We start from the raw sequence: 227,184 nt of genomic DNA on the forward strand, positions 1-227,184 counted from the left end.
ACGTACCCCTCGACCCACTTGTCGGACGGTGCCTGACAGGCGTCGTGGCCCTTGCTCGGCGTGGCGACGTCGATGTACTCGGCGCCGTGCGCGGCGCTCTGCTCGGCGATCACCGCGTTCATCCGGTTCACGCTGCCCTGGAGGAAGTCGGCGTCCACCGGCAGCACGGGCTGCAGCGGCCAGCAGCCGCCCGGCTTGATGTACAGCCCGTACCCCGTCACGAGAATCCTCGCCTGCGGCGACCGCTGGTGGATTCCGTCCAGTACGGCTCCGAGGCGCGGCGCGAAAGCGTCGATCCGCTGCGCCACCTGGTCGACCCCGCCCTCCGTCAGCTTGTCCTTGCACGGGGTGGCGGTCGGATCGAGCTGCATGCAGTCCTGCGCGATGCCGACCAGACCGGCGTCGTTGCCGCCGATGGTCAGGGTCACCAGGTCGGTGTCCGCCCGCAGCGCGTCGAACTGCGGCGCCGCCGAACCCATGGGCACGTCGAGCAGCGACAGCGACTGCTTCTCGGTCATGTGCTTGGACTGGGCGCCGCTGCACGTCACGTCGCGCAGCGAGGCGCCGATGCTCGCCGCCAGCTCGTGCGCGTAGTTGTGCGTGGAACGGCCGCAGGCGAGCGGTCCGGTGATGCCCGGGATGAGCGGTCCCGAGGCCATGGAATCGCCGAGCGCCACGTACTGCACGGGGTCGTCGGCGCCCGCCGCCCAGGCGCCGGAGGCGGTGGTGCCGACGGCCAGGGAGGCCAGGGCGACGGCGGCTCCCATTCCTCTGACCGTACGACAGAACGTCTTGTTCCGGGACGAATTCACGACGACCTCCGGTGCGCTATGAGTGGGGGCATGGCGGGTGTCGCCGGTCATCATGCAGACTCGAACGCCGTCGTTTAACTGGTGGGTAACGCAGACTTCGCCGGGGGCTTTTGTGACGCATGACAAAGAACGGGCTCCGGGGCAGCAGCCGTTGGCCATCGCCGGACGCCCGGTGGCGACATGGCTGCGGGCCCGCGTCCCCGCCCTCACCACCCGGGTCGTCGCCCGGCTGCTGAGCGATCTGCCGGTCTATGCGGAGCTGCCGCACGAGGAGATCGCGGGCGACATCGCGGACATCGTCCAGCACAACCTGCGGCTCTTCGCGGACGTCCTCGAACACCGCAGGGCCGCCACCGACGGCGAACTCGCCCAGCAGCGCGACTCGGCGGCCCAGCGGGCGGAGGAGGGCGTGCCGCTGGACGCCATCCTCGCCGCCTACCAGGTCGGCGTCGCCATGTGCTGGGAGGAGACCGCGCGGGACGCCGGGCCCGGGGACCTGCCCGCCGTGCTGGAGATCATGGACCGGATCCTGGTCCTCCAGCAGCAGCTGACCTCGGCGGTGAGCGGCGCCTATCTGGAGGCCCGGCAGATCCTGGACAGCCAGGAACACGGCGGCCGGCACGCCCTGATGGCCGCGCTGCTCACCGGTGAGGACCTGGACGGCTTCACCCGGCGCACCGGCCTGCGCCCGGCGGCCCGCTATCTGACGATGACGCTCGCGCTGGCGCCGCACCCGGACGAGACGGGGGCGGTACCCGTGCGGGGGCCTGTGCGGGGCCCCGGGGCCGGTTCCGCCCTCGTGCCCGGCTCGGCGGCGGGCGCGAGCGTGGCCGCCCGGCGGAAGATACGGCGCATCCGGACGGCCCTGGACCGGTTCGCCGGGACGCCCGCGCTGACCGCCCTGGACGCGTCCGGCGGCACCGTGCTGCTGCCCGTCGCGGAGCCGCCGCCGTGGGACGGGCCCGGCGGGCTGTGCGACCTGATCGCCGAGGCGACCCGGGCGGCGGGGGTCCCCGTCACGGCCGCCGCCGAGACCGCGTCACCGGGCGGGGTCCCGGCGGCGGTGGCCCGCAACGCGGAGATCGTCGACCTGGTGGCCCGCACCGGCCGGGCCCCCGGCCTCTACCGGCTGGCCGACCTGCTCCTGGAGTACCAGCTCAGCCGGCCCAGCGAGGCGCTGCGCGGGCTCGCGGGACTGCTGAGTCCGCTGGACGCCAAGCCGGAGCTGCTGCACACGCTGGAGACGTACCTCGGCCACGGGCTCGACCGCAGGGCCGCGGCGGCCGCGCTGCACGTCCACCCCAACACCGTCGACTACCGCATCCGCCGCATCGACCGCCTCACCGGCCTCTCCCCGGCCCGCCCCGCCGACCTCCAGCACCTCAGTGCGGCGCTCGTCGCGCGGCGCTCTGTGTGAGGGGAGGGAACGACCGCCGCCGTACGGTCGTTCGGTGGGCATGAGCGGACAGCTGGTACGTGAGGGTCGCTCAGGGACCGGGCCGGGCGCCATCACTCCGACGCCCGGTGGACGCAGACCTTCCGGTCCCGGCCGCTGTCGAAGGAGGAGAACGAGGGGCGCCTGGAGGCGGCCGGGCCGAAGGCGGACCGCTACCTCACGGACGACGGGGTCTGGGTGCGGGCGGGTGCCCGTGCGGGCGGGGCCGCCGGACCGTCAGTGGACCGTGCTGAAGCTGCGCCAGGGCAGCGCGTTCGGCGCGTTGACGTCGGAGAAGGTGGTGGCCACGTACGTCGTTCCCGGGCCGGTGCAGTTCGGTGTCCGGTACAGGATGATGTCGACCAGGGTCTCGTTCGCCACCGCCTTGGCACCGGCGGGCGCGAGCCGGTGGCAGCCCTTGACCGACGGGCTGTTCACCTCGACCACGGCGTCCCGCTCGGTCGTGTAGATGACCGGGCCGACCGCGGTCCGGCCGAGGCTCGAACAGCCCGCGACGGTCAGGGTCAGGAGCACGGCCTGGGCGGCGATGCCGAGTCGGCGGCGTCGGCGGTCGATCACGGGCATGGGCGCATCCTCGTCTGTCTCGTCACCCGCGCACGCGGTGCGCGGGCCGGTGGTACGTGCCGGTGCTGGTCACCCTGCCCGCTTCCCCCGGCCCCGGCATCCGGGAAGCGGCCGGGCGGGGGAGAGGGGCGGCACCGGGCGGGTGCGCAGACGTTCGACCACGGGCGGAACCGGGCATATCGTGGCAATAGCGCACGAAATGTGCGACGCCGATCGCCGGGCTCCTCCGGCTGGCAGGGGGCCGTCATGGTCCAGGACCTCTTGATCGCGGTGGTCGCGGCAGCGGCGGTGGGCGCCCTGTACCTCGCGGCGGCCGCCCGGGTCGTCAGGCAGTACGAACGGGGTGTGGTGCTCAGACTGGGCCGCCTCCGCGACGAGGTGCGCCCGCCGGGGTTCACGATGGTGCTCCCGGGCTTCGACCGGCTCCGCAAGGTCAACATGCAGATCGTCACCATGCCGGTGCCGGCCCAGGACGGCATCACCCGGGACAACGTCACGGTCCGCGTGGACGCCGTCATCTACTTCAAGGTCGTCGACCCGGCGAGCGCGGTCGTCGAGGTCGAGGACTACCGCTTCGCGGTCTCGCAGATGGCGCAGACCTCGCTGCGTTCGATCATCGGAAAGAGCGACTTGGACGACCTCCTCTCCAACCGCGAGAAGCTGAACCAGGGCCTGGAACTCATGATCGACAGCCCCGCCGTCGGCTGGGGCGTCCAGATCGACCGGGTCGAGATCAAGGACGTCTCGCTCCCGGAGACGATGAAACGCTCCATGGCCCGCCAGGCCGAGGCCGACCGTGAACGGCGCGCCCGTGTCATCAACGCGGACGCGGAGCTCCAGGCGTCCAAGAAGCTGGCCGAGGCGGCGTCGGAGATGTCCACTCAGCCGGCGGCGCTCCAGCTGCGTCTGCTCCAGACCGTGGTCGCGGTCGCGGCGGAGAAGAACTCGACACTGGTGCTGCCGTTCCCGGTGGAGCTGCTCCGATTCCTGGAACGTGCCCAGCAGGGCCCGCCGCCCGACGCCGTGCGGGCTCCGGAGCGGGGCGCGCCGGAAGTGCCCGCGGGACCGGAGCCCCCGGGCGCGGGTGCGCCCGGCCCTGTCGCGTCGTGGCCGCCGGCCACGGCCGACGGTACGGATCCCGGTGACGCCGACGTGCCCGGTCCGGGTGCGACGCCGCGGGCCGCTCCCACCATGCAGGAGGCACAGCCGCTCGCCGACGACGCGCCGGAGACGCCGCCGTCCGCCGCCGACGGCCGCTCCGAGCCGCCCGGCCCGGCACCGTCCCGGCCCACCGCGGACTGGGAGCCGTACGCCCGGCACTGACCGGGCGTACGCAGACGCCGGCCGTCGCCCGACCCGTACGAGCTGCGGGGACGGCGGCGGCCGGGGCGTTGTCAGACCGCCCGCCTAGACTCGCCGTGCAGAGGAGAGACCGTGCTGACCAGGCACGGAACGCCAAGGAAGCGGCCGTCGGGCCGTGCGCGACGGGAAGGGAGGGACCGGTGAGCACCGCACCACCGCCGCCGCAGGACGCGGACGACAGCCGTCTGCTGCGCTGTGCCGCAGTCTTCCTGCCCGGTACGCCGCCGCGGCGGGGGCGCGTCGCCTTCTGGGACCCGGCCGACGCCCCGCTCCCCGGGGCCGCCGAAGCCCGGAGCGATGAGATCACGGTCGTCCGTCCGTCCGGGAGTGAGGTGCGCACGCACGACGTGCCCGCGCTCCTGCTTCCCGTCGACGCGGCCCTGCCCCTGCTCGCCCGCGCCCGCCACCTGCGCTCCGCCCACCCGGCGACCCGCGCCTGGGGCGCCGCCGCCCTGCACGCCCTGCACCTGGTGGCCGGTGGCCGCATGCTCCCCGGGCTGACGGCCGACGACCAGGACGCCTGGCGGGCCGGCCCTCGCGACGCCGCGGACGTCGCCCACCTGCGCGCGGTGGCCGCCGCCCTGCCCTGGGAGGGGCACGCGGTCCCGCTGCCCGGCCGGACTCCGCTCAGGCTGCCCGACCCGGAGGCCCTGATCGGCGCCTTCCTCGACGCGGTCGCCGACACCCTGCCCCGGACGCCCGCCGCCGCGTTCGCCATGGGCGCCCCCTTCGCGGCGGCCGAGCCCCAGCACCTGCCCGGCGCACGGGAATGGGCTGTCGAGGTCGCCTCGGGCTTGGACGCCGGGGTCCGGGTGTCGCTGCGCCTCGACCTCTCCGCGTACGAACTCTTCGACACGACCGGCTCCGACGGGACGGCGGGCACCCCCGAGCGGCACGCCGCCGCGGCCGTCGTCCAGGTGCACAGCCTCGCCGACCCCACCTACGTCGTCGACGCCGCCGCCCTCTGGGCCGGTGACGCGGGCGAGCCCTTCGGCCCCCGGTCCCGGATCGACACCGCGCTCGCGCTGCGCCGCGCCGCCCGCGTCTGGGCTCCGCTCGAACGGCTGCTGGACCAGCCGGTCCCCGACGTCCTGGCCATCGGCGAGGACGAGCTGTACGAGCTGCTGGGCGACGCCGGGAGCAGGCTGGCCGCCGCCGGGGTGAGCGTCCACTGGCCCAGGGAGCTGGCCCGCACCCTCACCGCCGCCGCCGTGGTCAGGCCCGCGCCCGGGACGGCCACGGACGGCACCGCGTTCTTCGACGCCGAACAGCTCTTCGCGTTCGACTGGCAGCTCTCGCTCGGCGACGAGCGGCTCACGGAGGCCGAGATGGACGTGCTCGCCGAGGCGCACCGCCCCGTGGTGCGGCTGCGGGACCAATGGGTCGTCGTCGACCCCTCGCTCGTCCGCAAGGCGCGCAAGCGGGAGCTGGGCCTGCTCGACCCGGTGGACGCCCTGGCCGTCGCCCTGACCGGCAGCGCCGACGTGGACGGCGAGCAGGTCGAGGCGGTGCCGGCCGGTGCGCTGGCGGAGCTGCGGACCCGACTGCTCACCGAGGACGCCGTGGCGGCCCCGCCGCCCGGACTCCACGCGACGCTCCGCGACTACCAGCTGCGCGGGCTGGCCTGGCTGGACCGGATGACCTCGCTCGGCCTCGGCGGCTGCCTCGCCGACGACATGGGCCTCGGCAAGACGATCACCCTGATCGCCCTCCACCTCCACCGCGACCACCCCGCTCCCACGCTGGTGGTCTGCCCCGCTTCCCTGCTGGGCAACTGGCACCGCGAGATCAACCGCTTCGCCCCCGGCGTCCCCGTGCGCAGATTCCACGGCGCCGGCCGTACCCTCGCCGGGGCCGAACGGGGCTTCGTCCTCACCACGTACGGCACGATGCGCTCCAGCGCGGCCGAACTGGCCGCCCACCGCTGGGGACTGGTCGTCGCCGACGAGGCGCAGCACGTCAAGAACCCCCACTCCTCCACCGCGAAGGCGCTGAGGACCATCCCCTCCCCGGCGCGGGTCGCCCTCACCGGCACCCCCGTGGAGAACAACCTCTCCGAGCTGTGGGCGCTGCTCGACTGGACGACACCCGGACTGCTCGGCCCCCTCAAGGCGTTCCGGGCAAGGCACGCCCGGATCGTGGAGAACACCGGCACGGCGGCGGGCCTCGGCAACGACGAGGCGGTGGAGCGGCTGTCCCGGCTCGTCCGGCCGTTCCTGCTGCGCCGCAAGAAGTCCGACCCCGGCATCGCGCCCGAGCTGCCGCCCAAGACGGAGACCGACCACCCCGTCTTCCTCACCCGCGAGCAGGCCACGCTGTACGAGGCCACCGTGCGCGAGACCATGGCCTTCGTCGAGGCGTCCGAGGGCATCGCGCGACGCGGGCTGATCATGAAGCTGCTGGCCTCACTGAAGCAGATCTGCAACCACCCGGCGCAGTATCTGAAGGAGGACGCGGCCCGGCTCACCGGACGCTCGGGAAAGCTCGCCCTCCTCGACGAACTCCTCGACACGATCCTCGCCGAGGACGGCTCGGTGCTGGTCTTCACCCAGTACGTGACGATGGCCCGGCTGCTGTCCGCCCATCTGGCCGCGCGCGCGATCCCCTCCCAACTCCTGCACGGCGGCACCCCGGTGGCCGAGCGGGAGAGGATGGTGGACCGCTTCCAGTCCGGCGAGGTCCCCGTCTTCCTGCTCTCTCTGAAGGCCGCGGGCACGGGCCTCAACCTCACCCGGGCCGCCCATGTCATCCACTACGACCGCTGGTGGAACCCGGCCGTCGAGGAGCAGGCCACGGACCGGGCCTACCGCATCGGCCAGACCCAGCCCGTGCAGGTCCACCGGCTGATCGCCGAGGGCACGGTGGAGGACCGCATCGGCGAGATGCTGCTCGCCAAGCGGGCGCTGGCCGACGCCGTCCTCGGCAGCGGCGAGAGCGCGCTGACCGAGCTGAGCGACCGCGACCTGGCCGACCTCGTCTCCCTCCGGAGGCCGTCATGAGCCCCGCCCCCCGCCGCCGCCCGGACACCGCCCGCCCCACCTCCGGACCGCTCGCCGCCCGCCACGACACCCGCCCCGGCGCCCGTTCCCGTCCCGGGCCCGACGATCTGCGGCGCACCTTCGAGGCCGTTCCGGCGCGCACCTCCGGCGAGGGCGAGCCGTTCGCCGAGAGCTGGTGGGGCCGGGCCTGGGTGGCGGCGCTCGAATCCCTGTCGACGGACGGCCCGCGCCTGGCCCGGGGACGGGACTACGCGGACGGCGGGCACGTCGCCGCGATCACCGTCACGCCGGGTCACGTCGTCGCCTATGTGCACGGCAGCCGCCCCCGCCCGTACCGGGCCGAGCTGCGGCTGCGTACGTTCACCGACCCCGACTGGGACACCCTGCTGGACGAGGTCGCCGCCCGGCCCGGGCACCTGGCCGCGCTGCTCGCCAAGGAGATGCCGCACTCCCTGGCCGAGACCGCGACCGCCGCCGGCATGACGCTGCTGCCCGCCCCCGGCGACCTCGACCCCGCCTGCACCTGCCCCGACCGCGGCCGCCCCTGCAAGCACGTCGCCGCCCTCAGCTACCAGATGGCGCTCCTGCTGGACACCGACCCATTCGTCCTGCTCCTGCTGCGCGGCCGGGGCGAGCGCGAGCTGCTGGAGGAGCTGGGCCGGCGCAACGCCGCGCACTCCGCCCGGGAGCGGCCCCCCGCCCCCGACACCCCGTCCGTGCCCGCCGGGGAGGCGCTGGCCGACCGGTTCCTGCCGCCGCTGCCCGCGACGTTCCCGGTGGACCCGCACCCGGGCCGGCCGCCCGCCTACCCCGCCCTGCCCGGGGCCCGGGACCCGCTCGCCCTGGACCAGCTCGCCACCGACGCGGCGGCCCGCGCCCACACCCTGCTGACCACCGGCGACGACCCGCTCGCCGGGCTCACCACCTGGCAGGACGCCGTCCGTCTCGCGGCGGCCGGACCCACCGCCGGGCTCACCTCGACCACCCGCGCCCTCTACCGGGAGCTGGCCTCCGCCACCGGCCGCAACACCACGGACCTGGCCCGGGCCGTGGCCGCCTGGCGGCAGGGCGAGGCCGAGGGCCTGGCGGTCCTGGAGACGCCGTGGGACCCCCCGGCGGGCCCCTTCGACCGCGCCCGCCCGGCCCTCGCGGCGGCCGGCTTCCCCCGCTTCCAGCCCTGGCGCAACCACCTCACCCACCCCGGTCACGCCTTCCAGCTCCGCTTCGGCCGCGACGGCCGCTGGTACGGCTACGAGTCGGACCCGGGCGAGGACGAGTGGTGGCCGCGCGCCGCGCCGGCCACCGACCCGGTCGGCGCCCTCCTGGAGCTGACCGGCGGCTGAAGGCCGGGCCGGCCTTCAGCCGCGCCCGGGCAGGACGGAGTCGACCACCGTGGCCGCGAACCCGGGCGGGACGGGCTCGTTCCTGAGCACCGCCCGCACCCACACGGCCCCGGCGATCAGATCGAGCAGCAGCATCGGGTCGGCACCCGGTGCCAGTTCGCCGCGTGCGGCGGCCCGGGCGAACACCGGCTGCTCGCGGGAAAACCGGTCGGCGAAGAAGTCCCTTGCCAGCACGGCGAGTTCGTCGTCGGGCAGACCCGTCCCCGAGGCCAGAGCCCGCACGATCGCCCGGGTCCGCACCCCGGTGGCCAGCTCGGTCACCTGCTCCGCGAGGGCGATCAGGTCCCCGCGCAGCGAACCGGTGTCGGGGATCTCGATGTTCAGGACGCGGGCCCGGAGCAGCGCGGCGCGCAGCAGCGGCGCCTTCGACGGCCACCAGCGGTAGATCGTCGTCTTGTTGACGCCGGCCTCCTGGGCGACGGCCTCGACGGTGAGCCCCGCGTACCCGCGTTCGGCGAGCAGCCGCAGGGTGGCGTCGAAGATCGCCTCGGCGGCGCGGGGGCCCTTGCCGGAGCGGGGTGGCGGGGGAGGGGCGGGCATGGCGGCTCCAGACAAAATGCAACGCAACGTTGCGTTGCATTATAGGCTGCGGTCGACCACCGGCACACGGCACACGGAGGGGCGCTCATGAGGACCGACAGGAAGTCCGGGGTTTCCGCAGCGGTGACCTGGGGGCTGCTGGCTGCCTGGGCGGCCAACGACCTGGAGGAGATCGCCACCATGGCGGGCTGGCTCCGGACCGCGCGGCCCAAGTTGAAGGACCGCCTGCCCTGGGTGCCCGACCGCGTGTGGAAGCGGGCGGACCTCACGCAGCGCGAGGTGAACACGGCCATCGGCCTCATGGGCGTGCTCGTCGCGGCGGCGGCGGCCGAAGGGGCACGCACGGGCGGCCGGAGCGCGTTCTTCCGTACGACCCTGGCCGGATTCGGGCTCCACGGCGTGGTGCACCTGGCGCAGTCTGCGGCGTACGGCGGCTATACGCCCGGGGTGGCCACATCCCCGACCGTCGTCGTCCCGTACTCGCTCTGGGCGCTGCGCCGCCTGCGCGCGGCGGGCATTCCGGTGGGAGGCGCCCGCGCGACAGCGGCCGGACTGGCGTTCCTGCCGGTGGCGGTGGCGGGCGTCCATGCGGCGGCCCGGGTGCTGGCCCGGCCGCGTACACCCGACGCCTGACCGGGCGCGTGGCCCGCCGCCCTCTCAGAAGTCGGCCGTCAGCCGCTCCTCCAGCCGCGCCACCGAGTCCTGGGCGTTTGCCTTCTCGTAGGCGTCGCGGATGCGCTCGATCTGCCCGCCGCGCACCCGGGCCTCGGACGCGGGGTAGAGCAGGGTCAGCTCGTAGCTCCGCTCCCGTTCGATGACCCCGTGGGAGTCGCGCCACTGGCCCCGGCCTTCCTGGATGGTCAGCCCGTTCGGGAAGCGCGGGGTGACCTCCGCGTCGATGAACTCCAGGAACTGCCGGTCGGTCATCTCCGGCCCGCCGTCCGGGCGCTCGGTGCCGAAGAGGAGCCGCGTCTCGACGTAGTCCTTGCCGCGCAGGGCTCCCGCCACCGCCGGGCGCGGCTCCGGCGAGGCACCGGACCCGAGCGTGGCGTACGCGACGGGCGTGCCCACCGCCAGTACGGCGAGGCCCGCCGCAGCGGCGACGAGCGCGGTCCGCCGCCGCGGAAGGCGCCGGTCGTCGGGGGAGGCGGCCGGGTCGTTCGCGACGGCCGTGCGGGACAGGAGAGGCATGGGGGAGAGCCCTTCGTTCCGGATACGGGGAAGGCGCAGACGCGCGGGCCTCACTGTCGCAAGCGGCCCCCGACGGGCCGTGCCGGACAAGGGGTGCCACAGGGATTCCACCCGAACGGGCGGGAGCGCACGGAGGCGCGTCGGGCGCGCCCGTTCTATTGACAGATCTCTTTCGAGAGAACACTCTCGTCGCATGCCGCAGTCCGAAGAACCAGCAGAGCGAGCCCTTCGAGCACCGGCCGAGCCGGAGGTCCGGCCCGCCGGCGCCGACGAGGCCGATGAGCGGGTCTCCGCTCCCGAAGGCCCCCGCCGCCTCACCGATCCGGCCTCCATGCGGGCGCTCTCCCATCCGGTGCGGCTCGCGCTCATCGAAGCCCTCAGCGTCCAGGGGCCGCTGACGGCGACCCAGGCCGGTCAGCTGATCGGCGAGTCCCCCACCACCTGCTCGTTCCACTTCCGCCAGCTCGCGAAGTACGGCTTCGTGGAGGAGGCCGGACCCATGCCCGGCCGCTCGCGCCCCTGGCGCGTCACCCGGCTCGGCTGGTCCATGGAGAGCGATCCCGACGACGAGACGCCCGCCGGGCGGGAACGCGACCTGGCGGCCCGGCACCTCGGCGATGTCGCCCTGGAGCGGCAGCTCGAACGCCACCGGACGCACCGGCCGAAGAGCGAGCGGACGCACACGATCTGGTGGGTCACCCCGGACGAGGCGGACGAACTTCAGGGAGAGATCGACAAGTTGGTCATGCGCTACCGGGACAGGCTCCACGACCCCGCAGCCAGGCCGGCGGACGCCGGGCCGGTGGAGGTGGTGATCCTCACCCATCCATTCGCCTGAAACACACACCGCCAGCACCGACCGACCGGGGGGACGGCATGACCGACGAAACAGCGGCCACAACGGGCACGAAGCCCGACGACACGAAGCCTGACGACACGAAGTCCGACGATACGAAGCCGTTACGCAGGAACAGGGACTTCACCCTGCTGTGGGGAGGCCAGGCGGTCTCCGAGCTCGGCACCGCCGTGTCGCTCCTGGCCTTCCCGCTGCTCGTGCTGTCGCTGCACGGTTCCGCCGTGCAGGCGGGGGCGCTCGGCACGCTCCAGGCGGTCGTCCGGGTCGGTTTCATGCTCCCCGCCGGCGTGGTGGCCGACCGCGTGAACCGGAAGCGCGTCATGCAGGTGTGCGACGCGGGCCGGGCCGTCCTCTTCACGGTCCTGGTCGCGGCGATCCTGCTCGGTCACGCCTCGCTCGCGGTGATCTTCGTGGTCGCGGGGGCCGCCGCCGTACTGGATGTGCTGTTCGGCGCGGCCGAGATGTCGGTCATCAGCCAACTCGTACCGGAGTCACAGCTCGCGGACGCCTTCGCCAAGAACGAGGCGCGCTCGTACGGGGCGTCACTGGCCGGGCCACCGCTGGGAGGCTTCCTGTACGGGCTCGGCCGGGCGGTCCCGTTCCTCTTCGACGCCCTGAGCTACCTGCTCTCGTTCCTGGCGGTCTCCCTCATTCGCAAGCCCGCCCACCCGAAGCGGGCGGGAAGCGCCGCGACTTCGCTCCGCCACGACACGCTGGAGGGCCTGCGCCACGTCCTGGCGAGCCCCTATCTCCGGTCGGTGATCCTCGTGGCGGCACCGGTGAACTTCGCTTTGACCGGCGCGCAGTTCTCGGCCGTGCTGATCCTCGCGGACGCCGGTCACAGCCCGAGGGCGCTCGGTCTGGCCCAGGGCTGCATAGCGATCGGTGGCCTGCTCGGCGCCCTCTGTGCCGTCCGCCTGCAGCGGCTCCTGCCCTTCCACCGCCTGCTGCTGACGGCCCTGGGCGTTCTGCTGGCCCTGCTCGTGGCGAGCACCGCGCTGAACGGCGGTCTGCTGATGGTGGCTCCGCTCGCCGCCGGCCTGTTCCTGGCTCCGGCCGTCAACTCGTTGCTCTTCGGACGCCTCGCCGCGACCACCCCGGCCCGCATCCAGGGACGCGTCATCAGCGTCGTCGCGCTCGCCGCCACGGGGGCCGCCTCACTCGCCCCGGTCGTCGTCGGGGCGTTGGTGGAACAGCGCGGGGGCACGGCCGCGATGACCACGGCCGTGGCAGCCGCGGCCCTCTCCCTCGCAGCCGCCGGCCTCGGCCGTGCCGCGCTCCGGGAAGACCGGGAAGGCCAGGACGATCAGGGAGCCCAGGAAGCCTGCGAAGACCGCGGTCTCACTGCCGGTACCCCGCCAGAAACCTCCCGATCCGGCTGATCGCCGCGTCCAGGTCGTCGGCGTGCGGCAGGGTCAGGATGCGGAAGTGGTCGGGGCGGGGGTAGTTGAAGCCGGTGCCCTGGACGACCTGGATCTTCTCGCGCAGCAGCAGGTCCAGGACGAACTTCTCGTCGTCGGCGATCGGGTGCACCTTCGGGTCGATGCGCGGGAAGGCGTACAGCGCGCCCTTGGGCTTCACGCAGGAGACGCCCGGGATCTCGTTCAGCTTCTGCCAGGCACGGTCGCGCTGCTCGTACAGCCTGCCGCCGGGCACCACCAGGTCCCGGATCGACTGCCGGCCGCCGAGCGCGGCCTGGATGGCGTACTGGGCGGGCGCGTTGGGGCACAGCCGCATGGAGGCGAGCATCGTCAGGCCCTCCAGATAGCTGCGGGCGTGCTGCTTCGGGCCGGAGACCACCATCCAGCCGGAGCGGAACCCGGCCACCCGGTACGTCTTCGACAGGCCGCTGAAGGTGAGGCAGACCAGATCCGGGGCGAGGACCGCCACGCTGTGGTGCTCGGCGTCGTCGTACAGGATCTGGTCGTAGATCTCGTCGGCGAACACCATCAGGCCGTGCCGGCGCGCCAGGTCGAGGATGTCCTCCAGGACCTCGCGCGGGTAGACGGCGCCGGTCGGGTTGTTGGGGTTGATGATCACGACGGCCCGTGTGCGGTCGGTGATCTTCGAGGCCATGTCCGCGATGTCGGGGTTCCAGTCCGAGGCCTCGTCGCACGCGTAGTGCACGGCCTTGCCGCCGGCCAGCGTCGTCACCGCCGTCCACAGCGGGTAGTCGGGGGAGGGGACGAGCACCTCGTCGCCGTCCTCCAGCAGGCCCTGGACGGCCATCGAGATCAGTTCGGAGACGCCGTTGCCGAGGAAGATGTCGTCCACGCCGACCTCGGTGAGCCCCATCGCCTGGTAGCGCTGGGCCACGGCCCGCCGGGCGGACAGGACGCCGCGCGAGTCCGTGTAGCCGTGGGCCTGCGGGAGCATCCGGATCATGTCCTGGACGATCTCCTCGGGCGCCTCGAAGCCGAACAGCGCCGGGTTGCCCGTGTTGAGCCGGAGCACGCTGTGGCCCGCCTCCTCCAGGGCGTTGGCGTGCTCGATGACGGGGCCCCGGATCTCGTAGCAGACCTCGTTGAGCTTGCTGGACTGGCGGAATTCCATGCGGTGCCTCCCCGACCCGATTGCGATACTTGGTTTTACCAAGCTCGAGCTTGGAAAGTCCAACAACATGTCTAGACTGCGTCGCATGCCACGTCAGACACAGCCGGCGACCCGCCCGGCCCGCCGCCGGAGTTACGACCAGTTCTGTGCCGGCGCCCGCGCCCTGGACGCCGTCGGTGACCGGTGGACCCTGCTGATCGTCCGTGAACTGCTGGCCGGTCCCCGCCGCTACACCGATCTCCACGCCGACCTGCCCGGAGTCAGCACGGACGTCCTGGCCTCCCGCCTCAAGGACATGGAAAAGGGCGGCCTCGTCACCCGCCGCAAGCTCCCGCCGCCCGCAGCCGCCTCGGTGTACGAGCTCACCGCACGCGGCCACGGACTGCTGCCGGTCCTCGCCGCGCTCGCCGAGTGGGGCGCCCCCGCGCTCGCCGAGCGGCGGCCCACGGACGCGGTCCGGGCCCACTGGTTCGCGCTCCCGCTGCTGGGCGCGCTGAAGGGGACGGCCGCCACGGGCGTCCTCGACGTCCATCTGGACGAGGGCGAGTTCCACATCCGTACGGGCGAGGCGACCGCCGGCGAACCGGTGTACGGGGACGGACCCGCCGCCGACGCCGACGCGCGCATCGCCCTCGACGCGGAGCTCTGCCTCGCGCTGGGGCGCGGCGAGGCGGTGTTCGCCGAGGCGGTCGGGGACGGCCGGATCGAGGTCTCCGGCGACAGCCCGCTGGCCAAGGAACTGCGGGGGAGCTGACGTTCGTCGCGCGGCCGGATGCCGGTGGCGTGATTCGCGCGGTCCTCTTCCGGGTAACGTCGGGGCATTTGAGATGTCCGTGACACCTGGAGACGGGAGAGGCCCATGAGGACCACCGCACGGCAGGGACGACGGGGGCGGCTGGGCAAGGCGCTCGTCATCGCGGGAAGCGTCGCCGCGCTCGCCTTCGTACCGACGGCGGCCGGCGCCACGCCCGGCAGCGGTGTGAGCGCCACCGTCGTGGCCGAGGGCACCTCGGTGGGCAAGCTGAAGGTGAAGGCGCCGAAGGGCCGGGCCGACGTCACCTTCCGCACCATCACCATCGCACCGGGCGGCTCCACCGGCTGGCACACCCACAGCGGTCAGCTGATCGCCGTCGTCAAGTCCGGGACACTCACCCGCACCCTGGACGACTGCTCGGTGGAGGTGTCCCCGGCGGGCACGTCCTTCATCGAGCCGTCGGGGAAGAAGCACCGCCACATCGGACGCAACCTGGGCACCGAGCCCGTCGTGCTCTGGGTGACGTACCTGCTGCCCCACGGCAGCGAACTCTCCGACGACGCCGACGCGGTGGAGTGCGGACCGGGGCAGTGACAACGACCGGGGACACCGCCCGCCGGCGTCAGCGGGCGAGTGTCTCCCCGTACGCGCCGAGGCCCGCGCTCACCAGCCCGTCGCGGAAGGTCAGCACCTCGTAGACCCGGCCGCCGATCTGGTTGCGGTAGTCGATCACCAGCGTGTCGACGCCGGCCCTGACGTCCATCACCTCGAACTCCAGGTCCGGGATGAGTTCGAGCCCGCGCTTCCAGTACGCCCGCAGTGCCTCCTTGCCGTGCACCGCCCCCGACGGGTCGCCGGTGAACCGCGCGATCATCGGCGAGCTGAACGTCACGTCCTCGTGATAGTGCGTCAGGATGCGTTCCAGATCGTGGGAGTTCCAGTCGTCCTGCCACTGCGCTGCGAACTTACGGGCGAATGCGAGATCCATGGCCACGACCGTAATCGCCGAGGCGCGTGGCGGCCGCATGTTTTCGCACGTGGCCACGGGATGAGACGGGTGATGATGGACGGGTGCGATTCGAAGCGATCTCCTGGGAACGGCTGACGGACGCGCTCGCCGCGCACGCCGACGCGCTGGAGCCCGCCGACGGCGGCCCCTGGCTGAAACTCGCCGTCGACGGCGCCCCGGCCGCCCGCCCCGGCGAACTGGCCGAGTCCGTCGCCCAGGCGCTGCGGCTGCGGGGACGCGCCGTGCTCCCCGTCTCCACCGCCGGGTTCCTGCGGCCGGCCAGCCTGCGCTACGAGTACGGCAAGCAGGACCCGGACTCGTACTTCGGCAGCTGGTTCGACACCGGAGCCCTGTGGCGCGAGGTGTTCGGCCCCTTGGAGCCCGGCGGCAGCGGGAGGGTGCTGCCCGACCTCTGGGACCCGGCCACGGACCGGGCCACGCGCAGCCCGTACGCGCACCTGCCGGAGGGCGGGGTGCTGATCCTGCACGGGCCGCTGCTGTTCGGGCACTGGTTCCCGTTCGACCTCGGCGTCCACCTGCGGCTCTCGGCCGGTGCGCTGCGGCGGCGCACGCCGGAGGACGAGCTGTGGACCCTGCCCGCGTTCCAGCGGTACGAGGACGAGGTGGCCCCCGCCGACAGCGCGGACGCGGTGGTACGCGCCGACGACCCGCACCACCCGGCCTGGACCGGACTGCGCTGAGCCCTGTGGCCGGCGCGCCCCGCGCTCCCGGTCGGCCCCGCCCCCGCTACTCGCCCGGCAACGGCGGCCGCCCGCCCACCGTCCCGACGGCCTGTGCCCCGGCCCGGCACCCCGCCGCAGCGGCCGCCGTGTCGTCCGCCCCCGCCAGCCGCGCCGCGAGGAAGCCGCCGGTGAACGCGTCGCCCGCCCCGGTCGAGTCCACGGCCCGCCCGGCCGCCTCCGCCGGAACCCGCCCGGTCACCGCGCCCCCGGAGGCCAGCAGCGCCCCGCCCTCGCCCAGCGTCACGACGACCTGGCGGGCGGGCATGCTCAACTTGGCCGCCGCGTCCGCCGGTTCGGGCAGCCCGGTGAGCAGCGATGCCTCGTCCGCGTTGGGCAGCAGCAGGTCCGCCCGCTCGGTCAGGGCGAGGAAGCGGTCGACGCCGAGACCGGCGAGGAAGCCGGCCGACGCGGGGTCCACGCTCACCGGAACGTTCCGCCGTACGGCCTCCCGCAGAGCCAGCAGTGCCGTTTCCCGGCTCGTGTCGGCGAACAGCAGATAGCCCGACAGGTGGAGGTGGGCGACCCCGTCGAGCAGCGCGGGCGACCAGTCGTCGGGGGAGAGGCGCAGCACCGCGCCGCTGTCGGTGAGAAAGGTGCGCTCCGCGGCGGCGTCCACCAGGGCCACGACGGTCGCGGTCGGCTCCTCCTCGTCCACCGCGAGCAGCCCGCGCACCCCCGCCCGCCGCAGCAGGTCCCGGTGCCAGTCCGCCGAGTCGACGCCTACCCGGGCCAGCAGCCGCACGTCCGGGCAGCCCGCGTGCACAGCCCAGCAGGCCACGTTGGCCCCCGCGCCGCCCGCCCGCGTCCGGATCACGGCGGCCGTGTCCGTGCCGTGGACCGGTGCCGATCCGTGCCGGGCGACCACATCGGTGACCACGTCCCCGACGACGAGGAGGCCGCCGCTCACCGCGCCGCCCAGGCCGTCGCGATACGGGCGGCGAGCGCCACATTGCCCCGGACCGCCGCGAGATTGGCCTCCAGCGAGGCGCCCCCGGTGTGCCGCACCAGATGGTCCAGCAGGAACGGCGTGACCGCCTGCCCCGTGATGCCGCGCTCCCGGCACGCCCCCAGCGCCTCGGCCAGCACCCGGTCGTGCAGCACGGGCTCCAACTGTTCGCCCTCCGGTACGGGGTTGGCCACGATCAGCGCCGCCTCCGGCCCGCCGAGCGCGTCCTGTGCCCGCATCACCTCCGCGACCTGCTCGGGCGAGGTCACCGTCCAGTCGACCGGCTCGCCCGAACTGCTCAGGTAGAAGCCGGGGAACGTGGCGGTGCCGTAGCCGAGCACGCCGACCCCCAGCGTCTCCAGCCGTTGTAGCGTGGCCGGGACGTCCAGGATCGACTTCACACCCGCGCAGACCACGGTGATCCCGGTACGCGCCAGCAGCCGCAGGTCCGCGGACTCGTCCTGCGTCTCGGTCCAGCCCCGGTGCACCCCGCCGAGCCCGCCGGTCGCGAAGACCCGCAGCCCGGCCCGGGCCGCCAGGAACGCGGTCGCGGACACGGTGGTCGCCCCGCTCGCCCCGCCCGCCAGCGCCGGGGCGAGGTCGCGGTGGCCCAGCTTGCGCATCCCCGGGTCCTCGGCCACCCGCTCCAGCTCGGCCTTGTCGAGCCCGACCCTGGCCCGCCCGTCCAGCACCGCCACGGTCGCGGGCACGGCCCCGGCGGACCGCACGAGCCCCTCCAGCTCCCCGGCGACCCGCAGGTTGCGGGGGCGGGGCAGGCCGTGGGCGATGATCGTCGACTCCAGGGCGACGACGGGCCGGTTCGCGGCCAGGGCGGCCCGCACCTCGGCGGAGAGCACGGGGGCGTACGGGGTGACGTCGAGGGGCGCGTTGAGTGACATGCCCACATCCCTGTCGCGGGGATGCGGGACTCAAACGTGCGCGGCCGACCCGGACCCGCCGGTGGCGCGAAGACTCCCATCAGCCTTGATCACAGCCGAGTTGGGGTCGCGTCATGCCTGCGAAGAGCCTTCCCGCCTCCACCGTGCGTCATTTCTACGACGATCTCGCCGCCGACTACGACCTCATGTACGCCGACTGGCAGGCGAGCGTCGAGCGGCAGGCCACCGCGCTCTCCGGTCTGATCGGCGCGGCGCTCGGCAACGGCGAGGGCGCCGTGTACGACGTGCTGGACTGCGCCTGCGGTATCGGCACACAGGCGCTGGGCCTCGCCGCGCTCGGACACCGGGTCACCGGCAGCGACCTGAGCCCCGCCGCGGCGGCCCGCGCCGGGCGGGAGGCGGCCGCGCGCGGCCTGGACCTGCGCACCGCGGCCGCCGACATGACGCGGCTGCCGTTCGGTGACGGCCTGTTCGACGTCGTCGTGTGCGCGGACAACTCGCTGCCGCATCTGCTCACGCCGGACGCGGTGGAGGCGGCACTCGGTGAGATGCGCCGGGTCCTGCGGCCGGGCGGCGTCCTGCTGGTGTCCACCCGGCCGTACGACCGGCTGCGCCGCGAGCGGCCCGCGTCCACGCCCCCGCAGGTCAGGGAGGAGACCACCGGCCGGGTGGTCACCTTCCAGCTGTGGCACTGGAGGCCGGACGGGGAGCGCTACGACCTGGAGCACTTCCAGCTGCTGCCCGGCGGGGACGGCGGGGAGGGGAAGAGCGGCGGGTACGAGGTGCGTACGCGCCGCACCTCGTACTGGGCCCTGTCACAGGCGCAGCTCACGGGGTTCGCGGGGCGGGCCGGTCTCACGGATGCCGCCTGGCAGGAGCCGGAGGAGTCGGGCTTCTTCCAGCCGGTGCTGGTGGCGCGCCGGCCCGCGACGGACCCAACGGCGGCTCACGCCTGACGGCTCCGGGGCGTCCGCAGGGACCGGCGCATGGCCAGTCCCGCCATCGGCAGCAGCAGACAAGCGCCCGCCAGGTTGAGCCAGCCGTAGCCCGCCTGGGAGACGATCACCCCGGCCACCACGCCGCCCACCCCGGCCGACGCGTTCATGACCAGGTCCGACAGGCCCTGCACGGCGGCGCGGGCGGGCTGCGGTACGGAGTCGGTGAGCAGCGCCGAACCAGCCACCATGCCCGCCGACCAGCCGAGCCCGAGGACGAACAGGCCGGCCGCGGTCCTGCCGTGCGCGGCGCCCGCCGTGCCGGCCAGCAGCGCGGCGCAGGCCAGCAGCCCGGCCGCGAGGCCGATGACCGAGAGCCGTCCGAAGCGGTCGGCCAGCCGGCCCATGACCGGCGAGAACGCGTACATCCCGGCGATGTGCCCGCTGATCACCAGGCCGATCAGCTGGAGGTCCGCGCCGTGGTGGCCGAGGTCCACCGGGGTCATCACCATGATCGAGACCATCGCGGTGTGCGAGACCGCCACGGTCACCAGGGCGAGCCGGGCCATCGGCGACGCCCGTACAGCGGCGAGCCCCGCCCGCAGCGAGCGGTTCCCCGCCTCCTGGTTCTCCCCGGGGGCCAGCGCCCGTGCGGTGAGCAGCGGATCGGGCCGCAGCAGCACGGCGACCACGAGCGCCGCGAGCATGAAGATGCCGGCCGCCCAGACGAACGGGCCCGCCGTCTCGGACACGGCGGTGCCCCGGAAGACCCGGCCCGCCGGGGCCGCGACGTTCGGCCCGAGCACCGAGCCGATCGTGGTCGCCCAGATGACCGTGGAGATCGCCCGGCCCCGCCGGTCCGGCTCCGCCAGGTCCGCGGCGGCGAACCGCGCCTGAAGATTGGCGGACGAACCCGCCCCGAAGCAGGCCATCCCGAGCAGCAGCAGCGGGAAGCTCCCCACCACGGTGGCCAGCACCACGAGACCCGCCCCGAAGGCGCCGATCAGATAAGCCACCACGAGACCGGGGCGGCGACCCCGCGCGGTCATCAGGGCGGCCAGCGGCAGCGACAGCAGGGCCGTGCCGGTCACCGACGCCGTGGGCGCCAGCCCCGACAGCGACTCGGAACCGCTCACCTCGGTGGCGAGCACGGGGGCCAGGGCGATGCCGATCGGCACACCGAGGCCGCCGAGTATCTGCCCGGCGATCAGGACGGCGGACGTCCTGCGGCGCAGGCGCGGCAGATCGGCCACCGTCACGGACACGGCGGCACCGTGCCCGCCCGGGGCGTCAGGGGCGTCGAGAGCGTTGGTCACCGACGCAGTGTGCCAGCGCGTACTGCCGGCGCGTACACCTGTACGAAACGGCCCGCACGGCACCCGGGGCCGACGGTTCAGAACAGCGGCTGCGGCAGGACCCCTTCCAGCGCCAGCAACTGCCGCTTCGTCTCCAGGCCCCCGCCGAAGCCGCCTATTCCGCCGTCGTTCTCCACCACCCGGTGGCACGGCACCACGACCGGCAGCGGGTTGGAGCCCATCGCCGCGCCGACCGCCTGGGCCGCGCCCGGCTGTCCGACCCGCTCGGCCAGCTCCCCGTACCCGGCGACCGCCCCGTACGGCACGCCCCGGGCCAGCTCCCGCAGCACCTCGCGGTTGAACCCGGCGGTCAGCGACCAGTCCAGGTCGAGCGAGAACTCCCGCAGCGTGCCCCCGAAGTACGCCGCGAGCTGGCGCACCGGCTCGGCCAGCCGGGCGGAACCGGGCGCCTCGACGGGCTCCGCCCCGAGCCGGGCCCGCAGCCGTCCCAGCATCCGGTCCCGTATCTCCGGGGTGGCGTGGAAGACCACGCTCACCAGCCCGGTCCCCGTCGCGGCCAGCATCAACGGACCGATGTCGCTCTCGACGACGGCCCACTCGACGACCCCATTGCTGTCCATGGCCCCACCGTACGGCCGGCCACTGACAACGGCCCCGGCGTCAGCCCTTCGTGGCCGCGCGCACCACGTCGGGGGCGTCGGTGATGATGCCGTCCACGCCCATGGCGTTCACCTTGCGCGCGGACGCCGCGTCGTCCACCACCCAGGGGTTGACCTGGAGCTTCTTGCCGTGCGGGCCCTTCAAGGCGTGCACGGCCGCCACATAGCCGCCGGACAGGCCCGACCGGGACGGGTTGATCTGGTCGGCGAACCCGGCGTACGCGGGCAGCTCCGCCGGGGCCGGGGCGCCGAGGAAGCCCGTGACCACGTCCGGGCGCAGCGCGTGCACCCTGCGCAGGCTGCCCGCCCCGAAGCTCTGGACCACCAGGCGGTCCCGGACATGGGCGCGGTCCAGCCAGCCCTCCTCGTCCAGCACCGCGAGGGTGGCCCGCTCGATCCCCGGGTAAGTCTCCGGACTCTTGAGCTCCAGCAGCAGGTTCTGCCGGTTGCGGCCGAGCCGCTCCAGGAACCGGCGCAGGGTCGGCACCCGGGTACCGGCGTACCGCGCGCCGAACCAGCTGCCCGCGTCCAGCCGGGAGATCTCGGCGGCCGTGAAGTCCTTCACCGCCCAGGGCGCCCGGTCCGGGAACACCTCCTCGGCGTTCGTCGTCCGCTTCAGGCCGGTGTCGTGCAGGACGACCGGCACCCCGTCCCTGGTGAGCTGGACGTCGTTCTCCACCCAGGCGAAGCCCAGCGCGTCGGCCCTGTCCGCGGCGACGAGCGTGTTCTCGGGTGCGTACGCGGAAGCGCCGCGGTGGGCGTAGACGCGCGGGGCGCGCGCCACGGCGCCGGCCGGGTGGCGGGCCGGGTGGCGGGCCGGGTCGGCCCGCTGCACGGCCGCCCGGGCCGCGGGGGCGTCCGGGAGCGGCGCGCCGGGGGCCGACATCAGCAGCATGCCGACGCCCATGAGCGCGGCGGTGGCGACGGAGGCGGTGGCGGTGGCGGTGCCTGCGTGCACGTGAACTCCTTGCGTCAGAGTCGCGGACGGCCCGAGCGTCCCAGCGGCCCCCGAACGGGAGACGGGCGAGGGATGACCACGGTGTGAAGGGACCGCGTCACCCACGGTCGGGCCGGTCGATAAGATGCGGCACTTCTGTTGTGTCTGTTGGGCCTTGCGCCCGGACGACAGGCCCTGGGATCGTCCTGGACCCGGGCTTGCTGCTGCGAAGGGCGTACAAGGATGCAGGGCACAATCGACGGCTTCAGCTATGGGGCGGTGACCCCGGCGGCGGCGTTCCTCATGGCGTGCCTCGGCGCGGCCCTGGGTCTGCGCTGCACCACGCGGTCACTGCGTACCGAGCGTTCCTTCAAGGCCGGCTGGCTGGCTCTCGGGGCGACCTCCATCGGTTCGGGCATCTGGACCATGCACTTCATCGCGATGGTGGGCTTCTCCGTCCACGACGTACCGATCGGCTACGACAGGCCGATCACCTTCGCAAGCCTCGCCGTCGCGATCGTCATGGTCGGCGTCGGGATCTTCCTCGTCGGGTACCGGGGCGCCACCCGCATGGCGCTGGTGACGGGAGGCACGATCACCGGGCTCGGCGTGGCCTCCATGCATTACCTCGGCATGGCCGGAATGCAGCTTGATGGGCGGTTCGAGTACGACACGGCGACCGTGTCCCTCTCCGTCGTCATCGCCGTGGTGGCCTCGACCGCCGCGCTGTGGGCCGCCGTGTCCATCCACGGCTTCCTGCCCAGCCTCGGCGCGAGCATCGTCATGGCGGTAGCGGTGAGCGGCATGCACTACACCGGCATGGCCGCGCTCCGGGTCCATCTGCACCCCTCCGCCCTCACCGCGGGCCACGCCCCCGGGGAGAGCGCCGGTTCGCTGCTGGTGCCCATGCTCATCGGACCCGCCTGCTTCCTGCTGCTGGCGGCCGTCGTGGTCATGTTCGACCCGCTGGTGGTCATGGGCACGCCCGACTGGGACGACGCCGCGGGCAGGGCCCCCGGGATCCCCGCCCAGCGTCAGGTCCCGAGCTTCGGCACGTACGCCGATCCGGCGTCCTTCCACTCCCGGCCGCGCGACGCCGTGGGCCCCGCCGACCGCTGAACCGACCCCGTTGTCAGTGGGGGGTCGTACGGTGGGTGCATGCGGCCAGTCTCGAAGATCGAACGTACGGTGGCGCCTTTCGAGGTCATCAGTCCCTATCAGCCCAGCGGCGACCAGCCCGCGGCCATCGCTGAGCTGGAGAAGCGCGTCCGCGCAGGTGAGAAGGATGTCGTGCTCCTCGGCGCGACCGGCACCGGCAAGTCCGCGACCACCGCGTGGATGATCGAGAAGCTGCAGCGCCCCACCCTGGTGATGGCGCCGAACAAGACCCTCGCCGCCCAGCTGGCCAACGAGTTCCGCGAGCTCCTGCCCAACAACGCCGTCGAGTACTTCGTCTCGTACTACGACTACTACCAGCCCGAGGCGTACGTCCCGCAGTCGGACACCTACATCGAGAAGGACTCCTCGATCAACGAGGAGGTCGAGCGGCTGCGCCACTCCGCGACGAACTCCCTGCTCACCCGCCGGGACGTCGTCGTGGTCGCCTCCGTCTCCTGCATCTACGGCCTCGGTACGCCGCAGGAGTACGTGGACCGCATGGTCCAGCTCAAGGTGGGCGAGGAGATCGACCGCGACCAGCTGCTGCGCCGTTTCGTGGAGATCCAGTACACGCGCAACGACCTGGCCTTCACCCGGGGCACCTTCCGAGTGCGCGGCGACACCATCGAGATCTTCCCGGTCTACGAGGAGCTCGCCGTCCGTATCGAGATGTTCGGCGACGAGATCGAGGCCCTGTCCACGCTGCACCCGCTCACCGGCGAGGTCATCAGCGAGGACCAGTCCCTCCACGTCTTCCCCGCCACCCACTACGTGGCGGGACCCGAGCGCATGGAGAAGGCCGTCAGCGGCATCGAGCAGGAGCTGGAGCAGCGCCTGGCCGAGCTGGAGAAGCAGGGCAAGATGCTGGAGGCCCAGCGGCTGCGCATGCGCACCACGTACGACATCGAGATGCTCCGCCAGATCGGCACCTGCTCCGGCGTCGAGAACTACTCGATGCACTTCGACGGCCGTTCCCCCGGCACCGCGCCGAACACCCTCCTCGACTACTTCCCGGAGGACTTCCTCCTGGTGCTCGACGAGTCGCACGTCACGGTCCCGCAGATCGGCGCCATGTACGAGGGCGACGCCTCCCGCAAACGGACCCTCGTCGACCACGGCTTCCGGCTGCCGTCCGCCCTGGACAACCGCCCGCTGAAGTGGGAGGAGTTCCTCCAGCGGATCAACCAGACGGTCTACCTCTCCGCCACCCCGGGCAACTACGAGCTGTCCCGGGGCGACGGATTCGTCGAGCAGATCATCCGCCCCACCGGCCTCGTCGACCCCGAGGTCGTCGTCAAGCCCACCGAGGGCCAGATCGACGACCTGGTGCACGAGATCCGGGAGCGCGCCGAGCGGGACGAACGGGTCCTGGTCACCACCCTCACCAAGAAGATGGCGGAGGACCTCACCGACTACTTCCTGGAGCTCGGCATCCAGGTCCGCTACCTCCACAGCGACGTCGACACGCTGCGCCGCATCGAGCTGCTGCGGGAGCTGCGCTCCGGCGAGTACGACGTGCTGGTCGGCATCAACCTCCTGCGCGAGGGCCTCGACCTCCCCGAGGTGTCGCTCGTGGCGATCCTGGACGCCGACAAGCAGGGCTTCCTGCGCTCGGGCACCTCACTGATCCAGACCATCGGCCGCGCGGCGCGCAACGTCTCGGGCCAGGTGCACATGTACGCGGACAAGGTCACCCCGGCCATGGCCCAGGCCATCGACGAGACCAACCGCCGCCGCGAGAAGCAGATCGCCTACAACACCGAGCGCGGCATCGACCCGCAGCCGCTGCGCAAGAAGATCAACGACATCGTCGCCACGATCGCGCGCGAGGAGGTCGACACCGAGCAGCTGCTCGGCACCGGCTACCGCCAGGCCAAGGAGGGCAAGGCGCCCGTGCCCTCCCTCGGGAAGCACGCGGTCCCGGGCGACGGCAAGGCGGCGACGGCCGGGAAGTCCGCGAAGGGCAAGGCCCGGGACGCCGCGGCGGTCACCGACCGCCCCGCCACCGAACTGGCCGGGATCATCGAGGAGATGACGGACCGGATGCGGGCCGCCGCGGCGGACCTCCAGTTCGAGGTCGCCGCCCGGCTGCGCGACGAGGTGGGGGAGCTGAAGAAGGAGCTGCGCCAGATGCGCGAGGCCGGTCTGGCCTGACCGGCCGGGGGGTTCGGACGGCACGGGCCGGATGTTGCAGGACCGACACAAAACGGCCCAGGCCCTCCGCGCGGGTGACACCACTGCGTAGGGTGCTGGGCAACCGCACAAGGACGGTTGCGGGGAAAGCGGAGAGGGGACAGCGCGTGACGGTCAATATGACCAAGGGTCAGGCCATCAGCCTGCAGAAGAGCGACGGGGGGACCCTGACCGCGGTACGGATGGGGCTCGGCTGGCAGGCGGCACCGCGCCGCGGTCTGTTCGGCTCGCGCACCCGGGAGATCGACCTGGACGCCTCGGCGGTCCTGTTCGCCGACAAGCAGCCGGTGGACGTCGTGTTCTTCCGGCACCTCACCAGCGACGACGGCTCCGTGCGGCACACCGGGGACAACCTCGTGGGCGGCGCCGGCTCCGGCGGCGACGACGAGGCGATCCTCGTGGACCTCCAGCGGGTGCCGGTCCACATCGACCAGATCGTCTTCACGGTGAACTCCTTCACCGGCCAGACGTTCCAGGAGGTGCAGAACGCCTTCTGCCGCATCGTGGACGAGACCAACGGCCAGGAGCTCGCCCGCTACACGCTGGACGGCGGCGGTCAGTACACCGCGCAGATCATGGCGAAGGTGCACCGCGCGGGCAACGCCTGGAAGATGACCGCCATCGGCTCCCCGGCCAACGGCCGCACCTTCCAGGACCTCATGCCGGCGATCCTGCCGCACCTGTAGAAGCACACCCGGACCGCGAGGTCCGTATCGCGGTACGCGCGCAGCTCCCGGAGGCATCGGCCGCCGGGAGCTGCCCGTATCGCGGCACCACCGCACCACCCAGAGCAGAGACACAGCGCGCACAGCGGCAATTCGTCGAGGGGACACGGCAATGACGGCCGAGCTGGTCCGGGGGCAGAACCACACCTTGCCCCAGACCCGTCTGGAGATCCGGATATCGGCCGGGACGCCCGTCGTGGCCGGTGCCACGCTCGGCGACGAGAACGGCAGGGTCGCCGGAGTCGAGTGGATCGCCCACCCGGGCTCGCCGCAGCTGCACGGCCTCGAAGTCTCCCGGCAGGCCGCCGCCGACCACCGGCTCGCCGTCGACCTCGACGCCCTGCCCGACGGGGTCCACCGGGTCACGGTGCTGCTGGCCCTCCCGCTGGACGCGGGCGGCCCGGCCCGCTTCGGGGCCGTCGCCTCGCCCTTCGTCGCGGTCACCGGCCTCGACGGCGCCGAGATCGCCACGTTCACGCTGACCGGGCTCGACAGTGAGTCCGCGGTCGCCGCCCTGGAGCTGTACCGCCGGCAGGGCGCCTGGAAGGTCCGCGCGGTCGGCCAGGGGTACGCGGGCGGTCTCGCCGCCATGCTCGCCGACCAGGGCGTGGACCGGGCCGCCGAGCTCGCCGGGACGATCCAGGAGGCCGTCGCCCGCGGCCTGGCCCGTTCGGTGGCCCCGCCGCCGCCCCGCACCCCGGAGGGCGACCGCGTCAGGCACGCGCAGGCCCCGGCCTCCGCGCCGGGCAGCGGCCAACCGTCCGTCCCGCCGGCTCCGCCCGCGACGCCCCCGCAGCCCGAGCCGCTCGCCGAACCGGCCGCCCCGGGCCCGATCAACTACGCGCACCCGCGCCGGCAGTCCACCGCGCCGCCGCCGCCTCCCGCCGCGCCCCCGGCCCAGCCCGGGCAGCCCGCCCAGCCCGTCGCCGGTGACGCGACCGGCTGGTCCATGGACGAGCGCCTGTACAACCAGGTGTGGGGCATGTTCGAGGACCTGGCCCGGGCCGCCGCCGCGTACCGCAGCGCCGTCGACTTCGCCGAGTCCCGGATGGACCAGGAGCTCGAGCGGACCCTGTCCGACCCGCGCAGCCGCATCGGCGGTGCGGGCGACCGGGCCCGCGAGGAGGCCCGCGCCAAGCGCGACGAGCTGACCGCCCGCGCCCGTGAGTCGCTGGACCGCGACCTCACCCAGCTCGCCGCCGAGTCCGCCGTCGTGGAGCCCGCGCTCCCCGCGCCCTACGCGGGCTGGGACAACCCCGTCTGGCACGGCTACCGGGTGCCGATGGAGATCCCCATGGCGCTGCGGATCGGCGACCTCCATCTGCCGGAGAGCGCCGACCTGCGCATCCCGTTGCTCGTGCGGCTGCCGCTGGAGCGGGGCATGTGGATCGACAGCGGGCGCACCGCCTCCGAGGCCGCCGCGCTCGCCGGCGCGGACCAGCTGCGCAGGCTCGCGATGGAGACCGCCGTGCTGCACGCGGCCCGGCTGCTGGCCGTCTACCCGCCGAACGAGTTCACGGTCCACGTCATCGACCCGGCCGGTTCGGCCGCCGGGCCGCTCGACCCGCTGGTCCGCTCCGGGGTCCTGCCTTCGCCGCCGGCGACCGGCGCGCAGGGCGTCTCCTCGGTCCTCGCCCACCTCACCCGCCGGGTCGACCTGGTGCAGATGGCGATCCGGGCCGGTGCCGCCGACTCGCTGCCGCCGGACCTGGACCCGGCCGAGCAGCTGCTGATCGTCAACGACTTCCCGCACGGCTTCGACGACCGCGCGGTCACCCAGCTGCGCTACCTCGCCGACGAGGGGCCCTCGGTGGGCGTGCACCTGATGATGGTCGCGGACCGGGAGGAGGCGTCCGAGTACGGCCCGATCCTCGACCCGCTGTGGCGCTCGCTGCTGCGGGTCACCCCGGTCGCCGACGACCATCTGGCCGACCCCTGGGTCGGTCACGCGTGGACGTACGAACCGCCGCGGACGCCGCCGGGCAGCGCGGTCCTGGACGAGGTGCTGGCCCGGGTGGCCCACGCTCGCCGCACCGGGCACCGCTGAGCCGCCGGGCCCCGTAAACCCTTCGGTAAAACGCCCCTGACCTGCGATTTTGGAGATCCTTTAGGTTTCTCTTTACCTTTCCTTGGTATTTCCTGTACCGTTCATGGAGCGGAGGGGAGTACTCCCATACGCGGCGTTCCCGTCAGTACGGACCGTGACCGGTCCCGGGGCGCCGGCCTCGGCGCGCAGCCCGCGCGCCCGGGTGGAAGAGACCTCCGGCAGCGACGACGCTGATCAGTAGCCCGTAGCGAACTGCCGGAGGCGCAGTGGACGTTTCATGGACCCTCTGGGCGCTGACCATCATTGGTCTGTGCGCCCTCATCGCCGTCGACTTCTTCATCGGGCGCAAGCCCCATGACGTGTCGACCAAGGAAGCCGGTATCTGGACGATCGTCTGGATCGTGCTGGCCGCCCTCTTCGGACTCGGGCTGCTCGTGGCCGGCGAGACCCAGGCCTCGGGCGAGTTCTTCGCCGGCTACATCACCGAGAAGTCGCTCAGCGTCGACAACCTCTTCGTCTTCGTGCTGATCATGGCGAAGTTCTCGGTTCCCTCCCACCTCCAGCAGCGGGTGCTGCTGATCGGCGTGCTGATCGCGCTGGTGCTGCGGGCGATCTTCATCGCCGCCGGCGCCGCGGTCATCGCCAACTTCTCGTGGGTCTTCTACATCTTCGGCGCGTTCCTGATCTACACCGCCTGGAAGCTCATCCAGGAGGCGCGGGCCGACGAGGAGGACGAGGAGTTCGAGGAGAACCGCCTCCTGAAGAACATCGAGCGCCGCTTCGGCGTCGCCGACCGGTACCACGGCACCAAGCTCTTCATCCGCAACAACGGCAAGCGCGTCCTGACCCCGCTGATGGTCGTCATGCTCGCCATCGGCACCACGGACGTGCTGTTCGCGCTGGACTCCATCCCCGCGATCTTCGGCCTCACCCAGGACCCGTACATCGTCTTCACCGCCAACGCCTTCGCCCTGATGGGTCTGCGGCAGCTGTACTTCCTGATCGGCGGGCTGCTGAAGAAGCTGGTCCACCTCAGCTACGGCCTGTCGGTGATCCTCGGCTTCATCGGGGTCAAGCTGGTGCTGCACGCCCTGCACGAGTCCGGGGTGCATGTCCCCGAGATCTCCATCCCGGTCTCGCTCGGCGTCATCTGCGGGGTGCTGGTCATCACCACGATCACGAGCCTGATGGCCACCAGGAAGCAGGACCGGGCCGAGGCCCGGGAGGAGAAGACCGGGGACCGCGTCTAGCGGTCCGCGTGCGGGCGGACGGCCCCGCCGCTCACCAGCCCCGGGCGCGCCACTCGGGCAGGTGGGGCCGTTCGTCCCCGAGCGTGGTGTCGCGCCCGTGGCCCGGATAGACCCAGGTCTCGTCGGGCAGCGGGGCGAAGAGCTTGGTTTCCACGTCGTGCAGCAGGTTCGCGAACGCCTCGGGGTCCTTGTGCGTGTTGCCGACGCCGCCGGGGAAGAGGCAGTCCCCGGTGAACAGGTGCGGGGCCCCGTGCGGGTCGTCGTACAGGAGCGAGATCGACCCCGGGGTGTGCCCGGTCAGGTGGCGGGCGGTGAGCGCCACCTCGCCCACCCGGATCGTGTCGCCGTCCTCGACGAGGACCTCCGTCGGCACCTCGATGCCCTCGGCGTCGTACCGCCCCGCGTAGGTGCGGGCCCCGGTCGCCGCGACGACCTCACCCAGCGCCCGCCAGTGGTCGCGGTGCCGGTGGGTGGTGACGACGGAGACGATCGAGTCGTCACCGATCAGCCGCAGCAGCGTCCCGGCCTCGTCGGCCGCGTCGATCAGCAGCTGCTCGCCGGTGGCCCGGCAGCGCAGCAGGTAGGCGTTGTTGTCCATCGGGCCGACGGCGACCTTCGAGATCATCAGATCCGTCAGTTCGTGCACATCGGCGGGCCCGCCCACCCTCACCGCTCCGCTGTACGTCATGTCCGTCAGCCTATAGCGGGGGCAGCGCCGGAAGCGTTCCGCCTTCGACCGTCAGGGCCGAACCGTCGCGCCGCCCGCTGAGCCACCCCAGCAGCTCGGGCGCCGTGCCCCGGACGGCGACGGCCCCGCCCGCAGCGCCGCCGCCGGTCGTCCAGGAACCTCCGCTTCCGTCGGCGAGCTCCGTCGTCACGACCTCCGGATGCCCGGCGAACCGCTCGGCCAGGAAGTCGATCTCCCGCGCGGTGAACTCGTCCGGCAGGTCCTCCAGCTCGTAGCCCACGTCCAGGTCGACGTGGTGCATCTCCACCTCGACGCGGCGCCGGAAGGGCACGCGCGAGGCCGAGTCCGTCACACCGTTGCGCAGGGTCACCGTGCGCGACCAGTCCGCGGGCTCGGCCGCCGCCTCGACGAAACGGGCGGCGGTCGCGGTCAGGTCGGCCAGCTGCGCCTCCCGGGAGCGGGGGGCGTCCCGCTCGATGTCGCGGTCCCGGGTTTCGCTGTCTGCGTACATCGGCAGGCCCCGGAGAACATTTGCGAGCGCGTCGGCGTTACGACATAGGTGCGCGACGACATGGCCGCGGCTCCAGCCCGGCAGCCGTGACGGCTCGGCGAGTGCCGCGTCGTCCAGTTTTCCGGTCGCTCCCAGCAGCCGATCGGTCGCTTCCCGGAGTGCTGCCAGGTCGTGCGCATGATCAGTCATGGGGCCGAGCCTAGCCCCGGCCACTCGTTCGGGTGAAGGAGTCATCAGCCGTCCGCAATTCGAATGTGCGTGCTATACGCTCGAAGTCGAAAGCTTCGTACACCGCTGTGGCGCCCCCCATAACCTGGGCCAGGGGCTCAGTTCCCCCGTTTCTCTCCAGAAAGGTGCGGACCGGCGTGGCCGACCGTCTCATCGTCCGTGGCGCTCGCGAGCACAACCTCAAGAACGTCTCGCTCGACCTCCCCCGCGACTCCCTCATCGTCTTCACCGGGCTCTCCGGGTCGGGCAAGTCGTCGCTCGCGTTCGACACGATCTTCGCCGAGGGCCAGCGGCGCTACGTGGAGTCGCTCTCCTCGTACGCCCGGCAGTTCCTCGGCCAGATGGACAAGCCGGACGTCGACTTCATCGAGGGTCTGTCGCCCGCCGTCTCCATCGACCAGAAGTCGACCTCGCGCAACCCGCGCTCGACGGTCGGCACCATCACGGAGGTCTACGACTACCTCCGGCTGCTCTTCGCCAGGATCGGCAAGCCGCACTGCCCCGAGTGCCACCGCCCGATCTCGCGCCAGTCGCCGCAAGCCATCGTGGACAAGGTCCTCGGCCTGCCCGAGGGCAGCCGCTTCCAGGTGCTCTCGCCACTGGTGCGCGAGCGCAAGGGCGAGTTCGTCGACCTGTTCTCCGACCTCCAGACCAAGGGCTACAGCCGCGCCCGGGTGGACGGCGCGACCATCCAGCTCTCCGAGCCGCCCGTGCTCAAGAAGCAGGAGAAGCACACCATCGAGGTGGTCATCGACCGCCTCACCGTGAAGGACAGCGCCAAGCGCCGGCTGACGGACTCCGTCGAGACCGCGCTCGGTCTCTCCGGCGGCATGGTCGTGCTCGACTTCGTCGACCTCCCCGAGGACGACCCCGAGCGCGAGCGGATGTACTCGGAGCACCTCTACTGCCCGTACGACGACCTCTCCTTCGAGGAGCTGGAGCCCCGCTCCTTCTCCTTCAACTCGCCGTTCGGCGCCTGCCCCGACTGCACCGGCATCGGTACGCGCATGGAGGTCGACCCGGAGCTGATCGTCCCGGACGAGGAGAAGTCCCTCGACGAGGGCGCGATCCACCCCTGGTCCCACGGCCACACCAAGGAGTACTTCGGCCGCCAGATCAACGCCCTGGCCGAAGCCCTCGGTTTCCGTACGGACATCCCCTGGGCGGGGCTGCCGCAGCGCGCCAAGAAGGCCCTGCTGCACGGCCACAAGATCCAGACCGAGGTCCGCTACCGCAACCGGTACGGGCGCGAGCGCGCCTACACCACCCCGTCCTTCGAGGGCGCCGTCCAGTTCGTCAAGCGGCGGCACTCCGAGGCCGAGAGCGACTCCAGCCGGGAGCGCTTCGAGGGGTACATGCGCGAGGTCCCGTGCCCGACCTGTGAGGGCACCCGGCTCAAGCCGATCGTCCTCGCGGTCACGGTGATGGAGAAGTCCATCGCCGAGGTCGCCGCGATGTCGATCAGCGAGTGCGCCGAGTTCCTCGGCCGCCTCAAGCTGAACGCCCGGGACAAGAAGATCGCCGAGCGGGTCCTCAAGGAGGTCAACGAGCGGCTGAAGTTCCTGGTCGACGTCGGCCTGGACTACCTCTCGCTGAACCGCGCGGCCGGCACCCTGTCCGGCGGCGAGGCCCAGCGCATCCGGCTCGCCACGCAGATCGGCTCCGGCCTCGTCGGCGTGCTCTACGTGCTCGACGAGCCCTCCATCGGGCTGCACCAGCGCGACAACCACCGGCTGATCGAGACCCTGGTCCGCCTCCGCGACATGGGCAACACGCTCATCGTCGTGGAGCACGACGAGGACACCATCAAGGTCGCCGACTGGGTCGTGGACATCGGCCCCGGCGCCGGTGAGCACGGCGGCAAGGTCGTGCACTCCGGCTCGCTCAAGGAGCTGCTGGCCAACGACAAGTCGGTCACCGGGCAGTACCTCACCGGCAAGCGGTCGATCCCCGTGCCCGACGTGCGGCGGCCCGTGGACCCCTCGCGGCTGCTCACGGTGCACGGCGCCCGGGAGAACAACCTCCGGGACATCGACGTCTCCTTCCCGCTCGGCGTGCTGACCGCCGTCACCGGCGTCTCCGGCTCCGGCAAGTCGACGCTGGTCAACGACATCCTCTACACCCACCTGGCCCGCGAGCTGAACGGCGCCAAGTCGGTGCCCGGCCGGCACACCCGGGTCGACGGGGACGACCTCGTCGACAAGGTGGTCCACGTCGACCAGTCGCCCATCGGCCGTACGCCCCGGTCCAACCCGGCCACGTACACCGGTGTCTTCGACCACGTCCGCAAGCTGTTCGCGGAGACGATGGAGGCCAAGGTCCGCGGCTATCTGCCGGGCCGGTTCTCCTTCAACGTCAAGGGCGGCCGCTGCGAGAACTGCTCCGGCGACGGCACCATCAAGATCGAGATGAACTTCCTGCCCGACGTGTACGTGCCGTGCGAGGTCTGCCACGGCGCGCGGTACAACCGGGAGACCCTGGAGGTCCACTACAAGGGCAAGTCCATCGCCGAGGTGCTCGACATGCCGATCGAGGAGGGCCTGGAGTTCTTCGAGGCCGTCCCCACCATCGCGCGCCACCTGCGCACGCTCAACGAGGTCGGCCTCGGCTACGTACGGCTCGGCCAGTCCGCGCCGACGCTCTCCGGCGGTGAGGCCCAGCGGGTCAAGCTCGCCAGCGAGCTCCAGAAGCGCTCCACCGGCCGCACGGTCTACGTCCTGGACGAGCCGACCACCGGTCTGCACTTCGAGGACATCTCCAAGCTGATCAAGGTGCTGTCCGGCCTGGTCGACAAGGGGAACTCGGTGATCGTCATCGAGCACAACCTCGACGTCGTCAAGACCGCGGACTGGGTCGTGGACATGGGCCCCGAGGGCGGCAGCGGCGGTGGCCTGGTCATCGCCGAGGGCACCCCGGAGTACGTGGCCGGTGTCCCCGCCAGCCACACCGGGAAGTTCCTCCAGGACATCCTGGACGCCGACCGGATCGGCGAGGCCGCCGTGCCCGGTGCCCGCAAGCCCGCGGGCAGGAAGGCCGTGAAGAAGACGGCCGCCGCGAAGCCGGCCTCCGCGAAGACGGCGACGGCCAGGGCGTCCGCGGCGAAGAAGACGGCCGCCAAGAAGCCCGCCGCCAAGAAGACGGCACGGGCCCGCAAGGCCTGACACCGGGCATCCGGTCCGAGGTGGCGGTCCCCTCCGCGGGGGCCGCCACCTCGCCGCGTTCCCGCCCCCGACCTGCCACGACCCGGCCGGGGCGGCCCGCGCGCGGAGGCGTCCTTCCGCGCCGGTATCGTCGGTTACGTCACCGATGCCGCCGCCGCCCCGGGCAGCTCCGGCACGGTTTCCCCTGTGACGCCTCGACCCGTGGAGACCGCATGTCCGGCCAGCCCGCCGCCCGCCGCACCGTGCTGAAGGGCGCCGCTCTCGCGGGCGTCGCCGGGCTGGGAGCGGCCGCCTGCTCGACCGACTCGAAGCTCGGCCACGCCCAGACGCCGACCCCCACCGCGCCCGTCGAGCTCGGCACCCCGGACGAGATCCCCGTCGGCGAGTCCAAGCTCTACCGGGAGCAGCGCGTCGTCGTGACCTGCCCGGCCAAGGGCGAGTTCAAGGCGTTCAGCGCCCAGTGCACCCACGCCGGCTGCCTGCTGGACCGGGTCGAGAAGAACGAGGGACACTGCCCCTGCCACGGCAGCCTCTTCGACACGACGACCGGCAAGGCCGTGCACGGCCCCGCCACCGTGCCGCTGCCGGCCGTCCCGGTCCGCGTCGAGGGCGGAAAGCTGATCGCCGGCCCCAAGGCCTGAAGCGCCGAGCCCGCCGCCGAGCCCCCGGTCGCGGGCCCGCCCCCTGCGGGCCGCCGCCTACTCCCAGTCCCAGTCGATGCCGACCAGCCCCGGCCGCACCCCCTGCTCCACCAGATGCACCGTGCGGTGCCGGCCGGTCAGCGTGAGGTCCGCCCGCGCGCCCCGGGGCGCGCCCGCCGACGCCTGGGCGAAGCTGCGGCACCGCACCGGCAGCGCCTCCTCGTCGAAGCCGACCTGGAGCACGTACTGCCCGCCGCCGAAGGTGAAGCCGCGCATGTACTCGTCGCAGGGCCCGCCCGTACCGTCCTCGAAGCCGTAGCCGAACAGGTACGTGTCGCCCGCCCGAAGCCGGGTGTCGAAGAGCAGCTCGGCGACCAGCACCCCCGTCTCCCCGTCCCAGCGGATCCGGCCCGTCCGGCAGTTCTCCCGGGCACGCACCGCCACCCGCGCCGGATCGCAGCCCGGGTCGCCGACGTACACCGCGAGGTAGCGGTCGATGCCGTCGCGGTGCGCGCGCACCACGTGCTGGGAGGCCCGGTGCTGCATCTGGCGGCCGGGCCCGATCCTTACCCGCTCCTGGTGCCCCACCGTGTGCAGCCCGCCGTCCGCCGGTGACTCCATCCCCGCGAGCAGCCGCTCCACCGCCCCGGACGCCTCCACCAGCGAGCGGTAGCTGCGGGCGGGCGGACGGTCGGCCTCCGGGCGGGGCTCCTCGGCGCCCAGCAGCCCGAGCAGCGAGTTCACCGGCAGCTCCAGGACCTCCTCCAGGACCTTCACGGCGCGCAGCGACTCCGCACGCTGCGGGCGCCGGGCGCCCTGCTGCCAGTAACTCAGGCTCGTCACACCGACGTTGACCCCGCGGTGCGCGAGATGATGCCGGACCCGCTGGAGCGGCAGCCCGCGCACCGACAGGGCGGTGCGCAGGGCCAGGTGGAACGGGCCGGTGTGCAGCACCTGCGCCAGTTCGGCCTCGGTGTGCCGCATGGGTCCTCCAGGTGAACGTTCACGCCGGCCGGGCACGGGGCCGCGCCGGCGGGTGCCGGTCCGCAGGTGGTCGGGGGCGCGCGTTCACACCGGGGCCCCTGGTGTTCACACCGCGGTGTTCACCCGCATTCAAGCGTGTTGACCCGTCCCCGACAACGGTTGATGCTCCTCGACAGCGTCCGGACGCGCTCCTAGGAACCCCCACCCCCCGCCCGGGAGGAACCCCATGCGCAACCGAAGAATCCGGTCCGCCCGGATTTCGGTGACAGCCGTACTCGCCGCCATGCTGCTCGCCGCACCCACGGCGACCGCCACCGCCGCCGACCAGCCCCGCACCGCCACCAGCGCGTTCCAGGGCCGCACCGCCACCGCCGCAGCGGTCCCCGACGGCACGGCGGCTGCGCCGACGGCCGCCTTCGCCGCCACCAAGCGGCTGAACATCACGATGCAGGCGCAGCAGAAGACCAACTGGTGCTGGGCCGCGTCCGGCAACACCATCGCCACCTGGTACGGCCGCAACTACAGCCAGAACGAGTTCTGCAACGCCGCCTTCAACCGAGCCCAGGGCTACGAGTGCCCCAACTCGCAGGCCGCGCTCGACAACGTCCAGAACGCGCTGTACTGGGCGGGCATCAGCCCCGGCTCGTACGTCAACGGCTGGCTGCGCTACCCCACCGTGCAGGCCGAGATAGCCGCCGGACGCCCGGTGGAGACCCGGATCCAGTGGTCCTCGGGTGGCGGCCACATGCACGTCCTCTACGGCTACGACGACGCCAACAGTCTCGTCTACTGGGGCGACCCGTGGCCCTCCAGCAACCGCTACAACTGGGCCTCGCACTCCTGGTACGTGAACAACAGCGAGTTCTCCTGGACCCACTCGCTCTACCGGATCGGGGCGTGACGGCATGATCTCCACCAGTTCCCCGGCCCGTTCCGTCGCCGCCGCCCTGGCCGCCGCCGGTGTGCTCGCCGGCGCGGCCCTGCTCGGCTCCGCCCCGCAGGCCGCGGCCGCCGACGGTCCGGCTTCCGGCCCCGCGGCCCTGGCCGCGGCCCACGAGGCGGCCACCGACGCCACCACCCTGGACACGCTGTCCCGGTTCTTCGCCCGCGAGGGCGCCGTCACCGAGAAGGCCGCCGCACCCCGCATCGAGGGCGCCGCCGTGCCCGTACGCACCCTGTCGGCGCGGTTCGTCGCGGGGGAGCCGGGTGCCGCCGTCGCGTCCCTGGACTACCTGGCCAGCACCGCGGTCTCCTCGGACGGGCAGAAGGCGTCCCTGTGGACCCTGCCCGGGGCCGGCAAGGACGGCGACTGGCAGGTGGTGAACATCGCCACCGGCGACGACGAGGCCCGCTACACCGCGGCGGGCGCCCGCAAGCTGCCCGGCGGGACCGTCTTCCACGAGCCCCAGATCGACGCCTGGTACGTGCAGAAGGGCGACCGGGTCCTCCCGCTCGACCAGGACGCCGTCCGGGCGGTCGGCAAGCAGGGGACGACCCTGTCCGCGTACCGCACCCGGGTCCACGCGGCCTACGCCGACAAGCTCCCCGGCTCCGCCTACGCCCGCAAGGGGGAGGCGGGCGGCTACGGGCCCGCGGCGAAGGAGGGCTCCGGCCCCGCGGCGAAGGAGGGCTCCGGCCCCGCCATCGCCGCGACCTCCACCACCGGGACCGCGCTGACCGCCGGTTCCCTGGCGGCCGCGGGCGGCGCCCTCGCCGTGCTCGCCCTGTGCGGCGTCACCGCGCTGCGCCTCAGGAGCCGCCGCCGGACCGGCTGACCCGCCGGCCCCACGACCCCGTGCCCCGGGACAGGTGCTCCCCATCCCTGTCCCGGGGCGCGGCGCCATCCGGGCACCCCGCGCTGTCACTGCCCGCAAGTAGGGTGGGAGGCATGGCAGACCCCTCCAGCTACCGCCCCAAGCCGGGACAGATCCCCGACTCCCCGGGGGTCTACAAGTTCCGCGACGAGCACCGCCGGGTGATCTACGTCGGGAAGGCGAAGAACCTGCGCCAGCGCCTGGCGAACTACTTCCAGGACCTGTCCGGTCTGCATCCGCGCACGCGCACGATGGTGACCACGGCCGCCTCCGTGGAGTGGACCGTGGTGTCCACCGAGGTCGAGGCGCTCCAGCTGGAGTACTCCTGGATCAAGGAGTTCGACCCCCGGTTCAACGTCAAGTACCGCGACGACAAGAGCTATCCCTACCTCGCGGTCACGCTGAACGAGGAGTTCCCCCGCGTCCAGGTGATGCGCGGCGCCAAGAAGAAGGGCGTGCGCTACTTCGGCCCGTACGGACACGCCTGGGCGATCCGCGAGACCGTCGACCTGATGCTCCGCGTCTTCCCCGTCCGCACCTGCTCCGCCGGGGTCTTCAAGAACGCCGCGCGGACCGGCCGCCCCTGCCTCCTCGGCTACATCGGCAAGTGCTCGGCCCCCTGCGTCGGCCGCGTCACCCCCGAGGAGCACCGCGAACTGGCCGACGACTTCTGCGACTTCATGGCCGGCCGCACCGGCACGTACATCCGCCGCCTGGAGAAGGACATGATGGCGGCGGCCGAGGACATGGAGTACGAGCGGGCCGCGCGGCTGCGCGACGACGTCGGGGCGCTCAAGCGGGCCATGGAGAAGAGCGCGGTCGTCCTCGCCGACGCCACCGACGCCGACCTCATCGCGGTCGCCGAGGACGAGCTGGAGGCCGCCGTCCAGATCTTCCACGTGCGCGGCGGCCGGGTCCGCGGCCAGCGCGGCTGGGTCACCGACAAGGTGGAGAACGTCGACACCTCCGGCCTCGTGGAACACGCCCTCCAGCAGCTGTACGGGGAGGAGAGCGGCGACGCCGTCCCCAAGGAGGTCCTCGTCCCGGCCCTCCCCGAGGACCCCGACGCGGTCTCCCAGTGGCTCGCGGACCGGCGCGGCTCCCAGGTCAGCCTGCGCATCCCGCAGCGCGGCGACAAGAAGGACCTGATGGTCACGGTCCAGCGCAACGCGCAGCAGGCCCTCGGACTGCACAAGACCAAGCGCGCCTCCGACCTCACCACCCGCTCCCGCGCCCTGGAGGAGATCGCCGAGGCCCTCGGCCTGGACACCGCCCCGCTGCGCATCGAGTGCTTCGACATCTCCCACCTCCAGGGCGAGGACGTCGTGGCGTCCATGGTGGTCTTCGAGGACGGGCTCGCCCGCAAGGGGGAGTACCGCCGCTTCCAGATCAAGGGCTTCGAGGGCCAGGACGACGTCCGCTCGATGCACGAGGTGATCAGCCGCCGCTTCCGCCGCTACCTCCAGGAGAAGGAGCGCACGGGGGAGTGGGAGGAGTCCCCGGCCGCCACGGGCCCCGTCCCGGCGGGGCCCGCCGTCTCCGGCCCGGTCCCGGCCCCCGACGCCGGCCCCGCCGACGGGACCGCCCCGGCCGACGGCGAGTCCCGCGAGGACGACGGACGTCCCAAGCGGTTCGCGTACCCGCCGCAGCTCCTCGTCGTCGACGGCGGGCAGCCGCAGGTCGCCGCCGCCAAGCGGGCCCTGGACGAGCTGGGCATCGACGACATCGCCGTCTGCGGCCTCGCCAAGCGCCTCGAAGAGGTCTGGCTGCCCGATGACGACGACCCGGTGGTGCTGCCCCGCTCCAGCGAGGGCCTCTACCTCCTCCAGCGCATCCGCGACGAGGCGCACCGCTTCGCCATCACCTACCAGCGCGCCAAGCGGGCCAAGCGCATCCGCACCAGCCCCCTGGACGCGGTCGCCGGCCTCGGAGAGACCCGGAAACAGGCGCTGATCAAGCATTTCGGCTCCGTCAAGAAGCTGCGGCAGGCGACAATCGACGAGATCTGTGAGGTGCCCGGGATAGGCCGCAGGACCGCGGAGTCCGTGGCCGTCGCCCTCGCGGCGGCCGCCCCGGCCGCACCCGCCGTGAACACGGCCACAGGAGAGATCATGGAAGAGGACGACGGGGGCAGCACGACATGACCGAGCACGAACACGAGCACGACCGCACCGACCGAGCAGACGGAGCAGCAGACGTGAGTACGGGCACCTCGACCGAGACGGGCGACACCGGAGCGGCCATCCCGGAACTGGTGATCATCTCCGGGATGTCCGGCGCCGGACGCAGCACCGCCGCCAAGTGTCTGGAGGACCTCGGCTGGTTCGTCGTCGACAACCTGCCGCCCGCGCTGATCCCCACCATGGTGGAGCTCGGCGCCCGCTCCCAGGGCAACGTGGCCCGGATCGCCGTCGTCGTCGACGTGCGCGGCCGCCGCTTCTTCGACAACCTGCGCGAATCCCTCGCCGACCTGGACGCCAAGGGCGTCACCCGCCGGGTGGTCTTCCTGGAGTCCTCCGACGACGCGCTGGTCCGCCGCTTCGAGTCGGTCCGCCGCCCGCACCCCCTCCAGGGCGACGGCCGCATCGTCGACGGCATCGCCGCCGAGCGCGACCTGCTGCGCGAGCTGCGCGGCGACGCCGACCTGGTGATCGACACCTCCAGCCTCAACGTCCACGAGCTGCGCGCCAAGATGGACGCCCAGTTCGCCGGCGACGAGGAGCCGGAGCTCCGCGCCACGGTGATGTCGTTCGGCTTCAAGTACGGCCTGCCGGTCGACGCCGACCTGGTGGTGGACTGCCGCTTCCTGCCGAACCCGCACTGGGTGCCGGAGCTGCGCCCCTTCACCGGGCTCAACGAGGAGGTGTCCGCGTACGTCTTCGACCAGCCGGGCGCCAAGGAGTTCCTCAACCAGTACACGGAGCTGCTCCAGCTCGTCGCCGCGGGCTACCGCCGCGAGGGCAAGCGCTATGTGACCATCGCGGTGGGCTGCACGGGCGGGAAGCACCGGTCGGTGGCCATGTCGGAGAAGCTGGCGGCCCGGCTCGCCACGGAGGGGATCGAGACCGTGCTCGTACACAGGGACATGGGGCGCGAGTGACCAGTCGCAATCTGCGCCTGCGCCGGCTGCGGGGAGCGGCGGCCACGCTCTCCGTGCGCAAGCGCGGCGCCCAGCCCAAGGTCGTCGCCCTCGGCGGCGGCATGGGCCTGTCCGCCTCTCTCACCGCGCTGCGGCGGATCACCGGCGACCTGACCGCCGTGGTCACCGTCGCCGACGACGGGGGCTCCAGCGGACGACTGCGCGAGGAGCTGGGCGTGCTGCCCCCCGGCGACCTGCGCAAGGCGCTGGCCGCCCTCTGCGGCGACGACGATTGGGGCCAGACCTGGGCCCAGGTCATCCAGCACCGCTTCCAGTCCAAGGGCGACCTGCACGAGCACGCGGTCGGCAACCTGCTGATCGTCGCCCTGTGGGAGCAGCTCGGCGACCACGTCCAGGCCCTCGACCTGGTCGGCAAGCTCCTCGGCGCGCACGGCCGGGTGCTGCCCATGTCCGCTGTGCCGCTGGAGCTCCAGGCCCTCGTCAAGGGCCACGACCCCGAGCGTCCGGACGACGTGGACACCGTGCGCGGCCAGGCCACCGTCGCCCTGACCCCGGGCGAGGTCCAGTCCGTGCACGTGGTCCCGGCCGACCCGCCGGCCGTCCCCGAGGCGGTCGCCGCCGTACGGGACGCGGACTGGGTGGTCCTCGGCCCGGGGTCCTGGTTCTCCTCGGTGATTCCGCACCTGCTCGTGCCCGAACTGCTGGACGCGCTGATCGAGACGAAGGCCCGCAAGGTCCTCTCGCTCAATCTCGCACCGCAGCCCGGCGAAACAGAAGGCTTCTCACCGCAGCGTCATTTGGAGGTTTTGGGACGACACGCCCCTAAACTCGCCCTGGACGTGGTGCTGGCCGACGAGGCCGCCGTGCCCGACCGCGAGTCCCTCGCCGACGCAGCAAAGCGGCTCGGTGCCGCGGTCGAGCTGGCGCCCGTGGCCTCACCCGACGGCGTTCCGATCCATGATCCGGAGCTGTTGGCCGCCGCGTACGACCGTATTTTTCGGATGCATGGAAGGATCGGCCCATGGCGATGACGCCGGCGGTGAAGGACGAAGTCTCTCGGCTTCCCGTGACCCGGACCTGCTGCAGGAAGGCGGAGGTCTCGGCGATTCTTCGGTTCGCGGGTGGCCTCCACCTGGTGAGCGGCCGGATCGTGATCGAGGCTGAGCTGGACACCGCGATGGCGGCGCGCCGGCTCAAGCGGGACATCCTGGAGATCTTCGGGCACAGCTCGGAGCTGATCGTGATGGCCCCCGGCGGCCTGCGGCGCGGCTCGCGCTACGTCGTACGGGTGGTGGCCGGCGGCGACCAGCTGGCGCGCCAGACCGGTCTTGTCGACGGCCGGGGCCGCCCCATCCGCGGCCTGCCCCCGCAGGTGGTCTCGGGGGCCACCTGCGACGCGGAGGCCGCCTGGCGCGGGGCCTTCCTGGCGCACGGCTCGCTCACCGAGCCCGGCCGCTCCTCCTCGCTGGAGGTCACCTGCCCCGGCCCGGAGGCCGCCCTCGCCCTGGTCGGCGCCGCCCGCCGGCTCTCCATCGCCGCGAAGGCCCGCGAGGTGCGCGGGGTGGACCGGGTCGTCGTCCGCGACGGCGACGCGATCGGTGCCCTGCTCACCCGGCTCGGTGCCCACGAGTCGGTGCTGGCCTGGGAGGAGCGCCGGATGCGCCGCGAGGTCCGCGCCACCGCCAACCGCCTCGCCAACTTCGACGACGCGAACCTGCGCCGCTCCGCCCGGGCCGCCGTCGCCGCAGGCGCCCGGGTGGGCCGCGCGCTGGAGATCCTGGGCGAGGAGGTCCCTGAGCACCTGGCGGCCGCCGGCCGGCTGCGCATGGAGCACAAGCAGGCGTCCCTGGAGGAGCTGGGCGCCCTCGCCGACCCGCCGCTGACCAAGGACGCCGTCGCGGGCCGCATCCGCCGGCTCCTCGCGATGGCCGACAAGCGCGCCCAGGACCTCGGCATCCCCGGTACCGAGTCCACTCTCAGCGAAGAACTGGCCGACGGCCTGGTCGGCTGAGCCGTACCGGCGGTACGCGCCCCGCGAGGGGAACGGCCCGTCGGCCCACGGGCGTTGACGCTGCGTAATCGCCGCAGGAAGCGTCCGAGGGCAACCGGAAGCCCTTGCTCCTACTGGGGAGTAGGGGCTTTCCGCGTTCTTACGGCCCCGCTCGATGTCACCCCGGCGGCTTCGGAGAGGTAGGGTCGGAGGCGGTCGGGGACATCCCATACAACTCGCCGGCGTCGAAAACCGGCGTACCTAACGAGGAGATCGGTTCGTGACGATCCGCGTAGGCATCAACGGCTTTGGCCGCATCGGTCGTAACTACTTCCGCGCGCTGCTGGAGCAGGGTGCGGACATCGAGATCGTGGCTGTCAACGACCTGGGTGACACCGCGACCACGGCCCACCTGCTGAAGTACGACACCATCCTGGGTCGTCTCAAGGCAGAGGTGAGCCACACCGCCGACACCATCACCGTCGACGGCCACACCATCAAGGTGCTCTCCGAGCGCAACCCGGCCGACATCCCCTGGGGTGAGCTGGGCGTCGACATCGTCATCGAGTCGACCGGCATCTTCACCAAGAAGGCCGACGCCGAGAAGCACATCGCCGGTGGCGCGAAGAAGGTCCTCATCTCGGCTCCGGCCAAGGACGAGGACATCACCATCGTGATGGGCGTCAACCAGGACAAGTACGACGCGGCCAACCACCACGTCATCTCCAACGCGTCCTGCACGACCAACTGTGTCGCCCCGATGGCCAAGGTTCTCGACGAGAACTTCGGCATCGTCAAGGGCCTCATGACGACGGTCCACGCGTACACCAACGACCAGCGCATCCTGGACTTCCCGCACTCGGACCTGCGCCGCGCCCGCGCCGCCGCCGAGAACATCATCCCGACCACGACCGGTGCCGCCAAGGCCACCGCTCTGGTCCTGCCGCAGCTCAAGGGCAAGCTCGACGGCATCGCGATGCGCGTCCCGGTCCCGACCGGCTCGGCCACCGACCTGGTCGTGACCCTCCAGCGCGAGGTCACCAAGGACGAGGTCAACGCCGCGTTCAAGAAGGCCGCCGACGACGGCGACCTCAAGGGCATCCTGTACTACACCGAGGACCCGATCGTGTCCTCGGACATCGTCAGCGACCCGGCGTCCTGCACCTTCGACTCCTCCCTGACCATGGTCCAGGAGGGCAACACGGTGAAGATCCTCGGCTGGTACGACAACGAGTGGGGCTACTCCAACCGTCTCGTCGACCTCACCGTCTTCGTCGGCGGCCAGCTCTGAGCACCGCCGCACCGGCAGGCATCTCGATGTGAGCACGGGGCTCGAACAGCGCAACGCCGCGCTGTTCGAGCCCCCTCGCATGCTCCCTCGTCCTCCAAGGAGTCCAGACAGATGAAGACGATCGACGAACTTCTCGCCGAAGGGGTCGCCGGCAAGCGGGTATTCGTCCGCGCCGACCTCAACGTGCCGCTCAGCGGCACCGCCATCACCGACGACGGCCGCATCCGCGCCGTCACCCCGACCGTCCGGAAGCTCGCCGACGCCGGCGCCCGGGTCGTCGTCGCCTCGCACCTGGGCCGCCCCAAGGGCGCCCCGGACCCGGCGTTCTCGCTGGCCCCCGCCGCCACCCGGCTCGGTGAACTGCTCGGCGCCGACGTGGCGTTCGCGACCGACACGGTCGGCGAGTCCGCCCGCGCCACCGTCGACGCGCTCACCGACGGCCAGGTCGCCGTCATCGAGAACCTGCGCTTCAACCCGGGCGAGACGTCCAAGGACGACGCCGAGCGCGGCGCGTTCGCCGACCAGCTGGCCGAGCTGGCCGACCTGTACGTGGGCGACGGCTTCGGCGCCGTCCACCGCAAGCACGCCTCGGTCTTCGACCTCCCGGCCCGCCTTCCGCACGCCGCCGGCGACCTCATCGCCACCGAGGTCGGCGTCCTGAAGAAGCTCACCGACGACGTGCAGCGGCCCTACGCCGTCGTGCTCGGCGGCGCCAAGGTCTCCGACAAGCTCGGCGTCATCGACCACCTGCTGGAGCGCGCCGACCGCATCCTGATCGGCGGCGGCATGGCGTACACCTTCCTCAAGGCCCAGGGCCACGAGGTCGGCAGCTCGCTGCTCCAGGAGGACCAGATCCCGGCGGTCCAGGAGTACCTGCGGCGCGCCGAGGAGAAGGGTGTGGAGTTCGTCCTCCCCGTCGACGTCGTCGTCGCGCCCTCCTTCCCCGACCTCAAGACCAAGGCCCCGGCCCACCCGGACACCGTCCCCGCGGACGCCATGCCGGCCGGGCAGATGGGCCTGGACAACGGTCCGGAGACCAACAAGCTCTACGCATCGAAGCTCGCCGACGCGGCCACCGTCTTCTGGAACGGCCCGATGGGCGTCTTCGAGCACCCCGACTTCGCCGAGGGCACCCGGGCCGTCGCCCAGGCCCTCGTCGACTCCTCGGGCTTCAGCGTGGTCGGCGGTGGCGACTCCGCCGCCGCGGTCCGCATCCTGGGCTTCGACGAGAACGCGTTCGGACACATCTCGACCGGTGGCGGTGCCAGCCTCGAATACCTCGAGGGCAAGACGCTTCCCGGCCTCGCCGCTCTGGAGGACTGACCTTTCATGACCACTCGCACCCCGCTGATGGCGGGCAACTGGAAGATGAACCTCAACCACCTCGAGGCCATCGCCCACGTCCAGAAGCTCGCCTTCGCCCTGGCCGACAAGGACTACGACGCCGTCGAGGTCGCCGTCCTGCCGCCCTTCACCGACCTGCGCTCCGTGCAGACGCTGGTCGACGGCGACAAGCTGAAGATCAAGTACGGCGCCCAGGACATCTCGGCGCACGACTCCGGCGCGTACACCGGTGAGATCTCCGGCCCCATGCTCGCCAAGCTGAAGTGCACCTTCGTCGCCGTCGGCCACAGCGAGCGCCGCCAGTACCACGGCGAGACCGACGAGGTCTGCAACGCCAAGGTGAAGGCCGCGTACAAGCACGGCCTGACCCCGATCCTGTGCGTCGGCGAGGGCCTGGACGTCCGCAAGGCCGGCGACCAGGTCGCGTACACCCTCGCGCAGCTCGACGGTGCCCTGAAGGACATCCCGGCCGAGCAGGCCGAGTCCATCGTGATCGCCTACGAGCCGGTCTGGGCCATCGGCACCGGCGAGGTCGCCACCCCCGAGGACGCGCAGGAGGTCTGCGGTGCGATCCGCGTCCGCCTCGCCGAGCTGTACTCGCAGGAGCTGGCCGACGCCGTCCGTATCCAGTACGGCGGCTCGGTGAAGTCCGGCAACGTGGCCGCGATCATGGCCCAGCCCGACGTCGACGGCGCCCTGATCGGCGGCGCGGCGCTCGACGCCGACGAGTTCGTCAAGATCGTCCGCTTCCGCGACCAGTGAGTATGCGGTAGCGCGGATCCGTCGTACCCTTGCGGGGGCCGGGGAGGGCAGCCTCCCGGCCCCCGTTGTTCGCACTAGCAGTCGGTATTTCCGGAAAGTAGGGACCAGCCGTGATTCTGGGGTTCGAGATCGCCCTGATCGTCTTCAGCCTGCTGCTGATGCTGCTGGTGCTGATGCACAAGGGCAAGGGCGGCGGTCTCTCCGACATGTTCGGTGGCGGCATGCAGTCCTCCGTCGGCGGTTCCTCGGTCGCCGAGCGCAACCTCGACCGCATCACCGTGGTGGTCGGTCTGGGCTGGTTCGCGTGCATCGTGGTGCTTGGTCTGCTCATCAAGCTGGACAACTGACCCGTCGTACGCGATTCCCGGTGACGGTGTAACTCCTTTCACTGGACGCGCGTTGGGCCTTACGTAGACTGGGGCATCTTCGAGCACCATCACGCAGGGAGTTACGACCGTGGCAAGTGGCAACGCGATCCGGGGAAGCCGGGTCGGAGCGGGGCCGATGGGGGAGGCCGAGCGCGGCGAGTCCGCGCCACGGCTCCGCATCTCCTTCTGGTGCTCGAACGGGCACGAGACGCAGCCCAGCTTCGCCCATGACGCGCAGGTGCCGGACACCTGGGACTGCCCGCGCTGCGGTTTCCCGGCCGGCCAGGACCCGGAGAGCCCCCCGGACCCGCCGCGCACCGAACCGTACAAGACGCACCTCGCGTACGTACGGGAGCGCCGCAGCGACGCGGACGGCGAGGCCATCCTCGCCGAGGCCCTCGCGAAACTCCGCGGCGAGATCTAGAGAATTCACCGGCCGGACACCCACTGGGTGCCCGGCCGGAGTGCTTCCGCCGTGCCGCAGCCCGCCGTTGTCACGTCCGGCCGCCTGATCAATTAGGTTGGAGGGGCAGCGGGGAACTGCGGTTACGAGAGAAGTGGGCTGATGTCCGGGATGAACGCAACAAGCCGTACCAGGCTCAACCAGACGCCGGAATGGGCCGCGCTGGGCAAGCACCGTGAGCAGTTCGGGTCGACCCATCTGCGCCAGCTGTTCGCGGACGACCCGGAGCGCGGCACCGGGTACACCCTGCGGGTCGGCGACCTGTACCTCGACTACTCCAAGCACCTGGTCACCGACGAGACGCTGGGACTGCTGCGCGAGCTGGCCGTCGCCACCGACGTCGCCGGGCTGCGCGACGCCATGTTCCGCGGCGAGAAGATCAACACCACCGAGGACCGCGCCGTCCTGCACACCGCGCTGCGCGCCCCGCGCGACGCCGTGATCGAGGTCGACGGCGAGAACGTGGTGCCGGCCGTTCACGCGGTGCTCGACAAGATGGCGGCGTTCTCCGACCGCGTCAGGTCGGGGGAGTGGACCGGCCACACCGGCAAGCCGATCAAGAACATCGTCAACATCGGCATCGGCGGCTCCGACCTCGGCCCCGCCATGGCCTACGAGGTGCTGCGCTCCTTCACGGACCGCTCGCTCACCTTCCGCTTCGTCTCCAACGTCGACGGCGCCGACCTGCACGAGGCCCTCCACGACCTGGACCCGGCCGAGACGCTGTTCGTCATCGCCTCGAAGACCTTCACCACGATCGAGACGATCACCAACGCGACCTCCGCCCGGGACTGGCTGCTCACCGGCCTGAGGGCCGGTCAGGACGCCGTCGCCAAGCACTTCGTGGCGCTGTCGACCAACGCGGAGAAGGTCGCGGACTTCGGCATCGACACGGCCAACATGTTCGAGTTCTGGGACTGGGTCGGCGGGCGCTACTCGTACGACTCCGCCATCGGCCTCTCGCTGATGATCGCCATCGGCCCGGACCGGTTCCGCGAGATGCTCGACGGCTTCCACCTCGTCGACGAGCACTTCCGCACCGCCCCCGCCGAGGAGAACGCCCCGCTGCTGCTCGGCCTGCTGGGCGTCTGGTACGGCGCGTTCTTCGACGCGCAGTCGCACGCGGTGCTGCCCTACAGCCACTACCTGTCCAAGTTCACCGCGTACCTCCAGCAGCTGGACATGGAGTCCAACGGCAAGTCCGTGGACCGGGACGGCAATCCGGTCGACTGGCAGACCGGCCCGGTCGTCTGGGGCACCCCCGGCACCAACGGCCAGCACGCCTACTACCAGCTGATCCACCAGGGCACGAAGGTCATCCCGGCCGACTTCATCGGCTTCGCGCAGCCGGTCGACGACCTGCTGCCCGGCCTGGTCGCCCAGCACGACCTGCTGATGGCCAACTTCTTCGCCCAGACCCAGGCCCTTGCCTTCGGCAAGACGCCGGACGAGGTGCGCGCCGAGGGCGTCCCGGAGGAGCTGGTGGCGCACAAGACGTTCCGGGGCGACCACCCGACGACGACGATCCTCGCGGACCGGCTCACCCCGTCCGTCCTCGGCCAGCTGATCGCGTTGTACGAGCACAAGGTCTTCGTCCAGGGCGCGATCTGGAACATCGACTCCTTCGACCAGTGGGGCGTCGAGCTCGGCAAGGTACTGGCCAAGAAGATCGAGCCCGTCCTGACCGAGGGCAAGGGCGGCGAGCAGCTGGACAGCTCGACCGCCGCGCTCGTCTCGACGTACCGCGAGCTGCGCGGGCGCTGAGTCCCGCCCGAGGGGCCCCGTTGCGACGGGGCCCCTCAGCCGTGCGTCGTGTCGATGACGCAGAAGCGGTTGCCCTCCGGGTCCGCCAGTACCACGAAGTCCGGGTCCTCGGGATACAGCTCCCAGTCGGCCTCCGCCGCGCCGAGCGCGAGCAGCCGGGCCACCTCGGCGTCCTGCTCCTCCGTGTAGAGGTCGAGGTGGACCCGGGGGATCTCCTGCACCGGGGAGTCGCTGCGGCCCAGCGAGAGCCCGACGCCCGGCCCCTCGGCGGGAACCAGGACCACCCAGTCCTCCGTGGCCGGTTCCCGCTCCACGTAACCCAGGGCCGCCTTCCAGAAGGCGGCCGCCCGCGCCACGTCCGACGCGCCCATCACCACGGTTCCGATGTGCATGGGCCGAGCCTTTCACGGACCGGCCCCGGAAACGCGGGCCCCGTAAAAGCGGCGGGCCCGGTCCGCTCCTCGGAGCGGACCGGGCCCGGTGGGAAGCCCGCTGACGGCAGGTCAGGCGGCGGCCGGCGGGTACAGGGCGCGGGGGAGGCGGGAGGCCGCCGCCGCGTCCAGCAGCCACAGCGTGCGGCCGCGGCCGTACGCACCGGCCGCCGGGGCCTGGATCTCCCCGGCCCCCGACAGGGCGATGGCCACGGCCTCCGCCTTGTCCTCGCCCGCGGCCAGCAGCCACACCTCGCGCGCCGCCCGGATGGCGGGCAGCGTCAGCGAGACCCGTACCGGCGGCGGCTTCGGCGCACCGTGCACACCGACGACGGTGCGCTCGGTCTCCCGTACCGCGGGCAGTTCCGGGAAGAGCGAGGCGACATGGGTGTCGGGGCCGACGCCCAGCATCAGCACGTCGAACTCCGGCACCGGGCCGTGGTCCTGCGGCGCCGAAGCGGCCGCCAGCTCGGCCGCGTACCCGGCGGCCGCCGCGTCGGCATCCGGGCCGTAGGGGCCGTCCGAGGCGGGCATGACGTGCACCCGGGACGGGTCCAGGGGCACGGCGTCGAGCAGCGCCTCGCGGGCCTGGGTGATGTTCCGCTCGGGGTCGCCCTCGGGCAGGAACCGCTCGTCGCCCCACCACAGGTCGAGGCGCGACCAGTCGACCGCGTCCCGGGCGGGCGCGGCGGCGAGCGCGGCCAGCAGGCCGTTGCCGTTGCGCCCGCCGGTGAGCACCACCGAGGCGTCGCCGCGCGCGGCCTGGGCGTCCACGATCTTCGTGATCAGCCGGGCCGCCGCGGCCTGCGCCATCAGCTCCTTGTCGCGGTGCACGACGAGCTGCGGTACTCCGGTCACTTCGCCGCCGCCTTCTTGGCCGGAGCGGCCTTCTTCGCGGGAGGCGTCGGGTCCGCGGCCTTCTTGGCCGGAGCGTCCGCGTCCTTCCTGTCGAGGTGCTCCACGCCGAACTTCACCGTCGACTCGTAGATGTTGTCCGGGTCGAGGCGGCGCAGTTCCTCCGCGAGCAGCTCCGCCGTCTCGCGGCGCTTGAGCGCCACCGCGCGGTCCGGCTGACCCACCATGCAGAGCGTGGCGAGCGAGCCGTCGGCCCGGTCCAGGACGATGTCGCCGTTCTTCGTGGTCATCCGGACGGCCGTCAGGCCGGGGCCGCCGGACGTGGTGCGCTCCACCGGGACGCCGAGCCGGTCCGCGAGCCACATGGCCAGCAGCTCGCAGCTCGGGTTGTCCGACTCGCCCTCGACCGTGGCCGAGACGACCTCGGCCGGCTGCTGGTCGAGCGCCGCCGCCAGCATCGAGCGCCACGGCGTGATGCGCGTCCAGGCCAGGTCCGTGTCACCGGGCTGGTAGGTCTGGGCGCGCATCGCCAGCTCTTCGAGCGGGTGCTCGGCCGAGTAGGTGTCGGTGATCCGGCGCTGGGCCAGCGCGCCGAGCGCGTCCTTCGCCGGGTCGGCGGGGGAGTCCTGCGGCCACCACACCACCACCGGGGCGTCCGGCAGCAGCAGCGGCAGGACGACCGACTGGGCGTGGTTGGCCAGCTCGCCGTGGAGCCGCAGAACCACGGTCTCGCCGGAGCCCGAGTCGGAACCGACCCGGATCTCGGCGTCGAGGCGCGCGTCTCGGCGGGTGCGCGGCGAACGGCTGAGCCGCTTGATGACCGCGATGATCCGCGAGGGGTGCTCGCGCGAGGAGTCGCTCGCGGCCTTCAGCGCGTCGTAGGCGTTCTCCTCGTCGGTGACGATGACGAGGGTGAGCACCATCCCGATCGCCGGGGCGCCGACCGCGCGCCGGGCCGAGACGAGCGCCTGGTTGATCTTGCTGGACGTGGTTTCCGTGAGATCGATCTTCATGGCCGGCGCCAGCTCCGTCCGTCGCGTGCGAGCATCTCGTCCGCCTCGGCCGGACCCCAGGTGCCGGCCGGGTACTGGGCGGGCTTGCCGTGCTTGTCCCAGTACTCCTCGATCGGGTCGAGGATGTTCCAGGAGAGCTCGACCTCCTGGTGGCGCGGGAAGAGGTTGGCGTCGCCGAGCAGGACGTCGAGGATGAGCCGCTCGTACGCCTCCGGGCTGGACTCCGTGAAGGACTCGCCGTACGCGAAGTCCATCGTGACGTCCCGGACCTCCATCGAGGTGCCGGGCACCTTGGAGCCGAACCGCACCGTGACGCCCTCGTCCGGCTGCACCCGGATGACCAGGGCGTTGCCGCCGAGCTCCTCGGTCGCGCCGGACTCGAAGGGCAGGTACGGGGCGCGCTTGAAGACGACCGCGATCTCCGTGACCCGGCGGCCGAGCCGCTTGCCGGTGCGCAGGTAGAACGGGACGCCCGCCCAGCGGCGGTTGTTGATCGTCAGCTTGATCGCGGCGAAGGTGTCGGTCTTCGACTTGGGGTCGATACCGTCCTCCTCCAGATAGCCGAGGGCCTCCTCGCCGCCCTGCCAGGCGTGCGTGTACTGGCCGCGCACGGTGTGCTTGCCCAGGTCCTCGGGCAGCTCCACCGCGGTGAGCACCTTGAGCTTCTCGGCGACCAGGGCCTTGGGGTGGAAGGAGCCGGGCTCCTCCATCGCGGTCAGCGCGAGCAGCTGCAGCAGGTGGTTCTGGATGACGTCACGGGCGGCGCCGATGCCGTCGTAGTAGCCGGCGCGGCCGCCGATGCCGATGTCCTCGGCCATCGTGATCTGCACGTGGTCGACGTAACTGCGGTTCCAGATCGGTTCCCACATCGTGTTGGCGAAGCGCAGCGCCAGGATGTTCTGGACCGTCTCCTTGCCGAGGTAGTGGTCGATCCGGAAGACCTCGTTCGGCGGGAAGACGTCGTGCACGAGCTGGTTGAGCTCCTGCGCGCTCTTCAGGTCGTGGCCGAACGGCTTCTCGATGACGGCGCGCCGCCAGCTGCCGTCCTTCTGGTCGGCCAGCCCGTGCTTCTTGAGCTGCTGGACGACCTTGGGGAAGAACTTCGGCGGGACGGACAGGTAGAAGGCGAAGTTGCCGCCCGTGCCCTGCGCCTTGTCCAGCTCCTCGATCGTGGCCCTGAGGGTCTCGAAGGCCACGTCGTCGTCGAAGTTGCCCTGCACGAAGCGCATGCCCTGGCTGAGCTGCTGCCAGACCTCTTCGCGGAAGGGCGTACGGGAATGCTCCTTGACGGCGTCGTGCACGACCTGGGCGAAGTCCTCGTCCTCCCAGTCGCGGCGTGCGAAGCCGATGAGCGAGAAGCCCGGCGGCAGCAGGCCGCGGTTGGCCAGGTCGTAGACGGCGGGCATCAGCTTTTTACGGGACAAATCGCCCGTGACGCCAAAGATGACCAGGCCCGACGGCCCCGCGATGCGCGGGAGCCGTCGGTCCTGGGCGTCACGGAGCGGGTTGGCTCCGGGAACACCAGACAAAGTGGTCAGCCCTCCGAGGGGGCGAGGCGCTTGAGCTCCGCCTCGGTCGAGTTCAGCAGGTCATTCCAGGACGTCTCGAACTTCTCGACGCCCTCGTCCTCCAGTACCTGCACGACGTCGTCGTAGTCGACGCCGAGCTTCTTGATGGTGTCGAGGTCCGCGCGGGCCTGGTCGTAGGCACCGGCGACGGTGTTGCCGGTGACCTCGCCGTGGTCCGCCACCGCGTCCAGAGTCGCCTCCGGCATGGTGTTGACCGTGTTCGGGGCGACGAGGTCGACGACGTACAGGGTGTCCTTGAGGGCCGGGTCCTTCACGCCGGTCGAGGCCCACAGGGGACGCTGCTTGTTGGCGTGCGCCTTGTCCAGGGCGGCCCAGCGCTCACCGGCGAAGACCTCCTCGTACGCCTCGTAGGCCAGGCGGGCGTTGGCCAGGGCGGACTTGCCCTTCGCGGCCTTCGCCTCCTCGCCGCCGACGGCGTCCAGGCGCTTGTCGATCTCGGTGTCCACACGGGACACGAAGAAGGACGCCACCGAGTGGATCTTCGAGAGGTCCAGGCCCGCGGCCTTCGCCTTCTCCAGGCCCGCCAGGTAGGCGTCCATGACCGCGCGGTAGCGCTCCAGCGAGAAGATCAGCGTGACGTTGACGCTGATGCCCCGGCCGATCGTCTCGGTGATCGCGGGCAGGCCCGCCTTGGTCGCCGGGATCTTGATGAGCGTGTTCGGGCGGTCCACCAGCCAGGCCAGCTGCTTGGCCTCGGCGACCGTGGCCGTCGTGTTGTGCGCCAGGCGCGGGTCGACCTCGATGGAGACCCGGCCGTCCTGGCCGTCCGTCGCGTCGAAGACCGGACGCAGGATGTCGGCCGCGTCACGGACGTCCGCGGTGGTGATCATGCGGATCGCCTCCTCCACGGTCACCTTGCGGGCCGCGAGGTCGGCGAGCTGCTGGTCGTAGCCGTCGCCCTGCGAGATGGCCTTCTGGAAGATCGACGGGTTGGTCGTGACCCCCACGACGTGGCTCTGGTCGATCAGCTCCGCCAGATTGCCCGACGTGATCCGCTTGCGCGAGAGGTCGTCGAGCCAGATCGCCACGCCCTCGTCGGAGAGGCGCTTGAGTGCGTCTGTCATGAGAAATGCATCTCCTACTAGTCGTATAACGGCGTCAGCGCGTGGCGGCGGCGAGGGATTCCCGGGCGGCCTCGGCGACGTGCTCGCCGGTGAAGCCGAACTCCCGGAACAGGACCTTGGCGTCCGCCGAAGCGCCGAAGTGCTCCAGCGACACGATCCGGCCGGCGTCGCCGACGTACCGGTGCCAGGTCAGGCCGATGCCCGCTTCCACGGCCACACGGGCCTTGACCGACGGCGGCAGAACGCTGTCCTTGTAACCCTGTTCCTGCTCCTCGAACCACTCGACACACGGCATCGACACCACACGGGTCGGAATTCCGGCCGCCTGGAGCTCCTCGCGCGCCTCCACGGCGAGCTGGACCTCGGAGCCCGTGCCGATCAGCACGACCTGCGGCTGGCCGCCCTCGGCCTCGAAGAGCACGTATCCGCCCTTGGCCGCGTCCTCGTTCGCCTCGTACGTCGGCACGCCCTGGCGGGTCAGCGCCAGACCGTGCGGGGCGCCCTTGCCGAACACCTTGGTGTAGCGGCGCAGGATCTCGCGCCAGGCGATGGCGGTCTCGTTGGCATCGGCCGGGCGCACGACGTTGAGGCCCGGGATGGCGCGCAGCGAGGCCAGGTGCTCCACCGGCTGGTGGGTCGGGCCGTCCTCGCCGAGGCCGATCGAGTCGTGCGTCCACACGTAGGTCACCGGAAGGTGCATCAGCGCGGACAGGCGCACGGCGTTGCGCATGTAGTCGGAGAACACCAGGAAGGTGCCGCCGTAGATGCGGGTGTTGCCGTGCAGCGCGATGCCGTTCATCGCGGCGGCCATGGCGTGCTCGCGGATGCCGAAGTGGACCGTGCGGCCGTACGGGTCGGCCTCCGGCAGCGGGTTGCCCGCCGGGAGGAACGACGACGTCTTGTCGATCGTGGTGTTGTTCGAGCCGGCCAGGTCGGCGGAGCCGCCCCACAGCTCGGGGATGATCCCGCCGAGCGCCTGGAGCACCTTGCCGGACGCGGCGCGGGTGGCGACGCCCTTGCCGGTCTCGAAGACCGGGAGGCTGTCCTCCCAGCCCTTGGGCAGCTCGCCCGCGGCGATGCGGTCGAAGTCGGCGGCGCGCTCCGGGTTGCCGGCGCGCCAGGCGTCGAAGCCCTTCTGCCACTCGGCCTTGGCCTCGCGGCCGCGGTCCAGGGCGGCGCGGGTGTGCGCGATGACCTCGTCGGGGACCTCGAAGCTCTTCTCCGGGTCGAAGCCGAGCACCCTCTTGGTCGCGGCGACCTCGTCGTCGCCGAGCGCCGAGCCGTGCGAGGCCTCGGTGTTCTGGGCGTGCGGGGCGGGCCAGGCGATGATCGAGCGGGCCGCGATGAACGACGGGCGCTCGGTCTCGGCCTTGGCGGCCAGCAGCGCGTTGTAGAGGCCCTCGGGGTCCAGGTCGCCGTTGGGCAGCTGGTCGACGCGCTGGACGTGCCAGCCGTACGCCTCGTAGCGCTTGACGGTGTCCTCGGAGACCGCGGTCTCCGTGTCGCCCTCGATGGAGATGTGGTTGTCGTCCCACAGCAGGACCAGGTTGCCGAGCTTCTGGTGGCCGGCCAGGGAGGACGCCTCGGCCGAGATGCCCTCCTGGAGGCAGCCGTCACCGGCGACGACCCACACCATGTGGTCGAAGGGGGAGGTGCCGGGGGCGGCCTCCGGGTCGAACAGACCGCGCTCGTAGCGGGCGGCCATGGCCATGCCCACCGCGTTGGCGACACCCTGGCCCAGCGGGCCGGTCGTCGTCTCCACACCGGTGGTGTGGCCGTACTCGGGGTGCCCCGGGGTCTTGGAGCCCCAGGTGCGGAACGACTTCAGGTCATCGAGCTCCAGGCCGTAGCCGGCCAGGTAGAGCTGGATGTACAGGGTCAGGCTGCTGTGGCCCGCCGAGAGCACGAACCGGTCGCGGCCGGTCCACTCCGCGTCCGCGGGGTCGTGCCGCATCACCTTCTGGAAGATGGTGTACGCGGCGGGAGCCAGGCTCATGGCCGTACCCGGGTGGCCGTTTCCGACTTTCTGTACGGCGTCCGCGGCGAGGACGCGGACGGTGTCCACGGCCCGCTGGTCCAATTCGGTCCACTGGAGGTCTGTGGTGGTCGGCTTGGTGCTCACCCTGAGTCAGGGCTCCTCTCCAACTGTTGTAGACCGGTGACTTCGACCGCACCGGATGCTGTCGAGCCTACCCCCGTCCGGACCCGTGATTTCCGGCTCCTACCAGGGTGCGGGCGGCCCGCGGAATCCGCCTCCCGTATGAGCGGAAGGGCTCACCGATGGGCTTCTCCGATGAGCGCGCGGACCCACTCCTGGGCGCTCCGAAGAGCGGCCCGGAGCGCGGTTGCGAGGCCCCCGGAAGCGATCCGCGCGAGCGCTGCGACACCAGTGCGTCACTCGTGCGTACGAGAAGGGTCGCGGCGGCCGTCCGCGCCACATCAACACGACCCCACCCCCGCGAAGGGCGGCCTGTCCCCAACGTCTACAGTGGTCGGGTTCGCGCAAGTCTTCACTGGGCCCTCACGCCCGGAGCTTGCTGGGATTTCTCTGTCAGGGGTGTGCGTGACGGCCGTCGAGTCCCGACCCGCAGGGGTCGCCTTGACTCCGAGCCCAGGGGGCCAACGCCCATTCGGGGCCCGTGTCAAGGCATTCGTGGCACTGACCAAGCCTCGGATCATCGAGCTGTTGCTGATCACCACTGTTCCGGTGATGTTCCTGGCCGCTCAGGGTGTACCCGACCTGTGGCTCGTGCTCACTACCACCATCGGCGGCTATCTGTCCGCCGGCGGTGCCAATGCACTGAACATGTACATCGACCGCGACATCGACGCGCTGATGGACCGTACGGCGCAGCGCCCGCTGGTCACCGGCATGGTGAGCCCGCGCGAGTGCCTGGCGTTCGGCATCACCCTCGCGGTGGTCTCGACGGTCTGGTTCGGGCTGCTCGTCAACTGGCTGTCGGCGGCGCTTTCGCTGGGAGCCCTGCTCTTCTACGTCGTGGTCTACACGATGCTGCTGAAGCGCCGCACCGCGCAGAACATCGTCTGGGGGGGCATCGCGGGCTGCATGCCGGTCCTCATCGGCTGGTCCGCCGTGACGAACGAGATGTCCTGGGCCGCGGTGATCCTCTTCGCCGTCATCTTCTTCTGGACGCCGCCGCACTACTGGCCGCTGTCCATGAAGGTCAAGGACGACTACGCGCGCGTCGGCGTCCCGATGCTCCCGGTCATCGCGTCCAACCGGGTGGTCGCCCGCCAGATCGTCGCCTACAGCTGGGTGATGGTCGCCGTCTCGCTGCTGCTCACCCCGCTGGGCTACACCGGCTGGTTCTACACGGCCGTGGCGCTGCTCACCGGCGGCTTCTGGCTCTGGGAGGCGCACGCGCTGCTCAGCAGGGCCAAGGCCGGCGTGACGGGCGCGAAGCTCAAGGAGATGCGGCTGTTCCACTGGTCGATCACCTACGTCTCGCTGCTGTTCGTGGCCGTGGCGGTGGACCCCTTCCTCCGGTAGGACCCCTTTCCGGCCGACGGGCGGGGAGCGTGGCACAAGCCACGCTCCCCGCCCGTCGCCGGTTGATCTACCCGCCGGTAGCATCCTGTCCATGGCAGACACGGCAGCTGAGACGGCTGAGACCCAGGTGGACGGCAGGCGGGCGGCGCGCGCGGAGCGCAGGGCGGCCCGGCTGGCCAAGCAGATCGGGGCCTTCGCGAAGGCCCACGGCGGCGCCGAGGGGCAGGTCGCCTACCTCGGGCAGATGGGCGCGCGCATCGTCCTGGTGGGCGAGGACGGCGGCTGGGGCGATCTGGTCGCCCCCTCGTACGAGATCGCCGAGAGCGCCGCGCAGAAGTCCGGGATCACCCTGCACGAGTCCTTCGACGGCGAGTTCGCGGCGAAGGTGCACACGGGCCCGTACGAGTGGTCCCGGATGGCCGGCATCCAGGTCGGCGGCCCGTCGAACAAGGCCTGAGAACCGAAACGGACCGGGGCCCCCGCTCCACGGCTCTGCGCCGTCGGAGCGGGGGCCCCGGTCCATTGTCCGTGTGCCGCCCGGCTCAGCCGGCCGCGGCGGGCTCCGCCTGCTCGACCACCGGCTCCGGCACCCGGGCCACCGCCACCGGCCGCTCCCGCAGCGACAGCATGACGCGTACGACCCCGATCCACACCAGGCACGAGCCGAGCATGTGCAGCCCGACCAGGATCTCCGGGGTGTCGGTGAAGTACTGCACATAGCCGATGACACCCTGCGCCATCAGGATCAGGAACAGCTCACGTGTCCGGTGCAGCGGTCCGACCGGCGCGTCCACGGCCTTCAGGACGAACCAGAGCGCGACCGTCAGCGCCACCACGACCCACGCCAGGTCGGCGTGCAGCTGGGCGACCGTCTTCCAGTCGATCGGGATGCGGTGGACGTCGCTGGAGTCGCCCGCGTGCCGCCCGGCACCCGTGACCACCGTGCCCACGGCGATCAGGAGCCCCGCCGCGACGGCCAGCAGCCAGGCCAGCTGCGCGACCGCCTTGCCGACCAGCGGGCGCGGCGCCTCGTCGCCCTCACGGGTCCGCTGCCAGGTCGTCAGGGCGACCGTGAGCAGCGCGGTGGACAGCAGGAAGTGCGCCGCCACGGTGTACGGGTTCAGCCCGACGAGCACCACGATGCCGCCGAGCACCGCGTTGCCCATCACGATCCAGAACTGGACCCAGCCGAGCAGGGTGACGCTGCGCCGCCAGGGCTTCGCGGAGCGGGCCGCGATGATCGCCCAGCCGACCGCCGCGCACAGCACGTACGTGAGCATGCGGTTGCCGAACTCGATGGCTCCGTGGAAGCCCATCGCGCTCGTCGCCGTCAGGCTCTCGTCGGTGCACTTGGGCCAGGTCGGGCAGCCGAGGCCGGAGCCGGTCAGCCGGACGGCGCCGCCGGTCACGACGATGACGACGGCCATCACGACGGCGGACATGGCCGCGCGGCGCACCGTCCGCGGCTGGGGCGTCCAGCGCTCGGCGATGTACAGCAGCGGGTTGCGCAGGGCTTGAGCGACTTCGGCTCGGGTCAGCTTGGGCACGCGCACCATGGTAGGGCGCCGCTTGTGCAAGCTTTCACGAGGGGCCTTCCGCCCTGACCGGCGCGACGCCTCCCAGGGGGGACGAGTTACGCGTAACGGCGACGGAATGCGTCCGCCGGCTCACTCCCAGCGGAAGAAGCGGGCCGCCGCGCCGAGCCCCAGCACCGTCCAGACCGCGAGGATGCCCAGGTCGCCCCACGGCATTCCGGCGCCGTGCTGGAGGACGTCCCGCAGCCCGTCCGAGAGGGCCGCGACGGGCAGCAGTCCCAGCACCGACTGCACCGCGTCCGGGAACTTCTCCAGCGGCACGATGACCCCGCCGCCCACCAGCAGCAGCAGGAACACCAGGTTGGCGGCGGCGAGTGTCGCCTCGGCCTTCAGCGTCCCGGCCATCAGCAGCCCGAGCCCGGAGAACGCGGCGGTCCCCAGCACCAGGAGCAGCAGCACGGAGAGGGGGTTGCCGTGCGGCGACCAGCCCAGCGCGAACGCGATCACCGTCAGCAGGACCACCTGGAGGACCTCGGTTACCAGCACGGACAGGGTCTTCGCGGTCATCAGCGCCCACCGGGGCAGCGGCGACGCGCCGAGGCGCTTGAGCACGCCGTAGCGCCGCTCGAACCCGGTGGCGATGGCCTGTCCGGTGAAGGCCGTCGACATCACGGCCAGCGCCAGCACGCCGGGCGCCAGGAAGTCGACCGCCTCGCCCGCGCCGGTGTCCACGATGTCCACGGAGCTGAACAGCACGAGCAGCAGCGTCGGGATGACCACGGTCAGCAGCAACTGCTCGCCGTTGCGCAGCAGCATCCGCGTCTCCAGCGCGGTCTGCGCGGCGATCATGCGCGGCAGCGGGGCGGCGCCCGGCCGGGGGGTGTACGTACCGGCGCTCATGCGCGCAGCTCCTTGCCGGTCAGTTCGAGGAAGACGTCCTCCAGGGTGTGGCGCTCCACGGAGATGCCGGAGGGCATCACACCGTGCTGCGCGCACCAGGAGGTGACGGTGGCCAGCAGCTGGGGGTCGATGCCGCCGGTGATGCGGTAGGCGCCGGTGCTCAGCTCGGCGGCCTCGGTGCCGTCCGGGAGCGCCTTGAGCAGCGAGCCGAGGTCGAGCCCGGGGCGGCCGGTGAAGCGCAGGGTGTTCTCGGCGCCGCCGCGGCACAGGGCCTCGGGGGAGCCCTGGGCGACGATGCGGCCGGCGTCGATGACGGCGACCTCGTCGGCCAGCTCCTCGGCCTCGTCCATGAAGTGGGTGGTGAGCACGGTGCTCACGCCGTCGGCGCGCAGTTCCCGGACGAGGTCCCAGGTGGAGCGGCGGGCCTGCGGGTCGAGGCCCGCGGTGGGCTCGTCCAGGAAGACCAGCTCGGGCCGGCCGACGACGGCCATGGCCAGGGCGAGGCGCTGCTGCTGTCCGCCGGAGAGCCTGCGGTAGGTGGTGCGGCCGCAGGAGCCGAGGCCGAGGCGTTCGATCAGGGCGCCGACGTCGAGCGGGTGGGCGTGCAGCTTCGCCATGTGGCGGAGCATCTCGTCGGCGCGGGCGCCGGAGTAGATCCCGCCCGACTGGAGCATCACCCCGATCCGGGGGCGCAGCCGCGCGGCGTCTGCGACGGGGTCGAGGCCCAGGACCCGGACCGTCCCGCGGTCCGGGCGGCGGTAGCCCTCGCAGGTCTCGATGGTGGTGGTCTTGCCGGCGCCGTTGGGGCCGAGCACGGCGGTCACCGCGCCGGCCGGGATCTCCAGGTCGAGGCCGTCCACCGCGGTCTTGTCGCCGTACCGCTTCACCAGGCCGCTGATCCGGACGGCCGGGCGGGGCTCGCTGTTCATGGCAGACGAGTCTAGGCAGCGGCCCGCGAACGCCCTGCCCCGGGGCTTGATTAGGTAACCCTAAGTGATGAAAGGCACCGTTGATCGTTTCGGACCGTGGTTGTCAGAGCCGGATGAATTACGCAACAATGGCGTTGTGAAATACGCGGGCGAGGCTCCTCAGGAGGAACTCGCGACCGGTGAGCGCTCGACGCGCAACCGTGTCGCGCGGTCCATCCTGGACCACGGCCCGTCCACGGTCGCGGAGCTGGCGAAGCGCCTGGGCCTCACCCAGGCCGCCGTCCGGCGCCACCTCGACGCCCTCGCCTGCGACGGCGTCGTCGAGGCCCGCGAGAAGCGGGTGTACGGGGCGCGGACCCGGGGCCGTCCGGCCAAGGTGTTCGCCCTCACCGACTGCGGCCGGGACGCCTTCGACCAGTCCTACGACTCGCTCGCCGCGGACGCCCTGCGCTGGATCGCCGAGACCGCGGGCGACGAAGCGGTCATGGCATTCGCCCGGGCCAGGACCGCCGAGCAGTCGGCGGCCTACCGCGCGGCGATCGACGCCGCGGACCCCGAGGCCCGTACGGAGGCGCTGGCCAAGGCGCTGACCGCCGACGGGTACGCTGCTACGGCGCGCAGCGCGCCGGGCCCGCAGCAGGGTGAGCAGCTGTGCCAGCACCACTGCCCGGTCGCACACGTCGCCGAGCAGTACCCGCAGCTGTGCGAGGCGGAGACGGAGATCTTCTCCAGCCTCCTGGGGACCCATGTGCAGCGTCTGGCCACCATCGCCCACGGCGACGGGGTGTGCACGACGTACATTCCGCGCAGCGGACACCCCACCCCACAGACCACCGATTCAGCATCTGCAAGCACGGCCGGGAGGAACCCCGAATGACGCTCCCCACGGAGACTGCCCACCCTGAGCTCGATGGCCTGGGCACGTACGAATTCGGCTGGGCCGACTCCGACGCGGCAGGCGCGGCGGCCAAGCGCGGCCTCTCCGAGGCCGTCGTCCGCGACATCTCGGAGAAGAAGAACGAGCCCGAGTGGATGCTGAAGCTGCGGCTCAAGGGCCTCAAGCTCTTCGGCAAGAAGCCGATGCCGAACTGGGGCTCGGACCTGTCGGGCATCGACTTCGACAACATCAAGTACTTCGTCCGCTCGACGGAGAAGCAGGCCGCCTCCTGGGACGACCTGCCCGAGGACATCAAGAACACGTACGACAAGCTCGGCATCCCGGAGGCGGAGAAGCAGCGCCTCGTCGCCGGTGTCGCCGCGCAGTACGAGTCCGAGGTCGTCTACCACCAGATCCGCGAGGACCTGGAGGAGCAGGGCGTCATCTTCGTCGACACCGACACCGCGCTGAAGGAGCACGAGGAGCTCTTCAAGGAGTACTTCGGCACCGTCATCCCGGTCGGCGACAACAAGTTCGCGTCGCTGAACACGGCCGTGTGGTCCGGCGGCTCCTTCATCTACGTGCCCAAGGGTGTCCACGTCGACATCCCGCTCCAGGCCTACTTCCGTATCAACACGGAGAACATGGGCCAGTTCGAGCGGACGCTGATCATCGTCGACGAGGACGCCTACGTCCACTACGTCGAGGGCTGCACGGCCCCGATCTACTCCTCCGACTCGCTGCACTCCGCGGTCGTCGAGATCATCGTGAAGAAGGGCGGCCGCTGCCGCTACACGACGATCCAGAACTGGTCGAACAACGTCTACAACCTGGTCACCAAGCGCGCCGTGGCCTACGAGGGCGCGACCATGGAGTGGGTCGACGGCAACATCGGCTCCAAGGTCACCATGAAGTACCCGGCCGTCTACCTGATGGGCGAGCACGCCAAGGGCGAGACCCTGTCCATCGCCTTCGCGGGCGAGGGCCAGCACCAGGACGCCGGCGCCAAGATGGTCCACATGGCCCCGAACACCTCGTCCAACATCGTCTCCAAGTCGGTGGCGCGAGGCGGCGGCCGCACCTCGTACCGCGGTCTGATCGAGATCGGCGAGGGCGCGCCGGGCGCGAAGTCCAACGTGCTGTGCGACGCGCTGCTCGTCGACACGATCTCCCGCTCCGACACGTACCCGTACGTCGACGTCCGCGAGGACGACGTGTCGATGGGCCACGAGGCGACCGTCTCCAAGGTCTCCGAGGACCAGCTCTTCTACCTGATGAGCCGCGGCATGACCGAGTTCGAGGCCATGGCGATGATCGTGCGCGGCTTCGTCGAGCCGATCGCCAAGGAGCTCCCGATGGAGTACGCCCTGGAGCTCAACCGGCTGATCGAGCTGCAGATGGAGGGCTCGGTCGGCTAGTGCCGCCGAGGCCGGCCCGGAAGGGCCGGCCCCCGAGTCCCCCCGACACCTGTCCGACCGAGAAAGCGAGCACTACGACAGCCATGGCTGAGGCTCAGAACATCCCCGCGGGGTCCACCACCGCCGGTTCCATCGCGGTGGCCGCGGAGTCGACCGTCGCCACGCGCATGAGCGCACCCCCGTCCTTCGACGTAGCGGACTTCCCCGTCCCGCACGGCCGCGAGGAGGAGTGGCGGTTCACCCCGCTGGAGCGGCTGCGCGGCCTGCACGACGGCACCGCCGTCGCCACCGGCAGCGGTGTGAAGGTCGCGATCGAGGCCCCCGAGGGCGTCACGGTCGAGACCGTCGGCCGCGACGACGCCCGGCTCGGCAAGGCCGGCAAGCCGGTGGACCGGGTTGCCGCGCAGGCCTACTCGTCCTTCGAGCGGGCCCACGTCGTGACGGTCCCGAAGGAGGCCGTGCTCACCGAGCCGATCCGGATCGCCGTGCACGGCGAGGGCGGTGTCGCCTACGGCCACCAGGTCGTGGAGCTGGGCGCCTTCGCCGAGGCCGTCGTCGTCATCGACCACACGGGTGACGCGGTGCTCGCCGCCAACGTCGACTACGTCCTGGGCGACGGCGCCAAGCTGACCGTCGTCTCCGTGCAGGACTGGGACGAGCGCGCCGTCCACGTCGGCCAGCACAACGCGCTGGTCGGCCGGGACGCCTCGTTCAAGTCCGTCGTCGTCACCTTCGGCGGCGACGTGGTCCGGCTGCACCCCCGGATCGCGTACGCGGGCACCGGTGGCGAGGCCGAGCTGTTCGGCCTGTACTTCACCGACAAGGGCCAGCACCAGGAGCACCGCCTCCTGGTCGACCACAACACCCCGCACTGCAAGTCCAACGTGGCCTACAAGGGCGCGCTCCAGGGCGACGAGGCGCACGCGGTGTGGATCGGCGACGTGCTCATCCAGGCCGCGGCCGAGGGCACCGACACCTACGAGATGAACCGCAACCTGGTTCTGACCGACGGTGCGCGGGTCGACTCGGTGCCGAACCTGGAGATCGAGACCGGCGAGATCGTCGGCGCCGGCCACGCCTCCGCGACCGGCCGCTTCGACGACGAGCAGCTGTTCTACCTCCAGTCCCGCGGCATCCCCGCCGAGGAGGCCCGCCGCCTCGTCGTGCGCGGCTTCTTCGCCGAGCTGGTCCAGCAGATCGGCCTGCCCGACGTCGAGGCCCGGCTGCTCGACAAGATCGAGGCCGAGCTGGAGGCGTCGGTCTGATGGCCTTCGTGAAAGCCTGCGCGCTGAGCGAGCTGGAGGACGACACCCCCAAGCGGGTGGAGCTCGACGGCACGCCGGTCTCCGTCGTCCGCACCGAGGGCGAGGTGTTCGCGATCAACGACATCTGCTCGCACGCGAACGTCTCGCTGTCCGAGGGCGAGGTCGAGGACTGCTCGATCGAGTGCTGGCTGCACGGTTCCAGCTTCGACCTCCGCACCGGCAAGCCGTCCGGCCTTCCCGCGACGCGCCCCGTCCCCGTATACCCCGTCAAGATCGAAGGGGACGATGTGCTCGTCTCCGTCACCCAGGAGTCCTGAGTCACCCATGGCAACGCTTGAAATCCGCGACCTGCACGTCACCGTCGAGGCCGACAACGCCACGAAGGAGATCCTCAAGGGCGTCGACCTGACCGTGAAGCAGGGCGAGACCCACGCCATCATGGGCCCCAACGGGTCCGGCAAGTCCACCCTCGCCTACTCGCTGGCCGGTCACCCCAAGTACACGATCACCAGCGGCACGGTGACCCTGGACGGCGAGGACGTCCTGGAGATGTCCGTCGACGAGCGGGCCCGCGCCGGCCTGTTCCTCGCCATGCAGTACCCGGTCGAGATCCCCGGTGTCTCGGTCTCCAACTTCCTGCGCACCTCCGCCACCGCCGTCCGCGGCGAGGCCCCCAAGCTGCGTACCTGGGTGAAGGAGGTCAAGGAGGCGATGGCGGAACTCCAGATGGACCCGTCCTTCGCCGAGCGCAACGTCAACGAGGGCTTCTCCGGCGGTGAGAAGAAGCGCCACGAGATCCTTCAGCTGGAGCTCCTCAAGCCGAAGGTCGCCATCCTCGACGAGACCGACTCCGGTCTGGACGTCGACGCGCTGCGGATCGTCTCCGAGGGCGTCAACCGGGTCCGCGAGAGCGGCGAGGTCGGCACCCTGCTGATCACGCACTACACCCGGATTCTCCGGTACATCAAGCCCGACTTCGTGCACGTCTTCGCCAACGGACGGATCGCCGAGTCCGGCGGCGCCGAGCTGGCCGACAAGCTGGAGAACGAGGGCTACGAGGCGTACGTGAAGGGTGGCGCTTCCGAGTGACACAGCTGCCGGGCCTCCTCGACACCGAGGCGATCCGTAAGGACTTCCCCCTTCTGGACCGCACGGTCCACGACGGGAAGAAGATCGTTTACCTGGACAGTGCCGCGACCTCGCAGAAGCCGCGCCAGGTTCTCGACGCCCTCAACGAGTACTACGAGCGGCACAACGCAAACGTGCACCGCGGTGTGTACACGATCGCGGAGGAGGCCACGGCGCTGTACGAGGGCGCCCGTGACAAGGTCGCCGCCTTCATCAACGCGCCCAGCCGCGACGAGGTCATCTTCACGAAGAACGCCTCGGAGTCGCTCAACCTCGTGGCCAACATGCTCGGCTGGGCCGATGAGCCCTACCGGGTCGACCACGAGACCGAGATCGTCACCACGGAGATGGAGCACCACTCCAACATCGTTCCCTGGCAGCTGCTCTCGCAGCGCACGGGCGCGAAGCTGAAGTGGTTCGGCATCACCGACGACGGCCGGCTCGACCTGTCCAACATCGACGAGATCATCACCGAGAAGACGAAGATCGTCTCCTTCACGCTGGTCTCGAACATCATGGGCACCCACAACCCGGTCGAGCAGATCGTCCGCCGCGCCCAGGAGGTCGGTGCGCTCGTCTGCGTCGACGCCTCCCAGGCGGCCCCGCACATGGTGCTCGACGTGCAGGCGCTCCAGGCCGACTTCGTGGCCTTCACCGGTCACAAGATGGTCGGCCCGACCGGCATCGGCGTGCTCTGGGGACGGCAGGAACTCCTGGAGGACCTGCCCCCGTTCCTCGGCGGTGGCGAGATGATCGAGACCGTGTCGATGCACTCGTCGACGTACGCTCCCGCGCCGCACAAGTTCGAGGCCGGTACGCCCCCGATCGCCCAGGCCGTCGGCCTCGGCGCGGCCGTGGACTACCTCTCGGCGATCGGCATGGAGAACATCCACCGCCATGAGCAGGCCATCACCGCCTACGCGGTGAAGCGGCTCCTGGAGGTGCCGGACCTCCGGATCATCGGCCCGGCCACCGCGGAGGACCGCGGCGCGACGATCTCCTTCACGCTCGGCGACATCCACCCGCACGACGTGGGGCAGGTGCTGGACGAACAGGGCATCGCGGTCCGGGTCGGCCACCACTGCGCCCGCCCGGTCTGCCTGCGGTACGGAATTCCTGCGACGACGCGAGCGTCGTTCTATCTGTACTCCACGCCCGCCGAGGTCGACGCCCTGGTGGACGGCCTGGAACACGTCCGGAACTTTTTCGGTTAGAGCGGCTGGGGATTGACTCGTGAAGCTTGATTCCATGTACCAGGAAGTGATCCTGGACCACTACAAGCACCCCCATGGGCGCGGCCTGCGGGACGGCGACGCCGAGGTGCATCACGTCAATCCGACGTGCGGTGACGAGATCACGCTGCGGGTGCGGTACGACGGCGAGACCATCGCCGATGTGAGCTACGAGGGCCAGGGCTGCTCCATCAGCCAGGCCAGCGCCTCCGTACTGAACGAGCTGCTGGTCGGCAAGGAGCTGGGCGAGGCGCAGAAGATCCAGGCCGCGTTCCTGGAGCTGATGCAGTCGAAGGGGCAGCTGGAGCCCGACGACGCGATGGAGGAGGTGCTGGAGGACGCGGTCGCGTTCGCCGGCGTCTCCAAGTACCCGGCCCGGGTGAAATGCGCGCTGCTGAGCTGGATGGCGTGGAAGGACGCGACGGCGCAGGCGCTGTCCGAAGGGAAGACCGCATGAGCGACAACGAGACCGTGACGACCAAGCCCGCCTCCGAGGAGGAGGTCCGCGAAGCGCTGTACGACGTGGTCGACCCAGAGCTGGGCATCGACGTCGTCAACCTGGGGCTGATCTACGGCATCCACATCGACGACGCCAACATCGCCACCCTCGACATGACCCTGACGTCCGCGGCCTGTCCGCTGACCGACGTCATCGAGGACCAGGCGAAGTCCGCGACGGACGGCATCGTCAACGAGCTCCGGATCAACTGGGTCTGGATGCCGCCGTGGGGCCCGGACAAGATCACGGACGACGGCCGCGAGCAGCTGCGCGCGCTTGGCTTCAACGTCTGAGCGTCCGCGTTCCGCGTACGAAGGTGAACGGCCCCCGGCGATCGTGCCGGGGGCCGTTCGGCGTTACGGGTGCCACATGTCGGGGGGCTGTTCCTCCGTTGTCGCCGGGGTGGCCGGCAAGTGGTAGCAGCGCGATTGGACCGTGACCGACAGCATGGCTGGGGTTTTCTGGGACTTGACCTCTTTGTAGAGCCTTATGTCGACCATGACCCGCCGCTTCTCGGACTCGGCGACGATCTGCGGGCTATTGCCGATCGAGCCGTCCATGCCGTCCTTCGTGATCTTCCAGCCGTCCTTCGGGAGCCCGGTCCGCAGGCGGTTCATGCCTTTCTCCAGCTCGGGGAACGGCGCCTCATAGAGACTCCAGGGGTGGTAGGCGTAGTAGGGCTCTTCCTCGCGGTCGTCGTCCGAGCAGGGCATCGTCAGCGCCCCCGGCTCCGTGGCTTTTCCCTTGACATTGATGATCTCGAGAATTCGGCTGGATGCCTGCTCGACATCCGCCACCGCGGCATCCTTGTCCCGTGTTTCCATCGGAGCCCCTGTTGCCGAACATGCCACCGTCAGTGCGCATATGGCGACGGCGAATACCTGGCCGCCGCGAATCCGTCGGGGGCGGCTCGGCATCAGGGACGCCACATGTTGGGGGGCTGTTCCTCCGGTGTCGCCGGGGTGGCCGGCACGCGGTAGCAGCGTGACTTGACAGAGACCTCCAGCATGGCCGGTGAATCTTCGGCCTTGACTTCCTCGTGCAGCCTTACGTCGAGCAGGAGGGCATGGTCATTGGACTCGGCGACGATCTGCGGACTGTTGCCGATGGTGCCGTCCTTGCCGTCCTTGGTGATGGTCCAGCCGTTCTTCGGAAGTGCGACCCTCAGGCGGTTCATGCCTTTTTTCAGCTCGGCGAAGGGTGCCTTGTAAATGCTCCACGGGTGGTACGCGTAGTAGGGGTCTTCCTGGTGATAGTCGTCCGAGCAGGGCATCGTCATCGCCCCGGGCTCTGAGGGCGACCCCTTGACGTCGATCAGTTCGAGGATCCGGCTGGATGCCCTCTCGACCTCCGCTATCACGGTGTCCTTGTCCCGTGTCTCCATAGTCTTTTCCTCTCCCGAACACGCCACCGTAAGCGCGCATATAGCGATAATGAATCCCTGTCCGAGAGTTCGCCTATTCAAGTTTCACCTTGCCGTATGCGCCGACGATGACAGCCGCCTGATTGCGTAGACTGATGGAGTCCTCGTCATAGAATCCCGTGTGTCCTGAAGCATCGCTTTTCATGATCATCCCGCCGAAGGATTTGTCGGTGGGGATGGCCAAGTTGTCGCCGAGCCCCATGAATCGGCCCCCCTCTCGGACCATGTCGTCGTCCCATGAGTCGGCACCCATGGCCCATACATGGTTGCCTCTGACGCCCAGGTCTCCGGCGTGATCGGCCTGGACGCCGGGACTGCCCGCGAAGACGTAGTCATCGGCGGCCTTGAGGTCCTGCCAGGACCCCGACTGGGCCGAGACGCCGACGACCGTGCTGCCGTAGCTGTGCCCGAGGACAGTCGTGTGCGAGCGAGTCCCGTCGGCGGCCTGTTGTGCGACTCTGTTCCCCTCCAGGAAGTCGTGGAGCCTCGGGCCGCCCTCCACTGCGTACTCCCCGCGTGTCGCCTGGGGAAGCACATTGTCCGGCGCGTTGTAGTCGAGCCACAGGATGGTGGATACGTCCTTTCCCCGGGCCATGCGGTGGCTTTCGGCCCAGAGCTTTTCGGCGCGGCCCAGGTCCCCACCGCTGGATTCCAGGCTCGCCTTCGTGCCGGGGACCCAGACGCCCACGTGATCCGCCGTGTCAGGGTTTCCGTTGGCGAGAATGATTCTCCCGTCCCCGAGGCCGGTGGGGTCGAAGCCGAGCAGATACGCCTCGGGAAGCCCCTTCTCGCCCGTGCGGTCGAAGCGGTCCTGGATGGCCTGCATTCCCTTGAGCGCGCCCTCGAGTCTGTCCTTCTTGGCGCCGTACTTGTCGTTCCACTGCCGCCACTCCGCGGTGATGACCGCGGCGGGATAGCTGCCATTGGTGTTGGGGGCGTATTTGACCGGCTCTTTCGGAATGGTGTTCAGGTCGAGCTGGTATTGCGCCCTCGTCTCGTCCAGGACCATTCTGTTCGCGTCGTCGCGGATGTCGGACGGGAGGCCGTTCATCGCTCCGATGGCGTTCGGGTGGACCGCCAGGTAGTCGGCCTGCTGTTCCGGAGTGAGGCCCTTCCACCACGCCGCGCTCTCCTCGGGGGTGGCTTCCCTCGGCGGGGGCTTGATGCTGTCCAGGTAGGTGCCGGCGGCGTCGGTCACCCCGCCCCGGTCGGAGGTCACGTCCGTCCAGTCCCGGTCCGAGACGACGAGGTCGTCGTCGGCGCGGAGGGCGCGGAGCTTCGGCTCCCACTTCGCGTCGGCCTCGGTGGCTTCCCGCAGGGCGTCCGCTATCCGGTCGGCGTACTCGATGGCCACGCCGTAGTACGGGTTCGGGTGGATGTTCGCCGCCTGGCGCTCCAGGGCGTCGGCCGTCGGGTCGCTCCCGGCGCTGCCGGTGACGGTGCCGCCCGCGGTGTCCTTGTCCTCGCCCGGCTTCCGGCCCGCCGGGTAGCCGACCGAACCGTCCGCGTGCACCGTGCAGTGGTCCGCGCGCGCGTCCTCGATCGCCGCCTCCAGCTTCCGTTTGGCCGAGGCCATGTCGAAGGCGAAGCCGTTCAGCGCGGTGCTCACGAGCCCGCACTCGGTCTGCACGTACTGGAAGTTCCCCGACACCGCGGCCAGTTCGCGCAGGGCGGCCGTGGCCGTCGCGCCCTTCAGCTGGTTGCGTATCCCCGCGGATATCTGGTTGTCGACGGTGTCCTTCGCCGCGTCGGCCATCGCGGCCGTCGCCCGGTATCGGTCCGCGGCGTTCTCGAATTCCGAGGGCTTAAGCGCCTGCAGCGTCGCGAGATCCATGCGCCCGGATCACGCCCCCTTCGACCGACCGCCGACGGCCGGGGTGTCCTTGTACGTGCCCTTCATCGCGTCCAGCTCGGCTTTCAGCGACTCGTCGGGCTTCGCGAGGTCATGGCCCGAAGAGGCGAGGAGCCCGCCCAGGGACGTGCAGCGCTTGCGGACCTTCTCCACGTACGCGTGCCAGGAGGTGTACAGCTCCTGCTGGGCCGCCACGCTCCGGCAGCCGGGCACCTCGCCCAGCTCCGCCTGCCCCTCCTTGAGCTTCGTCAGCGCCGAACCGATCGGCGCGGCGAGGCCCTTCGTGGCGTCGCCCGCCTGGACCCACGCCCTCTTGCTCGTCCTCAGGTCCGCCGATGTGCCGGGCCCCTGCCCGCCCGCCGGTACATCCACCTGAAGGTGGTTCAACTGCATGTGCGTAGACGTCACTGCGCCCTCCCCGTGTGTCCCCTGTCCCCACGGGCCCGGCCCCGCCTCCGGGTTGTCCGGGCCCGTACACGCGTGCCATCATTCCCGATTCCCACATGCAATCAAGCGGCTTCGAGCCAAATGCTGTTGGCGACGCGTGCCGGATGTCGCGGCCGTGCGGCGGGGCGCCGACGGGCAGACTGGGGGCCATGACCCTGCGCTTCTACCAGCTCGCCGTCGACGCCCACGATCTGCCCGCCCAGGCCCGCTTCTGGTGCGCCGCCCTGGACTGGCGGGTGCTCTACGAGGACGAGAACGAGATCGTCATCGGTGCCGACGAGAACGCGCTGCCCGGTATCTGCTTCCTGCCCGTGCCCGAGGACAAGGCGGTCAAGAACCGGCTGCACATCGACCTGAGCCCGGACGACCAGGCCGCCGAGGTCGAGCGGCTGATCGGGCTCGGCGCCCGGCGCATCGAGGTCGGCCAGCCGTCGGACGTGACGTGGGTGGTGCTGGCCGACCCGGAGGGCAACGAGTTCTGCGTACTGCGCCCGAAGGGGACGCTCACCGACTGAGCCGGGCGCGCGGGGCCGCTACGCCGTGTACTGCGGCGGTACGGCGGCGGCCTCGGCAAGCACCGGGCCCAGGTTCTCGGTGCGGATGCGCCGGTCCACGTAGAGCAGCCCGGTCACCAGCGGCGGGAACACAGCCACGACCAGCTGGCTCACCATCTGGCCGAGCAGCACCAGCACGAGGTACCCGCTCATCGCGGTGATGATCGCGGCGGGGCCGGAGTGCTCATCGAGGTTGACCGAGCCCAGCATGCTGGTGAACATGCCGAGGAACGTGAACGGGATCTGGATGAGGTAGCTCGCCACGGTGGCCATGACGCCCGCCAGCAGCGTCGTACCGAAGACGCGCCACCAGGCGCCGCGCACCAGCGTGACCGATCGGCGCAGCGAGGCCAGCGGGCCCTGGTTCTCGAAGACGACCGCCGACGGGGCGAGCGAGAACCTCACCCAGAGCCAGGTGGCCACCGGCAGGAACCCGAGGAAGCAGGCCACGCCCGCCACGACCAGCGCCGGCGAGCCCCCGTCGCTGTCCACGGCGACCGCGCCGACGATTCCGGCGATGAGCGCGCCCAGGCCCAGCAGCAGCGGCACCATGGTGATCAGCGCGGTCAGCAGGAGCGCGCCGACCACCGCGGGCATCCGCGCCCAGGCCCGCCGCCAGATCGCCGAGAAGGTCGTCGGCCGGCCCAGCACCGCCTCCTGCAGGGCCGCCGGCACCGCTGCGCAGACCACGGCCGAGGCCACCACCATCGAGAGGAACCCGAGCACCGCGACCACGCCGAACGCGGTGATCACCGGGGTCAGGTCACGCGCGGCGGGGTCCTCGTACTCGCTCAGCTCGAACAGCCGGTGCAGATGGTCCGAGACGGCCGAGTACGCGATGAGGACCGCCGTGACCATCACGAGCAGCGCGCCGCCGTACAGGGCCGCGCCCACCGCGAGCAGCTGCTTGCCGTAGCGGCCCAGGGTGGAGAAGGCGCCACCGAATATGTCCCCGACCCTCAGCGGCCCCAGGGGTATCACCCCGGGCTTCGGCGGCATCCAGCCCCCGCCCCAGCCACCCCACCCGGACGGCCCCGGAGATCCCCCGTACGGCGCGCCTCCATGGGCCCCGCCGCCCCACCCTGCGTCCTGCGCCACTGCTGCTCCGTCGGTCCGTCGATCATGTACTGGACGAACCACGGTAGCGTCACGGGATTCCGGCGGATCCGGCCGTGTGCGAGCAGACGTTGCGTACACTTGTACACATGGGATACGGACTGCTCGCCGCGGCCATCGCGGCGGAGGTGGCGGGGACGACCGCCATGAAGTACAGCGAGGGATTCACCCGGCTCTGGCCCTCACTGATCACCGTCGCCGGCTATCTGCTGGCCTTCTCCCTGCTCGCCCAGACCCTCAAGACCCTGTCCGTCGGCACCGCCTACGCGATCTGGGCGGGCGTCGGCACCGCCGCCGTGGCCCTCATCGGCATGGTCTTCCTCGGGGAGTCCGCCAGTCCCCTCAAGGCGCTCGGTGTGCTGCTCGTCATCGCCGGCGTGGTGGTGCTCAACCTCGGCGGGGCGCACTGATGGCACGGCGGTACGACCCCGAGCGGCGCTCCCGGATCATCGACGCGGCGATCCGGGTGGTCGGCGAGCGGGGCATCGCCGGGCTCAGCCACCGCTCCGTCGCCGCCGAGGCCGATGTGCCGCTGGGCTCGACGACGTACCACTTCGCCTCCCTCGACGAGCTGCTGATCGCCGCCCTGCGCAGGACCAACGAGAACTTCGCCGCCGTCCTGCGCGACAGCCGCGCCCTCGCCGACCCGGACGCCGATCTCGCGGCCGAACTCGCCCGGCTGCTGGGGGTGTTCTTCGAGGGCGGGCGCGGCCGGGCCGAGCTGGAGTACGAGCTCTATCTCGCCGCCCTGCGCAGGCCCGCGCTCCGCCCGGTCGCCGCCGAGTGGACCGACGGCGTGGCCGCCCTGCTCCACCCGCGCACGGACCCGGCCACCGCACGCGCCCTGGTCGCCCTGATGGACGGCATCTGCATCCAGGTGCTGCTCACGGGCGGCGCCTACGACGAGGCGTACGCGCGCGAGATGCTGGGCCGGGTCGCGGGCTGAGGAAGTCCCGCGCGGTCAGCGGCCGTCCACGTCCCGCACCGCCGCCAGGGCGGCCCGCACGCTGTCCTCGATGTCCGTGACCGGGTACAGCACCTCGCGGACCGTGCGCTCCCGGTCCACCACCAGGGTCAGCCGCTTGGCGCGGGCGGCCCCGCCGGCGCGGAAGGTGGGGAGGCGAAGCGCGGCGGTCAGCTCCAGGTCCGCGTCGGAGAGGAGCGGGAAGCGCAGCCGCTCGGCCTCGGCGAACGCCGCCTGCTCGTCCGGGCGTTGCGTGGAGACGCCGTGCACGCTCGCGCCCGCCGCAGTGAAGTCGGCCAGCCGGTCGCGGTAGGTGCACGATTCGAGCGTGCAGCCACGGGCGCCCGGGATGCCGGACCAGCCCGGGGGATAGGACTCCTGGCGGGCGTAGGCCCCGGGGAAGAAGTACAGGACGGTGTACGGGGTGGCGGCCACCGGGTCGCGCCGGCTGCCGTCGGCGCCCGGCAGGGTCAGTTCCGGTACGCGCGTGCCCCGCAGCGCGTGCACCCGTGCGGCCTCCCGCGAGGACTCCTGCGTGGTCGCCATCGTCTCCCCGTCTCCCATCACCCAGGCGTCGCCCCAGTCCTGGAGCGCGATCAGTACCGGCAGCAGGGCGCGGCCGCGCGGGGTCAGCCGGTACTCGTGGCGCACCGGCCGCTCCTGGTACGGCTCGCGGGTCAGGACCCCCGCGTCGACCAGCAGCCTCAGCCGTTCGGTGAGGACCTTCCGGGAGACGCCCAGTTCCCGCTGGAGCGCGTCGAACCGGTGCACCCCGCGCGCGGTGTCCCGCACGATCAGCAGAGTCCACCAGTCACCGACCACGTCGAGCGCCTGTGCGATGGCGCAGTCGGCGTCGGCCTGGCTGAGGCGCTGGGGCATGGGGCCTCCTCGGTCGTCGGGGCTGTCATTCAACTCCATCGGGCCGCGTTGACCTGCGGAACGCATGCTGCCATAGTCGGTTCCCAAAAGGAACTCACTCGGGTTCCACTGGGGAGGGTGTGGGGATGGGGATGCTGACGGGCGTTCCGCGCACGGTGCGGCTGCTGGCCTTCGGGGCGTTCTTCAACGCGATGGTCAGCTTCACCTTCGTCTACCTCTTCGTCTATCTGACGGGCCCTCGCGGGCTCTCCGTCCCCCAGGCCGGGCTGCTCACCGGCATCGGCGGCGTCGGCCTGGTCGCGGGCAACTTCACCGGCGGCTGGTTCGGCGACCGCTACGGACACCGCCGGATGCTGCTGCTCGGCGCCTGCGTCGGCGGGGCCGTGCTCGTCGCCCTGCCGGTGCTGCCGCTCCCCGCGCTGTACGCGGTCCTGCCGCTCGCCCAGTACGCCACCGGCGTGGTGCGCGCCGCGAACTCCGCCCTGGTGGCCGTCTCCGTGCCCGGCGGACGGCGGCGCCAGAGCTTCGCCCTGACCCGCTTCGCCTCCAACGGCGGCTTCACCGTGGGACCGCCCCTCGGCGCCCTGATCGCCGCCCGCTTCTCGTACGACTGGCTGTTCCTCGTCGACGGCGCGGGCACCCTGCTCTTCGCCTGCTACGCGGCCCGCATCCTCCCCGCCCGGGGCACCGCGCACTCCCGCCCCGCGCCCCCGCCGCCCGGCACCCCGGGGCTGTGGCGCGAACTGCGGGCCGGGCCCGCCGTGCCGGTGCTGCTCGCCGCGATCGTCTGCGTGGACCTGGTCTACCGCCAGCAGTACTCCACCCTGCCGGTCTTCCTCGCGGACCACGGCCACGGCACCGCGTTCTACGGCTGGCTCATTGCCGTGAACGGCGGGGTCATCCTCTGCCTGGAACTGCCCGCCGCCCACGCCCTTCGGGCCCGCGCGCCGCTGGGCATCGTCGGCACCGGGCTGCTGTTCGTCGGTGCGGGGTACGCGCTGCTGATCCCCGGCGCCGGGGCCGCGTTCGCCGTCCTGATGATGGTCTCCCTGACCCTCGGCGAGATCCTGTACAAGACCACCGCCACGGCCTACGTCGCCGACCAGGCGCCCCCGCACGCGCAGGGCCGCTTCCAGAGCCTGTACGCGGGCGCCTCCATCAGCGGCCAGGTCCTCGCCCCGCCCCTCGGCGGCGCCCTCTACGCCACCGCCCCAGCACTGCTCTGGCCCGCCTGTGCGGTCCTGGCGGGTCTGGCGGGCTGCGCGGTGCTCGCCGCGCGGCGACTGCCCGTGCCCGCCGGGCCGGTCCCGGCGGCGCGACGCCCGGACGCTGAGACCGGTTCGCCCGCGCGCCCCCGGTCCGGTTAGGTTTCTGGTCATGACCGACACGACTTCCACCCGCACCACCGGCGCCGTCGCCGCCGGACTCGCCACCATCGCCGGCGACGGTTCCGTCCTCGACACCTGGTTCCCCGCGCCCGAGCTCACCGCCGAGCCCGGCCCCGCCGGTACCGAGCGGCTCGGCCCCGACCAGGCCGTGAACCTGCTCGGCGAGGGCGCCGCCAAGGCCATCGGCGTGGACGCCCGGCGCGGCGTCGAGGTCGTCGCCGTGCGCACGGTCATCGCCTCGCTCGACGACAAGCCGCTCGACGCCCACGACGTCTACCTGCGCCTGCACCTGCTCTCGCACCGCCTGGTCCAGCCGCACGGGCAGAACCTGGACGGCATCTTCGGCCACCTCGCCAACGTCGCCTGGACCTCGCTCGGCCCGGTCGCCGTCGACGACCTGGAGAAGGTGCGGCTCAACGCCCGCGCCGAGGGCCTGCACCTCCAGGTCACCTCCGTCGACAAGTTCCCGCGCATGACGGACTACGTGGCGCCGAAGGGCGTACGTATCGCGGACGCCGACCGGGTGCGCCTCGGCGCGCACCTCGCCTCCGGCACGACCGTCATGCACGAGGGCTTCGTCAACTTCAACGCCGGCACGCTCGGCACGTCCATGGTCGAGGGCCGCATCTCCGCCGGCGTCGTCATCGGTGACGGCTCGGACATCGGCGGCGGCGCCTCCACGATGGGCATGCTCTCCGGCGGCGGCAAGGAGCGCATCGTGATCGGTGAGCGCTGCCTGGTCGGCGCGGAGGCCGGGGTCGGCATCGCGCTCGGCGACGAGTGCGTCGTCGAGGCCGGTCTGTACGTCACCGCCGGTACGCGCGTCACCATGCCGGACGGCCAGGTGGTCAAGGCCCGTGAGCTCTCCGGCGCCTCGAACATCCTCTTCCGCCGCAACTCGGTCACCGGAGCCGTCGAGGCCCGCCCGAACAACGCGGTCTGGGACGGCCTCAACGACGTCCTGCACAGCAACGACTAAGCGGGGGCGAGGAGTTCCTCGTACGCCGCACGCAGCCCGTCGGACGCCTCGCGCCCGGCGGGCTGCAGCGGTTCACGCACCGGCCCCGCGGCCAGCAGCGCCTTCGCCGTCACCGTGCCGGGCAGCCCGGACGCCATCATCAGGGCCGTCAGCGGGGCGAGCCGCGCGTTGAGCCGGGCGGCCCCGTCGGTGTCCCCGGCGTCGAAGGCGTCCAGCACCGCCCGCATCCGCCCCGGCACCACGTTGGCGACCGTGCTGACGTAACCCGCGCCGCCCACCGCGTACAGCGGCAGGTTCAGCTCCTCGCAGCCCGAGTAGTACGCGAGCCCGCCGGCCGCGATCACCCGGGTCGCCGTCAGCAGGTCCTGCGAGCAGTCCTTCACCGCGACGATGCGCGGGTGCTCCGCCAGCCGCAGCATGGTCTCCGGCTCGATGCGGGTGCCGGTGCGGCCGGGGATGTCGTACAGCATCACGGGCAGCCCCGCCGCGTCCGCGATGCGGCGGAAGTGCGCCTCCACGGCCGCCTGCGGGGGCCTGCTGTAGTACGGGGTCACCACCAGGAGCCCGTCCGCGCCCGCCTGTTCGGCCTGGCGCGCCAGCTCGATCGTGTGCCGGGTGTCCGAGGTGCCGACGCCCGCGACCAGCGGCACGGCCGGGCCGACCGCCTCGCGCACCGTCCGCAGCAGTGCCGCCTTCTCCGCGTCGGACGTGGTCGGGGACTCGCCGGTGGTGCCGCTGAGCACCAGCCCGTCGCAGCCGCCCGCGACCAGGGCGGCCGCGTGTGCCGCCGCGGTCTCCCGGTCGAGGGCTCCGTCGGCGGTGAAGGGGGTGACCATGGCGCAGAGGGCGCGGCCGAAGGGGCGCGGGCGGGCAGGTGCGGAAGGCGTCATTCCAGCAGTGTCGGCCCCTCGGACGGTGAAGGTCTACTTAGATCTTCTGTGGGTGAGGGTGAAGCACCACTCAAGAGTGGCGGGGAGCGCCGCATCTGCTGGGGCCCGGGGCGCCGAGAGGGCGGGCCCCGGGGCCCGGGGCGACGGCGGCCTTGCCCGCATTCCGGGCGGCACGCGGCGAAATGCGTCTACGCTGGGGGCGTGTTCCGCACGTTCCACCCGCCCCGCCCCGCCACAGGCGCTGGGCCCCGCGGCACACGTCCTGAGCCGGCCGGCCCGGCGACCGCCCCCCCCGTATGTTCCGAGGAGACCCCCTGATGTCCGCAGAGCGCCCGACCCTGCCGCCGGTCCGGCTGCACACCGAGGCCGAGCTGGCACGGGACGCGCTTGCCGCGCCGCTGCTCGCCCGCGCCGCACGGCTCGCCCGCTGGGCCGGCCCGGACACCAGGGTCGGGGCCGGCGGCGAACTCGTCGACGCGCAACTCCCCGCCGCCGCCGAGCACCTCGGCCTCGCCCCGAACGAGGACGGTGCGGCGGAGGCCAGCGAGGCATGGCGGCTCGCCGTCGACACCGGGCTCGTCGACATCGAGGAGCCGGCCCGGGAGCCGGGCGGCCCGGAGGGCGTCTTCGACGAGGACGAGACCGGGGACGACGAGGCGCTGGGGACCGTCACCGCGGGCGAGAACCTCGCACTGCTGACCGGCGGTTCACCGGCGGACGTCCTGGCGATCTGGCTCGACGGCCTGGAGGCAGCGCACGCCGACGCGACCGCACCGGCCTTCGACGACTTCGCGGACCTCGTCGGAGAGGACGGCTCGATCGACTTCGAGGCGCTCGACTGGGACCCGGAGACCGAGGCGGAGTTCCTGGACGGCGTCCTCGGCAACCTCTACCTGCTCACCGTCGGCGAGGGCGCGGACGGGGCGCCGGTGCCGCTGCCCGCCCTCGCCGCGTCGGTGATCGTCCCCGACGACATGGGCGAGCCCACCGACGACGTGCTGGAGCAGGTCTCGGACGCGATGATGCGGCTGGACGACCAGTTCCGGGTGCTGGAGCCCATCGGCATCGTCGAATACCACCCGGTGGACGAGGCGCTGCTCGTCGAGGAGGGCGAGGAGGACGCCTCGCCCTCCGACGACGAGGACGTCACCCGCTACGGCATGGTCCGGCTGACCCCGCTCGGCCTCTACGGCATCCGCGCCCGCATGCTGGAGGCCGGGGTGGACGCCCCGGCGATCGGCGACCTCGTGGACAAGGGCGCCGACGTGCTCCTCGGCGGCGTCGCCCACTACCCGGAGGCCGGGGCCCGTGCCGAGATCCAGCTGTGGCTGGCCCGCCGGGGCTCGGACGGCGCCGCCGCCGAACTCCTGGACGCCGCACGGGGTGACGACCCGGTGGCCCCGCTGCGCCGGCTGCACTGCCAGGAGGCGCTCGCCCTGGTCGGCGCGGAGGCCGAACCCGCCGTGCGCGCGGTGCTCGACGACCCGCAGCTCGGCGGCCTGGCCCGGGTCTGGCTCGCCGAGCGGGGCGCGGAGGGCGTCCCGGCGCCCTCGGAGACGATGATCTTCTGGCTCGCCATCGACACGATCGCCGCCCAGCTGGAGGCCGACGGCGACCTCGACGAGCTCCAGGGCCTGGTCGAGGGCCTGTCCGGCCAGCACAGCGGCTTCTTCGACGAGGCCTGGCGCGTCGACCACCCGGCGACCGCGGACGTCCTGGAGGCGATGGGGCGGCTGCACAGCGACAGGAAGCAGGCCAAGGAGGCCCGCAAGGCCGCGTTCAAGGCGCGCTCGCGTGCCGGTTCGGGCGACTGACCAGGCACTTCGGAGCGGATGTGACGGGCGGGCGGCCGGACACGGGCCGCCCGCCCGTCGTCGATGTTCACCGAAAGCGGCGCCCAGAAGTCGTCGCCGGTTCAACTGGTGTTGGGGAACGGACGGAACGGTGAGGCCCGTCAACAGCACACCCCCGCAGCACCAGGAGTACGTGATGGCCTTCACGCGCAGGGAATTCACCAGACAGTCCGCCCTCACCGGCGCCGGCGTCGCCCTCACCGGAACCGTCGCCGCGCTGGCCACCGCGCCCGGCGCCCTCGCCGCCGGGGGCCCGGCCCACGGCCACGACGACCACGGCCACGGGCATGACCACGGCCACGGTCACGACCGCGAACCCGGCTACGGACCGCTGCGCTCCGACCCGAAGGGCATACTCGCGCTGCCCGCCGGATTCTCGTACCGGATCATCACGCACTGCGGGGTCACCAAGCTGGAGAGCGGCGAGTACACGCCGTCCAACCACGACGGCACGGCCGCCTTCGAGGGCCCGCGCGGGGTGACGCTGCTGGTCAACAACCACGAGCTGAGCGGCACCCGGGCCGGCTGGGAGCACCCGGTGCCCCTCACCGACGGCCTCGTCTACGACCCGGTCGCGGCGGGCGGCTGCACCGTCGTCGAGACCCGCCGCGACGGCCGCACCGCGGAGTGGGTCGGCATCGCCGGCACCTCCACCAACTGCGCGGGCGGCGCCACCCCGTGGGACACCTGGCTCACCTGCGAGGAGACCGAGGACAAGGCCGGCAAGAACGGCCTGCTCAAGGACCACGGCTACGTCTTCGAGGTCGACCCGTACGACAAGCGCGCCAACCGCTCCCCGCGCCCCATCAAGGCCTTCGGCCGGTACGCGCACGAGGCGGTCGTCATCGACCCCAAGCAGGGCCATGCCTACCTCACCGAGGACGCCTCGGGCCCCAACGGGCTGCTCTACCGCTGGGTGCCGCCGCACGGCTTCCGGCACGGCCGGGGCAAGCTGCGCACCCTCGCCGACGACGCGGGCGTGCTCCAGGCGTTCAAGTGCTTCGACAAGACCGGCAAGTTCGTCGACGACCTCTCGCGGGCCACGAAGACCGGCACCGTGTACGGCGTGGACTGGGTCGACGTGCCGGACCGCGACGCCAAGTCCGTCTCGGTGCGCAAGCAGTTCGCGGACGGTGCGGTCACCCGCGCCCGCAAGCTGGAAGGCATGTGGTGGGCCGACGGCGGCGCGTACATCGTGTCCTCCTTCGCCCGTGACGAGAGCCCCGTCCAGCACGACGGCCAGGTCTGGTTCTACGACCCGAAGCGCCGCACGCTGACCCTGAAGGTGCTCCTGGGCGTCAACCCGGACCCGTCGAAGGACGGCGCCTTCGACGGCCCGGACAACATCACCGTCTCGCCGTACGGCGGTCTGGTCATCGCCGAGGACGGCGAGGGCGTCCAGCACCTCTTCGGGGCGACCGAGAGCGGCCGCACCTACCCGATCGCGCGCAACGAGCTGAACATCGGCAGCGCGGAGGAGCCCGAGTACAGCGAGTTCACCGGGGTCACGTTCTCGCCGGACGGCCGCACGCTGTTCGCCAACATCCAGACCCCGGGGATCATGGTCGCGATCACCGGTCCGTGGAAGCGGCAGCCCAACCGTTAACTGCGGGGCATGGCGTAGGGGGCCCCGGGGGCGCATACTCGACTTAATGAAACAGTCAGCCGGCTCCCGCCGCCACCTGCCGTCCAGTCCCTTCAACCGCCCGGCCCAGGCGGCCCCACCGGTCGAATTGTTCGACGTGGGCGACCGGGTCTCGCACGACCAGTTCGGTCTGGGCCGCGTCCTCGCCGTCGAGGGCGACAACGACGCGGTGCTCATCGACTTCGCCGGCCGTCAGGGTCGCATCATGAGCCCCTACTCCAAGCTCACGAAGCTCTGAGGCCGTCCCAGGGGCCGTCCGCCAGCCGCGCGGACGGCCCCTGAGCCATGTACGGGGCCGCTACAGGGCCTGAGCGGCGGGCTTCACCATGCCCCGGACGGTCCGCGACTTCACGAAGTCGCCCATCGCGGTCATCTCCCACTCGCCGGAGAACTGCTTGATCAGCTTGGCCATCATCACGCCGGTCTGCGGCTCGGCCCCGGTCAGGTCGAAGCGGACCAGCTCCTCGTCGGTGGCGGCGTCCACCAGCCGGCAGTAGGCCTTGGCGACCTCGGTGAACTTCTGGCCCGTGAACGAGTTGACCGTGAACACCAGGCCGGTCGCCTCGGCGGGGATCCGGCCCAGGTCGACGACGATCACCTCGTCGTCCCCCTCGCCCTCACCGGTCAGATTGTCCCCGGAGTGCTTGATCGCGCCGTTCAGGATGGACAGCTTGCCGAAGTAGCAACTGTCCAGGTGGTTGCGGCGCGGCCCGTACGCGATGACCGAGGCGTCCAGGTCGATGTCCTTGCCGCGGAACGCGGGCTCCCAGCCGAGCCCCATCTTGACCTGCGAAAGCAGCGGCCGGCCCGCCTTGACCAGCGAGACGGTCTCGTTCTTCCGGAGGCTGACGCGGCCCTTGTCGAGGTTGATCCGCCCCGGAGCGGCCGGGGCCGGGGGAGCCGGAGGGGCGGCGGGGGGAGCGGCCGGGGCGGGCGGCGCGAGGCGCGGGTCCGCCGGCGCGGCGGCCGGCGGCGGGGGCGCGGGGGCGGTGACCGCCGGGGGAGCGGCGGGGGCGGCGGGGGCCTCGTCGACCGTGACGCCGAAGTCCGTGGCGATGCCGGCCAGGCCGTTCGCGTAGCCCTGGCCGACGGCGCGGACCTTCCAGGCACCGCCGCGCCGGTAGACCTCCATGACCACGAGGGCGGTCTCGGCGCCCAGCCGGGGCGGGGTGAAGGAAGCGAGCACGGTGCCGTTGTCCGCGTCGCGCACGGTGGCGGTCGGCTCGACGCCCTGGAAGGTCTGACCGGCGCCGTCCGGGCTCGCCGTGACGACGATCTTCTCGATGCCGGCGGGCACCGCGGCGGTGTCCACGACGACGGCGTCCGGCGCGCTGCCGCCGCCGGAGCGGTAGGTCACACCGGGGCCCGAGGGTTGGTTGTAGAAGATGAAGTCGTCGTCGGAGCGCACCTTGCCGTCGGCGGTGAGCAGCAGGCCCGACACGTCGAGCCGCACGGGCGCCGCGACGTCCACCGCCACGCGGACGGAGGTGAGGGGGAGATTCGAGCCAGGTGTCATAGCGGTCATGTCCCGATGAACGAACGACCCGGCTTTGCCGTTCCCTTACCTTCCGCAGGGTTCGCCCGTACGGCGGAAGCTTCCGTTCCGCGCCCCGCTGCGGGTCCCGTCAGCGGTTGCGCGGGTGGTTGCGCGCGGTGCGCTCGTTGCCGTGCTTGTACGCCCCCGTCCAGCGGGCCATCACCAGCTGGACGTCGCCCGCCTCCACCTCGGCCAGGAACTTCTCCGCCCGGCTGCCGCGCAGGGTGCCCGCCGGGCGGCCGTGGTGGGTGACGGTGACGCTCGCGTCGCCGTGCTGCTCGTACCGGAATCCCGAAGGTCTCGCCATGACCGCATCATGCCGCGCCGGAGCGTTCCGGGACGACGGCTTTTCCGCGTATGACGGTATTGCCGCGGCCTCAGTACGGCCAGATCGGCGGGTTGGTGCAGAAGTGACCGCCGAGGTGGGCGTGGTCCGGGTTGCCGGGGTCCAGCTCGCCCTGTTCCGCGACGAGCTTCGCCGCGTACGGCTCCGAGTCGTCCTGCGGCTCGTAGCCCAGCGCGCGGGCGGAGGTCAGGTCCCACCAGAGGCGGGTGTTGTCCGAGGAGCCGTTCACGACGGTGTGCCCGACGTTCTCGGCGGTGAGCGCGGCGTCGAACAGCCGGGCGCCGTCGGCGGGGCTCATCCACACCGACAGCATCCGGACGGACGTCGGCTCGGGGAAGCAGGAGCCGATGCGGACGGAGACCGTCTCCATGCCGTGCCGGTCCCAGTACAGCTGGGCGAGATCCTCGCCGAACGACTTGGACAGGCCGTAGAAGGTGTCGGGCCGGCGCGGGGTGTCCACCGGGATCAGCAGGTCGCCCGGGAGCGGGCGCGGGGTGAAGCCCACCGCGTGGTTGGACGAGGCGAACACGATGCGGCGGACCCCGGCCTCCCGCGCGGCCTCGTACAGGTTGTACGTGCCCTCGATGTTCGCCCTGAGGATCTTGTCGAACGGGGCTTCCAGGGAGATGCCCGCGAGGTGGATGATCGCGTCGACCCCCGCCACGGCCTCGCGCAGCGCGTCCCTGTCCGCCAGGTCGGCGGTGATCGCGTCCGGCTCGCCCTCGATCGGCACCATGTCGAACAGGCGCAGCGCGTAGCCGTGGGCGGGCAGCAGCGCGCGCATCAGCGTGCCGAGGCCGCCGGCGGCGCCGGTGAGCAGGACGGTGCGGGGCTTTGCGGCGGGCATGCGGGTCTCCTTTTGGATCAGGTTCACATGCGTGGACAAGGTATGTGGGGGGTGAGGGGGCGTCAAGGGGCGTCGAGGGAGCGCGCCTGTCCGGTCATCGAGGGCAAAGTTCCCGCGTCGGAGTGCGGTCGGCGCGCCTTGACCTCGGCGAGCCCTGCGGCCTAGCTTAGGATGTGTTCATAAATATGGACACGAATCAGAGATGCGCACGCCTCAGGAGGCGCCCGTGAGTTCAGATCCGCTTGCCGCCCGACTCACCGCCGTCGCCGGGCCGCTCTTCTTCCCCGTCACCGCCTACGACGCGGCCGGCGCCGTCGACGTGGACGCCTTCCGGGCGCACGTCCGCCGGGGCATCGACGCCGGTGCGGCGGCGGTGTTCGCGGCCTGCGGCACCGGTGAGTTCCACGCCCTGACCCCCGAGGAGTTCCGGCTCGTCGTGGCCGCCGCGGTGGAGGAGACCGCCGGCGCGGTACCGGTCGTCGCGGGCGCCGGGTACGGCACCGCGCTGGCGGTCCGGTTCGCCCGGCTCGCCGAGGAGGCAGGTGCCGACGGGCTGCTGGCCATGCCCCCGTACCTGGTCCACGCCGACCAGGAAGGGCTGCTGGCGCACTACACGGCGCTGGCCGCGGCCACCGGCCTGGAGACGATCGTCTACCAGCGCGACAACGCCGTCTTCACCCCGGAGACCGTGCTCGCCCTGGCCCGTACCCCCGGGATCATCGGCCTCAAGGACGGCTACGGCGACCTGGACCTGATGCAGCGCATCGTCAGCGCGGTGCGCGGCGGGCTGCCGGGGGAGGACTTCCTCTACTTCAACGGGCTGCCCACCGCCGAGCTCACCGGCCTCGCCTACCGCGGCATCGGCGTCACGCTGTACTCGTCGGCTGTCTTCGCCTTCGCCCCCGACATCGCGCTCGCCTTCTACCGGGCCCTGGACTCCGGCGACGACGCCCTGGTCAACGCGCTGCTCGACTCGTTCTACCGGCCGCTCGTCGAACTGCGGGCCCGGGGCCGCGGCTACGCCGTGTCGCTCGTCAAGGCCGGAGTCCGGCTCCAGGGGCTGGACGTCGGACCGGTGCGCAGCCCGCTCACCGAGCCGCCCGCCGCGCACATCAAGGAGCTGACGGAGATCGTCGCCGCCGGCCGCGCGCTCCTGGAGCGGCACGCATGAGGACGTCCGCCTTCCTCTACCCCTGGGACGTCGTCGGGGACCCCGACGCCCCCGCCCGCATCGCGGACCTGGGCATCCAGCAGGTGACGCTCGCCGCCGCCTACCACTCCACCCGGGCGCTGACCCCGCGCCACCCCGCCCGCCGCCTCGTCACGGCCGAGCACGCGGCGGTGCTCTACCCGCCGGACGCCGGCCGCTGGGCGGGGCGGGCGCTGCGCCCGTACCCGCAGGCGTGGATCGCCTCGGACGACCCGTTCGCGGAGGCCGCCGACGCGCTGGCCGGGGCCGGGCTCGACGTGCACAGCTGGGTGGTGCTCGCGCACAACTCCCGGCTCGGCGCGGAACACCCGGACACCTCGGTGGTCAACGCCTACGGGGACCGCTACCCGTGGGCGCCCTGCGTCGCCCGGCCGGAGGTCCGCGCGTACCTGGTGGACCTGGCGGCGGAGGCGGCCGTACGGGACGGGGCGCGGGGCACCGAGCTGGAGTCCTGCGGCTGGTACGGCTTCGCCCATCTGCACGCCCACGACAAGGTGGCGGGCGTCGGGCTCGGGGACGCCGCCCAGTACCTGATGTCCCTCTGCTTCTGCCCGGTCTGCCGGGCCGGGTACGCCGGACAGGGCCTCGATCCCGAGGAGCTGGGCGCGGCCGTGCGCCGGGCCCTGGAGCCGGTCTGGTCCGGGTCCGGATCGCCGGACGCCGGCTGGGAGGCCGTCGGCAAGCTGCTCGGCGCGGACCTCGCGGAGGCGACGCTGCGGTGGCGCACGGAGGCGGCCCGGAGCCTCCAGGAAGCGGTGACCGGTGCGGTGCGGGCGGCGGCGCCCGGGTTCCAGGTGCTGCTGCACGCCGACCCCGCGCCGTACCGCTGCGGGGCCAACGCGGGCGTCGACCCCGAGCACATCCTGTCCGTGGCGGACGGGGTGGTACTGCCGTGCACCGGGGCGGACGCGGTACGGGAGGCCGTGCTCGGGCCGTTCGCGGGCGCTCCCGACGCGGTCGTCGCCGCCAACCTCACCGTGGTGCGCGGCATGGGCGGCAGCCCGGACACGCTGGAGCGGGACGCCGCGCACGCCGCGTCGCTCGGCGCGAACCAACTGCGCCTGTACCACGCGGGCCTGGCCTCCGATCCGGACCTGGCGGCCGTCGCGGGGGCGCTGAGGCGCCTCGGGTGAGGCGGGCGGGGCTTCCCCGCGCCCCGGGGAAGGCGGCTGCCGAGGGCTCTCGGCGCCCGCGTTCCGCCACGCTCACGCGTCCGCCGCGACCTCCGGGCCGCCCGGAACCCCCCGTCCCGGGCGGCCCGCCAGCAGTGCCGACGCCGTCAGCACCGCCCCCGCGCCCACCACCGGCAGCAGCACCCCGACGTCCACCCGCGCCACCAGCCCCGCGCCGATCCCCAGGGCCACCGCGTTCGGCGACATGATCAGCGTGTCCGCCGTCGCGGCCGTGCGGCCCAGCACCGCGTCCGGGGTCTCGCGCTGCACCGCCGTCAGCGCGGCGATCAGCACGCACGGCAACCCCGCCCCGATCAGCGCGCACGCGGTGAGCGCCACCGCGTCGGACGGCACGGCCCGCAGCCCCACCGCGACGCCGAACAGCGCGATCCCCGCCGCCGGGAACACCCGCCCCGGCAGCCGGCGCATCAGCGTGCCCGCGAGCAGCCCGACCGTGACGGACCCGATCCCTTGGGCAACCGACAGCACACCGGCGTACGCGGGGGAGTGGCCGAGGGTGTCGTCCACGACGGCGTACAGCGTGGCCCCGTTGAGCCCGGCGCACAGCATCGTGGCCGAGGCGGCGAGGACCAGTGGCCGCAGCACCGGCGACCCCCACAGCTGCCGGAGCCCGGCCGTCCAGCCGCCCGGCCCCATCGGCGCGCGCGGGGCCGTCCGCCGTACCCGCAGCAGGGCGCAGAGGCCGGCCGCCAGGGCGAAGGAGACCGCGTCCAGGAGCGCCACCGCGCCGCCTCCGTAACGGGCGTAGAGCCCGGCGCCGGTCAGCGGGGCGACCAGCTTCATGCCCTCGTTCGCCATCATCCGCAGCCCGTTGAAGTCGCCGAGCAACGCGGCCGGGACCGCCCCCGCCACCACGGCCGACTCCGCCGAGTCCATCAGCACCGAGAGGCACCCGTACAGCACGAACACCGCGAACAGCAGCCACACGCGCCCCTCCACGCGCACCAGCGCCAGCACCGCCGTCGAGGCCGCCAGGACGACGTTCGTGCCCACCAGCAGCGGCTTGCGCGGCAACCGGTCCGCCACCGCACCCAGCAGCGGGCCGAACAGGACCGGCAGCCAGACGGCGAACAGGGCGAGGGCCGCCAAGGCGTCCGAACCCGTCAGCGACTTGACCCAGATCCCGGCCGCCAGCCGCATCGCCGAACTGCCGAACCCCGAGACCACGACCGCCGCGAGGAACAGCCCGGCCGTCCGGTTCCGCAGCACCCGACCCACCGCCATCACGCCCACCGCACCTTTCCGACCTGCGCGTTCTCCATGCGGTCAGGCTGGCGGCTGAGGCCCGGGCGCGGCATCGGGCAGATGCCGTACGCCCGGACAACTCGACTGCGGCGCACCGGAATCCGTGTACGGCACATGTCCCGGTCCCACGAACTTCTTTCGTCAGAAGCGTTGACGAAACATTCGCGGCGCCTCTAGCTTCATCGCGTCGTACTCCGTACGTCATATATGAGACGCGATATGCGAGATGTGAGAGCCCTTCACCCATGACCTTTGCGCCCACCCCGATTCCGTCCCGCACCCAGTACGTGCTGGAGGCGATCAAGCACGCGATCCTCACGGCACAGCTGAGGCCGGGGCAGGCGCTCGTGGAGACCGAGCTCGCCGCACAGTTCGGGGTCTCCAAGACCCCCGTCCGGGAGGCCCTGAAGACCCTCGCCGGCACCGGACTGGTCGTCATGAGCCAGTACAAGGGCGCCACCGTGCGGCTCGTCGACGCGGCCATGGCCCGCGAGGTCTACGACGTGCGGCTGCTGCTCGAACCGGAGGCGCTGCGCCGCTCGATCACCCGCAGGGCGTCGCTCGACGCGGCGCAGGAGGCCCTGGAGCGGGCGGACTCGGCGGGCGACAAGGCCGACCGGTCGCTCGCCAACCGGGACTTCCACCGCGCGCTCTACCTGCCCTGCGGCAACCCGCTGCTTGCGCGGATGCTCGACGAGGTCCGCGACCAGGCCGCGCTGGTCTCCACGGTCGCCTGGTCGACCGTCCCGTCCTGGGAGCGGGAGGCGGCCGAGCACCGGGAGATCCTGCGGCTCGCGCTCGCCGACGACGCGGACGCGGCGGCCGGGGCCCTGCACGACCACATCGCGTCGTTCGTCCGCCGCGCCTTCCCCGACGACGAGGACGGGGGCGCCACGGCGTGAACCGGAACACCGAAGAAAGGCCTGTCCGCATGGACCTCACCCCGCTGAAGGCGGCCCTCGCAGACGTCGTGGCGATCCCGGTGACCCCGTTCGCCGGGGACGGGACCATCGACACCGAGGCGCACCGCGCCCTGCTGCGGAGACTGCTCGACGGCGGCGTGCGCATCGTCACCCCTAACGGCAACACCGGGGAGTTCTACGCGCTCACCCCCGAGGAGCGGCGCACGGTCACCGAGCTGACCATCGACGAGGCCGGCGGCCGCGCCACCGTCCTGGTCGGCGTCGGGCACGACGTGCCGACCGCCGTCGCCGCCGCCGAGCACGCCCGGGACGCAGGGGCCGAGATGGTGATGGTGCACCAGCCCGTCCACCCGTACGTCTCGCAGGACGGCTGGATCGACTACCACCGGGCCATCGCCGAGGCCGTGCCCGGACTCGGGGTCGTCCCGTACATCCGCAACCCGCACCTCGACGGCGACAGCCTGGCCGTCCTCGCCGACAGCTGCCCCAATGTCATCGGCGTCAAGTACGCCGTCCCGGACGCCGCCCGCTTCGCCGCCTTCGCCCGGGACGCCGGCCTGGAGCGGTTCGTCTGGGTCGCCGGGCTCGCCGAGCTGTACGCACCGGCCTACTTCTCGGCCGGTGCCACCGGCTTCACCTCCGGACTCGTCAACGTGGCGCCCGGCGTCTCGCTGGCCATGCTGGAGGCGCTGCGGGCCGGCGACCACCCGGCCGCCATGAAGGTCTGGGAGCAGATCCGCCGCTTCGAGGAGCTGCGCGCCGACCGGCAGTCCGCCAACAACGTCACCGTCGTCAAGGAGGCCCTGGCCGCCCTCGGGCTCTGCGACCGCTCGGTGCGCCCGCCCAGCCGGGTACTGCCCGAGGCGCAGCGCGCCGAGGTCGCCGACCAGATCGCCGGGTGGTCCATATGACCGGCCGCATCGCCCCCGAGGAGCTGCGCAGCCACCAGTGGTACGGCACCGACGGGCTCCGCTCCTTCAGCCACCGCGCCCGCACCCGCCAGCTCGGCTACCTCCCCGAGGAGCACCTGGGCAAGCCGGTCGTCGCGATCCTCAACACCTGGTCGGACATCAACCCCTGCCACGTACACCTGCGCGACCGGGCGCAGGCCGTCAAGCGCGGGGTCTGGCAGGCGGGCGGTTTCCCGCTGGAGTTCCCGGTCTCCACGCTCTCGGAAACGTTCCAGAAGCCGACCCCGATGCTCTACCGCAACATGCTGGCGATGGAGACCGAGGAGCTGCTGCGCTCCTACCCCGTCGACGGGGCGGTGCTGCTCGGCGGCTGCGACAAGTCCACCCCGGCGCTGCTGATGGGCGCGGCCTCCGTCGACCTGCCGGCCGTCTTCGTACCGGCCGGGCCGATGCTGCCGGGGCACTGGCGCAACGAGGTCCTTGGCTCCGGCACCGACATGTGGAAGTACTGGGACGACAAGCGCGCCGGGCTCATCGGCGACTGCGAGATGGGAGAGCTGGAGAACGGTCTCGCCCGCTCGCCCGGCCACTGCATGACCATGGGCACGGCGTCCACCCTGACCGCCGCCGCCGAAGCCCTCGGCGTCACCGTTCCCGGCGCCTCCTCCATCCCCGCCGTCGACTCCGGCCACGACCGGATGGCCGCCGCCTCCGGGCTGCGGATCGTCGAACTGGTGTGGCGGCAGCGGAAGCTCTCGCGGATCCTCACGGCGGAGGCGTACGAGGACGCCGTCGCGACCGTCCTCGCGCTCGGCGGCTCCACCAACGCCGTCATCCACCTCATCGCCATGGCCGGCCGCTCCGGGATCAAGCTCACCCTCGACGACTTCGACCGCATCGCCCGCACCGTCCCGGTCCTCGCCAACCTGCGCCCCGGCGGGAAGTACCTGATGGAGGACTTCCACTTCGCCGGCGGGCTCCCCGGCTTCCTCGCCCGGCTCACCGACGTCCTCCACCTGGACCGGCCCACCGTCTCCCACGACACTCTGCGCGAACAGCTCGACGGGGCGCTCGTGCACAACGACGACGTCATACGGGAGCGCTCCAACCCCCTGGCGGACGAGGGCGGCGTGGCGGTGCTGCGCGGCAACCTCTGCCCGGACGGCGCCGTCATCAAGCACATCGCCGCCGAACCGCAGCTGCTGCGGCACACCGGACCCGCGGTCGTCTTCGACGACTACAAGGAGATGCAGCGCACCATCAACGACCCGGCGCTCGCGCTCACCCCCGGCCATGTGCTGGTCCTGCGCAACGCGGGCCCCAAGGGCGGTCCCGGGATGCCCGAGTACGGCATGCTGCCGATCCCCGACTACCTGCTCAAGCAGGGTGTGCGCGACATGGTCCGGCTCTCCGACGCCCGGATGAGCGGCACCAGTTACGGCGCCTGCGTGCTGCACATCGCGCCCGAGTCGTACGTCGGCGGGCCCCTCGCCCTCGTACGCACCGGTGACCTCGTCACCCTGGACGTCGAGGCGCGGCTGCTGAACCTCGACGTGTCCGACGAGGAACTGGCCCGCCGCCGGGCCGAGTGGACCCCGCCGCCCGTCCGGTACGAGCGCGGCTACCAGGCGCTCTACCAGGACCAGATCACCCAGGCCGACACCGGCTGCGACTTCGCCTTCCTGGCCCGGCCGGGAGAAGTGCCCGACCCGTACGCCGGCTGAACGGCCCCTCAGGAATTCCGGCGCCCCCTTGTTCGGTATATCGAACGCCATGCGGGAAGCGCTTGCGCACTACACGCACCGCCCGGCTCCGCCCCGTACCACCTCCGCACCACCCGCACCCCCGTACAGAGAGAACGGAGACGTGTCATGGCCCAAGCCTCCGCCGCGGCCACACCGCCCAAGGTGCCCCGGCGCCGCTCCGCGAGCCCCCGCCGGCTGCCGTATCTGCTGATCGCCCCCGCGGGGCTGCTGATGCTCGGCTTCATCGCCTACCCGGTGGTCAGCGTCTTCTACTACAGCCTGCAGAACTACAACGTCACCAAGCCCTGGCGGAACGGTTTCGCCGGCTTCGACAACTTCACCCGGATCTTCACCGAGGACGACCAGTTCTGGACCACCCTCGGCTTCAGCGCCCAGTGGGTGATCGTCCAGGTCGCGCTCCAGCTCACCCTGGGGCTCGCGCTGGCCCTGATCGTCAACCAGACCTTCATCGGGCGCGGCATCTCCCGCGCCATGGTCTTCTCGCCGTGGGCCGTCTCCGGGGTGCTGACCAGCACCATCTGGATCCTGCTCTACAACTCCTCGACCGGTTTCAGCCGCTACCTCGCGGACGCCGGGATCGGGGAGTACGGCACCTCGGTGCTCTCCGACACCGGCACCGTCTTCTGGGCCGCGACCGTCGCCGAACTCTGGCGCGGGGTCCCCTTCTTCGCCATCCTCATCCTCGCCGACCTCCAGTCCGTCTCCAAGGAGCTGTACGAGGCGGCCTCCGTGGACGGCGCCGGACGGCTGCGGCAGTTCTTCCACATCACCCTGCCCCACCTGCGCGACGCGATCATCCTGTCCACGCTGCTGCGCGGCGTCTGGGAGTTCAACAACGTCGACCTCCTCTACACGCTCACCGGCGGCGGACCGGCCGGCGAGACCACCACCCTGCCGCTCTACGTCGCCAACACCGGCATCGAGGGCCACGACTTCGGCTACGCCTCCGCGCTCACCACCGTCGCCTTCGTGATCCTCCTCTTCTGCTCGATCGTCTATCTGCGCCTGAGCAAGTTCGGAGGCGACCACAAGTGACTGCCGCACTCGCCGAGAAGAACGGCACCCGTGCCGCACGGCCGGCCGCCCCCGAGGGCCCGCCGCCCGCCACGCCCCGCCGCAGGCCGGGACGCGAACGCGCCTTCGACGACGTACCGCGCTGGCAGATCTACGTACCGCTGGGCATCTACCTGGTCTTCACGCTCGTCCCGTTCTACTGGATGTTCCTCTTCGCCGTCCGCCCCGCGGGCTCCACCTCGCTGGTGCCGTGGCCGATGACCGGGGAGCACTTCTCCAAGGTCTGGAACGAGCGCAGCTTCGCCGTCTTCTTCCAGAACAGCATGATCGTCGGCGTCTGCACCCTGGTCGCCACGACCCTCGTCGCACTGGCCGGCGGCTACGCTCTCGCCCGGTTCGACTTCAGGATCAAGAACGGCTTCATGCTGGCGCTGCTCTGCTCGCAGTTCATCCCCGGCGCGCTGATGCTCGTACCGCTCTTCGAGATCTTCAAGAACCTCCAGATGATCAACTCGCTGGGGAGCGTGGTCATCGCCGAGACGGTCTTCCAGCTGCCGCTCTCCATCATCCTGATCAGCGGATTCATCAAGAACGTGCCGCCTTCGCTGGAGGAGGCCGCCTGGGTGGACGGCTGCTCGCGCTTCCGGGCCTTCTGCGCGGTCGTGCTGCCGCTGCTGCGCCCCGGGCTCATCGCCGTCGGCTCCTTCGCCTTCGTGCACAGCTGGAACCACTTCCTGTTCGCGCTGATGTTCCTCAGCGAGCAGGACAAGCAGACGATCCCGGTCGGCCTGAACACCCTGATCGGCGCGGACAGCGTCGACCTGGGCGCGCTCGCCGCGGGCGGGGTGATCGCCGCGGTGCCCGTGGTGATCGTCTTCGCCTTCATCCAGAAGTGGCTGATCACCGGCTTCAGCGCCGGCGCCGTGAAGGGGTGACGGACATGACCTCGCTGCCTCCCGTCGCCACCCCCGTCCCGATCGTCCTCGCGGGCGCCCGGGGCCACGGCCGCTGGCATCTCGCCAACATCCGCCGCCTCCAGCACCAGGGCCTCGTCCGGCTCGCCGGCATCTGCGAACTCACCCCGCTCGACGCCACCGAACTGGCCGCCTTCGCGGACGAACCCCCCGAGCAGTCGGCCGACTTCGGCGCCCTCCTGGACTCCACCGGGGCCCGCGCCGCAGTCGTCTGCACCCCCATCCAGACCCACACCGCCCTCGCCCTGACCGCCGCCGGGCGCGGCGTGCACCTCCTCCTGGAGAAGCCGCCCGCCGCCACCCGCGCCGACTTCGACCGCATCCTCGCCGGGGTGCGCGAGGCCGGCACCGCCTGCCAGGTGGGCTTCCAGTCCTTCGGCTCGCACGCCGTCCCCGCCATCCGGGAACTCGTCGCCACCGGGGCCATCGGCACCGTCCGGGGGTACGCCGCCGCCGGCGCCTGGGTCCGCGACGACGCCTACTACCGGCGGGCGCCCTGGGCCGGACGGCGCCGGATCGGGGACACCGACGTCGTCGACGGCGTCCTCACCAACCCCCTCGCCCACGCCGTCGCCACCGCCCTCGCACTCGCCGGGACCACCACCGCCCGGGACATCGCGTCCATCGACACCGAACTCTTCCGCGCCCACGACATCGAGGCCGACGACACCTCCTGCGTACGCGTCACCCCCGTGTCCGGGCCACCCGTCACCGCCGCCGTCACCCTCTGCGCGGAGCAGGCGGGGGAGCCGTACGTCATCGTCCACGGCGACCGCGGCCGCATCACCTTCTGGTACAAGCAGGACCGCGTCCTCGTGCAGCGCGCGGGCCACGGCCCCCTGGAGACCGTGCACGGCCGCACCGACCTCCTGGAGAACCTGGTCGCCCACCTCACTCGGGGCGCCCCTCTCCTCGTACCGCCGGAGCACACCGGCGCGTTCATGGAGGTCGTCGAGGCCGTACGGACCGCGCCCGAACCGCGCCCCCTGCCGTCCGACGCCTGGCACACCGCCCCCGTGCCCGGCACCGGGGCCACCCGCCGCGTGGTGCGCGGCATCGACGCCCTCGTCGCGTCCGGCGCCGAGACGCTCGCCCTCTTCTCCGAACTCGGCGCCCCCTGGGCACTCAGCGAGGTGACCTCCCCATGACGAACACCGCCCTGCTCAGCTGCGCCGGACGCCCCGTCGGCCGCTACACCTACCTCCCCGCCGACGCCGGACGCCCCTACCTCCACCCGGTCACCACCCTCGCCGGCACCCCCGTCACCGAGGAGCGCCCGGCCGACCACATCCACCACCTGGGCGCCTCCGTCGCCGTCCCGGACGTGTCCGGGCACAACTTCTGGGGCGGCCGCACCTTCGTCCGGGGCCAGGGGCCCACCGTGCTCGACAACCACGGCACCCAACGCCACCTGGGCTGGAAGCTGTGCGACCCGGACGGCTTCGTCGAGGAGATCGGCTGGGAGGCCGCCGGCGGCGAACTGCTGCGCGAGCACCGCACGGTGGCCGCCGCCGCGCTCTCGGACACCGCCTGGGCGCTCGACCTCTCCTTCTCGCTCACCAACCCCGGCCCGGCCGACCTGTCGATCGGCAGCCCCGCCACCAACGGCCGCCCCGGCGCCGGATACGGAGGCTTCTTCTGGCGCGCCCCCAAGGAGGCGTCCCCGCCCGACGTGTTCGGCCCGACGGCGGACGGCGAGGAGGCGGTGCACGGGCGGGCCGCCGACTGGGTCGCGCTCCGCGGCGACAACTGGTCGCTGGTCTTCGCCGGGGCGACCGAGGAGACCCGCCGCGACCCCTGGTTCGTGCGCACCACCGAGTACCCCGGTGTCGGCTCCTCCCTCGCCGCCGCCGAACGGCTGCCCGTCCCCGCCGGCGCCACCGTCGTCCGCCGCGTCGTCACCGTCGTCGCGGACGGCCGCCTCGACCGGGCCGGCGCCGCCGCCCTCGTCCGCCGGGCGGTGACCGCGTGAACGGCACCCGCCCCTGGACCGCCGACCTCGGTGACGGCACCTACCGCAACCCCGTGCTCAACGCGGACTGGTCCGACCCCGACGTGATCCGCGTCGGCGACGACTTCTACCTCACCGCCTCCAGCTTCGGCCGCGCCCCCGGGCTGCCGCTGCTCCACTCCCGCGACCTCGTCAACTGGACGCTGACCGGGCACGCCCTGGACCGCCTGGAGCCCGCCGCCGAGTTCGCCGCGCCCCGCCACGACCGCGGGGTGTGGGCGCCCTCGCTGCGCCACCACGACGGCCGGTTCTGGATCTTCTGGGGCGACCCCGACCACGGCATCCGTCAGATCAGCGCCGAGGACATCCGGGGCCCCTGGACCGCGCCGCACCTGGTGAAGGCCGGGCGAGGGCTGATCGACCCGTGCCCGCTGTGGGACGAGGAGACCGGCGAGGCGTACCTCGTGCACGCCTGGGCCAAGTCCCGCTCCGGCATCAAGAACCGGCTCACCGGACACCGGATGAGCCCCGACGGGCGGGAACTCCTCGACGAGGGCAAGACCCTGGTCGACGCCGACACGATCCCCGGCTGGTTCACCCTGGAGGGCCCCAAGCTCCACCGGCGCGACGGCGAGTTCTGGATCCTCGCCCCGGCGGGCGGGGTCGCGACGGGCTGGCAGGGCGCGTTCCGCTCCCGCGACTTCTTCGGTCCGTACGAGGAGCGCGTCGTCCTCGCCCAGGGCCGGACCGGCGTCAACGGCCCGCACCAGGGCGCCTGGGTGGACACCCCGGCCGGCGAGGACTGGTTCCTGCACTTCCAGGAGCGCGGGGCGTACGGCCGGGTGGTGCATCTCCAGCCGATGCACTGGGACGACGAGGGCTGGCCGGTCGTCGGGGACGCCGGCGAACCCGTCGCCACGCACCGCAGGCCCGCCCTGCCCGCTCAGCCCGTCGAGGCCCCGGCCTGCGACGACAGCTTCCCGGGCGGCCGGTACGGCAGGCAGTGGCAGTGGACGGCGAACCCGCGCCCCGGGTGGACCGTCGAGCACGCCGGGGACGGGCTGCGGCTGAGCTGCGTACCGGCCCAGGACGCGCACGACCTGAGGCTCCTGCCCCACGTACTGGTCCAGCGGCTGCCCGCCGAGACGTTCACCGCCGAGGTCGAACTCGCGCTGGACAGCGAGGCGCCCGGCGCGAAGGCGGGACTCGCCGTGCTCGGGGACGCCTACTCCTGGATCGGCCTCGAACGGCACGCCGACGGCGGGGTGCGGCTCGTGCACCGCTTCGCCGAGGCGTCCGCCACCGCCGAGCGCGACGCCGGGCACGGGAGGCCGGCGCCCTCGGGCACGGCGCGGCTGCGGATCGAGGTGGCCCCGGGCGCCCGCTGCCGCTTCCTCGCGGACACCGGGGACGGCGCCGGATTCACGCCCTCCGGACAGGTCTTCGCCGCCACCCCGTGGCGCTGGGTCGGCGCACTGCTCGGGCTGTTCGCCACCGCGCCGCCCGGGGCGGGCCCGACCGGGGCCGCCCGCTTCACCCGCTTCCACGTCACCGCGTAACAGCCGGCCGGGTCACCGGCCACCGGAACCCCCCATGCACGCGTACGAACCGAGAGAACCGAGAGAGAAGAGCCGATCATGAACATCTCGAAGACGCAGCGGGGGCGCGCCACGGCCGCCGTCTCCCTCGCGGCGGTGCTCGCCCTGACCGCGACCGCGTGCGGCGACGACGGCAGCGACAGCGGCAAGGAGGGCAGCGGCAAGGGCGAGATCACCTTCTGGGACAACAACGGCGGTCCGCGCACCGCCGTCTGGAAGGAGATCATCCAGGACTTCGAGAAGAAGTACCCGGACATCAAGGTCAAGTACGTGCCCATCCCGATCGCCGACGTGCAGTCCAAATACGACACGGCCATCGCGGGCGGCGGGCTGCCGGACGTCGGCGGCGTCGGCACCGCCTACCTGGCCAACATGGTCTCGCAGGAGGCCCTGACCCCGCTGAACGACCGGATCAAGGACTCCTCGCTGAACGGCAAGCTCGTCGAGGGCATGGTCGAGAGCGTCAAGGACGCCGCAGGACGCGGCGACGAGATGTACACCGTGCCGACCTCCGCGAACAACGGCGCGCTCTGGTACCGGACCGACCTCTTCGAGGCGGCGGGCCTCGACGCGCCCACCACCTGGGCCAAGTTCTACAAGGCGGCCGAGAAGCTGACGGACTCCGACCACAACAAGTTCGGCTACACCATCCGCGGCGGCGCCGGCTCCATCGCCCAGGCCCTCGACGCTGCGTACGGGCAGTCGGGCATCACCGAGTTCTGGAACGGCGACAAGACCACCCTCAACGACCCGAAGAACGTGGCGGCGCTGGAGAAGTACGTCGCCCTCTACAAGAAGACGACGCCCTCCGCCGACGTCAACAACGACTTCACCAAGATGGTCGCGCAGTTCGACACCGGCACCATCGGCATGCTCAGCCACAACCTCGGCTCCTACCAGGACCACCTGAAGGCCCTCGGCAAGGACAAGTTCGCCGGTGTGCCCAACCCGATCGGCGACGGCGGCACCCGTGTCCAGGTCTCCAACCCGGTCGACGGCCTCGGCCTGTTCCGGTCGAGCAAGAACAAGACGGCCGCCTGGAAGTTCATCGAGTTCGCCGCCTCCCACGAGTCCAACAGCAAGTGGAACGAGTCCGCGGGTGCCATCCCGGCCAACACCGAGGCCGCCAAGGACCCGTGGATCAGCGAGGCGGCCCCGACCGAACTCGCCGCGAAGGCCCTCACCGACGGCTCCACCAAGATCGTGCAGCTGCCGTACTACCTGCCCGACTGGAACAACATCAGCAAGGCCGACAACGAGCCCGAGTTCCAGAAGCTGCTGCTCGGCAAGACCACGGCCAAGGACTTCCTGGACAAGATGGCCGACGAGCTGAACAAGGCCCAGAAGGAGTGGAAGGAGATCGGCAACGGCTGATCCGGCCCCTGCCGGCGCGGGGCCGGCGGCGGGACCCGTCGTGCGGACGGCCCGCCCCGCCCCACCGCCCCTGCCCTCCTGCGTACCCGCCCACGAGAGAGGCAGTTCCACCGTGTCACTCACCCGCCGGCAGACCGCGGCCGCCCTCGCCGCCCTGCCCCTGGCGCTCGCCGCCACCCCCGCCGCGGCCCACGGCGCCCCCCGCCGCACCCGTACCGTGCACATCGCGGGCGACTCGACGGCCGCCCGGAAGTACGCCGACGCCGCACCCGAGACCGGCTGGGGCATGGCCCTGCCGTTCTTCCTCGGGCCCGGGCTCACCGCCGCCAATCACGCCCTGAACGGCCGCAGTTCCAAGAGCTTCATCGACGAGGGACAGCTCGCCGCCCTGCTGCCGGGGGTCCGCCCGGGCGACCTGCTGCTCATCCAGTTCGGGCACAACGACGAGAAGACGGAGGACCCGGCCCGCGGCACCGACCCGTACACCACCTACCAGGACTGCCTGCGGCAGTACATCGCGGCGGCCCGCGCCCGGCGCGCCCGGCCCGTGCTGCTCACCCCGGTCGAGCGCCGCAGGTTCGCCGCCGACGGCACCGCCAAGCCGACCCACGGCGACTACCCGGCCGCCATGCGCGCCCTGGCCGCCGGGGAACGGGTGCCCCTGCTCGACATGCAGGCCCGCACCCTCGCCCGTTGGCAGGAGCTCGGCCCCGACGGCACCGAGGCCTACTTCAACTGGCTGGAGCCCGGCGAGTCGCCCAACTACCCGGACGGGCGCCAGGACAACACCCACTTCCGGCCCGCCGGCGCCATCGAGGTGGCCCGGATGACGGCCCGCGCCCTGCTCGACGCGCGGGTGCTCGCCCCGTACGACCTGCGCCGCCTCGGCGCCCGGGTACCCGAGGCGTGGATCAGCTGGCCGCAGGCCGCCTGACGCTCGCGCCGCCCCTCCCTTCCCCTTCCACAGGTCCCGCACCAGAACCGAGGATTTGTCATGCGCACGCACATTCCCGCACGTGCCGCCGCCCCCAGAACCCAGGTCCGCGCCATCGCCCTCGCGATGGGCTGCGCCTCGCTGGCCCTCGCCCTGAGCGTCCCCGCCCAGGCGGCCCCGCAGCCGCACGGCAAGAAGGGCATCGAACGCGCCGTCCTCGCCAAGGGCGACGGCTGGGCCTCCGCCGAGGGCTCCACCACCGGCGGCGCCGCCGCGACCCCCGACCACGTCTACACCGTCCACAACCGCGCCGAACTCATCGCCGCCTTCGAGGAGGCGGGAGACGCGCCGAAGATCGTCCGCATCGCGGGCACCGTCCACGGCAACGCCGACGCCGAGGGCAACCCGATCGACTGCGAGGCGTACCAGACGGACGGCTACACCCTGGACAAGTACCTCGCCGCCTACGACCCCGCCGTCTGGGGCCGCGAGGAGGTCCCCGCCGGGCCGCTGGAGGACGCCCGGCTCGCCTCCGCCAAGCTCCAGAAGGCCGCCGTCAACGTCTACGTCCCGTCCAACACCACACTGGTCGGCGTCGGCAAGGACGCCACCGTCATCGGCGCCTCGATCCAGATCCAGAACGTCTCCAACGTCATCGTCCGCAACATCTCCTTCGAGGACACCTACGACTGCTTCCCGCAGTGGGACCCGACCGACGGCGACACCGGGCACTGGAACTCCGAGTACGACAACCTCGTCGTCTACGGCTCCGACCACGTCTGGGTCGACCACAACACCTTCAGCGACGGGGACCGCCCCGACGCCGACCAGCCCCGCTACTTCAACGAGCTGTACCAGCAGCACGACGGGCTCTTCGACATCGTCAAGGGCGCCGACCTGGTCACCGCCTCCTGGAACGTCCTCAAGGACCACGACAAGACCATGCTCCTCGGCAACAGCGACAAGGCCGGGGACACCGACCGGGGCAGGCTCCGCGTCACCCTGCACCACAACCTCTTCAAGAACGTCAACGAGCGCGCGCCCCGCGTCCGCTTCGGCCAGGTCGACTCGTACAACAACCACTTCGTCGCCACGAAGGGCAGCGTCTACGGCTACTCCTACGGCATCGGCGCGGAGTCGCACCTCGTCGCCGAGCACAACGCGTTCACGCTGAGCGGTGAGTTCGACAAGGCGAAGATCCTCAAGAAGTGGTCCGAGTCCTCGCTCACGGCCGACGACAACTGGGTCAACGGCCGCCGCACCGACCTGATCGCCGTCCACAACGCGGGCGTCCCCGAGGAGCGGCTCACCACGGGCGCCGGCTGGACGCCGACCCTCCGGAACCGGGTCGACCACCCGCTGCTCGTGCCGCTCGTCGTGGCCCTCGGATCCGGCGCGGGCCGGCTCCCCGGCGCCTGACAGCCGCCCCTCCCTCCGCCGGCGCCGCACGGGCGCCGGCGGAGGGCCGCCCCCGCACAAGGAGCACCCATGCCCACCCGACGCACCGCCCTGGCCCTCCTCGCCGGTTCGACCACCGCCCTCGCCCTCGGCACCGCCCCGCCCGCTCTCGCCCACGGCCGCCCCTTCGGCCGCCACGGCTCACCCGCCCGCCGCCGCGACCGCGCCACCCTTTACGTCGACGCGCACGGCCGCGGCGACCACACCACGGTCCAGGCCGCCGTCGACGCCGCCACCGGCGCCGGGCACACCCTCGTCATCGCCCCCGGCACCTACCGGGAGACCGTCGACATCCCGGCCGACCTGACCGGCCTGACGCTCATCGGCGCGAGCGGCGACCCGCGCGACACGGTGATCGTGTACGACAACGCCAACGGCACCCCGCGCCCCGACGGTTCGGGCACCTACGGCACCAGCGGGTCCGCCACCGTGACCGCCCGCCCCGCCGGCCTCACCGCCCGCGACCTCACCTTCGCCAACGACTGGCTGCGCGCCGACCACCCCGGCTACACCGGCACCCAGGCCGTCGCGATCAAGGTGACCGGCGACCGCTCGGCCTTCCTCGGCTGCCGCTTCCTCGGCCACCAGGACACGCTGTACGCCGACTCCGCGTCCCTCACCGACTTCGCCCGGCAGTACTACCGCGACTGCTACGTGGAGGGGGACGTCGACTTCGTCTTCGGCCGCGCCTCCGCCGTCCTGGACCGCTGCCAGTTCCGCACCCTGACCCGCACCGACCTGGCTGCCGCGCCCTACGGCTTCGTCTTCGCGCCCAGCACCGCCGGCGCCGACCCGCACGGCTTCCTGGTCCTGCGCTCCCGCGTCACCAGTACCGCCCCCGACGGGTACTTCAAGCTGGCCCGCCCCTGGGTGCCGTCGTCCGACCTCACCGCGCACCCGATGCTGACCGTGCGCGACAGCCACCTCGGCGCGGGCATCGACGCCGACGAGCCGTACGGCACCATGTCGGCCGGCTTCCCCTGGCAGGACCAGCGCTTCGCCGAGTACCGCAACACGGGCCCCGGCGCGCGCGTCACCGTCCCGGCCAACCGCCCGCAGCTCACCCGGGCCGAGGCGCGGGAGCACACCCCGGCCGCGTGGTTCGGCGACTGGCGGCCGTAGTTCAGCGCGCCCGCCCGAAGCGGTCGCCCACCGCCGCCTTCGCGCCCGAGGCAAGGACGGCGTGCGCGGTCACGTAGTCGCCGGAGGCGTCCCGGTCGCCCTCCGCGTGGTTGTACTGCCCGGCGAACGTGTGCGTACCGGCCGGGACGGTCCGCCCGGGGCGCAGCGTCCACCGGTAGACCAGGTAGCCGCCGCTCTCGTTCACCGACACGGTGAAGTCCTGCTCGGGCAGCGAACGCCAGGAGCCGGTGCTGTTCACCCCGCCGGTCCCGGCGACCCGCAGTTCCACGGTGAGCGCGGACAGCGGCTCGGTCGTCCGGAGCGTGACGTTGCTCTGCGCCCAGTACGGGTTGCTGTGCGGGTCGACCACACCGCCCGTCCACAGCGGCCCGTCCTCGGGGCGCAGTCCGGCGAGGCCGGCCGGCCCCTCAGCGGTGGGGGAGGGGGACGCGGACGGGGAGGCGGGCGCCGCGGCCACCTGTCCGCCGCGTCCCGCGCCGTCGTCGCCCGCCGAGGTCACGGCGAACGCACCGGCCGCCAGCACCCCGCAGACCGCGACCGTCGCCCCGGCCACCCGCAGCCACGGGCGCGCGGCGCGCGGCGGCCGCACCACCCCGGCGGCGGGGTCACCGGCCATCCCGCGCTCTATGCGGGCCAGCATCCGTGCCCGGTCGGGGCGGTGGGCCCCGGCGGCCTCCCGCAGCCGCCCGGCCAGCTCCTCGTCCTTCACCGGTCTCCTCCGCTGCGCTGCGCCGCGACGGCCACCCGTACCCGCGCGGCGGGCGTCTCGCCACCCAGCATCCGCTGCAGTTCCGCGACGCCGCGCGAGGTCTGGCTCTTCACCGTACCCACCGAGATCCCCAGCACCAGCGAGGTGTCCCGCTCCGAGAGGTCGAAGGCGTGCCGCAGCACCACACAGGCGCGCTTGCGGAACGGCAGCCGGCGCAGCGCCTCCTGCACGTCCACCACCGCCGGCACGTCGGGCCCCTCGGCGGCGCCGTCGTCCCCGCCGCCGAGGGGCGCCCAGAACAGGGCGATCCGGCGCCGCTCGCGCACCGCGCTGCGGATGCGGGTCCTCGCCAGGTTGGCGACCACCCCGCGCGCGTAGGCCACCGGGTGCCCGGCCTCGCGGACCCGGTCCCAGCGGTGCCAGAGCGCGAGCAGCGCGTCCGCCGCGAGATCGTCGGCGGCGTCCGCCTCACCGGTCAGCAGGTGGGCGAGGCGGGCCAGTTCGGCGTAGTGGGCCTCGAAGAACGCGTGGAACTCGGCGGCGGCATCGTCGACTGCTGTGCCCACGGCTACCTCGTCCCCTGCGCTCGCACGCCCGGCCCGTCCGGATACGCCCCCGCCGGGGCGTGAGCGTACCGCAAGCGCTTCGACGGGGGGACGGGGCTACCGCCTCAGGGCCGCCTCCATCATCTTCTTGGCGATCGGCGCCGCGAGGCCGTTGCCGCTGACCTCGGACGCGGACGAACCGGAGTCCTCCACGAGGACCGCGACCGCGATCTCCTGGCCGCCGGACTTGGCGTACGAGGTGAACCAGGCGTACGGGGTGTTGCTGTTGCCCACGCCGTTCTCGGCGGTGCCCGTCTTGCCGCCCACCTCTGCCCCGCCGATCCGGGCGTTGGTGCCGGTGCCCTTCTCCACGACGGTCACCATGGCGCTGCGCAGCTGCTTCGCGGTGTCCTCGGAGACGATCCGCTTCGTGTCGCCGTCCGCGAAGTCCTCCAGCGTGCCGCCGTCGCCGTCGGTCACCTTGGACACCATGTGCGGGGCGGCCAGCTCACCGCCGTTGGCCAGGGCGGCGGAGACCATCGCCATCTGGAGCGGGGTCGCGGTCACCTCGAACTGGCCGATGCCCGACAGCGCCGTCTGCGGCTTGTCCATGTCCGTCGGGTACACGCTCTTGTAGGCCCGCACCGGCACGTCCAGCTTCTCCTCGTTGAAGCCGAACTTCTCCGCCATCGCCCGCACCTTGTCCTGTCCGAGGTCGGCGGCGACCTTGCCGAAGACGTTGTTGCACGAGTACTGGAGGGCGACGCGCAGCGAGGCGTTCTCGCAGGGCGCCGACGCGCTCTCGTTCCGCAGCGGGGTGCTGGTGCCCGGCAGGTTGTACGGGACGGGGCTCTTCGTCGGCTCGTCCACCGAGTCGTACAGGCCGTTCTCCAGCGCGGCCGACGCCACGACCAGCTTGAACGTCGAACCGGGGGCGAGCGGCTGCCGCAGCGCCCGGTCGACCATCGGCTTGTCCGGGTCGGCGAGCAGCTTCTTCCAGGTGCCGCCGTCGTTCGTCCCGCTGATGTCGGACGGGTCGTAGGACGGCGAGGAGACCATGCCCAGGATCTGCCCGCTCCTCGGGTCGATCGCCACGGCCGCGCCCTTGTCGTCGCCGAGCGCGTCGCTCGCCGCCTTCTGGACGTCCGGATCGATCGTCGTCACCACGTCACCGGGCGCGGAGCGCTTCCCGGTGATCGCGCCCAGCGGACTCTTCAGCCGGTCGTCGGTCCCGTCCAGCACATGGCTGTACACCCCTTCGAGCAGGGTGGAGCCGTACGCCTGCGAGCTGTATCCGGTCACGGCGGAGTAGAGGTCGCCCTGCTTGTAGGTGCGCTTGTACGCGAGATCGCTGCCCTCCGTCCGCTTCGAGCCCGTGACCGGCGAACCGGCCACGATGATGTTCCCCAGCGGCTGCGCGTACTGCGCGATGATCTTCCGCCGGTTGTGGTCGTCGTCTGCGAGCGCCTTGGCCTGGTACGTCTGCACCCAGGTCGCCCGCCCGAGGAGGGCGAGGACCAGGAGCAGGCAGAAGACCGAGGCGCGCCTGATCGTTTTGTTCATCCCGCCTGGAGGACGTACGGGGCCCGGCGTCCCGTTCCCGGTTGTGCCGCTTCTCACCGATTCCTCATACGGCTTTCACGGCCGTACGGGATCACCCGGGCGTGACGAACCCCGACTCGTACGCCGCGATGACGGCCTGGGTACGGTCCCGGGCGCCGGTCTTCGCGAGGACGGCCGCCACATGAGTCTTCGCCGTCGCCGCGCCCACCGCGAGCCGCCCCGCGATCTCCGCGTTGGTCAGCCCCGCCGCCATCAGCCGCAGCACCTGCGCCTCCCGCTCGGTGAGCCGGGCGGCCCACGGCGGGGCCGGGGCCGGTGCGGGTGTCCCGTACGCGGCGGCCAGCTGCCGCACGGCCGCCGGGAAGAGCAGCGAGTCGCCGGACGCGACCAGCCGGACCGCCTGCACCAGCTCCTCGGCCGCCGCCCGCTTCAGCAGGAAGCCGGCCGCCCCGGCGCGCAGCGCCTCGTACACGTAGGCGTCGTGCTCGAAGGTGGTGACGACCACGACGCGCGGGGCCGGGTCGAGGCCGCCGAGGATCTGCTCGGTGGCCCGGATGCCGTCCGTCTCGGGCATCCGCACGTCCATCAGGACCACGTCGGGCCGCAGCGCCCGCACCACGGAGACCGCCTCGGCGCCGGTGGCCGCCTCCCCGACGACCTCCAGGCCGTCCTCGGCGTCCAGAATGGCCCGCAGGGCGGTGCGCACCATGCGTTCGTCGTCGGCGAGGACGATCCGGACCGGCGTGCTCATCGTGGCTCCTTCGCGGGGGCGTCTAGGCCCTGTCGTCACATTCCCGCCCTCCGGGCGGACGACGGGAATGTGACGACAGGGCCTAGGGGGAGGCGGGCGGCCAGCCGCCACACGCCGTCGTCGCGGGGGCCGGCCTCGGTGGTGCCGCCCAGCAGCAGGGCGCGCTCCGCGATGCCGGTCAGGCCGCGTCCGCCGCCGGGGCGGGCGACCGCGGGGCGCGGGGACAGCGCGCTGTCCAGGACGATCGTCAGCTCGCGGGGGCCGACGCCGACGCGCAGCCGGACCGGTGAGCCGGCGACGCCGTGCCGCAGCGCGTTGCTCAGGCCCTCCTGCACGATCCGGTACGCCTCCGCCGAGACCGGTCCGGGGACCGTGCCCGGGTCGCCGTCGGCCGTGTACCGCACGGGCACCCCGCACCGGGCCAGCAGCCCGCCGAGCGCGTCCAGGCCGGGGCCCGCGAACGCGTCGGAGCCGTCGGTGCCCTGCCGCAACAGGCCCAGTACCGCGTCGAGTTCGCCGACCGTGCGCCGCGTGGTCTCCTCGATGGCGGTGAGCGCCTGCCGGACGAACTCCGGGTCGCGGTCCAGGACCCGGCGGGCCGCGCCCGCCTGGAGGGTGACGGCGCTCAGCGCGTGGCCGACCGAGTCGTGCAGCTCCCGGGCGAGGCGGTTGCGTACCGCCAGCTCGGCCGCCCGGCGTTCGGCGGCGGCCAGCCGGTCCTCCGGGGCCGGGCCGAGCAGCACCGGGGCCCGGTCCGCGAGGAGGGCCCCGGCCGCCGCCGCGCAGCCGGCCAGCGCGACGAGCATCGCCGCACCGGCCGGGGGAGCGAGGACCAGGACCCAGGTGTGGTCCAGGACCGGGCGGAGGTCCCGGGCGGCGGAGTCGCGCAGGGCCGGGACGAACGGCAGTGCCATGACGCAGCCGGCGAACGGGACGAGCGCCAGGGTCATCCCGCTGATGATCCCGCCGAGCCCCACGTGCAGCGTGAACCAGGCGGCCGTGCGCACCCGGGCCTGCCGGGAGCCGGCGGGCCCGTCCGCGAGCGGCCGTTCGGGCGGCAGGCCGCACAGGGCGCGGGCGGCGGCCACCGACAAGAGCCGGGCCGTGGGCAGCAGCGCGGTGACCGCGGCCATCGGCAAGGCGTAGGAGAAGGCGGCGAGTTGGGCGGAGAGCGAGGTGAATGCGTTGGTGCCGGGCGCGTACAGGCCGACGACGACCGTGCCGACCAGGAAGTACGGCATCAGCAGCGCCCCGCCGACGATCAGATGCAGCCAGCGCAGCCGGGCCCGCCGGCCCGTGAGCAGGACCATGAGCGGGGTCATGCCGGGGCGCCCCGCGTCCCGGCCGCGCGCTCCGCGAGGAAGTACGCGCCGAGGGTCACCACCAGCGATCCGACGAGCATCTGCACAGCGTAGGTGAGCACCATGCCGGGCGTGGCCCGTTCGGCGGACTCCCCGGCCGGGCTCAGCGAGGCCAGGCAGAGCCAGCCGCCCCAGCAGGCCGTCGCCCCGGAACCGCCCCACGCCAGCGCGAGCGGCACCCGCAGCGGCAGCGCGGACCGGCGGAAGGCGAGCAGCAGCACCCCCGCCGCGGTGGCGGCGACCCACAGCGCGTACACCGCTTCGAGGACGTGGAAGCCGCTGTCCCGCCCGGCGGCCCGGTCCGCGCTCAGGCCGGCCGTCGAGCCCGCCGCCCAGAGCAGGTGCATGGTGCCGGGCACCAGGGCGAGCAGCGAGGCGGCGACGGCGGCGGCCCGCAGCGCGGGGGCGGTCGGGCTCGCCGGCAGGTCGCCGAGCGTGCCGCGCCAGAGGTGGCCCCAGCGGTCGCGGGCGTACAGCACGAACAGGGCACCCAGGGACAGGCCCTGGAGGATGAAGCCGCCGTAGACGACGCCGAACACCCACTCGTGCAGGAAGGGCCGACCCGTGGCCGCGGCCCCGCCGCCGTCCCCGCCCAGCGCCAGGACCAGCAGCTGCGCCGGATAGCCGGTCATGATCGGCAGCAGCAGCCCGGTCGCCGTCCACATCGGCAGCGCGAGAAGCCAGGCGGGGACCCGAAGCCCCCAGGGCCGGGTGAGCAGCAGGGCGAGGACCACGACCGCGCCGTCCATCAGCACCGAGCCGCCGTTGGCGACCGCCATCAGGGCGCGGTGGTCCAGCAGCACGCTGTCGTCCGGGATGCCGACGTGGCTGCCCGCCAGCCAGGCGATCTTGAGCGTGATGTACGGCAGGCAGGCGGCGATGGCGACGGTGCGCAGCGCGGTGCGGGCGGAGGGGGACGTCATGGCCACCACGCTGCCGGGCCGCCCGCCCCCGCACGTCCTGCCCGGTGACGATCCGCCTCCGCCGCGCGGGGGAGACGGACGGGTCCTTGAAAGCCCTGGGGTGTCAGAGCCTTCGGGTGGCGAGGGTCAGCCGGTCGCGCGCGTCGAACAGCGCGTCCTTGACCAGCTGTTCGTGCGCGGGCGTGAGCCGGGCGACCGGCACCGAGCAACTGATGGCGTCCCGGGCGGGCGTGCGGTACGGGACGGCGACGCCGAAGCAGCGCAGCCCCAGCGTGTTCTCCTCGCGGTCCACCGCGTACCCCTGCTCGCGGACCTGGTGCAGCTCCTCGATGAGCTTCTCCCGGTCCGTCAGGGTGTGCTCGGTGAGCGCGGGCAGCGTCTCGGGCAGCATCTTGCGGACCTGCTCGTCGCTGTAGGTGGCCAGCAGGGCCTTGCCGAGCGAGGTGGAGTGCGCGGGCAGCCGGCGGCCGACCCGGGTGAAGGGGCGCAGGTAGTGCTGGGACTGGCGGGTGGCGAGGTAGACCACGTTCGTCCCGTCGAGCCGGGCCAGATGGATGGTCTCCGTGGTGTCGTCGGAGAGCCGGTCCAGGGTCGGGCGGGCCGCGGCGACCACCTCGTCGCCGTCGATGTACGAGGTGCCGACCAGCAGGGCCCGTACGCCGATCCCGTACCGCGTGCCGGTCGCGTCGGTCTCCACCCAGCCCAGCTCGACCAGGGTGCGCAGCAGCATGTAGAGGCTGGACTTGGGGTAGCCGACGGCCTCCTGGACCGCGGCGAGCGAGTGCATGCCGGGCCGTCCCGCGAAGTACTCCAGCAGCTCGACCGTCCGTACCGCGGACTTGACCTGCGCCCCACCCGACTCGGGAACCGACATCGCCCTGTGCCCCTTTCACCCCGCCGACGAAACCCTGCGACTTCTTGCCAACACCGAACGCCCGGAAATAGAGTCGCTTCACATTCACGTTCAGGAACGCTGTTCAGAATACCGAACAGCTTATACCGGACGACTTCTGATGTGCGGCAGTGGAGCGGAAGGAAACACGGTGGCAGCAGCACCAGTCTGGAGCGTCGACCCCCGCACCGGGAACCCGCGCGAGCAGGTTGCGGTGGAGGCCACAGCCGAGGAGGTCGACCGCGCGGTCCGCGCCGCCCACGCGGTGCGCGACTCGCTCGCCGACCGCACCACGCGCGCCGCGTTCCTGCGCACGGCCGCCGAGCTGCTCACCGAGGCCGGTGAGCACGTCATCGAGGCCGCCGACGCCGAGACCGCCCTCGGCCCGGCCCGGCTGACCGGCGAACTCGCCCGCACCGCGGCCCAGTTGCGGGCCTTCGCGGAGGTCGTCGACGAGGGCGCCTACCTCGACGTCCACATCGACCACGCGGACGCCACCCGCACCCCGCCCTGGCCCGACCTGCGCCGCTACAAGATTCCGCTCGGCGTCGTCGCGGTGTACGCGGCCAGCAACTTCCCGCTCGCCTTCTCCGTGCCCGGCGGCGACACCGCCAGCGCCCTCGCGGCCGGCTGCCCCGTCGTCGTCAAGGCCCACCCCGACCACCCGGCGACCTCCGAGCTGTGCGCCTCCGTGCTTCGCCGGGCCGCAGCGCGGACCGGGCTGCCCGAGGACGTCGTCACCCTCGTCCACGGCTTCGAGGCGGGCGTCGCACTCGTCCGGCATCCGCTCGTCGCCGCCGCCGGATTCACCGGCTCGGTGCGCGGCGGACGCGCCCTGTTCGATGCGGCGGCCGCCCGCCCGGCCCCCATCCCCTTCCACGGTGAGCTGGGCTCCCTCAACCCCGTCGTCGTCACCGAGGCCGCCGCCGCCGAGCGCGGCGAGCAGATCGGCGCGGGCCTGGCCGGCTCGATGACCATGGGCGCCGGCCAGTTCTGCACCAAGCCCGGATTCGTCCTGGCCCCCGAGGGCGCGGGCGGCGACCGCTTCCTGAAGGCCCTCACCGAGGCCGTCAGCGACTCCGAGGCCGGCGTCCTGCTCGACCACCGGATGCGCGACGCCTTCCTCGCCGGAGTCACCGAGCGGGCCGCGCTCCCCGAGGTGGACGCCCCGGTCACCCCGGGCGCGGGCGGCGAGCACACCGTCGCGGCCGGCTTCCTGACCGTCCCGGCCCGGCTGCTCGCCGCCGAAGGACCGCACGACGCGCTCCTGGAGGAGTGCTTCGGGCCCGTCACCGTCGTCGCCCGCTACGCCTCCGAGGACGAGATCACCGCCGTCCTGACCCGCCTCCCCGGCAACCTCACCGCGACCCTGCACATCGCCGAGGACGAGGCCGGGGGCAGCGCCGCCGGGCTCCTCGCCGCGCTCACCCCGCTCGCCGGCCGGGTCCTCGTCAACGGCTGGCCGACCGGTGTCGCCGTCGCCCCCGCCCAGCACCACGGCGGCCCCTACCCGGCCACCACCTCCACGTCGACCTCGGTCGGCGCCACCGCCATCGAGCGCTGGCTGCGCCCGGTCAGCTACCAGACCACCCCCGACGCGCTCCTCCCGCCCGAGCTGCGCGAGGACAACCCGCTGGGCCTGCCCCGCCGAGTGAACGGACGACCCGCGTGAACCTCCCCGAACTCCCCTTCCCGCTCGATCCGCACGGCCCCGACGGCGGCTGGGCGTACGAGGACGGCGTGCTCACCGGCCGCGCCGGCGCCCGGCAGGACCGCTTCGTCCCGCCGGGCGGCGACAGCCTGGAACCGGCGAGCGACGCGCCCCGGCTGCTGGGCGCCGCCCCGGCGGGCGACTTCCAGCTCGTCGCCCGGGTGAAGGTGGGCTTCGCCGCCGCCTTCGACGCGGGCGTGCTCTACCTCCACGCCGGCGACCGGGAATGGGCCAAGCTCTGCCTGGAGCTGTCCCCGGAGCGCCCGACCGTCTGCACGGTGGTCACCCGGGGCCACTCCGACGACGTCAACTCCTCGGTCGTGGACGGCGACACCCACTGGCTGCGCCTGAGCCGTACGGGACACGCCTTCGCCTTCCACGCCTCGGCCGACGGCGAGAAGTGGACCTTCGTCCGCGTCTTCACCCTCGGCACCCCGGAGCAGGCGGCCACCGCCTCGGTCGGCTTCCTCGCCCAGTCCCCCACCGGCGAGGGCTGCGAGGTGGCCTTCGACCGGATCGCCTTCCGGCCCGAGGGCCTCGCGGACCTCCGAGACGGCAGCTGACGGGCCGGGGCGGCGGAACCGGCGCCCCGGCCCGTACGTCCCCCTCACCATGATCCGTACAGCGACACAGGACGACCTCGACGCGATATCCGCCCTGCACACCGAGGCCAGGGCCACCTACTACCGCGGCCACCTCCCCGAGGAGGAGTACGCGGGCGAGGCCGAGGTGGCCCGCGGCCGGGAGGGCTGGGCCCGCGCCGTGGACCGCGAGGACGCCACCGTGCTCTGCGCCGAGGCGGACGAGGACGGCGCCCTCGCGGGCGTCGCCGCCTACTCCGTACGCGACGGCGTCATGACCCTCACCCAGTTCCACGTCTCCCCGGTCCGCTGGCGCGAGGGCGTCGGCAGCGCCCTGCACCTCGCGTGCGTCGCCGACTGGGAGCGGCGCGGTGTGACCACGGTCCGCCTGGAGGTCTTCGAGCCCAACAAGCGCGCCCGGGCCTTCTACTCCTCCTGCGGCTGGGTTCCCGACCCGGACACCCCCCGGCACGGCGACCACGTGGTGCTGCGCCTCGCCCTCCCCAGGCCCCCGCAGAGCTGAGCGGGCCCGGGAATGGCACGGGTCCAGCAGGCGTTGGCGCAGGGAGCGGAGGGCGCCTCCGTGCTGCGTGTGCAGCCCCCTCGGAACGTCCGGAGAGAAGAAGAGTCATGCGCGTCGAGATCTGGAGCGACATCGCCTGCCCGTGGTGCTACATCGGCAAGGCACGCTTCGAGAAGGGCCTGGCGGGTTTCGCCCACCGCGGCGACGTCGAGGTGGTGCACCGCTCCTTCGAGCTCGACCCGGGCCGCGCCAAGGGCGACACCGAGCAGGTCATCGACATGCTGGCGCAGAAGTACGGGCGCACCCCCGAGGAGGCCCGCTCCATGGAGGCCAACGTGGCCGCCAACGCGCAGGCCGAAGGGCTCGGCTACCGCACCGAGGGCCGCGACCACGGCAGCACCTTCGACATCCACCGGCTGCTGCACCTCGCCAAGGCCCGCGGCCGCCAGGACGAGCTGCTGACCCTCGCCTACCGGGCCAACTTCGCCGAGGACCGGTCCGTCTTCGACGACACCGTCCTGCTGGACCTGGCCGTCGAGGCCGGTCTCGACGCCGACGAGGCGCGCGCGGTGCTCGCCGACCCGCAGGCGTACGCCGACGAGGTGCGCGCCGACGAGCGGGAGGCGGCCGAGCTGGGCGCCAACGCGGTGCCGTTCTTCGTCTTCGACCGGCGCTACGGGATCTCCGGCGGCCAGCCCGCCGACGTCTTCGCCCAGGCCCTGGAGCAGGCGTGGAAGGACCGCCCGGTGACCGTCCCCGAGGACGCGGCGGCCTGCGACGCCGACGGGGCGTGCGAGGTCCCCGGCGCCGCCGGGAACGCCTGAACCGCCGTGCGGGCCGCCACCGGCGGCCCGCACGGACGCATAAGCATTACTTGGGGTTTTCCGTGAAATAATGTCAATTGACCCCAGGGTAGTGAGGGTTCAGGCTGAACGCATGACGATCTCTTCGCTCAGCCGGGCCGTGGCCGCCGAGTTCGCCCCGGAGACCACCTATCTCAACACCTCCACCTGCGGGCTGCTGCCCCGCCGCTCCGTCGAAGCGGTGAAGACCCTCGTCGAGGAGAACGCCGCCGGCAGCCGGGACGGCTCGGGGGACTTCGAAGCGGTGAACCGGGCCCGGGAGGGCTTCGCGGGGCTCGTCGGCGTGGAGGCGGGCCGGGTCGCCGTCGGCGGCTCAGTCGCCGCCCACGTCGGACTGATCGCCGCCTCACTGCCGCCCGGAGCCGAAGTACTGGCTCCCGAAGGCGAGTTCAGCTCGGTCGTCAGCCCGTTCGCGGTCCGCGGCGACCTCAGGACGCGGTACGTGCCACTGGCGGACCTCGCCGACGCCGTGCGCCCCGGGACCGCGCTCGTCGCCTTCTCCTCGGTGCAGTCGGCCGACGGCCGGCGTGCGGACCTGGACGCGGTCCGGGCCGCCGCAGCCGCCCACGGCGCCCGGACGCTGCTGGACGCCACGCAGTCCGCCGGCTGGCTGCCCCTGGACGCGGGCGCCTACGACTACACGGTCACCGGCGGCTTCAAGTACCTGCTCTGCCCGCGCGGCACCTCGTTCCTCACCGTCACCGAGGACGCGCAGGAGCACCTGAAGCCGGTCTTCGCGGGCTGGGCCGCCGCCCAGGACACCGGGAACAGCACCTACGGACCCGTCACGGAGCTGGCGAAGAACGCCCGCCGCTACGACGAGCCCCCCGCCTTCCTCGCGTACCACGGCGCCGAACAGTCCCTCGCCCTGCTCCACGAGATCGGCATCGACGCCCTGCACGAGCACGCCCTGAAGCTCGCGGACCGCTTCCGCTCCGGCGTCGCCGGACTCGGACACCCCACCGTCCCCGCGGACACCGTCGTCGTCGCCGTCCCCGGGCTCGGCGACCGGGCACCGGAGCTGCGGCGGGCCGGGGTGCTGGTCGCCGGCCGGGCCGGCAACCTGCGGGCGTCCTTCCACCTCTACAACACCGAGGCGGACGTGGACCGCGCCCTGGAGGTGCTGGCTTCCTAGGGCTGGGCGTCCAGCGGGGCGCCGTGCCACTTCCACGAGGTGACGCGCTCGCGCCCCGGAAGGTCGCCGCGGCCGGTGGACCAGAGCAGCACGGCCCACCGGTCCGCGTCGTCCGGCGCGTCGGGGAAGAGCCGGGCCAGCGCCCGGTCGCACAGCCCGACGGGCGGCTCCCAGGAGATGCCCAGGCCCGACGCGATGTCATGGGCGTGCACCAGGGTCTCCACGACGCCCATGGCCGCGAAGCCCTCCGGGTCGGAGACCCCGTACGCGTGGTACGAGCGGAGGGCCGGCGATGCCGTACGCACCATCGCGGCCAGCAGTGCGCCGCTCGCCTCCAGGGTCTGGAGCAGCCCGGCCACCCCCGCCTCCGGGTCGGCGAAGACCGCGTTCCACGGGCCGCCCTCGCGCCGGGGGGCCCAGTGGTAGGGCACATCGGTCTCCAGCGACGGCGTGCGCGGGCCGAGCTGCACGGCGTACGCGAACAGGTCGTCGCTCAGGTGCTCCGCGGTCTCCCAGCAGTCCCACGTCAGGGCTCCGGCCGGGACGCGCCAGTCGGCGTCCGAGGCGGCGGCGAGCGTGTCGGCCGTCAGCCGGACCGCCTCGGTCACGTCGTCGGCGGTGACCGGCAGCCGCGTACCGGTGAGCGCGGCCCGTTCGGCCGTGCCGCATTCCACGCAGAACTCGTTGCCCTCCGGGTCCGCCAGGGTCGCCCAGCCGCGTCCGTTCGGCTTGCGGTGGTCGGCGACCAGGGTGGCGCCGAGGGCCAGCAGCCGCTCGACCTCCTCGTCCCGGGTGCGGTCCGCGGGCTTGATGTCCAGGTGGACGCGGTTCTTGGTGGTCTTCTTGTCGGGCACGGTGACGAAGAGGAGGGCGGTGCCCGGGATCTCGATCAGGGCCTCCGGGTCACCGGGCAGATCGTCCTCGGCGAGCGGGGCGTCGAGCACGGCCGACCAGAAGGTGCCCAGGGCGTAGGCGTCGGCGCAGTCGATGGTGATGTGCTGTACGTGGGATGTCATGCGATCACTGTCGCCGCAGGCCCCGCCCCGGTCCACCGAGATATGCCGGAGGGGGTGGCACGGCATTCCCGTACCACCCCCTCCGAGGGACCTACTTCACCGGCGTGAAGTCGCGCGCCCCGATGAACTCCGGGCGGCGGACCGGCGCCGCGAACGGCTCCTGCGCGGTGTTCTCCACGCTGTTGAACACGATGAACACGTTGCTGCGCGGGTACGGGGTGATGTTGTCGCCCGAGCCGTGCATCGCGTTGCAGTCGAACCAGGTCGCCGAACCGGCCTTGCCCGTGAAGAGCTTGATGCCGTGCCGGTCGGCCATCTTCGTCAGCGCCTCGTCGGACGGGGTGCCGGCGTCCTGCATCTGGAGCGACTTCTTGTAGTTGTCCTTCGGCGTCTCGCCCGCACAGCCGAGGAACGACTTGTGCGAACCGGGCATGATCATCAGCCCGCCGTTGGTGTCGTAGTTCTCGGTCAGCGCGATCGACACGGACACCGTCCGCATGTTCGGCAGACCGTCCTCGGCGTGCCAGGTCTCGAAGTCCGAGTGCCAGTAGAAGCCCGAGGCGCCGAAACCGGGCTTGACGTTGATCCGCGACTGGTGGACGTACACGTCCGAACCGAGGATCTGGCGGGCCCGGCCCACCACCCGCTCGTCGCTGACCAGCCGGGCGAAGACCTCGCTGATCCGGTGGACCTCGAAGACCGAGCGCACGGACTGCGACTTCGGTTCGATGATCGAGCGCTCGTCGGCGCGGACGGCCGGGTCGGCGATCAGCCGCTCCAGCTCGGCGTGGTAGCCGGCCACCTCGTCCGGGGTGATCAGCTCGCCGACGGTGAGGAAGCCGTCGTGCTCGTAGCCCTGGAGTTCCTTGGCGGTGATCGGACCCGGAGCGCCCGGCGCGGACCAGATGACCGGGTCCTGGCGGGGAGTGGTCATCTCGGCGGCGCCGCGCGAGGGGTACAGATCGGTGCGTACGTCGGTGGTCATGGGGTCAGCCCTCCTCGGTCAGCAGTGGATAGACACCGTTCTCGTCGTGCTCCTCCCGTCCGGTGACCGGCGGGTTGAAGACGCAGACGCAACGGAAGTCCGTCTTGGGGCGCATCGTGTGGCGCTCGTGGCCGTCGAGCAGGTACATGGTGCCCGGCGTGATCCAGTGCTTCTCACCGGTCTCGTCGTTGGTCAGCTCGGCCTCGCCCTCGACGCACAGGACCGCCTCGATGTGGTTCGCGTACCACATCGACGTCTCGGTTCCGGCGTACATGGTGGTCTCGTGGAGCGAGAAGCCGACCTTCTCCTGGGCGAGCACGATGCGCTTGCTCTCCCAGGTGCCGGAGGCGGCCTTGACATGCCGGTCGGTGTTCTCGACGTCGGCGAACGATCGGACGATCACGGTGGTTCGGTGCCTTTCTCTCTACGACGGTGGTGCGGTGGGGGTCGTGCGGTTCAGGCGGTCTCGCGGACGGCGCGGGCCAGCGTGCGCAGGCCCTCGTCCAGTTCCTCGGGGGTGATGGTGAGCGGCGGCAGCAGCTTGACGACCTCGCTCTGCGGGCCGGAGGTCTCGAGGAGCAGCCCCAGCTGGAAGGCGCGGGCGCAGACGGCGGAGGCGCGCGTCGGGTCGTCGAACTCCAGGCCCCAGACCAGGCCCCGGCCCCGGAAGCGGGCGCTGTCGTGCTCGCCGCAGATGGCCAGCATCGTCTGCTCCACCTGCTCGCCGCGGGCCAGCGTCTGCTTCTCCATCTGACCGTCGGCCCAGTACGCGTCGAGCGCGGCGGCCGCGGTGACGAACGCCGGGTTGTTGCCCCGGAAGGTGCCGTTGTGCTCGCCCGGCTCCCAGACGTCCAGCTCCGGCTTGAACAGGCAGAGCGACATGGGCAGTCCGTAGCCGCTGATGGACTTCGACAGCGTCACGATGTCCGGCGTGATGCCGGCCTCCTCGAAGGAGAAGAAGCCGCCGGTACGGCCGCAGCCCATCTGGATGTCGTCGACGATCAGCAGCATGTCCTGGCGGTGGCACAGGTCCTGCAGCGCGCGCAGCCACTCGGCGCGGGCCACGTTGATGCCGCCCTCGCCCTGGACGGTCTCCACGATCACGGCGGCCGGGTGGTTGAGCCCGGAGCCCTGGTCCTCCAGGAGCCGCTCGAACCAGAGGAAGTCGGGGACCTGGCCGTCGAAGTAGTTGTCGAACGGCATCGGCGTGCCGTGCACCAGCGGGATGCCGGCGCCGGCCCGCTTGAACGCGTTGCCGGTCACGGCCAGCGAGCCGAGCGACATCCCGTGGAATGCGTTGGTGAACGAGACGACGGACTCGCGGCCCTTGACCTTGCGGGCCAGCTTCAGGGCGGCCTCGACGGCGTTGGTGCCCGTCGGGCCGGGGAACATCACCTTGTACGGAAGGTCGCGGGGGCGCAGTACGACGTTCTGGAAGGTGTCCAGGAAGGCCCGTTTGGCGGTGGTCGCCATGTCGAGGCCGTGCGTGATGCCGTCGCGCTCGATGTAGTCGATCAGCGCGCGCTTGAGCACCGGGTTGTTGTGGCCGTAGTTGAGCGAGCCCGCGCCGGCGAAGAAGTCCAGGTACGAGTGGCCGTCCTCGTCGGTCAGCCGGGCGCCCTGGGCGCGGTCGAACACGGCGGGCCAGCCGCGGCAGTAGCTCCGGACCTCGGATTCCAGGGTCTCGAAGACACTGAGGGCGGGCGGGGTGATGGTCACAGCGGGTCTCCTGCGGGGCGTGAGGTGGTGTGACGGGCGGCGTTGAAGGAAGCTGCGGTGGGGGAGGTGCGCGCTCAGGCGTGGAACGGGCCGATGCGGTACAGCACTTCCGGCAGATGGGAGCCTTCGGGGAACAGTCCGCCGTCGAAGAGCACCTCGCGCTCCAGGGCCACGTCGTGGCGCTGCGCGTAGGAGGTGAACAGGCGGTCCGACGCGGTGTTGTCCGGGGTAACGGTCGTCTCGACCCAGGCGAGCCCCTGTACGGCGGCGACCCGCTCGGTCAGGGAGTCCAGCAGCTTCGCCGCCAGGCCGGTCCCGCGGTGGCCGTGGTCGACGGCCACCTGCCAGACGACGAGCGTCTCGGGGCGGTCGGGCCTGATGTACCCCGTCACGAAGGCGACCGGGGCGCCGGTCTCGTCACGGGCGACCACGGAGGTCGCCGCGAAGTCACGGCACCACAGCAGGTAGCTGTACGAGGAGTTGAGGTCCAGGACCTCGGAGTCGCGGGCTATGCGCCAGATCGCGGCTCCGTCCTCCACTCGCGGTGTGTCGATCGTAAGGAATTCGCTTCGGGCACTTGCAAAATCTGCTGGTGCGGCGGTCATGGCATTTGAATTTACCTAGCAAATTTGGAAATTGCATCGACGTCAGGGGTTGGGTGGAGCGGCGCGATGTGTTATCAGGCGGGTGCGTGCCCCGGCGCGATCCGGCTGCATTTCATTCCGTTTTGACCCGGATTTTTCGGACAGAACGCCGACTGTGTGGAGTCGGTCACAAGCCCATAACTCTCTCCACACACAAGCGAAATGAGCCCGGAAGGGGCCTCGGGAACCGATGTGTTTAGTCTCGGGAGGAGCGGGCATAAGAATGCGGGGAGCTGCTCAGAAATAGGCAGCTCCCCGCAATTTTCGAAAGCGGTGCGATTTATTCGCTGGGCCAGGTTTCCGAAACGGCCTTCCGGGCAGCCTCCAGATCGACCTGCCGGCCCGCGTCGGCCAGCGCCGACCCCAGAGCCGCGAGCGAGGCGAGCACCGCGCCCCGCGTCGCATCCACCCCGTAGTGATTGACCCGGATCATCTCCTTGGACAGCGCACCCCCGCCCGCGATCAGCGGCAGCGTCGGCTCGCCCGCCAGCGCCCGCGCCACCAGCGCGGACGCGTCCACGCCCTCGGGCGTCCGCAGCGTCGTCGCCACCGGCGCCGCGTCCCGCGCCTCGCGCACGTACGGGGTCAGGCCGCCGCCCAGCGCCACCGCACCGGCCCGGGTCGCCGCGGCCGCCGCCGCGTGACGCGCCATCACCGCGTCCGGGCCCTCCGCCTCGATCCGCTCCACACACGCCTCCAGGGCGAGCATCTCCAGCTGGGCCGGGGCGTGCAGCAGAGCCTTTCGCCCGCCGTCGATCCAGCGCTCCTTCCAGTCCAGGAGCGAGAGGTACGAGCGGCGCGGTGCCTGCGGGTTGGCCGCGAGCCGCTCCCAGGCCCGCCCGCTCACCGAGACCGCCGAGACCCCGGCGGGCCCGCCCATCGCCTTCTGCGCCCCGATCACACAGAGGTCCACGCCCCAGGCGTCCGGCAGCAGCGGCTCCGCGCCCACCGAGGCGACCGCGTCCAGCATGAACAGCGCCCCGTGCGCCCGGACCACCTCGCCGATCTCCGCGACCGGGTTGGTGTTCCCGGTCGCCGCCTCGGCGTGGACCAGCGAGACGAAGTCGATCTCCGGGTGCGCGGCCAGCGCCTCGGCGACCTGGGCGGCGGTGACGGCCGTGTGGAACGGCACCTCCAGGTCGACGACCTCGGCGCCGCAGTCGCGCAGCCAGTTCCCGAAGGTCTGCCCGTAGGGGCCGGTCACCACGTTCAGCGCCGTCGAACCGGGCCGGGCGCCGCCACGGATGCAGCCCTCCAGGGGCAGCAGCGCCTCGCCCTGCATGATGACGACGTCCTGTTCGGTGGCCAGCAGACCGGCCACCCGCCGCTCGATCGCCGCGAAGTGCGCGGCGGTCAGCGGGGCGAGGTCGAGGAAGGGGTGCGTCACGGCGGTGCTCTCTTCGGGTTCGGGTCCGCGGGCCCCGGTCCGCTGACCGGGCGTCTTCGAGAGTACCCAGCGCCCGCCGGACGCCCCGGTACAGGGCGCCGCACCCGCGGCGGCCCCTCGTACAGTGCTGGGCATGACTGATCACGAGGCATCGCGGGTGCTGCATGTGAAGGGGCGGGTGCTCACCGGGCCCGATGAGGTCAGGGACGAGTTGTGGGCGGTGGATGGCCGGGTCACCTTCGAGCGGCCGCCCGGCGCGGACGACGCCGTCACCGTCTCCGGCTGGGCCCTGCCCGGACTGGTCGACGCCCACTGCCACGTCGGACTCGACCACCACGGCGCCGTGGACGCGGCGACCAGCGAGAAGCAGGCCCTCGACGACCGGGAGGCCGGGGCGCTGCTCCTGCGGGACGCGGGTTCGCCCGCCGACACCCGGTGGATCGACGACCGCGAGGACCTGCCGAAGATCATCCGGGCCGGCCGCCACATCGCCCGGCCCCGCCGCTACACCCGCAACTACGCCTGGGAGGTCGAGCCGGACGAACTCGTCGCCTACGTCGCCCAGGAGGCGCGGCGCGGCGACGGCTGGGTGAAGCTCGTCGGTGACTGGATCGACCGCGAGGTGGGCGACCTGACCGCGCTGTGGCCGCGCGAGGCGGTGGAGGCAGCCATCGCCGAGGCGCACCGGCTGGGCGCCCGGGTCACCGCGCACTGCTTCGCGGAGGACTCACTGCGCGACCTCGTCGAGGCCGGGATCGACTGCGTCGAACACGCCACGGGCCTCACCGAGGACACCATCCCGCTCTTCGCGGAGCGCGGGGTCGCGATCGTCCCGACCCTGGTCAACATCGCCACCTTCCCCTCGCTGGCGCAGAGCGGCGAGACCAAGTTCCCGCGCTGGTCCGCCCATATGCGCCGGCTGCACGAACGCCGCTACGACACCGTGCGCGCCGCCTACGACGCAGGGGTGCCGGTCTTCGTCGGCACCGACGCGGGCGGGGTGCTCGCGCACGGCCTGGTGGCCGACGAGGTCGCGGAGCTGGTGAAGGCGGGCATCCCGCCGCTGGAGGCGCTGTCCGCGACGACCTGGGGGGCGAGGGCCTGGCTCGGCCGGCCGGGCCTGGTGGAGGGGGCGCCGGCCGACCTCGTGGTCTACGACGAGGACCCCAGGGCCGACGTCCGGGTGCTGGCCGGACCGCGCCGGGTCGTCCTGAACGGGCGCGTGATCGCCTGACGCACCGCGTTGACCGGCAGTGACCTGTGGGCGGACCGCTCGTTGAACCTCTTCCGTGTACGCGGCACGGTCCTCGTGCGAGCCGCCCTCGCGCGGTCCGAAACGCCGTGGAGCTCAGTGAAACGGGTGAACGCGAGGAACGCACGTGCCGGAATATTCGAAAACAGGCACGGAAACCCCCCTTTGGAGTGAACTGACCTCGGCTGTCCGCCAGTTCACCCTCTGTGCGTAAAGATTCACGGAGTCGAGGCCACCGGTGCCCGCGATGTCCCCCATTGGACGGCGCCGGTGGCTCCATGTCTCTTGTGGGGGTTCCACCATCTTGAACAGCAACACCTTCCGCCTCGCCGCCCTGGCGGTCGCCGCCTCTCCCGTCGCCCTGCTGGTGGCTGTCCCGGCCCATGCCGCCCCCGCGACGACCACCGCGGCCGGCGGCGACGGGAAGGCGAGCGCGGTCGTGCTCCGTACCGCGCTCGACGTCTCGCTCCTCAACAAGGCGGTCGACGTGCCGCTGGAGGTCACGCTCAACGAGGTGCACGCGCCGCGCACCGCCGAGGAGACCGCGCTCAGCGTGCGGCTCGACGGCGTCGACCGCGGAAAGCCGTTCAGTGTCCTCAAGGCGGACGTGGCCACCGCGAAGGCCACCGCCGACGAGCACCGCGCCGCCGGCTACAGCAACCTCGCCAACGCGCGGGTGTCTCTGCCCGGGCTCACGATGTTCCCCCTGATCAAGGTGGAGAAGGTCACCTCGAAGGCGGTCTGCGAGGCGGGCAGCCGGCCGGTCGCCGAGTCCAACGTGCTCGGGCGGGTGTCGGTGCTCGGCAAGCGCGTCACCCTCACGGCGGGCGGCACCACGCGGGTCGCGGTGCCGAAGGTCGGCGAGGTGACGCTCGACCTGTCGAAGACGCAGACCACCTCGCGCACGGCAGCCGCTGTGGCACTCCAGCTGAAGGTGTCGGTCAACCCGGGCAACCTGAACGTCGCGGACGTCAGGGGCGAGGTCACGCTCGCGGAGGCCACCTGCGAAACCCCGAAGGGCCACGGCGGCCACACGGGCGGCGGGGACAACGGTGGCGGTCACAACGGCGGTGGTCACAACGGCGGTGGTCACAACGGCGGCGGCGACAACGGCGGCGGTCACAATGGAGGTGGCGACAACGGCGGCAACGAGAACGGGGGCGGCGACAACGGCGGCGCGACCGGGGGCGGTTCGACCGAGGGCGGCTCCGGGAACGGCGGCGCGACGGGCGGCGACAAGGGCGGCTCGACCGGGGGCGGTGGCAGCGACGTGAAGACCCAGACCGGTACGGACCAGGCACCCGCCGCGAGCGACGCGGACCTGGCCGAGACGGGCAGCAGCTCCAGCACCCCGTACATCGCGGGCGGCGCGGCCCTGCTGCTGGCGGCGGGCGCGGGCGCCATGGTCCTGACCCGGCGCCGCGCCCGGGACTGACGGCCCGAGGGGAGGGCCTCCGGGGGGAGGGATTGGTGAGCGGTGCTCCGAGGGGGGAGCGCCGCTCACCGTGCGTGCGGGCGCTCTGAGACTGCAGCGCCGCTCACCGTGCGTGCGGGCGCTCTGAGACTGCAGCGCTGCTCACGATGCGTGCGTAAGTTCTCCGTCCGGAGCGCCGCCCGCCACTCGCAGCGGCGGTCCACCGGGGCAGGAGCACCGCTCGCCGAACAGATCGCCGGCCTACCGCCCCACCACCGTCAGCGCCTGGAGCGCCAGGTCGAGCGCCTGGAGGAAGCGGTTGGTCGTCGTCCGGTCGCGTACCGCCAGCCGCAGCCACCCGTCCCCGAGCCCGGGAAACGTATCGCCGCGCCGGGCCGCGAAGCCCAGCATCCGCAGCCGGTCCCGTATCTCGGCCGCCCCGTCGAGGCGGATCAGCACGAACGGCCCCTCGGCCGGCTCCACCACCCGGATCTCCGAGAACTCCCGGAGCCCGGCGACCAGATGGGCCCGGTCCACGGCGACCCGGTCCGCCGCACCGGCGGCCTCCGCGAGCGCCCGGGGCTCCACGCACGCCTTCGCCGCCGCCAGCGCGGGCGACGAGACCGGCCACAGCGGCTGGGCCTCCTCCAGGGTGCGGATCGTCTCCGGGTCGGCGGCCACGTAGCCGATGCGCAGCCCGGCGAGCCCCCAGGTCTTGGTGAGGCTGCGCAGGACGACGAGCCCGGGGATGTCCGTACGCCCGCACAGGGCCTCGCGCTCGCCCGGCACCGCGTCCATGAACGCCTCGTCGACCACCAGGGTCCGGCCGGGGCGCGCCAGCCGTTCGAGGACGGTGGCGGGGTGGAGCACGGAGGTCGGGTTGGTCGGATTGCCGACCACTACCAGGTCCGCCTCGGCGGGCACGTCGGCCGGGTCGAGCCGGAAACCGTCCCCGGCCCGCAGCAGTACCCGGCCCACCTGGTGCCCGGCCGCGCGCAGCGCCGCCTCCGGCTCGGTGAACTGGGGGTGCACCACATACGGCCGCTCGGCCGGCAGCGCGCGGGCGATCAGGACGAACGCCTCGGCCGCGCCCGCCGTCAACAGGACCCGCTCCGGCGGCAGTCCGTGCCGCGCGGCGACGGCGGCGCGCGCCTCGCGCCCGTCGGGATACGCGGCGAGCGAGCCCAGCGAGTCGGCTATCCGCTCCTTCAGCCAGGCCGGTGGGGTCCCGGCCCGTACGTTGACGGCGAGATCGGTCAGATCCCGGTCCCGTCCGCGTACTTCCGCGTCTCCGTGGTGACGCAGATCGTGCGTGCCCGCGCCTGTCGCGTCGGGACTCTCAGTGGGAGTGTGCATGACCGCCGTGGTGGGGGTGTGATGTGGGGGAGTGCGCCGTCGCCTGGGTGGACTCCGGCAGGACGACTATGCGCCCCGCACCCTGTTTCACGCAACGGTCCCGACCGGCCGGCGCACGAGCGCGCAGGTGGCCATCGACGGGTGCCCGTCGCGCGGCCGGGACTTCCTTTTGGGTACGAGGAGTTGACCGCCGCCGACGAGGGCGGCGGCCTCGGCCACCGAGGGGGTGCCGAGGGCGGCGAGCGCGGCGCCGGAGGGGTGCGGAACGGCGACCCGGGCCAGCACCTCGGCCGGGTGCGCCCGCAGCGGCAGCCCGAGCCGGGCGGCGGCGCCCACGATCCCCGGTTCACGGACCTTCGGCGCGACGGTGACCAACTCGGCGACCGCGCCCACCGGAAGCCCCGCCTCCCGCAGCACCTCCAGAACCAGCCCGGCCACCTCGTCGGCACAGACGCCCCGGGAGGCGCCGACCCCGACGACGAGCGTGCCGAGATGCGCGGACCGGGGTGCATCGGCTAGCAAGAGGCCATGGCGGTGTTCGTCGCGCTCGGCGCGTTCCTGATGACCCTGGCCGGCGGCTGGGTCGCCCAGCGCGTCAGCGACCGCCGCCACCTGGTCCTCGGACTGGCCGGCGGGCTGATGCTCGGCGTGGTCGGCCTGGACCTGCTGCCCGAGGCCGTGGAGGCGGCGGGCGGCCTCGTCTTCGGCGTCCCGGCGGCGCTGCTGCTGTTCGTCGGCGGCTTCCTGGTGGCCCATCTGGTGGAGCGGCTGCTCGCGGTGCGCCAGGCGGCCCACGGGGCGGCCGATGAGCGCGTCCCTCAGGTCGGGCTCACGGCGGCGGCCGCGATGGTCGGCCACAGCCTGATGGACGGCGTCGCGCTCGGCGCGGCCTTCCAGGTCGGCGGCGGGATGGGGGCGGCCGTCGCGCTCGCCGTGATCACGCACGACTTTGCGGACGGCTTCAACACGTACACGATCACCAGCCTGTACGGGAACGCCCGCCGCAAGGCCCTGACGATGCTGTTCGCGGACGCGGCGGCCCCCGTCGTCGGGGCGGCGACGACCCTGCTGTTCACCCTGCCGGAGGAACTGCTCGGCTGCTATCTCGGCTTCTTCGGCGGCGCGCTCCTCTACCTCGCCGCCGCGGAGATCCTGCCCGAGGCGCACCACGACCACCCGGCCCGCTCCACGCTCCTGTGCACGGTGGCCGGAGTGTGCTTCATCTGGCTGGTGGTGGGCCTCGCGCAGTGACTCCGCCCTCGCGTTCACCCCCGGCACCGCGCGACGAACCGAGCGGCCGTCCCGGGCGAGGCGGCCCAGTGGGTGTGCAGATAACTCGCGTGTATGTTCCCCCGGACGAACCCCTCGACGCGCCGCTCGGGCCGGTGCATGCCCCAGGCGGGCTCGTCGCCCGCCCCCGGCTCGATGACGGTCCGGTGGAACTCGTGCCCCCGCATCCGCGCTCCCGCGGGCGCCAGCACGTTGTCGGTGAGCGCGACGGCGTCCCGGTACCCGAGCGTCAGCCGCTTGGTCATCCGCGCGTCGGCGTCGAGCACCCCGCACATCGGCAGCCCGTCCAACGACCGCGCCAGATACAACAACCCGGCACACTCGGCGGCCACCGGCGCCCCCGAGCGAGCCAACTCCGAGACGGCCTTCCGCAACGCTTCGTTGGCCGACAGCTCGGGCGCGTACACCTCGGGGAACCCACCCCCGATGACGACGCCCCGGGTCCCCAGCGGCAACGCCTCGTCCCGCAGCGGATCAAAGGTCACGACGTCGGCCCCGGCGGCGGCGAGCAACTCGGTGTTCTCCGCATAAGAAAACGTAAATGCAGCCCCACCGGCAACAGCAACAACAGGCCGGTTCTTCAGCCCCTCCGGCGTTTGAGGAGCGGGGTCCGGGGCGGAGCCCCGGTTACGGGAAGGGGCGGGTAGGGGAACACTCCCGGCGACAGCATCCCCCGCATCCCACACCCCGCCCGGCGGCAACGCAGGCGCAGACCGCGCCAACGCCAACAGCCCCTCCAGATCGCACCCCGCAGCCACCTGCCCCGCCATCGCCGCGACAGCGGCCACCGCATCGGACCGCCGCTCCGCCACCGGCACCAACCCCAGATGCCGCGACGGCACGGAAACCCCCTCCGCCCGACGCAAGGCACCCAGCACCGGCACCCCCGACTCCTCCAGCGCCTCCCGCAACAGCGCCTCGTGCCGGTCGGACCCCACCTTGTTCAGGATCACCCCGCCGATCCGCACCCCGGTGTCCCAGGACGCGAACCCGTGCACCAGCGCCGCCACCGACCGCGACTGCGAGGACGCGTCCACGACGAGCACCACCGGTGCCCGCAGCAGCTTCGCCACGTGCGCGGTGGACGCCAGCTCGCCGAGCCCCGAGGCCCCGTCGTACAGCCCCATGACGCCCTCGACGACCGCCAGTCCGCACCCCCGCGCCCCGTGCGCGAAGAGCGGCGCGACGAGATCGGGCCCGCACATGTACGCGTCGAGGTTGCGGCCCGGCCGCCCGGTCGCCAGCGTGTGGAAGCCGGGGTCGATGTAGTCGGGGCCCACCTTGTGCCCGGACACGGCGAGCCCGCGCGCGGCGAACGCGGCCATCAGCCCCGTGGCGACGGTGGTCTTGCCGCTGCCCGAGGAGGGCGCGGCGACGACCAGGCGGGGGATGTTCACCACTCGATGCCCCTCTGGCCCTTCTGCCCGGCGTCCATCGGGTGCTTGACCTTCGACATGTCCGTCACCAGGTCCGCCGCGTCCAGCAGCGCGGCGGGCGCGTTGCGGCCGGTGATGACGACGTGCTGCGTACCGGGCCGGCCGCGCAGCACCTCGACGACCTCGTCGGTGTCGATCCACCCCCAGTGCAGCGGGTAGGCGAACTCGTCGAGCACGTACAGCCGGTACGTCTCGGCGGCCAGGTCGCGCTTGACCTGCTCCCAGCCCTCGCGGGCCTTCGCCTCGTTGTCCGTCTGGTCGTCGCGCTGGACCCAGGACCAGCCCTCGCCCATCTTGTGCCAGGCGACGGACCCGCCCTCGCCGCTCGCGCCGAGGACCTTCAGGGCGTTCTCCTCGCCGACCTTCCACTTCGCGGACTTCACGAACTGGAAGACCCCGATGGGCCACCCCTGATTCCAGGCGCGCAGCGCGAGCCCGAAGGCCGCGGTCGACTTCCCCTTGCCGATGCCGGTGTGGACCATCAGCAGCGGGCGGTTGCGCCGCTGCCGGGTGGTGAGTCCGTCGTCCGGCACGCTCTCCGGCTGTCCCTGCGGCATTACGCGGCCCTCCTGTCGGTGTGCCCGAGGCCCGCGCCCCGGACGTCCTTGACCAGCCCGGCGATCGACTCGGCGCGCAGCTCGTCGAGCGTGACGGCGGTGCCGCCCAGGTCGCGCGCGAGGTCCGCCGCGAGCCCCAGCCGTACCGGCCCCGTCTCGCAGTCCACGACGACCGACGCGACGCCCTCGGCCGCGTGCAGCCGGGCGGCCCGAGCGGCCAGTGCCACCGGGTCGGGCCCGCCGGTCGCGCGCCCGTCCGTCACCACGACCAGCAGCGCCCGCCGGGACGGATCGCGCAGCCGCTCCACCCGCAGCACGTCATGGGCCTTCAGCAGCCCGGCGGCCACCGGGGTGCGCCCGCCGGTCGGCAGCGACTCCAGCCGGGCCGCCGCCGCGTCCACCGACGAGGTCGGCGGCAGCGCCAGCTCCGCCTCCCGGCCCCGGAAAGTGATCAGCCCGACCTTGTCGCGCCGCTGGTAGGCGTCCATCAGCAGGGACAGCACCGCGCCCTTCACGGCGCCCATGCGCTGCCGGGCGGCCATCGACCCGGAGGCGTCCACGACGAACAGCACGAGGTTGCCCTCGCGCCCCTCCCGCGTCGCCTGCCGCAGATCGTCCCGCCGCACCACCAGGCCCCGCCCGGACCGGCCCCGCGCCCGCTGGTGCGGGGCGGCGGCCAGGACGGTCGCGGCCAGATGCAGCTTGGTCAGCGCGCCCTCGGGCCGCCGCGCACCGGTCGTCCGCCCGTGCTCGGTGCGCGCCCGGGACCGCCGCCCCGCCGCGCCCTCGCCGAGACCGGGCACGCTCAGCATCTTCGTTCGGAACGGCTCACCGGCCCGTACGGGCTGCTGCTCCCCGCCCTGCCCCGGCACGGGCGCACCCGGCTCGGACTGCTCCGAGCCGCCCCGGCCGGGCGTGTCGTCGGCGCCGTCGGCGGGCGGGGGCGGCGTGTCGGGCCCGTCCCCCTGCGGCGGGAGCCCGCCGCCACTTCCGTCGCCACCGCCGTCACCGGGCCCGTCCGGTTCCGGATCGTCGTCCCCGCCGCCGTTCTGCTCCAGCGTGTCGTCGAGCTTGTCCTCGTCGAGCCCCGGCGCGTCGAAGGGGTTGCGCCGGCGCCGGTGGGGGAGCGCGAGCAGCGCCGCCTGCCGGACGTCCTCGGCGAGTACGTCGGTGCGCCCCGCCCACGCGGCGAGCGCGGTGGCGGTCCTGGCCATCACGATGTCGGCGCGCATCCCGTCCACCTCGAAGGCCGCGCAGGTCGCCGCGATCTGCCGCAACGCCTGGTCACCGAGCACCACTTCGGGCAGCAGCGCCCGGGCCGCCGCGATCCGCTCCCGCAACTCCGCTTCCTCGGGGGCCCAGCGCGCCGCGAAGCCCGCCGGGTCGTCCTCGTACGCCAGCCGCCGCCGCACGACCTCCACCCGCTGGTCCGTCTCCCGGGAGGCCGCGACCTCCACGGTCAGCCCGAACCGGTCGAGCAACTGGGGCCGCAGCTCCCCCTCTTCGGGGTTCATCGTGCCGACGAGCAGGAACCGTGCCGCGTGCCGTACGGAGACGCCCTCGCGCTCCACGTACGAGGCACCCATGGCCGCCGCGTCCAGCAAGAGGTCCACCAGGTGGTCGTGGAGAAGATTGACCTCGTCGACGTACAGGATTCCTCGGTGCGCGTCCGCGAGCAGCCCCGGTTCGAACGCCTTCACGCCCTCCGCGAGGGCCCGCTCGATGTCGAGCGCCCCGACGAGCCGGTCCTCGGAGGCGCCGACGGGCAGCTCCACGGTCCGCGCCGCCCGCGACACGCCGGAGGCGCCCTCGTGCGGGCCGTCCGGACACGCGGGATCCGGTGCGGCGGGGTCGCAGGAGAACCGGCACCCCGGCACGACGGAGACCTCCGGCATCAGCGCGGCCAGCGCGCGCACGGCGGTCGACTTGGCGGTGCCCTTCTCACCACGGACCAGAACCCCGCCCACGGCCGGGCTGACCGCGTTGAGCAGCAGCCCGAGCCGCAGGTCGTCCTGGCCGACGATGGCGGTGAAGGGGTAGGGCGTACTCACAGGGCCTCCTTGACGGGGATGGCGGGCGCTCCCGGCGGGATGAACGGCAGTCCGGACGGCGCGCCCGACTCGATGAGCCGCCACAGCGCGGCGGTGTCCGCGTGCTCCTCGATCAGGTCGCCGAGGCGGTCGAGCTGCTCCTCGCGCAGCGCGGCGAAGCAGGTGTCGGGGGCGGGCACGAAGTGGCGGCCCGCGGTCCGGGCGATCTCCGTCAGGAACAGGCGGCGGAACGCGTCGCTCTCCAGCGAACCGTGCCAGTGGGTGCCCCACACGGCCCCCGAGCGGCAGCCGTCCAGCGGCGTGCCCCGCCCGTCCGTCAGGAACGGTTCGCCGCCGCGCACATCGGCGACGCCGTGGTGGATCTCGTACCCCTCGACGGGCGCGCCGAGCGCCTCGCCGGAGGGCCGGGCGAGGGTCTTCTCGCGGTCGAAGCGCACGCGTACGGGCAGCAGACCGAGCGCGTCGACCTGCCCGGCGCGCGACTCGACCTCGTCCTCGATGTGTTCGCCCAGGATCTGGTAGCCGCCGCAGACGCCGAGCACCGGCCGGCCGTCGGCGGCGCGCCGCCGCAGCGCGTCGGCGAGTCCGCGTTCGCGCAGCCAGGCGAGCGCCTTCACGGTGCCCCGGGTGCCGGGCACGATGACGAGGTCCGCGTCGGCCAGCTCCTCGGGCCGGTCCACGAACCGCACGACGACGCCCGGTTCGGCGGCGAGCGCGTCCACGTCGGTGAAGTTGGACATCAGCGGGATCGCGCACACGGCGACGCGCAGGACGTCCTCGCCGTGCGGCGGGGCGACCGTCGACTCCCTCACGGTGCCGCGCAGCGACACCCTGAGGCCGTCCTCCTCGTCGATGCCGAGCCCGTGCGCGAACGGCAGCACCCCGTAGGTGGGGCGGCCCGTCAGGTCGCGCAGCATGTCGAGGCCCGGCTCAAGCAGCGAGACGTCGCCCCGGAACTTGTTGACCAGGTACCCCGCGATCAGCTCCTGGTCCTCCGGCGCGAGCAGCGCGGTCGTGCCGAAGAACGAGGCGAAGACCCCGCCCCGGTCGATGTCCCCGACGACCACCACGGGGAAGCGGGCCGCGCGGGCGATGCCCATGTTCACGATGTCCGTGCGCCGCAGGTTGATCTCGGCGGGCGAGCCCGCGCCCTCGCAGATCACCGCGTCGTACGTGCTCCGCAGCTGCTCCAGGCAGTCCGTGACGGTGGACAGCAGCTGTTCCTGCCGCCCGCCGTGGTAGCCGCGGGCGCTCATCTCGCCGACCGGCCGCCCCATCAGGACGACCTGGCTGGAGCGGTCGCCGCCGGGCTTGAGCAGCACCGGGTTCATCAGGGCGGTCGGCTCGACACGGGCGGCCTGGGCCTGCATCGCCTGGGCGCGGCCGATCTCGGCGCCCTCGCGGGTGACGAAGGAGTTCAGGGACATGTTCTGCGCCTTGAACGGGGCGACCTTCACCCCCTGGCGCACCAGCCACCGGCAGATGCCCGCCGTCACGACGCTCTTGCCCGCGTCCGAGGTGGTCCCGGCGACCAGCAGTCCGCCGCTCATATCGCTCTCCGTCCAGAGGTACGAGGTCTGTGAGGCATCCGGGCCCGGCGCGTCACCGAGGCCGCGCCCAGCCGGGCCGCCACGGTGACGCCGAGGGCGAGCAGGCCCACCCGGCGCGAGAGGCGCACGGCGCGTTCGATGTCCGCGGTCTCCACCGCACGTCCGGCCGCCCCGTTGAGCACGGGCCGGTGCTCGACACGGCCGCCGTAGGCGAGGGTCCCGCCGAGCCGTACGCCGAGCGCCCCGGCGAACGCGGCCTCCACCGGGCCCGCGTTGGGGCTCGGGTGGGTCGCGGCGTCCGCCCGCCAGGCCCGTACCGCCTCCCGGGGCCGGCCCCCGGCGGTCACGGCGAGCAGGGCGGTCAGCCGGGCGCCCGGCCAGCCGGCGAGGTCGTCGAGCCGGGCCGAGGCCCAGCCGTACCGCCGGTAGCGGGGCGACTTGTGGCCGACCATCGCGTCGAGCGTGTTGGCGGCGCGGAAGCCGACGAGCCCGGGGACACCGGCGAGGGCGCCCCAGACGAGGGCGCCGACCACGGCGTCCGAGGTGTTCTCGGCGACGGACTCGACGACGGCGCGCGCGATCCCGGGGCCGTCCAGCGCCTGCGGGTCGCGCCCGCACAGGTGCGGCAGCCGCTCCCGGGCCAGTTCGACGTCCCCGGCGGCGAGCGCCCCGCCGATGGCGCGGGCCTCGCGCCCCAGCGACGTACCGCCGACGACGGACCAGGTGGCGGCGGCGGTCAGGGCGACGGACGCGACGGGGTGGCGGCGCAGGGCGTGGGCGGCGAGCGCGGCACCCCCGGCCGCGCCTCCGGCGCAGACCAGGGTGTGCAGGGCGCCCCGGCCGCGGTGGTCGCGCCAGAGCCGGTGTTCGACGGCCGCGGCGGCCCGCCCGAAGGCGGCGACCGGGTGCCCCCGGCGGGGGTCACCGAGCAGCAGGTCGCCGATCAGGCCGGCGGCGGCGCCGTACGCGTAGATGCGATCGGCACGCACGGCTCAGCCGGCCGTACCGGTGTCCGCCGACAGGGGTGCTGGGAAGGGAGCCGTACGGCAGCCGGGCATGGCGACATGTCCTCACTCAGGGTCCGCGCCCTGGTTCGACGTGACGGCGACGAGAGTCTCCTGGCTTCCGGATCGGCGGATTCCCCCGGTCTTCCAGCCCGCTCGCGCGGGCCGTGACGTGCGCGGTGGTGGGGGACCGCTCCCCGGTGACAGTGGCGGGACCGCGCCGGATTCGCACCGGCTTCCTCTGCTGTCGCCGTAATGGCTCCGGCAGTCCACCACGCCCCGCGAACGCCCGTCAACTCGCTGTTGACCTGCGACGGCGCGGTGTGGGCGGACGCACATCGGGCCGGACGCACACGGGTGCGTCCGGCCCGATGGGGAGGTGGTGCGTCAGGCGACGATCAGATAGATGCCGTACGCGACGGCCGCCGCGCACAGTCCGAAGCAGACGTACGCCCCGGCGCGGGCCAGCAGGACCGAGCCGCCCGCCGGACCGCCCTGCGCGGCCGGTTCCGGCTGCTTGGAGAGGCCGACGACGCCGAGGGTGAAGAGGCCCACCAGGGCGACGGTGGTGACGAGGGAGACGCCGAAGACGGTGCCCAGAGCTGCCCAGTCGATGTTCATACGGGGTGTCCTTTACCGGAGTACCGGGGTCTCTCAGACCGTGGCGGGTCGGGCCGGATCGGCGGCGACGGGTCCGGCGGGCGCCGGGATGGTGGCGGAGAGGTCGTGCGCCTGCGCCACGGTGGGCGGCGGGCTCACGGCCGCGATGGCCTGGGTGACGACCCCCGCGGGCTCGGCCGGGGCCGCGTCCTCGGAGCCGGGCGCCACATCGCCGTGGCCGACGGGCTTGCGGCGCGAGAGCATCCAGATCGCCCCCGAACCGGCGATCAGCAGCGCCGCGACGACCACGACGCCCCAGGTGCCCTGCTTGGTCAGGAACTCCGCCCCCGCGCCGACCAGACCGGCCGCCGGCAGGGTCAGGCCCCACGCGACGAACATCCGGGTGGCGGTGGACCAGCGGACCACACCCCCGGAGCGGCCGAGGCCCGCGCCCATCACGGCCCCGGAGCAGGACTGGGTGGTGGAGAGGGAGAAGCCGAGGTGCGAGGAGGCCAGGATGACCGTGGCCGCGCTGGTCTGGGCGGCGAAGCCCTGCGGGGGCTTCAGCTCCGTCAGGCCGCTGCCCATGGTGCGGATGATGCGCCAGCCGCCGAGGTACGTGCCGAGCGCGATGGCCAGACCGGCGCTGACGATGACCCACACCGGCGGGTTGGAGCCGGGGGAGAGGACGCCGCCGGTGACCAGGGCGAGCGTGATGATGCCCATCGTCTTCTGCGCGTCGTTGGTGCCGTGGGCGAGCGAGACGAGCCCGGCCGAGGCGATCTGGCCGGCCCGGTAGCCCTTGGCGGTGGCCTTCTCCTGGGCGTCGTTCCGGACCTTCCCGCCGATCCGGTACGTGAGCCGGGTGGCCAGGAGCGCGGCCACGCCGGCCACGATCGGGGCGGCGACGGCGGGCAGCAGCACCTTGGTGACGACGGTGCCCCCGTTGACCGACGACCAGCCGGCGGACATCACCGCGGCGCCGATGAGGCCGCCGAACAGTGCGTGGGAGGAGCTGGACGGGAGCCCGACCAGCCAGGTCAGAAGATTCCACAGGATGGCGCCGACGAGCGCCGCGAAGATGACCTCGGTTCTGAGGCCGTCCTCATTGACGATCCCGCCGGAGATCGTCTTCGCGACCTCCACGGACAGGAACGCGCCGACCAGATTGAGAACGGCGGACATCGCGACCGCCGTCTTGGGTTTGAGGGCGCCGGTCGAGATGGTCGTGGCCATCGCGTTGGCGGTGTCGTGGAAACCGTTCGTGAAATCGAACACTAGAGCTGTCACGATCACTATCGCGAGCAGCAGCGTGATGTGTTCCATTTACCCAGGCAATCGTTCGACGTCATTGGCACGTGGAACGTAGGCAACTTGAGTGAACAGAAGATGAACTGAGCGGGGCGTTGCGGTGACCCCCGCCGCGGCGCCCGGGCGGGGCCCGGAAAGGATCTTCGAATGAGTGACGGACAGCACGAGGTCATCGCCCGGGGATGGCGGGCGCTCGTCGCCACGGCCCGCCGGACGGCGGCCGAGGGCCTGGTCGTCGGAACCTCCGGAAACGTCTCGCTGCGCATAGGCGACACGGTGCTCGTCACACCCAGCGGAGTGCCGTACGAACGGCTCCGCCCCGAGGACCTGACCGGCGTCGATCCGGAAGGCAACCAGATCCTCGGCACCCTGGCCCCCACCAGCGAACTTCCCCTTCACCTCGCCGTCTACCGGAACACGGGCGCGACCGCCGTGGTACACACCCACGCGGTCCACGCCACCGCCGTCTCCACGCTCGTCACCGAGGTCCCCCCGGTCCACTACGCCGCCGCGATCCTGGGCGGCACCGTCCGGGTCGCCCCCTACGCCAGATACGGCACCCCCGAACTGGCGGCGAACATGCTCGCCGCCCTCCGTGACCGCACCGGCTGCCTGCTCGCCAACCACGGCACCGTCACCTGCGGCGCCACCCTCGACGAGGCGTACGACCGCACCGCCCAGCTCGAATGGCTCTGCCATGTATGGCTCACCGCCAGCTCCGTCCCCGGCCGCACCCCGGCCCTGCTGTCGGAGGCCCAGCTGGGTGACGTGGGGGAGGCCCTCAAGGGATACGGGCAGCGCTGAGTCGCCACCGGACGGCCCTGCCCACTGGCATCGCGCCGCCCCGACCCCGACACTGGTGGTGTGCGCCCGGTTACAGCGACGGCAGCGGCCGTCACCACACTCATCGGCGCCGGTGCGGCAGCCGTCGCGGCCGGCCGGTTCGCCGGCGACGTCGCCCTGAAGACGCCGCCCGGACGTCCGCTCCCCGCCGACCGCGAACTCACCGTCCACGCCACGGCCGCCGGGCAGATCACCCTGACCCGGTCCCTGACCTCGCTGCGCCCCGGCACCTACGGGCTCAGCGGCAAGGGCGTCCACGCCGTCGTCGGCCCCGTGCTCGACAAGGCCCACCAGGCCGCCGACACCGTCGTACGCCGCCTCGAACGCGTCGACCTCGGCATCCTGACGCCCGGCGACAAGGTCCGACTGACGCCCCAGGTGTTCAGCGGCGACCCCGGCAGCGCGCTCGGCCTCGCCTTCCGCGAGGTGGAGATCCCCGGCGAACTCGGCACGCTGCCCGCCTGGCTCGTCCCGGCACCCCGCCCCACCTGGGTCATCACCGTCCACGGCATCGGAGCCACCCGTGAGCACCCACTGAACGTCCTCGGCTTCCTGCACGGCCAGCAACTGCCCGTGCTCGACCTCGCCTACCGCGGCGACCCGGGCGCCCCCCGCTCCCCGGACGGGCTCGGCCACCTCGGCGAGTCCGAGTGGCGCGACCTGGACGCCGCCATCCGCTTCGCCGTCCGCGGCGGCGCCGAGCAGGTCATCCTGTACGGCTGGTCCACCGGCGCCTCGATGGCCCTGCACGCCTGCGCCGGCTCCGCCTTCCGCGACCGGATCTCCGGCCTCGTCCTCGACTCCCCGGTGCTGGACTGGAACGACACCCTGCGCGGCCTGGCCGCCGCCCGCGGCGTCCCCGCCGCGCTGCTGCCGCTGGCCGTGCGCGCCGCCCAGGGCCAGACCGGGCTGCACGGCACGGGGCTCCTGGAGACCTCGCTGCCGGCGACCCTGCACGTGCCGACGCTGATCTTCCACGGCCCCGACGACACGCTGGCGCCCTGGGTGCACTCCCGCCGGCTCGCCGCGACCCGCCCCGACACGGTCTCCCTGCACACCGTGGACCGGGCTCCGCATGCGGCGATGTGGAACGCCGACCCGGCCCACTACGAGGAGACCCTGCGACGCTTCCTCACGCCCCTGATGTGAGGTGATGCGCCGGTTCGGCCGATTGGTCCCCGCCGGTGCGGAGGCCCGCGAACACCGGTGAGACGGGTTCCGTTTGGGCTTTCGGGCCGACAGGGGCAAGACTGCTCCCCGTGACGTCCCGTACCCCGCGCGACTCCAGGCTGCGACTTGTCCGCCCGCGACCCCTCACCACCGCTCGCAAGGCCGTGGCCACCCGGCACACCAGGCCCGCGCCGCGGCCCCCGGAGGGCACCCCGCCCCGGGCGGAACTGGCCCGCCAGGCCCGGAAGGTGCTCGCCGAGGCCGTCCGGATCGCCCGTTGGGCGGCCGACGCGGCAACCCCCGGAAGCCCCCCACTCGCCGCCCGGGCCCTGGAACACGCGGCCGCCGCGCTGGAGCTCTCACCGGCGCAGGTGCGCGCCGGCTGGGACCGCGCCCGCCTCGCCGGCCTGGTCGAACTCCACGGCGACACCGCACGGCCTGGCTGGAGGCTGCGCGCCTGGGACCGGGACGACTCCGCGGTGCTCCGCGGCTGGGTCGCCCTCTTCGACGCCTGGTCGCTCGCCCACCCCGCGCCCCCGGGCATCGAGTCCACCGCCGTCGCCGAGGCCGTCGAGGCCGTCCCCCAGGTCCTCTCGCTGCTCCAGCTCTCGGCGGGCCCCGTCACCGTCCCCGCGCTGCTCGACCTCCTCGGCCAGCGCGTCGCGGAACTCCACGAGGAGCGCTGCGAGGTGCCGTACGGCCCCGAGCCGCTGCCCGCCCCCGCCGAACCGGCGTCCACCCACGCGCCGGAGCTCGTCGCGCTCCTGCTGGACTGGGCCCTGGAGGGCCTGGCCGCCGTCGGCGCGCTCACCCTCGGCACCGGCCAGGCCACCCTGACGCCCCTCGGCAACTGGGCGGTCTGGGTCAAGCTGGAACAGATCTGCGTCGCCGCCCAGAGCCCGGCCGGCAACATCGAGCAGGCCGCCGCCGACATGCTCCTCGGCTGCGCCCGCCTCACCCCCGGCCCCGCCCGCGCCGAGTACCGCGCCTGGCTGGCCGCCCGGCCCGTCGGCAGCGCCGTCGCCGAACTGCTCGACGTCGCCCGGGGCGAGGACGCCCTGCTGCGCGGCCTCGCCTTCGAGGCCCTGCGCGTCGTCGGCGCCCCCGCGGAGCCCGAGGTCCGGTCCGTCGTCACCGACCCGTCGCTGCGCCCGTACGCGCTGCTCTGGCTCGCGGAGTACGACGGCAAGGACCCCGAGGACGCCCAGGAGGTCCTCAGCCGCGAGGAGGCCACCTGGCTCTGGGTCGACACGGCGGCGGCCGTCGCGGACCACGGCGAGACGGGGCTCCTGGTCCGCCACCTCGACTCGGCCGTCCAGGGCACGGTGCCGGCGCTGCTGGACGAGGTCCGGGCCGTCGGCCACCCCCGTACGGTCCAGGTCCTGGTCGCCCTGGCGGCGGCCCACCCGGACCCGGCCCTGGCCAAGGCGGTGCGCAAGGCGGCGTTCCAGGTCCACACGGGCGGCTCGTAACCGGGGGCTCCACCCCCGTACCCCCGCTCCTCAATCGCCGGAGAGCTTGATTTCACTGCCCGCCGTCAGCGGAACGTGTCGCAATCCCCCATGTCCCCGCCCCGGAACCCCGCCGTGAACCACTCCTGCCGCTGCGCCGCCGACCCGTGCGTCCAGGACTCGGGCGTCACCCGCCCCTGGAACCGCTCCTGGATCCGGTCGTCCCCCACCGACGCCGCCGCGTCCAGCCCGTCGCGGATGTCCGCCCGGGTGACCTCCGTGATCAGCGGGCGCCCGGTCGACTCGTCGGGCGTGGTGGTCGCGTGGTGCGCCCACACCCCGGCGTAGCAGTCCGCCTGGAGCTCCACCTTCACCGCGTTGCTGTTCTCGCCGGTCCGCCCGTCCTGGGCGCGGCCCAGGGTCCCCATCTGGTTCTGCACGTGATGCCCGTACTCGTGCGCGACGACGTACGCCTGGGCGAACGGCCCGCCGCTCGACCCGAACTTCGTGCGCAGCTCGTCGAAGAACCCCAGGTCCAGATAGACCTGCCGGTCGCCGGGGCAGTAGAACGGCCCCACGGCCGAGGTCGCGGAGCCGCAGGCCGTGCTGATCCGGTCGGTGAACAGCACCGTGCGCGCCGTGGCGTACCGCGCGTCGCGGCGGGCGAACTCCTGGTCCCAGTAGTCCTGCACGCTGTTGACCACCGCGACGATCCGGCAGTCGCCCTTGGTGTTGGCGTCCCGCCCGGTCCGGCATTCCCGCGAAACCTGCGCCGCCGACGAGGCGGTCGCCCCCGGGTCGGAGTCGCCCGAGGAGAGGCCGAGCTGATCGGGTCCGACGCCGAAGAGCAGCCCCAGGATCAGCGCGACGACACCGGCGATCCCGCCGCCCACGGTGGCCCGGCCGCCGGGGATGCGGCTGCCCCGTACGTCCCTGACCTCCGACGTGTCCAGATCGGCGTCGTCGTCGAACTGCATCGCACCACCCTCCGCCACGAACGGTTACCGTCTGTTCCGTACGCCGAGTATCCGGCAGTCGGTCCGGGCATGCCTGCCTTCGCGCAGCGGGGGAGTGACGTGGAGCACGCGGAAAAGTCGGTGGACACCGCCAGTAGACTGGTTTCCATGGCAGTCCTCCTTGTGCGTGTGCGTGAGTAACGGCGTCGAGTCGTCACCGCCTGCCGTTCCTCCGCCGTCCATTCCGCCCTGGAGTACCTCCCCGTGATCACCGCCTCCGGCATCGAGCTGCGCGCCGGCGCCCGTCTGCTCATCGAATCCGCCAGCTTCCGCATCGCCAAGGGCGACCGCATCGGCCTCGTCGGCCGCAACGGAGCGGGCAAGACCACCCTCACCAAGTGCCTCGCGGGCGAGGGAACCCCCGCCGCCGGCACCATCACCCGCTCCGGCGAGGTGGGCTACCTCCCGCAGGACCCGCGCACCGGCGACCTCGACGTCCTGGCCAGGGACCGGGTCCTGTCCGCCCGCGGTCTCGACGAGATCCTGCGCAAGATGCGGGAGAACGAGGACCGGATGGCGAACGGCAAGGGCGCCACCCGCGAGAAGGCGATGAAGAAGTACGAGCGCCTGGAGACGGAGTTCCTGACCAAGGGCGGGTACGCCGCCGAGGCCGAGGCCGCCACCATCGCCGCCGCGCTCAGCCTGCCCGACCGGGTGCTCGGCCAGCCGCTGCACACTCTCTCCGGCGGTCAGCGCCGCCGCGTCGAGCTGGCCCGCATCCTCTTCTCGGACGCCGACACGCTGCTCCTCGACGAGCCCACCAACCACCTCGACGCGGACTCCATCGTCTGGCTGCGCGACTACCTGAAGACCTACCGCGGCGGCTTCGTCGTGATCTCCCACGACGTCGAGCTCGTCGAGACGGTCGTCAACAAGGTCTTCTACCTCGACGCCAACCGCTCCCAGATCGACGTCTACAACATGGGCTGGAAGCTCTACCAGCAGCAGCGCGAGGCCGACGAGAAGCGCCGCAAGCGCGAGCGCCAGAACGCCGAGAAGAAGGCCGCGGCCCTCAACGCCCAGGCCGACAAGATGCGCGCCAAGGCCACCAAGACCGTCGCCGCGCAGAACATGGCCAAGCGCGCCGACCGGCTGCTGTCCGGCCTCGACGAGACCCGGGTCGCCGACAAGGTCGCCAAGCTGCGCTTCCCGGACCCCTCGCCGTGCGGCAAGACGCCCCTGATGGCGGAGGGGCTGTCCAAGTCCTACGGCTCGCTGGAGATCTTCACCGACGTCGACCTCGCGATCGACAAGGGCTCCCGCGTCGTCATCCTCGGCCTCAACGGCGCCGGCAAGACGACGCTGCTGCGGCTCCTCGGCGGCGCCGAGCAGCCCGACACCGGCCAGGTCGTCGAGGGCCACGGCCTCAAGCTCGGCTACTACGCCCAGGAGCACGAGACCCTGGACCCCGACCGCACGGTCCTGGAGAACATGCGCTCCGCCGCGCCCGACCTGGACCTCGTGGCCGTCCGCAAGACGCTCGGCTCGTTCCTGTTCTCCGGGGACGACGTGGACAAGCCCGCCGGGGTGCTCTCCGGCGGTGAGAAGACCCGTCTCGCCCTCGCGACGCTGGTCGTCTCCTCCGCCAACGTGCTCCTGCTCGACGAGCCCACCAACAACCTCGACCCGGCCAGCCGCGAGGAGATCCTCGGCGCGCTGCGTACGTACAAGGGCGCCGTCGTCCTCGTCACGCACGACGAGGGCGCGGTGGAGGCCCTGCAGCCGGAGCGGATCATCCTGCTCCCGGACGGCATCGAGGACCTGTGGGGCGCGGACTACCGGGACCTGGTCGCGCTGGCCTGATCCCCGGAGCGGATCATTCCGGTCCCCTCGACTGGATCATTCGGCCTACCCGAGATCCTTCATCTGCGTGAGTACGTCTCGTACCTCGGCGCGGCGCCCGGCAGATAGCTGCCGGGCGCACCCATTTCGGCCACCGTTCCCTAGTGGGCTCTGACCTGGACGTTCCCTCCGGAGTGGCCGCCGGGCACCCCGTACGAGCTGGTGGAACGAGGCATTCCGGTCGCACCGGCGCACTCCCGGGGCGCGAATCCGGTCGCAGAGACCTTGCCGAATGGGTGGCCAGGAAGCGCCCGAGGGGTGATCATGAGAGTCCAGAGCGCACTTCCCATGAGGAGGCACGGGTGGCCGAGACTCTGAAGAAGGGCAGCCGGGTGACCGGCGCCGCGCGTGACAAGCTCGCGGCAGACCTGAAGAAGAAGTACGACTCCGGTGCGAGCATCCGGGCGCTGGCCGAGGAAACGGGCCGCTCCTACGGATTCGTCCACCGGATGCTCAGCGAATCCGGAGTGACGCTCCGCGGACGCGGCGGCGCCACACGAGGCAAGAAGGCCGCGACGGCCTGACGGCCGACAGCGGACCGGGGCGCGTCAGGGCCCCGGGGGTTCCCGGTTCCGGGTGCGGCCACCCGGTCGACCGCAGGGTCGATCCGGTGGTTACTGTTCAGTCACTTAGCTTCATGTGCTGACTGCACCCGATCCGGAGGCTCCGTATGACCTCGCTCGACTCCGTGCTCGACAAGGACGGCGTACGACTCACCGTCGATGACGCGGTTGCCACGGTGACCCTCACCAATCCGGCCAAGCGCAACGCCCAGTCTCCCGCTCTGTGGCGGGCGTTGACCGAGGCCGGACGGGCTCTGCCCGGCAGTGTGCGGGTCGTCGTGCTGCGCGCCGAAGGCGTGTCGTTCTCCGCCGGGCTCGACCGCCAGGCGTTCACCCCCGAGGGATTCGACGGTGAGCCGTCCTTCCTCGACATGGGGCGCGGCCCGGAGGCCGACCTCGACGTGCTGATCGCCCAATACCAGGAGGCGTTCACCTGGTGGCGCCGCAACGACATCGTGTCGGTCGCGGCCGTCCAGGGGCACGCCATCGGTGCGGGCTTCCAGCTCGCCCTCGCCTGTGACCTGCGCATCGTCGCCGAGGACGTCCAATTCGCCATGCGCGAGACCAGCCTCGGCCTGGTGCCCGACCTCACGGGTACGCACCCCCTGGTGCACCTCGTGGGGTACGCCCGCGCGCTGGAGATCTGCGCCACCGGACGCTTCGTGCACGCCGAGGAGGCCGAGCGCACCGGCCTGGCCAATCTCGTCGTGCCCGCCGCCGAACTCGAAGGCGCCGCCCGCGACCTGGCCGGCGCCCTGCTGGCCGCGCCGCGCGACGCCGTCATCGAGACCAAGGCACTGCTGGGCGGCGCCGTCTCGCGTACGTACGAGGAGCAGCGCGCCGCCGAACGGGCCGCGCAGGGCCGCCGCCTCCGCGACCTGGCGGGCGCCCTCGACTGATCCCGTACGGGTCGGCCGGGGGCACCGTACGCCTCCGGTCAGCCCGCCGCGGCCTCGCCCGACACCGCCGTGACCAGCACCGCGACCGACGGCCGGCCCTCGGACGCCTCCGCCACCGCCTGCCGCACGGCGAGCGCAACGTCGAGCGCGCGGTGACCGCTCTCCGCCGCCAGCTCGACCTGTACGTGGTCCGCGCCGGTCCGCACCGCCGGGCCCAGCATCCCGGTCAGTGCCGCCACCCCGGCCACTCCGGCGGCCGCACGCCCCGCCGCGTTCTCCGCGGGCGCCGGGCGCAGCTCCACCGGGTCCGGTGCCACCTGTTCGGACGAGCCGTCCACCAGTCCCGTCACCCGCAGGTCCACCTCGGCGACCACCAGGCCGAGCCGCCGCGCGGCGGCCGACAGAAGGGCCTCGCGCAGCGCCTCCGCTGCTGCGGGCAGGGGCCGGTCGGCCGTCGCGGTCATCGTCGCCTCGATTCGTAGGGGGCCCGGCGGCAACGCGCTCGCGGGCGGGGGCACCTGGGGGGCGGGAGCCGACCCCGGGTCGGCCACGGCGATGCGCAGCTCGCCGAGCACCGGCCCGGGCTCCGGGCCCGCCACCGCCCGGCGCAGTACCGCGACCGCGGCCCGCTCGGCGATCCAGGCACCGTCCGCCGGGCCGCCCAGGGGGATCAGTCGGCCCAGCGCGAGCCGTTGCCGTACCGCAGCCGTCCACGCGTGGGCCCTGTGCGGGCCGTCAGCCGTCGTCATGCCACCAGACTGCCGTATCCACGGCGCGAGTCGGGGCAAGCACCCTTAGTGTGGGCAAAAGAAGTCAAACCTGCCCCGAAGGGAAGTACGGCGATGACCGAGACCCCACAGCGCAACCGGCCCGAGAACTCCGACAACAACGCCTCGGGCGGCAGCAGCCTGACCAAGCGCGGCGGAGGCGACCCCGGCACCCGCGGCCGTACGACGATCGCGGACGGAGTCGTCGAGAAGATCGCCGGAATGGCGGCACGCGACGTCGACGGGGTGCACGCGATGGGCAGCGGCCTGTCCCGGACGTTCGGTGCCGTCCGTGACCGGGTCCCCGGCGGCTCCAAGTCGGTCACCCGCGGGGTCAAGGCCGAGGTCGGCGAGACCCAGACCGCGCTGGACCTGGAGATCGTCGTCGACTACGGCGTGTCGATCGCCGATGTAGCCCGCGATGTACGGGAGAACGTGGTGGCGGCCGTCGAGCGCATGACGGGTCTGGAGGTCGTCGAGGTCAACATCGCCGTCAGCGACGTGAAGCTTCCCGACGAGGACGATGACGACGACGATTCCGAGTCGCGCGTCCAGTAGTCCCGGCGTCCACAGCAACTGAGGAGCAGACGATGAGCATGGCTGTGGCCGGCCTGTTGGCCGGGATGGCGCTCGGATTCGCCGGGTACTTCGGCGGGTTCGGTGCCTTTGTGCTGGTGGCCGCCCTCGGGGCGGTCGGCTTCGTCGCCGGCCGCTTCCTCGACGGCGACCTGGAACCCGGCGACTTCTTCCGGAGTCGCGAGCGCGGCGACCGACGGCGGTGACGGCGTTGTCGGGGGCGAGCGGACCGGTCGCGGCCGGGGAGCGGGGAGAGACGCGGATCGCCGACCGGGTGGTCGCGAAGATCGCCGCCCAGGCGGCCAAGGAGGCGGTCGACACGACCCCGAAGGAGGCGGCGTCGCCGCGTGCCACGGTCACCGTGCACCGCGACACCGCCCGCGTACGGGTGAGTCTGGAGCTGGGATATCCCGGTGACATCGGCCACCAGTGCGGCGCCGTGCGTCGGCGGGTCGCCGAGCGGGTAAAGGCGTTGGCGGGGATGGAGGTGCCCGAAGTGGCCGTACAGGTCGAACGCCTGCATCCCACAGGAGCGAGCCTCGCGGCACAGGGGAGGATCCGATGACCGAGCCCCACGACCCGGACGACGGCACGCGGCGACCGCCCGGCGCAGGGCCGGTGGAACACGGCGGCGCCGTCCTCGCGCTCGACCAGTCCGCCTCGTCCGCGGCGTACGACCCCGCACCCGACAAGGAGCGGCCCGACGGTCACGCGGGCCGCTTCTGGTCCGCCCGCCGCGTCCCCGCCGGCATCGTCGCCGCGGTGGTGCTCGGCGCGAGCGGCCTGCTTCTCTACGACGTGGCCGCGGTCCGCGCCGGACACCCGGCCATGCAGTGGCGCCGCACCCTCGCGGACGAACTCGCGACCCGCCGGCTCGACGACGTCTGGGTGCTCACCGGCGCCTCCGTCGCCGCCGCCCTCGGCCTCTGGCTGCTGCTCCTCGCGCTCACCCCGGGCCTGCGCGACCTGCTCCCGATGCGCCGGGCCCACACCGACGTGCGCGCCGCGCTCGACCGGACGGCCGCCGCCATGGTGCTGCGGGACCGGGCCGTCGAGGTGTCCGGCGTGCAGTCCGTCCGGGTCCGGATGGGCCGGAGCAAGGTCGGGGTGCGTGCCGTGGCGCACTTCAGGGAACTCGACGACGTGCGGGCCGACCTGGACACCGTGCTCTCCACGGGCATCCGAGAACTGGGACTCGCCAGGCAGCCGAGCCTGTCGGTCCATGTCCGCCGGCCGGCGAAGAAGGGGTGAACGGCGTGCTCAGGACCGTCAACCGGGTACTGCTGGGCCTCGCCGGGCTGGTGCTGATCTGTGTCGGCGGCGGCGTCCTGGCCGCCGCGACCGGTCTGTCCGTACCGTCCTGGTGGCCCTGGTACGGCAAGAACGACGTGCTGCTGAGTGAGGCGGACCGCGACCGCTGGCGCGCCGAGGGCTGGTGGTGGCCCACCGTGATCGCGGTCCTCGCCGTCCTCGTGGTCCTCGCCCTGTGGTGGCTGCTGGCGCAGTTCCGCCGCGCCCGCCTCTCCGAGGTGCTCGTGGACAGCGGCGACGGCGAGGGCGCCCTGCTGCGCGGCCGGGCCCTGGAGGGTGTGCTCGCCGGGGAGGCGGGCGCCCTGGACGGGGTGGCCCGCGCCCAGGTCACGCTGACCGGCAAGCGCTCCACCCCGGCCGCCCGGGTCCGGCTGCTGATGGAGCCGCACGCCGCGCCGGACGAGGCGCTGGGCCGGCTGAGCGACGAGGCGCTGGCGCACGCCCGGGACTCCGCGGGGCTGGACCGGCTGCCCGCCGAGGTCCGCCTCAAGGCCGTCAAGCACCGGGCCGCGCGGGTGAGCTGACGGGCGGTGCGGTGGCGCGGGCCCCCGCGCCACCGCACCGCCGCGTGCGGCTCAGAAGCCGTGCCGGTGGCCGCCGTCGACCGGCACCATGATGCCCGTCAGGTACGAGGCGGCGGGGGACAGCAGGAACGCGGCCGTCCGGCCGAACTCCTCCGGGGTGCCGTAGCGGCGCAGCGGGATGTTCGCCTCGTTGGCGGTACGCGAGGCCTCCGCGTCGCCGGAGAGCGCGTCCAGCTCCCGCACCCGGTCCGTGTCGATCCGGGCCGGCAGCAGTCCCACGACCCGGATGCCGCGCGGGCCGAGCTCGTCGGCCATCGACTTGGCGACGCCGGCCAGGCCGGGGCGCAGCCCGTTGGAGACGGTCAGCCCGGGAATCGGCTCGTGGACGGAGCCGGAGAGCACGAAGCCGATGGCCCCGCCCTCGCCGAGCGCCGCGGCGGCCGCCCTGGCCAGCCGTACCGCCCCGAGGAAGACCGACTCGAATGCCGACTGCCACTGCTCGTCGGTGTTGTCCGCGATGCCGCCGGGCGGCGGGCCGCCGACGCTGATCAGGATGCCGTCGAGCCGGCCGAGCCCCTCCCGGGCTGCTTCCACCAGCCGTTCGGCCGACGCCGGGTCGGCGTTGTCGGCGGCGAGCCCGACGGCGTCCGGGCCGAGTTCGGCGGCGGCCTCCTGGGCGCGCTTCTCGTCCCGGCCTGTGATGATCACCTTCGCGCCGTCGGCCAACAGGGCGCGCGCGGCGGCGTGGCCGAGCCCGCGCGTCGCGCCGGTGACGATGTACACACGGTCCTTCAGTCCAAGATCCATGGCCCTATCCTGCCGTGCCGTCCCCGGCCCCGTCCTCGGCGGCCCGTGCTTCGGCGGGCTGCGCCCCGGCCAGCGACACCGCCGTGCCGACCAGGCCGATGTGGCTGAAGGCCTGCGGGAAGTTGCCGAGCTGGCGCCGCGCCACGGGGTCGTACTCCTCGGCCAGCAGGCCCACGTCGTTGCGCAGGTCCAGCAGCTGCTCGAACAGCTCGGTGGCCTCATCGGTGCGCCCGGTCATCCGCAGGGCGTCGGCCAGCCAGAACGAGCAGGCCAGAAACGCGCCCTCGCCGCCCGGCAGCCCGTCGATCGAGGGGCCGTCGGTGCTGTAGCGGCGCACGAGTCCGCCGCCGCTGCCCAGCTCCTCGCGCACGGCGTCCACCGTGCCGATCACCCGCGGGTCGTCCGGCGGCAGGAAGCCGGTCCTGATGATCAGGAGCGTCGCCGCGTCCAGCTCCCGGGAACCGTACGACTGGGTGAAGGTGTTGCGCACCGGGTCGTAGCCCTTCTCGCAGACCTCCCGGTGCACTGCGTCCCGCATGGCCCGCCAGCGGTCGGCGTCCCCGGCCAGCGTGGGATCCTCCTCCAGGCTGCGCACCGCCCGGTCGGCCGCGACCCAGGCCATCACCTTGGAGTGAACGAAGTGGCGCCGCTTCCCGCGGATCTCCCAGAGGCCCTCGTCGGGCTCCCGCCAGGTCGACTCCAGGAACCCGAGCAGGCTGAGCTGGAGGCTCCAGGCGTGCGGCTTGTCGTCCAGACCGGCGTCCCTGGCCAGCCGGAGCGAGTCGATGACCTCCCCGTACACGTCCAGCTGGCGCTGGCGCACCGCCGCGTTGCCGATGCGGACGGGGGCGGAGTTCTCGTAGCCGCGCAGCCAGGGCAGTTCGGACTCGGGGAGTCTGCGCTCGCCGGCCAGGCCGTACATGATCTGGAGGTCGGCCGGGTCGCCGGCGACCGCGCGCAGCAGCCAGTCCCGCCAGGCGGCGGCCTCCTCCAGGTAGCCGGCCGAGATCAGCGCGCCGAGGGTGAGGGTGGAGTCCCGCAGCCAGCAGAAGCGGTAGTCCCAGTTCCGTACGCCGCCGATCTCCTCGGGCAGCGAGGTGGTGGGGGCCGCGACGATGCCACCGGTCGGGCCGAAGGTGAGCGCCTTGAGGGTGATCAGCGAACGGACCACCGCTTCCCGGTACGGCCCCTCGTACTTGCAGCGCGCGGACCACTCGGCCCAGTCGGTGAGGGTGTTCTCCAGCGCCTCGTAGGGGTCGACGCGCTTGGGGCGCGGCGAGTGCGAGGGGTGCCAGGTCAGCACGAAGGCCACCTTCTCGCCCTCGGAGACGCTGAAGGAGGAACAGGTGGAGAACTGCTGGCCCCACGTCTTGACCGGCGGTTCGCTGCGCAGCCAGGCGGAGTCGGGACCGGCGACCGCGACGCGATGGCCGTCGGAGCGGCGCATCCACGGCACGATGGACCCGAAGTCGAAGCGCAGCCGGATCACCGAGTGCATGTCGACGGTGCCGCTGACGCCCTCGACGATCCGCATCACATCGGGTTCCTTGTCGCGCTGCGGCATGAAGTCGATGACCTTGACCGTGCCGGTGCGCGTCTCCCAGTACGTCTCCAGGACGAGGGACTCGCCCGCGTACGCCCGCCGGGTGCAGGTGTCCGCGCCCTTGGGCGCGATCCGCCAGTGTCCGTTGTCCTCGTCGCCGAGCAGGGCGGCGAAGCAGGCGCCGGAGTCGAAGCGGGGCAGGCACAACCAGTCGACAGAACCGTTTTTGCCGACCAGGGCAGCGGTCTGGAGATCGCCGATGAGGGCGTAGTCCTCGATGCGTGTCACGTTCTGGCGTCTTCCCGAACCGGGCCCTCGTTAAGCAGCCGTTCGCCAGGAGAGGCGGGCGTCACCCTCCGTGGAGAGACGTCAGGCCGTGGAGAGACGTCAGGCCTGCGCGGGCTCGGGCTCCGGGGACGCGTCCTCCTCGGCGGCGGCCGCCGCTTCCGCCGCCGCCACCCGGTCGCGCTTCTCGCGCCGGGCCAGGACCACGAAGCCCACCGGAACCCCTGCGGCGAACAGCCACCACTGCACGGCGTACGCCATGTGCGGGCCGATGGAGCTGTCGTCGGGGGCCTCTATCACCTCGGGCGAGCCGTTCTTCGGCGCCGGACCGGTCAGCTCGATGTAGCCGCCGAGCACCGGACGGTCGAGCAGCCGGGCCTGCTGGGCGCTGCTGATCAGCATTACCTGACGGTCGGGAAGGTCCGAGATGTCCTTGATGCCGCTCGCGCCGGTCGTCTCGTCGGCCTTGAGCCGCCCGGTGACGGTGACCTCGCCCCTGGGGGCGGCCGGTACGTCGGGGAAGGCGTGCTGGTCCTCGGCGGACGGGACCCAGCCGCGATTGATCATGACCGTGCCGCCGCCCTTGAGGACGAACGGCACCAGGACGTGGACGCCGATGGAGCCGTCGTTGGCGGTCCTGCGGCGCACGACGACCGCGTGCTTCTCGTCGAACGTCCCGGTCGCCGTCACCGTGCGCCAGTAGTCGGCGCGGGGCACGGTGTGGCCGGGGGAGGTGAGCTGGGACACCGGGACCGGGGCCGCATCGAGGTTGCGCGAGATCAGGGCGTTCTGCGCGACCTTGTGCTCGTGCCGGTGCAGCTGCCAGAAACCCAGCTCGATCATCGTGGGGATGAGGGCGAGCGAGAGGAGGGCGAGGATCAGCCACTGCCGGGTCATCAGGAAGCGGTACACCCCACGACGGTACAACCGCTCGCGGGGCGCACCGCGCACCGGGGTGGCCGAAGGGGTGGCCGACCCGTGCCCTCAGACCCTGTCGACGATGCCCACCTTCCCCTCCGCGCGGGCGCAGTGCCCGCCGCAGAACCAGTGCCCGTCGACCTCGACGCCCTGGCCGATGACCTGCACCCGGCAGTGTTCGCAGATGGGCGCCATGCGGTGGATGGCGCAGGCGAAGCAGTCGAAGACGTGCACCGCGCCCTGCGCGTGCACCTCGAAGGACATCCCGTAATCGTTTCCGCAGACCTCACAACGTGCCATGCGCCACAGGGTGGGACGCGAGGGCGGCGGTCGGCGGTCGGCGGGCGGCGAGTCGCCCCCGGTTCACTCCGATGACGGCGTCGGCGCCGGCACCTTCGCGACGGCCGGCGCGACGTCCCGCAGAAGGTGCGTGAAGGCGCTCTCGTCCACGATCGGCGTGCCGTACGCCTTCGCCTTCACCGTCTTCGACGTCGCCGAGTCCGGGTCGTTGGTGACGAGCAGGCTGGTCAGCCGCGAGACGCTCGTCGCCACGTGCAGCCCGGCCTCCACCGCCCGGTCCTCCAGCAGTTCACGGTCGACCGAGGTGTCCCCGGAGAACGCCACCCGCATGCCCTGCATGAGCGGTTTGTCCTTGTCGTACCGCCCGGGGTTCGGATACGGGCACGCCGGACGCTTGCGCGAGGCGCGCCAGGTCCCCTGTCCCCCGTACGAGGACGGGGAACCGGTCCGCGGGGTCACCGGCGAGTGCGACCACTCGGTCAGCGGCCGGCACTCCAGCAGCGGCAGCCGCATCCCGCCCCGCGCCGCCGCGTGCAGGCTCGGGCGGAACGCCTCGGCCAGCACCCGGGCGTCGTCCAGCGCGTGGTGCGCGCGCTGCTGGACCACACCGAAGTGCTCCGCCAGCGACGCCAGCTTGTGGTTGGCCAGCGGCAGCCGCAGCTCCTTGGCGAGCGCGATGGTGCACAGCCGCTGCCGGACCGGCGCGGTCACCGAGGCCCGCGCGTACTCCCGCGCCAGCATCGACCAGTCGAACGCGGCGTTGTGCGCGACGAGCACCCGGTCCGCGAGCCGTTCGGACAGCTCGGCGGCGACCTCCGGGAAGAGCGGGGCCCCCTCCAGCACGTCGCTCGTCAGCCCGTGGATCCACACCGGACCGGGATCGCGCTCCGGATTGACCAGCGTGTACCAGTGGTCCTCGACGTTGCCCCGCGCGTCCAGCCGGTAGACGGCCGCGGACACTATCCGGTCGTCCCGGGCGAGCCCTGTGGTCTCCACGTCGACGACCGCGTACCCCTGCGGGTAGGCGGCCGGCCACGGTGCTGCGGTCTGCGGGTCGTCGAGCATGGTCACAGAGAATACGGGCCGTGTCGGACAGTCCCCTATTCGGCGCCGCCGGGGACCTTGGCGGTCCGTCACCCCGAAGGTACGTGCCCCGGGGCTGCGCGAGGTGAGACCATCCCGGGATGAAGCGACCGCCGGAGCACGACGAACCCCACGGCGCCGGTCTGGGCGCCCGGCTGAACTGGCTGCGCGCCGCCGTGCTCGGGGCCAACGACGGTGTGGTGTCCACCGCCGGGCTCGTCGTCGGCGTGGCCGGCGCGACCGGCGACCGGGGCGCCCTGCTGACGGCGGGTCTGGCCGGCCTGCTCGCCGGGTCGCTGTCGATGGCGGCCGGCGAGTACGTCTCGGTGTCCACCCAGCGCGACTCGGAGAAGGCCGCGCTGGCCACCGAGAAGCGCGAGCTCCAGGAGACCCCGGAGGCCGAACTCGCCGAGCTGACCGGCCTGTTGGAGGGCAAGGGCCTGAGCCGCGAGGTCGCCCACGAGGCCGCCGTCCAGCTCACCGAACGCGACGCGCTGCGCGCCCACGCGGAGGTCGAGCTGGGCATCGACCCCGACGACCTCACCAACCCCTGGCACGCGGCGGGCGCCAGCTTCCTCGCGTTCACCGTAGGCGCCCTGCTCCCCCTGCTGGCCATCGTGCTGCCCCCGTCCGCCCTCCGCGTGCCGGTGACCGTGCTCTCCGTCCTCGCGGTGCTGGCCGTGACGGGCTGGTGGAGCGCCCGCCTGGGCGAGGCGGCGGCGGGCCCTGCGGTGCTGCGCAACATGGGCGGGGGAGCGGTGGCCATGGCGGTGACGTACCTGGCCGGGCATCTGCTGGGCGCGGCGGGGGTCTAGGGGCACGTTCCTGTCGGAAGTCACCAACTCCGCTGACGGCACGTCTCGCATACTTGTTGGTAACAACGTCTGGTCCCCGGCCCGGCCCGGCTCTACGGTGCAGGCATGCCGACGAACCTGCCCGATGTAGTGCTCTGGTCCATACCGGCCTTCGTCCTGCTCACCGTCCTGGAGATGGCGCTCCACCACTTCCATCCCGATGAGGACGCCGCCGGGTACGAGGCCAAGGACGCCGCCACCAGCATCACCATGGGGCTGGGCAGTCTGGTCTTCGACCTGATGTGGAAAGTGCCCATCGTCGCCCTCTACACCGCGGTGTACGAGCTGACGCCACTGCGCGTGCCGGTGCTGTGGTGGACGGTCCTGCTGATGCTCCTCGCGCAGGACTTCTTCTACTACTGGTCCCACCGCGGCCACCACGTCATCCGCATCCTGTGGGCCTGCCACGTGGTCCACCACTCCAGCGAGAAGTTCAACCTCTCCACCGCGCTGCGCCAGCCCTGGACCTCGCTGACGTCCTGGCCCTTCTACCTGCCGCTCATCGCGTGCGGGGTGCACCCGGCGGCGCTCGCGTTCTGCTCGTCGGCCAACCTCGTCTACCAGTTCTGGGTGCACACCGAGCGCATCGGCAAGCTGCCCCGGCCCTTCGAGTACGTGCTCAACACGCCCTCCCACCACCGGGTGCACCACGCCTCGCAGGGCGGCTACCTCGACCGCAACTTCGGCGGCATCCTCATCGTGTGGGACCGCTGGTTCGGCTCGTTCGCCTCCGAGACCGTGCGGCCGGTGTACGGGCTCACCAAGAACATCCACACGTACAACCCGCTGCGGGTCGCCACCCACGAGTACGCCGCCATCGCCCGGGACGTCCGCGCCGCGGGCAGCTGGAGCGAGCGCGCCGGGCGGGTCTTCCGCGGCCCTGGGTGGCAGCCGGCCGAGGCCGCGGCCCGCGCCGTGCCCGCCCCGGCCGCCGTCGTCCCCGCCCCCGTCGCGGCCCCCGCCCCGGAGCACACCGGATGAGGTACGCACGGCCCCTCCTCGTCGCCTTCCTCGTCGCGTGCGCCGCCGACCTCGTCGGCGTTCTCACCGGACCCGAGTGGCTGCACCTCGGGGCCAAGCCGCTCCTGATGCCGCTGCTCGCCGGGTACGCCCTCGCCCGGCGCGGGCCCCGGCTGCTCGTCGCCGCGCTGCTGTGCGGCTGGGCCGGCGACGTGTTCCTGCTGGCCGACTCCGATCCCGCGTTCCTCGTCGGGATGGCCGGGTTCGCCGCCGGGCACGTCTGCTACCTGGTGCTCTTCGGCAGGGCTCGCGGGGCGCTGCTGCCCGGGATCGCGTACGCCGTCGTGCTCGTCGTCTTCGTCGCCCTGATCTGGGGCGGGCTGCCGGGCGGACTGCGGATCCCGATGGCCGGCTACAGCCTGCTGCTGACCGCCATGGCCTACCGCTCGGGCGTGCTCGGCCGGTACGCGGCCACCGGCGGGGCGCTCTTCCTGCTCTCCGACGCGCTGATCGCCACGGGTATCGCCGACTGGCCGCAGCTGCCGGCCCCCGGCTTCTGGGTGATGCTCACGTACGTGGCCGCCCAGCTGCTGCTGACCCTGGGCGCGCTAGGCCCTGTCGTCACATTCCCGTCTGCCGGGCGACGCCATATACGCACTCTCGCCGCACCGGCCCCAGACCCCGGTACGTCCAGTACAGGGGTCTGGGGCCGGCACGCCGAGAGCACGCACCTGACGCCGCCCGGCCCGCCCTCCGGGCGGACGACGGGAACGTGACGACAGGGCCTCGCCCCGGCCCGGGAGGAAGCCGGCGCGGGGGCGTACCGTGAAAGGAGTATCAGCATCTGAGACCAGCAAGGACCCCCACGCATGCGCGCCACCGTCATCCACGCCCCCCACGACATCCGCGTGGAGGAGGTACCCGACCCGACGATCCAGCAGCCCACCGACGTGGTGCTGAGGGTCCTGCGGGCCTGCATCTGCGGCAGCGACCTGTGGGCCTACCGCGGTGAGTCCGCCCGGCAGCCGGGTCAGCGCATCGGCCACGAGTTCCTCGGCATCGTCGAGGAGGCCGGATCCGAGGTGCGCGGCTTCTCCGCCGGGGACCTGGTCGTCGCCCCCTTCGTCTGGTCCGACGGCACCTGCGCGTACTGCTCCGAGGGGCTGACCACCTCCTGCCCGCAGGGCGGCTTCTGGGGCTCGGTGGGCTCGGACGGCGGTCAGGGCGAGGCCGTCCGCGTCCCCTTCGCCGACGGCACTCTGGTCGCCCTGCCCGCCGCCGCGGCCTCCGACGACCGGCTGCTCACCGCGCTGCTGGCCCTGTCCGACGTGCTCGGCACCGGCCACCACGCGGCGGTCGGCGCCGGGGTGCGGGCCGGGTCGACCGTCGCGGTCGTCGGGGACGGGGCCGTCGGGCTGTGCGGCGTGATGGCCGCCAAGCGCCTCGGCGCCGAGCGGATCGTCGCCCTCGGCCGGCACACCGCGCGCACCGACATCGCCCGGGACTTCGGCGCCACCGACGTCGTCGCGGAACGCGGTGACGCGGCGGTCGCGGCCGTACGGGAGCTGCTCGGCGGCGAGGGCGCGCACTGCGTGATCGAGGCCGTGGGCACCGAGCAGTCGATGCGCACCGCCGTCGGCATCACCCGGGACGGCGGCGCGATCGGCTACGTCGGCGTCCCGCACGGCAGCGGCACCGGCCTCGACCTCGGCGACATGTTCGACCGGAACATCGCCCTGCGCGGCGGCGTCGCCCCGGTGCGCACGTACATCCCGGATCTGCTGCCCGACGTGCTCGCCGGCACCATCGACCCCTCGCCCGTCTTCGACCTGACCGTCGGGCTCGACGACGTACCGGCCGGCTACGAGGCCATGGACGGGCGCACGGCGCTGAAGGTCCTCATCAAGCCGTGATCCGGCGGTCCGGGGGCCGCCGCGCGCGGACCCCCGGACCCCGGCGTCACCAGCGCACGGCGTCCAGCGCGTCGACCACACCGGCCCCGTAGAAGCCGTTGCGGTTCCTCCCGCCCTCGCAGACCGCGTCGACCGTGCCGTCACCGTCGATGTCGTACGGCGCGCCGCACGCCTTCGCGTCCGCCTCCAGCGTCAGCAGCGCCTTGATCGCGGCGGGCGGCGCGTACGGGTGCTTCGACCTGATCAGGGCGACGACGCCCGCGACGTGCGGGGAGGCCATCGACGTACCGGCCTTGTAGCCGTACCTGCCGCCCGGCAGCGTCGAGAGGATCAGACCGCTCGTCGCCGGCGGTTCGGGCGTCTGGTAGACCGTCGAGTCGCCGCCCGGCGCGGCCACGTCGATGACGCCGTTCCCGTAGTTCGAGTACGAGGCCTTGAGCCCCTTCGCGCCCGTCGCCGAGACCGTCACGACGCCCGGGAGCATCGTCGGGATGTCCAGGCACTGCCTCGGATCGACGGTCCGGCCGCCCGGGGTGGTGTCGTTCGGGCTGGTCGTGTCCTCTATCGAGTCCGCCGCGAGGTCCTCGGCGGAGTTGCCGGCGGCGGCGACGTTGACCGCGCCCCTCAGCTCCGCGTACCGGGTGGCCCGGTACACGGCCTCGACCAGGGCGCCCTGGTCCGGGTCGTTCTTGCAGTTGTACATCCACGGGTCGGTGTAATAGCTGTTGTTGGTGACGTCGACCCCGTGTTCGGCGGCCCAGACGAAGCCGCAGACGACGGCCTCGGTGTAGAAGAAGCCGTCCGGGTTGCCGACCTTGATGCCGGAGACCTTCGCACCCGGCGCCACGCCCGTCACGCCGACGCCGTTCTTCGCCGCCGCGATGGTGCCGGCGACATGGGTGCCGTGGTCGCTCTCACCGGGCTTCGGACGCCAGGCGCCCTCCGTGGTGTCCGGGGCGCCCGAGACGCAGTTCGCGGATGCCGCGCGGTCGAAGTTCGGCGCGAGGTCGGGGTGGGTGTCGTCGACCCCGGTGTCGATGACCGCGACCGTCACCTTCGGACTGCCCAGCGACTTGCGGTGGGCCTGGTCCGCCTTGATGGCAGGCAGGTCCCACTGGAGCGGTTCCATCGGGTCCTGGTCCGCCGTCGCCTCGGCCGCGGCGGCCTTCTCCTGGGCGGCGGTGAGGGGCTGGTCGACCCCGATGTCCTTGGTGGCCTGCGGGACGATCGGGTTGGTACGCGTGGCGCCGGCCGACTGGACGCCCCTGACCTTCCGGACCGTCTTCGCGAAGCCCGGGTTCTTCGAGTGGACGACCACGACCCCGATCCGGTCGTAGGCGATCACCACCGTGCCGCCGGCCCGTTCGACCGCCTTGCCCACCTGCTTGACGGTGCCGGGACCGCCCTGGGTGTTGACCACGTACGACAGTTCCGGACCGTCCGCCGGGGCGGCGGAGGCGACGCCCGTCGGCAGGAAGCCGAGGGAGGCGGTGAGGGCCAATCCGACGGGCAGCGTCAGTGCGCGCCTGCGTCCGGATCCCAGATGAGCCATGGGGTCTCCACTTCATCCGTGTCGGTGACCGGACCGGACACGGGACGCGTCCGGTCGCGTACATGACCAGTGAAGCTAGCGCCGAACATCCCGGCATATCAATCGATTCGCACGAACACGTGCACACCGGACCACCCGAAGGGGTGACGGGGAGCGGAGGGGAACCGAAGTGAACCGCTTCGCCGCGCGTCGCGTGCCGTTGTCAGGGGAAGCGCACCAGCACCCCGATCACGAGGTCCCCAGTGAAACCGACCGTCGCCACCACCGCACCCGCGTCCCGAGGAGAATCCGTGGCCACCGAAGAACCGCCGCCCGAGGGCAGTAAGGACATCCACCCCGCCCAGCCCACGACCGAGGCGTTCCTCGCGGAGCAGAACAGTGCGGAATTCGGCGAACTCCGCCGCTCCTACCGCTCGTTCGCCTTCCCGCTGACCGTCGCCTTCGTCCTCTGGTACCTGCTGTACGTGCTGCTCTCCAACTACGCGGGCGGCTTCATGGGCACCAAGGTCTTCAGCAACATCAACGTGGCCTTCGTCTTCGGCCTCGCCCAGTTCCTCACCACCTTCCTCATCGCCTGGTTCTACTCGCGGCACGCCAACGCGCAGCTCGACCCGAAGGCCGAGGCCATCAAGGACCGTATGGAGGCCGACGCATGAGCGCCGCGTACCACTCCCACACCGCCGTGACCCTCGCCGCCGAGTCCACCAGCGAGCACCGGCCGCTGATCATCACGCTGTTCGCGGTCTTCGTCGCCGCCACCCTCGGCATCACCGTCTGGGCCGGCCGGCAGACCCGCAGCGCCTCCGACTTCTACGCGGGCGGCCGCCAGTTCACCGCGTTCCAGAACGGCCTCGCGGTCTCCGGCGACTACATGTCCGCCGCTTCCTTCCTCGGCATCGCCGGCGCCATCGCCCTCTTCGGCTACGACGGCTTCCTCTACTCCATCGGCTTCCTCGTCGCCTGGCTGGTCGCGCTCCTGCTCGTCGCCGAACCCCTGCGCAACTCGGGCCGTTACACCATGGGCGACGTCCTCGCCTACCGGATGCGCCAGCGCCCGGTCCGCACCGCGGCGGGCGTCTCCACCATCATCGTGTCGATCTTCTACCTGCTGGCACAGATGGCGGGCGCCGGAGCGCTGGTCACCCTCCTCCTCGGCATCACCAGCGACGCCGGAAAGATCCTCATCGTTGCGCTGGTCGGCGTACTCATGATCGTCTACGTCACCATCGGCGGCATGAAGGGCACCACCTGGGTCCAGATGGTCAAGGCCGTCCTGCTCATCGCCGGCGCGCTCCTGATGACCCTCATGGTGCTGTGGAAGTTCGACTTCAACGTCTCCGACCTGCTGGGCACCGCCGCCGAGAAGAGCGGCCACGGCTCCGCGTTCCTCGAGCCCGGCCTGAAGTACGGAGCCACCGGCACCTCGAAGCTGGACTTCCTCTCGCTCGGCCTCGCCCTGGTCCTCGGCACCGCCGGTCTGCCGCACATCCTGATCCGCTTCTACACGGTGCCCACTGCCAAGGCCGCCCGTAAGTCCGTCAACTGGGCCATCGGCATCATCGGCGCGTTCTACCTGATGACGATCGCCCTCGGCTTCGGTGCCGCCGCGCTCATCGGTCCGGAGAACATCAAGGCGCCCGGCAACACGGCCGCCCCGCAGCTCGCCGAGTACCTCGGCGGGACCGGCACCACCGGCGGCGCGGTCATGCTCGCAGTCATCTCCGCCGTCGCCTTCGCCACCATCCTCGCGGTCGTCGCCGGACTGACCCTCGCCTCCTCGTCGTCGTTCGCGCACGACATCTACGCCAACGTCATCCGCAAGGGGCAGGCCACCGAGAAGGAGGAGATGAAGGCCGCCCGCTGGTCCACCGTCTTCATCGGGGCCGCCGCGATCGTCCTCGGCGTCTTCGCCCGCGACATGAACGTCGCCGGCCTCGTCGCCCTGGCCTTCGCCGTCGCCGCGTCCGCCAACCTGCCGACGATCCTCTACAGCCTCTTCTGGAAGCGCTTCACCACCCAGGGCGCGCTCTGGTCGATCTACGGCGGCCTGGCGTCCTCCGTGATCCTGGTGCTGTTCTCGCCCGTCGTCTCCGGCAACGAGAAGACCTCGATGTTCAAGGGCGTCGACTTCTCCTGGTTCCCGCTGGAGAACCCCGGCCTCATCTCCATCCCGCTCGGCTTCCTGCTCGGCTGGATCGGCTCGCTCCTGTCCAAGGAGGAGCCGGACAAGGGCAAGTACGCCGAACTGGAGGTCAAGTCCCTCACCGGCATCGGCGCCCACTGATCCGGTACCGATCCGGACCGTACGGGGCCGCGTCGTAGGGTCCTACGACGCGGCCCCGCCGCACCTCGTGCCAAACGGGCCCCCTCCGCAGTCAGCGGTCTCGCGTAGGCTCGAAAGAGTCAGATACCGCTACCGGGAAGTCACCGGGGGAGGGGGCCCACCATGCTCATCGACACCTACGGCCGGGTCGCCACCGACCTGCGCGTCTCGCTCACCGACCGGTGCAACCTGCGCTGTACGTACTGCATGCCGGAGGAAGGGCTGCAGTGGCTGGCCAAACCCGACCTGCTCAGCGACGACGAGATCGTCCGGCTCGTCTCCGTCGCCGTCACCCGGCTCGGCGTCACCGAGGTCCGCTTCACCGGCGGCGAACCGCTGCTGCGCCCCGGGCTCGTCTCCATCGTCCAGCGCTGCGCCGCCCTGGAACCCCGCCCGAGGATGTCCCTCACCACCAACGGCATCGGGCTCAAGCGGACCGCCGCCGCCCTCAAGGACGCCGGCCTCGACCGGGTCAACGTCTCGCTCGACACGCTGCGGCCCGAGGTGTTCAAGACCCTCACCCGCCGCGACCGCCACCACGACGTCCTGGCCGGTCTCGAAGCCGCCCGCGAGGCCGGACTCACCCCCGTCAAGGTCAACACCGTCCTGATGCCGGGGCTCAACGACGACGAGGCCCCCGACCTGCTCGCCTGGGCCGTCGACAACGGCTACGAGCTCCGCTTCATCGAACAGATGCCGCTCGACGCCCAGCACGGCTGGAAGCGCGACGGCATGATCACCGCGGGCGACATCCTCGCCTCCCTGCGCACCCGCTTCGACCTCACCGCGGAGGACGACGGGGAGCGCGGCTCCGCCCCCGCCGAGCGCTGGACCGTCGACGGCGGGCCGCACCGGGTCGGCGTCATCGCCTCCGTCACCCGCCCCTTCTGCCGGGCCTGCGACCGCACCCGCCTCACCGCCGACGGCCAGGTCCGCACCTGCCTGTTCGCCCGCGAGGAGACCGACCTGCGCGCGGCTCTCCGCTCGGACGCGCCCGACGAGGAAATCGCCCGGATCTGGAAGGTCGCCATGTGGGGCAAGAAGGCCGGATCCGGCCTTGACGACCCGAGCTTCCTCCAGCCCGAACGCCCGATGTCCGCGATCGGCGGCTGACCGGACCCGCCCTACGCCGACGCGGGGCGCGACTCCCACTCCGCCAGCGTCACCACGTCCTTGAGGAAGCCCCGCACCCCGAGGAACGACGACAGGTGCTCGCGGTGCTCCTCACAGGCCAGCCACGTCTTGCGTCGCTCCGGCGTGTGCAGCTTCGGGTTGTTCCAGGCCAGCACCCACACGGCGTCGGCCCGGCAGCCCTTGGCCGAACAGACGGGGGCGGTGGCGGGGTTCTCGGCGGATTCGGGGGAGTTCACGGACTCAACCCTAAGACGCGTTCCCCACAAGGGGAAAAGGCGACGCCGGGCAGCCACGGGGGGAGCTGCCCGGCGTCGGTCCGTCGCTCCGACGGGGGATGCGGAGCGCCTACAAAGTATGTCACGCACACCCTGCCGCGGTGCACCGGAACTTCATGATTGATCTGAGCTTTTCTTGAGCTTGGGCCCGTGATGGGCTCAGTCGTGCTCCGGCCCATCCGAAGACCGGAAACCGCGTCCGGACTGCGGTGAAACCGGCGCCGGGCCCGCCTCCAGCGCCGGGTGGGCGGGGGCCGGCAGCACGAAGGTCGACGGCAGCGCGGGGCTGGTCTCGCGCCCCGCGTTGGCGATGACGACGGCCACGTACGGCAGCAGCACGCCGAGACCGAGCGCCACGAACGCGATGTGCCGTTCCACGTTCCACAGGACGGCGGCGGCCACCACCGACACCGTGCGTACGCTCATCGAGATCACATAGCGGCGCTGCCTACCCCGCACGTCGTCGGAGAGCCCCTGTCGGGCTCCCGTGATCCGGAAGACCTCCGCACCACCCTGTTTGCGCACCACGCGTCCCCACCAACCTTCCCCGGACCCGGACCGGCCGCTCCTACGCTACGCCCGGCATCCCTCGCGTACGAGACCGGGGCGTGCCGTATGCGTACATTCCGCCGCTCGCCCGCCCGGACGCGCCCGACGTGCGGGCGGGCGGGCCCGCACCGAGACTGGGCGGGACAAGCGCGACACCGCGTCGCTCTAGGAGGCAGCACATGGGCTGGTTGTGGGCAATCATCGTGGGCCTGGTGCTCGGTCTGATCGCCAAGGCGATCCTGCCGGGAAAGCAGCAGATCCCACTCTGGCTGACGGTCATCTTCGGCATGATCGGCAGCGTCCTCGGAAACGCCGTCGCCACCTGGATCGGTGTCAACGACACCAAGGGCATCGACTGGACGCGCCACGTTCTCCAGCTCATCGGCGCGGTGGTGGTGGTCGGTGTCGGCGACATGCTGTACGCCTCGCTGCGGGGCAACAGGCAGCGCACCTGAACAACCCCGGAACCGACGCGGCGGCCGGGCACGCACCACGCGTGCCCGGCCGCCGTCGTGCGGAAGGGTACGGCTCAGCCGCCCGTGACCTCGATCGCCGCCAGGTTCTTCTTGCCCCGGCGCAGCACCAGCCAGCGCCCGTGCAACAGCTCCTCGCGGCCCGGCGCCGCCTCACCGTCGACGGCCTTGACGTTGTTCACGTACGCGCCGCCCTCCTTGACCGTGCGCCGCGCCCCCGACTTGCTCGGGGCCAGACCGGCCTCCACCAGCAGGTCCACCAGCGGGCCCAGCTCGGTGACCCGGGCGTGCGGAACCTCGGACAGGGCGGCGCTCAGCGTCGCCTCGTCCAGCTCACCCAGCTCGCCCTGGCCGAACAGGGCCTTCGACGCGGCGACGACGGCGGCGCACTGGTCCGCCCCGTGCACCAGCGTCGTCAGCTCCTCGGCCAGCGCGCGCTGCGCCGTCCGTGCCTGCGGGCGCTCCTCGGTGACCTTCTCCAGCTCCTCCAGCTCGGCCGGGGTCCGGAAGCTGAGGATGCGCATGTAGCGCGAGATGTCCCGGTCGTCCGCGTTCAGCCAGAACTGGTAGAACGCGTACGGCGTCGTCATCTCCGCGTCGAGCCAGACGGCCCCGCTCTCCGACTTGCCGAACTTGGTGCCGTCCGCCTTCGTCATCAGCGGGGTCGCCAGCGCGTGCACCTCGGCGCCCGGCTCCAGGCGGTGGATCAGGTCGAGACCGGCGGTGAGGTTGCCCCACTGGTCGCTGCCGCCCTGCTGGAGGGTGCAGCCGTAGCGGCGGTACAGCTCCAGGAAGTCCATGCTCTGGAGCAGCTGGTAGCTGAACTCGGTGTAGCTGATGCCCTCGTCGGACTCCAGCCGGCGGGCGATGGACTCCTTGGTCAGCATCTTGTTGACCCGGAAGTGCTTGCCGATGTCCCGCAGGAACTCGATCGCGGACAGGCTCGCGGTCCAGTCCAGGTTGTTCACCATGACCGCGGCGTTCTCGCCCTCGAAGGACAGGAACGGCTCGATCTGCGAACGCAGCCGGGTCACCCACTGGGCGACCGTCTCCGGGTCGTTCAGCGTGCGCTCCGCCGTCGGCCGGGGGTCACCGATCTGACCGGTGGCCCCGCCCACCAGGGCGAGCGGCCGCAGACCGGCCTGCTGGAGCCGGCGCATGGTGAGCACCTGCACCAGATGGCCGACGTGCAGACTCGCCGCGGTGGGGTCGTAACCGCAATAGAACGTGACGGGACCGTCCGCGAGAGCCTTGCGCAATGCGTCTTCATCGGTGGACTGGGCGAACAGCCCTCGCCACTTCAGCTCGTCGACGATGTCCGTCACGGTTCCTGTGCTCCTTACGAGGCCGGTCAAGTTATATGTGTCAGCCAGTCTAGGCGGGTCACACCCCCCGGCTGACCGAACTCATGTTGAAGTCCGGGACGCGCAGGGCGGGCATCGCGGCCCGGGTGAACCAGTCGCCCCACTCGCGCGGCAGGGTCTTCTCGGTGCGGCCCGCCTCGGTGGCCCGGGACAGCAGGTCGACGGGGGACTCGTTGAACCGGAAGTTGTTCACCTCGCCCACCACCTCGCCGTCTTCCACCAGGTAGACGCCGTCCCGGGTCAGCCCGGTCAGCAGCAGCGTCGCCGGGTCCACCTCGCGGATGTACCAGAGGCAGGTCAGCAGCAGTGCCCGGCCGGTCGTGGCGGCCACCATCTCCTCCAGCGACCGGTCGCCCCCGCCCTCCAGGATCAGGTTGTCGATCGCCGGGGCGAGCGGCTGCTTCGTCAGGGCCGCGGTGTGCCGGGTCGTCGTCAGCCGCTCCAGGCGTCCGCCGGAGACCCAGTCCGTCCGGGCCAACGGCAGCCCGTTGTCGAAGACCGAGCCGCCGTCCCCGGAGGAGTGCGCGATGACGAAGGGCGCCGACTCCAGGCCCGGGGCGTGCGGGTCGCTGCGCAGGGTCAGCGGCAGCGGGGCCAGCGTCTCGCCGAGCCGGGTGCCGCCGCCCGGCTTCGAGAACACCGTGCGGCCCTCCGCCGCGTCCCGCGCCGTGGACGACCAGAGCTGGTAGATCAGCAGGTCCGCGACCGCGGTCGGCGGCAGCAGCGTCTCGTACCGCCCGGCGGGCAGCTCGATACGGCGCTCCGCCCAGCCGAGCCGCCGCGCGAGCTCCGCGTCCAGCTCCGCAGGGTCCACGTCCTCGAAGTCCCGCGTGGAGCGGCCCGCCCACGCCGAACGGGTGCGGTCGGGCGACTTGGCGTTCAGCTCCAGCGTGCCGTTCGGCTGGTCGTGGCGCAGCCGCAGCCCCGTGGACGTGCCCAGGTACGTGGAGGTCATCTGGTGGTGGGCGAAGCCGTACAGCTCGCGCCCTCCGGAACGGGCCCGCGCGAAGGCGTCCCCGAGCGCCGGGGCGAACGCGGCGAACACGTCGGAGTCCGTCTCGGCCGGCGCGTCCGTGAAGTCGGGCGACGCGGGGACGCCGGTGACCAGCGGCTGCGCGTCCTCCGCCGGTCCGGCGGCGCGTGCGGCGGCCTCGGCGGCCCGGACCAGCGGTTCCAGGTCGTCCGCGGTGACGGCGGCCCGGGAGACCACACCGGAGGCGGCGCCCTCCGCCCCGTCGACCGTGGCGACGACGGTCACGGTCCGGCCCCGGGTGACCCCGTTGGTGGTGAGCGCGTTGCCGGCCCAGCGCAGATTGGCCGACGACTCCTCGTCCGCGATGACCACACAGCCGTCGGCGGTGGACAGTTCGAGCGCCCGCTCGACGATCTCGTACGGCTTGCTGACGCGGCTCATCGCCCGGCCTCCTGCGTCGTGTTCAGAATGTTCACGCCCCGGAAGAGGGCGGACGGGCAGCCGTGGGAGACGGCCGCGACCTGGCCCGGCTGGGCCTTGCCGCAGTTGAAGGCGCCGCCCAGCACGTACGTCTGCGGGCCGCCGACCTTCTCCATCGAGCCCCAGAAGTCCGTCGTCGTCGCCTGGTAGGCGACATCGCGCAGCTGCCCGGCCAGCTTCCCGTTCTCGATCCGGAAGAACCGCTGCCCGGTGAACTGGAAGTTGTACCGCTGCATGTCGATGGACCACGACCGGTCCCCGACCACGTAGATCCCGCGCTCGACCCCGCCGATCAGGTCCTCCGTGGAGAGCCCGCCGGGGTCCGGCTGCAGCGACACGTTCGCCATGCGCTGTACGGGGACATGGCCGGGGGAGTCCGCGTACGCGCACCCGTTGGACCGGCCCAGGCCCGTCAGCTTCGCGATCCGGCGGTCCAGCTGGTAGCCCACCAGCGTCCCGTCCTTCACCAGGTCCCAGGACTGCGCCTCGACGCCCTCGTCGTCGTAGCCGATCGTCGCGAGCCCGTGCTCCGCGGTGCGGTCACCGGTCACGTTCATCACGGGCGAGCCGTACGCCAGCTTCCCCAGCTGGTCGAACGTGGCGAACGACGTTCCCGCGTACGCCGCCTCGTAACCCAGCGCCCGGTCCAGCTCCGTGGCGTGGCCGATGGACTCGTGGATGGTCAGCCACAGGTTCGACGGGTCGACGACCAGGTCGTACGTCCCCGCCTCCACGCTCGGCGCCCGCATCTTCTCGGCCAGCAGCCCCGGGATGCGCTCCAGCTCCGCGTCCCAGTCCCAGCCGGTCCCGGTCAGGTACTCCCAGCCGCGCCCCACCGGCGGCGCGATGGTGCGCATCGAGTCGAACTCGCCGGTCGTGGAGTCCACCGCCACCGCCGTGAACTCCGGATGCAGCCTGACCCGCTGCTGCGTGGTGACCGTGCCCGCCGTGTCCGCGTAGAACTTGTTCTCGTGCACCGTCATCAGCGAGGCGTCCACATGCGCCACGCCGTCGGCCGCCAGCAGCCGCGCGCTCCACTCGGAGAGCAGTCCGGCCTTCTCCTCGGCGGGCACGTCGAAGGGGTCGACCTCGTACGCCGACACCCAGGTGCGCTCCCCGTGCGACGGCTCGTCCGCCAGCTCCACCCGCTCGTCGGAGCCCGCCGCCGCGATCACCTTCGCCGACAGCTTCGCCATCGCGACCGCCTGCGAGGCGACCCGCGCCGCCGCGTCCATCGTCAGGTCGACGCCCGAGGCGAACCCCCAGGCCCCGCCGTGCACGACGCGGACCGCGTAACCGAGGTCCGTGGTGTCGGAGCCCCCGGCGGGCCGGGCGTCCCGCAGCCGCCAGGTGGCGCTGCGCACCCGCTCGAAGCGGAAGTCGGCGTGGGCCGCCCCGAGCGCCCGCGCCCGGGCCAGCGCCGCGTCGGCGAGAGCCCGTAGCGGAAGCGCCAGGAACGACTGATCTACCTCATGGGGCACGGGCGGCCTCTCCTTTGCGGTCACATACCCTCGGATCGTTTACGAGGCAGTGAAGCACGGCCCGCGCACCCTCGTGCCGGATTACCCGGAGCGGCCCGGGCCGCGGACTGTAGGAACCCGACAGCGCCCGGCCAAAGGCGCTGTCAGGGGCCGATTCCTCGCCGCGCGGACGGTACCGATAGGTTTTCGAGGTACCAGACCGCTATCGAAAGGGTGATCCGTTGAGCCGCTCGGTTCTCGTCACCGGAGGAAACCGGGGCATCGGCCTCGCCATCGCCCGCGCTTTCGCCGAGAACGGCGACAAGGTCGCGATCACCCACCGTTCCGGCGAGCCGCCCGCCGTGCTCACCGAGGCCGGTGTCCTCGCGGTCCGTTGCGACATCACGGACGCCGAACAGGTGGAGCAGGCCTACAAGGAGATCGAGGAGAAGCACGGCAACGTGGAGGTGCTGGTCGCCAACGCCGGTATCACCAAGGACCAGTTGCTGATGCGCATGTCCGAGGAGGACTTCACGTCCGTACTCGACACCAACCTCACCGGCACCTTCCGGGTCGTCAAGCGCGCCAACCGCGGCATGCTGCGCGCCAAGAAGGGCCGCGTCGTCCTCATCTCCTCCGTCGTCGGCCTCCTCGGCTCGGCGGGCCAGGCCAACTACGCGGCCTCCAAGGCCGGTCTGGTCGGCTTCGCCAGGTCGCTGGCGCGCGAGCTCGGTTCGCGGAACATCACTTTCAACGTCGTCGCGCCCGGCTTCGTCGACACCGACATGACGCAGGTGCTCACCGAGGAGCAGCGCAAGGGCATCGTGGCCCAGGTGCCGCTCGCGCGTTACGCGCAGCCCGAGGAGATCGCCGCCGCGGTGCGCTTCCTCGCCTCCGACGACGCGTCGTACATCACTGGAGCCGTCATCCCCGTTGACGGCGGATTGGGCATGGGTCACTGATCACCATGAGCGGAATTCTCGACGGCAAGCGCATCCTCGTCACCGGGGTGCTGATGGAGTCGTCCATCGCGTTCCACGCCGCCAAGGTGGCCCAGGAGCAGGGCGCGGAGGTCATCCTGACCGCCTTCCCGCGGCCCACCCTGACCGAGCGCATCGCCAGGAAGCTCCCCAAGCCCGCCAAGGTCATCGAGCTGGACGTGACCAACCAGGAGCACCTGGACCGCCTCGCCGGCCTGGTGCGCGACGAGCTGGGTTCGCTGGACGGCGTCGTGCACTCCATCGGCTTCGCGCCGCAGGACGCGCTCGGCGGCAACTTCCTCAACACCCCGTTCGAGTCGGTCGCCACGGCGATGCACGTCTCGGCGTTCTCGCTGAAGTCGCTCGCCATGGCGTGCAAGCCGCTGATGAGCGAGGGCGGCTCGATCGTCGGCCTCACCTTCGACGCGCAGTTCGCGTGGCCCCAGTACGACTGGATGGGCCCGGCCAAGGCCGCCCTGGAGGCCACCTCCCGCTACCTCGCCCGTGACCTGGGCCCGGACGGCATCCGCTGCAACCTGATCTCGGCCGGACCGCTCGGCTCCATGGCCGCCAAGTCCATCCCGGGCTTCGACGGGCTCGCCGACGTGTGGAACACCCGCGCGCCGCTCGCCTGGGACATGAAGGACCCGGAGCCGGCCGGCCGCGGCGTCGTCGCGCTGCTCTCGGACTTCTTCCCGAGGACCACCGGCGAGATCATCCACGTCGACAGCGGCGTGCACATGATGGGCGCCTGACCCCTCAGGTCCGTACGTTCCGACCGCGCACCGTCCCCGGAGTCCCCGGAGGCGGTGCGCGGCCGTTTTTCCTCCCGGGTTACGCCCTTGCCGCGCTCAGGTCGAAAAGCCGGACGATCCACCGCAGAATGTGGAGGAAACGGACATCGGTCGGACGTGGGGAGGAGATCGCTGTGCGTCGCACGCATCGCCGAACCCGGTCCCTGCTGGCCTCCGGCGCGGTGATCGCCGGACTGCTCGTCCCGGCCGGTCTGTACGCGGCCGGCCACGTCGGGGCCACCGGAGCGGCCGCGCCCCCGGCGCCCAGCCCCGAACCGGCCGGCGCCGAGTGCCGTACGTCCGTCCAGGGCTCCCGGGTCGTCGCCTACTGCCACAACCCGTACCCCAGCGCCGACCGCGTCCAGCTCCACACCGAGTGCCTCCGGTGGTGGGACGTGGACGCGGACGGCAGACCGGTCACGGTCCCGCCCGGGCGCACGGTGCGCCTGGCCGACCGCTGCTGGAAGGAAGTCGCCTCGGCCTGGGTCACCCACAGCGCGGCGTCCACGGCCCAGACGGGCTCCGCCAGGGTCTGAACGGGCTCCGCCACGGCCTAGACCCGGTCCGCCAGGCAGGTCAGCGCGTGACTCGCGGCCTCCGCCGCCGCCGTCTCGGCGTCGCCCGCGCGGATCGCCTCGACGAGCCGGCCGTGGTCCATGTGGTTCTCCGGCCGCAGTTCCTGGCCCACGTCGCCCCGCAGGTAGTCCCGCAGCAGATCGCCCAGGTCCGCGTAGAGCCCCGTCAGCACGTCGTTGTGGGAGGCGGCGACCACGGCCAGGTGCAGCGTCGCGTCGGCGGCCACGAACGCCTCCGCGTCCCCCGCCGCCCAGGTCTCCTCCCGGCGCTTCATGAGCGCGTCCAGCTGCTTCAGGTCGCGCTCGGTGCGCCGGGCGGCCGCCAGCCGCGCCGCCGACGACTCCAGGGTCGAGCGCAGCTCCGCGATGTGGCGCGGGTCCGCCGAGGCGAACCGGCGGTGCATCACCCCGGCCAGCTCGCTGGTGGCGACCACATAGGTGCCCGAGCCCTGCCGGATGTCGAGCAGCCCGTTGTGCGCGAGGGCGCGGACCGCCTCGCGGACGGTGTTGCGGGCCACCCCCAGCTGCTCGACCAGCTCGGGCTCGGTCGGGATGCGCGAGCCCACCGGCCACTCGCCCGTGGTGATCTGGTTCCTCAGCTGGGCAATCACCTGGTCGGCGAGTGCCGAACGCCTCGGGGACGTCAGCGCCATGGTGCTCCTCGGTCGCAACTTCTCATGGGCCGGATCTTCTCAGGCTCCGGTGGGCGGACGGAATGGACAACCAATCATCCCATGATTCTATGATGGCCTCATGCGTGACGAAGAGACGACTCCCCAGACCGCGACCGCGGCCGCGACCGGAACCATGAGCCCCGGCGCCCCGACAGCACCGGGCACCGGCGCCCCCGCCCCGCGGACCGGCCCCGCCCCGTGGACGCTGCGCCTGGTCACGATCGGGCTCGTCCTCACCGCGCTCAACCTCCGCCCCGCCATCACCAGCCTGGGCGCCCTCCTCGAAGAGGTACGGGACGGGCTGCACATGAGCGGCAGCGTCGCCGGTGTCCTCACCTCCGTGCCCCCGCTCTGCTTCGCTGTCTTCGGCGTCATGGCACCGCGCCTCGCCCGCCGCTTCGGACCCGGCGCGGTGGTCTGCGCGGGCATGGTCGCCATCACGGCGGGCCTGGTGATCCGGCCCCTGATCGGCGGCACCGCGGGCTTCCTCGCCGCCAGCGCCCTCGCCCTCATGGGCATCGCGGTCAGCAACGTCCTGATGCCGGTGATCGTCAAGCGCTGGTTCCCCGACCGCGTCGGCTCCATGACCGGGCTCTACTCCATGGCCCTGGCCCTCGGCACCTCGCTGGCCGCCGCCGTGACCGTGCCCCTGACCGACGCGATGGGCGGCAGCTGGAAGGCCGGCCTCGGCATCTGGGCCGTGCTCGCCGCCGCCGCGATCCTGCCCTGGATCCCGCTCGTACGGGCCCGGGCCACCGCCCGTGAGCCGTCCTCCGGCGCCCGGACCGCCCCCGCGCGGCCGCAGGCCCCGGAGCTCCGGATCACCCGCAGCAGGACCGCCTGGGCGCTCGCCTGCTTCTTCGGCCTCCAGGCAACCGCCGCCTACATCACCATGGGCTGGATGCCGCAGATCTTCCGGGACGCCGGCGTCTCCGCCGGCACCGCGGGCGTCCTGCTCGCGCTCACCATGGCCATGGGCGTCCCGCTCGCCTTCGTGATCCCGCGCGTCGCGGCCCGGATGCGGACGCAGGGCCCGATCGTCGTCTTCCTGGGCGCCTGCGGCCTCACCGGCTACGCGGGCCTCTACCTGGCGCCCTCCGGCGGTGCCTGGGCCTGGGCGCTGCTCCTGGGCATCTCGAACTGCGCCTTCCCGCTCGCGCTCACCATGATCGGCATGCGGGCCCGCAGCGGCGCCGGAGTCGTCCGGCTGTCCGCCTTCGCCCAGTCCACCGGCTACCTGATCTCGATCCCGGGGCCCCTCCTGGTCGGCGTGCTCTACCAGCACAGCGGCGGCTGGGGACTGCCCATCGCGCTGATGGCCGCCCTGATGGTGCCGCAGATGGTCATGGGCGTCCTGGCAGGCCGGGACCGGACGATCGAGGACGAATCCTGAGATGCGAGACTGGGGTCATGTCACCTGTGCTCGATCCGAATCCCCAGAACGGTCAGAAGAAGCTGCTCCTCGTCTTCGGGGCCATGCTGCTGATCACGGTCGTCGTCGGAGTCATCGCTTCCATCGCGTCCCCGTGAGCCCCCGCCCCGGCGATGGTGGTGCTAGCACCCCCATCCCCTAGGGGGCCAGGGTCAGGGGCAAGTGGGTGGGTCACCGGATGGGCCCGGCGCCCCCGCGTCCGTAGGTTCTGAGTAACGGAATCCACGGACCACGGAGGCGGACATGCCGGCCCTCACGCACACGCGGCCCACCCACGCCGAGTCGAGCGGTGTCGACGTCCGCCTGCCCTGGTGGGCCATCGCGCTGCCCGCCGTCGCCTTCGCCGCGCTCCTGCTGCTCATCGCCGGACCGGGCCAGGCGCACGCGGCCACCGGCGAATCGGCGACCGGCCAGTTGCTCCGGCACCTCGTGGAGCTGCTGACCCGCTGACGCCCGGCGCGGGCCAAGGCTCCAACACCCTGCGCCAGCTGGCCCGTTTCATGCGAAGCTGAGATGTATGAGCGCCGATACACCTCGCAGGATCGTCCTTCTCAGGCATGCCAAGGCGGAATGGTCGCAGGAGTCCGACCACGAGCGGCCGCTGGCCGAGCGCGGCCGAATGGAGGCCCCCATGGTGGGCCGCAAGCTCGCCGATTCCGGGATCGCCTTCGACCTGGCCCTCTGCTCGACCGCCGTGAGAACGCGGGAGACGTGGAAGCTGGCCGTGCACGAGATGCCCGAGCGCCCGAAGACCGTGTACGAGGAGCGGCTCTACGAGGCCTCGCTCGGCGAGCTGATCGCCCTGGTCGACGAGACCCCGGACGACGTCACCAACCTGCTGGTCATCGGCCACAACCCCGGCATGCACGCGCTCGCCGACGCCCTCTCCGGCAGCGGCGAGGGCGACGCGCGCTCCCGCATGGCGCGCGGCGGCTTCCCGACCGCTGCCTTCGCGGTCGTGGAGTTCTCCGGCCCCTGGAAGACCGTCGAACACGGCGTCGGCCGGCTCACCGAGTACTGGACCCCCAACGACTGACCCCGTCGACCCGTCGCCCATACGGGAAGGGCCCCGGCGCACACCACGCGGTGCGCGCCGGGGCCCTTCCCGTGCAGGCGGAGCGGACTATTCGACGAGGCCGTCGGCGGCCTCGACCTCCTCGCGGGTGACGCCCAGCAGATAGAGCACGGTGTCCAGGAACGGCACGTTCACCGCCGTGTGCGCCGCCTCGCGGACGACGGGCTTGGCGTTGAAGGCGACCCCGAGCCCCGCCGTGTTCAGCATGTCCAGGTCATTGGCCCCGTCACCGATCGCGACCGTCTGCGCCAGAGGCACCCCCGCCTCGGCGGCGAAGCTCCGCAGCAGCCGGGCCTTGCCCGCCCGGTCGACGATGTCCCCGGTCACCCGGCCCGTGAGCTTGCCGTCGACGACCTCCAGCGTGTTGGCCGAGGCGAAGTCCAGCCCCAGCCGCTCCTTCAGGTCGTCGGTCACCTGCGTGAACCCGCCCGAGACGACGCCCACTTGGTAGCCGAGCCGCTTCAGCGTACGGATCAGCGTCCGGGCCCCGGGCGTCAGCCGTACCTCGGAGCGGACCTTGTCGACCACCGACACGTCGAGCCCCGCGAGCAGCGCCACCCGGGCGTGCAGCGACTGCTCGAAGTCCAGCTCGCCGCGCATCGCCCGCTCGGTCACCTCGGCCACCTCCGCCTCGCAGCCGGCGTGGGCCGCGAACAGCTCGATGACCTCGTCCTGGATGAGCGTCGAGTCGACGTCCATCACGACGAGCCGCTGCGCCCTGCGGCTCAGCCCCGCCGAGACGACCGCCACGTCCACCCCGATGCCCGCGGCCTCCGGCGCCAGTGCGGAGCGCAGCTCCTCGGTCCCCGTACCCGACACCGCGAACTCGACCGCGGTCACCGGGTACTTCGCCAGCCGGAAGATACGGTCGATGTTCCCGCCGGTCGAGGTGATCCGGGCCGCTATGGCCGCCGTCGACTCCGCGGTCAGCGGGTGACCGAGCACCGTGACGTGCGAACGGCCGTCGCCGCGCGGGCGGTTGTCACCCGTACCCGAGATGATCTCGGCCTGGAGCTTCAGCGAGTCCGCCCAGCTGTGCACGGTGGCCCGCAGGTCGCCCTCGGTCGTGCCGCCCGCGGTGGGGGCGGTGACCAGCGCGCACAGGACGATGCGGCCCCGTGTCACGACCTGCTCGATGTCGACCACGTCGACCGAGTAGGCGGCGAGGGTGTCGAAGAGGCCCGCGGTGATCCCGGGGCGGTCCTTCCCGAAGATCTTCACGAGAAGGGTCGGTACGTCCGGACCCTGCCGCGACGCGACGGGCTCGGGAGACGGGGCGGGCTCAGGGGGCCGGGATGCGCTCATGGTGCTCCCCACCGTATCGGTCCGCGCGCCCTCCCCGGCAGCCCGTCCCGAGTGCCGGACAGCCCGCCGGCACGCACCGGTCCGTCCCCATTTCGCCTGGCCGCGCAGGTCTCGGTGAGGTCACCCCGGGGCGCCCGGCTTTCGTATCGGGGACTGATCCTGGAATAGTTCCCCACGATGTTCAGCATCCCTAGACTCCCTGCGACGGGGGTAACACGGGGGACAACTAGTGGGGCGCGGAGTGCCGGAACTCGTACTGGAATTGAATGGCAGGACCTGGACGCTCGATCCGTCCAGGTCGTACACCCTGGGACGGGATCCGCAGGGGGACATGACGATCGACGACGCCAGGGTGTCGTGGCGGCACGCCACGATCAGCTGGAACGGCCGCAGTTGGTTCATCGAGGACCACGGCAGCACCAACGGCACGTATGTGCACGGGCAGCGGGTCCAGCAGATGGAGATCACGGCCGGCTCGGCGGTGAACCTGGGCAACGCCACCGACGGGCCCCGGCTGAACCTGAGCGCGGCGGACGTCTACAGCGGCCGGGCCGCCGGGCCCGCTCAGCCGCAGCAGGCCCCGCCCCAGCAGCCTCAGCAGGGCGGCGGCCCCGGCTGGCAGCAGCCGGCCCCGCAGCAGCCCGTACCGCCGCAGCAGGGCTGGCAGCAGCCCCAGCCGCAGCCGCCGCACGTGCCGCAGCAGGGCGGGGCCCAGACCCCGCCCGGTCCCGGCACCGGTGGTCCCGCGGGGGCGGCGCCGGTCTACGGGGACCGCAGCCCGACCACGTTCCACCAGCTGGCGCTCGGGCGGGTGATGCGGATCGGTCGTGCGCTGGAGAACGACCTGGTGGTCTCGGACCTCCAGGTCTCCCGGAACCACGCCGAGTTCCACGCGACGCCCGACGGCCGCTTCGAGATCCGCGACCTCGGCTCGCACAACGGCACGTACGTCAACGGCCAGCCGCTCACCAAGTCCGGCTCGGCGCTCCTCGGCCCGAACGACATCGTCGGCGTCGGTCACTCGACCTTCCGGCTCGTCGGCGACCGGCTGGAAGAGTTCGTCGACACCGGTGAGGTCTCCTTCGCCGCCCGTCACCTCACGGTCACGGTCGACGGCGGCAAGCAGATCCTCAAGGACGTCTCGTTCGGCGTCCCGGAGAAGTCGCTCATCGGTGTCATCGGCCCGTCCGGCTCCGGAAAGTCCACCCTGCTCAAGGCGCTCACCGGCTACCGGCCCGCCAACCAGGGCGACGTCCTCTACGACAACCGGAACCTCTACAAGCAGTTCGCCGAGCTGCGCCAGCGCATCGGTCTGGTCCCGCAGGACGACATCCTGCACAAGGAGCTGACCGTCACCCGCGCCCTGAAGTACGCGGCCAAGCTCCGCTTCCCCTCGGACACCACCGAGGCCGAGCGCCAGGCCCGGATCCACGAGGTCCTCACCGAGCTCAAGCTCGACGTCCACAAGGACAAGAAGGTCACCTCGCTCTCCGGCGGCCAGCGCAAGCGCGTCTCCGTGGCCCTGGAGCTGCTCACCAAGCCGTCGCTGATCTTCCTGGACGAGCCGACCTCCGGCCTCGACCCGGGCATGGACCGCGACGTCATGCAGCTGCTGCGCGGCCTGGCCGACGACGGCCGCACCGTCCTGGTCGTCACGCACTCGGTGGCCGAGCTGGCGATCTGCGACAAGCTCCTGGTGATGGCACCGGGCGGCGCCGTGGCCTACTTCGGCCCGCCGGACGAGGCGCTGAACTTCTTCGGCTACACGACCTGGGCCGACGTCTTCTCCGCGTTCGAGAACTACCGCGACTACGACTGGTCGGGCCGCTGGCGCGGGTCGCAGCACTACCAGATGTACGCGGCCGACATCGACGCCGTCGCCGCGCAGTCCGTGCACATGCCGCCGCCGCAGCAGATGCGCCCGCCCAAGCCGCAGGGCTGGGGCACGCAGCTGTGGACGCTGATGCGCCGCTACCTCTCGGTGATCGGCTCCGACAAGGGCTTCATGGGCCTGATGGTGATCCTGCCCGCGGTGCTCGGCATCGTCAGCGTGGTCATCCCGTCGGACTTCGGCCTCGCACCGCCGAAGCCGCCGTCCCGGTTCAACGGCGACGCCGGAACGATCATGCTGATCCTGGTGATCGGGATGACCTTCTCCGCCGCGGCCAACTCCGTACGAGAGCTGATCAAGGAACGGGTCATCTACGAACGGGAACGGGCCACCGGCCTCTCCCGCTCGGCCTACCTGATGTCCAAGGTGATCGTGCTCGGCGTGATCACGGCCATCCAGGGCGTCATCATCTGCGGCATCGGCTTCGCCACCCGCGATCTGCCCGCCGAGGGCCTGATCATGCCGCCGGCCGTCGAGCTCTGCGTGACGATCATCGCGCTCGGCTTCACCTCGATGATGTTCGGCCTGGTGATCTCCTCGCTGGTGAAGACCTCCGAGAAGACCATGCCGCTGCTGGTCATGTTCGCGATCGTCCAGGTCGTCTTCACCGGCATCCTCTTCCAGGTCTACGGTTCGCCCGGCCTGGAGCAGTTCGCCTGGCTGATGCCGTCCCGCTGGGCCATCGCGGGCGCGGGCTCCACGCTCGACCTCGCCCACCTGATGCCGCCGTGGGACCAGAAGAACCCCACGGACCTCGACCCGCTCTGGGAGCACTCGGTGAGCCAGTGGGGCATCAACATCTCGGTGCTGCTGTTCATCGGCGTCGTCTGCGGCTTCGCCGTCGCACGGCTGCTGCGCCGCCACGAGCCCGAGGTCATGCGCAAGTAACCGGCCCGGACACGCGCCGAAGGGCGGCACCCCGCGCGGGGTGCCGCCCTTCGGCGCTCAGTCACCGGCGTACGGATCGCGGCGGATCAGTACGCGCTGTTGACGTTGTCGATCGAGCCGTACTTGTCGGCGGCGTAGTTGGCCGACGCGGTGATGTTGGCGACCGGGTCGTACTGCGTGTGCGGGGTGCCGGAGACGTGGTAGTAGTCGAAGGTCGGCTTGATGATCTGGAGCAGACCGATCGACGGCACGCCGTTCTGGGCGTTGATGTCCCAGTCGTTGATCGCGTTCGGGTTGCCGCTGGACTCGCGGATGATGTTGCGGTGCAGGCCCTCGTACGTGCCCGGGATGCCCTTCTCCTTCATGATGGCCAGGGACTCACGGATCCAGCCGTCCAGGTTGTTGCCGTACATGTGCGTACGGGCGGAGGAGCGGCTGGCGGTCTCGTGGCCGCGCGAGGACTTCTTGTGGGACTTGGCCTTGCTGTGCGCCTTGGCCTTCGCCTTCTTCAGCTTGGCCTTCTTGGCCTTCGCCTCGGCCTTCTCCTTCACCGCGGCGGCCTTCTCGGCCTTGGCGGCGTCGGCGGCCTTGACCAGCTTCTCGGCGGTCGAGTGCTGCTGGATGACGCTGTCCTGGATCGCACGGGCCTGCTTGGAGCTCGCGGAGTCGAAGATGACCGGGGCTGCGGAGAGAGCCTGCGGTTCGGTCTCGGCCTGGGCGTGACCGGGCACCAGGGACAAGGAGATGGCAGCGGCGGCGACGGCGGAGACGCCGGCGGCGGAGAGCTTCTGGGTCTTGTTCAGGTTTCGGAGACGACCGGTGATGCGGGACGCGGACATACAGGCTTACCTCTTCGAAATTCGGGGGGTCCTCACGGAGGACGAAGACGGGAGCGACTACGCATCTCCGTCGGGGACGAGCTCAATTCTTAGCGGCGGCGAAATGCCGTGGCAAAGGTGTGACGTACGAAGCCGGGTAGTGGAATGGTGGGCGGTTTGCCGGGTTCGCTCCCAGGTCATCACCACCCAAATCGCCCTTTTCGCTCCACTAACCGGCTTCGTAAGTGACGTGGGCCCTATGCGCGGCCTCACATCGGGGTGGCGTTGGCGTCACCTTGTGTTGCTAAAGCAATGCGGAATGCAACGCTCCGGAAAAGGTTTGGGGTGCCCTGCGGCCCGCACCGCCCGCCGCGCCCCGGTCCCAGGACCTAGTCCCTGCGCCCCGGTCCCGGGCCGTCCCCGGTCCGATACGGGGGCGCGGACCCCGCCGGTACGGTGAGGCGCATGAGCCACCGACCGCCCTCGGGCCTCGCCGCCGTGAGCGCCGCGCTGCTCGCCATGAGCCGCCACCTGGAGGTACGGGACGTCCTGAAGACGATCGTCGCCTCGGCCCGCGAGCTCCTGGACGCCGAGTACGCCGCCCTCGGGGTTCCCGACGACCACGGCGGCTTCGCCCAGTTCGTCGTCGACGGCGTCAGCGACGAACAGTGGAAGGCCATCGGCCCGCTGCCCCGGCAGCACGGCATCCTGGCCGCGATGCTCCACGGCGGGAAGACCGAGCGCCTCGCCGACGTCCGCAAGGACCCGCGCTTCGAGGGCTGGCCCAGCGCCCACCCCGACATGTCCGACTTCCTCGGCCTCCCCATCCGGGACGGCGACGAGACCATCGGCGCACTCTTCCTCGCCAACAAGAGGTGCCCCAAGCCCGAGGGCGTCTGCGGCTTCACCGCCGATGACGAGGAACTGCTGTCGATCCTCGCCCAGCACGCGGCCATCGCCCTGACCAACGCCCGCCTCTACGAACGCAGCCGCGAGCTCACCATCGCCGAGGAGCGCTCCCGCCTCGCCCACGAGCTGCACGACGCGGTCAGCCAGAAGCTCTTCTCGCTGCGGCTCACCGCCCAGGCCGCCGCCGCCCTCGTCGACCGCGACCCCGCCCGGGCCAAGGGCGAGCTCCAGCAGGTCGCCGCCCTCGCCGCCGAAGCCGTGGACGAACTGCGCGCCGCCGTCGTCGAGCTCCGCCCGGCCGGCCTCGACGAGGACGGCCTCGTCGCCACCCTCCGCACCCAGGTCCAGGTCCTCGACCGGGCCCACACCGCCCGGGTCACCTTCGCCGGCGCCGGCGTCCGCGCCCTGCCCGCCGCCCAGGAGGAGGCACTGCTCCGGGTCACCCAGGAGGCCCTGCACAACGCCCTGCGCCACGCGGACGCCGGCCACGTCGAGGTCACCCTCGCCCGCCGGGACGGCGCCACGGTGCTCCGGGTCACCGACGACGGCCGGGGCTTCGAACCCGCCGCCACCCGCCGGGCCGGGCGCCACCTGGGCCTGGTCTCGATGCGGGACCGCGCCGGCGGCGTCGGCGGCCGCCTCACCATTGAATCCGCGCCCGGCAAGGGCACCACGATCGAGATGGAGATCCCCGGTGGCTGACAGGATCATCAGGGTGCTGCTCGTCGACGACCACCAGGTCGTCCGCCGCGGCCTGCGTACGTTCCTGGAGGTCCAGGACGACATCGAGGTCGTCGGCGAGGCGTCCGACGGCGCCGAGGGCGTGGCCAGGACCGAGGAGCTGCGGCCCGACGTCGTACTGATGGACATCAAGATGCCCGGCACCGACGGCATCGAGGCGCTGCGCAGGCTCCGCGAGCTGGAGAACCCGGCCAGGGTGCTGATCGTCACCAGCTTCACCGAGCAGCGCACCGTCGTACCCGCCCTGCGCGCGGGCGCCTCCGGCTACGTGTACAAGGACGTCGACCCGGACGCCCTGGCCGGCGCCATCCGCTCGGTCCACGCCGGGCACGTCCTGCTCCAGCCCGAGGTCGCCGGGGCGCTCCTTGCCCAGGACGAGCCGGGCGCGGGCACCGGCCGGGGGAGCACCCTCACCGAACGCGAACGGGAAGTGCTCGGCCTGATCGCCGACGGCCGCTCCAACCGCGAGATCGCCCGCGCCCTGGTCCTGTCCGAGAAGACGGTCAAGACCCACGTCTCGAACATCCTCATGAAACTCGACCTCGCCGACCGCACCCAGGCAGCCCTGTGGGCGGTCCGCAACGGAGCGGCCGGCTGAGACGGAGCCGGGCCGGCTCCGTCCACTACGGGCGTGAGCCGGGTCGGGGCCGTTCACCGCGGGCGTGAGCCGGGCCGGGTCCGTCCACTACGGGCGTGAGCCGGGCCCGGCACGCAGGGCACCGGGGCCGGGGCCGATGCGGGGCGCTCGCGCTCCTACCGCGCCCGCTCCTCCACATACGCGTTGTACGCCGCCACCTGCGCCCGCCGCGCCACCCGCTCCACCGGGCGCAACGCCTCGCCCCGCGCCGCCATCTCCGACGCGCTCACCGCTCCGCCGTGCCCGTTCTCGTACGCCACCGAGATCAGCAGTCCGACCCGCTGCGCCAGCTCCAGCACCCGCACCGCCCGCGGCGGATACCCCGGGGCGAGCACCTCGCGCCCCCGCTCCGCCCGCGCCCGGTACGCGTCCACCGCCGCCTCGGCCACCGGCCCCGAACCGGCCACGTCGAGCCGGGACAGCAGCGCCGTCGCGTCCCGCAGTGCCTCCGCCAGCTCCCGCTCCGCCTCGCCCAGCGACGGCACGTCGGCCGGCGGGGCCTCCCGTACCGCCAGGCAGTGCCACACCACGTCCACGTGCACGTCCCCGGCCGGGCCCGCCTCGCGCACCTCGGGCACCAGCCCGTACGGGGCGCCATAGGTCACCACGGCCTCCTCCGCCTCCAGGGCCCGGGCATTGAAATCGGCCGGACCGCTCAGCCCCAGCGGATGCCCCGGCACCGGCAGCGCGACCCGGAAGCCGCTCACCCCCAGCGCCCGCAGCCGCCCCAGGGCGAACGTCAGCCCTACGGGACCCGCCTCACCGGGCAGCCCCTCGACGCGGTGCACCGCGTCCTCCCCGACGATGGCGAGCGCCGCGTCGTCCGGCGACACGAGCCCCGCCAGCAACGCGTTCCCCCAGGCGGCCAGCAGCCCTGAACGTGGTTCCGAAAGCATGCGGACAGCCTAGGGGGTCGCTTGTGGGTCAGGGCCGGGTCCGCGACGGCGGGCCCAGCGCCGCCCGCGCTCGCGCGGTGGCGTAGGTTTTCCCTGGGAGCTGTGCCCACAGGCACGCGACGATCTCGACACTGCATGGGGAGACAACGCGCTCATGAGCGATGTACTGGAGCTGGTGGACGTATCCGTGGTCCGCGACGGACGCGCTCTGGTGGACGACGTCTCCTGGTCGGTCAAGGAGGGGGAGCGCTGGGTCATCCTCGGCCCCAACGGCGCCGGCAAGACCACCCTGCTCAACATCGCGTCCAGCTACCTCTTCCCCACCAAGGGCAGCGTCAGCGTCCTCGGCGAGCAGCTCGGCGGCGTCGGCACCGACGTCTTCGACCTGCGCCCCCGCATCGGCATCGCGGGCGTCGCCCTCGCCGAGAAGCTCCCCCGCCGCCAGACGGTCCTGCAGACGGTGCTCACCGCCGCGTACGGCATGACCGCCACCTGGAACGAGAACTACGACAAGGTCGACGAGGACCGCGCCCGCGCCTTCCTCGACCGGCTCGGCATGACCGAGTACCTCGACCGCAAGTTCGGCACCCTCTCCGAGGGCGAGCGCAAGCGCACCCTGATCGCCCGCGCCATGATGACCGACCCCGAGCTCCTCCTCCTGGACGAGCCCGCCGCGGGACTCGACCTCGGCGGCCGTGAGGACCTGGTCCGCCGCCTCGGCCGGCTGGCCCGCGACCCGTACGCGCCCTCCATGATCATGGTGACCCACCACGTCGAGGAGATCGCCCCCGGCTTCACCCACGTCCTGATGATCCGCCAGGGCAAGGTGCTCGCCGCAGGCCCCATGGAGACAGAGCTCACCTCCCGCAACCTCTCCCTCTGCTTCGGCCTGCCCCTCGTCGTCGAGCACCAGGGCGACCGCTACACCGCCCGCGGACTGCCCCTCGGCTAGGCGTTGTTGCCCGGTTGCGCCCTGTCCGTAAGGGTGCAACCGGTCCTACGATGACCACGTGGACATCGACGCGTGGGTGTGGTGGCTGATCGGCGCGGTGGGACTGGGCATTCCGCTCGTCCTCACCGCGATGCCCGAGTTCGGCATGTTCGCCGTGGGGGCCGTCGCCGCCGCGGTGGTCGCGGCCCTCGGCGGCGGGATCGTCGCCCAGGTCCTGGTCTTCGTCATCGTCTCGGTGGCGCTGACGGCCGTGGTGCGCGTGATCGCCGCCCGGCAACGCGGGGACCGCACGCCCCAGCACGCCACCGGTATCGACGCCCTGAAGGGCCGTCAGGCCGTCGTTCTGGAACGCGTGGACGGCGCCGGCGGCCGCATCAAGCTGGCCGGTGAGATCTGGTCGGCCCGCGCACTCGACGCCGGGCTCAGCTTCGAGCCCGGCCAACAGGTCGACGTCGTCGACATCGACGGGGCGACGGCCGTCGTCATGTGACCGAACTGTCCCCACGCCAAGGCGCGTTCTGTCAGACTCGATGACGATCATCAACCGAAGGGCACGAGGAAACGATGCAACCGATCATCATCGTCCTGATCATTCTGGTGGTGCTCGTCTTCATCGCCCTGATCAAGACGATCCAGGTCATCCCCCAGGCCAGCGCCGCCATCGTCGAACGCTTCGGCCGGTACACCCGTACCCTCAACGCGGGCCTGAACATCGTCGTCCCGTTCATCGACTCGATCCGCAACCGGATCGACCTGCGCGAGCAGGTCGTGCCCTTCCCCCCGCAGCCCGTCATCACCCAGGACAACCTGGTCGTCAACATCGACACCGTCATCTACTACCAGGTGACCGACGCCAGGGCCGCGACGTACGAGGTCGCCAGCTACATCCAGGCCATCGAGCAGCTCACCGTCACCACCCTCCGCAACATCATCGGCGGCATGGACCTGGAACGGACCCTCACCTCCCGCGAGGAGATCAACGCCGCGCTGCGCGGAGTCCTCGACGAGGCCACCGGCAAGTGGGGCATCCGCGTCAACCGCGTCGAGCTCAAGGCGATCGAGCCGCCCACCTCCATCCAGGACTCGATGGAGAAGCAGATGCGCGCCGACCGCGACAAGCGCGCCGCGATCCTCCAGGCCGAAGGCACCCGCCAGTCCGCGATCCTCACCGCGGAGGGCGAGAAGCAGTCCGCGATCCTGCGCGCCGAGGGCGAGGCCAAGGCCGCCGCCCTGCGCGCCGAGGGCGAGGCCCAGGCCATCCGCACGGTCTTCGAGTCCATCCACGCCGGCGACCCGGACCAGAAGCTGCTCTCGTACCAGTACCTCCAGATGCTGCCGAAGATCGCCGAGGGCGACGCCAACAAGCTCTGGATCGTGCCCAGCGAGATCGGCGACGCCCTCAAGGGCCTCAGCGGCGCCTTCGGCAACATCGGCGGCGGCGTCCCCGGCTTCAACACCGCCCAGGAACGGCGCGAGGAACCCCCGGTCGACTGACGTGTACACCCCCCGTGCATGATTCGGTGCAGCAAGCACCGATCACGCACGGGGGATACGCCATGTCCATCTGGGAGATGCTCGCCGTCTTCGCCGCGGGGATCAGCGCCGGCGCGATCAACACGATCGTCGGATCCGGGACGCTCATCACCTTCCCCGTCCTGCTCGCCACCGGCCTGCCCCCGGTCACCGCCACCGTCTCCAACGCGCTCGGCCTGATCCCCGGCTCCATCAGCGGCGCGATCGGCTACCGCGAGGAACTCAAGGGCCAGCGCTCCCGCGTGCTCAAGCTCGCCGTGGGAGCCCTCGTCGGCGGCCTCACCGGGGCCACCCTGCTGCTGGCCCTGCCCTCCACGGCCTTCGAGACCATCGTCCCGGTCCTCGTCGCCCTGGCCCTCGTCCTGGTCATCCTCCAGCCGCGCATCAGCAAGGCCGTCCAGCAGCGGCGCGCCCGCACCGGCACCCCCGCCCACCCCGACGGCGGCTCCCTCCTCCTCATCGGCCTGACCCTCGCCAGCGTCTACGGCGGCTACTTCACCGCAGCCCAGGGGATCATCTACCTCTCCCTCATGGGCATGCTGGTCGACGACACCATGCAGCGCCTCAACGCCGTCAAGAACGTCCTCGCGGCCGTCGTCAACAGCATCGCCGCGCTCTTCTTCCTCTTCGTCGCCGACTTCGACTGGACCGCCGTCGTCCTCATCGCGGTCGGCTCCGCACTCGGCGGCCAGATCGGCGCCAAGGTCGGCCGCCGCCTCAGCCCCACCTTGCTGCGCGCCCTCATCGTCACCGTCGGCACGGCCGCCATCGTCCAGCTGCTGCTGCGCTGAACGACCGGAGCCCGCCTCCCCGGGGGAAGGCGGGCTCCGGCGACGTCATGAGGCGTACGGCGGCTACGCCGCGGACCGCGCCAGCCACTCCGGCAGCGCCGAGCGGTCGCCCGCCCCCAGCGCCAGCAGCATCGCCTCCGCCGGGGACGGTACGAAGGGTTTGCGCAGCAGCGGCATCCCGGCCTGCTCCGGCGTACGGTCCGCCTTGCGGTGGTTGTCCTCGGCGCAGGAAGCCACCGTGTTGAGCCAGGTGTCCTGCCCGCCCTGCGCCCTCGGCACCACGTGGTCGACGGTGCTCGCACGCTTCCCGCAGTACGCGCACCGGTGCTGGTCGCGGACCAGCACACCCCTCCTGGACCACGGGGCCTGTCTTCGGAACGGCACCCGTACGTACCGGCAGAGCCTGATCACACGGGGCACGGGTATGTCCACGTCGGCCCCGCGCATCCGGAGGCCGGGGTGCGACTGCTCGACGACGGCCTTGTCCTGAAGGATCAGGACCACCGCCCGGTTCAGCGTCACCGTCGACAGCGGCTCGAAGCTCGCGTTCAGTACCAGCGTGTCCCGCATCTCGCCCACCTCCCGTGTGCCGGCCGCCCCCTGGCAGACCCGGATCAACTCTGGCCGGGCACGCCGTGATGGACAACGCATTAAAAAATGCCCTGCCCTGATCTCTCCAGGACCAGGGCAGGGCAAACGGCTGCGGAAGTTTTGGTACTCAGGCGCTCTCGGCGGGCTCCGCGTACTCGGCGATCAACTGGGCCCGGCCCAGGGTGTGGAACCGGAGGTTGAACCCGACCGCCGCGGGCGGGGTGTCGCTGTCGGGACCGAGGTTCTCGGTGTCCACCGCATACACGGTGAACACATAGCGGTGGTTCTCGCCGGCCGGCGGCGCGGCACCGCCGAAGTCCTTCGTCCCGTAGTCGTTGCGCGCGTGCACGGCACCGGTGGGGAGTCCCTCGAACTTCCCGCCGCCCGCGCCCGCCGGCAGTTCCGTGACCGACGCGGGGATGTCGAAGAGCACCCAGTGCCAGAACCCGCTGCCCGTGGGGGCGTCGGGGTCGAAGCACGTCACGGCGAAGCTTTTCGTCTCCGCCGGGAAACCCTCCCACCGCAGCTGCGGCGAGGTGTTCCCGGCCGCGTACACCTGCGCGTCGGCGAGCACGGCCCCCGGGGCGATGTCCTCGCTCACCACGGTGAACGAGGGAACCTCCGGATGGAAGTCGTGCGGCAGCGGCGCCCTCTTCGGCTCGGTCACGTCAGCACCTCTCTGTCGGCTCCGTCGGATTGCTCGGAAAGATCTCTCTTCCCTTCCGACCCTAGAGCCAGTTGCGCTGACCGCCGACCTGCGCCAGCCACTGGTTCAGATATGCCGCCCAGTCGGTCTCGTGGAAGTTGTGCAGACCGACCTTGAAGGCACGGTACGAGTCGCTGCCCTCGCTGAACAGACCGGGCTTCTTGTCCATCTCCAGGACGACGTCCATCTCGCGGTCGTCCGCGACGAACGACAGCTCCACCTGGTTAAGCCCCCGGTACTGCGACGGCGGGAAGAACTCGATCTCCTGGTAGAACGGCAGCCGCTGGCGCGTACCGCGGATGTGGCCGCGCTCCATGTCGGCGCTGCGGAAACCGAAGCCCAGCTGGCCGAACGCGTCGAGGATGGCCTCCTGGGCCGGCAGCGGGTGCACGTTGATGGGGTCGAGGTCGCCCGAGTCCAGCGCCCGCGCGATCTCCAGCTCGGTGGTCACCCCGATGTTCATGCCGTGCAGGTGCTGGCCCGCGAACATGGTGATCGGCGTCTCCCAGGGGATCTCCAGGCCGAACGGCACCACGTGCACCGCCCCGGCCCGCACCTCGAAGGCGCCGCCGATCCGGAGCTTGGTGAACTCGATGTCCTGCTTGTACTCCTGGTCCTGGCCCTCGACCTCGACCCGGGCCTGCAGACCCACGGAGAGGCCCTCGATCTGCTGGTCGACGGAACCGCCCTGGATGCGCACCTCGCCCTGGACGACCCCGCCCGGGACGACGTTGACCTCGCTCAGCTCCGTCTCCACCGAGGCGCCGCCGGCACCCATGCTCGCGAGCAGCCGCTTGAAGCCCATGTTTTCTCCTCCTAGGTCCTGACCCCTACATACGCGCGACGACCGTAGTCGGTTCCCGGTAGCCTCGAACCTCATGATCGATGGCCCGGACCGTACGCCGCTGACGCGGGACTTCTTCGACCGTCCCGTACTGGAGGTGGCGCCCGACCTCCTCGGCCGCACCCTGGTGCGCAGCACCCCGGAGGGTCCGATCGCCCTCCGTCTGACGGAGGTGGAGGCGTACGCGGGTGAGATCGACCCGGGCTCCCACGCCTTTCGAGGCCGGACGCGGCGCAACGACGCGATGTACGGGCCGCCCGGCCACGCGTACGTCTACTTCACGTACGGCATGTGGCACTGCATGAACCTGGTGTGCGGTCCCGAGGGCCGGGCGAGTGGGGTGCTGCTGCGGGCCGGTGAGATCGTCGAGGGCGCCGAGCTGACGCGCAAACGTCGAGTTTCGGCCCGTAACGACAAGGAACTGGCCAAAGGCCCGGCCCGCCTCGCGACCGCCCTGGACATCGGCCGGGCCCTGGACGGCACCGACGCGATCAGCCACGAGGGCGCCGAGCTGTACGTGCTCCGGGGAACCCCGCCACCGCGTGACCAGGTATGCAACGGCCCCCGCACCGGCGTGGGCGGGGACGGGGCGGTGCACCCCTGGAGGTTCTGGATCGACGGCGACCCGACGGTGAGCCCCTACCGGGCCCATGTGCCGCGCCGGAGGTCAACTTGACTCGCCCGAGTGGGCCACCTAATGTTGTCCGAGTCGCTTGACACGGGTACAGCTGTTGGTTCGGTCCATCGGATCGTGAGCCGGGCAGACCCGAAGCGGCCAACCACTACCTACGACTCACCCCAGAGGGTGCGGATTTCGGCATGCCTGGAATTCAGACCCACTGACTCGATTATGAGTAACCGGGAGAATCCGCTAAAGTAGTGGACACGCCGAAAGGGAAACGCGAAAGCGCAGAACTGGAAAGCGAAAATCGCTTGACCCGCTTCGGCCGGGAATCGGACACGAAAGAGTCTGATAGAGTCGGAAACGCAAGACCGAAGGGAAGCGCCCGGAGGAAAGCCCGAGAGGGTGAGTACAAAGGAAGCGTCCGTTCCTTGAGAACTCAACAGCGTGCCAAAAGTCAACGCCAGATATGTTGATACCCCGGCCTGCTACGGCAGGTTGGTGGTTCCTTTGAAAGTCCTGCGAAACCTTCGGGTTCGGCAGGCAAAACACAGCGAGGACGCAGTGGACAACGGGTCTTATTCCGGCCTTGTTGTTCCGCTCTCGTGATGTGTTCCCCGATTACGGGAAAACATTCACGGAGAGTTTGATCCTGGCTCAGGACGAACGCTGGCGGCGTGCTTAACACATGCAAGTCGAACGATGAAGCCCTTCGGGGTGGATTAGTGGCGAACGGGTGAGTAACACGTGGGCAATCTGCCCTTCACTCTGGGACAAGCCCTGGAAACGGGGTCTAATACCGGATAATACTTTCCTCCTCCTGGAGGAAGGTTGAAAGCTCCGGCGGTGAAGGATGAGCCCGCGGCCTATCAGCTAGTTGGTGGGGTAATGGCCTACCAAGGCGACGACGGGTAGCCGGCCTGAGAGGGCGACCGGCCACACTGGGACTGAGACACGGCCCAGACTCCTACGGGAGGCAGCAGTGGGGAATATTGCACAATGGGCGAAAGCCTGATGCAGCGACGCCGCGTGAGGGATGACGGCCTTCGGGTTGTAAACCTCTTTCAGCAGGGAAGAAGCGAAAGTGACGGTACCTGCAGAAGAAGCGCCGGCTAACTACGTGCCAGCAGCCGCGGTAATACGTAGGGCGCAAGCGTTGTCCGGAATTATTGGGCGTAAAGAGCTCGTAGGCGGCTTGTCACGTCGGTTGTGAAAGCCCGGGGCTTAACCCCGGGTCTGCAGTCGATACGGGCAGGCTAGAGTGTGGTAGGGGAGATCGGAATTCCTGGTGTAGCGGTGAAATGCGCAGATATCAGGAGGAACACCGGTGGCGAAGGCGGATCTCTGGGCCATTACTGACGCTGAGGAGCGAAAGCGTGGGGAGCGAACAGGATTAGATACCCTGGTAGTCCACGCCGTAAACGTTGGGAACTAGGTGTTGGCGACATTCCACGTCGTCGGTGCCGCAGCTAACGCATTAAGTTCCCCGCCTGGGGAGTACGGCCGCAAGGCTAAAACTCAAAGGAATTGACGGGGGCCCGCACAAGCAGCGGAGCATGTGGCTTAATTCGACGCAACGCGAAGAACCTTACCAAGGCTTGACATACACCGGAAAGCATCAGAGATGGTGCCCCCCTTGTGGTCGGTGTACAGGTGGTGCATGGCTGTCGTCAGCTCGTGTCGTGAGATGTTGGGTTAAGTCCCGCAACGAGCGCAACCCTTGTTCTGTGTTGCCAGCATGCCCTTCGGGGTGATGGGGACTCACAGGAGACTGCCGGGGTCAACTCGGAGGAAGGTGGGGACGACGTCAAGTCATCATGCCCCTTATGTCTTGGGCTGCACACGTGCTACAATGGCCGGTACAATGAGCTGCGATGCCGCGAGGCGGAGCGAATCTCAAAAAGCCGGTCTCAGTTCGGATTGGGGTCTGCAACTCGACCCCATGAAGTCGGAGTTGCTAGTAATCGCAGATCAGCATTGCTGCGGTGAATACGTTCCCGGGCCTTGTACACACCGCCCGTCACGTCACGAAAGTCGGTAACACCCGAAGCCGGTGGCCCAACCCCTTGTGGGAGGGAGCTGTCGAAGGTGGGACTGGCGATTGGGACGAAGTCGTAACAAGGTAGCCGTACCGGAAGGTGCGGCTGGATCACCTCCTTTCTAAGGAGCATCTAGATTCCGCAAGGAATCCAGAGCCACTACGTCGGCAAATGTTCGACGGTGGTCAGCTCATGGGTGGAACGTTGACTACTCGGCACGGCAAGTTGTTTGTCACTAGTACTGCTTCGGCGTGGAACGTGTAGGACAACTGGTCGGGTCGGGCACGCTGTTGGGTATCTGAAGGTACGGGCTCGTTTGAGTCTGTCCTTCGGTTGCCGGCCCCAGTGCACTCACCTGGTAAGGGTGGGGTGATGGGTGGCTGGTCGTTGTTTGAGAACTGCACAGTGGACGCGAGCATCTGTGGCCAAGTTTTTAAGGGCGCACGGTGGATGCCTTGGCACCAGGAACCGATGAAGGACGTGGGAGGCCACGATAGTCCCCGGGGAGTCGTCAACCAGACTTTGATCCGGGGGTTTCCGAATGGGGAAACCCGGCAGTCGTCATGGGCTGTCACCCGCTGCTGAACACATAGGCAGTGTGGAGGGAACGAGGGGAAGTGAAACATCTCAGTACCCTCAGGAAGAGAAAACAACCGTGATTCCGGGAGTAGTGGCGAGCGAAACTGGATCAGGCCAAACCGTATGCGTGTGATACCCGGCAGGGGTTGCGTATGCGGGGTTGTGGGATCTCTCTTTCACAGTCTGCCGGCTGTGAGACGAGTCAGAAACCGTTGATGTAGGCGAAGGACATGCGAAAGGTCCGGCGTAGAGGGTAAGACCCCCGTAGCTGAAACATCAGCGGCTTGTTTGAGAGACACCCAAGTAGCACGGGGCCCGAGAAATCCCGTGTGAATCTGGCGGGACCACCCGTTAAGCCTAAATATTCCCTGGTGACCGATAGCGGATAGTACCGTGAGGGAATGGTGAAAAGTACCGCGGGAGCGGAGTGAAATAGTACCTGAAACCGTGTGCCTACAAGCCGTGGGAGCGTCGCTGTGTGTGCTTGCACATGCAGTCGTGACTGCGTGCCTTTTGAAGAATGAGCCTGCGAGTTTGCGGTGTGTTGCGAGGTTAACCCGTGTGGGGAAGCCGTAGCGAAAGCGAGTCCGAATAGGGCGATTCAGTAGCGCGCTCAAGACCCGAAGCGGAGTGATCTAGCCATGGGCAGGTTGAAGCGGAGGTAAGACTTCGTGGAGGACCGAACCCACCAGGGTTGAAAACCTGGGGGATGACCTGTGGTTAGGGGTGAAAGGCCAATCAAACTCCGTGATAGCTGGTTCTCCCCGAAATGCATTTAGGTGCAGCGTCGTGTGTTTCTTGCCGGAGGTAGAGCACTGGATAGGCGATGGGCCCTACCGGGTTACTGACCTTAGCCAAACTCCGAATGCCGGTAAGTGAGAGCGCGGCAGTGAGACTGTGGGGGATAAGCTCCATGGTCGAGAGGGAAACAGCCCAGAGCATCGACTAAGGCCCCTAAGCGTACGCTAAGTGGGAAAGGATGTGGAGTCGCAGAGACAACCAGGAGGTTGGCTTAGAAGCAGCCACCCTTGAAAGAGTGCGTAATAGCTCACTGGTCAAGTGATTCCGCGCCGACAATGTAGCGGGGCTCAAGCGTACCGCCGAAGTCGTGTCATTCATACGCATAGGGCCAACGCCTGTATGGATGGGTAGGGGAGCGTCGTGTGCCGGGTGAAGCAGCCGCGGAAGCGAGTTGTGGACGGTTCACGAGTGAGAATGCAGGCATGAGTAGCGATACACACGTGAGAAACGTGTGCGCCGATTGACTAAGGGTTCCTGGGTCAAGCTGATCTGCCCAGGGTAAGTCGGGACCTAAGGCGAGGCCGACAGGCGTAGTCGATGGACAACCGGTTGATATTCCGGTACCCGCTTTGAAACGCCCAATACTGAATCAGGCGATGCTAAGTCCGTGAAGCCGGCCCGATCTCTTCGGAGTTGAGGGTAGTGGTGGAGCCGACGAACCAGACTTGTAGTAGGTAAGCGATGGGGTGACGCAGGAAGGTAGTCCAGCCCGGGCGGTGGTTGCCCCGGGGTAAGGGTGTAGGACGCACGGTAGGCAAATCCGTCGTGCATATAAGTCTGAGACCTGATGCCGAGCCGATTGTGGTGAAGTGGATGATCCTATGCTGTCGAGAAAAGCCTCTAGCGAGTTTCATGGCGGCCCGTACCCTAAACCGACTCAGGTGGTCAGGTAGAGAATACCGAGGCGTTCGGGTGAACTATGGTTAAGGAACTCGGCAAAATGCCCCCGTAACTTCGGGAGAAGGGGGGCCATCACTGGTGATCCGATTTACTCGGTGAGCTGGGGGTGGCCGCAGAGACCAGCGAGAAGCGACTGTTTACTAAAAACACAGGTCCGTGCGAAGCCGTAAGGCGATGTATACGGACTGACGCCTGCCCGGTGCTGGAACGTTAAGGGGACCGGTTAGCTGCTCTTCGGGGTGGCGAAGCTGAGAACTTAAGCGCCAGTAAACGGCGGTGGTAACTATAACCATCCTAAGGTAGCGAAATTCCTTGTCGGGTAAGTTCCGACCTGCACGAATGGCGTAACGACTTCTCGACTGTCTCAACCATAGGCCCGGTGAAATTGCACTACGAGTAAAGATGCTCGTTTCGCGCAGCAGGACGGAAAGACCCCGGGACCTTTACTATAGTTTGATATTGGTGTTCGGTTCGGCTTGTGTAGGATAGGTGGGAGACTTTGAAGCGGCCACGCCAGTGGTTGTGGAGTCGTCGTTGAAATACCACTCTGGTCGTGCTGGATGTCTAACCTGGGTCCGTGATCCGGATCAGGGACAGTGTCTGATGGGTAGTTTAACTGGGGCGGTTGCCTCCTAAAGAGTAACGGAGGCGCCCAAAGGTTCCCTCAGCCTGGTTGGCAATCAGGTGTTGAGTGTAAGTGCACAAGGGAGCTTGACTGTGAGACCGACGGGTCGAGCAGGGACGAAAGTCGGGACTAGTGATCCGGCAGTGGCTTGTGGAAGCGCTGTCGCTCAACGGATAAAAGGTACCCCGGGGATAACAGGCTGATCTTCCCCAAGAGTCCATATCGACGGGATGGTTTGGCACCTCGATGTCGGCTCGTCGCATCCTGGGGCTGGAGTCGGTCCCAAGGGTTGGGCTGTTCGCCCATTAAAGCGGTACGCGAGCTGGGTTTAGAACGTCGTGAGACAGTTCGGTCCCTATCCGCTGTGCGCGTAGGAATATTGAGAAGGGCTGTCCCTAGTACGAGAGGACCGGGACGGACGAACCTCTGGTGTGCCAGTTGTTCTGCCAAGGGCATGGCTGGTTGGCTACGTTCGGAAAGGATAACCGCTGAAAGCATCTAAGCGGGAAGCCTGCTTCGAGATGAGTATTCCCACCCTCTTGAAGGGTTAAGGCTCCCAGTAGACGACTGGGTTGATAGGCCAGATGTGGAAGCCCGGTAACGGGTGGAGCTGACTGGTACTAATAGGCCGAGGGCTTGTCCTCAGTTGCTCGCGTCCACTGTGTTGTTCCCAGGCCACGAACAGTCGTGCTGGTTGAACAGCGTCATTCATTAAATTGAAAAGTGTGCTTGTTCGCTAAGTGCCGATACTCCGCCTTGTTGGGGGAGTGGCCGATAGTGTTTCGGTGGTCATTGCGTTAGGGAAACGCCCGGTTACATTTCGAACCCGGAAGCTAAGCCTTTCAGCGCCGATGGTACTGCAGGGGGGACCCTGTGGGAGAGTAGGACGCCGCCGAACAATTTTTGAAGGACCCTTGGTCCCAGCGTTCAGCGCTGGGACCAAGGGTCCTTTTGTTTTTCCCGAAGCGCGTCGGGTGTCCGGCTGCGCGAGAATGTCTGTAGTACCCCGAATGACAGGAGCCCCACCCATGTCCACCAACTCTCCCGACGATCGTTCGGAGCGCGAGCCGCGTCGCCGGGACGGCGGTGACCGGGGCGGCTTCGGCGGCGGCCGCGATGACCGTTCGCGCGGTCCGCGCCGGGACGACGACCGCGGTGGATACCGCCGTGACGACCGCTCCTCGGGGGGCGGCTTCCGGCGCGACGACCGGGACCGTGGCCCGCGTCGCGACGACCGTCCCTCCGGTGGCGGCTTCCGCCGTGACGACAGCCGTGCTGGTAACACCGGCGGCGGTTTCCGTCGCGATGACCGGGGTGGTAGCTCCGGCGGTGGTTTCCGGCGTGACGACCGGGGTGGTGGGTTCGACAACCGTGGTGGTGGGTTCCGTCGTGATGACCGGGCGCCGCGTCGTGATGACGACCGGGGTGGCCGGCCGGGCGGCTTCGACCGCCGAGACGACCGGCCGCGCGGCCCGCGCCGGGATGACGACAACCGGGGTGGCGGCTTCCGTCGCGACGACCGTCCCTCCGGCGGCGGCTTCCGCCGTGACGACCGGGGTGGTAACTCCGGCGGTGGCTTCCGGCGTGACGACCGCCGTGACGATCGGCGCGATGACAATCGCGGTGGTTTCCGGCGTGACGACCGGGGTGGTGGGTTCGACAACCGTGGTGGTGGGTTCCGTCGTGATGACCGGGCGCCGCGTCGTGATGACGACCGGGGTGGCCGGCCGGGCGGCTTCGACCGCCGAGACGACCGGCCGCGCGGTCCGCGCCGGGATGACGACAACCGGGGTGGCGGCTTCCGTCGCGACGACCGTCCCTCCGGCGGCGGCTTCCGCCGTGACGACCGGGGCGACCGAGGCGGCAACACCGGCGGCGGCTTCCGCCGTGACGACCGGGGTGGTAGCTCCGGCGGTGGCTTCCGTCGCGACGACCGCCGTGACGATCGGCGCGATGACAACCGTGGCGGCTTCCGTCGTGACGACCGCGACCGGGACCGTGGCCCGCGCCGCGACGACGACCGGGGCGGCCGTCCCGGTGGCTTCGACCGCCGTGACGACCGCCGTGACGACCGCCGGGACGACCGGCCGCGCGGCCCCCGCCGTGACGACAGCCGGCCGAGCGGCGGCGGGTTCCGTCGTGACGACCGTGATGACCGTGGCGGCAGCTCCGGCGGCGGGTTCCGGCGGGACGACAGCCGGGGCGGCGGTTACCGCGGGCAGCGGGACGACCGTGACCGCGGTGGCTACCGGGGCCGGGACGACCGCGGCGGCCGGCCGGGCGGTTATGAGCGCCGGGACGACCGGGACCGTGAGCCGATCAAGCGGCTGCCCATCCCGGACGACGTCACCGGTCACGAGATCGACCAGGACGTCCGCCAGGAGCTGCTGAGCCTGCCGAAGACGCTGGCCGAGGACGTGGCGAGGAACCTCGTCATGGTGGCCCGGCTCATCGACGAGGACCCGGAGCAGGCGTACGCGTACTCGCGCATCGCCCTGCGGCTGGCCTCCCGCGTCGCCGCCGTCCGCGAGGCCGCCGGTTTCGCCGCCTACGCCGTCCAGAAGTACGCGGAGGCCCTGGCGGAGTTCCGGGCGGCCCGGAGGATGACCGGTTCCGTGGAGCTGTGGCCCGTGATGGCCGACTGCGAGCGTGGTCTCGGCCGGCCCGAGAAGGCCATGGCGATGGCCGGTGAGCCCGAGGTGCAGAAGCTGGACAAGGCCGGCCAGGTCGAGATGCGTCTCGTCGCCGCCGGTGCCCGCCGGGACATGGGGCAGCTCGACGCCGCCATCGTCACGCTCCAGAGCCCCGAACTCGCCTCGAACGCCGTCCACCCGTGGACCCCGCGCCTGCGCTACGCGTACGCCGACGCGCTGCTCGAAGCGGGCCGCGAGGACGAGGCGCGCGAGTGGTTCGGCAAGGCGCTGGAGGCCGACAAGGACGGCGCCACCGACGCGTCGGACCGCCTCGCCGAGCTGGACGGGGTCGAGTTCGTCGACGCCCTGGACGAGGACGACGAGGACGTCGACACCCAGGCGCCCGTCGCGGCCGAAGCGGCCGAGGAGGACGGCGACGACGCCGACGAGGACGGCACGTCCCGGGCGTAACGCATGAGAAGAGGGCGGCACCCGATGCGGGTGTCGCCCTCTTTCGCGTTCAGCCCAGCTTCAGGCTGCGCAGCACCAGGCCCGTCGCCGGCTTCGGGCCGAAGGACGTGGACTTGCGGGGCATGGTGACGCCCTGGCGGGCCAGGTCCCGGACGAGTTCCTCGCGTACGGGATGCATCAGCACCGCTGTGGAGCCGTGCCGTTCGGCCTGCTCCACGGCGGCCGCGGTGTCGTGGATGTAGGCGATGTGCGCCGGATCGTCCGGGATGCGCCACACGTGGTCGAGCAGCGCCGAGTGCAGGACCGTCGCGTCGAGCGTGCGCCAGGCCGCCGGCCGGTCCGTCGGGACCGTGCGGGACAGCAGTGCCTCGTCCGGGCGGTCGACCAGATGGAAGTCACCGTCGCCCGCGAGCAGGAAGGCGTTGCCCTCGCCTGCCGCGTCGGCCAGGGCGTCCAGCGCCCGGGGGAGCGGGCCCGCCACCTCGCGTATCCGGAACAGGCCCGCCAGCGCGGCCAGCGCGTCGGCGACCGGCAGGCCGTGCAGCAGGCGGTGGATGGCGCGGACCCGGAGCGGGTAGCGGGCCGTGTCCACCAGGAGGACCAGGCCGTAGTCCCAGGGGCCCGGGTCCGTGTGCTCCTGCTGGAGCCGCAGGTAGGTCGCCCAGCGATGGTGGCCGTCCGCGATCAGCGCCTGGTGACGCAGCAGGTCCGCCTCGATCTCCGCGCGCTCGGCGGGGTCGGTGACCGCCCACAGCCGGTGGCAGAAACCGTCCTCCGTGGTCGTGTCGAGCAACGGCGTCCGGCCCACGGTCCGTTCGACGACGGCCGTCGCGCCCGTGGCGGCGTCCGCGTCGCTGCGGTAGGTCAGCAGCAGGGGTTCCAGGTGGGCGGCCGTGGCGCGCATCAGGTCGGCCCGGTCCTCTACGACATGCGCCATGACGTCCTCGTGCGGCAGCACGATGCCCTCGGCGGGCCCCGAGAGCGCGAGGGCCCCGATCACCCCCCGTTGCAGGATGCCGTCGCCGCGCTGCTCGTACACGTACAGCAAGGGCTCGTCGTCCGGCGCGAGCACACCCTCGGCCAGCCAGTCGTCCAGGGTGGCGGCGGCCTGTGCGTTGCGGGCGGCGACCGTGCCGGCCTGCGGCAGGATCAGCCGGACGATGTTGTGCGGGTCCGCCGACTCCAGGTGGTGCAGTCCGTCGGGCCGTACGACCACGTCGTACGGGGGAGAGGTCACCGCGGCGAGGCTGCCGACCCGCTCGGGGACGTACCGCAGTCCACGGAACGGAATCAGCCGCAGTCCCCGGTCCGCCGTGCCTGGTGTGTTCATTTGTGCATCGTATGTGCGGTCCCGGGATGCGCGATGATCGGGGGAGAAGCAGGCGATGAGGAGCGCGGAACATGAGTGGGACGAGCAGGACCAGGCCGAGCGGCAGCGGCACCGCGTTGAGCGAGGCGTACGACACGGCGCTGCTCGACCTGGACGGTGTCGTGTACGCGGGCGGGCACGCGATCGACCACGCCGTCGAGGCGTTGGGCACGGCGCGGGACGGCGGGATGCATCTGGCGTACGTCACCAACAACGCGCTGCGGACCCCCGCCGCGGTGGCCGAGCACCTCACCGAGTTGGGCGTCCCGGCCGAGGCGAGTGATGTGATCACCTCGGCGCAGGCCGTGTCCCGGCTCGTCGCCGACCAGCTGCCCGCCGGGGCGCGGGTTCTGGTCATCGGCGGCGAGGGGCTGCGCGTCGCGCTGCGGGAACGCGGCCTCGAGCCCGTCGAGTCGGCGGACGACGACCCGGTCGCCGTGGTGCAGGGGTACGGCGGACCCGACCTGGCGTGGGGCCGGTTCGCCGAGGCGTCGTACGCGATCAACCGCGGGCTGCCGTGGTTCGCGTCCAACACCGACCTGACGATTCCGGGTGCCCGGGGCATCGCGCCGGGCAACGGGGCGGCCGTCGAGGTCGTCCGGATCGCGACCGGCGCCGAGCCTCAGGTCGCCGGGAAGCCGCTGCCGCCGATGCACCGCGAGACCGTGCTGCGCACCGGGGCCGAACGGCCGCTGGTGGTCGGCGACCGGCTCGACACGGACATCGAGGGGGCGTTCAACGGCGGCGTCGACTCGCTGCTGGTGCTGACCGGGGTGACGGACGCGGCCCAGCTGGTGACCGCCGTGCCCGAGCACCGGCCGACGTACATCGACGCGGACCTGCGCGGACTGCTCACCGGACAGCCCGAGGTCGAGGAGGACGGCGGGGGATTCCGGTGCGGCGGCTGGACGGCGTCCGCCCGGGACGGCCGGCTGGTGCTGGAGGGCGACGGCGGACCGCTCGACGGGCTGCGGGCGCTGTGCGCGGCGGCCTGGTCCCAGGCGGGCGACAAGGCCTGTGACCTGGACGCGGAGAAGGCGCTGGCCCGGCTGGGGCTCTGAGGCCGGGGCGCAGGCCCGGGAGGCTGGGTAGGCTAACCTAACCGGGTGTTGGTTGAAAGTCCCCCGGATTCCAGTTCCGGCCCGATAGCCGCGCCGGACAAGGCCGCCGCTCCCCGCAGGCGTCACGCGGCGAGAGCGGCGGGGCTCCTGGTGGGCGTGGCCGTCCTCGTGCTGGTGTGCCTTGCGTCCGTCGGGATCGGTGCCAAGGCGTTGCCGCTCTCCGACGTGTGGCACGGCCTGTTCCACTACGCGGGCAGCGGCGACGACGTCCTCGTACGCAAGGTGCGTGTCCCGCGCACCGTGCTCGGGCTCCTCGTCGGTGCGGCGCTCGGCCTTGCCGGGGCGGTCATGCAGGCGCTGACCCGCAACCCGCTCGCCGAGCCCGGCATCCTCGGTGTCAACGCGGGGGCCTCGGCCGCCGTCGTCTCCGCCATCAGCTTCTTCGGCGTCACCTCGCTGACCGGCTATGTGTGGTTCGCCTTCGCGGGCGCCGCGATCGTGTCGGTGGCCGTGTACTTCCTCGGCGGGAGCCGCTCGTCGACTCCGGTGCGGCTCGCGCTCGCCGGGACGGCCGTCACCGCCGCGCTGTACGGGTACGTCAACGCCGTACAGCTGCTGGACTCGGCGGCGCTGGACCGGTTGCGGTTCTGGACGGTCGGCTCGCTGGCCTCCGCGAACACCGAGACCGTCGGCAAGGTCTGGCCGTTCATCGCGCTGGGCGTCCTGCTGACCGTGTTCATCGCGCGCCCGCTCAACGCCCTGGAGATGGGCGACGACACCGCCAGGTCGCTGGGCGCGAACCTGACCCGGACCCGTGTCCTCGCGATGCTCGCCGTCACCCTGCTGTGCGGGGCGGCGACCGCCGCGTGCGGGCCGATCGTCTTCATCGGGCTGATGATCCCGCACCTGGTGCGCACGCTCACCGGGCCCGACCTGCGGTGGATCCTGCCGTACGCGGCCGTCCTCTCGCCGGTGCTGCTGCTCGGCGCGGACGTGGTGGGCCGGGTCGTCGCCCGGCCGTCCGAGCTCCAGGTCGGCATCGTCACCGCGCTGATCGGCGGGCCCGTCTTCATCCACCTCGTACGACGCAAGAGGATGTCCCAGCTGTGAAGGCCACGACCACGAAGGAGACGGCGCACACCGCCGGTCCGGTGCGGGCCGTCCGGACGCCCGGCGGCTATTCGTTCCGGATGAACGTGCGGGCCGCCCTCGTCGTCCTGCTCCTGGCCCTCGTGGCGGCGGCAGCGGCGGTCGTCCTCATCGGCAGCGGCGACTTCACGATGACGCCCGGCGAGGTCCTCATGACGCTCTTCGGCCACGGGACCTTCCAGCAGGAGTTCATCGTCACCGACCTCAGGCTGCCCCGGGTGCTCGTGGGGCTCCTCGTCGGCGGCGCGCTGGGGGCCGGCGGCGCCGTCTTCCAGACCATCTCCCGAAACCCGCTCGGCAGCCCCGACGTGCTCGGCTTCGGGCAGGGCGCCACGGTCGGCGCGCTCACGGTGATCGTCCTCTTCCAGGGCGGCGCGGCGGCGGTCTCGGCCGGTGCGGTCATCGGCGGCCTGGTGACCGGTGTCGCCGTCTACCTGCTGGCGTGGAAGCGCGGGGTGCACGGCTTCCGGCTCGTCCTCGTGGGCATCGGCGCGGCCGCCATGCTGACGGCCGCCACCCAGTACCTGATCACCAAGGCGAACCTGGTCGACGCCACGCGTGCCGTGGTCTGGATGACCGGTTCGCTCGACGGCCGGGACTGGGCGCAGGTCTGGCCGCTGCTGATCGTCTGCGCCGTGCTGCTCCCGCTGGTGTACGGGCACGGGCCGGCCCTGCGCGTCATGGAGATGGGCGACGACGCCGCGTACGCGCTCGGGGTACGCGTCGAACGCACCCGCCTCCTCCTCATGGGCTCCGCCGTCCTGCTCGTCGCCGTCGCCACGGCCGCCGCCGGGCCGATCACCTTCGTCTCGCTGAGCGCCCCGCAGCTGGCGCGCCGGCTGACCCGCTCCACCGGCCCCAACCTGGTGGCCGCGACCTTCATGGGCGCGGCGCTCCTGCTCGTCGCCGACTGGATCGCGCTCGACGCGTTCGGTGACCGGCAGCTGCCCGTCGGTGTCGTCACAGGCGTGCTGGGCGGCTGCTATCTGGTGTGGCTGCTGGTGACCGAGCGCAAGGCGGGACGCATATGAAGCCCGGTGCCGCCGTCTCTTCCCAACCGTCCGACCCGCGACCGTCCGACCCCCGGAGTACGACCATGCAGCGCCTCACCGCGGACTCGGTGACCCTCGGCTACGACCAGCGGGTCATCGCGGAGAACCTCTCGGTCGAGATCCCCGACCACTCGTTCACCGTGATCGTCGGCCCCAACGCCTGCGGCAAGTCGACGCTGCTGCGGGCGCTGTCCCGGATGCTGAAGCCGAGCCGGGGCCGGGTGCTGCTGGACGGGCAGTCGATCCACGGGCTGCCCGCGAAGAAGGTCGCGAAGACGCTGGGCCTGCTGCCGCAGTCCTCGATCGCGCCGGAGGGCATCACGGTCGGGGACCTCGTGGCGCGGGGGCGCTACCCGCACCAGGGGCTGCTGCGGCAGTGGTCGCCGGAGGACGAGCGCGTCGTCCAGGAGTCCATGGCGTCCACGGGCGTCGGCGAGCTCGCCGATCGCTATGTCGACGAATTGTCCGGCGGTCAGCGCCAGCGCGTCTGGATCGCGATGGCCCTCGCCCAGCAGACGCCGCTGCTGCTGCTCGACGAGCCGACGACGTACCTCGACATCCAGCACCAGATCGACGTCCTCGACCTGTGCGCCGAGCTGCACGAGACGCAGGGGCGGACGCTGGTGGCCGTCCTGCACGACCTGAACCACGCGGCGCGGTACGCGACGCACCTCATCGCGATGCGCGAGGGAGAGGTCGTCGCGGAGGGGGCGCCGGGGGAGATCGTCACCGCGGAGCTGGTGGAGCGGGTGTTCGGGCTGCGGTGTCAGGTGATTCCCGATCCGGAGACGGGGACGCCGCTTGTCGTACCTGCTGCGCGGGTGCGCGGGGCGCGCGGGGTCGAAAAGACGTCCTCGAGCGCCGGACCGGCTTGATTTCGGCCGGCGTGGGCTCGTCTCGCCGAGGTCAACGATGTCCTCGATCGCCGGACGGGCTCGAGTGTGGCGCTACAGCAGTGACTTCAGTTTCAGGAGGTCCCTGAAGCCCGCCTCCAGGCGGACTCGGCCCGAGGCCCAGGCCTTGGCGAAGTTCAGGTCGCCGTCGACCATCGCCACCAGGTCGTCGCCGGTCATCGCGAGGCGGATCTCGGCCTTGTCGCGGGGCGGGCCCTCCAGGGTGTCCAGGACCTGGATGCGGCCGCCGGACAGGCGGCCGGTGAACGTGATGTCCAGGTCCCTGATGTGGCAGCTCAGCGAGCGGTCCAGGTCGGCGGCGCGGCGCACGTCGCCGTCCGCCCCCGCGAGGTTGTCGGAAAGTCTGTCGAGTGCGCTGCGGCACTCCGCCATGGTCGCCATCGTGATCGACGGTACCCCAGCCCTTCGCGGTAGCGTTTCCGCATGAGCGACCCGATGCCCGAGCCCGAGACGGAAGCCCCGCCGGAGCCGGTCGAGCCCGCGGGGCCGTCGCCCCTCGGTGTCGTACGGACCCCGACCGGCGACGCCGGGGTGGACGCCCTGCTGGAGCGGCTGGCCGACGCGGACCACCTCGCGGCGGACGGACACACCGAGGTGTACGAGGATGTACACCGGGGCCTGCGCGAGGCGCTGAGCGCGCTGGACGCCGGGCCCGCCCCCGCACCGGGACCCGCAGGGGTGCCCCCGTACAACCACAGGAGCTGAACCGAACGTGGCAGGAGTCGCCCGCCGCCGTCTCGACGCCGAGCTGGTACGCCGCAAGCTCGCCCGCTCGCGCGAGCACGCGAGCCAGCTGATCGCGGCGGGCCGGGTGACCGTCGGCGGCAACACCGCGACGAAGCCGGCCACCCAGGTCGAGACCAGTGCCGCCGTCGTCGTCACCAAGGACGACAGCGACCCGGAGTACGTCTCGCGCGGCGGCCACAAGCTGGCCGGCGCACTCGCCGCCTTCGTGCCGCTCGGCCTCGAGGTCGAGGGCCGCAGGGCGCTGGACGCGGGCGCGTCGACCGGCGGGTTCACCGATGTGCTGCTGCGCGCGGGGGTCGCGCAGGTGGTGGCCGTGGACGTCGGCTACGGGCAGCTCGCCTGGTCGCTCCAGTCCGACGCGCGCGTCGTGGTCAAGGACCGCACCAATGTGCGGGAACTGACCCTGGAGGCGATCGACGGCGAGCCGGTGGACCTGGTGGTGGGCGATCTGTCGTTCATCCCGCTCGGGCTCGTGCTGCCCGCCCTGGTCCGCTGCGCCGGTCCCGGTGCCGACCTGGTCCTCATGGTCAAACCGCAGTTCGAGGTCGGCAAGGAGCGCCTCGGCAGTGGCGGTGTGGTGCGCAGCCCCGAGCTGCGCGCCGAAGCGGTACGGGAGGTGGCCCGCCGGGCGTGGGCGCTGGGCCTCGGGGTCCGGGGCGTGACGGCCAGCCCGCTGCCGGGGCCCTCCGGGAACGTCGAGTACTTTCTGTGGCTGCGGGCCGGAGCACCGGAACTGGATCCCGCGGATGTCGACCGTGCAGTGGCGGAGGGGCCTCGTTGACGACGAATGCGGCACGAACAGTCTTCCTTTTGGCGCACACCGGCCGCCCGGCCGCGATCCGCAGCGCGGAACTAGTCGTCCAGGGGCTGCTCCGCAGCGGCCTGGGTGTGCGGGTCCTCGCCACGGAGGCGGCCGACCTGCCCCTGCCCTCGTCCGTCGAGACCGTCACAGACGCGACGCCCGAGGTGCTCAACGGCTGTGAGCTGCTGATCGTCCTCGGCGGCGACGGGACGCTGCTGCGCGGCGCCGAGCTCTCGCGCGCCTCCGGGGTGCCCATGCTCGGCGTCAACCTCGGCCGGGTCGGCTTCCTCGCCGAGGCCGAGCGCGACGACCTCGACAAGGTCGTCGACCGGGTCGTCACCCGGGCGTACACCGTCGAGGAACGCATGACGATCGACGTCCTGGTGCACAGCAACGGCGACGTCGTGCACACCGACTGGGCGCTCAACGAGGCGGCCGTGCAGAAGGTGTCGCCCGAGCGGATGCTCGAAGTCGTTCTGGAGATCGACGGCCGGCCGGTGACCGGGTTCGGCTGCGACGGGATCGTGTGCGCGACGCCCACCGGCTCGACCGCGTACGCCTTCTCGGCCGGCGGGCCCGTCGTCTGGCCGGAGGTCGAGGCGCTGCTGATGGTCCCGATCAGCGCCCACGCCCTGTTCGCCAAGCCGCTCGTGACCTCCCCGACCTCGGTGCTCGCCGTCGAGGTCCAGCCGCACACCCCGCACGGGGTGCTGTGGTGCGACGGGCGCCGGACCGTCGAATTGCCCCCGGGCGCGCGCGTCGAGGTGCGGCGCGGTGCCGTGCCCGTACGGCTGGCCCGGCTGCACCAGGCGTCGTTCACTGACCGGCTCGTCGCCAAGTTCGCGCTCCCCGTGTCGGGGTGGCGGGGCGCCCCCCACTGACCGCGCGATCCTGGTGCCCGGGCCGTGGCCCGTGTGCACGCGGGCGGGGAAACCTCGTATGGTCATGTCCGTGTTGGAGGAGATGCGGATACGGTCGCTCGGGGTCATCGACGACGCGGTGGTGGAGCTGTCACCCGGTTTCACCGCGGTGACGGGCGAGACCGGCGCCGGCAAGACCATGGTCGTCACCAGCCTGGGGCTGCTGCTCGGCGGGCGCGCCGACCCCGCCCTCGTGCGGATCGGCGCCAAGGCCGCGGTCGTCGAGGGCCGGATCACGGTGGCCGACGGCGACGCGGTGGCGCTGCGCGCCGAGGAGGCCGGGGCCGAGATCGAGGACGGGGCGCTGCTCATCAGCCGCACCGTCTCCGCCGAGGGGCGCTCGCGGGCGCACCTGGGCGGCAGATCCGTGCCGGTGGGCGTGCTGTCCGAGCTTGCCGACGAACTCGTCGCCGTGCACGGCCAGACCGACCAGCAGGGGCTCCTCAAGCCCGCCCGGCAGCGGCAGGCCCTGGACCGGTACGCGGGCGACGGCGTCGCCGTCCCGCTGGCGAAGTACGCGGCCGCATACCGCCGGCTGCGGGACGTCGCCGCGGAGCTGGACGAGCTGACCACGCGCGCCCGCGAACGCGCCCAGGAGGCCGACCTCCTGCGCTTCGGGCTGAACGAGATCGCCGCCGTCGAACCGCTGCCCGGCGAGGACACCGAGCTGGCCGCCGAGGCCCAGCGGCTCGGCCACGCCGACGCGCTCGCCTCCGCCGCCGCCCTCGCGCACACCGCGCTGGCCGGCAATCCGGAGGACCCGGAGGCCTTGGACGCCACGACCGTGGTGGCCGCCGCCCGGCAGGCGCTCGACGGGGTGCGCTCGCACGACCCGGCGCTCGCCTCGCTCGCCGACCGGGTCGGCGAGATCTCCATCCTGCTCGCCGACGTCTCGGTCGAACTGTCCGGGTACGCGGACCAGCTGGACGCCGACCCGCTGCGGCTCGCCGCCGTCGAGGAGCGGCGCGCCGCGCTCACCGCCCTCACCCGCAAGTACGGCGAGGACATCACCGCCGTACTCGCCTGGGCACAGGAGGGGGCGGCCCGGCTCACCGAGCTGGAGGGCGACGACGACCGGATCGGGGAGCTGACCGCGGAGCGGGACGCGCTGCGCGCCGAACTCTCCGGCCTCGGGCAGGCGTTGACGGACGCCAGGACGGCCGCCGCCGCGTCCTTCGCGGAGGCGGTGACCGAGGAGCTGGCGTCCCTGGCCATGCCGCACGCCCGGGTGTCCTTCGACATCCGGCAGACCGACGCGGCGGACGAGACGTCCGGCATCGAGATCGGCGGCCGGAACGTGGCCTACGGCCCGTCCGGCGCCGACGAGGTCGAACTGCTCCTCGCCCCGCACCCCGGCGCCCAGCCCCGGCCGATCGCCAAGGGTGCCTCGGGCGGTGAGCTCTCCCGGGTGATGCTCGCGGTCGAGGTGGTCTTCGCGGGCTCCGACCCCGTGCCCACGTACCTCTTCGACGAGGTCGACGCAGGTGTCGGCGGCAAGGCGGCCGTGGAGGTCGGGCGGCGGCTCGCGAAGCTCGCCAGGTCGGCCCAGGTCGTGGTCGTCACGCACCTGCCCCAGGTGGCCGCGTTCGCCGACCGGCAGCTGCTGGTCGAGAAGACCGTGGACGGCTCGGTGACCAGCAGCGGCGTCACGGTCCTGGAGGGCGAGGACCGGGTACGGGAGCTGTCCCGGATGCTCGCCGGCCAGGAGGACTCCGAGACCGCCCGCGCCCACGCCGAGGAACTGCTCGCCACGGCCCGCGCCGACGCGTAGGGACCGTGCGGCCGGGGCCCCAGCGGTCCCGGCCACACGGTCCGCCGTACGGGTGTCGCGGCGCCGTACACGCTTTCACCCGTGCGGGTGGTGTGGGGTGCCCGTTTTGTCGCGATGAGCACCGGAGTTACGGTTCCGTCGTGCCGGAACGTGCGTACGGACTGGCATCCTTGGCCGTGTTCGTACCCCCGACTCGGGAGCCCCGGGAGCCAATCGACGTGTCACAGCTGCGCACGGTCCAGGTACTCGGCGGTGGCAGTGCCGGCAGCAGCGCGCATGCAGGCTCGCTGACCGCCGGGCTGATCGCGCGGGGGGTGAGGGTCACGGTCTGCGCGCCGGCCGCGCTGGACCGCACCCACGACTTCACCGGCACGGGCGCCCACTTCGCGCCCGTGCCCCGGCGCAGCGACCCGGCGGCCGTCGCCGCGCTGCGTGCCGCCTGCGCCGGTGCCGACGTCGTCCACGCGCACGGCCTGCACGCCGCCGTGCGGGCCGCCCTGGCGATCGGCGGCCGGCACATCCCGCTCGTCGTCACCTGGCACACCCGGGGCCACGCCGAAGGGGCCCGCCGCAGCCTGCTGCACCTTCTGGAGCGAAGAGCCGTGCGGGCGGCGGCCGTTGTGCTCGCCACCTCCTCCGACCTCGTCGACCGGGCGCGCGCCCGGGGCGCCCGCGATGCCCGCCTCGCGCCCGTCGCCGCACCCCGCCCGCCCCTGCCCGCCGGGCCGCCCGCCGACAAGGTGCGCGCGGAACTCGGCGCGGTGGAGCGGCCGTTGATCGTCGCGCTCGGCACTCTTGTACCGCATCACGGCTACGACACCCTGCTCGACGCGGCGGCCGCGTGGCGTCTGCTGGACCCGGTACCCCTGGTGGCCGTCGTCGGCGAGGGGCGGGAGCGGTCGGCCCTGCGGCGGCGGATCACGGCCGAGGGCCTGCCCGTCGAGCTGCTCGGCGACCGGCCGGATGCCGCCGCGCTCCTCACCGCCGCCGACGTGGCCGTCCTGCCCAGCCGCTGGGAGTCCCGTTCGACGGTCGCCCAGCAGGCGCTGCGGGCCGGGGTGCCCCTGGTCGCCACGGCGGTCGGCGGCACGCCCGAACTCGTGGGCGACGCGGCGGTTCTCGTGCCGTACGCGGACGCCGAGGCGCTGGCCGTCGAGGTGGCCCGGCTGCTGGGCGACCCGGCCGAGCGGGACCGGCTGGCCGCCGCCGGGTCGCGGCAGGCGGCGAGTTGGCCGACCGAGGACGACACCGTGGCCCAGGTGCTCTGCGTGTACGACGAGCTGGTCCAGCCGCGTTGACAGCCCCCGGACCGGCTGCGATCTTGAAAAATCGTACCGGGAAGCGGGGAGGGCACATGGGCGAGGACGTACGGGCCGGACGCGAGCGGGGCGCGGACATCGGCGCGCTGCCGGGGCCGCTGGTCACCGCCGGCTGGCTCGCCGCGCGCCTCGGCGCCCCCGGGCTGCTGGTGCTCGACGCCTCGGTCGGCGCGCACCGGGGGAGCGGAACGCGGATCGCGGGGGCCGGGGTCTTCGACATCGACGGCGCGCTCTCCGACCCCGCGGCGCCGGTGCCGCACACCATGCCGGACGCCGTCCGGTTCACCGACGGGATGCGGGCGCTCGGCCTGAACGACGCTGACACCGTCGTCGCGTACGACGCCGCCGGGATCCACTCCAGCGCCCGGGCGTGGTGGATGCTCCGCGCCATGGGCTTCGACCGGGCCGCCGTCCTCGACGGGGGCCTGCCCGCCTGGACCGCCGCCGGACTGCCGGTCGACGAGGGCGCGCCCGGACCCGTTCCCGTGCGCGGGGGCTTCACGGCCAGGCCCCGGCCCGGGCTCCTGGTGGACGCCCGCACGGTGGCGGAGGCGCTGGCCGACCCGGCCGCGGCGGTGCTCGACGCCAGGACGCGGGGACGGTTCGAGGGCACGGAGCCGGAACCGCGGGCCGGGCTGCGCGGCGGCCACATGCCGGGGGCCGTCAGCCTGCCCTTCGGCCGGCTCCAGGACGAGGGGCACATGCTGCCGCCCGACGAGCTGCGCGCGGCGTTCGCCGGTGCGGCCGGCGACCGGGAGCGCCTGTACTTCAGCTGCGGCTCGGGCGTGACCGCCTGCGTGCTGGCGCTCGGGGCGGAGCTGGCCGGCTACCGGGGCACGGCCGTGTACGACGGCTCCTGGAGCGAGTGGGGGCTGCCGTCCCCGGACCGGCCGGTCGCGGCGGGCCCGGAAGGGGGCTGACACGGCTCCGCCCGGCCGCCGGAGAGCGGCGGGCCGGGCGGATACAAGGCAACGGGCGGACCGGGGCCGTCAGCCCACGTACGCCCCGCTCGCCGTCAGGCGCAGGGCCGTGTCGATCAGGGGGACGTGGCTGAACGCCTGCGGGAAGTTGCCCACCTGGCGCTGGAGGCGGGCGTCCCACTCCTCGGCCAGCAGGCCCAGGTCGTTGCGGAGGGACAGCAGCTTCTCGAAGAGGCGGCGGGCCTCGTCGACCCGGCCGATCATCGCCAGGTCGTCCGCCAGCCAGAACGAGCAGGCGAGGAACGCGCCCTCGTCGCCCTCCAGGCCGTCCACGCCCGCGTCGTCGCCGGCGGTCGGGTAGCGCAGGACGAAGCCGTCCTCCGTGGACAGCTCCCGCTGGATCGCCTCGATGGTGCCGATGACCCGCTTGTCGTCGGGGGGCAGGAAGCCCATCTGCGGGATGAGCAGCAGGGATGCGTCCAGCTCCTTCGACCCGTACGACTGGGTGAAGGTGTTGCGCTCGGGGTCGTAGCCCCGCTCGCAGACGTCCCGGTGGATCTCGTCGCGCAGGTCGTGCAGCCGCTCCAGCGGCCCTTCCGCATCGCCGGACTCGATGAGCTTGATGGTCCGGTCGACGGCGACCCAGGCCATCACCTTGGAGTGCACGAAGTGGCGGCGCGGCCCGCGCACCTCCCAGATGCCCTCGTCGGGCTCGCCCCAGTGCTTCTCCAGGTACTCGATCAGTTTGAGCTGGAGCCCGGTCGCGTAGTCGTTGCGGGCCAGACCCGTCATGTGCGCGAGGTGCAGCGCCTCGGTGACCTCGCCGTACACGTCCAGCTGGAGCTGGCCCGCCGCGCCGTTGCCGACACGGACCGGGGCGGAGCCCTCGTAACCCGGCAGCCACTCCAGCTCCGCCTCGCCCAGCTCCCGCTCACCGGCGATCCCGTACATGATCTGCAGGTTCTCCGGGTCGCCGGCCACCGCGCGCAGCAGCCACTCGCGCCAGGCGCGGGCCTCCTCGCGGTAGCCGGTGCGCAGCAGCGAGGAGAGGGTGATCGCGGCGTCGCGCAGCCAGGTGTAGCGGTAGTCCCAGTTGCGGGAGCCGCCGACGTCCTCGGGCAGCGAGGTGGTCGGCGCGGCGACGATGCCGCCGGTCGGCGCGTACGTCAGGGCCTTCAGCGTGATCAGCGAGCGGACCACGGCCTCGCGATAGGGCCCGTGGTACGTACACTGCTCGACCCACTCGCGCCAGAAGTCCGCCGTCGCCTCCAGCGAGCCGTCGGGGTCCGGGAGCGCGGGCGGCTCGTGGTGCGAGGGCTGCCAGCTGATGGTGAACGCGATTCGGTCACCGGGGGCGACGGTGAAGTCGGAGTACGTGGTCAGGTTCTCGCCGTAGGTGTCCACGGGGGTGTCCAGCCAGACCGAGTCCGGGCCGGCGACGGCGACCGTACGGGAGTCCACCTTGTGCACCCAGGGGGTGACCCGGCCGTAGCTGAACCGCATGCGCAGCTCCGAACGCATCGGCACCCGGCCGCTGACGCCCTCCACGATCCGGATCAGCTGCGGCGCGCCGTCGCGCGGCGGCATGAAGTCGGTCACTCTGACCGTGCCGCGCGGCGTATCCCACTCCGATTCCAGGATGAGGGAGTCCCCACGGTAGCGGCGGCGGTCGGCCGTGGGAGGCTCGGTGCCCTCCGGATAGGCCGGTCCCAGACGCCAGAAACCGTGTTCGTCGGTGCCCAGGAGCCCCGCGAAAATGGCGTGTGAATCGAAGCGGGGCAGGCACAGCCAGTCGGCTGTGCCGTCCCGGCAGACCAGGGCGGCGGTCTGCATGTCTCCGATGAGTGCGTAATCCTCGATGCGCCCGGCCACGTGCATCTCCAGTCGAACGGCCATGTCGCCCCGTGGGGCGCTTACTGCGGGTCAAGAGGTCGTAGCAAGGGGTTGTTGTGGGGGGACCTGCGAGCTTCTGCCTCGCCCGAGCGAGTGTCCGAGCAGGATACGACGCACCCGGGTGGTCCGCGCGACCCTCTCACCAACCGGGCTGCGCCGATCGAGTGGGGTGCGAGCGGCACACGTGACTCGCGCGGCGCTCGCGCGCCGGGTGGCCGGAAGCGGTCTCCCCCTGTCGCTGATACCCTGGTAGCCCGTGGACCGGTGGTCGTCGGCGAGAGCGGACGAGGCCCCCGAACCGCAGCGACGGCATCTCCGGAAAACTCCGGACGGCAAGCCGGTACGCACCTCATGATCGCGACCACGGGAGCCCCCTTTGGCTATGCAGCCCACATCCACGACGACCAAGCACATCTTCGTCACCGGGGGTGTCGCCTCTTCCCTCGGCAAGGGTCTGACTGCCTCCAGCCTCGGCGCCCTGCTCAAGGCGCGCGGACTCCGGGTCACCATGCAGAAGCTCGACCCGTACCTGAACGTCGACCCTGGCACGATGAACCCGTTCCAGCACGGCGAGGTCTTCGTGACCAACGACGGCGCGGAGACGGACCTCGACATCGGCCACTACGAGCGCTTCCTCGACGTGGACCTCGACGGCTCGGCCAACGTCACCACCGGCCAGGTCTACTCGCAGGTCATCGCCAAGGAACGGCGCGGCGAGTACCTCGGCGACACCGTGCAGGTCATCCCGCACATCACCAACGAGATCAAGCACCGCATCCGCCGGATGGCCACCGACGACGTCGACGTGGTCATCACCGAGGTCGGCGGCACCGTCGGCGACATCGAGTCGCTGCCGTTCCTGGAGACCGTCCGCCAGGTCCGCCACGAGGTCGGCCGGGACAACGTCTTCGTCGTGCACATCTCGCTGCTGCCCTACATCGGCCCCTCCGGCGAGCTGAAGACCAAGCCCACCCAGCACTCCGTGGCCGCCCTGCGCAACATCGGTATCCAGCCGGACGCGATCGTGCTGCGCGCCGACCGCGACGTGCCGACCGCCATCAAGCGCAAGATCTCGCTGATGTGCGACGTCGACGAGGCGGCCGTGGTGGCCTGCGTGGACGCCAAGTCGATCTACGACATCCCCAAGGTCCTGCACACCGAGGGCCTGGACGCCTACGTCGTGCGCAAGCTCGACCTGCCGTTCCGCGACGTCGACTGGACCACCTGGGACGACCTGCTGGACCGCGTCCACAACCCCGACCACGAGGTCACCGTCGCCCTGGTCGGCAAGTACATCGACCTGCCCGACGCCTACCTCTCGGTCACCGAGGCCATCCGGGCCGGCGGCTTCGCCAACAAGGCCCGCGTCAAGGTCGAGTGGGTCGCCTCCGACGACTGCAAGACCCCGGCCGGCGCGCAGAAGGCCCTCGCCGGCATCGACGCGATCTGCATCCCGGGCGGCTTCGGCGAGCGCGGCGTGATCGGCAAGGTCGGCGCGATCCAGTACGCCCGCGAGAACAAGGTGCCGCTGCTCGGCCTCTGCCTGGGCCTCCAGTGCATCGTGATCGAGGCGGCGCGCAACCTCGCCGAGATCCCCGACGCCAACTCCACCGAGTTCGACGCCGCGACCTCGCACCCCGTCATCTCGACGATGGAGGAGCAGCTCGCGTACGTCGAGGGCGCGGGCGACCTGGGCGGCACCATGCGGCTCGGCCTGTACCCGGCGAAGCTCGCCGAGGGCTCGCTGGTCCGCGAGGCGTACGACGACCAGCCGTACGTGGAGGAGCGCCACCGCCACCGCTACGAGGTCAACAACGCCTACCGCGCGGAGCTGGAGAAGAAGGCCGGACTGGTCTTCTCCGGCACCTCCCCGGACAACAAGCTCGTCGAGTACGTCGAGTACCCGCGCGAGACGCACCCCTACCTGGTCGCCACCCAGGCGCACCCGGAGCTGCGCTCCCGCCCGACCCGCCCGCACCCGCTCTTCGCCGGTCTGGTGAAGGCCGCCGTCGCCCGCAAGACGGGCGCCGCGGCCGGGGGCGAGCAGGGCAAGTAGGCGGCACCTCCGCAGGCGTTACGGTTGACCGGGGCACGCGTCCGAGCAGGGACGCGGACCCCGGTCACCGTTTTTCGTGGGAGGACGCAGATGGGTTTCCAGGACACGCCCGAACAATGGCGGGTCACCGCGAGCGCGACCCCGTTCAGGGGGAAGAAGACCAGCGTCCGCGCCGACGACGTCGAGATGCCCGACGGTACGGTCGCGCACCGCGACTACCAGGTGCACCCCGGTTCGGTCGCCGTGCTCGCGCTCGACGACGAGGGCCGCGTCCTCGTCCTGCGCCAGTACCGCCACCCGGTCCGCCACAAGCTGTGGGAGATCCCGGCCGGGCTGCTCGACGTACCGGGTGAGAACCCGCTGCACGCGGCCCAGCGCGAGCTGTACGAGGAGGCGCACGTCAAGGCCGAGGACTGGCGGGTGCTCACCGACATCTACACCTCGCCCGGCGGCTCCGACGAGGCCGTGCGCATCTTCCTCGCCCGGGACGTCTCCGAGGCGGAGGGCGAGCGCTTCGAGGTCGCCGAGGAGGAGGCCGACATGGAGCTGGCCCGGGTGCCGCTCCAGGATCTCGTGCGCAAGGTCCTCGCCGGCGACCTGCACAACAGCTGCCTGGTCGTGGGCGTCCTGTCGCTGGCCGCGGTCCTCGCCGGTGACGGCGTCGACTCGCTGCGGCCCGCCGACGCGCCCTGGCCGGCCCGCCCCTTCGAGTCCTGACGGCCCGTCGGAAACAGTACCGGCCGAGGCCGGTGCGGCACCGGGCGCGGTCACTCCCGCGCATCCCTTGATCGTAAAAGATGCTGATCCGATCGGGGGATGTGCGGGTCGCGCTCCACCTCTTCCGGCCACCCGCCTGAACTACGCTTCGACTGCCCGGACCGGAGTCCCGCCGGGCGACGCGTGCAGTGAAGTGGAGCGTGGCCCGTGACGGATCAGGCGGTGGACACCAGCGGCCCGGCCGAGGCAGCGGGTACCGAGGCGCCCGCCGTCCGTGAACCAGCCCGATTCTTCGGCCGCGAACGCGAGTTGAAGGAACTGCGCGACGACATCGAGCGCGCCGGCCTCGACACCATGGCCGGCCGCCGCAGCGCCCGCGCCCGGGTCCTCCTGATCGCCGGACGCCCCGGCTCCGGCCGCACCGCACTGGCCGTCGAACTGACCGCCCGGCTCCTGGAGACCGGCGACTACCCCGACGGGCTGCTCCGCGTCCGGCTCACCGAACCCGGCGGCGCCCCCGTTCCCACCGAACGCGCCGCCCGCGACCTCCTCGGCCAGCTGGACCTGGCCGGACCGCCCGGCGCCGACGCGGACGAGCTGACCGAGATGGTCCGCGAGGCCCTGGCAGTCCGCCGGGTGCTGCTCCTGCTCGACGACGCACCCGACGCCGAACAGGTCGACCCGCTGCTCCCCGACAACCCGGACTGCCTGGTCGTCGCCGTCTCCGAGGGCCCGCTGACCGGCATCCCCGGCGTCCGGCCCTGCACCGTCGGCGGCCTGGACGCGGGCTCCGCCGTCGAACTGCTCGGCCGCGCGACCGGCCAGGTCAGGATCACCGTCGACCCGCTCACCGCCCAGACCGTCGCCGAGGAGTGCGGCGGACAGCCGGCCGCGCTCGTCCTCATCGGGGGCTGGCTCGCCGCCCGCCCGACCACCTCGGTGGCCGACGCCGGGCGGCAGCTGCGCGAGCTGCCGGACGACCCCGAACTGCCCGCCGGCGCCCGTCCGCTGAGCCGCGCCTTCCGCCTCGTCCACGACTCGCTGCCGGCCACCGCCGCCCGGATACTGCGACTGCTCGCCCTTGCCCCCGGCGGGCTCGCCGACTCCCACACCGCCTCGGCGCTGGCCGGCTGCTCCGTCTCGGCCGCCCGGACCACCCTCGACGACTTCGTGACGCTCGGCCTGCTGCGCCGCGAGGAAGCCGAGGAGCCGCAGTACGAGGTGCCGGGCTGCCTCGCCGGGCTGCTGCGGGCGCTCCTGGAGGACCGGGACCGCCCGGCCGAGGTCCAGCTCGCCCGCGCCCGGATGCTGGAGCGCACCGTGCGCCTGCTCCAGTCCTGCCGGGCCGTCACCGACCCCGAGGGCTCCGCGTCCCGCCGCAAGCTCGCCGGGCTCCCGCGCTCGCTGCGCTTCCCGAACCCGGAGGCGGCCGCCGCCTGGCTGCGCGCCCGCAGGCCCGCCCTGCTGGCCGCCGCCCGGGTCGCCGTCGAGGACGGCGACCTCGACACACTGGCCCGCCGGCTCGTCGCCGCGCTGGTGCGGGCGCTCGCCGCGCACGAGGGCACCGATGCCGCCGCGCCCGACCTGTACGCCCTGCACGGACTGGTGCTCGCCGTGGCGGAGCGCCGCGACCTGCCCCGCGAACGGGCGGCGGCCCTGCTCAACCTGGCCGACCTGGACGCCGGGACGGGGCGGACGAAGGAGGCGCTGGCCCGCTACCGGGAGGCGCTGGACGCCGGGCGGGCCGCGAAGGACCCGTACGCCACCGGGCGGGCCATGGAGTCGGTGGGCGGCGCCTACGCGGAGCTGGGTGACTACCCCCGGGCCTCCGACTGGTACGGGAGGGCGCTCGCCCAGCGCCTCACCCAGGGCGAGCGGGCGGAGGCGGCGCGTCTCTACGGGCGGCTCGGGACCGTCCACACCTACGCCGGGCGGTACGGCGAGGCGCTGCGGAACTGGCGGGCCGCGGCGGCGGGCCACCGCAGGCTCGGCGACCTGCCGGCCCAGGCCCGGGCGCTCAGCGAGATGGCCCGGGTGCAGGAGTACGCGGGCCGGCCGCAGGAGTCGCTGCGCACCTGCCGGGAGGCGGTGGAGTGGGCCCGGCGGGCCAAGGACGTACGGCTTCAGGCGGCGCTGGAGCTGCGGCTCGCGGACACGCTGGAACGGCTCGGTGACCCCGCGGCGGCCGGGCTGCACCGGGGTGCGGCCGAGAGATTGCTGGGCGAGGAGAGTCGGGCCTGCGAAACCCGTAGTGCTTCGACGGAAAAATAATGCTTTGCAAGGCTAGACAGCGGGAAGCCCTTCATTAGACTGGCTGTACCGCGGCCGTTCGCGGTGCCTTCACATGCGATGCATCTACCCTTATTGCACCGCTGTGCCCGGATTACCCTCTGAGCCAAGGACCGTGATCGACATGAAGGTCGGCATCCCCCGCGAAGTCAAGAACAACGAGTTCCGTGTGGCGATCACGCCTGCCGGTGTGCATGAGCTCGTCCGCCACGGCCACCAGGTCGTCGTCGAGCGGAACGCCGGAGCGGGCTCCTCCATCACGGACGAGGAGTACGTCGCGGCCGGTGCGGGCATCCTGCCCACCGCCGACGAGGTCTGGGCCGCCGCCGACCTGCTGCTCAAGGTCAAGGAGCCCGTCGCCGAGGAGTACCACCGCCTCCGCAAGGGCCAGACCCTCTTCACCTACCTGCACCTCGCAGCCTCCCGCGCCTGCACCGACGCGCTCCTGGAGTCGGGCACCACCGCCATCGCGTACGAGACCGTCGAGACCGCGAACCGCGCGCTGCCGCTGCTGGCCCCGATGTCCGAGGTCGCGGGCCGGCTCGCCCCGCAGGTCGGCGCGTACCACCTGATGCGCTCGGCCGGCGGCCGCGGCGTGCTGCCGGGCGGTGTCCCGGGTACGGCGGCCGGCCGTGCCGTCGTCATCGGCGGCGGCGTCTCCGGCTGGAACGCCACCCAGATCGCCGTGGGTCTCGGCTTCCACGTCACGCTGCTCGACAAGGACATCAACAAGCTCCGCGAGGCGGACAAGGTCTTCGGCACCAAGGTGCAGACCGTCGTCTCCAACGCCTTCGAACTGGAGAAGGCGGTCGTCGAGGCGGACCTCGTCGTCGGTGCCGTGCTGATCCCCGGAGCCAAGGCCCCGAAGCTGGTCACCAACGAGCTCGTCGCCAAGATGAAGCCTGGAAGTGTACTTGTCGACATTGCGATTGATCAGGGCGGTTGCTTCGAGGACTCGCATCCGACGACGCACGCCGAGCCGACCTTCCAGGTGCACGACTCGGTCTTCTACTGCGTCGCGAACATGCCCGGTGCGGTTCCCAACACCTCGACGTACGCCCTCACCAACGCCACGCTTCCCTACATCGTGGAGCTCGCGAACCGGGGCTGGGCGGAGGCGCTGCGCCGCGACGCCGCGCTGGCCAAGGGCCTCAACACCCATGACGGGCAGGTCGTTTACCGCGAGGTGGCCGAGGCGCACGGCCTCGACCACGTCGACCTGAACACGCTCATCGGCTGACCGGGGGTCAACCCCTTCGTCAACTCCGTGCGTCCGGCCGGACCTTGTCACCGAGGTCCGGCCGGACCCGTGCCGGGGCCGCGCACGCCCCGGGCAACTCGTCTCGAACGTAACCCTTTAACCGTTTCGTACACGCGGGAAAAGTGTGTACCGAGGGTTGCGTGCCCTTGACAGCGGGGCATTCGATTGCCGACACAACAGGCCGGGTCCGGCGGATTGTGTTGCTGCGGACAGGGGACACGCCATAGAGTCGCCAATCGTCGGCATGGTGCCACGCTGACCTATCGATAAGTTCCTGGTCACGTCCAAGGAGGTAAGACGACTTGTGAATGAGTCGACAATTACTCCCGGGGGTGTTCATCCAGGGATGCCTGCGCGGGGCCAGAGCCCGAACGGGCTGGAGGCTGTCGGCTCCGTCGCTGTCCGCGCCTTCGCCACCCACCAGCACATGACGACAGCCCCCCAGATGATGGACGGCCTACACGTGAACGCCATGGCCGGCAACGAGAGTGGCCGGGACACCGCCCGCCTCGCCGACTTCGACGAGACGCCCCAGGGGCACTTCTACGACCCCGACGCCGAGTACGAGCCCGATCCGGAGTACGCGGCCACGCTCGCGCCGGATGCCGCCCGGCAGCGCCGCGAGCGGATCGGCCCGACCGGCCGCCCCCTGCCCTACTTCCCGATCCCGGGCCCGCTGACCGATCACGGCCCCGCGAAGATCATCGCGATGTGCAACCAGAAGGGCGGCGTCGGCAAGACCACGTCGACCATCAACCTGGGCGCGGCACTCGCGGAGTACGGACGACGCGTCCTGCTCGTCGACTTCGACCCGCAGGGTGCCCTGTCGGTCGGCCTCGGGGTCAACCCGATGGAGCTCGACCTCACCGTCTACAACCTGCTCATGGAGCGGGGCATGGCGGCCGACGAGGTCCTGCTGAAGACCGCGGTCCCCAACATGGACCTGCTCCCCAGCAACATCGACCTCTCCGCGGCCGAGGTGCAGCTCGTCAGCGAGGTGGCCCGCGAGTCCACGCTCCAGCGCGCCCTGAAGCCGCTGATGGCCGACTACGACTACATCGTGATCGACTGTCAGCCCTCGCTCGGCCTGCTCACGGTGAACGCGCTGACCGCCGCGCACAAGGTGATAGTCCCGCTCGAATGCGAATTCTTCGCGCTGCGCGGGGTGGCGCTGCTCACCGAGACCATCGAGAAGGTCCAGGAGCGGCTCAACCCCGACCTCGAGCTCGACGGCATCCTCGCCACGATGTACGACTCCCGCACGGTGCACAGCCGCGAGGTCCTGGCGCGCGTCGTCGAGGCATTCGACGACCACGTCTACCACACGGTCATCGGGCGCACGGTCCGCTTCCCGGAGACCACGGTCGCCGGTGAGCCCATCACGACGTACGCCTCCAACTCGGTCGGTGCCGCCGCCTATCGCCAGCTCGCCAGGGAGGTGCTCGCCCGGTGTCACGCCGAGTGAGTCTGCCCGGGGCCGACGAACTGTTCCGTACGACCGGGGGAATGGGGCTCCAGGCCTCGTCACCCGCTGAACGGAGGCGCAAGGCGAACGGCGAGGCCCGGGTGCCGGCTCCGGCCGGTGAGAACGAACCCGGGACCGACGCACCGGGGGAGACCGCCCCGGACCCCGGCACCGCCCCCGCGCACCAGGAGCACTCGGCGGCCGGCGCCGAACCGGGCGACTCGCGCAGCCGGTCCGCCGACGGCGACCGGGTCGCGGTCGCCGCACAGGCCGGCCGCCGCCCGCAGCAGCCCGCCGCGCAGGAACCGCCGCAGGCCCCCGTCGTGCAGCAGCAGCGCAGGCGCGGCGGCGGACGCGGCGCGAACCGTCGGCCCAGCGGACGCGAGCGCCACGACGAGAAGATCACGGTCTACGTCTCCGCCGAGGAGCTGATGGACCTGGAGCACGCGCGCCTCGTCCTGCGCGGCGAGCACGGCCTCGCGGTGGACCGGGGACGGATCGTCCGCGAGGCGGTCGCCGTCGTCCTGGCGGACCTGGAGTCGCGCGGCGACGCGAGCATCCTCGTACGGCGGCTGCGCGGCCGCTGACCGGTACGGCGCCGGTAGCCTGCCCGGAAGGCCGCCTTCCGTACGGGCCGCCGCCCGCCGCCGTATCCCGCCCCGCGCACCCTGGACCTCCATGCCGACACCCGACGAGCCCGCCCGCACGGCCCGCCGCCCCCTGGGCCGCGGGCCCGGGGCGGGGGACGTGCCCGGGGAGACGGCCGCACCGGCTGAGGCGCCCGCGCACGTGCCGGAAGGGGCCCCCTCGCCCGTGCCGGAGGAGGAGATCCCCCCGCTCGTGCCGGAGGACGCCTCCGAGGCCCCCGTGGACGCCCCGGCGCCCGCCCCCGACGACGGCCGGTTCAAGGTCCGGCTGGCGAACTTCGAGGGGCCCTTCGACCTGCTCCTCCAGCTGATCTCCAAGCACAAGCTGGACGTGACCGAGGTCGCCCTCTCCAAGGTCACCGACGAGTTCATGGCCCACATCCGGGCGATGGGCCCCGACTGGGACCTGGACCAGACGACGGAGTTCCTGGTGGTCGCCGCCACCCTCCTCGACCTGAAGGCCGCCCGGCTGCTCCCCGCGGCCGAGGTGGAGGACGAGGCGGACCTGGCGCTCCTGGAGGCCAGGGACCTGCTCTTCGCGCGGCTCCTCCAGTACCGCGCGTACAAGCGGGTCGCCGAGATCTTCAGCGGCCGGCTCGAATCCGAGGCGCGGCGCTTCCCCCGTACCGTCGGCCTCGAACCGCACCACGCCGAACTGCTGCCGGACGTCGTCATCAGCATCGGCGCAGAGGGCTTCGCCAGGCTGGCCGTGAAGGCGATGCAGCCGAAGCCCCGGCCGCAGGTGTACGTCGACCACATCCACGCCCCGCTGGTCAGCGTGCGCGAGCAGGCGGGCATCGTGGTGGCCCGGGTGCGCGAGGCCGGCGAGATCAGTTTCCGGGCGCTGACCGAGGACGCGCCGGACACCCTGACCGTCGTCGCCCGCTTCCTCGCGCTGCTGGAGCTGTACCGCGAGAAGGCCGTCGCCCTGGACCAGGACGTGGCGCTCGGTGAGCTGCTGGTGCGCTGGGCCGGGGCGGCGGGGGCCGAGCCCACCGTGACGGACGAATTCGACCAGGAGGCCCCGGACGAGCCGGACGCCTCCGAGACCCCGGAGGACGAGACGCCATGACGGACCCCACCGGCTCCGCGGTCGCGGACCTCGACCTCAAGCCCGCCCTGGAAGCCGTCCTCATGGTCGTCGACGAGCCCGCCACCGAAGAGCACCTGGCCAAGGTGCTGGAACGCCCCCGGCGGGCCGTGGCGGCGGCGCTGCGGGAGCTGGCCGACGAGTACACCGCGCAGCGGCGCGGCTTCGACCTCCGGCTCGTCGCGGGCGGCTGGCGGTTCTACACCCGGCCCGAGTACGCGGCGGCCGTCGAGGGCTTCGTCCTGGACGGCCAGCACGCCCGGCTGACCCAGGCGGCGCTGGAGACCCTGGCGGTGGTCGCGTACCGCCAGCCGGTGAGCCGGTCGCGGGTCTCGGCGGTGCGCGGGGTGAACTGTGACGGGGTCATGCGGACCCTGCTGCAGAGGGGTCTGGTCGAGGAGGCGGGCACGGAACCCGAAACAGGTGCGATCCTGTACAGGACGACGAACTACTTTCTGGAGCGGATGGGCCTGCGTGGCCTGGATGAGCTCCCGGAGCTCGCGCCCTTCCTCCCCGAGGCGGACGCGATCGAGGCCGAGACGCCAGAGGGTGTGCCGTCGTTCGATCCGGACGCACCGGACACCCCGGGAACTCACGCAGACGACAAGACGGACTTTTGATGCGAAGCAGTGGCAGGAACAGCGGTAGCGGCGGCGGCAGGAGCGGCGGCAGCGGCGGGGGCCGGAGCGGCAGGAACAACAGCGGCACCGGCAGGAACAGCAACCCCAACGCGCGCACCCCCCGCTCGGAGCGCGAGGACCGCAGGAACGAGGAGCGCCCCCGCAAGCCCAGGCCCGAGGAGCGCCGCTACGACGTGGGCTCCGACAAGCCCGGCGGCGACGGCGCCCGCAAGGGCCGCGGCGCAGCGGCCCGGGGCGGGGCCAAGGGCGGCCCGAAGAGCCCCCAGGGCGGCTCGAAGGGCGGCCCCCGGCGCGGCCCGTACGGCGCCCCGGCGCGCCCGCGCGAGCTGGACGCCAAGATCGAGCAGCGCAACCGCGACCGGTACGCGAACAAGCCCGAGATCAGGACCCCCAAGACGCACCCGGGCGCCGAGCAGGAGGGTGAGCGGCTTCAGAAGGTCCTCGCCCGCGCCGGCATGGGGTCGCGCCGCGCCTGCGAGGAGCTGATCGACCAGGGCAGGGTCGAGGTGAACGGCGAGATCGTCATCGAGCAGGGCATGCGCGTCGACGTGCACAAGGACGAGATCAAGGTCGACGGACTGACCGTCGCCACCCAGTCCTACCTGTTCTTCGCGCTGAACAAGCCGGCCGGTGTCGTCGCCTCCATGGAGGACCCGGACGGGCGCCAGTGCCTCGGCGACTACGTCACCAACCGTGAGACGCGGCTCTTCCACGTCGGCCGGCTGGACACCGAGACCGAGGGCATCATCATGCTCACCAACCACGGCGAGCTGGCCCACCGTCTCACCCACCCCAAGTACGGCGTGAAGAAGACCTACCTGGCGGCCATCCAGGGCCCGCTCCCGCGCGACCTGGGCAAGCGGCTCAAGGACGGCATCCAGCTGGAGGACGGGTACGCCCGCGCCGACCACTTCCGCGTCGTGGAGAACACCGGCAAGAACTACCTGGTCGAGGTGACCCTGCACGAGGGCCGCAAGCACATCGTGCGCCGCATGCTGGCCGAGGCGGGCTTCCCCGTCGAGCGGCTGGTGCGGACCGGGTTCGGCCCGATCGCGCTGGGCGACCAGAAGTCGGGCTGGCTGCGCCGGCTCACCAACACCGAGGTGGGCATGCTGATGCGCGAGGTCGGCCTGTAGCACCTCCCTCGCAGCGCTCGAAGGCCCGCGGCCGGTTCCCCGGAATTCTCCGGAAAGGGAACCGGCCGCGGGCCTTTCGCATGCCCCGCCGAACCTTTATAGTCACAGTGACTATAAAGGAGGCGGGCGTGAGTCTCGCGGACATACTCGATCCCCTGCAGCAACCCCTGGTGACGGTCCTGGACACCCCGGTCAGCTGGACCGAGGTGCTGGGCTTCGGCAGCGGCGCGCTGTGCGTCTGGCTCGTGGCCCGCCAGCACCTCGCCAACTGGCCGATCGGCATCGCCAACAACCTCTTCTTCATCCTGCTGTTCACCCAGTCCGGCCTGTACGCCGACGCCGGACTCCAGATCGTCTTCATCGCCCTCGCCGCGTACGGCTGGTGGACCTGGACCCACGGGGGTGGACCAGGGACCGACGGGCTGCCGGTGCGCCGCACCACGCGCACCGAGTGGACCGGGCTGCTGGCGGCGGGGGCGGTGGGGACCGTGGCGCTGACCCTCCTGCTGGACCGGGCGACCGACTCGACCGTGCCGTTCTGGGACGCGCTGACCACCGCGCTGTCGCTCGCCGCCACCTACGGGCAGTGCCGCAAGCTCGTCGAGTCCTGGTGGCTGTGGATCGCCGCCGACATCGTGTACATCCCGCTGTACGCGTACAAGGAGCTGTACCTGACCTCGCTGCTGTACGTCGGCTTCCTGACGCTGTGCCTGATCGGCCTGCGCAACTGGCGCCGCGACCTGGCCGCAGCCGGCCCGCGACCCTCGAAGGCCCTGGCATGAAGCGCTACCCGCACGGTCTCGTGCTCGGCAAGTTCTACCCGCCGCACGCCGGCCACCACCACCTCGTCCGCACCGCCGCCGCCCGCTGCGAACGGCTGACCGTCCTGGTCTGCGCCGCCTCGGTGGAGTCCGTCCCGCTGGCCGACCGGGTCGCCTGGATGCGCGAGGCGCACCCGGACGTGACGGTGGTCGGCGCCGTCGACGACACTCGTATGGACCTCCACGACCCGGCGATCTGGGACGCCCACATGGCGGTCTTCACCGCCGCCGTGCCCGAGCGCGTGGACGCCGTCTTCACCTCGGAGTCGTACGGGGACGAGCTGGCCCGCCGCTTCGGCGCCGAGTCCGTCTGCGTCGACCCCGACCGCACCGCGTACCCCGTCTCCGGCACCGCCGTCCGCGCGGACCCGGCCGGCCGCTGGGACTTCCTCGAAGCGCCCGTACGCGCGGCGCTCGCCCGCCGCGTCGTCGTCCTCGGCGCGGAGTCCACCGGCACCACCACGCTGGCCCGCGCGCTCGCCGCCCACTACCGGCAGCGCGGCGGCGTCTGGGCGCACACGGGGTACGTGGCCGAGTACGGGCGCGAGTTCAGCGAACGGAAGCTGGCCGAGCTGCGCGAGCGGTGGCCCCGGGCCCAGTGGGAGGACGTCACTCTCTCCACCCACGACTTCCCGCACATCGCGGAGACCCAGAACGCCCGCGAGGAGGAAGCGGCCCGCACCGGCTCCCCGGTGCTCGTCTGCGACACGGACTCCTTCGCGACGACCGTGTGGCACGAGCGGTACGTCGGCGGCCGCAACCCCCTCGTCGAGCGCATCGCGGACCGGGCCCGCCACCACCTGTGGCTGCTCACCGACCACGAGGGCGTCGCCTTCGAGGACGACGGGCTGCGCGACGGCGAGGAGCTGCGGCCCTGGATGACCGACCGGTTCCGGGCCGAACTCACCCGCACCGGGAGGCCGTTCATCGAGCTGACCGGCAGCCGTGAGACGCGCCTGGCCCGCGCCGTGGAGGCCGTCGACGCGCTGCTCGCCGAGGGCTGGGACTTCGCCGCGCCCCTCCCGGAGCACCGATGAGCGCCGCCCCCGAGGGCTACGACCCGCACGCCTTCGAGCCGTTCGCGGTCACCGTCGACCTGGCCGTGTTCACGGTCCGCGACTCCCGGCTGCACGTCCTGCTCGTCGAACGCGGCGAGGAACCGTACAAGGGCCACTGGGCGCTGCCCGGCGGTTTCCTGCTGCCCCGCGAGTCCGCCGGGGACGCCGCCCGCCGCGAACTGGCAGAGGAGACCGGGCTGAGCGACGACACCGTCTCGGGCCTCCACCTGGAGCAGCTGCGCACCTACAGCGAGCCGGACCGCGACCCCAGGATGCGCGTGGTCTCCGTCGCCCACACCGCCCTCGTGCCCGACCTGCCCGAGCCGCGCGGCGGCGGCGACGCGGCGGGCGCCCGGTGGTGGGACGCCGCCCGGACCGGCACCCTCGCCTTCGACCACGACCGCATCCTCGCGGACGCCCGCGACCGGGTCGGCGCCAAGCTCGAGTACACCTGCCTGGCCACCGCGTTCTGCCCGCCCCACTTCACCCTCGGCGAGCTGCAACAGGTCTACGAGACGGTGTGGGGCGTCGTGCTGGACCGCCCCAACTTCCGCCGCAAGGTCCTCGCGACCCCGGGATTCGTCCAGCCCGCCGAAGGCGCCCCCCGCCGCACCGGCGGCCGCGGCAAACCGGCCGCCCTCTACCGTGCGGGCGACGCCACCGCACTCCACCCCCCGCTCCTGCGACCGGAAGGACGGCACGCATGACGACGACCCGTACGAAGAAGGCCGCGACCGGCGCGCTGACCGGGCTCGCGCTCGGCGACGCGCTGGGGTTCCCCACCGAGTTCAACGACGTGCCGTCGATCCTCGCCAAGTGCGGGCCCTGGCGGGAGATGGAGCTGCCGAAGCCGGCCTTCGTCACCGACGACACCCAGATGACCCTGGCCCTGGGCCGGGGCCTGCGCACCGCCATGGACCGGGGCCCGCTCACCGGGCTGCGGCTGGCCCGCCCGGTGCGCGAGGAGTACGTCGACTGGTACCACTCGCCCGACAACAACCGCGCCCCCGGCCGCACCTGCCTGGAGGCCTGCCACCTGCTCGACGGCGACCGCGCCTGGCAGGAGGCGAGCCGGACCGGCTCCAAGGGCTGCGGCGCCAACATGCGCGTCGCGCCCGTCGGGCTCGCGCCCGGCCTCACCGACGAGCAGCGCTCCGGCGCCGCCCAGCTCCAGTCGGCCCTGACCCACGGCCACCCGACCGCGCTCGCCGCATCCGACCTGACGGCCCACGCGGTGCACCTGCTCGCCCAGGGCGCCGAACCCCTGGGCCTGATCGGCCAACTCCGTTCGTACGCCTACGAGAACCGCGGCCGCTACCTCGACCGCTGGCTCGGCGACCTGTGGCGCCGCACGCACGACGCCTCGCCCGAGTCCTTCATCACCCGGGGCTGGGACGAGTGCCTGGCCATGCTGGAGAACGTGCGCGTGGCCCTGCGCAACCCGTCCCCGGAGACCGACCCCTGCGAGGCGACCGGCGACGGCTGGATCGCCGAGGAGGCCCTCGCCACCGCCCTCCACTGCTTCCTGCTCTTCCCGGACGAACCCGTGACCGCCCTGCGCCGCGCCGCCTGCACCCGCGGCGACTCGGACTCCATCGCCTGCCTGACCGGCGCACTGGCCGGCGCCCACCTCGGGCCCGGCGCCTGGCCGGCCGCGTGGGTGGAGCGCATCGAGTACCGGGAGGAGCTGCTGGAGCTCGGGGCGCTCTGGGACGCTTGAGCCGCGCTCAGGCCACCGCCGACGCCCGGCGTGTGCGGATCAGGAAGTCCTCCACGCGGGTCCGGTTCGGTTCGGCGGGCAGGGGGGAGGCGGCGGCCGCCTCGTCGTTCTCGGCGGCGAGGCGGGTCATGCGGCGTTCCACCTCGGGCCAGGGGACCTCCCCCCGCCTGACCGCGAGCAGGTCCTCGCGGGCCTCGCCGACCTCGATGTCCAGGACGCCGGTGCGCAGCAGGTCCCGGGAGCTCGCCAGCAGGCGCAGCAGGTGCATGGCGTGCTTCCAGCGCGGGGCGCCGTACTGGCGGACGTCCGCCTCCAGCTTGCGGCGTTGGGCCACTGCATAGCGGACGAACGAGTCGTGCGCCCGCCGGGAGAGGAAGGCGCCGCGCAGGGCGAGCAGCTCGCGGCCGGTGGCGTCGACGTGGTCGACCAGAGGCGAGTGGAGGCACTCCAGCACGTTCGGGTTGGCGCGCAGGGCCAGCTCGCAGAAGCGTTCCAGCTCCCAGGAGAACTGCTCGTCGGCCGGGCCCTCGATGTGCGTGGGAGGCTTCACGAAGCGCCAGAACAGCGGGGTCGGCGCGAGGAAGACCCCCCGCCGGTCGGTGTCGCTGTCCTCCGTCGCGAGACCGAAGGCGCGCGATCCCATCACGCAGGAGTAGACCGTGTGGTGGCGCACCAGGTTCTCGTCGGCCGGAGTGATCATGCCGGGAGGTTACGCGAGGACCGGGGACGGGCGCGTCTCATAAAAGGGGCGGGCGGGCACGGGACCCCGCCGCCCCTCTACGCTGATCGCACACGTACGAAGCGATACGCAACGCGCGGTACGGAACAAGCGGTACGGAACAAGCAAGGAGCACGACGTGGCGGTACGAGCGGTCCGGGGCGCTGTCCAGCTGGACCGGGACGAGACCGGGCACATGCACGAGCAGGTCGGTGCGCTGCTCACCGCCGTCCTGGAGCGCAACGAACTCGTCGCGGACGACCTGATCAGCATCTGGTTCACGGCCACGCCAGACCTGCACAGCGACTTCCCGGCCGCCGCCGCACGCTCCATCGGGATCGTCGACGTACCGCTGATCTGCGCCCAGGAGCTGGACATCGAGGGCGCCATGCCCAGGGTCGTCCGCATCCTGGCGCACGTCGAGACGTATCTGTCCAAGGCCGAGATCAACCACGTCTACCTCGGCGCCACCGCCGCCCTGCGCAAGGACATCGCCCAGTGAGAACCGCAGTCGTCATCGGTACCGGCCTCGTCGGTACCTCCGCGGCGCTCGCCCTCGCGGGCCGCGGCATCGCCGTCCACCTCGTCGACCACGACCCCGAGTCGGCCAGGACCGCCGCCTCGCTCGGCGCCGGTACGACCGAGCCGCCCGAGGGCCGCGTCGACCTGGCCGTGGTCGCCGTACCGCCCGCCCACACCGCGGCCGTCCTCGCCGCAGCCATGCGCGACGGTGTCGCCCGCGCCTACCTGGACGTCGCCAGCGTGAAGGGCGGCCCCCGCCGCGAGCTGGAGGCGCTGGGGGCCGACCTCACCCCGTACATCGGCACGCACCCCATGGCCGGCAAGGAGCGCTCCGGTCCGCTCGCCGCCACCGCCGACCTCTTCGAGGGGCGGCCCTGGGTCCTCACCCCGACCCGGGAGACCGACACCGAGGTGCTGAACCTGGCGCTGGAACTGGTCGCCCTGTGCCGCGCCGTGCCGGTCGTCATGGACGCCGACGCGCACGACCGGGCCGTCGCCCTCGTCTCGCACACCCCGCAGCTCATCTCGTCGATGGTCGCCGCCCGGCTGGAGGACGCCGACGAGACCGCGGTGCGGCTGTGCGGGCAGGGGATCAGGGACGTGACCAGGATCGCGGCCTCCGACCCCCGGATGTGGGTGGAGATCCTGTCCGCCAACCCCGGTCCCGTCGCCGACGTCCTCGCCGGTGTCGCCGCCGACCTGGACGAGACCGTCACCGCGCTGCGCGGGCTCCAGTCCGCCGACGAGGACAAGCGGCGCGCCGGCACCGAAGGCATCCGCTCCGTCCTGAGCCGGGGCAACGCGGGCCGCGTCCGGGTGCCGGGCAAGCACGGCGCCGCCCCCGCCTCGTACGAGGTCGTGGCCGTCCTCATCAGCGACCGCCCCGGCGAACTGGCGGCGATCTTCGCCGACGCGGGCCGGTCCGGGACCAACATCGAGGACGTGCGCATCGAGCACGCCACCGGCCAGCAGGCCGGACTCGTCCAGCTCATGGTCGAACCCAGCGCCGCCCCGGCCCTGGCCGCCGCCCTCCGCGAGCGAGGCTGGTCGATCCGGCAGTAGGACCCGCGGCGCGGCACCCCGGTCGCACAGTTGTCCACAGGGGTGGTCGGACCCGTCTCCGCACTCGGTAACCTTGTGCGGGGCGGGTTCACGCGTCCCGTCCAGCCCGCCCCGAGCACCAGGAAGGTGTCCACCACCGTGGAAACCGTAAGCGCCGCCGTCCGGACCGCCCCGGCCGCAGTGATCGTCGCCATCGACGGCCCCTCCGGCACCGGCAAGTCCAGCACCTCCAAGGCCGTCGCCGCCCAGCTCGGCCTGAGCTACCTGGACACCGGCGCCCAGTACCGCGCCATCACCTGGTGGATGCTGAACAACGGCATCGACGTGCAGGACGCGGCCCAGGTAGCGACCGCCGCCACCAAGCCGGTCATCGTCTCCGGCACCGACCCCGCCGCCCCCACGATCACCGTCGACGGCGAGGACGCCTCCGGCCCGATCCGCACCCAGGAGGTCACCTCCAAGGTCAGCGCCGTCAGCGCCGTCCCCGAGGTGCGCACCCTGATCACCGAGCTCCAGCGCACCATCGCCGCGAGCGCGGAGAAGGGCATCGTCGTCGAGGGCCGTGACATCGGCACCACCGTGCTGCCCGACGCCGACCTCAAGATCTTCCTCACCGCGTCGCCGGAGGCCCGCGCCGCCCGCCGCAGCGGCGAGGTCAAGGGCTCGGATCTCGCCGCCACCAAGGAGGCGCTGATCAAGCGGGACGCCGCCGACTCCGGCCGCAAGACCTCGCCGCTCGCCAAGGCGGACGACGCGGTCGAGGTGGACACCACCGAGCTGACGCTGCAGCAGGTCATCGAGTGCGTCGTCACCCTCGTCGGGGAGAAGCGGGCCGCGAAGTGACCGACGCCACGAGCGCGCCCTCGCCGCGTGGTGCGGCGGTCGGGCGCGGCATCGGGATCGGGCTGATGTACGGGCTCTTCAAGCCCCGTGTCCTCGGCGCCTGGCGGGTCCCCGCCTCCGGACCCGTCATACTCGCGGTGAACCACTCGCACAACATCGACGGGCCGATGCTGATGGGCACCGCGCCCAGGCCCGTCCACTTCCTGATCAAGAAAGAGGCGTTCGTCGGCCCCCTGGACCCGTTCCTGCGCGGAATCGGGCAGCTGGAGGTGGACCGTACGACCGCCGACCGCACCGCCATCACCCGCGCGCTGGGCGTGCTGGAGGGCGGCGGGGTGCTCGGGATATTCCCCGAGGGCACCAGGGGCGACGGAGACTTCGCCTCGCTGCGCGCCGGTCTCGCGTACTTCGCGGTGCGCAGTGGGGCGCCGATCGTGCCCGTGGCCGTCCTGGGAAGCACCGAGCGCCGCGGACGGTTGATATCGGCACTGCCGCCGCTGCGCAGCCGCGTGGACGTCGTCTTCGGAGAAGCCTTCGAAGCCGGCGACGGGAGCGGGAGGCGTACGCGCAAGGCGCTCGACGAAGCCACGCTGCGCATCCAGGCCCGGCTGACCGGCCACCTGGAGCACGCGGGGCGCCTCACCGGGCGCACCGGGTAAGACTTGAGTAGTGGACCGCGCGCAGCGTGGTCCATCGATGATGATGCAAAGAGGAACGGACTTCATGAACGACCAGATTCACTCCGGCGGCTCGGACCACGAGCACGGAGAGCTTGGCGATGCCGAGTACGCGGAGTTCATGGAGCTCGCCGCGCAGGAGGGGTTCGACCCCGAGGAGGTCGAGGGCGCGCTCGGTGAGGCCGGTCACGGACCGCTCCCCGTCCTCGCCGTCGTCGGCCGCCCGAATGTCGGCAAGTCGACCCTGGTGAACCGGATCATCGGCCGCCGCGAGGCCGTCGTCCAGGACAAGCCGGGCGTCACCCGCGACCGCGTCACGTACGAGGCCGAGTGGGCCGGCCGCCGCTTCAAGGTCGTCGACACCGGCGGCTGGGAGCAGGACGTGCTCGGGCTGGACGCGTCCGTCGCGGCCCAGGCGGAGTACGCGATCGAGACGGCCGACGCGGTCGTCTTCGTGGTGGACTCCACCGTCGGCGCCACCGACACCGACGAGGCCGTCGTCAAGCTGCTGCGCCGGGCCGGCAAGCCCGTCGTGCTCTGCGCCAACAAGGTCGACGGGCAGAGCGGCGAGGCCGACGCCACCGCCCTGTGGTCGCTCGGGCTCGGCCAGCCGCACCCGGTCTCCTCGCTGCACGGCCGCGGCACCGGCGACATGCTGGACGCCGTCCTGGAGGCCCTGCCCGAGGCCCCGCCGCAGTCCTTCGGCTCGGCCGTCGGCGGCCCGCGCCGCATCGCGCTCATCGGCCGCCCGAACGTCGGCAAGTCCTCGCTGCTGAACAAGGTGGCCAACGAGGACCGCGTCGTCGTCAACGAGCTGGCCGGCACCACCCGGGACCCGGTCGACGAGCTGATCGAGCTGGGCGGCGTCACCTGGAAGTTCATCGACACGGCGGGCATCCGCCGCCGCGTCCACCTCCAGGAGGGCGCGGACTACTACGCCTCGCTGCGTACCGCCGCCGCCCTGGAGAAGGCCGAGGTCGCGGTCATCCTGATCGACTCCAGCGAGTCGATCAGCGTCCAGGACCAGCGCATCGTGACCATGGCCGTGGAGGCGGGCCGCGCCGTCGTGCTCGCGTTCAACAAGTGGGACACGCTCGACGAGGAGCGCCGCTACTACCTGGAACGCGAGATCGAGACGGAGCTCGCCCAGGTCGAGTGGGCCCCTCGGGTCAACGTCTCCGCCCGCACGGGCCGCCACATGGAGAAGCTGGTCCCGGCGATCGAGACCGCGATCGAGGGCTGGGAGACCCGCGTCCCCACCGGCCGGCTGAACGCGTTCCTCGGCGAGATCGTCGCCGCCCACCCGCACCCGGTCCGGGGCGGCAAGCAGCCCCGTATCCTCTTCGGCACCCAGGCGGGCACCAAGCCGCCGCGCTTCGTCCTCTTCGCCTCGGGCTTCCTGGAGCACGGGTACCGGCGCTTCGTCGAGCGCCGGCTGCGCGAGGAGTTCGGCTTCGAGGGCACCCCGATCCACATCTCGGTGCGCGTCCGCGAGAAGCGCGGCCGCAACAAGTAGACGGGGACACGGCGAAGCCCCGGACCGCTCGGTCACCGAGCGGTCCGGGGCTTCGCCGTACGTGCGGTCAGGCGTCCCGGGAGCCGGGCGGCAGGGCGGCGGGCCGGGGCCGCCCGGCGTGGCGGCCCACCCGCTGCCAGCCGCCGAGGCTCCCTGCGCGCGAGCCGGTGCGGTCGCCCGTCGAGGCCGGCACCGCCGTGCCACCGGGGGAGGAGTGGCCGGAGTGGCCGCGCAGCGGGGCGCGCGAGCCGAAGAGGCCGGTGCCGAGGGCCTGGAGGCCCAGACTCTCCTCGCCGGTCCGGTCACCCGGCAGCGCCCGGAACGAGCGGCGGTACTCGGAGTACAGCGCGTCGTAGATCGGGGTGTGGGACGGGCCGCCCGAGGGGTCCTGCGAGGGACGCATGGCAGGGATCGGGCTCGGACGCTGGTGGGAGGGGTCGTATGAGTGCACGTAGGTGCCAACGACCCCGTCGGCCGTCGGATGCGGGCCCGCCGCGGAAACACCAGTCGGGGAGACAGGTGTTCGCCGCGCCGGCCCGGGTCCGGCGGTCACGGTCAGGTCCCGGCCAGCGGCATGGCGGCGGCGACCAGCAGCCCGGCGGCCGACGCCTTCTCCAGCGCGTCGCGCAGCAGGTCCTCGCGGGGCTGCTGGCCGATGCAGCCGGCCGGGGCGGCGTAGACCAGCACGGTCTGCGACTTGTTGGCGGCGGTCCGCCAGCCCTCGGTGACCTGGAGCGGCGCGTGCGCCTGCCACCAGGCGACCGGGGAGCCGCCCCCCGTACCGGGCTGGAGCACGGCGTGCAGCTGGCCCATGGCGAGCAGGATCGACCAGCCGTGCAGCACCTCGGGCACCTGCTCCATGCGGTGGACCGGCTGGAAGCCCTGTTCCAGGAGGAGCTGGAGGAACTGGTCGCCGTCCCGGCCGTCCGTGCCCGGGCGGGCGATGGCGCCGGTCGGCTCGACGACCAGGGCCGGGTGCAGCTCGTCGTCGATCAGGACGAGGCCGCTGGTGATGCCGAGGACGGCCTGTTCGGGGACGACCCGCTCCGGTTCGCCCTGCTCGCCGCCGGTGATGCTGCGGACGGCGCCCTGGAGCTGTTCCTCGGCGACCTGGACGACCTGCGAGGGGATGCAGCTGGCGTGCGCGAAGGCGAGCACGGCGGTCTCGTCGCCGACGAACAGCACGGTGCTGGTGCGCTCCTGCTCGGAGTCGCCGGGGGTGCGGCAGGAGGTGCAGTCGTAACTGCCCGGGGCGTTGTCGCCGACGAGCAGCCGGTCGGCTTCGGCGTCGCCGATCTCGGCGCGTACGTCCTCGCTGACGTCGAGCATGCGCGGCACGGGTGGCTCCTCGAACTCGGTACGTGCGCCGGGCGGTTCCCGGCTCAGTGATGACAACGGGCGAGCCGCTGCCGGGGTCACGCGGGAAGCCGTACGGAATCGCGCCGGGGCGCCTGCGCGCGGTGGGGGTTCGGCCGACAAAGAGGGAGAAATTCCCCTCGCGTGGTCCCCGGGTCCGGGGGCGGTGAAGCGGGCGCGCGGTCCGGTCCAGAGGGCTTCCCGGCGGCGCGGCCGGAATGCGGTGAAGCGGGTTGTCCGCTATACGGTCCGGTGTGCGCCGGCCGGCCGGTCCGATGGTGTGCCTGTCGTTCCCTCGGGATAAGGGTGCGATAAGGGAGGGTGAATTACCGGCGAAGCGCGTCTTCGCGGAACGGGTTCCGGCCGGGAATGCGGTCGCGCCGCAAGAAGGAAATCATCCTCGTTTCCCCGCATTTAGGGGACCGGTCCGATGATCGTTTGTGGACCTGTGCGATTACTGTGCGTCCGGTTGTGAATCGCACGTTCGGGTGAAGGGGGCGAGGGGGGCAGGTGTCGTGATCCTGTGACACAAGCGTGACCGGTGAGGGACGTGCGGATGCCGTGTGCCCGCGCGCGGGCCCCGCTACCGCCCCTGCCGCCGGGCGCCTACGGTGAGAGGTATGGCACCGATACCGACTCCTCCCGCCCAGCCCGACGACGCGACCGGCGCGTACGTGGGGCTCACCGCAGAGACCGCCGAGCAGCGGGCCCGGGAGCACGGCTGGTCGACCGTACGGACCCTCGCGCCGGGCACGGTCGTCACCATGGAGTTCCAGGCCGGCCGCATCAACTTCGAGGTCGACGGCGGCGTCGTCAGGCGCTGCTGGACCGGCTGAGCGACCCGTGCCGTTCCCGTACGCCAGTGGGCCCCCGACCGTCTCCCGGTCGGGGGCCCACTGGCGTACGAAGGCGCCTCAGCCGCCGGCGACCGGCCGGGCCGGGGCCGTGCCCCCGCGCGGTGTGCGGTCCGCGTGCGGCGGGCGGCGGCTGCCGGCCGGCGTCACCGGGGACCGCTCCGAGCGCGCCGCATGGCCGGCGGCGGGTGTTCCATGGGCCCGCGGGCGGCTGCCCGCGGCCGGAGGACGCCCGGCCTGGCCGTGCCCCGGGCTCTGTGCGGCCGTCCCGTCGCCGGCCTGCTGCACGGCCGATACGGGCACCGGGGTCTCGGCGCCGGCGGGTGCCGCGGGCGCGGGCCGTCTGCCGGGCGCGCCGCCCAGCCGGGCACGGGCGGCGAAGATCCAGTTCTCGGCGCGGGTGATCAGCGGCTCCACCCAGGGCAGGCCCAGCAGGATGAGCAGGCCGGCCGCCCAGCCGAGGAGCACGTCGCTCAGCCAGTGCGTACCGAGGTAGACCGTGGTCAGGCCGACGCCCAGCGAGACGATCGCGGACATGGCCGACAGATAGCGCCTGGCCCGCGGGGTGGCGGCCAGGTAGGCGAGGATGCCCCAGGTCACCACGGCGTTGGCGGTGTGGCCGGACGGAAATATATCGCCGCCGGCGAAGAGCTCGGCCGATCCGATCCTGGTCGCGTAGTGCGGGCCCAGCCGGCCGAGGCCG

The 227,184-nt window shown here is 72.0% G+C and carries 215 protein-coding genes, 3 rRNA genes, 2 pseudogenes and 1 riboswitch (2 of these 221 running past the window's edge); of the genes and pseudogenes, 138 read left to right on the forward strand and 82 right to left on the reverse strand.

The genetic code is table 11. From position 1 onward, the window contains the following. Window positions 1-812, reverse strand: the 5' portion of a protein-coding gene (locus tag BLW14_RS24345) for an SGNH/GDSL hydrolase family protein (RefSeq protein WP_093709314.1). Its footprint begins 91 nt before the window's first position; only the first 812 of its 903 coding nucleotides appear in the window; it begins with the start codon at window positions 810-812; its stop codon lies beyond the left edge, outside the window. Between the two features lie 151 nt (window positions 813-963). On the opposite strand from BLW14_RS24345, the gene BLW14_RS24350 reads away from it, so the two are divergent. After that, window positions 964-2,229 carry a helix-turn-helix domain-containing protein gene (locus BLW14_RS24350; protein ID WP_093709315.1) on the forward strand — a complete coding sequence of 422 codons (1,266 nt, stop codon included), beginning with the start codon at window positions 964-966 and terminating at the stop codon, window positions 2,227-2,229. A gap of 255 nt (window positions 2,230-2,484) precedes the next feature. On the opposite strand, the gene BLW14_RS24355 is transcribed toward BLW14_RS24350, so the two are convergent. Then, a complete protein-coding gene (locus BLW14_RS24355; protein WP_093709316.1) occupies window positions 2,485-2,832 on the reverse strand; it encodes a hypothetical protein in 348 nt (115 codons plus the stop codon). Window positions 2,833-3,078: 246 nt separating this feature from the next. On the opposite strand from BLW14_RS24355, the gene BLW14_RS24360 reads away from it, so the two are divergent. The 3 genes from BLW14_RS24360 (at window position 3,079) to BLW14_RS24370 (ending at window position 8,536) form a co-directional block, all read left to right on the forward strand. Then, window positions 3,079-4,155, forward strand: coding sequence for a slipin family protein (locus BLW14_RS24360; protein WP_093709317.1), 1,077 nt, complete (start codon window positions 3,079-3,081; stop codon window positions 4,153-4,155). Window positions 4,156-4,334: 179 nt separating this feature from the next. Further along, the gene (locus BLW14_RS24365) at window positions 4,335-7,193 is read left to right on the forward strand and encodes a DEAD/DEAH box helicase (RefSeq protein WP_093709318.1); all 2,859 of its coding nucleotides are present in this window, start codon (window positions 4,335-4,337) and stop codon (window positions 7,191-7,193) included. Further along, entirely contained in the window at window positions 7,190-8,536 is a 1,347-nt protein-coding gene (locus tag BLW14_RS24370) for an SWIM zinc finger family protein (protein WP_093709319.1), read from the forward strand. Before BLW14_RS24365 ends, BLW14_RS24370 begins: the two co-directional genes overlap by 4 nt. Window positions 8,537-8,551: 15 nt before the next feature. Here the strand turns inward: BLW14_RS24370 and BLW14_RS24375 are convergent, their stop codons facing one another. Then, a complete protein-coding gene (locus tag BLW14_RS24375; protein WP_093709320.1) occupies window positions 8,552-9,136 on the reverse strand; it encodes a TetR/AcrR family transcriptional regulator in 585 nt (194 codons plus the stop codon). An 87-nt stretch (window positions 9,137-9,223) separates the two neighbouring features. On the opposite strand from BLW14_RS24375, the gene BLW14_RS24380 reads away from it, so the two are divergent. Continuing rightward, window positions 9,224-9,769 carry an HXXEE domain-containing protein gene (locus BLW14_RS24380; protein WP_256332871.1) on the forward strand — a complete coding sequence of 182 codons (546 nt, stop codon included), beginning with the start codon at window positions 9,224-9,226 and terminating at the stop codon, window positions 9,767-9,769. Between the two features lie 24 nt (window positions 9,770-9,793). On the opposite strand, the gene BLW14_RS24385 is transcribed toward BLW14_RS24380, so the two are convergent. After that, window positions 9,794-10,327 carry a DUF3574 domain-containing protein gene (locus BLW14_RS24385; protein ID WP_093709322.1) on the reverse strand — a complete coding sequence of 178 codons (534 nt, stop codon included), beginning with the start codon at window positions 10,325-10,327 and terminating at the stop codon, window positions 9,794-9,796. Between the two features lie 193 nt (window positions 10,328-10,520). Between BLW14_RS24385 and BLW14_RS24390 the strand changes: the two genes are divergently transcribed. Beyond that, complete coding sequence (locus BLW14_RS24390; RefSeq protein WP_177154086.1) at window positions 10,521-11,165, forward strand: winged helix-turn-helix domain-containing protein; 645 nt, start codon at window positions 10,521-10,523, stop codon at window positions 11,163-11,165. Window positions 11,166-11,203: 38 nt separating this feature from the next. Next, window positions 11,204-12,565 (forward strand): MFS transporter, encoded by a 1,362-nt coding sequence (locus BLW14_RS24395; RefSeq protein WP_093709324.1) that lies wholly within the window; start codon window positions 11,204-11,206, stop codon window positions 12,563-12,565. On the opposite strand, the gene BLW14_RS24400 is transcribed toward BLW14_RS24395, so the two are convergent. Then, window positions 12,525-13,736 (reverse strand): pyridoxal phosphate-dependent aminotransferase, encoded by a 1,212-nt coding sequence (locus BLW14_RS24400; protein WP_093709325.1) that lies wholly within the window; start codon window positions 13,734-13,736, stop codon window positions 12,525-12,527. The two genes, BLW14_RS24395 and BLW14_RS24400, sit on opposite strands and share 41 nt — an antisense overlap. 85 nt (window positions 13,737-13,821) lie before the next feature. Here BLW14_RS24400 and BLW14_RS24405 point away from each other — a divergent pair, with 85 nt between their 5' ends. Next, window positions 13,822-14,490, forward strand: coding sequence for a winged helix-turn-helix transcriptional regulator (locus BLW14_RS24405; protein ID WP_093709326.1), 669 nt, complete (start codon window positions 13,822-13,824; stop codon window positions 14,488-14,490). Between the two features lie 105 nt (window positions 14,491-14,595). After that, window positions 14,596-15,084, forward strand: coding sequence for a cupin domain-containing protein (locus tag BLW14_RS24410; protein ID WP_093709327.1), 489 nt, complete (start codon window positions 14,596-14,598; stop codon window positions 15,082-15,084). 28 nt (window positions 15,085-15,112) lie between these two features. Here BLW14_RS24410 and BLW14_RS24415 read toward each other — a convergent pair whose 3' ends face one another. Further along, window positions 15,113-15,478, reverse strand: coding sequence for a nuclear transport factor 2 family protein (locus tag BLW14_RS24415; protein WP_093709328.1), 366 nt, complete (start codon window positions 15,476-15,478; stop codon window positions 15,113-15,115). 83 nt (window positions 15,479-15,561) lie between these two features. On the opposite strand from BLW14_RS24415, the gene BLW14_RS24420 reads away from it, so the two are divergent. Continuing rightward, the gene (locus BLW14_RS24420; RefSeq protein WP_093709329.1) at window positions 15,562-16,200 is read left to right on the forward strand and encodes a nucleoside/nucleotide kinase family protein; all 639 of its coding nucleotides are present in this window, start codon (window positions 15,562-15,564) and stop codon (window positions 16,198-16,200) included. Between the two features lie 46 nt (window positions 16,201-16,246). Here the strand turns inward: BLW14_RS24420 and BLW14_RS24425 are convergent, their stop codons facing one another. Beyond that, entirely contained in the window at window positions 16,247-17,149 is a 903-nt protein-coding gene (locus BLW14_RS24425) for a carbohydrate kinase family protein (protein ID WP_093709330.1), read from the reverse strand. Then, window positions 17,146-18,087: a pseudouridine-5'-phosphate glycosidase gene (locus tag BLW14_RS24430; RefSeq protein WP_093709331.1), complete on the reverse strand. Its 942-nt coding sequence runs from the start codon at window positions 18,085-18,087 to the stop codon at window positions 17,146-17,148. The genes BLW14_RS24425 and BLW14_RS24430 overlap by 4 nt, the downstream gene beginning before the upstream one ends. Window positions 18,088-18,200: 113 nt before the next feature. On the opposite strand from BLW14_RS24430, the gene BLW14_RS24435 reads away from it, so the two are divergent. Further along, on the forward strand, window positions 18,201-19,043 hold the full coding sequence (locus tag BLW14_RS24435) for a class I SAM-dependent methyltransferase (RefSeq protein WP_093709332.1): 843 nt from the start codon (window positions 18,201-18,203) through the stop codon (window positions 19,041-19,043). On the opposite strand, the gene BLW14_RS24440 is transcribed toward BLW14_RS24435, so the two are convergent. The 3 genes from BLW14_RS24440 to BLW14_RS24450 all read right to left on the reverse strand — a co-directional run bounded on the left by BLW14_RS24440 (window position 19,034) and on the right by BLW14_RS24450 (window position 21,955). Continuing rightward, window positions 19,034-20,338, reverse strand: a complete 1,305-nt coding sequence (locus tag BLW14_RS24440; RefSeq protein ID WP_093709333.1) for an MFS transporter — start codon at window positions 20,336-20,338, stop codon at window positions 19,034-19,036. The two genes, BLW14_RS24435 and BLW14_RS24440, sit on opposite strands and share 10 nt — an antisense overlap. Window positions 20,339-20,415: 77 nt before the next feature. Continuing rightward, a complete protein-coding gene (locus BLW14_RS24445) occupies window positions 20,416-20,958 on the reverse strand; it encodes a methylated-DNA--[protein]-cysteine S-methyltransferase (RefSeq protein WP_093709334.1) in 543 nt (180 codons plus the stop codon). Between the two features lie 40 nt (window positions 20,959-20,998). Then, a complete protein-coding gene (locus tag BLW14_RS24450; protein ID WP_093709335.1) occupies window positions 20,999-21,955 on the reverse strand; it encodes a glycerophosphodiester phosphodiesterase in 957 nt (318 codons plus the stop codon). A 222-nt stretch (window positions 21,956-22,177) separates the two neighbouring features. Here BLW14_RS24450 and BLW14_RS24455 point away from each other — a divergent pair, with 222 nt between their 5' ends. The 5 genes from BLW14_RS24455 (at window position 22,178) to BLW14_RS24475 (ending at window position 29,307) form a co-directional block, all read left to right on the forward strand. Beyond that, window positions 22,178-23,053 carry an MHYT domain-containing protein gene (locus BLW14_RS24455; RefSeq protein ID WP_093709336.1) on the forward strand — a complete coding sequence of 292 codons (876 nt, stop codon included), beginning with the start codon at window positions 22,178-22,180 and terminating at the stop codon, window positions 23,051-23,053. A 39-nt stretch (window positions 23,054-23,092) separates the two neighbouring features. Beyond that, window positions 23,093-25,246, forward strand: a complete 2,154-nt coding sequence (uvrB, locus tag BLW14_RS24460; RefSeq protein WP_093709337.1) for an excinuclease ABC subunit UvrB — start codon at window positions 23,093-23,095, stop codon at window positions 25,244-25,246. 146 nt (window positions 25,247-25,392) lie between these two features. Then, on the forward strand, window positions 25,393-25,971 hold the full coding sequence (locus BLW14_RS24465) for a TerD family protein (RefSeq protein WP_093709338.1): 579 nt from the start codon (window positions 25,393-25,395) through the stop codon (window positions 25,969-25,971). A 151-nt stretch (window positions 25,972-26,122) separates the two neighbouring features. Continuing rightward, a complete protein-coding gene (locus BLW14_RS24470; protein WP_093709339.1) occupies window positions 26,123-28,057 on the forward strand; it encodes a TerD family protein in 1,935 nt (644 codons plus the stop codon). 266 nt (window positions 28,058-28,323) lie between these two features. After that, window positions 28,324-29,307, forward strand: coding sequence for a TerC family protein (locus BLW14_RS24475; protein ID WP_093709340.1), 984 nt, complete (start codon window positions 28,324-28,326; stop codon window positions 29,305-29,307). A 31-nt stretch (window positions 29,308-29,338) separates the two neighbouring features. Here the strand turns inward: BLW14_RS24475 and BLW14_RS24480 are convergent, their stop codons facing one another. Together BLW14_RS24480 and BLW14_RS24485 are read right to left on the reverse strand one after the other, a co-directional pair. Next, on the reverse strand, window positions 29,339-29,995 hold the full coding sequence (locus BLW14_RS24480; RefSeq protein ID WP_093709341.1) for an MBL fold metallo-hydrolase: 657 nt from the start codon (window positions 29,993-29,995) through the stop codon (window positions 29,339-29,341). 10 nt (window positions 29,996-30,005) lie between these two features. After that, window positions 30,006-30,695 (reverse strand): maleylpyruvate isomerase family mycothiol-dependent enzyme, encoded by a 690-nt coding sequence (locus BLW14_RS24485; RefSeq protein WP_093709342.1) that lies wholly within the window; start codon window positions 30,693-30,695, stop codon window positions 30,006-30,008. Between the two features lie 176 nt (window positions 30,696-30,871). On the opposite strand from BLW14_RS24485, the gene uvrA reads away from it, so the two are divergent. Both uvrA and BLW14_RS24495 read left to right on the forward strand, forming a co-directional pair. Then, window positions 30,872-33,895, forward strand: coding sequence for an excinuclease ABC subunit UvrA (uvrA, locus tag BLW14_RS24490; RefSeq protein WP_093709343.1), 3,024 nt, complete (start codon window positions 30,872-30,874; stop codon window positions 33,893-33,895). A gap of 212 nt (window positions 33,896-34,107) precedes the next feature. After that, the gene (locus BLW14_RS24495; protein WP_093709344.1) at window positions 34,108-34,536 is read left to right on the forward strand and encodes a Rieske (2Fe-2S) protein; all 429 of its coding nucleotides are present in this window, start codon (window positions 34,108-34,110) and stop codon (window positions 34,534-34,536) included. 57 nt (window positions 34,537-34,593) lie between these two features. On the opposite strand, the gene BLW14_RS24500 is transcribed toward BLW14_RS24495, so the two are convergent. After that, a complete protein-coding gene (locus tag BLW14_RS24500; protein WP_093709345.1) occupies window positions 34,594-35,520 on the reverse strand; it encodes a hypothetical protein in 927 nt (308 codons plus the stop codon). 226 nt (window positions 35,521-35,746) lie between these two features. Between BLW14_RS24500 and BLW14_RS24505 the strand changes: the two genes are divergently transcribed. The 12 genes from BLW14_RS24505 (at window position 35,747) to pgi (ending at window position 48,416) form a co-directional block, all read left to right on the forward strand. Continuing rightward, on the forward strand, window positions 35,747-36,421 hold the full coding sequence (locus tag BLW14_RS24505; protein WP_093709346.1) for a papain-like cysteine protease family protein: 675 nt from the start codon (window positions 35,747-35,749) through the stop codon (window positions 36,419-36,421). A 4-nt stretch (window positions 36,422-36,425) separates the two neighbouring features. Then, complete coding sequence (locus BLW14_RS24510) at window positions 36,426-37,295, forward strand: hypothetical protein (RefSeq protein ID WP_093709347.1); 870 nt, start codon at window positions 36,426-36,428, stop codon at window positions 37,293-37,295. 113 nt (window positions 37,296-37,408) lie between these two features. Further along, the gene (gene uvrC, locus BLW14_RS24515) at window positions 37,409-39,478 is read left to right on the forward strand and encodes an excinuclease ABC subunit UvrC (RefSeq protein WP_093709348.1); all 2,070 of its coding nucleotides are present in this window, start codon (window positions 37,409-37,411) and stop codon (window positions 39,476-39,478) included. Beyond that, window positions 39,475-40,434, forward strand: a complete 960-nt coding sequence (rapZ, locus tag BLW14_RS24520; RefSeq protein ID WP_093709349.1) for an RNase adapter RapZ — start codon at window positions 39,475-39,477, stop codon at window positions 40,432-40,434. Before uvrC ends, rapZ begins: the two co-directional genes overlap by 4 nt. After that, window positions 40,431-41,465 carry a gluconeogenesis factor YvcK family protein gene (gene yvcK, locus BLW14_RS24525; protein ID WP_093709350.1) on the forward strand — a complete coding sequence of 345 codons (1,035 nt, stop codon included), beginning with the start codon at window positions 40,431-40,433 and terminating at the stop codon, window positions 41,463-41,465. The genes rapZ and yvcK overlap by 4 nt, the downstream gene beginning before the upstream one ends. Further along, complete coding sequence (whiA, locus tag BLW14_RS24530; RefSeq protein WP_018104603.1) at window positions 41,456-42,445, forward strand: DNA-binding protein WhiA; 990 nt, start codon at window positions 41,456-41,458, stop codon at window positions 42,443-42,445. Before yvcK ends, whiA begins: the two co-directional genes overlap by 10 nt. A 259-nt stretch (window positions 42,446-42,704) precedes the next feature. After that, a complete protein-coding gene (gene gap, locus BLW14_RS24535) occupies window positions 42,705-43,715 on the forward strand; it encodes a type I glyceraldehyde-3-phosphate dehydrogenase (protein WP_073968324.1) in 1,011 nt (336 codons plus the stop codon). A 111-nt stretch (window positions 43,716-43,826) separates the two neighbouring features. Next, window positions 43,827-45,038: a phosphoglycerate kinase gene (gene pgk / locus BLW14_RS24540; RefSeq protein WP_093709351.1), complete on the forward strand. Its 1,212-nt coding sequence runs from the start codon at window positions 43,827-43,829 to the stop codon at window positions 45,036-45,038. 6 nt (window positions 45,039-45,044) lie between these two features. Continuing rightward, entirely contained in the window at window positions 45,045-45,821 is a 777-nt protein-coding gene (tpiA, locus tag BLW14_RS24545) for a triose-phosphate isomerase (RefSeq protein WP_018518818.1), read from the forward strand. 110 nt (window positions 45,822-45,931) lie between these two features. Further along, window positions 45,932-46,168, forward strand: coding sequence for a preprotein translocase subunit SecG (gene secG / locus BLW14_RS24550; protein ID WP_018104607.1), 237 nt, complete (start codon window positions 45,932-45,934; stop codon window positions 46,166-46,168). Window positions 46,169-46,277: 109 nt separating this feature from the next. Beyond that, window positions 46,278-46,613 carry an RNA polymerase-binding protein RbpA gene (locus tag BLW14_RS24555; protein ID WP_073864697.1) on the forward strand — a complete coding sequence of 112 codons (336 nt, stop codon included), beginning with the start codon at window positions 46,278-46,280 and terminating at the stop codon, window positions 46,611-46,613. A gap of 150 nt (window positions 46,614-46,763) precedes the next feature. Next, complete coding sequence (gene pgi, locus BLW14_RS24560; RefSeq protein ID WP_093710837.1) at window positions 46,764-48,416, forward strand: glucose-6-phosphate isomerase; 1,653 nt, start codon at window positions 46,764-46,766, stop codon at window positions 48,414-48,416. Between the two features lie 35 nt (window positions 48,417-48,451). Here pgi and BLW14_RS24565 read toward each other — a convergent pair whose 3' ends face one another. The 6 genes from BLW14_RS24565 to tkt all read right to left on the reverse strand — a co-directional run bounded on the left by BLW14_RS24565 (window position 48,452) and on the right by tkt (window position 55,490). Further along, a complete protein-coding gene (locus BLW14_RS24565; protein WP_093709352.1) occupies window positions 48,452-48,808 on the reverse strand; it encodes a VOC family protein in 357 nt (118 codons plus the stop codon). 111 nt (window positions 48,809-48,919) lie between these two features. Further along, on the reverse strand, window positions 48,920-49,660 hold the full coding sequence (pgl, locus tag BLW14_RS24570) for a 6-phosphogluconolactonase (protein ID WP_256333021.1): 741 nt from the start codon (window positions 49,658-49,660) through the stop codon (window positions 48,920-48,922). A gap of 41 nt (window positions 49,661-49,701) precedes the next feature. Continuing rightward, window positions 49,702-50,715 carry a glucose-6-phosphate dehydrogenase assembly protein OpcA gene (opcA, locus tag BLW14_RS24575; protein ID WP_093709354.1) on the reverse strand — a complete coding sequence of 338 codons (1,014 nt, stop codon included), beginning with the start codon at window positions 50,713-50,715 and terminating at the stop codon, window positions 49,702-49,704. Continuing rightward, on the reverse strand, window positions 50,712-52,244 hold the full coding sequence (zwf, locus tag BLW14_RS24580; protein ID WP_093709355.1) for a glucose-6-phosphate dehydrogenase: 1,533 nt from the start codon (window positions 52,242-52,244) through the stop codon (window positions 50,712-50,714). Before zwf ends, opcA begins: the two co-directional genes overlap by 4 nt. Window positions 52,245-52,249: 5 nt before the next feature. After that, entirely contained in the window at window positions 52,250-53,368 is a 1,119-nt protein-coding gene (gene tal, locus BLW14_RS24585; protein ID WP_093709356.1) for a transaldolase, read from the reverse strand. Between the two features lie 34 nt (window positions 53,369-53,402). Further along, entirely contained in the window at window positions 53,403-55,490 is a 2,088-nt protein-coding gene (gene tkt, locus BLW14_RS24590; protein ID WP_093709357.1) for a transketolase, read from the reverse strand. Between the two features lie 435 nt (window positions 55,491-55,925). Between tkt and BLW14_RS24595 the strand changes: the two genes are divergently transcribed. Next, complete coding sequence (locus BLW14_RS24595) at window positions 55,926-56,879, forward strand: heme o synthase (protein WP_177154087.1); 954 nt, start codon at window positions 55,926-55,928, stop codon at window positions 56,877-56,879. Window positions 56,880-56,970: 91 nt separating this feature from the next. Further along, window positions 56,971-57,336, forward strand: coding sequence for a hypothetical protein (locus BLW14_RS24600; protein WP_093709358.1), 366 nt, complete (start codon window positions 56,971-56,973; stop codon window positions 57,334-57,336). A gap of 85 nt (window positions 57,337-57,421) precedes the next feature. On the opposite strand, the gene BLW14_RS24605 is transcribed toward BLW14_RS24600, so the two are convergent. From BLW14_RS24605 to BLW14_RS24615, 3 genes are all read right to left on the reverse strand, one after another. Next, on the reverse strand, window positions 57,422-58,435 hold the full coding sequence (locus tag BLW14_RS24605) for a COX15/CtaA family protein (protein ID WP_093709359.1): 1,014 nt from the start codon (window positions 58,433-58,435) through the stop codon (window positions 57,422-57,424). Window positions 58,436-58,546: 111 nt separating this feature from the next. After that, window positions 58,547-59,314, reverse strand: a complete 768-nt coding sequence (locus BLW14_RS24610; RefSeq protein ID WP_093709360.1) for an ABC transporter permease — start codon at window positions 59,312-59,314, stop codon at window positions 58,547-58,549. Then, window positions 59,311-60,243 (reverse strand): ABC transporter ATP-binding protein, encoded by a 933-nt coding sequence (locus BLW14_RS24615; protein WP_093709361.1) that lies wholly within the window; start codon window positions 60,241-60,243, stop codon window positions 59,311-59,313. Before BLW14_RS24615 ends, BLW14_RS24610 begins: the two co-directional genes overlap by 4 nt. Window positions 60,244-60,379: 136 nt before the next feature. On the opposite strand from BLW14_RS24615, the gene BLW14_RS24620 reads away from it, so the two are divergent. The 8 genes from BLW14_RS24620 to BLW14_RS24655 all read left to right on the forward strand — a co-directional run bounded on the left by BLW14_RS24620 (window position 60,380) and on the right by BLW14_RS24655 (window position 66,955). Beyond that, entirely contained in the window at window positions 60,380-61,120 is a 741-nt protein-coding gene (locus BLW14_RS24620; RefSeq protein ID WP_093709362.1) for a helix-turn-helix transcriptional regulator, read from the forward strand. Then, on the forward strand, window positions 61,117-62,538 hold the full coding sequence (gene sufB, locus BLW14_RS24625) for a Fe-S cluster assembly protein SufB (RefSeq protein ID WP_093709363.1): 1,422 nt from the start codon (window positions 61,117-61,119) through the stop codon (window positions 62,536-62,538). Before BLW14_RS24620 ends, sufB begins: the two co-directional genes overlap by 4 nt. Window positions 62,539-62,621: 83 nt before the next feature. Next, window positions 62,622-63,803: a Fe-S cluster assembly protein SufD gene (gene sufD / locus BLW14_RS24630; RefSeq protein WP_018518832.1), complete on the forward strand. Its 1,182-nt coding sequence runs from the start codon at window positions 62,622-62,624 to the stop codon at window positions 63,801-63,803. After that, window positions 63,803-64,120: a bifunctional 3-phenylpropionate/cinnamic acid dioxygenase ferredoxin subunit gene (locus BLW14_RS24635; protein ID WP_018555702.1), complete on the forward strand. Its 318-nt coding sequence runs from the start codon at window positions 63,803-63,805 to the stop codon at window positions 64,118-64,120. Before sufD ends, BLW14_RS24635 begins: the two co-directional genes overlap by 1 nt. A gap of 7 nt (window positions 64,121-64,127) precedes the next feature. Further along, the gene (gene sufC / locus BLW14_RS24640) at window positions 64,128-64,892 is read left to right on the forward strand and encodes a Fe-S cluster assembly ATPase SufC (RefSeq protein ID WP_093709364.1); all 765 of its coding nucleotides are present in this window, start codon (window positions 64,128-64,130) and stop codon (window positions 64,890-64,892) included. Then, a complete protein-coding gene (locus BLW14_RS24645; RefSeq protein WP_018518835.1) occupies window positions 64,889-66,145 on the forward strand; it encodes a cysteine desulfurase in 1,257 nt (418 codons plus the stop codon). The genes sufC and BLW14_RS24645 overlap by 4 nt, the downstream gene beginning before the upstream one ends. A gap of 19 nt (window positions 66,146-66,164) precedes the next feature. Further along, window positions 66,165-66,620: a Fe-S cluster assembly sulfur transfer protein SufU gene (gene sufU / locus BLW14_RS24650; protein WP_073968341.1), complete on the forward strand. Its 456-nt coding sequence runs from the start codon at window positions 66,165-66,167 to the stop codon at window positions 66,618-66,620. Then, a complete protein-coding gene (locus tag BLW14_RS24655; RefSeq protein WP_018104628.1) occupies window positions 66,617-66,955 on the forward strand; it encodes a metal-sulfur cluster assembly factor in 339 nt (112 codons plus the stop codon). The genes sufU and BLW14_RS24655 overlap by 4 nt, the downstream gene beginning before the upstream one ends. A gap of 63 nt (window positions 66,956-67,018) precedes the next feature. Here the strand turns inward: BLW14_RS24655 and BLW14_RS24660 are convergent, their stop codons facing one another. From BLW14_RS24660 to BLW14_RS24675, 4 genes are all read right to left on the reverse strand, one after another. Further along, a complete protein-coding gene (locus tag BLW14_RS24660) occupies window positions 67,019-67,486 on the reverse strand; it encodes a hypothetical protein (protein WP_177154089.1) in 468 nt (155 codons plus the stop codon). A gap of 92 nt (window positions 67,487-67,578) precedes the next feature. Continuing rightward, entirely contained in the window at window positions 67,579-68,046 is a 468-nt protein-coding gene (locus tag BLW14_RS24665; protein WP_093709366.1) for a hypothetical protein, read from the reverse strand. Between the two features lie 73 nt (window positions 68,047-68,119). After that, window positions 68,120-69,919, reverse strand: a complete 1,800-nt coding sequence (locus tag BLW14_RS24670; RefSeq protein ID WP_093709367.1) for an alpha/beta hydrolase — start codon at window positions 69,917-69,919, stop codon at window positions 68,120-68,122. Window positions 69,920-69,928: 9 nt separating this feature from the next. After that, a complete protein-coding gene (locus BLW14_RS24675) occupies window positions 69,929-70,345 on the reverse strand; it encodes a hypothetical protein (protein ID WP_093709368.1) in 417 nt (138 codons plus the stop codon). A 188-nt stretch (window positions 70,346-70,533) separates the two neighbouring features. Here BLW14_RS24675 and BLW14_RS24680 point away from each other — a divergent pair, with 188 nt between their 5' ends. Further along, a complete protein-coding gene (locus BLW14_RS24680; protein ID WP_093709369.1) occupies window positions 70,534-70,899 on the forward strand; it encodes a VOC family protein in 366 nt (121 codons plus the stop codon). An 18-nt stretch (window positions 70,900-70,917) separates the two neighbouring features. Here the strand turns inward: BLW14_RS24680 and BLW14_RS24685 are convergent, their stop codons facing one another. Next, window positions 70,918-71,937: a DUF7847 domain-containing protein gene (locus tag BLW14_RS24685; RefSeq protein ID WP_177154090.1), complete on the reverse strand. Its 1,020-nt coding sequence runs from the start codon at window positions 71,935-71,937 to the stop codon at window positions 70,918-70,920. 206 nt (window positions 71,938-72,143) lie between these two features. On the opposite strand from BLW14_RS24685, the gene BLW14_RS24690 reads away from it, so the two are divergent. Together BLW14_RS24690 and BLW14_RS24695 are read left to right on the forward strand one after the other, a co-directional pair. Further along, window positions 72,144-72,464 carry a DMT family transporter gene (locus BLW14_RS24690; RefSeq protein ID WP_093709370.1) on the forward strand — a complete coding sequence of 107 codons (321 nt, stop codon included), beginning with the start codon at window positions 72,144-72,146 and terminating at the stop codon, window positions 72,462-72,464. After that, window positions 72,464-73,000, forward strand: a complete 537-nt coding sequence (locus BLW14_RS24695; RefSeq protein WP_093709371.1) for a TetR/AcrR family transcriptional regulator — start codon at window positions 72,464-72,466, stop codon at window positions 72,998-73,000. Before BLW14_RS24690 ends, BLW14_RS24695 begins: the two co-directional genes overlap by 1 nt. 15 nt (window positions 73,001-73,015) lie before the next feature. Here BLW14_RS24695 and BLW14_RS24700 read toward each other — a convergent pair whose 3' ends face one another. Beyond that, window positions 73,016-73,897 (reverse strand): winged helix-turn-helix transcriptional regulator, encoded by an 882-nt coding sequence (locus tag BLW14_RS24700; RefSeq protein WP_093709372.1) that lies wholly within the window; start codon window positions 73,895-73,897, stop codon window positions 73,016-73,018. Between the two features lie 125 nt (window positions 73,898-74,022). On the opposite strand from BLW14_RS24700, the gene BLW14_RS24705 reads away from it, so the two are divergent. Further along, window positions 74,023-75,264 (forward strand): MFS transporter, encoded by a 1,242-nt coding sequence (locus tag BLW14_RS24705; RefSeq protein ID WP_093709373.1) that lies wholly within the window; start codon window positions 74,023-74,025, stop codon window positions 75,262-75,264. 10 nt (window positions 75,265-75,274) lie between these two features. Then, window positions 75,275-76,264, forward strand: coding sequence for a 2,3,4,5-tetrahydropyridine-2,6-dicarboxylate N-succinyltransferase (dapD, locus tag BLW14_RS24710; RefSeq protein ID WP_093709374.1), 990 nt, complete (start codon window positions 75,275-75,277; stop codon window positions 76,262-76,264). On the opposite strand, the gene dapA is transcribed toward dapD, so the two are convergent. Further along, the gene (gene dapA, locus BLW14_RS24715; RefSeq protein ID WP_093709375.1) at window positions 76,261-77,154 is read right to left on the reverse strand and encodes a 4-hydroxy-tetrahydrodipicolinate synthase; all 894 of its coding nucleotides are present in this window, start codon (window positions 77,152-77,154) and stop codon (window positions 76,261-76,263) included. The two genes, dapD and dapA, sit on opposite strands and share 4 nt — an antisense overlap. A 317-nt stretch (window positions 77,155-77,471) precedes the next feature. Between dapA and BLW14_RS24720 the strand changes: the two genes are divergently transcribed. From BLW14_RS24720 to BLW14_RS34265, 3 genes are all read left to right on the forward strand, one after another. Beyond that, complete coding sequence (locus BLW14_RS24720; protein ID WP_093709376.1) at window positions 77,472-78,968, forward strand: hypothetical protein; 1,497 nt, start codon at window positions 77,472-77,474, stop codon at window positions 78,966-78,968. A gap of 175 nt (window positions 78,969-79,143) precedes the next feature. Further along, window positions 79,144-80,613 (forward strand): alkaline phosphatase PhoX, encoded by a 1,470-nt coding sequence (locus BLW14_RS24725; protein ID WP_093709377.1) that lies wholly within the window; start codon window positions 79,144-79,146, stop codon window positions 80,611-80,613. A 46-nt stretch (window positions 80,614-80,659) separates the two neighbouring features. Beyond that, window positions 80,660-80,890, forward strand: a complete 231-nt coding sequence (locus BLW14_RS34265; protein ID WP_018104640.1) for a CarD family transcriptional regulator — start codon at window positions 80,660-80,662, stop codon at window positions 80,888-80,890. A 60-nt stretch (window positions 80,891-80,950) separates the two neighbouring features. Here BLW14_RS34265 and BLW14_RS24730 read toward each other — a convergent pair whose 3' ends face one another. The 3 genes from BLW14_RS24730 to BLW14_RS24740 form a co-directional block, all read right to left on the reverse strand. Beyond that, complete coding sequence (locus tag BLW14_RS24730) at window positions 80,951-82,168, reverse strand: TerD family protein (RefSeq protein WP_093709378.1); 1,218 nt, start codon at window positions 82,166-82,168, stop codon at window positions 80,951-80,953. Window positions 82,169-82,277: 109 nt separating this feature from the next. Further along, complete coding sequence (locus BLW14_RS24735) at window positions 82,278-82,496, reverse strand: hypothetical protein (RefSeq protein ID WP_093709379.1); 219 nt, start codon at window positions 82,494-82,496, stop codon at window positions 82,278-82,280. Between the two features lie 70 nt (window positions 82,497-82,566). After that, on the reverse strand, window positions 82,567-83,382 hold the full coding sequence (locus BLW14_RS24740) for an NAD-dependent epimerase/dehydratase family protein (RefSeq protein ID WP_093709380.1): 816 nt from the start codon (window positions 83,380-83,382) through the stop codon (window positions 82,567-82,569). 226 nt (window positions 83,383-83,608) lie between these two features. On the opposite strand from BLW14_RS24740, the gene BLW14_RS24745 reads away from it, so the two are divergent. Continuing rightward, complete coding sequence (locus BLW14_RS24745; protein WP_093709381.1) at window positions 83,609-84,553, forward strand: 5-dehydro-4-deoxyglucarate dehydratase; 945 nt, start codon at window positions 83,609-83,611, stop codon at window positions 84,551-84,553. Beyond that, a complete protein-coding gene (locus BLW14_RS24750) occupies window positions 84,550-85,725 on the forward strand; it encodes a hypothetical protein (protein WP_093709382.1) in 1,176 nt (391 codons plus the stop codon). The genes BLW14_RS24745 and BLW14_RS24750 overlap by 4 nt, the downstream gene beginning before the upstream one ends. 72 nt (window positions 85,726-85,797) lie before the next feature. Here BLW14_RS24750 and BLW14_RS24755 read toward each other — a convergent pair whose 3' ends face one another. Next, entirely contained in the window at window positions 85,798-87,009 is a 1,212-nt protein-coding gene (locus BLW14_RS24755) for an MFS transporter (RefSeq protein WP_093710840.1), read from the reverse strand. Window positions 87,010-87,275: 266 nt separating this feature from the next. Between BLW14_RS24755 and BLW14_RS24760 the strand changes: the two genes are divergently transcribed. The 12 genes from BLW14_RS24760 (at window position 87,276) to BLW14_RS24815 (ending at window position 101,055) form a co-directional block, all read left to right on the forward strand. Continuing rightward, window positions 87,276-87,932 carry a GntR family transcriptional regulator gene (locus BLW14_RS24760; RefSeq protein ID WP_093709383.1) on the forward strand — a complete coding sequence of 219 codons (657 nt, stop codon included), beginning with the start codon at window positions 87,276-87,278 and terminating at the stop codon, window positions 87,930-87,932. A 29-nt stretch (window positions 87,933-87,961) separates the two neighbouring features. Continuing rightward, window positions 87,962-88,864, forward strand: a complete 903-nt coding sequence (locus BLW14_RS24765) for a dihydrodipicolinate synthase family protein (RefSeq protein WP_093709384.1) — start codon at window positions 87,962-87,964, stop codon at window positions 88,862-88,864. Then, window positions 88,861-90,588, forward strand: coding sequence for an L-arabinonate dehydratase (gene araD / locus BLW14_RS24770; RefSeq protein WP_093709385.1), 1,728 nt, complete (start codon window positions 88,861-88,863; stop codon window positions 90,586-90,588). Before BLW14_RS24765 ends, araD begins: the two co-directional genes overlap by 4 nt. A 147-nt stretch (window positions 90,589-90,735) precedes the next feature. Then, window positions 90,736-91,665, forward strand: coding sequence for a carbohydrate ABC transporter permease (locus BLW14_RS24775; RefSeq protein ID WP_093709386.1), 930 nt, complete (start codon window positions 90,736-90,738; stop codon window positions 91,663-91,665). Next, window positions 91,662-92,579, forward strand: a complete 918-nt coding sequence (locus BLW14_RS24780) for a carbohydrate ABC transporter permease (RefSeq protein WP_093709387.1) — start codon at window positions 91,662-91,664, stop codon at window positions 92,577-92,579. Before BLW14_RS24775 ends, BLW14_RS24780 begins: the two co-directional genes overlap by 4 nt. 5 nt (window positions 92,580-92,584) lie before the next feature. Further along, window positions 92,585-93,766, forward strand: a complete 1,182-nt coding sequence (locus BLW14_RS24785) for a Gfo/Idh/MocA family protein (protein WP_177154091.1) — start codon at window positions 92,585-92,587, stop codon at window positions 93,764-93,766. Beyond that, window positions 93,763-94,590 carry a DUF6807 domain-containing protein gene (locus tag BLW14_RS24790; protein WP_093709389.1) on the forward strand — a complete coding sequence of 276 codons (828 nt, stop codon included), beginning with the start codon at window positions 93,763-93,765 and terminating at the stop codon, window positions 94,588-94,590. The genes BLW14_RS24785 and BLW14_RS24790 overlap by 4 nt, the downstream gene beginning before the upstream one ends. After that, a complete protein-coding gene (locus BLW14_RS24795; RefSeq protein ID WP_093709390.1) occupies window positions 94,587-96,128 on the forward strand; it encodes a glycoside hydrolase family 43 protein in 1,542 nt (513 codons plus the stop codon). Before BLW14_RS24790 ends, BLW14_RS24795 begins: the two co-directional genes overlap by 4 nt. A gap of 78 nt (window positions 96,129-96,206) precedes the next feature. Next, on the forward strand, window positions 96,207-97,541 hold the full coding sequence (locus BLW14_RS24800; protein WP_093709391.1) for an ABC transporter substrate-binding protein: 1,335 nt from the start codon (window positions 96,207-96,209) through the stop codon (window positions 97,539-97,541). A gap of 112 nt (window positions 97,542-97,653) precedes the next feature. Further along, the gene (locus BLW14_RS24805; protein ID WP_093709392.1) at window positions 97,654-98,475 is read left to right on the forward strand and encodes a rhamnogalacturonan acetylesterase; all 822 of its coding nucleotides are present in this window, start codon (window positions 97,654-97,656) and stop codon (window positions 98,473-98,475) included. A gap of 126 nt (window positions 98,476-98,601) precedes the next feature. After that, a complete protein-coding gene (locus BLW14_RS24810; RefSeq protein ID WP_093710841.1) occupies window positions 98,602-99,894 on the forward strand; it encodes a pectate lyase family protein in 1,293 nt (430 codons plus the stop codon). A 69-nt stretch (window positions 99,895-99,963) separates the two neighbouring features. Continuing rightward, window positions 99,964-101,055: a pectinesterase family protein gene (locus BLW14_RS24815; RefSeq protein WP_093709393.1), complete on the forward strand. Its 1,092-nt coding sequence runs from the start codon at window positions 99,964-99,966 to the stop codon at window positions 101,053-101,055. A 1-nt stretch (window position 101,056) separates the two neighbouring features. Here BLW14_RS24815 and BLW14_RS24820 read toward each other — a convergent pair whose 3' ends face one another. The 7 genes from BLW14_RS24820 to BLW14_RS24850 all read right to left on the reverse strand — a co-directional run bounded on the left by BLW14_RS24820 (window position 101,057) and on the right by BLW14_RS24850 (window position 107,802). Beyond that, entirely contained in the window at window positions 101,057-101,785 is a 729-nt protein-coding gene (locus BLW14_RS24820; RefSeq protein WP_093709394.1) for a hypothetical protein, read from the reverse strand. Further along, window positions 101,782-102,351, reverse strand: coding sequence for a SigE family RNA polymerase sigma factor (locus BLW14_RS24825; protein ID WP_093709395.1), 570 nt, complete (start codon window positions 102,349-102,351; stop codon window positions 101,782-101,784). The genes BLW14_RS24820 and BLW14_RS24825 overlap by 4 nt, the downstream gene beginning before the upstream one ends. A 96-nt stretch (window positions 102,352-102,447) precedes the next feature. After that, entirely contained in the window at window positions 102,448-103,893 is a 1,446-nt protein-coding gene (locus BLW14_RS24830) for a peptidoglycan D,D-transpeptidase FtsI family protein (protein WP_093709396.1), read from the reverse strand. Window positions 103,894-103,984: 91 nt separating this feature from the next. Next, window positions 103,985-104,644 carry a response regulator transcription factor gene (locus BLW14_RS24835; protein ID WP_093709397.1) on the reverse strand — a complete coding sequence of 220 codons (660 nt, stop codon included), beginning with the start codon at window positions 104,642-104,644 and terminating at the stop codon, window positions 103,985-103,987. Between the two features lie 35 nt (window positions 104,645-104,679). Next, the gene (locus BLW14_RS24840; RefSeq protein ID WP_093709398.1) at window positions 104,680-105,966 is read right to left on the reverse strand and encodes a sensor histidine kinase; all 1,287 of its coding nucleotides are present in this window, start codon (window positions 105,964-105,966) and stop codon (window positions 104,680-104,682) included. After that, window positions 105,963-106,928 (reverse strand): hypothetical protein, encoded by a 966-nt coding sequence (locus BLW14_RS24845; protein ID WP_093710842.1) that lies wholly within the window; start codon window positions 106,926-106,928, stop codon window positions 105,963-105,965. The genes BLW14_RS24840 and BLW14_RS24845 overlap by 4 nt, the downstream gene beginning before the upstream one ends. Before the next feature lie 103 nt (window positions 106,929-107,031). After that, window positions 107,032-107,802: an IclR family transcriptional regulator gene (locus BLW14_RS24850; RefSeq protein ID WP_093709399.1), complete on the reverse strand. Its 771-nt coding sequence runs from the start codon at window positions 107,800-107,802 to the stop codon at window positions 107,032-107,034. A gap of 169 nt (window positions 107,803-107,971) precedes the next feature. Between BLW14_RS24850 and BLW14_RS24855 the strand changes: the two genes are divergently transcribed. The 5 genes from BLW14_RS24855 (at window position 107,972) to BLW14_RS24875 (ending at window position 112,633) form a co-directional block, all read left to right on the forward strand. After that, window positions 107,972-109,492: an aldehyde dehydrogenase (NADP(+)) gene (locus tag BLW14_RS24855; protein WP_093709400.1), complete on the forward strand. Its 1,521-nt coding sequence runs from the start codon at window positions 107,972-107,974 to the stop codon at window positions 109,490-109,492. Next, window positions 109,489-110,094: a DUF1349 domain-containing protein gene (locus BLW14_RS24860; protein WP_093709401.1), complete on the forward strand. Its 606-nt coding sequence runs from the start codon at window positions 109,489-109,491 to the stop codon at window positions 110,092-110,094. The genes BLW14_RS24855 and BLW14_RS24860 overlap by 4 nt, the downstream gene beginning before the upstream one ends. Window positions 110,095-110,143: 49 nt before the next feature. After that, window positions 110,144-110,635: a GNAT family N-acetyltransferase gene (locus BLW14_RS24865; RefSeq protein ID WP_093709402.1), complete on the forward strand. Its 492-nt coding sequence runs from the start codon at window positions 110,144-110,146 to the stop codon at window positions 110,633-110,635. 107 nt (window positions 110,636-110,742) lie between these two features. Continuing rightward, window positions 110,743-111,459: a DsbA family oxidoreductase gene (locus BLW14_RS24870; RefSeq protein WP_093709403.1), complete on the forward strand. Its 717-nt coding sequence runs from the start codon at window positions 110,743-110,745 to the stop codon at window positions 111,457-111,459. A gap of 112 nt (window positions 111,460-111,571) precedes the next feature. Further along, the gene (locus tag BLW14_RS24875; protein WP_093709404.1) at window positions 111,572-112,633 is read left to right on the forward strand and encodes an aminotransferase class V-fold PLP-dependent enzyme; all 1,062 of its coding nucleotides are present in this window, start codon (window positions 111,572-111,574) and stop codon (window positions 112,631-112,633) included. On the opposite strand, the gene BLW14_RS24880 is transcribed toward BLW14_RS24875, so the two are convergent. The 6 genes from BLW14_RS24880 to BLW14_RS24905 form a co-directional block, all read right to left on the reverse strand. Beyond that, window positions 112,630-113,649: a VOC family protein gene (locus BLW14_RS24880; protein ID WP_093709405.1), complete on the reverse strand. Its 1,020-nt coding sequence runs from the start codon at window positions 113,647-113,649 to the stop codon at window positions 112,630-112,632. The two genes, BLW14_RS24875 and BLW14_RS24880, sit on opposite strands and share 4 nt — an antisense overlap. Before the next feature lie 91 nt (window positions 113,650-113,740). Continuing rightward, window positions 113,741-114,634 (reverse strand): ectoine hydroxylase, encoded by an 894-nt coding sequence (thpD, locus tag BLW14_RS24885; protein WP_093709406.1) that lies wholly within the window; start codon window positions 114,632-114,634, stop codon window positions 113,741-113,743. Between the two features lie 4 nt (window positions 114,635-114,638). Further along, window positions 114,639-115,037, reverse strand: a complete 399-nt coding sequence (locus BLW14_RS24890) for an ectoine synthase (protein WP_093709407.1) — start codon at window positions 115,035-115,037, stop codon at window positions 114,639-114,641. A 53-nt stretch (window positions 115,038-115,090) separates the two neighbouring features. Next, entirely contained in the window at window positions 115,091-116,353 is a 1,263-nt protein-coding gene (gene ectB / locus BLW14_RS24895) for a diaminobutyrate--2-oxoglutarate transaminase (protein ID WP_093709408.1), read from the reverse strand. Window positions 116,354-116,427: 74 nt separating this feature from the next. Next, complete coding sequence (gene ectA / locus BLW14_RS24900; protein ID WP_093709409.1) at window positions 116,428-116,892, reverse strand: diaminobutyrate acetyltransferase; 465 nt, start codon at window positions 116,890-116,892, stop codon at window positions 116,428-116,430. 385 nt (window positions 116,893-117,277) lie between these two features. Next, on the reverse strand, window positions 117,278-118,384 hold the full coding sequence (locus BLW14_RS24905; RefSeq protein ID WP_093709410.1) for a pyridoxal-phosphate-dependent aminotransferase family protein: 1,107 nt from the start codon (window positions 118,382-118,384) through the stop codon (window positions 117,278-117,280). A 157-nt stretch (window positions 118,385-118,541) separates the two neighbouring features. Here BLW14_RS24905 and BLW14_RS24910 point away from each other — a divergent pair, with 157 nt between their 5' ends. Further along, window positions 118,542-119,618, forward strand: coding sequence for an amidohydrolase family protein (locus BLW14_RS24910; RefSeq protein ID WP_177154242.1), 1,077 nt, complete (start codon window positions 118,542-118,544; stop codon window positions 119,616-119,618). 322 nt (window positions 119,619-119,940) lie between these two features. Further along, window positions 119,941-121,071, forward strand: coding sequence for an SCO1860 family LAETG-anchored protein (locus BLW14_RS24915; protein WP_093709411.1), 1,131 nt, complete (start codon window positions 119,941-119,943; stop codon window positions 121,069-121,071). Window positions 121,072-121,311: 240 nt separating this feature from the next. Here the strand turns inward: BLW14_RS24915 and cobC are convergent. After that, window positions 121,312-122,928 (reverse strand): annotated as a pseudogene (gene cobC, locus BLW14_RS24920) (Rv2231c family pyridoxal phosphate-dependent protein CobC). A gap of 6 nt (window positions 122,929-122,934) precedes the next feature. Here cobC and BLW14_RS24930 point away from each other — a divergent pair. Further along, window positions 122,935-123,657, forward strand: coding sequence for a ZIP family metal transporter (locus BLW14_RS24930; RefSeq protein WP_093709414.1), 723 nt, complete (start codon window positions 122,935-122,937; stop codon window positions 123,655-123,657). 14 nt (window positions 123,658-123,671) lie between these two features. Here BLW14_RS24930 and BLW14_RS24935 read toward each other — a convergent pair whose 3' ends face one another. From BLW14_RS24935 to BLW14_RS24965, 7 genes are all read right to left on the reverse strand, one after another. Then, window positions 123,672-125,096, reverse strand: a complete 1,425-nt coding sequence (locus tag BLW14_RS24935) for a cobyrinic acid a,c-diamide synthase CobB (RefSeq protein WP_093709415.1) — start codon at window positions 125,094-125,096, stop codon at window positions 123,672-123,674. Next, entirely contained in the window at window positions 125,090-125,689 is a 600-nt protein-coding gene (gene cobO, locus BLW14_RS24940; RefSeq protein ID WP_018518893.1) for a cob(I)yrinic acid a,c-diamide adenosyltransferase, read from the reverse strand. Before cobO ends, BLW14_RS24935 begins: the two co-directional genes overlap by 7 nt. After that, window positions 125,689-127,740 carry a putative cobaltochelatase gene (locus tag BLW14_RS24945; protein ID WP_093709416.1) on the reverse strand — a complete coding sequence of 684 codons (2,052 nt, stop codon included), beginning with the start codon at window positions 127,738-127,740 and terminating at the stop codon, window positions 125,689-125,691. The genes cobO and BLW14_RS24945 overlap by 1 nt, the downstream gene beginning before the upstream one ends. Beyond that, window positions 127,737-129,290, reverse strand: coding sequence for a cobyric acid synthase (locus tag BLW14_RS24950; protein WP_093709417.1), 1,554 nt, complete (start codon window positions 129,288-129,290; stop codon window positions 127,737-127,739). Before BLW14_RS24950 ends, BLW14_RS24945 begins: the two co-directional genes overlap by 4 nt. Next, window positions 129,287-130,279 carry a cobalamin biosynthesis protein gene (locus BLW14_RS24955; RefSeq protein ID WP_093709418.1) on the reverse strand — a complete coding sequence of 331 codons (993 nt, stop codon included), beginning with the start codon at window positions 130,277-130,279 and terminating at the stop codon, window positions 129,287-129,289. The genes BLW14_RS24950 and BLW14_RS24955 overlap by 4 nt, the downstream gene beginning before the upstream one ends. 122 nt (window positions 130,280-130,401) lie before the next feature. Beyond that, a riboswitch (cobalamin riboswitch) is annotated at window positions 130,402-130,537 on the reverse strand. A gap of 144 nt (window positions 130,538-130,681) precedes the next feature. Further along, the gene (locus tag BLW14_RS24960) at window positions 130,682-130,915 is read right to left on the reverse strand and encodes a hypothetical protein (RefSeq protein WP_093709419.1); all 234 of its coding nucleotides are present in this window, start codon (window positions 130,913-130,915) and stop codon (window positions 130,682-130,684) included. Between the two features lie 33 nt (window positions 130,916-130,948). Then, a complete protein-coding gene (locus tag BLW14_RS24965; RefSeq protein WP_093709420.1) occupies window positions 130,949-132,220 on the reverse strand; it encodes an inorganic phosphate transporter in 1,272 nt (423 codons plus the stop codon). Between the two features lie 132 nt (window positions 132,221-132,352). Between BLW14_RS24965 and BLW14_RS24970 the strand changes: the two genes are divergently transcribed. The 3 genes from BLW14_RS24970 (at window position 132,353) to BLW14_RS24980 (ending at window position 135,690) form a co-directional block, all read left to right on the forward strand. Beyond that, complete coding sequence (locus BLW14_RS24970; protein ID WP_093709421.1) at window positions 132,353-133,009, forward strand: class II aldolase/adducin family protein; 657 nt, start codon at window positions 132,353-132,355, stop codon at window positions 133,007-133,009. 60 nt (window positions 133,010-133,069) lie between these two features. Then, window positions 133,070-134,197, forward strand: a complete 1,128-nt coding sequence (locus BLW14_RS24975; protein ID WP_093709422.1) for an alpha/beta hydrolase — start codon at window positions 133,070-133,072, stop codon at window positions 134,195-134,197. Window positions 134,198-134,382: 185 nt separating this feature from the next. Then, window positions 134,383-135,690 carry a hypothetical protein gene (locus BLW14_RS24980; protein ID WP_093709423.1) on the forward strand — a complete coding sequence of 436 codons (1,308 nt, stop codon included), beginning with the start codon at window positions 134,383-134,385 and terminating at the stop codon, window positions 135,688-135,690. Between the two features lie 65 nt (window positions 135,691-135,755). Here BLW14_RS24980 and BLW14_RS24985 read toward each other — a convergent pair whose 3' ends face one another. Then, complete coding sequence (locus BLW14_RS24985) at window positions 135,756-136,646, reverse strand: KPN_02809 family neutral zinc metallopeptidase (protein ID WP_093709424.1); 891 nt, start codon at window positions 136,644-136,646, stop codon at window positions 135,756-135,758. 243 nt (window positions 136,647-136,889) lie between these two features. Between BLW14_RS24985 and BLW14_RS24990 the strand changes: the two genes are divergently transcribed. The 3 genes from BLW14_RS24990 (at window position 136,890) to BLW14_RS25000 (ending at window position 139,989) form a co-directional block, all read left to right on the forward strand. Continuing rightward, a complete protein-coding gene (locus tag BLW14_RS24990; RefSeq protein WP_018518903.1) occupies window positions 136,890-138,488 on the forward strand; it encodes an ABC-F family ATP-binding cassette domain-containing protein in 1,599 nt (532 codons plus the stop codon). 341 nt (window positions 138,489-138,829) lie between these two features. Then, the gene (locus BLW14_RS24995) at window positions 138,830-139,051 is read left to right on the forward strand and encodes a helix-turn-helix domain-containing protein (RefSeq protein ID WP_018518904.1); all 222 of its coding nucleotides are present in this window, start codon (window positions 138,830-138,832) and stop codon (window positions 139,049-139,051) included. 146 nt (window positions 139,052-139,197) lie between these two features. Beyond that, a complete protein-coding gene (locus BLW14_RS25000) occupies window positions 139,198-139,989 on the forward strand; it encodes an enoyl-CoA hydratase/isomerase family protein (protein ID WP_093709425.1) in 792 nt (263 codons plus the stop codon). 38 nt (window positions 139,990-140,027) lie between these two features. Here BLW14_RS25000 and BLW14_RS25005 read toward each other — a convergent pair whose 3' ends face one another. Then, complete coding sequence (locus BLW14_RS25005) at window positions 140,028-140,738, reverse strand: hypothetical protein (RefSeq protein ID WP_093709426.1); 711 nt, start codon at window positions 140,736-140,738, stop codon at window positions 140,028-140,030. Between the two features lie 93 nt (window positions 140,739-140,831). On the opposite strand from BLW14_RS25005, the gene BLW14_RS25010 reads away from it, so the two are divergent. Genes BLW14_RS25010 through amaP form a run of 5 tightly spaced genes read left to right on the forward strand, consistent with a single transcriptional unit; the run spans window position 140,832 to window position 143,167 of the window. Continuing rightward, a complete protein-coding gene (locus BLW14_RS25010) occupies window positions 140,832-141,314 on the forward strand; it encodes an Asp23/Gls24 family envelope stress response protein (RefSeq protein WP_093709427.1) in 483 nt (160 codons plus the stop codon). Between the two features lie 32 nt (window positions 141,315-141,346). Further along, window positions 141,347-141,538 (forward strand): hypothetical protein, encoded by a 192-nt coding sequence (locus tag BLW14_RS25015; protein WP_093709428.1) that lies wholly within the window; start codon window positions 141,347-141,349, stop codon window positions 141,536-141,538. Then, window positions 141,535-141,897, forward strand: a complete 363-nt coding sequence (locus BLW14_RS25020) for an Asp23/Gls24 family envelope stress response protein (RefSeq protein ID WP_018518909.1) — start codon at window positions 141,535-141,537, stop codon at window positions 141,895-141,897. Before BLW14_RS25015 ends, BLW14_RS25020 begins: the two co-directional genes overlap by 4 nt. After that, window positions 141,894-142,583 (forward strand): DUF6286 domain-containing protein, encoded by a 690-nt coding sequence (locus BLW14_RS25025; RefSeq protein WP_093709429.1) that lies wholly within the window; start codon window positions 141,894-141,896, stop codon window positions 142,581-142,583. Before BLW14_RS25020 ends, BLW14_RS25025 begins: the two co-directional genes overlap by 4 nt. Further along, window positions 142,580-143,167 carry an alkaline shock response membrane anchor protein AmaP gene (gene amaP, locus BLW14_RS25030; protein ID WP_093709430.1) on the forward strand — a complete coding sequence of 196 codons (588 nt, stop codon included), beginning with the start codon at window positions 142,580-142,582 and terminating at the stop codon, window positions 143,165-143,167. The genes BLW14_RS25025 and amaP overlap by 4 nt, the downstream gene beginning before the upstream one ends. 51 nt (window positions 143,168-143,218) lie before the next feature. On the opposite strand, the gene BLW14_RS25035 is transcribed toward amaP, so the two are convergent. The 5 genes from BLW14_RS25035 to BLW14_RS25055 form a co-directional block, all read right to left on the reverse strand. Continuing rightward, window positions 143,219-143,974, reverse strand: coding sequence for an SDR family oxidoreductase (locus BLW14_RS25035; RefSeq protein ID WP_093709431.1), 756 nt, complete (start codon window positions 143,972-143,974; stop codon window positions 143,219-143,221). A 4-nt stretch (window positions 143,975-143,978) separates the two neighbouring features. After that, entirely contained in the window at window positions 143,979-145,805 is a 1,827-nt protein-coding gene (locus BLW14_RS25040) for a glycoside hydrolase family 15 protein (RefSeq protein WP_093709432.1), read from the reverse strand. 99 nt (window positions 145,806-145,904) lie between these two features. Then, window positions 145,905-146,714 carry an SURF1 family cytochrome oxidase biogenesis protein gene (locus tag BLW14_RS25045; RefSeq protein ID WP_093709433.1) on the reverse strand — a complete coding sequence of 270 codons (810 nt, stop codon included), beginning with the start codon at window positions 146,712-146,714 and terminating at the stop codon, window positions 145,905-145,907. Between the two features lie 72 nt (window positions 146,715-146,786). Beyond that, window positions 146,787-147,020, reverse strand: a complete 234-nt coding sequence (locus tag BLW14_RS25050) for a hypothetical protein (protein ID WP_026171732.1) — start codon at window positions 147,018-147,020, stop codon at window positions 146,787-146,789. Window positions 147,021-147,083: 63 nt separating this feature from the next. Beyond that, a complete protein-coding gene (locus BLW14_RS25055; protein ID WP_093709434.1) occupies window positions 147,084-148,091 on the reverse strand; it encodes a DEDDh family exonuclease in 1,008 nt (335 codons plus the stop codon). A gap of 113 nt (window positions 148,092-148,204) precedes the next feature. Between BLW14_RS25055 and BLW14_RS25060 the strand changes: the two genes are divergently transcribed. From BLW14_RS25060 to BLW14_RS25080, 4 genes are all read left to right on the forward strand, one after another. Then, on the forward strand, window positions 148,205-148,918 hold the full coding sequence (locus BLW14_RS25060) for a VIT1/CCC1 transporter family protein (RefSeq protein WP_093709435.1): 714 nt from the start codon (window positions 148,205-148,207) through the stop codon (window positions 148,916-148,918). Window positions 148,919-149,023: 105 nt separating this feature from the next. Then, window positions 149,024-149,938 carry a sterol desaturase family protein gene (locus BLW14_RS25065; RefSeq protein WP_093709436.1) on the forward strand — a complete coding sequence of 305 codons (915 nt, stop codon included), beginning with the start codon at window positions 149,024-149,026 and terminating at the stop codon, window positions 149,936-149,938. Continuing rightward, window positions 149,935-150,693, forward strand: coding sequence for a lysoplasmalogenase (locus BLW14_RS25070; RefSeq protein WP_256332875.1), 759 nt, complete (start codon window positions 149,935-149,937; stop codon window positions 150,691-150,693). Before BLW14_RS25065 ends, BLW14_RS25070 begins: the two co-directional genes overlap by 4 nt. 93 nt (window positions 150,694-150,786) lie before the next feature. Continuing rightward, window positions 150,787-151,830 carry a zinc-dependent alcohol dehydrogenase family protein gene (locus BLW14_RS25080; protein WP_093709437.1) on the forward strand — a complete coding sequence of 348 codons (1,044 nt, stop codon included), beginning with the start codon at window positions 150,787-150,789 and terminating at the stop codon, window positions 151,828-151,830. 46 nt (window positions 151,831-151,876) lie between these two features. On the opposite strand, the gene BLW14_RS25085 is transcribed toward BLW14_RS25080, so the two are convergent. Beyond that, window positions 151,877-153,382: a S8 family peptidase gene (locus BLW14_RS25085; protein ID WP_093709438.1), complete on the reverse strand. Its 1,506-nt coding sequence runs from the start codon at window positions 153,380-153,382 to the stop codon at window positions 151,877-151,879. 290 nt (window positions 153,383-153,672) lie between these two features. On the opposite strand from BLW14_RS25085, the gene BLW14_RS25090 reads away from it, so the two are divergent. From BLW14_RS25090 to moaA, 3 genes are all read left to right on the forward strand, one after another. After that, window positions 153,673-154,038, forward strand: a complete 366-nt coding sequence (locus BLW14_RS25090) for a DUF485 domain-containing protein (protein WP_093709439.1) — start codon at window positions 153,673-153,675, stop codon at window positions 154,036-154,038. Further along, window positions 154,035-155,666, forward strand: a complete 1,632-nt coding sequence (locus BLW14_RS25095; RefSeq protein ID WP_093709440.1) for a solute symporter family protein — start codon at window positions 154,035-154,037, stop codon at window positions 155,664-155,666. The genes BLW14_RS25090 and BLW14_RS25095 overlap by 4 nt, the downstream gene beginning before the upstream one ends. Window positions 155,667-155,828: 162 nt before the next feature. Beyond that, the gene (gene moaA / locus BLW14_RS25100; RefSeq protein WP_093709441.1) at window positions 155,829-156,818 is read left to right on the forward strand and encodes a GTP 3',8-cyclase MoaA; all 990 of its coding nucleotides are present in this window, start codon (window positions 155,829-155,831) and stop codon (window positions 156,816-156,818) included. A gap of 11 nt (window positions 156,819-156,829) precedes the next feature. Here the strand turns inward: moaA and BLW14_RS25105 are convergent, their stop codons facing one another. Next, window positions 156,830-157,075, reverse strand: coding sequence for a hypothetical protein (locus tag BLW14_RS25105; RefSeq protein ID WP_093709442.1), 246 nt, complete (start codon window positions 157,073-157,075; stop codon window positions 156,830-156,832). 198 nt (window positions 157,076-157,273) lie between these two features. Next, on the reverse strand, window positions 157,274-157,642 hold the full coding sequence (locus BLW14_RS25110; RefSeq protein ID WP_093709443.1) for a DUF3099 domain-containing protein: 369 nt from the start codon (window positions 157,640-157,642) through the stop codon (window positions 157,274-157,276). A gap of 200 nt (window positions 157,643-157,842) precedes the next feature. Between BLW14_RS25110 and BLW14_RS25115 the strand changes: the two genes are divergently transcribed. Next, window positions 157,843-158,118, forward strand: coding sequence for a GlsB/YeaQ/YmgE family stress response membrane protein (locus tag BLW14_RS25115; RefSeq protein ID WP_093709444.1), 276 nt, complete (start codon window positions 157,843-157,845; stop codon window positions 158,116-158,118). 74 nt (window positions 158,119-158,192) lie between these two features. Here BLW14_RS25115 and tyrS read toward each other — a convergent pair whose 3' ends face one another. The 3 genes from tyrS to BLW14_RS25130 are packed head-to-tail and all read right to left on the reverse strand — an operon-like array spanning window position 158,193 to window position 162,434. Beyond that, window positions 158,193-159,461 (reverse strand): tyrosine--tRNA ligase, encoded by a 1,269-nt coding sequence (gene tyrS / locus BLW14_RS25120; protein WP_093709445.1) that lies wholly within the window; start codon window positions 159,459-159,461, stop codon window positions 158,193-158,195. A gap of 58 nt (window positions 159,462-159,519) precedes the next feature. Next, window positions 159,520-160,914, reverse strand: coding sequence for a metallopeptidase TldD-related protein (locus BLW14_RS25125; protein ID WP_093709446.1), 1,395 nt, complete (start codon window positions 160,912-160,914; stop codon window positions 159,520-159,522). Beyond that, window positions 160,911-162,434: a TldD/PmbA family protein gene (locus tag BLW14_RS25130; RefSeq protein ID WP_093709447.1), complete on the reverse strand. Its 1,524-nt coding sequence runs from the start codon at window positions 162,432-162,434 to the stop codon at window positions 160,911-160,913. Before BLW14_RS25130 ends, BLW14_RS25125 begins: the two co-directional genes overlap by 4 nt. Window positions 162,435-162,655: 221 nt before the next feature. Here BLW14_RS25130 and fabG point away from each other — a divergent pair, with 221 nt between their 5' ends. The 3 genes from fabG (at window position 162,656) to BLW14_RS25145 (ending at window position 164,723) form a co-directional block, all read left to right on the forward strand. Beyond that, the gene (gene fabG, locus BLW14_RS25135) at window positions 162,656-163,375 is read left to right on the forward strand and encodes a 3-oxoacyl-[acyl-carrier-protein] reductase (RefSeq protein WP_093709448.1); all 720 of its coding nucleotides are present in this window, start codon (window positions 162,656-162,658) and stop codon (window positions 163,373-163,375) included. A 5-nt stretch (window positions 163,376-163,380) separates the two neighbouring features. Beyond that, window positions 163,381-164,148, forward strand: coding sequence for an enoyl-ACP reductase FabI (gene fabI, locus BLW14_RS25140; RefSeq protein WP_093709449.1), 768 nt, complete (start codon window positions 163,381-163,383; stop codon window positions 164,146-164,148). A 173-nt stretch (window positions 164,149-164,321) separates the two neighbouring features. Then, complete coding sequence (locus BLW14_RS25145; RefSeq protein WP_093709450.1) at window positions 164,322-164,723, forward strand: hypothetical protein; 402 nt, start codon at window positions 164,322-164,324, stop codon at window positions 164,721-164,723. 17 nt (window positions 164,724-164,740) lie between these two features. Here BLW14_RS25145 and BLW14_RS25150 read toward each other — a convergent pair whose 3' ends face one another. Further along, window positions 164,741-165,415: a FadR/GntR family transcriptional regulator gene (locus BLW14_RS25150; protein ID WP_093709451.1), complete on the reverse strand. Its 675-nt coding sequence runs from the start codon at window positions 165,413-165,415 to the stop codon at window positions 164,741-164,743. A 100-nt stretch (window positions 165,416-165,515) separates the two neighbouring features. Between BLW14_RS25150 and BLW14_RS25155 the strand changes: the two genes are divergently transcribed. The 4 genes from BLW14_RS25155 to BLW14_RS25170 all read left to right on the forward strand — a co-directional run bounded on the left by BLW14_RS25155 (window position 165,516) and on the right by BLW14_RS25170 (window position 167,904). Further along, a complete protein-coding gene (locus BLW14_RS25155; protein ID WP_093709452.1) occupies window positions 165,516-166,829 on the forward strand; it encodes a CynX/NimT family MFS transporter in 1,314 nt (437 codons plus the stop codon). Between the two features lie 26 nt (window positions 166,830-166,855). Further along, complete coding sequence (locus tag BLW14_RS35265; protein WP_018553371.1) at window positions 166,856-166,966, forward strand: SGM_5486 family transporter-associated protein; 111 nt, start codon at window positions 166,856-166,858, stop codon at window positions 166,964-166,966. 145 nt (window positions 166,967-167,111) lie between these two features. Further along, window positions 167,112-167,318 (forward strand): hypothetical protein, encoded by a 207-nt coding sequence (locus BLW14_RS25165; protein ID WP_093709453.1) that lies wholly within the window; start codon window positions 167,112-167,114, stop codon window positions 167,316-167,318. A 67-nt stretch (window positions 167,319-167,385) separates the two neighbouring features. Next, a complete protein-coding gene (locus BLW14_RS25170) occupies window positions 167,386-167,904 on the forward strand; it encodes a SixA phosphatase family protein (protein ID WP_093709454.1) in 519 nt (172 codons plus the stop codon). Between the two features lie 87 nt (window positions 167,905-167,991). On the opposite strand, the gene serB is transcribed toward BLW14_RS25170, so the two are convergent. After that, the gene (gene serB / locus BLW14_RS25175) at window positions 167,992-169,248 is read right to left on the reverse strand and encodes a phosphoserine phosphatase SerB (RefSeq protein ID WP_177154092.1); all 1,257 of its coding nucleotides are present in this window, start codon (window positions 169,246-169,248) and stop codon (window positions 167,992-167,994) included. A gap of 229 nt (window positions 169,249-169,477) precedes the next feature. Between serB and BLW14_RS25180 the strand changes: the two genes are divergently transcribed. After that, window positions 169,478-172,027 (forward strand): ABC transporter ATP-binding protein/permease, encoded by a 2,550-nt coding sequence (locus BLW14_RS25180; protein WP_093709456.1) that lies wholly within the window; start codon window positions 169,478-169,480, stop codon window positions 172,025-172,027. Window positions 172,028-172,113: 86 nt separating this feature from the next. Here the strand turns inward: BLW14_RS25180 and BLW14_RS25185 are convergent, their stop codons facing one another. Further along, window positions 172,114-172,866 (reverse strand): transglycosylase SLT domain-containing protein, encoded by a 753-nt coding sequence (locus BLW14_RS25185; RefSeq protein WP_018518939.1) that lies wholly within the window; start codon window positions 172,864-172,866, stop codon window positions 172,114-172,116. 444 nt (window positions 172,867-173,310) lie between these two features. On the opposite strand from BLW14_RS25185, the gene BLW14_RS25190 reads away from it, so the two are divergent. Together BLW14_RS25190 and BLW14_RS25195 are read left to right on the forward strand one after the other, a co-directional pair. Then, the gene (locus tag BLW14_RS25190) at window positions 173,311-174,456 is read left to right on the forward strand and encodes a GAF domain-containing sensor histidine kinase (protein WP_093709457.1); all 1,146 of its coding nucleotides are present in this window, start codon (window positions 173,311-173,313) and stop codon (window positions 174,454-174,456) included. Beyond that, window positions 174,449-175,093, forward strand: a complete 645-nt coding sequence (locus BLW14_RS25195; protein WP_093709458.1) for a response regulator — start codon at window positions 174,449-174,451, stop codon at window positions 175,091-175,093. Before BLW14_RS25190 ends, BLW14_RS25195 begins: the two co-directional genes overlap by 8 nt. A 155-nt stretch (window positions 175,094-175,248) precedes the next feature. Here BLW14_RS25195 and BLW14_RS25200 read toward each other — a convergent pair whose 3' ends face one another. Then, the gene (locus BLW14_RS25200; protein WP_093709459.1) at window positions 175,249-176,028 is read right to left on the reverse strand and encodes a hypothetical protein; all 780 of its coding nucleotides are present in this window, start codon (window positions 176,026-176,028) and stop codon (window positions 175,249-175,251) included. Between the two features lie 154 nt (window positions 176,029-176,182). On the opposite strand from BLW14_RS25200, the gene BLW14_RS25205 reads away from it, so the two are divergent. The 4 genes from BLW14_RS25205 to BLW14_RS25220 all read left to right on the forward strand — a co-directional run bounded on the left by BLW14_RS25205 (window position 176,183) and on the right by BLW14_RS25220 (window position 179,304). Beyond that, window positions 176,183-176,980, forward strand: coding sequence for an ABC transporter ATP-binding protein (locus BLW14_RS25205; protein WP_093709460.1), 798 nt, complete (start codon window positions 176,183-176,185; stop codon window positions 176,978-176,980). A gap of 58 nt (window positions 176,981-177,038) precedes the next feature. Beyond that, the gene (locus BLW14_RS25210) at window positions 177,039-177,470 is read left to right on the forward strand and encodes an NfeD family protein (protein ID WP_093709461.1); all 432 of its coding nucleotides are present in this window, start codon (window positions 177,039-177,041) and stop codon (window positions 177,468-177,470) included. Window positions 177,471-177,544: 74 nt separating this feature from the next. Further along, complete coding sequence (locus tag BLW14_RS25215) at window positions 177,545-178,474, forward strand: SPFH domain-containing protein (protein WP_018518945.1); 930 nt, start codon at window positions 177,545-177,547, stop codon at window positions 178,472-178,474. Between the two features lie 62 nt (window positions 178,475-178,536). Beyond that, complete coding sequence (locus tag BLW14_RS25220) at window positions 178,537-179,304, forward strand: sulfite exporter TauE/SafE family protein (protein WP_093709462.1); 768 nt, start codon at window positions 178,537-178,539, stop codon at window positions 179,302-179,304. Window positions 179,305-179,367: 63 nt separating this feature from the next. Here the strand turns inward: BLW14_RS25220 and BLW14_RS25225 are convergent, their stop codons facing one another. The 3 genes from BLW14_RS25225 to BLW14_RS25235 form a co-directional block, all read right to left on the reverse strand. Then, window positions 179,368-179,874: an HNH endonuclease gene (locus tag BLW14_RS25225; protein WP_073968443.1), complete on the reverse strand. Its 507-nt coding sequence runs from the start codon at window positions 179,872-179,874 to the stop codon at window positions 179,368-179,370. Between the two features lie 148 nt (window positions 179,875-180,022). Then, a complete protein-coding gene (locus BLW14_RS25230) occupies window positions 180,023-180,562 on the reverse strand; it encodes a YbhB/YbcL family Raf kinase inhibitor-like protein (RefSeq protein ID WP_093709463.1) in 540 nt (179 codons plus the stop codon). Window positions 180,563-180,623: 61 nt separating this feature from the next. Then, the gene (locus BLW14_RS25235; RefSeq protein ID WP_093709464.1) at window positions 180,624-181,406 is read right to left on the reverse strand and encodes a sporulation protein; all 783 of its coding nucleotides are present in this window, start codon (window positions 181,404-181,406) and stop codon (window positions 180,624-180,626) included. A 73-nt stretch (window positions 181,407-181,479) separates the two neighbouring features. On the opposite strand from BLW14_RS25235, the gene BLW14_RS25240 reads away from it, so the two are divergent. From BLW14_RS25240 to BLW14_RS34810, 6 genes and pseudogenes are all read left to right on the forward strand, one after another. Next, complete coding sequence (locus BLW14_RS25240) at window positions 181,480-182,121, forward strand: DNA-3-methyladenine glycosylase (RefSeq protein WP_093709465.1); 642 nt, start codon at window positions 181,480-181,482, stop codon at window positions 182,119-182,121. Between the two features lie 580 nt (window positions 182,122-182,701). Beyond that, window positions 182,702-184,227, forward strand: a 16S ribosomal RNA gene (locus BLW14_RS25250). 302 nt (window positions 184,228-184,529) lie between these two features. Next, a 23S ribosomal RNA gene (locus tag BLW14_RS25255) occupies window positions 184,530-187,655 on the forward strand. Between the two features lie 137 nt (window positions 187,656-187,792). Then, window positions 187,793-187,909: ribosomal RNA gene (gene rrf, locus BLW14_RS25260) — 5S ribosomal RNA — on the forward strand. Together the 16S, 23S and 5S rRNA genes form the textbook arrangement of a ribosomal RNA operon. Window positions 187,910-188,306: 397 nt before the next feature. Beyond that, window positions 188,307-189,266 (forward strand): annotated as a pseudogene (locus BLW14_RS35775) (hypothetical protein); the annotation flags it as partial. Window positions 189,267-189,338: 72 nt separating this feature from the next. Then, entirely contained in the window at window positions 189,339-190,115 is a 777-nt protein-coding gene (locus BLW14_RS34810) for a tetratricopeptide repeat protein (RefSeq protein WP_218137702.1), read from the forward strand. Window positions 190,116-190,164: 49 nt separating this feature from the next. On the opposite strand, the gene BLW14_RS25270 is transcribed toward BLW14_RS34810, so the two are convergent. Next, window positions 190,165-191,445, reverse strand: coding sequence for a DUF1015 family protein (locus BLW14_RS25270; RefSeq protein WP_093709468.1), 1,281 nt, complete (start codon window positions 191,443-191,445; stop codon window positions 190,165-190,167). A 71-nt stretch (window positions 191,446-191,516) separates the two neighbouring features. Here BLW14_RS25270 and BLW14_RS25275 point away from each other — a divergent pair, with 71 nt between their 5' ends. The 4 genes from BLW14_RS25275 (at window position 191,517) to BLW14_RS25290 (ending at window position 195,621) form a co-directional block, all read left to right on the forward strand. Next, window positions 191,517-192,545: an HAD-IIA family hydrolase gene (locus tag BLW14_RS25275; protein ID WP_093709469.1), complete on the forward strand. Its 1,029-nt coding sequence runs from the start codon at window positions 191,517-191,519 to the stop codon at window positions 192,543-192,545. A gap of 150 nt (window positions 192,546-192,695) precedes the next feature. Beyond that, on the forward strand, window positions 192,696-193,655 hold the full coding sequence (locus tag BLW14_RS25280; RefSeq protein ID WP_093709470.1) for a FecCD family ABC transporter permease: 960 nt from the start codon (window positions 192,696-192,698) through the stop codon (window positions 193,653-193,655). Further along, a complete protein-coding gene (locus BLW14_RS25285; protein WP_093709471.1) occupies window positions 193,652-194,725 on the forward strand; it encodes a FecCD family ABC transporter permease in 1,074 nt (357 codons plus the stop codon). The genes BLW14_RS25280 and BLW14_RS25285 overlap by 4 nt, the downstream gene beginning before the upstream one ends. Window positions 194,726-194,790: 65 nt before the next feature. Further along, window positions 194,791-195,621 carry an ABC transporter ATP-binding protein gene (locus BLW14_RS25290; RefSeq protein ID WP_093709472.1) on the forward strand — a complete coding sequence of 277 codons (831 nt, stop codon included), beginning with the start codon at window positions 194,791-194,793 and terminating at the stop codon, window positions 195,619-195,621. A 72-nt stretch (window positions 195,622-195,693) separates the two neighbouring features. Here the strand turns inward: BLW14_RS25290 and BLW14_RS25295 are convergent, their stop codons facing one another. Further along, entirely contained in the window at window positions 195,694-196,041 is a 348-nt protein-coding gene (locus tag BLW14_RS25295; protein ID WP_093709473.1) for an SCP2 sterol-binding domain-containing protein, read from the reverse strand. Between the two features lie 54 nt (window positions 196,042-196,095). On the opposite strand from BLW14_RS25295, the gene BLW14_RS25300 reads away from it, so the two are divergent. The 6 genes from BLW14_RS25300 to BLW14_RS25325 all read left to right on the forward strand — a co-directional run bounded on the left by BLW14_RS25300 (window position 196,096) and on the right by BLW14_RS25325 (window position 202,139). Next, a complete protein-coding gene (locus BLW14_RS25300; protein ID WP_093709474.1) occupies window positions 196,096-196,365 on the forward strand; it encodes a hypothetical protein in 270 nt (89 codons plus the stop codon). A gap of 7 nt (window positions 196,366-196,372) precedes the next feature. Continuing rightward, window positions 196,373-197,188 carry a TlyA family RNA methyltransferase gene (locus BLW14_RS25305; protein WP_018523939.1) on the forward strand — a complete coding sequence of 272 codons (816 nt, stop codon included), beginning with the start codon at window positions 196,373-196,375 and terminating at the stop codon, window positions 197,186-197,188. Continuing rightward, on the forward strand, window positions 197,185-198,090 hold the full coding sequence (locus BLW14_RS25310; RefSeq protein WP_093709475.1) for an NAD kinase: 906 nt from the start codon (window positions 197,185-197,187) through the stop codon (window positions 198,088-198,090). The genes BLW14_RS25305 and BLW14_RS25310 overlap by 4 nt, the downstream gene beginning before the upstream one ends. Window positions 198,091-198,154: 64 nt before the next feature. Then, the gene (recN, locus tag BLW14_RS25315) at window positions 198,155-199,900 is read left to right on the forward strand and encodes a DNA repair protein RecN (protein WP_177154093.1); all 1,746 of its coding nucleotides are present in this window, start codon (window positions 198,155-198,157) and stop codon (window positions 199,898-199,900) included. A 218-nt stretch (window positions 199,901-200,118) separates the two neighbouring features. Continuing rightward, window positions 200,119-201,198: a glycosyltransferase family 4 protein gene (locus BLW14_RS25320; RefSeq protein ID WP_093709477.1), complete on the forward strand. Its 1,080-nt coding sequence runs from the start codon at window positions 200,119-200,121 to the stop codon at window positions 201,196-201,198. 56 nt (window positions 201,199-201,254) lie between these two features. After that, the gene (locus BLW14_RS25325; RefSeq protein WP_093709478.1) at window positions 201,255-202,139 is read left to right on the forward strand and encodes a sulfurtransferase; all 885 of its coding nucleotides are present in this window, start codon (window positions 201,255-201,257) and stop codon (window positions 202,137-202,139) included. 69 nt (window positions 202,140-202,208) lie between these two features. Here the strand turns inward: BLW14_RS25325 and BLW14_RS25330 are convergent, their stop codons facing one another. Continuing rightward, the gene (locus BLW14_RS25330; protein WP_177154094.1) at window positions 202,209-204,035 is read right to left on the reverse strand and encodes a glycoside hydrolase family 15 protein; all 1,827 of its coding nucleotides are present in this window, start codon (window positions 204,033-204,035) and stop codon (window positions 202,209-202,211) included. A gap of 379 nt (window positions 204,036-204,414) precedes the next feature. On the opposite strand from BLW14_RS25330, the gene BLW14_RS25335 reads away from it, so the two are divergent. The 13 genes from BLW14_RS25335 (at window position 204,415) to BLW14_RS25395 (ending at window position 218,933) form a co-directional block, all read left to right on the forward strand. Next, on the forward strand, window positions 204,415-206,088 hold the full coding sequence (locus BLW14_RS25335; RefSeq protein ID WP_093709479.1) for a CTP synthase: 1,674 nt from the start codon (window positions 204,415-204,417) through the stop codon (window positions 206,086-206,088). Window positions 206,089-206,178: 90 nt separating this feature from the next. Beyond that, on the forward strand, window positions 206,179-206,805 hold the full coding sequence (locus BLW14_RS25340; protein ID WP_093709480.1) for an NUDIX domain-containing protein: 627 nt from the start codon (window positions 206,179-206,181) through the stop codon (window positions 206,803-206,805). Between the two features lie 207 nt (window positions 206,806-207,012). After that, window positions 207,013-209,076: a tetratricopeptide repeat protein gene (locus BLW14_RS25345; protein WP_093709481.1), complete on the forward strand. Its 2,064-nt coding sequence runs from the start codon at window positions 207,013-207,015 to the stop codon at window positions 209,074-209,076. Between the two features lie 142 nt (window positions 209,077-209,218). Beyond that, window positions 209,219-210,334: an alanine dehydrogenase gene (gene ald, locus BLW14_RS25350; RefSeq protein WP_093709482.1), complete on the forward strand. Its 1,116-nt coding sequence runs from the start codon at window positions 209,219-209,221 to the stop codon at window positions 210,332-210,334. A 367-nt stretch (window positions 210,335-210,701) separates the two neighbouring features. Continuing rightward, a complete protein-coding gene (locus tag BLW14_RS25355; RefSeq protein WP_018523949.1) occupies window positions 210,702-211,820 on the forward strand; it encodes a ParA family protein in 1,119 nt (372 codons plus the stop codon). Continuing rightward, a complete protein-coding gene (locus tag BLW14_RS25360) occupies window positions 211,817-212,407 on the forward strand; it encodes a hypothetical protein (protein WP_093709483.1) in 591 nt (196 codons plus the stop codon). Before BLW14_RS25355 ends, BLW14_RS25360 begins: the two co-directional genes overlap by 4 nt. A gap of 91 nt (window positions 212,408-212,498) precedes the next feature. Beyond that, window positions 212,499-213,539, forward strand: a complete 1,041-nt coding sequence (locus BLW14_RS25365; protein WP_093709484.1) for a segregation and condensation protein A — start codon at window positions 212,499-212,501, stop codon at window positions 213,537-213,539. Next, complete coding sequence (scpB, locus tag BLW14_RS25370) at window positions 213,536-214,177, forward strand: SMC-Scp complex subunit ScpB (protein ID WP_093709485.1); 642 nt, start codon at window positions 213,536-213,538, stop codon at window positions 214,175-214,177. The genes BLW14_RS25365 and scpB overlap by 4 nt, the downstream gene beginning before the upstream one ends. After that, the gene (locus BLW14_RS25375; RefSeq protein WP_018523953.1) at window positions 214,177-215,334 is read left to right on the forward strand and encodes a pseudouridine synthase; all 1,158 of its coding nucleotides are present in this window, start codon (window positions 214,177-214,179) and stop codon (window positions 215,332-215,334) included. The genes scpB and BLW14_RS25375 overlap by 1 nt, the downstream gene beginning before the upstream one ends. A gap of 128 nt (window positions 215,335-215,462) precedes the next feature. After that, window positions 215,463-216,116, forward strand: a complete 654-nt coding sequence (pnuC, locus tag BLW14_RS25380; protein WP_093709486.1) for a nicotinamide riboside transporter PnuC — start codon at window positions 215,463-215,465, stop codon at window positions 216,114-216,116. Continuing rightward, window positions 216,113-217,192 carry an AAA family ATPase gene (locus tag BLW14_RS25385; RefSeq protein ID WP_093709487.1) on the forward strand — a complete coding sequence of 360 codons (1,080 nt, stop codon included), beginning with the start codon at window positions 216,113-216,115 and terminating at the stop codon, window positions 217,190-217,192. The genes pnuC and BLW14_RS25385 overlap by 4 nt, the downstream gene beginning before the upstream one ends. Beyond that, window positions 217,189-217,920 carry an NUDIX hydrolase gene (locus BLW14_RS25390; RefSeq protein ID WP_093709488.1) on the forward strand — a complete coding sequence of 244 codons (732 nt, stop codon included), beginning with the start codon at window positions 217,189-217,191 and terminating at the stop codon, window positions 217,918-217,920. Before BLW14_RS25385 ends, BLW14_RS25390 begins: the two co-directional genes overlap by 4 nt. Next, entirely contained in the window at window positions 217,917-218,933 is a 1,017-nt protein-coding gene (locus BLW14_RS25395) for an ADP-ribosylglycohydrolase family protein (RefSeq protein WP_093709489.1), read from the forward strand. The genes BLW14_RS25390 and BLW14_RS25395 overlap by 4 nt, the downstream gene beginning before the upstream one ends. A 7-nt stretch (window positions 218,934-218,940) precedes the next feature. Here BLW14_RS25395 and BLW14_RS25400 read toward each other — a convergent pair whose 3' ends face one another. Continuing rightward, entirely contained in the window at window positions 218,941-219,633 is a 693-nt protein-coding gene (locus tag BLW14_RS25400) for a nucleotidyltransferase domain-containing protein (RefSeq protein ID WP_093709490.1), read from the reverse strand. A gap of 157 nt (window positions 219,634-219,790) precedes the next feature. Between BLW14_RS25400 and aroH the strand changes: the two genes are divergently transcribed. The 5 genes from aroH to der all read left to right on the forward strand — a co-directional run bounded on the left by aroH (window position 219,791) and on the right by der (window position 224,271). Continuing rightward, window positions 219,791-220,153, forward strand: coding sequence for a chorismate mutase (gene aroH / locus BLW14_RS25405; protein WP_093709491.1), 363 nt, complete (start codon window positions 219,791-219,793; stop codon window positions 220,151-220,153). After that, a complete protein-coding gene (locus tag BLW14_RS25410; RefSeq protein ID WP_093709492.1) occupies window positions 220,150-221,235 on the forward strand; it encodes a prephenate dehydrogenase in 1,086 nt (361 codons plus the stop codon). The genes aroH and BLW14_RS25410 overlap by 4 nt, the downstream gene beginning before the upstream one ends. A 126-nt stretch (window positions 221,236-221,361) precedes the next feature. Continuing rightward, window positions 221,362-222,078: a (d)CMP kinase gene (gene cmk, locus BLW14_RS25415; protein WP_093709493.1), complete on the forward strand. Its 717-nt coding sequence runs from the start codon at window positions 221,362-221,364 to the stop codon at window positions 222,076-222,078. Beyond that, window positions 222,075-222,737 carry a lysophospholipid acyltransferase family protein gene (locus BLW14_RS25420; RefSeq protein ID WP_093709494.1) on the forward strand — a complete coding sequence of 221 codons (663 nt, stop codon included), beginning with the start codon at window positions 222,075-222,077 and terminating at the stop codon, window positions 222,735-222,737. Before cmk ends, BLW14_RS25420 begins: the two co-directional genes overlap by 4 nt. Before the next feature lie 64 nt (window positions 222,738-222,801). Then, window positions 222,802-224,271, forward strand: a complete 1,470-nt coding sequence (gene der / locus BLW14_RS25425; protein WP_093709495.1) for a ribosome biogenesis GTPase Der — start codon at window positions 222,802-222,804, stop codon at window positions 224,269-224,271. A 67-nt stretch (window positions 224,272-224,338) separates the two neighbouring features. Here der and BLW14_RS25430 read toward each other — a convergent pair whose 3' ends face one another. Both BLW14_RS25430 and BLW14_RS25435 read right to left on the reverse strand, forming a co-directional pair. Further along, window positions 224,339-224,674, reverse strand: coding sequence for a hypothetical protein (locus BLW14_RS25430; protein WP_093709496.1), 336 nt, complete (start codon window positions 224,672-224,674; stop codon window positions 224,339-224,341). Window positions 224,675-224,826: 152 nt separating this feature from the next. Further along, window positions 224,827-225,609 (reverse strand): hypothetical protein, encoded by a 783-nt coding sequence (locus BLW14_RS25435; protein ID WP_093709497.1) that lies wholly within the window; start codon window positions 225,607-225,609, stop codon window positions 224,827-224,829. A gap of 638 nt (window positions 225,610-226,247) precedes the next feature. Here BLW14_RS25435 and BLW14_RS25440 point away from each other — a divergent pair. Then, window positions 226,248-226,463 carry an I78 family peptidase inhibitor gene (locus tag BLW14_RS25440; protein ID WP_093709498.1) on the forward strand — a complete coding sequence of 72 codons (216 nt, stop codon included), beginning with the start codon at window positions 226,248-226,250 and terminating at the stop codon, window positions 226,461-226,463. A gap of 78 nt (window positions 226,464-226,541) precedes the next feature. Here the strand turns inward: BLW14_RS25440 and BLW14_RS25445 are convergent, their stop codons facing one another. Next, a protein-coding gene (locus tag BLW14_RS25445) for a phosphatase PAP2 family protein (RefSeq protein ID WP_093709499.1) crosses the window boundary here: on the reverse strand, window positions 226,542-227,184 show its 3' portion. 377 nt of this gene lie beyond the right edge of the window; only the last 643 of its 1,020 coding nucleotides appear in the window; the start codon falls outside the window, past its right edge; it ends in the stop codon at window positions 226,542-226,544.

Origin of the sequence: Streptomyces sp. 2131.1, from assembly GCF_900105515.1 — a bacterium.
Classification (GTDB): domain Bacteria; phylum Actinomycetota; class Actinomycetes; order Streptomycetales; family Streptomycetaceae; genus Streptomyces; species Streptomyces drozdowiczii.

Coding starts and splice junctions, on each gene's coding strand:
- BLW14_RS24735 (WP_093709379.1), bottom strand. CDS start 82,496: ATGGCGAGACCTTCGGGATTCCGGTACGAGCAGCACGGCGACGCGAGC.
- fabI (WP_093709449.1), top strand. CDS start 163,381: ATGAGCGGAATTCTCGACGGCAAGCGCATCCTCGTCACCGGGGTGCTG.
- dapA (WP_093709375.1), bottom strand. CDS start 77,154: ATGACGCCTTCCGCACCTGCCCGCCCGCGCCCCTTCGGCCGCGCCCTC.
- BLW14_RS24660 (WP_177154089.1), bottom strand. CDS start 67,486: ATGGAAACACGGGACAAGGATGCCGCGGTGGCGGATGTCGAGCAGGCA.
- BLW14_RS24670 (WP_093709367.1), bottom strand. CDS start 69,919: ATGGATCTCGCGACGCTGCAGGCGCTTAAGCCCTCGGAATTCGAGAAC.
- BLW14_RS25010 (WP_093709427.1), top strand. CDS start 140,832: ATGACCGAGACCCCACAGCGCAACCGGCCCGAGAACTCCGACAACAAC.
- BLW14_RS24685 (WP_177154090.1), bottom strand. CDS start 71,937: ATGCCGCCGAAGCCCGGGGTGATACCCCTGGGGCCGCTGAGGGTCGGG.
- sufB (WP_093709363.1), top strand. CDS start 61,117: ATGACGCTCCCCACGGAGACTGCCCACCCTGAGCTCGATGGCCTGGGC.
- BLW14_RS24370 (WP_093709319.1), top strand. CDS start 7,190: ATGAGCCCCGCCCCCCGCCGCCGCCCGGACACCGCCCGCCCCACCTCC.
- BLW14_RS25385 (WP_093709487.1), top strand. CDS start 216,113: ATGAAGCGCTACCCGCACGGTCTCGTGCTCGGCAAGTTCTACCCGCCG.
- BLW14_RS24410 (WP_093709327.1), top strand. CDS start 14,596: ATGAGGACCACCGCACGGCAGGGACGACGGGGGCGGCTGGGCAAGGCG.
- BLW14_RS25205 (WP_093709460.1), top strand. CDS start 176,183: ATGAGCGATGTACTGGAGCTGGTGGACGTATCCGTGGTCCGCGACGGA.
- BLW14_RS24610 (WP_093709360.1), bottom strand. CDS start 59,314: ATGAGCGCCGGTACGTACACCCCCCGGCCGGGCGCCGCCCCGCTGCCG.
- BLW14_RS24790 (WP_093709389.1), top strand. CDS start 93,763: ATGACGAACACCGCCCTGCTCAGCTGCGCCGGACGCCCCGTCGGCCGC.
- BLW14_RS25185 (WP_018518939.1), bottom strand. CDS start 172,866: ATGTCCGCGTCCCGCATCACCGGTCGTCTCCGAAACCTGAACAAGACC.
- BLW14_RS24865 (WP_093709402.1), top strand. CDS start 110,144: ATGATCCGTACAGCGACACAGGACGACCTCGACGCGATATCCGCCCTG.
- BLW14_RS24695 (WP_093709371.1), top strand. CDS start 72,464: ATGGCACGGCGGTACGACCCCGAGCGGCGCTCCCGGATCATCGACGCG.
- BLW14_RS24965 (WP_093709420.1), bottom strand. CDS start 132,220: ATGGAACACATCACGCTGCTGCTCGCGATAGTGATCGTGACAGCTCTA.
- pgl (WP_256333021.1), bottom strand. CDS start 49,660: ATGGCGCAGGCCGCGGCGGCCCGGCTGATCACGAAGATCGTGGACGCC.
- BLW14_RS24830 (WP_093709396.1), bottom strand. CDS start 103,893: ATGAACAAAACGATCAGGCGCGCCTCGGTCTTCTGCCTGCTCCTGGTC.
- BLW14_RS25400 (WP_093709490.1), bottom strand. CDS start 219,633: ATGATCACTCCGGCCGACGAGAACCTGGTGCGCCACCACACGGTCTAC.
- BLW14_RS25080 (WP_093709437.1), top strand. CDS start 150,787: ATGCGCGCCACCGTCATCCACGCCCCCCACGACATCCGCGTGGAGGAG.
- BLW14_RS25235 (WP_093709464.1), bottom strand. CDS start 181,406: ATGGGCTTCAAGCGGCTGCTCGCGAGCATGGGTGCCGGCGGCGCCTCG.
- pgi (WP_093710837.1), top strand. CDS start 46,764: ATGAACGCAACAAGCCGTACCAGGCTCAACCAGACGCCGGAATGGGCC.
- BLW14_RS24385 (WP_093709322.1), bottom strand. CDS start 10,327: ATGCCTCTCCTGTCCCGCACGGCCGTCGCGAACGACCCGGCCGCCTCC.
- BLW14_RS24400 (WP_093709325.1), bottom strand. CDS start 13,736: ATGGAATTCCGCCAGTCCAGCAAGCTCAACGAGGTCTGCTACGAGATC.
- BLW14_RS25395 (WP_093709489.1), top strand. CDS start 217,917: ATGACGACGACCCGTACGAAGAAGGCCGCGACCGGCGCGCTGACCGGG.
- sufC (WP_093709364.1), top strand. CDS start 64,128: ATGGCAACGCTTGAAATCCGCGACCTGCACGTCACCGTCGAGGCCGAC.
- BLW14_RS25270 (WP_093709468.1), bottom strand. CDS start 191,445: ATGAACACACCAGGCACGGCGGACCGGGGACTGCGGCTGATTCCGTTC.
- serB (WP_177154092.1), bottom strand. CDS start 169,248: ATGAGCGCATCCCGGCCCCCTGAGCCCGCCCCGTCTCCCGAGCCCGTC.
- BLW14_RS25060 (WP_093709435.1), top strand. CDS start 148,205: ATGAAGCGACCGCCGGAGCACGACGAACCCCACGGCGCCGGTCTGGGC.
- BLW14_RS24705 (WP_093709373.1), top strand. CDS start 74,023: ATGGGGATGCTGACGGGCGTTCCGCGCACGGTGCGGCTGCTGGCCTTC.
- BLW14_RS24485 (WP_093709342.1), bottom strand. CDS start 30,695: ATGACTGATCATGCGCACGACCTGGCAGCACTCCGGGAAGCGACCGAT.
- cobO (WP_018518893.1), bottom strand. CDS start 125,689: ATGCCGCAGGGACAGCCGGAGAGCGTGCCGGACGACGGACTCACCACC.
- BLW14_RS25325 (WP_093709478.1), top strand. CDS start 201,255: ATGGGCGAGGACGTACGGGCCGGACGCGAGCGGGGCGCGGACATCGGC.
- BLW14_RS24880 (WP_093709405.1), bottom strand. CDS start 113,649: ATGACATCCCACGTACAGCACATCACCATCGACTGCGCCGACGCCTAC.
- uvrB (WP_093709337.1), top strand. CDS start 23,093: ATGCGGCCAGTCTCGAAGATCGAACGTACGGTGGCGCCTTTCGAGGTC.
- BLW14_RS24875 (WP_093709404.1), top strand. CDS start 111,572: ATGACGATCTCTTCGCTCAGCCGGGCCGTGGCCGCCGAGTTCGCCCCG.
- BLW14_RS25300 (WP_093709474.1), top strand. CDS start 196,096: ATGCCCGAGCCCGAGACGGAAGCCCCGCCGGAGCCGGTCGAGCCCGCG.
- BLW14_RS24755 (WP_093710840.1), bottom strand. CDS start 87,009: ATGGCGGTGGGTCGGGTGCTGCGGAACCGGACGGCCGGGCTGTTCCTC.
- BLW14_RS24375 (WP_093709320.1), bottom strand. CDS start 9,136: ATGCCCGCCCCTCCCCCGCCACCCCGCTCCGGCAAGGGCCCCCGCGCC.
- BLW14_RS25065 (WP_093709436.1), top strand. CDS start 149,024: ATGCCGACGAACCTGCCCGATGTAGTGCTCTGGTCCATACCGGCCTTC.
- opcA (WP_093709354.1), bottom strand. CDS start 50,715: ATGAAGATCGATCTCACGGAAACCACGTCCAGCAAGATCAACCAGGCG.
- rapZ (WP_093709349.1), top strand. CDS start 39,475: ATGACCGAGCACGAACACGAGCACGACCGCACCGACCGAGCAGACGGA.
- BLW14_RS24960 (WP_093709419.1), bottom strand. CDS start 130,915: ATGAACATCGACTGGGCAGCTCTGGGCACCGTCTTCGGCGTCTCCCTC.
- BLW14_RS24360 (WP_093709317.1), top strand. CDS start 3,079: ATGGTCCAGGACCTCTTGATCGCGGTGGTCGCGGCAGCGGCGGTGGGC.
- BLW14_RS24850 (WP_093709399.1), bottom strand. CDS start 107,802: ATGTCGGTTCCCGAGTCGGGTGGGGCGCAGGTCAAGTCCGCGGTACGG.
- BLW14_RS25150 (WP_093709451.1), bottom strand. CDS start 165,415: ATGGCGCTGACGTCCCCGAGGCGTTCGGCACTCGCCGACCAGGTGATT.
- uvrC (WP_093709348.1), top strand. CDS start 37,409: ATGGCAGACCCCTCCAGCTACCGCCCCAAGCCGGGACAGATCCCCGAC.
- BLW14_RS24355 (WP_093709316.1), bottom strand. CDS start 2,832: ATGCCCGTGATCGACCGCCGACGCCGCCGACTCGGCATCGCCGCCCAG.
- BLW14_RS24750 (WP_093709382.1), top strand. CDS start 84,550: ATGAGGACGTCCGCCTTCCTCTACCCCTGGGACGTCGTCGGGGACCCC.
- BLW14_RS25225 (WP_073968443.1), bottom strand. CDS start 179,874: ATGCGGGACACGCTGGTACTGAACGCGAGCTTCGAGCCGCTGTCGACG.
- BLW14_RS25050 (WP_026171732.1), bottom strand. CDS start 147,020: ATGGCACGTTGTGAGGTCTGCGGAAACGATTACGGGATGTCCTTCGAG.
- dapD (WP_093709374.1), top strand. CDS start 75,275: ATGACCGACACGACTTCCACCCGCACCACCGGCGCCGTCGCCGCCGGA.
- BLW14_RS24635 (WP_018555702.1), top strand. CDS start 63,803: ATGGCCTTCGTGAAAGCCTGCGCGCTGAGCGAGCTGGAGGACGACACC.
- BLW14_RS24665 (WP_093709366.1), bottom strand. CDS start 68,046: ATGGAGACACGGGACAAGGACACCGTGATAGCGGAGGTCGAGAGGGCA.
- thpD (WP_093709406.1), bottom strand. CDS start 114,634: ATGACCACCGACGTACGCACCGATCTGTACCCCTCGCGCGGCGCCGCC.
- BLW14_RS25025 (WP_093709429.1), top strand. CDS start 141,894: ATGACCGAGCCCCACGACCCGGACGACGGCACGCGGCGACCGCCCGGC.
- BLW14_RS25115 (WP_093709444.1), top strand. CDS start 157,843: ATGGGCTGGTTGTGGGCAATCATCGTGGGCCTGGTGCTCGGTCTGATC.
- BLW14_RS24690 (WP_093709370.1), top strand. CDS start 72,144: ATGGGATACGGACTGCTCGCCGCGGCCATCGCGGCGGAGGTGGCGGGG.
- BLW14_RS25125 (WP_093709446.1), bottom strand. CDS start 160,914: ATGAGCCGCGTCAGCAAGCCGTACGAGATCGTCGAGCGGGCGCTCGAA.
- moaA (WP_093709441.1), top strand. CDS start 155,829: ATGCTCATCGACACCTACGGCCGGGTCGCCACCGACCTGCGCGTCTCG.
- BLW14_RS24500 (WP_093709345.1), bottom strand. CDS start 35,520: ATGCGGCACACCGAGGCCGAACTGGCGCAGGTGCTGCACACCGGCCCG.
- der (WP_093709495.1), top strand. CDS start 222,802: ATGAACGACCAGATTCACTCCGGCGGCTCGGACCACGAGCACGGAGAG.
- BLW14_RS24445 (WP_093709334.1), bottom strand. CDS start 20,958: ATGGACAGCAATGGGGTCGTCGAGTGGGCCGTCGTCGAGAGCGACATC.
- BLW14_RS24700 (WP_093709372.1), bottom strand. CDS start 73,897: ATGCCCCAGCGCCTCAGCCAGGCCGACGCCGACTGCGCCATCGCACAG.
- araD (WP_093709385.1), top strand. CDS start 88,861: ATGACCGGCCGCATCGCCCCCGAGGAGCTGCGCAGCCACCAGTGGTAC.
- BLW14_RS25165 (WP_093709453.1), top strand. CDS start 167,112: ATGCCGGCCCTCACGCACACGCGGCCCACCCACGCCGAGTCGAGCGGT.
- BLW14_RS24430 (WP_093709331.1), bottom strand. CDS start 18,087: ATGTCACTCAACGCGCCCCTCGACGTCACCCCGTACGCCCCCGTGCTC.
- BLW14_RS25070 (WP_256332875.1), top strand. CDS start 149,935: ATGAGGTACGCACGGCCCCTCCTCGTCGCCTTCCTCGTCGCGTGCGCC.
- tal (WP_093709356.1), bottom strand. CDS start 53,368: ATGACAGACGCACTCAAGCGCCTCTCCGACGAGGGCGTGGCGATCTGG.
- BLW14_RS24680 (WP_093709369.1), top strand. CDS start 70,534: ATGACCCTGCGCTTCTACCAGCTCGCCGTCGACGCCCACGATCTGCCC.
- BLW14_RS25430 (WP_093709496.1), bottom strand. CDS start 224,674: ATGCGTCCCTCGCAGGACCCCTCGGGCGGCCCGTCCCACACCCCGATC.
- BLW14_RS24565 (WP_093709352.1), bottom strand. CDS start 48,808: ATGCACATCGGAACCGTGGTGATGGGCGCGTCGGACGTGGCGCGGGCG.
- whiA (WP_018104603.1), top strand. CDS start 41,456: ATGGCGATGACGCCGGCGGTGAAGGACGAAGTCTCTCGGCTTCCCGTG.
- BLW14_RS25290 (WP_093709472.1), top strand. CDS start 194,791: ATGCAGCGCCTCACCGCGGACTCGGTGACCCTCGGCTACGACCAGCGG.
- BLW14_RS24480 (WP_093709341.1), bottom strand. CDS start 29,995: ATGACGTACAGCGGAGCGGTGAGGGTGGGCGGGCCCGCCGATGTGCAC.
- BLW14_RS24510 (WP_093709347.1), top strand. CDS start 36,426: ATGATCTCCACCAGTTCCCCGGCCCGTTCCGTCGCCGCCGCCCTGGCC.
- BLW14_RS25330 (WP_177154094.1), bottom strand. CDS start 204,035: ATGGCCGTTCGACTGGAGATGCACGTGGCCGGGCGCATCGAGGATTAC.
- BLW14_RS25365 (WP_093709484.1), top strand. CDS start 212,499: ATGCCGACACCCGACGAGCCCGCCCGCACGGCCCGCCGCCCCCTGGGC.
- BLW14_RS25095 (WP_093709440.1), top strand. CDS start 154,035: ATGAGCGCCGCGTACCACTCCCACACCGCCGTGACCCTCGCCGCCGAG.
- BLW14_RS24815 (WP_093709393.1), top strand. CDS start 99,964: ATGCCCACCCGACGCACCGCCCTGGCCCTCCTCGCCGGTTCGACCACC.
- BLW14_RS24605 (WP_093709359.1), bottom strand. CDS start 58,435: ATGGTGCGCGTGCCCAAGCTGACCCGAGCCGAAGTCGCTCAAGCCCTG.
- BLW14_RS25390 (WP_093709488.1), top strand. CDS start 217,189: ATGAGCGCCGCCCCCGAGGGCTACGACCCGCACGCCTTCGAGCCGTTC.
- BLW14_RS24950 (WP_093709417.1), bottom strand. CDS start 129,290: ATGAGCGGCGGACTGCTGGTCGCCGGGACCACCTCGGACGCGGGCAAG.
- BLW14_RS24455 (WP_093709336.1), top strand. CDS start 22,178: ATGCAGGGCACAATCGACGGCTTCAGCTATGGGGCGGTGACCCCGGCG.
- BLW14_RS24740 (WP_093709380.1), bottom strand. CDS start 83,382: ATGCCCGCCGCAAAGCCCCGCACCGTCCTGCTCACCGGCGCCGCCGGC.
- BLW14_RS25035 (WP_093709431.1), bottom strand. CDS start 143,974: ATGGATCTTGGACTGAAGGACCGTGTGTACATCGTCACCGGCGCGACG.
- BLW14_RS25220 (WP_093709462.1), top strand. CDS start 178,537: ATGTCCATCTGGGAGATGCTCGCCGTCTTCGCCGCGGGGATCAGCGCC.
- BLW14_RS25355 (WP_018523949.1), top strand. CDS start 210,702: ATGCCTGCGCGGGGCCAGAGCCCGAACGGGCTGGAGGCTGTCGGCTCC.
- BLW14_RS24720 (WP_093709376.1), top strand. CDS start 77,472: ATGTCCGCAGAGCGCCCGACCCTGCCGCCGGTCCGGCTGCACACCGAG.
- pgk (WP_093709351.1), top strand. CDS start 43,827: ATGAAGACGATCGACGAACTTCTCGCCGAAGGGGTCGCCGGCAAGCGG.
- BLW14_RS25215 (WP_018518945.1), top strand. CDS start 177,545: ATGCAACCGATCATCATCGTCCTGATCATTCTGGTGGTGCTCGTCTTC.
- BLW14_RS24395 (WP_093709324.1), top strand. CDS start 11,204: ATGACCGACGAAACAGCGGCCACAACGGGCACGAAGCCCGACGACACG.
- BLW14_RS24985 (WP_093709424.1), bottom strand. CDS start 136,646: ATGCAGTTCGACGACGACGCCGATCTGGACACGTCGGAGGTCAGGGAC.
- BLW14_RS24655 (WP_018104628.1), top strand. CDS start 66,617: ATGAGCGACAACGAGACCGTGACGACCAAGCCCGCCTCCGAGGAGGAG.
- BLW14_RS25190 (WP_093709457.1), top strand. CDS start 173,311: ATGAGCCACCGACCGCCCTCGGGCCTCGCCGCCGTGAGCGCCGCGCTG.
- BLW14_RS24800 (WP_093709391.1), top strand. CDS start 96,207: ATGAACATCTCGAAGACGCAGCGGGGGCGCGCCACGGCCGCCGTCTCC.
- scpB (WP_093709485.1), top strand. CDS start 213,536: ATGACGGACCCCACCGGCTCCGCGGTCGCGGACCTCGACCTCAAGCCC.
- BLW14_RS25440 (WP_093709498.1), top strand. CDS start 226,248: ATGGCACCGATACCGACTCCTCCCGCCCAGCCCGACGACGCGACCGGC.
- BLW14_RS24730 (WP_093709378.1), bottom strand. CDS start 82,168: ATGACACCTGGCTCGAATCTCCCCCTCACCTCCGTCCGCGTGGCGGTG.
- BLW14_RS25015 (WP_093709428.1), top strand. CDS start 141,347: ATGAGCATGGCTGTGGCCGGCCTGTTGGCCGGGATGGCGCTCGGATTC.
- BLW14_RS25275 (WP_093709469.1), top strand. CDS start 191,517: ATGAGTGGGACGAGCAGGACCAGGCCGAGCGGCAGCGGCACCGCGTTG.
- BLW14_RS24435 (WP_093709332.1), top strand. CDS start 18,201: ATGCCTGCGAAGAGCCTTCCCGCCTCCACCGTGCGTCATTTCTACGAC.
- BLW14_RS25200 (WP_093709459.1), bottom strand. CDS start 176,028: ATGCTTTCGGAACCACGTTCAGGGCTGCTGGCCGCCTGGGGGAACGCG.
- BLW14_RS25375 (WP_018523953.1), top strand. CDS start 214,177: ATGCGAAGCAGTGGCAGGAACAGCGGTAGCGGCGGCGGCAGGAGCGGC.
- BLW14_RS24970 (WP_093709421.1), top strand. CDS start 132,353: ATGAGTGACGGACAGCACGAGGTCATCGCCCGGGGATGGCGGGCGCTC.
- BLW14_RS25005 (WP_093709426.1), bottom strand. CDS start 140,738: ATGACGACGGCTGACGGCCCGCACAGGGCCCACGCGTGGACGGCTGCG.
- BLW14_RS24615 (WP_093709361.1), bottom strand. CDS start 60,243: ATGAACAGCGAGCCCCGCCCGGCCGTCCGGATCAGCGGCCTGGTGAAG.
- BLW14_RS24725 (WP_093709377.1), top strand. CDS start 79,144: ATGGCCTTCACGCGCAGGGAATTCACCAGACAGTCCGCCCTCACCGGC.
- BLW14_RS24870 (WP_093709403.1), top strand. CDS start 110,743: ATGCGCGTCGAGATCTGGAGCGACATCGCCTGCCCGTGGTGCTACATC.
- BLW14_RS25240 (WP_093709465.1), top strand. CDS start 181,480: ATGATCGATGGCCCGGACCGTACGCCGCTGACGCGGGACTTCTTCGAC.
- BLW14_RS25340 (WP_093709480.1), top strand. CDS start 206,179: ATGGGTTTCCAGGACACGCCCGAACAATGGCGGGTCACCGCGAGCGCG.
- BLW14_RS24405 (WP_093709326.1), top strand. CDS start 13,822: ATGCCACGTCAGACACAGCCGGCGACCCGCCCGGCCCGCCGCCGGAGT.
- BLW14_RS24760 (WP_093709383.1), top strand. CDS start 87,276: ATGACCTTTGCGCCCACCCCGATTCCGTCCCGCACCCAGTACGTGCTG.
- BLW14_RS24810 (WP_093710841.1), top strand. CDS start 98,602: ATGGGCTGCGCCTCGCTGGCCCTCGCCCTGAGCGTCCCCGCCCAGGCG.
- BLW14_RS24840 (WP_093709398.1), bottom strand. CDS start 105,966: ATGACCCCGCTCATGGTCCTGCTCACGGGCCGGCGGGCCCGGCTGCGC.
- BLW14_RS24505 (WP_093709346.1), top strand. CDS start 35,747: ATGCGCAACCGAAGAATCCGGTCCGCCCGGATTTCGGTGACAGCCGTA.
- sufD (WP_018518832.1), top strand. CDS start 62,622: ATGGCTGAGGCTCAGAACATCCCCGCGGGGTCCACCACCGCCGGTTCC.
- BLW14_RS25335 (WP_093709479.1), top strand. CDS start 204,415: ATGCAGCCCACATCCACGACGACCAAGCACATCTTCGTCACCGGGGGT.
- ald (WP_093709482.1), top strand. CDS start 209,219: ATGAAGGTCGGCATCCCCCGCGAAGTCAAGAACAACGAGTTCCGTGTG.
- BLW14_RS24930 (WP_093709414.1), top strand. CDS start 122,935: ATGGCGGTGTTCGTCGCGCTCGGCGCGTTCCTGATGACCCTGGCCGGC.
- BLW14_RS24470 (WP_093709339.1), top strand. CDS start 26,123: ATGACGGCCGAGCTGGTCCGGGGGCAGAACCACACCTTGCCCCAGACC.
- BLW14_RS25295 (WP_093709473.1), bottom strand. CDS start 196,041: ATGGCGACCATGGCGGAGTGCCGCAGCGCACTCGACAGACTTTCCGAC.
- BLW14_RS25155 (WP_093709452.1), top strand. CDS start 165,516: ATGCGTGACGAAGAGACGACTCCCCAGACCGCGACCGCGGCCGCGACC.
- BLW14_RS34265 (WP_018104640.1), top strand. CDS start 80,660: ATGAAACAGTCAGCCGGCTCCCGCCGCCACCTGCCGTCCAGTCCCTTC.
- BLW14_RS24390 (WP_177154086.1), top strand. CDS start 10,521: ATGCCGCAGTCCGAAGAACCAGCAGAGCGAGCCCTTCGAGCACCGGCC.
- BLW14_RS25085 (WP_093709438.1), bottom strand. CDS start 153,382: ATGGCTCATCTGGGATCCGGACGCAGGCGCGCACTGACGCTGCCCGTC.
- BLW14_RS24845 (WP_093710842.1), bottom strand. CDS start 106,928: ATGACGTCCCCCTCCGCCCGCACCGCGCTGCGCACCGTCGCCATCGCC.
- tpiA (WP_018518818.1), top strand. CDS start 45,045: ATGACCACTCGCACCCCGCTGATGGCGGGCAACTGGAAGATGAACCTC.
- BLW14_RS24380 (WP_256332871.1), top strand. CDS start 9,224: ATGAGGACCGACAGGAAGTCCGGGGTTTCCGCAGCGGTGACCTGGGGG.
- BLW14_RS24415 (WP_093709328.1), bottom strand. CDS start 15,478: ATGGATCTCGCATTCGCCCGTAAGTTCGCAGCGCAGTGGCAGGACGAC.
- BLW14_RS24775 (WP_093709386.1), top strand. CDS start 90,736: ATGGCCCAAGCCTCCGCCGCGGCCACACCGCCCAAGGTGCCCCGGCGC.
- BLW14_RS24600 (WP_093709358.1), top strand. CDS start 56,971: ATGGCAGACACGGCAGCTGAGACGGCTGAGACCCAGGTGGACGGCAGG.
- BLW14_RS24835 (WP_093709397.1), bottom strand. CDS start 104,644: ATGAGCACGCCGGTCCGGATCGTCCTCGCCGACGACGAACGCATGGTG.
- BLW14_RS24495 (WP_093709344.1), top strand. CDS start 34,108: ATGTCCGGCCAGCCCGCCGCCCGCCGCACCGTGCTGAAGGGCGCCGCT.
- BLW14_RS25170 (WP_093709454.1), top strand. CDS start 167,386: ATGAGCGCCGATACACCTCGCAGGATCGTCCTTCTCAGGCATGCCAAG.
- BLW14_RS24785 (WP_177154091.1), top strand. CDS start 92,585: ATGACCTCGCTGCCTCCCGTCGCCACCCCCGTCCCGATCGTCCTCGCG.
- recN (WP_177154093.1), top strand. CDS start 198,155: ATGTCCGTGTTGGAGGAGATGCGGATACGGTCGCTCGGGGTCATCGAC.
- BLW14_RS25000 (WP_093709425.1), top strand. CDS start 139,198: ATGACCTCGCTCGACTCCGTGCTCGACAAGGACGGCGTACGACTCACC.
- BLW14_RS24765 (WP_093709384.1), top strand. CDS start 87,962: ATGGACCTCACCCCGCTGAAGGCGGCCCTCGCAGACGTCGTGGCGATC.